At 43.8% G+C, this 230,686-nt stretch carries 244 protein-coding genes, 1 pseudogene, 3 riboswitches and 1 other annotated feature (2 of these 249 only partly in view); of the genes and pseudogenes, 97 read left to right on the top strand and 148 right to left on the bottom strand.

Annotated elements, in window-relative coordinates; all coding sequences use genetic code 11:
* From BM271_RS08335 to BM271_RS08315, 5 genes are all read left to right on the top strand, one after another.
* Window positions 1-1,332, top strand: partial view of a peptide ABC transporter substrate-binding protein gene (locus BM271_RS08335; RefSeq protein ID WP_046791394.1) — the 3' portion only. It extends 309 nt beyond the left edge of the window; only the last 1,332 of its 1,641 coding nucleotides appear in the window; the start codon falls outside the window, past its left edge; it ends in the stop codon at window positions 1,330-1,332.
* A 65-nt stretch (window positions 1,333-1,397) separates the two neighbouring features.
* The gene (locus tag BM271_RS08330) at window positions 1,398-2,336 is read left to right on the top strand and encodes an ABC transporter permease (RefSeq protein ID WP_046789222.1); all 939 of its coding nucleotides are present in this window, start codon (window positions 1,398-1,400) and stop codon (window positions 2,334-2,336) included.
* Window positions 2,326-3,255: an ABC transporter permease gene (locus BM271_RS08325; RefSeq protein WP_046789221.1), complete on the top strand. Its 930-nt coding sequence runs from the start codon at window positions 2,326-2,328 to the stop codon at window positions 3,253-3,255. Before BM271_RS08330 ends, BM271_RS08325 begins: the two co-directional genes overlap by 11 nt.
* 5 nt (window positions 3,256-3,260) lie before the next feature.
* A complete protein-coding gene (locus tag BM271_RS08320) occupies window positions 3,261-4,304 on the top strand; it encodes an ABC transporter ATP-binding protein (protein WP_046791393.1) in 1,044 nt (347 codons plus the stop codon).
* Window positions 4,304-5,221 carry an ABC transporter ATP-binding protein gene (locus BM271_RS08315; RefSeq protein WP_046789220.1) on the top strand — a complete coding sequence of 306 codons (918 nt, stop codon included), beginning with the start codon at window positions 4,304-4,306 and terminating at the stop codon, window positions 5,219-5,221. Before BM271_RS08320 ends, BM271_RS08315 begins: the two co-directional genes overlap by 1 nt.
* A gap of 68 nt (window positions 5,222-5,289) precedes the next feature.
* On the opposite strand, the gene BM271_RS08310 is transcribed toward BM271_RS08315, so the two are convergent.
* From BM271_RS08310 to BM271_RS08270, 9 genes are all read right to left on the bottom strand, one after another.
* Window positions 5,290-6,774, bottom strand: a complete 1,485-nt coding sequence (locus tag BM271_RS08310; RefSeq protein ID WP_052749801.1) for a nitrate/nitrite transporter — start codon at window positions 6,772-6,774, stop codon at window positions 5,290-5,292.
* A gap of 113 nt (window positions 6,775-6,887) precedes the next feature.
* Complete coding sequence (locus BM271_RS08305; RefSeq protein WP_046789219.1) at window positions 6,888-7,388, bottom strand: hemerythrin domain-containing protein; 501 nt, start codon at window positions 7,386-7,388, stop codon at window positions 6,888-6,890.
* 11 nt (window positions 7,389-7,399) lie between these two features.
* On the bottom strand, window positions 7,400-8,050 hold the full coding sequence (locus tag BM271_RS08300; protein WP_046789218.1) for a response regulator: 651 nt from the start codon (window positions 8,048-8,050) through the stop codon (window positions 7,400-7,402).
* Window positions 8,031-9,086 (bottom strand): ATP-binding protein, encoded by a 1,056-nt coding sequence (locus tag BM271_RS08295; RefSeq protein ID WP_046789217.1) that lies wholly within the window; start codon window positions 9,084-9,086, stop codon window positions 8,031-8,033. Before BM271_RS08295 ends, BM271_RS08300 begins: the two co-directional genes overlap by 20 nt.
* Window positions 9,083-9,523 (bottom strand): GAF domain-containing protein, encoded by a 441-nt coding sequence (locus BM271_RS08290; protein WP_159430860.1) that lies wholly within the window; start codon window positions 9,521-9,523, stop codon window positions 9,083-9,085. The genes BM271_RS08295 and BM271_RS08290 overlap by 4 nt, the downstream gene beginning before the upstream one ends.
* A 37-nt stretch (window positions 9,524-9,560) precedes the next feature.
* Window positions 9,561-10,241: a respiratory nitrate reductase subunit gamma gene (narI, locus tag BM271_RS08285; RefSeq protein WP_046789216.1), complete on the bottom strand. Its 681-nt coding sequence runs from the start codon at window positions 10,239-10,241 to the stop codon at window positions 9,561-9,563.
* A gap of 7 nt (window positions 10,242-10,248) precedes the next feature.
* Entirely contained in the window at window positions 10,249-10,818 is a 570-nt protein-coding gene (gene narJ / locus BM271_RS08280) for a nitrate reductase molybdenum cofactor assembly chaperone (protein WP_046789215.1), read from the bottom strand.
* A complete protein-coding gene (gene narH, locus BM271_RS08275) occupies window positions 10,811-12,367 on the bottom strand; it encodes a nitrate reductase subunit beta (protein WP_046789214.1) in 1,557 nt (518 codons plus the stop codon). The genes narJ (BM271_RS08280) and narH (BM271_RS08275) overlap by 8 nt, the downstream gene beginning before the upstream one ends.
* Window positions 12,357-16,028: a nitrate reductase subunit alpha gene (locus BM271_RS08270; RefSeq protein ID WP_046789213.1), complete on the bottom strand. Its 3,672-nt coding sequence runs from the start codon at window positions 16,026-16,028 to the stop codon at window positions 12,357-12,359. Before BM271_RS08270 ends, narH (BM271_RS08275) begins: the two co-directional genes overlap by 11 nt.
* 323 nt (window positions 16,029-16,351) lie before the next feature.
* Between BM271_RS08270 and BM271_RS08265 the strand changes: the two genes are divergently transcribed.
* A complete protein-coding gene (locus BM271_RS08265; protein WP_074924553.1) occupies window positions 16,352-16,678 on the top strand; it encodes a four-helix bundle copper-binding protein in 327 nt (108 codons plus the stop codon).
* A gap of 73 nt (window positions 16,679-16,751) precedes the next feature.
* On the opposite strand, the gene BM271_RS08260 is transcribed toward BM271_RS08265, so the two are convergent.
* From BM271_RS08260 to BM271_RS08220, 9 genes are all read right to left on the bottom strand, one after another.
* Complete coding sequence (locus BM271_RS08260) at window positions 16,752-17,597, bottom strand: hypothetical protein (protein ID WP_338054662.1); 846 nt, start codon at window positions 17,595-17,597, stop codon at window positions 16,752-16,754.
* Window positions 17,598-17,644: 47 nt separating this feature from the next.
* Entirely contained in the window at window positions 17,645-18,421 is a 777-nt protein-coding gene (locus BM271_RS08255) for a YhfC family intramembrane metalloprotease (RefSeq protein WP_046789211.1), read from the bottom strand.
* Between the two features lie 92 nt (window positions 18,422-18,513).
* Window positions 18,514-19,404: a class A beta-lactamase gene (gene bla, locus BM271_RS08250; RefSeq protein WP_046789210.1), complete on the bottom strand. Its 891-nt coding sequence runs from the start codon at window positions 19,402-19,404 to the stop codon at window positions 18,514-18,516.
* A gap of 139 nt (window positions 19,405-19,543) precedes the next feature.
* Window positions 19,544-21,607, bottom strand: coding sequence for a heavy metal translocating P-type ATPase (locus BM271_RS08245; RefSeq protein WP_046789209.1), 2,064 nt, complete (start codon window positions 21,605-21,607; stop codon window positions 19,544-19,546).
* A gap of 72 nt (window positions 21,608-21,679) precedes the next feature.
* The gene (locus BM271_RS08240; protein ID WP_046789208.1) at window positions 21,680-22,252 is read right to left on the bottom strand and encodes a YdhK family protein; all 573 of its coding nucleotides are present in this window, start codon (window positions 22,250-22,252) and stop codon (window positions 21,680-21,682) included.
* Between the two features lie 229 nt (window positions 22,253-22,481).
* Window positions 22,482-23,360, bottom strand: a complete 879-nt coding sequence (locus tag BM271_RS08235; RefSeq protein ID WP_234960500.1) for an alpha/beta fold hydrolase — start codon at window positions 23,358-23,360, stop codon at window positions 22,482-22,484.
* A gap of 163 nt (window positions 23,361-23,523) precedes the next feature.
* Entirely contained in the window at window positions 23,524-24,033 is a 510-nt protein-coding gene (locus BM271_RS08230) for a YfiT family bacillithiol transferase (RefSeq protein ID WP_046789207.1), read from the bottom strand.
* A gap of 108 nt (window positions 24,034-24,141) precedes the next feature.
* Window positions 24,142-24,603: a YaiI/YqxD family protein gene (locus BM271_RS08225; protein ID WP_046791388.1), complete on the bottom strand. Its 462-nt coding sequence runs from the start codon at window positions 24,601-24,603 to the stop codon at window positions 24,142-24,144.
* Window positions 24,604-24,647: 44 nt separating this feature from the next.
* Window positions 24,648-25,124 carry a cupin domain-containing protein gene (locus BM271_RS08220; RefSeq protein WP_046791387.1) on the bottom strand — a complete coding sequence of 159 codons (477 nt, stop codon included), beginning with the start codon at window positions 25,122-25,124 and terminating at the stop codon, window positions 24,648-24,650.
* A 339-nt stretch (window positions 25,125-25,463) separates the two neighbouring features.
* Here BM271_RS08220 and yyaC point away from each other — a divergent pair, with 339 nt between their 5' ends.
* Window positions 25,464-26,060 (top strand): spore protease YyaC, encoded by a 597-nt coding sequence (yyaC, locus tag BM271_RS08215; RefSeq protein ID WP_052749799.1) that lies wholly within the window; start codon window positions 25,464-25,466, stop codon window positions 26,058-26,060.
* A gap of 64 nt (window positions 26,061-26,124) precedes the next feature.
* On the opposite strand, the gene BM271_RS08210 is transcribed toward yyaC, so the two are convergent.
* A complete protein-coding gene (locus tag BM271_RS08210) occupies window positions 26,125-27,435 on the bottom strand; it encodes a CitMHS family transporter (protein ID WP_046789206.1) in 1,311 nt (436 codons plus the stop codon).
* Window positions 27,436-27,639: 204 nt separating this feature from the next.
* A complete protein-coding gene (locus BM271_RS08205; protein ID WP_046789205.1) occupies window positions 27,640-28,503 on the bottom strand; it encodes a LysR family transcriptional regulator in 864 nt (287 codons plus the stop codon).
* A gap of 138 nt (window positions 28,504-28,641) precedes the next feature.
* Between BM271_RS08205 and BM271_RS08200 the strand changes: the two genes are divergently transcribed.
* Both BM271_RS08200 and poxB read left to right on the top strand, forming a co-directional pair.
* A complete protein-coding gene (locus tag BM271_RS08200) occupies window positions 28,642-29,769 on the top strand; it encodes a 2-methylaconitate cis-trans isomerase PrpF family protein (protein WP_046789204.1) in 1,128 nt (375 codons plus the stop codon).
* A gap of 202 nt (window positions 29,770-29,971) precedes the next feature.
* On the top strand, window positions 29,972-31,705 hold the full coding sequence (gene poxB, locus BM271_RS08195; RefSeq protein ID WP_046789203.1) for a ubiquinone-dependent pyruvate dehydrogenase: 1,734 nt from the start codon (window positions 29,972-29,974) through the stop codon (window positions 31,703-31,705).
* Between the two features lie 355 nt (window positions 31,706-32,060).
* Here the strand turns inward: poxB and rpsI are convergent, their stop codons facing one another.
* The 37 genes from rpsI to BM271_RS08010 all read right to left on the bottom strand — a co-directional run bounded on the left by rpsI (window position 32,061) and on the right by BM271_RS08010 (window position 52,762).
* Window positions 32,061-32,453: a 30S ribosomal protein S9 gene (rpsI, locus tag BM271_RS08190; RefSeq protein WP_046789202.1), complete on the bottom strand. Its 393-nt coding sequence runs from the start codon at window positions 32,451-32,453 to the stop codon at window positions 32,061-32,063.
* An 18-nt stretch (window positions 32,454-32,471) separates the two neighbouring features.
* Entirely contained in the window at window positions 32,472-32,909 is a 438-nt protein-coding gene (gene rplM / locus BM271_RS08185) for a 50S ribosomal protein L13 (RefSeq protein WP_046789201.1), read from the bottom strand.
* Window positions 32,910-33,072: 163 nt separating this feature from the next.
* Entirely contained in the window at window positions 33,073-33,861 is a 789-nt protein-coding gene (truA, locus tag BM271_RS08180; protein WP_046789200.1) for a tRNA pseudouridine(38-40) synthase TruA, read from the bottom strand.
* Between the two features lie 12 nt (window positions 33,862-33,873).
* Window positions 33,874-34,671, bottom strand: a complete 798-nt coding sequence (locus BM271_RS08175) for an energy-coupling factor transporter transmembrane component T family protein (protein ID WP_046789199.1) — start codon at window positions 34,669-34,671, stop codon at window positions 33,874-33,876.
* Complete coding sequence (locus BM271_RS08170; RefSeq protein WP_046789198.1) at window positions 34,661-35,524, bottom strand: energy-coupling factor transporter ATPase; 864 nt, start codon at window positions 35,522-35,524, stop codon at window positions 34,661-34,663. Before BM271_RS08170 ends, BM271_RS08175 begins: the two co-directional genes overlap by 11 nt.
* Window positions 35,521-36,309 carry an energy-coupling factor transporter ATPase gene (locus BM271_RS08165; RefSeq protein WP_046789197.1) on the bottom strand — a complete coding sequence of 263 codons (789 nt, stop codon included), beginning with the start codon at window positions 36,307-36,309 and terminating at the stop codon, window positions 35,521-35,523. The genes BM271_RS08170 and BM271_RS08165 overlap by 4 nt, the downstream gene beginning before the upstream one ends.
* 153 nt (window positions 36,310-36,462) lie before the next feature.
* Entirely contained in the window at window positions 36,463-36,861 is a 399-nt protein-coding gene (rplQ, locus tag BM271_RS08160) for a 50S ribosomal protein L17 (RefSeq protein ID WP_046789196.1), read from the bottom strand.
* Between the two features lie 18 nt (window positions 36,862-36,879).
* On the bottom strand, window positions 36,880-37,824 hold the full coding sequence (locus BM271_RS08155; RefSeq protein WP_046789195.1) for a DNA-directed RNA polymerase subunit alpha: 945 nt from the start codon (window positions 37,822-37,824) through the stop codon (window positions 36,880-36,882).
* 86 nt (window positions 37,825-37,910) lie between these two features.
* Window positions 37,911-38,300, bottom strand: a complete 390-nt coding sequence (gene rpsK / locus BM271_RS08150; protein WP_046789194.1) for a 30S ribosomal protein S11 — start codon at window positions 38,298-38,300, stop codon at window positions 37,911-37,913.
* Between the two features lie 22 nt (window positions 38,301-38,322).
* A complete protein-coding gene (gene rpsM / locus BM271_RS08145; RefSeq protein WP_046789193.1) occupies window positions 38,323-38,688 on the bottom strand; it encodes a 30S ribosomal protein S13 in 366 nt (121 codons plus the stop codon).
* A gap of 24 nt (window positions 38,689-38,712) precedes the next feature.
* Window positions 38,713-38,826 carry a 50S ribosomal protein L36 gene (gene rpmJ / locus BM271_RS08140; protein ID WP_003156543.1) on the bottom strand — a complete coding sequence of 38 codons (114 nt, stop codon included), beginning with the start codon at window positions 38,824-38,826 and terminating at the stop codon, window positions 38,713-38,715.
* A gap of 30 nt (window positions 38,827-38,856) precedes the next feature.
* Complete coding sequence (gene infA, locus BM271_RS08135) at window positions 38,857-39,075, bottom strand: translation initiation factor IF-1 (RefSeq protein WP_017547668.1); 219 nt, start codon at window positions 39,073-39,075, stop codon at window positions 38,857-38,859.
* A gap of 151 nt (window positions 39,076-39,226) precedes the next feature.
* The gene (locus BM271_RS08130; RefSeq protein WP_046789192.1) at window positions 39,227-39,874 is read right to left on the bottom strand and encodes an adenylate kinase; all 648 of its coding nucleotides are present in this window, start codon (window positions 39,872-39,874) and stop codon (window positions 39,227-39,229) included.
* A gap of 12 nt (window positions 39,875-39,886) precedes the next feature.
* Complete coding sequence (gene secY / locus BM271_RS08125; RefSeq protein ID WP_046789191.1) at window positions 39,887-41,185, bottom strand: preprotein translocase subunit SecY; 1,299 nt, start codon at window positions 41,183-41,185, stop codon at window positions 39,887-39,889.
* On the bottom strand, window positions 41,185-41,625 hold the full coding sequence (gene rplO, locus BM271_RS08120; protein WP_046789190.1) for a 50S ribosomal protein L15: 441 nt from the start codon (window positions 41,623-41,625) through the stop codon (window positions 41,185-41,187). Before rplO ends, secY begins: the two co-directional genes overlap by 1 nt.
* A gap of 27 nt (window positions 41,626-41,652) precedes the next feature.
* Window positions 41,653-41,832, bottom strand: a complete 180-nt coding sequence (gene rpmD, locus BM271_RS08115) for a 50S ribosomal protein L30 (RefSeq protein ID WP_046789189.1) — start codon at window positions 41,830-41,832, stop codon at window positions 41,653-41,655.
* Between the two features lie 16 nt (window positions 41,833-41,848).
* Window positions 41,849-42,349, bottom strand: a complete 501-nt coding sequence (gene rpsE / locus BM271_RS08110) for a 30S ribosomal protein S5 (protein ID WP_046789188.1) — start codon at window positions 42,347-42,349, stop codon at window positions 41,849-41,851.
* A 21-nt stretch (window positions 42,350-42,370) separates the two neighbouring features.
* Entirely contained in the window at window positions 42,371-42,733 is a 363-nt protein-coding gene (gene rplR / locus BM271_RS08105) for a 50S ribosomal protein L18 (protein ID WP_046789187.1), read from the bottom strand.
* Window positions 42,734-42,758: 25 nt separating this feature from the next.
* The gene (gene rplF, locus BM271_RS08100; protein ID WP_046789186.1) at window positions 42,759-43,295 is read right to left on the bottom strand and encodes a 50S ribosomal protein L6; all 537 of its coding nucleotides are present in this window, start codon (window positions 43,293-43,295) and stop codon (window positions 42,759-42,761) included.
* A gap of 24 nt (window positions 43,296-43,319) precedes the next feature.
* A complete protein-coding gene (gene rpsH, locus BM271_RS08095; protein WP_046789185.1) occupies window positions 43,320-43,718 on the bottom strand; it encodes a 30S ribosomal protein S8 in 399 nt (132 codons plus the stop codon).
* Between the two features lie 29 nt (window positions 43,719-43,747).
* On the bottom strand, window positions 43,748-43,933 hold the full coding sequence (locus BM271_RS08090; protein ID WP_017547659.1) for a type Z 30S ribosomal protein S14: 186 nt from the start codon (window positions 43,931-43,933) through the stop codon (window positions 43,748-43,750).
* A 19-nt stretch (window positions 43,934-43,952) separates the two neighbouring features.
* Complete coding sequence (gene rplE / locus BM271_RS08085; protein ID WP_046789184.1) at window positions 43,953-44,492, bottom strand: 50S ribosomal protein L5; 540 nt, start codon at window positions 44,490-44,492, stop codon at window positions 43,953-43,955.
* A gap of 25 nt (window positions 44,493-44,517) precedes the next feature.
* Complete coding sequence (gene rplX, locus BM271_RS08080) at window positions 44,518-44,850, bottom strand: 50S ribosomal protein L24 (protein WP_046789183.1); 333 nt, start codon at window positions 44,848-44,850, stop codon at window positions 44,518-44,520.
* 30 nt (window positions 44,851-44,880) lie between these two features.
* Window positions 44,881-45,249 carry a 50S ribosomal protein L14 gene (gene rplN / locus BM271_RS08075; protein ID WP_046789182.1) on the bottom strand — a complete coding sequence of 123 codons (369 nt, stop codon included), beginning with the start codon at window positions 45,247-45,249 and terminating at the stop codon, window positions 44,881-44,883.
* Between the two features lie 29 nt (window positions 45,250-45,278).
* A complete protein-coding gene (gene rpsQ, locus BM271_RS08070; RefSeq protein WP_074924552.1) occupies window positions 45,279-45,542 on the bottom strand; it encodes a 30S ribosomal protein S17 in 264 nt (87 codons plus the stop codon).
* Between the two features lie 21 nt (window positions 45,543-45,563).
* On the bottom strand, window positions 45,564-45,773 hold the full coding sequence (gene rpmC, locus BM271_RS08065; protein ID WP_017547654.1) for a 50S ribosomal protein L29: 210 nt from the start codon (window positions 45,771-45,773) through the stop codon (window positions 45,564-45,566).
* Complete coding sequence (gene rplP / locus BM271_RS08060; RefSeq protein WP_046789181.1) at window positions 45,763-46,197, bottom strand: 50S ribosomal protein L16; 435 nt, start codon at window positions 46,195-46,197, stop codon at window positions 45,763-45,765. The genes rpmC and rplP overlap by 11 nt, the downstream gene beginning before the upstream one ends.
* A 16-nt stretch (window positions 46,198-46,213) precedes the next feature.
* Window positions 46,214-46,858, bottom strand: a complete 645-nt coding sequence (gene rpsC / locus BM271_RS08055) for a 30S ribosomal protein S3 (RefSeq protein WP_046789180.1) — start codon at window positions 46,856-46,858, stop codon at window positions 46,214-46,216.
* 21 nt (window positions 46,859-46,879) lie between these two features.
* A complete protein-coding gene (gene rplV, locus BM271_RS08050; protein ID WP_046789179.1) occupies window positions 46,880-47,269 on the bottom strand; it encodes a 50S ribosomal protein L22 in 390 nt (129 codons plus the stop codon).
* Window positions 47,270-47,300: 31 nt separating this feature from the next.
* Window positions 47,301-47,579, bottom strand: coding sequence for a 30S ribosomal protein S19 (gene rpsS, locus BM271_RS08045; protein WP_046789178.1), 279 nt, complete (start codon window positions 47,577-47,579; stop codon window positions 47,301-47,303).
* Between the two features lie 57 nt (window positions 47,580-47,636).
* A complete protein-coding gene (gene rplB / locus BM271_RS08040; RefSeq protein ID WP_046789177.1) occupies window positions 47,637-48,476 on the bottom strand; it encodes a 50S ribosomal protein L2 in 840 nt (279 codons plus the stop codon).
* A gap of 36 nt (window positions 48,477-48,512) precedes the next feature.
* Window positions 48,513-48,785 carry a 50S ribosomal protein L23 gene (gene rplW, locus BM271_RS08035; protein WP_046789176.1) on the bottom strand — a complete coding sequence of 91 codons (273 nt, stop codon included), beginning with the start codon at window positions 48,783-48,785 and terminating at the stop codon, window positions 48,513-48,515.
* A complete protein-coding gene (gene rplD, locus BM271_RS08030; protein ID WP_046789175.1) occupies window positions 48,785-49,408 on the bottom strand; it encodes a 50S ribosomal protein L4 in 624 nt (207 codons plus the stop codon). Before rplD ends, rplW begins: the two co-directional genes overlap by 1 nt.
* Before the next feature lie 25 nt (window positions 49,409-49,433).
* Window positions 49,434-50,096: a 50S ribosomal protein L3 gene (gene rplC, locus BM271_RS08025; RefSeq protein WP_046789174.1), complete on the bottom strand. Its 663-nt coding sequence runs from the start codon at window positions 50,094-50,096 to the stop codon at window positions 49,434-49,436.
* A 23-nt stretch (window positions 50,097-50,119) separates the two neighbouring features.
* Window positions 50,120-50,428 carry a 30S ribosomal protein S10 gene (gene rpsJ, locus BM271_RS08020; protein WP_046789173.1) on the bottom strand — a complete coding sequence of 103 codons (309 nt, stop codon included), beginning with the start codon at window positions 50,426-50,428 and terminating at the stop codon, window positions 50,120-50,122.
* Window positions 50,429-50,752: 324 nt separating this feature from the next.
* Window positions 50,753-52,087: an NCS2 family permease gene (locus BM271_RS08015; protein WP_046789172.1), complete on the bottom strand. Its 1,335-nt coding sequence runs from the start codon at window positions 52,085-52,087 to the stop codon at window positions 50,753-50,755.
* A 36-nt stretch (window positions 52,088-52,123) separates the two neighbouring features.
* Window positions 52,124-52,762, bottom strand: coding sequence for a YczE/YyaS/YitT family protein (locus BM271_RS08010; RefSeq protein WP_046789171.1), 639 nt, complete (start codon window positions 52,760-52,762; stop codon window positions 52,124-52,126).
* Window positions 52,763-52,910: 148 nt separating this feature from the next.
* On the opposite strand from BM271_RS08010, the gene BM271_RS08005 reads away from it, so the two are divergent.
* From BM271_RS08005 to BM271_RS07990, 5 genes are all read left to right on the top strand, one after another.
* Window positions 52,911-53,660 (top strand): PepSY domain-containing protein, encoded by a 750-nt coding sequence (locus BM271_RS08005; protein WP_046789170.1) that lies wholly within the window; start codon window positions 52,911-52,913, stop codon window positions 53,658-53,660.
* Between the two features lie 141 nt (window positions 53,661-53,801).
* Entirely contained in the window at window positions 53,802-53,972 is a 171-nt protein-coding gene (locus BM271_RS14380; protein WP_200795331.1) for an SE1832 family protein, read from the top strand.
* Between the two features lie 18 nt (window positions 53,973-53,990).
* On the top strand, window positions 53,991-55,142 hold the full coding sequence (locus tag BM271_RS08000) for an MFS transporter (RefSeq protein WP_046789169.1): 1,152 nt from the start codon (window positions 53,991-53,993) through the stop codon (window positions 55,140-55,142).
* Window positions 55,139-55,453 carry a membrane stabilizing protein MspA gene (gene mspA, locus BM271_RS07995; RefSeq protein WP_046789168.1) on the top strand — a complete coding sequence of 105 codons (315 nt, stop codon included), beginning with the start codon at window positions 55,139-55,141 and terminating at the stop codon, window positions 55,451-55,453. The genes BM271_RS08000 and mspA overlap by 4 nt, the downstream gene beginning before the upstream one ends.
* 23 nt (window positions 55,454-55,476) lie before the next feature.
* The gene (locus BM271_RS07990; protein ID WP_046789167.1) at window positions 55,477-55,761 is read left to right on the top strand and encodes a hypothetical protein; all 285 of its coding nucleotides are present in this window, start codon (window positions 55,477-55,479) and stop codon (window positions 55,759-55,761) included.
* 94 nt (window positions 55,762-55,855) lie between these two features.
* On the opposite strand, the gene BM271_RS07985 is transcribed toward BM271_RS07990, so the two are convergent.
* From BM271_RS07985 to BM271_RS07955, 7 genes are all read right to left on the bottom strand, one after another.
* Window positions 55,856-56,275, bottom strand: coding sequence for a hemerythrin domain-containing protein (locus BM271_RS07985; protein WP_046789166.1), 420 nt, complete (start codon window positions 56,273-56,275; stop codon window positions 55,856-55,858).
* Window positions 56,275-57,024, bottom strand: a complete 750-nt coding sequence (gene narI / locus BM271_RS07980; protein WP_046789165.1) for a respiratory nitrate reductase subunit gamma — start codon at window positions 57,022-57,024, stop codon at window positions 56,275-56,277. The genes BM271_RS07985 and narI (BM271_RS07980) overlap by 1 nt, the downstream gene beginning before the upstream one ends.
* A 61-nt stretch (window positions 57,025-57,085) precedes the next feature.
* Window positions 57,086-57,631 carry a nitrate reductase molybdenum cofactor assembly chaperone gene (narJ, locus tag BM271_RS07975; RefSeq protein WP_046789164.1) on the bottom strand — a complete coding sequence of 182 codons (546 nt, stop codon included), beginning with the start codon at window positions 57,629-57,631 and terminating at the stop codon, window positions 57,086-57,088.
* A complete protein-coding gene (gene narH, locus BM271_RS07970; protein WP_046789163.1) occupies window positions 57,618-59,165 on the bottom strand; it encodes a nitrate reductase subunit beta in 1,548 nt (515 codons plus the stop codon). The genes narJ (BM271_RS07975) and narH (BM271_RS07970) overlap by 14 nt, the downstream gene beginning before the upstream one ends.
* Window positions 59,155-62,835, bottom strand: a complete 3,681-nt coding sequence (locus tag BM271_RS07965) for a nitrate reductase subunit alpha (RefSeq protein ID WP_046789162.1) — start codon at window positions 62,833-62,835, stop codon at window positions 59,155-59,157. The genes narH (BM271_RS07970) and BM271_RS07965 overlap by 11 nt, the downstream gene beginning before the upstream one ends.
* Window positions 62,836-63,134: 299 nt before the next feature.
* Window positions 63,135-63,917 (bottom strand): transporter substrate-binding domain-containing protein, encoded by a 783-nt coding sequence (locus BM271_RS07960; protein ID WP_046789161.1) that lies wholly within the window; start codon window positions 63,915-63,917, stop codon window positions 63,135-63,137.
* Between the two features lie 155 nt (window positions 63,918-64,072).
* Entirely contained in the window at window positions 64,073-65,341 is a 1,269-nt protein-coding gene (locus BM271_RS07955; RefSeq protein WP_046789160.1) for a lipid II:glycine glycyltransferase FemX, read from the bottom strand.
* Between the two features lie 58 nt (window positions 65,342-65,399).
* Between BM271_RS07955 and BM271_RS07950 the strand changes: the two genes are divergently transcribed.
* Window positions 65,400-65,645 carry a hypothetical protein gene (locus BM271_RS07950; RefSeq protein ID WP_046789159.1) on the top strand — a complete coding sequence of 82 codons (246 nt, stop codon included), beginning with the start codon at window positions 65,400-65,402 and terminating at the stop codon, window positions 65,643-65,645.
* Here the strand turns inward: BM271_RS07950 and BM271_RS07945 are convergent.
* The 12 genes from BM271_RS07945 to BM271_RS07890 all read right to left on the bottom strand — a co-directional run bounded on the left by BM271_RS07945 (window position 65,630) and on the right by BM271_RS07890 (window position 77,616).
* Window positions 65,630-66,316 (bottom strand): VOC family protein, encoded by a 687-nt coding sequence (locus BM271_RS07945; protein ID WP_046789158.1) that lies wholly within the window; start codon window positions 66,314-66,316, stop codon window positions 65,630-65,632. The genes BM271_RS07950 and BM271_RS07945 overlap by 16 nt on opposite strands.
* 103 nt (window positions 66,317-66,419) lie before the next feature.
* Window positions 66,420-67,583, bottom strand: coding sequence for an ABC transporter ATP-binding protein (locus BM271_RS07940; RefSeq protein ID WP_046789157.1), 1,164 nt, complete (start codon window positions 67,581-67,583; stop codon window positions 66,420-66,422).
* A gap of 12 nt (window positions 67,584-67,595) precedes the next feature.
* On the bottom strand, window positions 67,596-68,564 hold the full coding sequence (locus BM271_RS07935) for a sugar phosphate isomerase/epimerase family protein (RefSeq protein WP_046789156.1): 969 nt from the start codon (window positions 68,562-68,564) through the stop codon (window positions 67,596-67,598).
* Between the two features lie 12 nt (window positions 68,565-68,576).
* Entirely contained in the window at window positions 68,577-69,608 is a 1,032-nt protein-coding gene (locus BM271_RS07930) for a Gfo/Idh/MocA family protein (protein WP_046789155.1), read from the bottom strand.
* Between the two features lie 9 nt (window positions 69,609-69,617).
* Window positions 69,618-70,649 (bottom strand): Gfo/Idh/MocA family protein, encoded by a 1,032-nt coding sequence (locus BM271_RS07925; protein WP_200795336.1) that lies wholly within the window; start codon window positions 70,647-70,649, stop codon window positions 69,618-69,620.
* The gene (locus tag BM271_RS07920; RefSeq protein ID WP_046789153.1) at window positions 70,636-71,358 is read right to left on the bottom strand and encodes a ThuA domain-containing protein; all 723 of its coding nucleotides are present in this window, start codon (window positions 71,356-71,358) and stop codon (window positions 70,636-70,638) included. Before BM271_RS07920 ends, BM271_RS07925 begins: the two co-directional genes overlap by 14 nt.
* Complete coding sequence (locus BM271_RS07915) at window positions 71,336-72,373, bottom strand: LacI family DNA-binding transcriptional regulator (RefSeq protein ID WP_046789152.1); 1,038 nt, start codon at window positions 72,371-72,373, stop codon at window positions 71,336-71,338. Before BM271_RS07915 ends, BM271_RS07920 begins: the two co-directional genes overlap by 23 nt.
* Window positions 72,374-72,392: 19 nt before the next feature.
* Entirely contained in the window at window positions 72,393-73,214 is an 822-nt protein-coding gene (locus BM271_RS07910) for a carbohydrate ABC transporter permease (protein WP_046789151.1), read from the bottom strand.
* Window positions 73,214-74,080, bottom strand: coding sequence for a carbohydrate ABC transporter permease (locus BM271_RS07905; RefSeq protein ID WP_046789150.1), 867 nt, complete (start codon window positions 74,078-74,080; stop codon window positions 73,214-73,216). Before BM271_RS07905 ends, BM271_RS07910 begins: the two co-directional genes overlap by 1 nt.
* Window positions 74,081-74,142: 62 nt before the next feature.
* Complete coding sequence (locus BM271_RS07900; RefSeq protein ID WP_046789149.1) at window positions 74,143-75,435, bottom strand: ABC transporter substrate-binding protein; 1,293 nt, start codon at window positions 75,433-75,435, stop codon at window positions 74,143-74,145.
* A 267-nt stretch (window positions 75,436-75,702) separates the two neighbouring features.
* Window positions 75,703-76,758 carry a GTPase domain-containing protein gene (locus tag BM271_RS07895; RefSeq protein ID WP_046789148.1) on the bottom strand — a complete coding sequence of 352 codons (1,056 nt, stop codon included), beginning with the start codon at window positions 76,756-76,758 and terminating at the stop codon, window positions 75,703-75,705.
* Between the two features lie 15 nt (window positions 76,759-76,773).
* Entirely contained in the window at window positions 76,774-77,616 is an 843-nt protein-coding gene (locus BM271_RS07890) for a DUF368 domain-containing protein (protein WP_046789147.1), read from the bottom strand.
* Between the two features lie 158 nt (window positions 77,617-77,774).
* On the opposite strand from BM271_RS07890, the gene BM271_RS07885 reads away from it, so the two are divergent.
* The 3 genes from BM271_RS07885 to serA all read left to right on the top strand — a co-directional run bounded on the left by BM271_RS07885 (window position 77,775) and on the right by serA (window position 81,684).
* Window positions 77,775-78,839, top strand: coding sequence for an AAA family ATPase (locus tag BM271_RS07885; RefSeq protein WP_046789146.1), 1,065 nt, complete (start codon window positions 77,775-77,777; stop codon window positions 78,837-78,839).
* Window positions 78,840-78,956: 117 nt separating this feature from the next.
* On the top strand, window positions 78,957-80,105 hold the full coding sequence (locus BM271_RS07880) for a pyridoxal-phosphate-dependent aminotransferase family protein (RefSeq protein WP_046789145.1): 1,149 nt from the start codon (window positions 78,957-78,959) through the stop codon (window positions 80,103-80,105).
* Window positions 80,092-81,684 carry a phosphoglycerate dehydrogenase gene (gene serA, locus BM271_RS07875; RefSeq protein WP_046789144.1) on the top strand — a complete coding sequence of 531 codons (1,593 nt, stop codon included), beginning with the start codon at window positions 80,092-80,094 and terminating at the stop codon, window positions 81,682-81,684. Before BM271_RS07880 ends, serA begins: the two co-directional genes overlap by 14 nt.
* Before the next feature lie 20 nt (window positions 81,685-81,704).
* Here the strand turns inward: serA and BM271_RS07870 are convergent, their stop codons facing one another.
* Complete coding sequence (locus tag BM271_RS07870; RefSeq protein ID WP_046789143.1) at window positions 81,705-82,814, bottom strand: HAD family hydrolase; 1,110 nt, start codon at window positions 82,812-82,814, stop codon at window positions 81,705-81,707.
* Between the two features lie 341 nt (window positions 82,815-83,155).
* On the opposite strand from BM271_RS07870, the gene BM271_RS07865 reads away from it, so the two are divergent.
* A complete protein-coding gene (locus BM271_RS07865; RefSeq protein WP_046789142.1) occupies window positions 83,156-84,823 on the top strand; it encodes a Na/Pi cotransporter family protein in 1,668 nt (555 codons plus the stop codon).
* Window positions 84,824-84,858: 35 nt separating this feature from the next.
* On the opposite strand, the gene BM271_RS07860 is transcribed toward BM271_RS07865, so the two are convergent.
* On the bottom strand, window positions 84,859-86,043 hold the full coding sequence (locus tag BM271_RS07860; RefSeq protein WP_046789141.1) for an NAD(P)/FAD-dependent oxidoreductase: 1,185 nt from the start codon (window positions 86,041-86,043) through the stop codon (window positions 84,859-84,861).
* 119 nt (window positions 86,044-86,162) lie between these two features.
* On the opposite strand from BM271_RS07860, the gene BM271_RS07855 reads away from it, so the two are divergent.
* The 3 genes from BM271_RS07855 to BM271_RS07845 are packed head-to-tail and all read left to right on the top strand — an operon-like array spanning window position 86,163 to window position 89,507.
* The gene (locus BM271_RS07855) at window positions 86,163-87,122 is read left to right on the top strand and encodes an AAA family ATPase (protein WP_046789140.1); all 960 of its coding nucleotides are present in this window, start codon (window positions 86,163-86,165) and stop codon (window positions 87,120-87,122) included.
* The gene (locus BM271_RS07850; RefSeq protein ID WP_046789139.1) at window positions 87,112-88,314 is read left to right on the top strand and encodes a DUF58 domain-containing protein; all 1,203 of its coding nucleotides are present in this window, start codon (window positions 87,112-87,114) and stop codon (window positions 88,312-88,314) included. Before BM271_RS07855 ends, BM271_RS07850 begins: the two co-directional genes overlap by 11 nt.
* A complete protein-coding gene (locus BM271_RS07845) occupies window positions 88,311-89,507 on the top strand; it encodes a DUF4129 domain-containing protein (RefSeq protein ID WP_046789138.1) in 1,197 nt (398 codons plus the stop codon). The genes BM271_RS07850 and BM271_RS07845 overlap by 4 nt, the downstream gene beginning before the upstream one ends.
* A gap of 31 nt (window positions 89,508-89,538) precedes the next feature.
* Here BM271_RS07845 and glnA read toward each other — a convergent pair whose 3' ends face one another.
* The 5 genes from glnA to BM271_RS07820 form a co-directional block, all read right to left on the bottom strand.
* Complete coding sequence (gene glnA, locus BM271_RS07840) at window positions 89,539-90,873, bottom strand: type I glutamate--ammonia ligase (RefSeq protein WP_046789137.1); 1,335 nt, start codon at window positions 90,871-90,873, stop codon at window positions 89,539-89,541.
* A gap of 18 nt (window positions 90,874-90,891) precedes the next feature.
* Window positions 90,892-91,224, bottom strand: coding sequence for a MerR family transcriptional regulator (locus tag BM271_RS07835; RefSeq protein ID WP_046789136.1), 333 nt, complete (start codon window positions 91,222-91,224; stop codon window positions 90,892-90,894).
* A 160-nt stretch (window positions 91,225-91,384) separates the two neighbouring features.
* Window positions 91,385-92,725: a sodium-dependent transporter gene (locus BM271_RS07830; RefSeq protein ID WP_082103623.1), complete on the bottom strand. Its 1,341-nt coding sequence runs from the start codon at window positions 92,723-92,725 to the stop codon at window positions 91,385-91,387.
* A 144-nt stretch (window positions 92,726-92,869) separates the two neighbouring features.
* Entirely contained in the window at window positions 92,870-95,227 is a 2,358-nt protein-coding gene (locus BM271_RS07825) for an FdhF/YdeP family oxidoreductase (protein ID WP_046789135.1), read from the bottom strand.
* 29 nt (window positions 95,228-95,256) lie between these two features.
* Entirely contained in the window at window positions 95,257-96,546 is a 1,290-nt protein-coding gene (locus BM271_RS07820; RefSeq protein ID WP_046789134.1) for an L-lactate MFS transporter, read from the bottom strand.
* Window positions 96,547-96,698: 152 nt separating this feature from the next.
* Here BM271_RS07820 and fdhD point away from each other — a divergent pair, with 152 nt between their 5' ends.
* Complete coding sequence (fdhD, locus tag BM271_RS07815) at window positions 96,699-97,496, top strand: formate dehydrogenase accessory sulfurtransferase FdhD (protein ID WP_046789133.1); 798 nt, start codon at window positions 96,699-96,701, stop codon at window positions 97,494-97,496.
* An 88-nt stretch (window positions 97,497-97,584) separates the two neighbouring features.
* Here the strand turns inward: fdhD and BM271_RS07810 are convergent, their stop codons facing one another.
* The 4 genes from BM271_RS07810 to BM271_RS07795 all read right to left on the bottom strand — a co-directional run bounded on the left by BM271_RS07810 (window position 97,585) and on the right by BM271_RS07795 (window position 99,618).
* On the bottom strand, window positions 97,585-98,376 hold the full coding sequence (locus BM271_RS07810) for an N-acetylglucosaminidase (protein WP_046789132.1): 792 nt from the start codon (window positions 98,374-98,376) through the stop codon (window positions 97,585-97,587).
* 77 nt (window positions 98,377-98,453) lie between these two features.
* On the bottom strand, window positions 98,454-98,987 hold the full coding sequence (locus BM271_RS07805) for an NADPH-dependent FMN reductase (RefSeq protein ID WP_046789131.1): 534 nt from the start codon (window positions 98,985-98,987) through the stop codon (window positions 98,454-98,456).
* Window positions 98,988-99,108: 121 nt separating this feature from the next.
* A complete protein-coding gene (locus tag BM271_RS07800; RefSeq protein WP_046791383.1) occupies window positions 99,109-99,291 on the bottom strand; it encodes a hypothetical protein in 183 nt (60 codons plus the stop codon).
* A gap of 147 nt (window positions 99,292-99,438) precedes the next feature.
* Window positions 99,439-99,618: a hypothetical protein gene (locus BM271_RS07795; protein WP_046789130.1), complete on the bottom strand. Its 180-nt coding sequence runs from the start codon at window positions 99,616-99,618 to the stop codon at window positions 99,439-99,441.
* A gap of 212 nt (window positions 99,619-99,830) precedes the next feature.
* Between BM271_RS07795 and BM271_RS07790 the strand changes: the two genes are divergently transcribed.
* Complete coding sequence (locus BM271_RS07790; protein WP_046789129.1) at window positions 99,831-101,189, top strand: aldehyde dehydrogenase; 1,359 nt, start codon at window positions 99,831-99,833, stop codon at window positions 101,187-101,189.
* A gap of 38 nt (window positions 101,190-101,227) precedes the next feature.
* Here the strand turns inward: BM271_RS07790 and BM271_RS07785 are convergent, their stop codons facing one another.
* The 3 genes from BM271_RS07785 to BM271_RS07775 form a co-directional block, all read right to left on the bottom strand.
* A complete protein-coding gene (locus BM271_RS07785) occupies window positions 101,228-102,115 on the bottom strand; it encodes an SDR family oxidoreductase (protein WP_046789128.1) in 888 nt (295 codons plus the stop codon).
* 33 nt (window positions 102,116-102,148) lie between these two features.
* Window positions 102,149-103,477, bottom strand: coding sequence for an MATE family efflux transporter (locus BM271_RS07780; protein ID WP_338061313.1), 1,329 nt, complete (start codon window positions 103,475-103,477; stop codon window positions 102,149-102,151).
* A gap of 115 nt (window positions 103,478-103,592) precedes the next feature.
* Complete coding sequence (locus tag BM271_RS07775; protein WP_046789126.1) at window positions 103,593-104,903, bottom strand: Na+/H+ antiporter family protein; 1,311 nt, start codon at window positions 104,901-104,903, stop codon at window positions 103,593-103,595.
* A 171-nt stretch (window positions 104,904-105,074) separates the two neighbouring features.
* Between BM271_RS07775 and BM271_RS07770 the strand changes: the two genes are divergently transcribed.
* Window positions 105,075-105,425, top strand: a complete 351-nt coding sequence (locus BM271_RS07770; RefSeq protein ID WP_046789125.1) for a YflT domain-containing protein — start codon at window positions 105,075-105,077, stop codon at window positions 105,423-105,425.
* A 41-nt stretch (window positions 105,426-105,466) separates the two neighbouring features.
* Here the strand turns inward: BM271_RS07770 and BM271_RS07765 are convergent, their stop codons facing one another.
* Complete coding sequence (locus BM271_RS07765) at window positions 105,467-106,462, bottom strand: YeiH family protein (protein WP_046789124.1); 996 nt, start codon at window positions 106,460-106,462, stop codon at window positions 105,467-105,469.
* A gap of 178 nt (window positions 106,463-106,640) precedes the next feature.
* Between BM271_RS07765 and BM271_RS07760 the strand changes: the two genes are divergently transcribed.
* Window positions 106,641-107,216 (top strand): LysR family transcriptional regulator, encoded by a 576-nt coding sequence (locus BM271_RS07760; RefSeq protein WP_268794011.1) that lies wholly within the window; start codon window positions 106,641-106,643, stop codon window positions 107,214-107,216.
* Window positions 107,129-107,434, top strand: a complete 306-nt coding sequence (locus tag BM271_RS14560) for a LysR substrate-binding domain-containing protein (RefSeq protein ID WP_268794012.1) — start codon at window positions 107,129-107,131, stop codon at window positions 107,432-107,434. Before BM271_RS07760 ends, BM271_RS14560 begins: the two co-directional genes overlap by 88 nt.
* 23 nt (window positions 107,435-107,457) lie before the next feature.
* Here BM271_RS14560 and BM271_RS07755 read toward each other — a convergent pair whose 3' ends face one another.
* Together BM271_RS07755 and BM271_RS07750 are read right to left on the bottom strand one after the other, a co-directional pair.
* Complete coding sequence (locus BM271_RS07755; RefSeq protein WP_046789123.1) at window positions 107,458-107,772, bottom strand: DMT family transporter; 315 nt, start codon at window positions 107,770-107,772, stop codon at window positions 107,458-107,460.
* 2 nt (window positions 107,773-107,774) lie between these two features.
* Window positions 107,775-108,110, bottom strand: a complete 336-nt coding sequence (locus BM271_RS07750) for a DMT family transporter (RefSeq protein WP_046789122.1) — start codon at window positions 108,108-108,110, stop codon at window positions 107,775-107,777.
* 50 nt (window positions 108,111-108,160) lie between these two features.
* A riboswitch (guanidine-I (ykkC/yxkD leader) is annotated at window positions 108,161-108,259 on the bottom strand.
* Window positions 108,260-108,355: 96 nt separating this feature from the next.
* Here BM271_RS07750 and BM271_RS07745 point away from each other — a divergent pair.
* Complete coding sequence (locus BM271_RS07745) at window positions 108,356-108,871, top strand: cysteine hydrolase family protein (RefSeq protein ID WP_046789121.1); 516 nt, start codon at window positions 108,356-108,358, stop codon at window positions 108,869-108,871.
* A 31-nt stretch (window positions 108,872-108,902) separates the two neighbouring features.
* Here the strand turns inward: BM271_RS07745 and BM271_RS07740 are convergent, their stop codons facing one another.
* The 3 genes from BM271_RS07740 to BM271_RS14280 form a co-directional block, all read right to left on the bottom strand.
* Window positions 108,903-109,970, bottom strand: a complete 1,068-nt coding sequence (locus BM271_RS07740; protein WP_234960506.1) for a YkvI family membrane protein — start codon at window positions 109,968-109,970, stop codon at window positions 108,903-108,905.
* A gap of 127 nt (window positions 109,971-110,097) precedes the next feature.
* Window positions 110,098-110,838 (bottom strand): alpha/beta hydrolase, encoded by a 741-nt coding sequence (locus BM271_RS07735; RefSeq protein ID WP_046789119.1) that lies wholly within the window; start codon window positions 110,836-110,838, stop codon window positions 110,098-110,100.
* Entirely contained in the window at window positions 110,835-110,984 is a 150-nt protein-coding gene (locus tag BM271_RS14280) for a hypothetical protein (RefSeq protein ID WP_158462217.1), read from the bottom strand. The genes BM271_RS07735 and BM271_RS14280 overlap by 4 nt, the downstream gene beginning before the upstream one ends.
* 223 nt (window positions 110,985-111,207) lie before the next feature.
* A riboswitch (SAM riboswitch) is annotated at window positions 111,208-111,303 on the top strand.
* A gap of 70 nt (window positions 111,304-111,373) precedes the next feature.
* Between BM271_RS14280 and BM271_RS07730 the strand changes: the two genes are divergently transcribed.
* Window positions 111,374-112,651: an O-acetylhomoserine aminocarboxypropyltransferase/cysteine synthase family protein gene (locus BM271_RS07730; protein ID WP_046789118.1), complete on the top strand. Its 1,278-nt coding sequence runs from the start codon at window positions 111,374-111,376 to the stop codon at window positions 112,649-112,651.
* Window positions 112,652-113,584: a homoserine O-succinyltransferase gene (locus BM271_RS07725; protein WP_046789117.1), complete on the top strand. Its 933-nt coding sequence runs from the start codon at window positions 112,652-112,654 to the stop codon at window positions 113,582-113,584. It begins immediately after the preceding gene.
* A 59-nt stretch (window positions 113,585-113,643) separates the two neighbouring features.
* On the opposite strand, the gene BM271_RS07720 is transcribed toward BM271_RS07725, so the two are convergent.
* Both BM271_RS07720 and aroF read right to left on the bottom strand, forming a co-directional pair.
* On the bottom strand, window positions 113,644-113,940 hold the full coding sequence (locus BM271_RS07720; protein ID WP_046789116.1) for a chorismate mutase: 297 nt from the start codon (window positions 113,938-113,940) through the stop codon (window positions 113,644-113,646).
* A 17-nt stretch (window positions 113,941-113,957) separates the two neighbouring features.
* Window positions 113,958-114,995, bottom strand: coding sequence for a 3-deoxy-7-phosphoheptulonate synthase (gene aroF / locus BM271_RS07715; protein ID WP_046789115.1), 1,038 nt, complete (start codon window positions 114,993-114,995; stop codon window positions 113,958-113,960).
* Between the two features lie 412 nt (window positions 114,996-115,407).
* Here aroF and BM271_RS07710 point away from each other — a divergent pair, with 412 nt between their 5' ends.
* Window positions 115,408-116,271 carry a prephenate dehydrogenase gene (locus BM271_RS07710; protein WP_046789114.1) on the top strand — a complete coding sequence of 288 codons (864 nt, stop codon included), beginning with the start codon at window positions 115,408-115,410 and terminating at the stop codon, window positions 116,269-116,271.
* Between the two features lie 46 nt (window positions 116,272-116,317).
* Here the strand turns inward: BM271_RS07710 and guaC are convergent, their stop codons facing one another.
* Entirely contained in the window at window positions 116,318-117,301 is a 984-nt protein-coding gene (gene guaC / locus BM271_RS07705) for a GMP reductase (protein ID WP_046789113.1), read from the bottom strand.
* A gap of 245 nt (window positions 117,302-117,546) precedes the next feature.
* Here guaC and argF point away from each other — a divergent pair, with 245 nt between their 5' ends.
* Window positions 117,547-118,542, top strand: coding sequence for an ornithine carbamoyltransferase (argF, locus tag BM271_RS07700; protein ID WP_046789112.1), 996 nt, complete (start codon window positions 117,547-117,549; stop codon window positions 118,540-118,542).
* A gap of 123 nt (window positions 118,543-118,665) precedes the next feature.
* Window positions 118,666-120,045 carry an MBL fold metallo-hydrolase gene (locus BM271_RS07695; RefSeq protein WP_046789111.1) on the top strand — a complete coding sequence of 460 codons (1,380 nt, stop codon included), beginning with the start codon at window positions 118,666-118,668 and terminating at the stop codon, window positions 120,043-120,045.
* A gap of 24 nt (window positions 120,046-120,069) precedes the next feature.
* On the opposite strand, the gene BM271_RS07690 is transcribed toward BM271_RS07695, so the two are convergent.
* The 4 genes from BM271_RS07690 to BM271_RS07675 form a co-directional block, all read right to left on the bottom strand.
* Window positions 120,070-120,711, bottom strand: coding sequence for a hypothetical protein (locus BM271_RS07690; RefSeq protein ID WP_046789110.1), 642 nt, complete (start codon window positions 120,709-120,711; stop codon window positions 120,070-120,072).
* Window positions 120,712-120,793: 82 nt separating this feature from the next.
* Window positions 120,794-121,618 (bottom strand): SDR family NAD(P)-dependent oxidoreductase, encoded by an 825-nt coding sequence (locus BM271_RS07685; RefSeq protein ID WP_046789109.1) that lies wholly within the window; start codon window positions 121,616-121,618, stop codon window positions 120,794-120,796.
* 65 nt (window positions 121,619-121,683) lie between these two features.
* Window positions 121,684-122,763, bottom strand: coding sequence for an AI-2E family transporter (locus BM271_RS07680; RefSeq protein ID WP_046789108.1), 1,080 nt, complete (start codon window positions 122,761-122,763; stop codon window positions 121,684-121,686).
* 42 nt (window positions 122,764-122,805) lie between these two features.
* The gene (locus BM271_RS07675) at window positions 122,806-123,588 is read right to left on the bottom strand and encodes a MerR family transcriptional regulator (protein ID WP_046789107.1); all 783 of its coding nucleotides are present in this window, start codon (window positions 123,586-123,588) and stop codon (window positions 122,806-122,808) included.
* Window positions 123,589-123,987: 399 nt separating this feature from the next.
* Window positions 123,988-124,220: a binding site (T-box leader), on the top strand.
* 56 nt (window positions 124,221-124,276) lie between these two features.
* On the opposite strand from BM271_RS07675, the gene BM271_RS07670 reads away from it, so the two are divergent.
* Both BM271_RS07670 and BM271_RS07665 read left to right on the top strand, forming a co-directional pair.
* The gene (locus BM271_RS07670; protein ID WP_046791382.1) at window positions 124,277-125,371 is read left to right on the top strand and encodes a PLP-dependent transferase; all 1,095 of its coding nucleotides are present in this window, start codon (window positions 124,277-124,279) and stop codon (window positions 125,369-125,371) included.
* 2 nt (window positions 125,372-125,373) lie between these two features.
* The gene (locus tag BM271_RS07665; protein ID WP_046789106.1) at window positions 125,374-126,501 is read left to right on the top strand and encodes a trans-sulfuration enzyme family protein; all 1,128 of its coding nucleotides are present in this window, start codon (window positions 125,374-125,376) and stop codon (window positions 126,499-126,501) included.
* 45 nt (window positions 126,502-126,546) lie between these two features.
* Here BM271_RS07665 and ssuE read toward each other — a convergent pair whose 3' ends face one another.
* The 5 genes from ssuE to BM271_RS07640 form a co-directional block, all read right to left on the bottom strand.
* A complete protein-coding gene (gene ssuE, locus BM271_RS07660) occupies window positions 126,547-127,086 on the bottom strand; it encodes an NADPH-dependent FMN reductase (RefSeq protein WP_046789105.1) in 540 nt (179 codons plus the stop codon).
* A 40-nt stretch (window positions 127,087-127,126) separates the two neighbouring features.
* On the bottom strand, window positions 127,127-128,464 hold the full coding sequence (locus tag BM271_RS07655) for an LLM class flavin-dependent oxidoreductase (RefSeq protein WP_046789104.1): 1,338 nt from the start codon (window positions 128,462-128,464) through the stop codon (window positions 127,127-127,129).
* A 39-nt stretch (window positions 128,465-128,503) separates the two neighbouring features.
* Window positions 128,504-129,175 carry an amino acid ABC transporter permease gene (locus BM271_RS07650; RefSeq protein WP_046789103.1) on the bottom strand — a complete coding sequence of 224 codons (672 nt, stop codon included), beginning with the start codon at window positions 129,173-129,175 and terminating at the stop codon, window positions 128,504-128,506.
* Between the two features lie 20 nt (window positions 129,176-129,195).
* Window positions 129,196-129,981, bottom strand: a complete 786-nt coding sequence (locus BM271_RS07645) for an amino acid ABC transporter ATP-binding protein (protein WP_046789102.1) — start codon at window positions 129,979-129,981, stop codon at window positions 129,196-129,198.
* 102 nt (window positions 129,982-130,083) lie between these two features.
* On the bottom strand, window positions 130,084-130,998 hold the full coding sequence (locus tag BM271_RS07640; RefSeq protein WP_046789101.1) for a LysR family transcriptional regulator: 915 nt from the start codon (window positions 130,996-130,998) through the stop codon (window positions 130,084-130,086).
* 174 nt (window positions 130,999-131,172) lie between these two features.
* On the opposite strand from BM271_RS07640, the gene BM271_RS07635 reads away from it, so the two are divergent.
* Complete coding sequence (locus BM271_RS07635; RefSeq protein ID WP_046789100.1) at window positions 131,173-131,679, top strand: ferritin; 507 nt, start codon at window positions 131,173-131,175, stop codon at window positions 131,677-131,679.
* A 48-nt stretch (window positions 131,680-131,727) separates the two neighbouring features.
* On the opposite strand, the gene proC is transcribed toward BM271_RS07635, so the two are convergent.
* Window positions 131,728-132,543 (bottom strand): pyrroline-5-carboxylate reductase, encoded by an 816-nt coding sequence (gene proC, locus BM271_RS07630; RefSeq protein WP_143544917.1) that lies wholly within the window; start codon window positions 132,541-132,543, stop codon window positions 131,728-131,730.
* A 40-nt stretch (window positions 132,544-132,583) separates the two neighbouring features.
* On the opposite strand from proC, the gene BM271_RS07625 reads away from it, so the two are divergent.
* From BM271_RS07625 to BM271_RS07605, 5 genes are all read left to right on the top strand, one after another.
* Entirely contained in the window at window positions 132,584-133,345 is a 762-nt protein-coding gene (locus BM271_RS07625; RefSeq protein ID WP_046789098.1) for an arylamine N-acetyltransferase family protein, read from the top strand.
* Between the two features lie 298 nt (window positions 133,346-133,643).
* Entirely contained in the window at window positions 133,644-134,006 is a 363-nt protein-coding gene (locus tag BM271_RS07620; protein ID WP_046789097.1) for a PadR family transcriptional regulator, read from the top strand.
* Window positions 133,972-134,670 (top strand): DUF1129 domain-containing protein, encoded by a 699-nt coding sequence (locus tag BM271_RS07615; RefSeq protein ID WP_052749798.1) that lies wholly within the window; start codon window positions 133,972-133,974, stop codon window positions 134,668-134,670. Before BM271_RS07620 ends, BM271_RS07615 begins: the two co-directional genes overlap by 35 nt.
* Before the next feature lie 231 nt (window positions 134,671-134,901).
* The gene (locus BM271_RS07610) at window positions 134,902-135,954 is read left to right on the top strand and encodes an ABC transporter permease (RefSeq protein WP_046789096.1); all 1,053 of its coding nucleotides are present in this window, start codon (window positions 134,902-134,904) and stop codon (window positions 135,952-135,954) included.
* 1 nt (window position 135,955) lies between these two features.
* Window positions 135,956-136,657 carry an ABC transporter ATP-binding protein gene (locus tag BM271_RS07605; protein ID WP_046789095.1) on the top strand — a complete coding sequence of 234 codons (702 nt, stop codon included), beginning with the start codon at window positions 135,956-135,958 and terminating at the stop codon, window positions 136,655-136,657.
* Window positions 136,658-136,703: 46 nt separating this feature from the next.
* On the opposite strand, the gene mqo is transcribed toward BM271_RS07605, so the two are convergent.
* Complete coding sequence (gene mqo / locus BM271_RS07600) at window positions 136,704-138,215, bottom strand: malate dehydrogenase (quinone) (protein WP_046789094.1); 1,512 nt, start codon at window positions 138,213-138,215, stop codon at window positions 136,704-136,706.
* 337 nt (window positions 138,216-138,552) lie between these two features.
* On the opposite strand from mqo, the gene BM271_RS07595 reads away from it, so the two are divergent.
* A complete protein-coding gene (locus BM271_RS07595) occupies window positions 138,553-138,735 on the top strand; it encodes a hypothetical protein (protein ID WP_046789093.1) in 183 nt (60 codons plus the stop codon).
* A gap of 24 nt (window positions 138,736-138,759) precedes the next feature.
* On the opposite strand, the gene BM271_RS07590 is transcribed toward BM271_RS07595, so the two are convergent.
* Both BM271_RS07590 and BM271_RS07585 read right to left on the bottom strand, forming a co-directional pair.
* Window positions 138,760-139,089, bottom strand: a complete 330-nt coding sequence (locus tag BM271_RS07590; RefSeq protein WP_046789092.1) for a hypothetical protein — start codon at window positions 139,087-139,089, stop codon at window positions 138,760-138,762.
* Window positions 139,090-139,166: 77 nt separating this feature from the next.
* Complete coding sequence (locus tag BM271_RS07585) at window positions 139,167-139,832, bottom strand: HAD family hydrolase (RefSeq protein WP_046789091.1); 666 nt, start codon at window positions 139,830-139,832, stop codon at window positions 139,167-139,169.
* A gap of 172 nt (window positions 139,833-140,004) precedes the next feature.
* Between BM271_RS07585 and BM271_RS07580 the strand changes: the two genes are divergently transcribed.
* Complete coding sequence (locus BM271_RS07580) at window positions 140,005-140,445, top strand: YtoQ family protein (protein WP_046789090.1); 441 nt, start codon at window positions 140,005-140,007, stop codon at window positions 140,443-140,445.
* A gap of 1 nt (window position 140,446) precedes the next feature.
* Here the strand turns inward: BM271_RS07580 and BM271_RS07575 are convergent, their stop codons facing one another.
* Entirely contained in the window at window positions 140,447-141,355 is a 909-nt protein-coding gene (locus BM271_RS07575; protein ID WP_046789089.1) for a LysR family transcriptional regulator, read from the bottom strand.
* Window positions 141,356-141,476: 121 nt separating this feature from the next.
* Between BM271_RS07575 and BM271_RS07570 the strand changes: the two genes are divergently transcribed.
* Window positions 141,477-142,580: a 5-methyltetrahydropteroyltriglutamate--homocysteine S-methyltransferase gene (locus BM271_RS07570; RefSeq protein WP_046789088.1), complete on the top strand. Its 1,104-nt coding sequence runs from the start codon at window positions 141,477-141,479 to the stop codon at window positions 142,578-142,580.
* 36 nt (window positions 142,581-142,616) lie between these two features.
* A complete protein-coding gene (locus BM271_RS07565; RefSeq protein ID WP_046789087.1) occupies window positions 142,617-143,960 on the top strand; it encodes an MFS transporter in 1,344 nt (447 codons plus the stop codon).
* A gap of 26 nt (window positions 143,961-143,986) precedes the next feature.
* On the opposite strand, the gene nadA is transcribed toward BM271_RS07565, so the two are convergent.
* Genes nadA through BM271_RS07550 form a run of 3 tightly spaced genes read right to left on the bottom strand, consistent with a single transcriptional unit; the run spans window position 143,987 to window position 147,444 of the window.
* The gene (gene nadA / locus BM271_RS07560; protein ID WP_046789086.1) at window positions 143,987-145,087 is read right to left on the bottom strand and encodes a quinolinate synthase NadA; all 1,101 of its coding nucleotides are present in this window, start codon (window positions 145,085-145,087) and stop codon (window positions 143,987-143,989) included.
* 1 nt (window position 145,088) lies between these two features.
* The gene (nadC, locus tag BM271_RS07555; protein WP_200795329.1) at window positions 145,089-145,922 is read right to left on the bottom strand and encodes a carboxylating nicotinate-nucleotide diphosphorylase; all 834 of its coding nucleotides are present in this window, start codon (window positions 145,920-145,922) and stop codon (window positions 145,089-145,091) included.
* On the bottom strand, window positions 145,873-147,444 hold the full coding sequence (locus tag BM271_RS07550; protein WP_046789085.1) for an L-aspartate oxidase: 1,572 nt from the start codon (window positions 147,442-147,444) through the stop codon (window positions 145,873-145,875). Before BM271_RS07550 ends, nadC begins: the two co-directional genes overlap by 50 nt.
* An 84-nt stretch (window positions 147,445-147,528) precedes the next feature.
* On the opposite strand from BM271_RS07550, the gene BM271_RS07545 reads away from it, so the two are divergent.
* Together BM271_RS07545 and BM271_RS07540 are read left to right on the top strand one after the other, a co-directional pair.
* Window positions 147,529-148,623, top strand: a complete 1,095-nt coding sequence (locus tag BM271_RS07545; RefSeq protein WP_046789084.1) for a cysteine desulfurase family protein — start codon at window positions 147,529-147,531, stop codon at window positions 148,621-148,623.
* Window positions 148,620-149,144 (top strand): transcription repressor NadR, encoded by a 525-nt coding sequence (locus tag BM271_RS07540; RefSeq protein ID WP_046789083.1) that lies wholly within the window; start codon window positions 148,620-148,622, stop codon window positions 149,142-149,144. Before BM271_RS07545 ends, BM271_RS07540 begins: the two co-directional genes overlap by 4 nt.
* 47 nt (window positions 149,145-149,191) lie before the next feature.
* Here BM271_RS07540 and BM271_RS07535 read toward each other — a convergent pair whose 3' ends face one another.
* The 11 genes and pseudogenes from BM271_RS07535 to BM271_RS07490 form a co-directional block, all read right to left on the bottom strand.
* Entirely contained in the window at window positions 149,192-150,544 is a 1,353-nt protein-coding gene (locus BM271_RS07535; RefSeq protein WP_046789082.1) for an alanine/glycine:cation symporter family protein, read from the bottom strand.
* A 155-nt stretch (window positions 150,545-150,699) separates the two neighbouring features.
* Window positions 150,700-151,716, bottom strand: a complete 1,017-nt coding sequence (locus tag BM271_RS07530) for a PTS sugar transporter subunit IIC (protein WP_046789081.1) — start codon at window positions 151,714-151,716, stop codon at window positions 150,700-150,702.
* A gap of 40 nt (window positions 151,717-151,756) precedes the next feature.
* A pseudogene (locus BM271_RS14505) lies at window positions 151,757-151,870 on the bottom strand (hypothetical protein); the annotation flags it as partial.
* Window positions 151,871-152,106: 236 nt separating this feature from the next.
* Window positions 152,107-152,922, bottom strand: coding sequence for a MetQ/NlpA family ABC transporter substrate-binding protein (locus BM271_RS07525; RefSeq protein ID WP_200795328.1), 816 nt, complete (start codon window positions 152,920-152,922; stop codon window positions 152,107-152,109).
* A 24-nt stretch (window positions 152,923-152,946) separates the two neighbouring features.
* A complete protein-coding gene (locus BM271_RS07520; RefSeq protein WP_046789080.1) occupies window positions 152,947-153,633 on the bottom strand; it encodes a methionine ABC transporter permease in 687 nt (228 codons plus the stop codon).
* Window positions 153,626-154,363, bottom strand: a complete 738-nt coding sequence (locus BM271_RS07515) for a methionine ABC transporter ATP-binding protein (RefSeq protein WP_046789079.1) — start codon at window positions 154,361-154,363, stop codon at window positions 153,626-153,628. Before BM271_RS07515 ends, BM271_RS07520 begins: the two co-directional genes overlap by 8 nt.
* A gap of 142 nt (window positions 154,364-154,505) precedes the next feature.
* On the bottom strand, window positions 154,506-155,321 hold the full coding sequence (locus BM271_RS07510) for a PepSY domain-containing protein (RefSeq protein ID WP_046789078.1): 816 nt from the start codon (window positions 155,319-155,321) through the stop codon (window positions 154,506-154,508).
* Window positions 155,305-156,678: a sensor histidine kinase gene (locus BM271_RS07505; RefSeq protein WP_046789077.1), complete on the bottom strand. Its 1,374-nt coding sequence runs from the start codon at window positions 156,676-156,678 to the stop codon at window positions 155,305-155,307. The genes BM271_RS07510 and BM271_RS07505 overlap by 17 nt, the downstream gene beginning before the upstream one ends.
* 4 nt (window positions 156,679-156,682) lie before the next feature.
* Window positions 156,683-157,351: a response regulator transcription factor gene (locus tag BM271_RS07500; protein WP_046789076.1), complete on the bottom strand. Its 669-nt coding sequence runs from the start codon at window positions 157,349-157,351 to the stop codon at window positions 156,683-156,685.
* A gap of 302 nt (window positions 157,352-157,653) precedes the next feature.
* Window positions 157,654-158,376, bottom strand: coding sequence for a PepSY domain-containing protein (locus BM271_RS07495; protein ID WP_052749797.1), 723 nt, complete (start codon window positions 158,374-158,376; stop codon window positions 157,654-157,656).
* Between the two features lie 134 nt (window positions 158,377-158,510).
* Entirely contained in the window at window positions 158,511-159,086 is a 576-nt protein-coding gene (locus tag BM271_RS07490; protein ID WP_046789075.1) for a thymidine kinase, read from the bottom strand.
* 232 nt (window positions 159,087-159,318) lie between these two features.
* On the opposite strand from BM271_RS07490, the gene BM271_RS07485 reads away from it, so the two are divergent.
* The 8 genes from BM271_RS07485 to BM271_RS07450 all read left to right on the top strand — a co-directional run bounded on the left by BM271_RS07485 (window position 159,319) and on the right by BM271_RS07450 (window position 166,695).
* A complete protein-coding gene (locus BM271_RS07485; RefSeq protein WP_046789074.1) occupies window positions 159,319-160,323 on the top strand; it encodes an MsnO8 family LLM class oxidoreductase in 1,005 nt (334 codons plus the stop codon).
* A gap of 110 nt (window positions 160,324-160,433) precedes the next feature.
* Entirely contained in the window at window positions 160,434-161,681 is a 1,248-nt protein-coding gene (locus BM271_RS07480) for an amidohydrolase family protein (protein ID WP_046789073.1), read from the top strand.
* Window positions 161,682-161,850: 169 nt separating this feature from the next.
* The gene (gene isaB, locus BM271_RS07475; protein ID WP_046789072.1) at window positions 161,851-162,372 is read left to right on the top strand and encodes an immunodominant staphylococcal antigen IsaB family protein; all 522 of its coding nucleotides are present in this window, start codon (window positions 161,851-161,853) and stop codon (window positions 162,370-162,372) included.
* Between the two features lie 328 nt (window positions 162,373-162,700).
* On the top strand, window positions 162,701-164,128 hold the full coding sequence (locus BM271_RS07470) for an aldehyde dehydrogenase family protein (RefSeq protein WP_046789071.1): 1,428 nt from the start codon (window positions 162,701-162,703) through the stop codon (window positions 164,126-164,128).
* 85 nt (window positions 164,129-164,213) lie between these two features.
* Window positions 164,214-165,176 carry a dihydroxyacetone kinase subunit DhaK gene (gene dhaK, locus BM271_RS07465; RefSeq protein WP_046789070.1) on the top strand — a complete coding sequence of 321 codons (963 nt, stop codon included), beginning with the start codon at window positions 164,214-164,216 and terminating at the stop codon, window positions 165,174-165,176.
* A gap of 15 nt (window positions 165,177-165,191) precedes the next feature.
* Complete coding sequence (gene dhaL / locus BM271_RS07460) at window positions 165,192-165,776, top strand: dihydroxyacetone kinase subunit DhaL (RefSeq protein WP_046789069.1); 585 nt, start codon at window positions 165,192-165,194, stop codon at window positions 165,774-165,776.
* Window positions 165,769-166,131, top strand: a complete 363-nt coding sequence (dhaM, locus tag BM271_RS07455) for a dihydroxyacetone kinase phosphoryl donor subunit DhaM (RefSeq protein ID WP_046789068.1) — start codon at window positions 165,769-165,771, stop codon at window positions 166,129-166,131. The genes dhaL and dhaM overlap by 8 nt, the downstream gene beginning before the upstream one ends.
* Window positions 166,132-166,305: 174 nt before the next feature.
* Window positions 166,306-166,695: a hypothetical protein gene (locus BM271_RS07450; RefSeq protein ID WP_046789067.1), complete on the top strand. Its 390-nt coding sequence runs from the start codon at window positions 166,306-166,308 to the stop codon at window positions 166,693-166,695.
* 53 nt (window positions 166,696-166,748) lie between these two features.
* Here BM271_RS07450 and qoxD read toward each other — a convergent pair whose 3' ends face one another.
* The 4 genes from qoxD to qoxA are packed head-to-tail and all read right to left on the bottom strand — an operon-like array spanning window position 166,749 to window position 170,645.
* Window positions 166,749-167,126 (bottom strand): cytochrome aa3 quinol oxidase subunit IV, encoded by a 378-nt coding sequence (gene qoxD, locus BM271_RS07445; RefSeq protein WP_046789066.1) that lies wholly within the window; start codon window positions 167,124-167,126, stop codon window positions 166,749-166,751.
* The gene (gene qoxC / locus BM271_RS07440; RefSeq protein WP_046791377.1) at window positions 167,127-167,732 is read right to left on the bottom strand and encodes a cytochrome aa3 quinol oxidase subunit III; all 606 of its coding nucleotides are present in this window, start codon (window positions 167,730-167,732) and stop codon (window positions 167,127-167,129) included.
* The gene (qoxB, locus tag BM271_RS07435; protein ID WP_046789065.1) at window positions 167,725-169,674 is read right to left on the bottom strand and encodes a cytochrome aa3 quinol oxidase subunit I; all 1,950 of its coding nucleotides are present in this window, start codon (window positions 169,672-169,674) and stop codon (window positions 167,725-167,727) included. The genes qoxC and qoxB overlap by 8 nt, the downstream gene beginning before the upstream one ends.
* Window positions 169,675-169,694: 20 nt before the next feature.
* Window positions 169,695-170,645, bottom strand: coding sequence for a cytochrome aa3 quinol oxidase subunit II (gene qoxA / locus BM271_RS07430; RefSeq protein WP_046789064.1), 951 nt, complete (start codon window positions 170,643-170,645; stop codon window positions 169,695-169,697).
* Window positions 170,646-171,084: 439 nt separating this feature from the next.
* On the opposite strand from qoxA, the gene BM271_RS07425 reads away from it, so the two are divergent.
* The gene (locus tag BM271_RS07425; RefSeq protein ID WP_046789063.1) at window positions 171,085-171,435 is read left to right on the top strand and encodes a DoxX family protein; all 351 of its coding nucleotides are present in this window, start codon (window positions 171,085-171,087) and stop codon (window positions 171,433-171,435) included.
* Between the two features lie 50 nt (window positions 171,436-171,485).
* On the opposite strand, the gene BM271_RS07420 is transcribed toward BM271_RS07425, so the two are convergent.
* Window positions 171,486-172,025, bottom strand: a complete 540-nt coding sequence (locus BM271_RS07420) for a recombinase family protein (protein ID WP_046789062.1) — start codon at window positions 172,023-172,025, stop codon at window positions 171,486-171,488.
* Between the two features lie 113 nt (window positions 172,026-172,138).
* On the opposite strand from BM271_RS07420, the gene BM271_RS07415 reads away from it, so the two are divergent.
* Both BM271_RS07415 and BM271_RS07410 read left to right on the top strand, forming a co-directional pair.
* A complete protein-coding gene (locus tag BM271_RS07415; RefSeq protein WP_046789061.1) occupies window positions 172,139-173,590 on the top strand; it encodes a SulP family inorganic anion transporter in 1,452 nt (483 codons plus the stop codon).
* A gap of 20 nt (window positions 173,591-173,610) precedes the next feature.
* Complete coding sequence (locus tag BM271_RS07410; RefSeq protein WP_046789060.1) at window positions 173,611-174,024, top strand: universal stress protein; 414 nt, start codon at window positions 173,611-173,613, stop codon at window positions 174,022-174,024.
* A gap of 40 nt (window positions 174,025-174,064) precedes the next feature.
* Here BM271_RS07410 and BM271_RS07405 read toward each other — a convergent pair whose 3' ends face one another.
* Window positions 174,065-175,564, bottom strand: coding sequence for an NAD(P)H-hydrate dehydratase (locus tag BM271_RS07405; protein WP_046789059.1), 1,500 nt, complete (start codon window positions 175,562-175,564; stop codon window positions 174,065-174,067).
* Between the two features lie 115 nt (window positions 175,565-175,679).
* On the opposite strand from BM271_RS07405, the gene BM271_RS07400 reads away from it, so the two are divergent.
* The 4 genes from BM271_RS07400 to BM271_RS07385 all read left to right on the top strand — a co-directional run bounded on the left by BM271_RS07400 (window position 175,680) and on the right by BM271_RS07385 (window position 178,722).
* A complete protein-coding gene (locus tag BM271_RS07400) occupies window positions 175,680-176,156 on the top strand; it encodes an SRPBCC family protein (protein WP_046789058.1) in 477 nt (158 codons plus the stop codon).
* A 105-nt stretch (window positions 176,157-176,261) separates the two neighbouring features.
* A complete protein-coding gene (locus BM271_RS07395; RefSeq protein ID WP_052749796.1) occupies window positions 176,262-176,861 on the top strand; it encodes a TetR/AcrR family transcriptional regulator in 600 nt (199 codons plus the stop codon).
* A gap of 2 nt (window positions 176,862-176,863) precedes the next feature.
* Entirely contained in the window at window positions 176,864-177,538 is a 675-nt protein-coding gene (locus BM271_RS07390) for a YqeB family protein (protein WP_046789057.1), read from the top strand.
* A gap of 20 nt (window positions 177,539-177,558) precedes the next feature.
* On the top strand, window positions 177,559-178,722 hold the full coding sequence (locus tag BM271_RS07385; RefSeq protein ID WP_046789056.1) for a DUF418 domain-containing protein: 1,164 nt from the start codon (window positions 177,559-177,561) through the stop codon (window positions 178,720-178,722).
* A 50-nt stretch (window positions 178,723-178,772) separates the two neighbouring features.
* On the opposite strand, the gene BM271_RS07380 is transcribed toward BM271_RS07385, so the two are convergent.
* Window positions 178,773-179,078 carry a monooxygenase gene (locus tag BM271_RS07380; protein ID WP_046789055.1) on the bottom strand — a complete coding sequence of 102 codons (306 nt, stop codon included), beginning with the start codon at window positions 179,076-179,078 and terminating at the stop codon, window positions 178,773-178,775.
* A 12-nt stretch (window positions 179,079-179,090) separates the two neighbouring features.
* On the bottom strand, window positions 179,091-180,020 hold the full coding sequence (locus BM271_RS07375) for a DsbA family protein (RefSeq protein ID WP_046789054.1): 930 nt from the start codon (window positions 180,018-180,020) through the stop codon (window positions 179,091-179,093).
* A gap of 170 nt (window positions 180,021-180,190) precedes the next feature.
* Here BM271_RS07375 and BM271_RS07370 point away from each other — a divergent pair, with 170 nt between their 5' ends.
* The 5 genes from BM271_RS07370 (at window position 180,191) to BM271_RS07350 (ending at window position 184,695) form a co-directional block, all read left to right on the top strand.
* A complete protein-coding gene (locus BM271_RS07370; RefSeq protein ID WP_046789053.1) occupies window positions 180,191-180,745 on the top strand; it encodes a TetR/AcrR family transcriptional regulator in 555 nt (184 codons plus the stop codon).
* 727 nt (window positions 180,746-181,472) lie between these two features.
* Entirely contained in the window at window positions 181,473-183,086 is a 1,614-nt protein-coding gene (locus BM271_RS07365) for a BCCT family transporter (RefSeq protein WP_046789052.1), read from the top strand.
* Between the two features lie 120 nt (window positions 183,087-183,206).
* On the top strand, window positions 183,207-184,112 hold the full coding sequence (locus BM271_RS07360) for an acetamidase/formamidase family protein (protein ID WP_046789051.1): 906 nt from the start codon (window positions 183,207-183,209) through the stop codon (window positions 184,110-184,112).
* 69 nt (window positions 184,113-184,181) lie between these two features.
* A complete protein-coding gene (locus tag BM271_RS07355) occupies window positions 184,182-184,370 on the top strand; it encodes a hypothetical protein (RefSeq protein ID WP_046789050.1) in 189 nt (62 codons plus the stop codon).
* 136 nt (window positions 184,371-184,506) lie between these two features.
* On the top strand, window positions 184,507-184,695 hold the full coding sequence (locus tag BM271_RS07350; protein ID WP_046789049.1) for a hypothetical protein: 189 nt from the start codon (window positions 184,507-184,509) through the stop codon (window positions 184,693-184,695).
* A gap of 191 nt (window positions 184,696-184,886) precedes the next feature.
* On the opposite strand, the gene modB is transcribed toward BM271_RS07350, so the two are convergent.
* From modB to BM271_RS07335, 3 genes are all read right to left on the bottom strand, one after another.
* On the bottom strand, window positions 184,887-185,570 hold the full coding sequence (gene modB / locus BM271_RS07345) for a molybdate ABC transporter permease subunit (protein ID WP_046789048.1): 684 nt from the start codon (window positions 185,568-185,570) through the stop codon (window positions 184,887-184,889).
* Entirely contained in the window at window positions 185,551-186,339 is a 789-nt protein-coding gene (gene modA / locus BM271_RS07340; RefSeq protein WP_046789047.1) for a molybdate ABC transporter substrate-binding protein, read from the bottom strand. Before modA ends, modB begins: the two co-directional genes overlap by 20 nt.
* Before the next feature lie 87 nt (window positions 186,340-186,426).
* Window positions 186,427-187,041: a LysE/ArgO family amino acid transporter gene (locus tag BM271_RS07335; RefSeq protein WP_046789046.1), complete on the bottom strand. Its 615-nt coding sequence runs from the start codon at window positions 187,039-187,041 to the stop codon at window positions 186,427-186,429.
* 125 nt (window positions 187,042-187,166) lie between these two features.
* Here BM271_RS07335 and BM271_RS07330 point away from each other — a divergent pair, with 125 nt between their 5' ends.
* Window positions 187,167-188,585 carry an aminotransferase-like domain-containing protein gene (locus BM271_RS07330; RefSeq protein WP_046789045.1) on the top strand — a complete coding sequence of 473 codons (1,419 nt, stop codon included), beginning with the start codon at window positions 187,167-187,169 and terminating at the stop codon, window positions 188,583-188,585.
* A gap of 205 nt (window positions 188,586-188,790) precedes the next feature.
* Window positions 188,791-189,354 carry a hypothetical protein gene (locus BM271_RS07325; RefSeq protein ID WP_046789044.1) on the top strand — a complete coding sequence of 188 codons (564 nt, stop codon included), beginning with the start codon at window positions 188,791-188,793 and terminating at the stop codon, window positions 189,352-189,354.
* 41 nt (window positions 189,355-189,395) lie between these two features.
* On the opposite strand, the gene BM271_RS07320 is transcribed toward BM271_RS07325, so the two are convergent.
* Both BM271_RS07320 and BM271_RS07315 read right to left on the bottom strand, forming a co-directional pair.
* Window positions 189,396-189,725, bottom strand: a complete 330-nt coding sequence (locus BM271_RS07320; protein WP_046789043.1) for an antibiotic biosynthesis monooxygenase — start codon at window positions 189,723-189,725, stop codon at window positions 189,396-189,398.
* A gap of 149 nt (window positions 189,726-189,874) precedes the next feature.
* Window positions 189,875-190,423 carry a tubby C-terminal domain-like protein gene (locus BM271_RS07315; protein WP_046789042.1) on the bottom strand — a complete coding sequence of 183 codons (549 nt, stop codon included), beginning with the start codon at window positions 190,421-190,423 and terminating at the stop codon, window positions 189,875-189,877.
* A gap of 141 nt (window positions 190,424-190,564) precedes the next feature.
* Here BM271_RS07315 and BM271_RS07310 point away from each other — a divergent pair, with 141 nt between their 5' ends.
* Complete coding sequence (locus BM271_RS07310) at window positions 190,565-191,332, top strand: 2OG-Fe dioxygenase family protein (protein WP_046789041.1); 768 nt, start codon at window positions 190,565-190,567, stop codon at window positions 191,330-191,332.
* A 158-nt stretch (window positions 191,333-191,490) separates the two neighbouring features.
* Here the strand turns inward: BM271_RS07310 and BM271_RS07305 are convergent, their stop codons facing one another.
* Together BM271_RS07305 and BM271_RS07300 are read right to left on the bottom strand one after the other, a co-directional pair.
* Window positions 191,491-192,096, bottom strand: coding sequence for a hypothetical protein (locus BM271_RS07305; RefSeq protein ID WP_046789040.1), 606 nt, complete (start codon window positions 192,094-192,096; stop codon window positions 191,491-191,493).
* Window positions 192,093-192,722, bottom strand: a complete 630-nt coding sequence (locus tag BM271_RS07300; protein ID WP_046789039.1) for a hypothetical protein — start codon at window positions 192,720-192,722, stop codon at window positions 192,093-192,095. The genes BM271_RS07305 and BM271_RS07300 overlap by 4 nt, the downstream gene beginning before the upstream one ends.
* 127 nt (window positions 192,723-192,849) lie before the next feature.
* Here BM271_RS07300 and BM271_RS07295 point away from each other — a divergent pair, with 127 nt between their 5' ends.
* The 17 genes from BM271_RS07295 to BM271_RS07215 all read left to right on the top strand — a co-directional run bounded on the left by BM271_RS07295 (window position 192,850) and on the right by BM271_RS07215 (window position 214,656).
* Complete coding sequence (locus BM271_RS07295; protein WP_046789038.1) at window positions 192,850-193,494, top strand: hypothetical protein; 645 nt, start codon at window positions 192,850-192,852, stop codon at window positions 193,492-193,494.
* Window positions 193,472-194,077 carry a hypothetical protein gene (locus tag BM271_RS07290; protein ID WP_046789037.1) on the top strand — a complete coding sequence of 202 codons (606 nt, stop codon included), beginning with the start codon at window positions 193,472-193,474 and terminating at the stop codon, window positions 194,075-194,077. The genes BM271_RS07295 and BM271_RS07290 overlap by 23 nt, the downstream gene beginning before the upstream one ends.
* The gene (locus tag BM271_RS07285) at window positions 194,074-195,207 is read left to right on the top strand and encodes an ABC transporter substrate-binding protein (RefSeq protein ID WP_046789036.1); all 1,134 of its coding nucleotides are present in this window, start codon (window positions 194,074-194,076) and stop codon (window positions 195,205-195,207) included. Before BM271_RS07290 ends, BM271_RS07285 begins: the two co-directional genes overlap by 4 nt.
* Window positions 195,208-195,218: 11 nt before the next feature.
* Window positions 195,219-196,214, top strand: a complete 996-nt coding sequence (locus BM271_RS07280) for a FecCD family ABC transporter permease (RefSeq protein WP_046789035.1) — start codon at window positions 195,219-195,221, stop codon at window positions 196,212-196,214.
* Window positions 196,215-196,217: 3 nt separating this feature from the next.
* The gene (locus BM271_RS07275) at window positions 196,218-197,066 is read left to right on the top strand and encodes an ABC transporter ATP-binding protein (RefSeq protein WP_046789034.1); all 849 of its coding nucleotides are present in this window, start codon (window positions 196,218-196,220) and stop codon (window positions 197,064-197,066) included.
* A gap of 95 nt (window positions 197,067-197,161) precedes the next feature.
* Window positions 197,162-197,806: an SDR family oxidoreductase gene (locus BM271_RS07270; protein ID WP_046789033.1), complete on the top strand. Its 645-nt coding sequence runs from the start codon at window positions 197,162-197,164 to the stop codon at window positions 197,804-197,806.
* Window positions 197,807-197,914: 108 nt separating this feature from the next.
* The gene (locus BM271_RS07265; protein ID WP_046791375.1) at window positions 197,915-198,793 is read left to right on the top strand and encodes a LysR family transcriptional regulator; all 879 of its coding nucleotides are present in this window, start codon (window positions 197,915-197,917) and stop codon (window positions 198,791-198,793) included.
* 116 nt (window positions 198,794-198,909) lie between these two features.
* Complete coding sequence (locus tag BM271_RS07260; RefSeq protein ID WP_046789032.1) at window positions 198,910-199,431, top strand: acyl-CoA thioesterase; 522 nt, start codon at window positions 198,910-198,912, stop codon at window positions 199,429-199,431.
* A gap of 18 nt (window positions 199,432-199,449) precedes the next feature.
* Window positions 199,450-199,812, top strand: coding sequence for a hypothetical protein (locus BM271_RS07255; RefSeq protein WP_046789031.1), 363 nt, complete (start codon window positions 199,450-199,452; stop codon window positions 199,810-199,812).
* A gap of 354 nt (window positions 199,813-200,166) precedes the next feature.
* Window positions 200,167-201,237, top strand: a complete 1,071-nt coding sequence (locus BM271_RS07250) for a DUF2382 domain-containing protein (RefSeq protein ID WP_052749795.1) — start codon at window positions 200,167-200,169, stop codon at window positions 201,235-201,237.
* A gap of 150 nt (window positions 201,238-201,387) precedes the next feature.
* Window positions 201,388-203,013, top strand: a complete 1,626-nt coding sequence (locus BM271_RS07245; protein ID WP_046789030.1) for a BCCT family transporter — start codon at window positions 201,388-201,390, stop codon at window positions 203,011-203,013.
* Window positions 203,014-203,218: 205 nt separating this feature from the next.
* Entirely contained in the window at window positions 203,219-205,150 is a 1,932-nt protein-coding gene (locus tag BM271_RS07240; protein ID WP_046789029.1) for a fructose-1,6-bisphosphatase, read from the top strand.
* Between the two features lie 74 nt (window positions 205,151-205,224).
* Window positions 205,225-205,325: riboswitch (yybP-ykoY riboswitch) on the top strand.
* Window positions 205,326-205,407: 82 nt separating this feature from the next.
* Window positions 205,408-208,050, top strand: coding sequence for a cation-translocating P-type ATPase (locus tag BM271_RS07235; RefSeq protein WP_046789028.1), 2,643 nt, complete (start codon window positions 205,408-205,410; stop codon window positions 208,048-208,050).
* Window positions 208,051-208,115: 65 nt separating this feature from the next.
* A complete protein-coding gene (locus tag BM271_RS07230; RefSeq protein ID WP_046789027.1) occupies window positions 208,116-208,607 on the top strand; it encodes a CHAP domain-containing protein in 492 nt (163 codons plus the stop codon).
* A 63-nt stretch (window positions 208,608-208,670) separates the two neighbouring features.
* Window positions 208,671-210,929, top strand: a complete 2,259-nt coding sequence (locus BM271_RS07225) for an ATP-binding cassette domain-containing protein (RefSeq protein ID WP_046789026.1) — start codon at window positions 208,671-208,673, stop codon at window positions 210,927-210,929.
* A 131-nt stretch (window positions 210,930-211,060) separates the two neighbouring features.
* Window positions 211,061-214,012 carry a formate dehydrogenase subunit alpha gene (fdhF, locus tag BM271_RS07220; protein ID WP_046789025.1) on the top strand — a complete coding sequence of 984 codons (2,952 nt, stop codon included), beginning with the start codon at window positions 211,061-211,063 and terminating at the stop codon, window positions 214,010-214,012.
* Window positions 214,012-214,656 carry a helical membrane plugin domain-containing protein gene (locus tag BM271_RS07215; RefSeq protein WP_052749794.1) on the top strand — a complete coding sequence of 215 codons (645 nt, stop codon included), beginning with the start codon at window positions 214,012-214,014 and terminating at the stop codon, window positions 214,654-214,656. Before fdhF ends, BM271_RS07215 begins: the two co-directional genes overlap by 1 nt.
* Window positions 214,657-214,692: 36 nt before the next feature.
* Here BM271_RS07215 and BM271_RS07210 read toward each other — a convergent pair whose 3' ends face one another.
* Complete coding sequence (locus BM271_RS07210) at window positions 214,693-215,172, bottom strand: nucleoside deaminase (protein ID WP_046789024.1); 480 nt, start codon at window positions 215,170-215,172, stop codon at window positions 214,693-214,695.
* A gap of 123 nt (window positions 215,173-215,295) precedes the next feature.
* Between BM271_RS07210 and BM271_RS07205 the strand changes: the two genes are divergently transcribed.
* The 4 genes from BM271_RS07205 to BM271_RS07190 all read left to right on the top strand — a co-directional run bounded on the left by BM271_RS07205 (window position 215,296) and on the right by BM271_RS07190 (window position 220,211).
* Entirely contained in the window at window positions 215,296-216,897 is a 1,602-nt protein-coding gene (locus BM271_RS07205; RefSeq protein WP_046789023.1) for a glycosyltransferase, read from the top strand.
* A complete protein-coding gene (locus BM271_RS07200; protein ID WP_046789022.1) occupies window positions 216,890-219,019 on the top strand; it encodes a bifunctional glycosyltransferase/CDP-glycerol:glycerophosphate glycerophosphotransferase in 2,130 nt (709 codons plus the stop codon). Before BM271_RS07205 ends, BM271_RS07200 begins: the two co-directional genes overlap by 8 nt.
* A 163-nt stretch (window positions 219,020-219,182) precedes the next feature.
* Window positions 219,183-219,746 carry a helix-turn-helix transcriptional regulator gene (locus BM271_RS07195; protein ID WP_046789021.1) on the top strand — a complete coding sequence of 188 codons (564 nt, stop codon included), beginning with the start codon at window positions 219,183-219,185 and terminating at the stop codon, window positions 219,744-219,746.
* 189 nt (window positions 219,747-219,935) lie between these two features.
* Window positions 219,936-220,211 (top strand): 4a-hydroxytetrahydrobiopterin dehydratase, encoded by a 276-nt coding sequence (locus BM271_RS07190; protein ID WP_046789020.1) that lies wholly within the window; start codon window positions 219,936-219,938, stop codon window positions 220,209-220,211.
* 56 nt (window positions 220,212-220,267) lie between these two features.
* Here BM271_RS07190 and BM271_RS07185 read toward each other — a convergent pair whose 3' ends face one another.
* Complete coding sequence (locus tag BM271_RS07185) at window positions 220,268-220,939, bottom strand: RluA family pseudouridine synthase (protein WP_046789019.1); 672 nt, start codon at window positions 220,937-220,939, stop codon at window positions 220,268-220,270.
* Between the two features lie 214 nt (window positions 220,940-221,153).
* Between BM271_RS07185 and BM271_RS07180 the strand changes: the two genes are divergently transcribed.
* A complete protein-coding gene (locus tag BM271_RS07180) occupies window positions 221,154-222,233 on the top strand; it encodes an aldo/keto reductase (protein ID WP_046789018.1) in 1,080 nt (359 codons plus the stop codon).
* Between the two features lie 168 nt (window positions 222,234-222,401).
* Window positions 222,402-223,535: an NADH-dependent flavin oxidoreductase gene (locus BM271_RS07175; protein ID WP_046789017.1), complete on the top strand. Its 1,134-nt coding sequence runs from the start codon at window positions 222,402-222,404 to the stop codon at window positions 223,533-223,535.
* A 64-nt stretch (window positions 223,536-223,599) separates the two neighbouring features.
* On the opposite strand, the gene arr is transcribed toward BM271_RS07175, so the two are convergent.
* Complete coding sequence (gene arr, locus BM271_RS07170) at window positions 223,600-224,016, bottom strand: NAD(+)--rifampin ADP-ribosyltransferase (protein ID WP_046789016.1); 417 nt, start codon at window positions 224,014-224,016, stop codon at window positions 223,600-223,602.
* A gap of 328 nt (window positions 224,017-224,344) precedes the next feature.
* Here arr and BM271_RS07165 point away from each other — a divergent pair, with 328 nt between their 5' ends.
* Window positions 224,345-225,841, top strand: a complete 1,497-nt coding sequence (locus BM271_RS07165; RefSeq protein WP_046789015.1) for a flotillin family protein — start codon at window positions 224,345-224,347, stop codon at window positions 225,839-225,841.
* Window positions 225,842-226,033: 192 nt separating this feature from the next.
* Window positions 226,034-227,104 (top strand): C45 family autoproteolytic acyltransferase/hydrolase, encoded by a 1,071-nt coding sequence (locus BM271_RS07160; protein ID WP_046789014.1) that lies wholly within the window; start codon window positions 226,034-226,036, stop codon window positions 227,102-227,104.
* A 27-nt stretch (window positions 227,105-227,131) separates the two neighbouring features.
* On the opposite strand, the gene BM271_RS07155 is transcribed toward BM271_RS07160, so the two are convergent.
* Together BM271_RS07155 and BM271_RS14160 are read right to left on the bottom strand one after the other, a co-directional pair.
* Window positions 227,132-227,878: a sulfite exporter TauE/SafE family protein gene (locus tag BM271_RS07155; RefSeq protein ID WP_046789013.1), complete on the bottom strand. Its 747-nt coding sequence runs from the start codon at window positions 227,876-227,878 to the stop codon at window positions 227,132-227,134.
* A gap of 9 nt (window positions 227,879-227,887) precedes the next feature.
* Complete coding sequence (locus BM271_RS14160; protein WP_143544915.1) at window positions 227,888-228,217, bottom strand: hypothetical protein; 330 nt, start codon at window positions 228,215-228,217, stop codon at window positions 227,888-227,890.
* A gap of 146 nt (window positions 228,218-228,363) precedes the next feature.
* On the opposite strand from BM271_RS14160, the gene BM271_RS07150 reads away from it, so the two are divergent.
* Both BM271_RS07150 and BM271_RS07145 read left to right on the top strand, forming a co-directional pair.
* Window positions 228,364-229,071: an aggregation-promoting factor C-terminal-like domain-containing protein gene (locus BM271_RS07150; protein WP_046789012.1), complete on the top strand. Its 708-nt coding sequence runs from the start codon at window positions 228,364-228,366 to the stop codon at window positions 229,069-229,071.
* A 407-nt stretch (window positions 229,072-229,478) separates the two neighbouring features.
* On the top strand, window positions 229,479-230,216 hold the full coding sequence (locus BM271_RS07145; RefSeq protein WP_046789011.1) for an aggregation-promoting factor C-terminal-like domain-containing protein: 738 nt from the start codon (window positions 229,479-229,481) through the stop codon (window positions 230,214-230,216).
* 79 nt (window positions 230,217-230,295) lie between these two features.
* Here the strand turns inward: BM271_RS07145 and BM271_RS07140 are convergent, their stop codons facing one another.
* A protein-coding gene (locus BM271_RS07140) for a universal stress protein (protein ID WP_046789010.1) crosses the window boundary here: on the bottom strand, window positions 230,296-230,686 show its 3' portion. Its footprint extends 32 nt past the window's final position; the window shows 391 of its 423 coding nt (coding positions 33-423); the start codon falls outside the window, past its right edge; its stop codon occupies window positions 230,296-230,298.

The following is a 230,686-nucleotide window of genomic DNA, read 5'->3' as shown; positions in this document are numbered from 1 at the left end:
ACTTACACGCTGAGAGATGCTGAGTGGTCAAATGGCGACCCGGTCACAGCACAGGATTTCGAATATGCCTGGAAATGGGCACTTAACCCCGAAAACGCTTCCGACTATGCTTACCAGCTTTATTACATAGAAGGAGCTGAAGCATACAACACCGGGGAAGGCAGTGCAGATGATGTCGCTGTCACAGCAGTGGACGACAAAACCCTGGAAGTGACGTTGAACAATCCGACACCATTCTTCGACGAACTCACAGCTTTCTATACTTATTACCCTGTGAATTCCAAAATGGCCGAAGAAAATCCTGATTGGCATACAGATCCAAACGGAGAAAATTACATTGGAAACGGTCCTTTCGTCTTGGACAGTTTTGCCAGCTCTGATGCAATCGTCCTTAAAAAGAATGATTCATACTGGGATGCTGAAAATGTAGCACTGGACACTGTAAACATAGACATGGTCGAAAGCGAAGCAACTGCTTTGAAAATGTATCAATCAGGGGATCTGGACTATCTCGGTTCACCTTTCAACACAATCGACCTTAACGCTTTAAATCAATTCAAAGAAGACGGCACGCTTAATATAAGAGACCAGGCGGGCACATACATGTATGTATTCAACGTTCAGGATGAAATCATGCAGAACAAGAATATCCGTGAGGCATTGACAATCGCAATCGACCGTGAAGGTCTGATCGAAAATGTTACCAAAGGGGAACAAAAACCAGGCACGGGACTTGTACCTCTTACAATGGAAGGCTTCGAAGAGCCGACGGAATACTTCCAATCAAATGATCTTGAAGCAGCAAAAGAAGCACTTGATAAAGGATTGGAGGAACTCGGTCTGAGTGATCCTTCCGAGCTCAAAATCGCATTATCTTACAATACCAGTGAAGCACATGCCCAAATTGCACAATTTATACAACAGGGCTGGAAAAAAGATCTGGGAATAGATGTATCTCTGAACAACTCCGAATGGCAGGTATATCTTGAAGAACTTGATGCAGGGAATCATCAGGTCGGCCGTTACGGCTGGCTCGGCGACTTCAATGACCCGATCAACTTCCTTGAAATCTACAAAAATGAAGGCGGCAATAATAATACAGGCTGGACAAACGAAGAGTATACTCAGCTGTTGAATGACGCAGCCAAGGAAACAGATCCTGAAACGCGTACTCAGATGATGAAAGATGCGGAAGAGATATTCATGAATGATTTCCCTATCGCACCGATCTATTTCTACACGAACCTTTCAGTACATGATGAGAAAGTTAAAAATATGAAATCCGATCCACTCGGAAACGTACAGTTGAAATACGTAGATATCGAAGAATAAGAAAGTCTTTTGTCAGGTGAGTATTTTATACTCACCTGTCATTTTTGGGAAAGGAGCACATAATGATGATTAAATATCTTGGCCAGCGTCTAATCTATATCATCATCGCATTATTTTTGATCATTACAGCTACATTTTTTCTGATGCGTCTGGCTCCGGGTAATCCATTCGCTTCCGAGCGGGCAGTGCCCCCGGCGATACAGGAAAGTCTGAATGAAAAATATGGGTTGGATAACCCGTGGTATATACAGTACAAAGACTATTTGGTAAACAGTGCAACCGGGGACTTCGGTACTTCGATGAAATATAAGTACAGGGATACAAACGATATGATAGCGGAAGGTTTCCCCATTTCCATGACACTTGGTCTCGAAGCGATGTTTATCGCAATTGGGTTCGGTGTCCTGATTGGAACAATTGCTGCCTTATTCCATAATAAGTGGCCGGATTACTTGATGAGCATAATGGCCGTCATCGGCATATCCGTGCCCTCCTTTGTAATGGCAGCAGTACTGCAGTACTATCTGGCACTTCAGGCTGGATGGTTCCCGATTGCCGGATGGAACGGCTTCATATACAGTATACTGCCAGCCATTGCACTGGCCTCGACACCCATGGCATTCATAGCAAAACTGACCCGTTCCAGCATGCTGGAAGAAACGAACAGTGAGTACGTAAAAATGGCAAAGGCCAAAGGGATTTCCCGCTGGGCGGTTGTTTTTAAGCATGCCCTGAGAAATGCTCTGCTGCCTGTCGTTACTTATCTCGCTCCGCTGACCGCCGGAATTATTACCGGAAGTTTCGTAATAGAAGAGATTTTCGCAATCCCGGGAATGGGGAAACACTTCGTTACGAGCATTTCCAACAGAGATTACACCGTCATCATGGGAACCACGGTATTTTATTCTGTAATTTTACTGGTAGCTGTCTTAATAGTGGATATTCTATACAGCTTCATCGACCCGCGCATCAGTCTGAAGGGAGGAAAATCCAATGGCAGATAGAAATGTACCTGAACTCCATCCTTCGGATTTTGAAGTCGTAGGTACACAGACGGCTGACACAGAGAGTCTTGCCAAAAAATCGATATCCTTCTGGGGGGAAGTTTCCCGAAGATTTATCAAGAATAAACTTGCCCTGATTGGTTTCATTACACTTTTCATTATTATTCTCGGAGCCATATTCGGACCCCTGCTGTCAGAATTCACATACAGACAGCAGAATGGTGACTACAATATCGCTCCAAATGGAACATATTGGTTCGGTACTGATGCTTTAGGCCGGGATATCTTCACCCGTGTCTGGATGGGTGCACGGATTTCGATATTTATCGGATTTGCTGCGGCAATCATTGATTTGATCATCGGAGTGGCATGGGGTGCCATCGCAGGCTTGAAAGGCGGGCGCACGGATGAAATCATGATGCGTATCGCTGATATTCTGACTGCAATACCCTACCTGCTCGTCGTAATCATTCTGCTCGTTGTCATGCAGCCGGGATTATTCCCGATGATCATTGCACTTTCACTCACAGGTTGGGTGAACATGGCGAGGATTACACGTTCTGAAATTTTAAAATTAAAAAATCAGGAATATGTCCTTGCGGCCAGAACACTCGGTGCGAACAATCTGCACCTGATAAAAAGGCACCTGCTGCCGAATGCGCTGGGTGCAATTCTGGTTACAATGACGCTGACGATTCCAAATGCTATATTTACAGAAGCATTCTTAAGTTATTTAGGTCTGGGCGTCCCGGCACCATTGGCAAGTTGGGGAACCATGGCCAACGACGGCTACCCTGCGTTGGCCAATGCGCCTTGGAGACTGTTTTTCCCAGCCGCCCTGATCTGTCTGACAATTTTTGCGTTTAACGCTGTCGGAGACGGTCTGAGAGATGCACTGGATCCCAAGTTAAGGAAGTGATTATGATGAATGAACCGATACTGCAAATGAAAAATTTAGAAGTTGATTTCAAGACTTATGCCGGTACTGTAAAAGCGGTAAGAAATGTAAGTTTCGATGTCTATAAAGGGGAGACGCTCGCCATCGTTGGTGAATCGGGTTCAGGTAAAAGTGTAACCAACCAGGCAATCATGAAACTGCTTCCCCAGCCGCCGGCGATATATGCCGGTGGAGAAATCCTTTTCGGGGAGACAAACCTGCTCGAAAAATCCGAAAAGCAGATGGAAAAGATCCGCGGCAATGAAATCAGCATGATATTCCAGGACCCCATGACTTCATTGAATCCAACTATGAAAATAGGAAAACAGATTACGGAAGTCATGCGCAAACATACAAAGATATCTTTGGGGGATGCTAAAAAACGTGCTTTGGAATTAATGCAGCTCGTCGGTATCCCAAGCCCTGAAAACCGCCTGAATCAGTATCCTCATGAATTTTCCGGAGGAATGCGTCAGAGGGTTGTCATTGCGATTGCCCTGGCAGCAGATCCCAAGTTGCTCATCGCAGATGAACCGACCACTGCACTTGATGTGACGATACAGGCACAGATTCTGGAAGTCATGAAAGATATTCAGAAGCACTCCCAGACTTCCATCATATTCATCACTCATGATCTGGGAGTGGTCGCAAATGTGGCGGATCGTGTTGCAGTGATGTATGCAGGGGAAATAGTGGAAATCGGTACAGTGGATGATATCTTCTACAATCCGCAGCATCCTTATACATGGGGGCTGCTTGGTTCGATGCCTGACATGAATGCAGATAAAAAAGAAGAGTTGAGGACAATCCCCGGCTCTCCTCCCAATCTCGTCCACCCTCCTGCCGGGGATGCTTTCGCGGCAAGGAACCCCCATGCGATGAAGATTGATTTTGAAAAAAGTCCGCCAATGTTCGAGGTGGCAGAAAATCATTATGCAAAAACATGGAGACTGCATCCCGATGCTCCCAGGACTCAAATACCTGAAGTAATCAGAAACAGATACATCCAATATAACGGCGGTGATCAGTAATGGCAGAACCAATTTTAACTGTAAATAATTTAAAGAAGCATTTTGGTTCTAAAAATAATTTGGTTAAAGCGGTCGATGATGTCTCCTTTCATGTCATGCCCGGCGAAACACTGGGACTGGTCGGAGAATCAGGGTGCGGCAAATCAACAACCGGTCGTACAATCATCAATCTTTATGACAAAACCGGCGGAGAGATACTTTTTGACGGTAAAAACAACGACAGCCTTTCCAAAAAGGAACAAAAACAGTTCCACCAGAAACTGCAGATGATCTTCCAGGACCCATATGCATCGCTGAACCCGAGAATGACGGTTTTTGAAATACTGGAAGAAGGCTATGACATCCATAAATTATATAAAAAGAAAAAAGAACGCCGGCAGAAAATTTATGAATTGCTGGAATCAGTCGGATTGAACAGGGAACATGCCAACCGTTACCCGCACGAATTCTCCGGCGGACAGCGACAGAGGATCGGAATCGCCAGAGCACTCAGTTTCGATCCGAAACTGATCATTGCCGACGAACCGATTTCGGCCCTGGATGTCTCTATTCAGGCACAGGTAGTAAACATGATGAAAAACATACAAAGAGAGCGTGGACTCGCCTATCTGTTCATCGCGCATGACCTCTCCATGGTCAAATACATTTCTGACAGGATCGCCGTAATGTACAAAGGAAAAATCATGGAAATAGGAGATGCGTCAGATTTATACGACCGCCCCTTCCACCCTTATACCAAATCATTACTCTCAGCGGTGCCCCAGCCCGATCCCCATTCTGAGAAAGAACGCCGCCGGGTCGGTTACGATGAAAGTATGCACGGGTATAATGAAGATGAAGAACTGAAATTGAGGGATTTCGGAAATAGTCATCTGGTATACTGCTCCCAAAAGGAATATGAAAGCTGGACAGTATGATTAAAGCGCTGCAGACCATTGATCTGCAGCGCTTTTTGTATTCCTGAGCCTCTTTCATTTTAAATACTTCAGTCAATTTCAGAGAAGGTGCCGACATACCTTTCTATCTCACCCTCACTGCTCCGGACTTCTTTGATATTCAGCCACTGCCGGTATAGTTCCCCGTTCTTCTTCCTGTTCGTAATTTCTCCCTGCCATATGCCTTCACGCTTCAGCATATCCCACATATTGCTGTAATACGCAGGGTCCTGTTCCCCGGATTGGAGTATGCTCGGGTTTTTCCCCCTTACTTCATCTGCCTCATATCCTGTAATTTCCGTAAATCTTGGATTGATATCTGTAATCTTTCCATGTTCGTCAGTCACCAATACACCCTGTCCCATTGAATTGAACACTTTGGCTGCGATGGATACTTTATTTTGATAGAACATCCAGCCAGCCAGAATCAGGCTTGCCAAGGCAACCTGGGACAGCAGCATGAATCCAATGGCGTACTGGCCGGTGATTGCATGGATCAAAGTCAGTATCAATGGCGGAAAGAAACCGCCGAGGCCGCCCATCATGGAAACGAAGCCGTTGGCAATCCCCGCCTGTTTGTTAAAGTACTGGGGTACGAGTTTGAACACCAGTCCGTTACCGATGCCTGCGGTCGCAGCCACCAGCAGACATCCAATACTGAACAGCATGAATGTCGGGGAGAATGCAAGGATGATGCCGCCGATTGTTATGCCGAGGAAGGTAAAGATGAGTGCAATGAGCGGATCGAATTTGTCCCCGATGAAGCCGCCGAGCGGCCGGATGAATGTGGCAAGTGCAATGAACCCTGCTGTCCGGATTCCCGCATCCACATTATCTATGCCGTAGTTTGTAATCAGGAAGTTCGGCAGGAACACTGTAAAGGCGACGAATGAACCGAATGTGATGAAATACCACAGGGAAATCACCCATAGCTTTTCGTTGTTGATGATCCCTTTGATCTGACCGAACAGCGGCTGTTTCACCAATTTCTCCTGCCGGTCACCAAAGAAGATATTGATGACAATGAAAACAATCAGTACGACCAGCAGCAGACGGATGGTATTCTGCCAGCCGATCTGCACTGCGAGTACGGGCGCAGAGAAACTTGCGATTGCCGTGCCGATATTTCCCACTCCGTAAATACCATTGATCAGCCCGTGTTTCTCTTTCGGATAGTACTTCGGCAGACTGGTCACTCCGACCGAGAACATCGCTCCGCCTATCCCCAGGAAAAAGCCCCCGATGAGCAGATCTATGTGAGAAGATGTGTTGCTTATATAATAGATGGGGAACAACAGCAGGATAAAGCTCGCGATAAACACTTTCCTGGCGCCGATGACGTTCGCGTAGTAACCTAATGGAATCCTTAAGACCGAACCGAGAATAACAGGTACCGCCGTAATGATCGCCACCTGTTCTGCAGGGATGTTCACGTCTTCTGAAATGAACGGGATCAAAGGCGATATGATCACCCAGCAGATGAAACCGACAAGCATGTTCACTGTTTGCAAAGGAAGCTGCATTTTCCTGATCAAGATACTCACACCTTATTTTATATAGTTTTCTTTACCATACCCTTATTTACCATTATAATTTCTGCAATAAAAAAGAACATAAGGGAGTCCCCTTATTATTTCCGGGGAATGCCTTATGTTTCTTCAAGGATATTGCTATTGATCTGCTCCAGCAACTTTTCTTCATCTATTGTCCTGAATTGCTTTTCTGCCATCGGGAAAAGGACGTTCTCTTCCTTATACATGTGCATATATAATATTTCATACGCTTCCTGAAGATACTGTGAAAAATCGTTTAACGGCCTGTTTTCGCCATGCATGACAAATGCATTGGTAAAATACTGTTCTATTTCACTGTGCTCTTCCTGGATTGCCATTATCGGCCCTTGATCCATACCGATGTAATGGCCGAGCATTTCAAAGAAATACTGATCTTCTTTCACCTGGTGTCTGTTGATGATTTCCTTGCTTTGGGCGACGTGATCCATCAAGGCTCCAAGCTCCTGTGTACCGGCCCCGCCTCCTGCTTCCAATTCACGCATCCGCTCAAACCACTTTGTTATTTCGTGCATGATCAGCCGGTGCTCGTTCTCCAAAACCCTCAATGCTTTCATACTGAAAGTAAATGTCTGCATAGTCCACCTGCTTAAAATTCAATTAATTTTTTCTTTATCGCATACTCCAATAATTCCGGACGTGATGACAGACCGATTTTTTCCATGAAATTGGCCTTGTGGGCTTCCACTGTTTTCACTGATATGAACAATTTCTCGGCAATATCTTTATTACCGTACCCTTTAGCCACAAGCGGCAATATCTCCAGTTCCCTTTTGGAAAGTATTTTAAATGGATTCGTATCATCCTTGGCCATTTCGTCATGCGTTATGTACTGTTTTACAAGAATATTCGTCATTTTGGGATGCACGTAGGTATCACCTGTGTAAACGGAACGTATCGCATCCAGCAGCTCGGCATCCGGTGCACTCTTGAGCACATATCCCTTCGCCCCGTTCTTAAGGGAATGGAAAAGGTATTCCTCATCATCATACATTGTGAGAATGATGATTTTTGTATCGGGGAAATCCTGGGATATCTTTCCCGTCGCAATCAGTCCCGATTCTCCCGGCGGCATGCTGATATCCATCAGAATGATATCCGGCTCATATTTCTGCACCATCCTGTACGCCTCCAGCCCGTCCCCGGCAGTAGCGACAACTTCCATATCCTTCTGATAATTTATAATCATTGAAAATCCACTGCGTACGACAGAGTGATCATCAGCGATGACTATTTTCATTTTCATCTCCCCTTTTCAAAGGCAGGATCAGAGTGATTTTCGTCCCTCTGCCGACAATGCTCTTAATACTGAGAGTCCCACCGATCGCTTCCGCCCTTTCCCTCATGCCGAACAATCCGAGTCCCGACCCCTGAGGCGAGCTGTGCATATCGAATCCCTCCCCTTCATCTTCGACGATGACTTCCAGATAATCTTCCCGGGTCATCAGGGTAACGTCTACGGCATCGACATTAGCATATTTCATCGCATTGAACACAGATTCCTGGATGATGCGGTATAACGCCGTTTCAATTTCGGTATCGAACCGTGCATCAGCTATATTGCTTTCAAATAAAACGCTCATGCCGTAGTTTTTGCCGATATATTTGAAATGCGATCTCAATGCGGACAAAAGACCCAGATCATCCAGGGAAGAAGGCCGCAGTTCAACAGAGATATTCCGTATGGACTTCATCAGATTATTGAGCAGATATTCAGTCTGTTCAGTCTTCGCCATCAGATCATCTGCAGAGAGATATTTTAACAGACGCACTTCCACCAGGATATTCAATATGTTCTGTATGATGCTGTCATGGAGTTGACGGGAAATCCTCTTCCTTTCCTCTTCCTGAGCTTCCATAATGTGTTTTGTCAGCATCTTCTGATGCAGAATCTGCTGTGTTTTTATCTGGTTAGACACATTATTCAACCGGAGTACCCTGATATCATCCTCCTGGCTGAGTGTCTGGTAATTTGCAGAATAGGGCTTCACAGTGCCATCCCGGAGTTTCATGAATAATTGGAAATCAACCTTGTTGTCAACCCCGCTGAATAGATAGCATCCTTCACACGTTATAAGATGATTTTCGTCAGTGAGCCCTTCACAATGATGGCATAATGCATTGTCCAACTGATTCTGGATATCGTCCCCCATAATTTCATATGAAGCGCTGTTGCGGTAGATGATTCTGCCTTCCTTGTCCAGGAAGAATATGATTTCATTCGCCTGGTCAAATAAAAGTTGCAGATATTCAGTCAGACTTTCCTGTTTATTCATAAATGAACCCCTCCCAGTTCACATTTGCATGCCTTCTGTATATTTTTGATATAAGTCATCGTCAAAGACTTGCTTACCCTCTCCGGTGTCCTGTAACCGATGAGGATGACCCCTTCCGGCATGCCGTTCTGTATGATGGGGACAGCAATGAATGAGCGGATCTTTTCATTTATTAAAATTGGATACTGATGCCTTTCCGGCAGTGGGATTTCACTGCTGACATTTTCCACTGTCCACGGTTTTCCAGTTTTATAAATGACGCCCGCAATTCCCTTGCCCGGACCCACGGCTATCCTTTTATAACGATTATTCATATTGCCCGTTATATGAGTCCATTTCACCTGAACGTCGTCAAACATCCCGATTTCTTCGGCCATACCTACAAAATCGGAGTGGGTGATCTGACGTATATGATCCAGGTTTATTGTATTCTTCATTACACCGGCCATGTGCCCCCACCCCTTTTCTAAACTATCATTTGGCACTGTGTTTCCTATACAGGATATAACTCCTTGTCCCGTAGTTGAGCGGGACGCTCCATACATGCACCAGCCGGGTAAACGGCCACATCATGAAAATGGCAAATCCGAACAATACATGGAGTTTGAATGTAAATGGAACAGATTCCATCAATGCCGCTTCCGGCCTCAGTGTCAGCAAACCTCTTATCCATACTGATATTGTAGCACGATAATCAAATTCCGGTGTCGTCGTATTTGTGACAAGTGTTGCGTAGCATCCGATGAATACGATGAACAGCAACATAAGATTCACAATGATGTCTGAGGCGGAACTCAGCTTCAGGACACTCGGTTTGCTCAGTCTCCTGTAGGTCAGAAGGAACATCCCGACAAGTGTCATGATGCCGAATATGCTGCCGATATAGACTGCACCAAGATGATAGAGATGATCATTCACCCCGGCGGCAGAAAGCCAGGCAGCAGGAATCAGCAATCCCACTACATGCCCAAAAAATACAGGAATTACTCCCAGGTGAAACAGCAGGCTTCCCCATTTGAGCTGCTTCTGTTCTATGAATTCACTGGACTTTGCCGTCCAGCTGAACTGATCGTACCTGTACCTGAATATATGACCGATGACAAATGTCGCGATGGCAAGATAAGGGAATATCACCCATAAAAATTGATCCAGCATCAGCCCCTCACCCCTGCTCTCCTGCCGGCTGCCTCATGCACTGCTTGAATGTCTCGCGCAATGCTTTCACCAGCGGCGTGTAATGGCTTTCCTGTTTTTCCAGAGATTTCAGCAGGTGGTAGCTTCCATCCTCGATCACTCCGATGAGCAATGAAAAGCTGCCTTCCTTCCTGTCATCATTTTCCCAGTCTCCTGCGTAGATGAATTCGCACATCAGCGGCAGGTAATCAGAAAGTTCATTATCCGGCATTTCAAGTCCGAACATTTCATACAGTACTTTAAGTTTGGCAAGCATCTGCCCCCGCTCTTTACCGTCTTCAAAATTCGCATAAGTCATAAACAGACTGTTCTGCTTTTCAAAATCGAAAGTGTGGATGTATTCTTCCCTGTTTTCATCCAGGCTCAATTCCATTACATGTTTTTCATATGCTTCGATATGATTTTTAACCATCTCCGGCACTTCCTCTTTTACAGCAAAACTTTTGGGGTGGAAGGTAAGTTTTTCAGGATAATCAAAATGAACACTGAAAAATTTAAAAAGCTCTTTGTATTCTGCCAGTCGCTTAAAATCAATCACGCCAGATCCCCCCGTAGAAATTCTCCTCATAAATCTGTTTCCCTGATTTTTCAGTCGTTACCCCCACCGGGCCGCAGCCGTCACAGCCGTCTGCAAAACCATCCTGGGAATACCCTGTAGATCCCTGTGCGCGGTATGGATCCACCACACCTTCCCTGTGGGAAGTCGGGATTACGAAGCGGTCTTCGTATTTCGCTATTGCGAGTAATCTGTACATTTCCTTTGTCTGTGTCGCTGTGAGCCCGACACGCTCAAGCTTGGACTCATCAAAGTTTTTTCCGCTTGTCGCCGCACGCATGTAGCTTCTCATCATCGCCATTCTCTGCAGCGATTCCTTCACCGTTTTCGTATCGCCTGCTGTAAGCATATTGGCAAGATACTGGATCGGTGTCCGCATCTCTTCGATGGCCGGGAAGATGGCATCCGGATTCTTGATGGAATCCCGGCCTTCAAAATAGTTCATGATCGGGCTGAGTGGCGGGACATACCAGACCATCGGCATCGTCCTGTATTCCGGATGAAGCGGGAACGCAAGCTTATATTCGATCGCCAGCTTGTAGATCGGGGACTGCTGTGCCGCTTCGATCCAATCGTAGCTGATACCGTCCTTTTCCGCCTGTGCAATCACTTCAGGGTCATTAGGGTCGAGGAAAAGGTCCAGCTGTGCCTGATACAGATCTTTCGGATCTTCTGTGCTCGCCGCTTCAAGCACCCTGTCTGCGTCATACAGCAGAACACCCAGGTAACGGATGCGTCCTGTACATGTTTCAGAGCATACTGTCGGCAGTCCGGTTTCAATCCTTGGATAGCAGAACGTGCACTTTTCAGCTTTGTTCGTTTTCCAGTTGAAGTAGACTTTTTTGTACGGACAGCCTGTCATGCAGTATCTCCATCCGCGGCATGCTTCCTGGTCAACCAGTACAATGCCGTCTTCGTCACGTTTGTACATCGCACCGCTCGGGCAGGATGCCACACAGCTAGGATTCAGGCAGTGTTCACACAGACGCGGCAGATACATCATGAATGACTGCTCGAAGTTGAATTTGATCTCTTCTTCGATTTTCTGGATATTCGGATCCTCGGGCCCGGTGATGTGGGCGCCTGCCAGGTCATCCTCCCAGTTCGGCCCCCATTCCGGATCCATCTTTTCACCTGTCAGTACATTGCGTGCTGTTGCCACCGGGGAATGTTCACCCTGTTCCCGCGTGATCAGATTCTTGTAGTTGTATGTCCATGGAATGTAATAATCCTTCATCTCAGGCATATCCGGGTTGTAGAAAATTTTGCCCAGAGCCATCTTGGATAACCTGGTGCCTGATTTCAATTCCAGCCTGCCCCTCTTGTTCAGTTTCCATCCGCCTTTATAGACCTCCTGGTCCTCCCACCTTTTCGGATAGCCGATACCGGGTTTTGTTTCGACATTATTGAACCACATATATTCAGCACCTTCACGATTCGTCCACGTACTTTTACATGTTACTGAACATGTATGGCATCCGATGCATTTATCCAGGTTCATTACCATTGCCACTTGAGCCTTAATCTTCAAGGAAATCTACCTCCTTCATTTTTCGTACCGCCACATACACGTCCCTCTGATTTCCAATCGGACCGTAGTAGTTGAATCCATAACTGATCTGGGCATATCCGCCGACCAGCTGAGTCGGTTTCAGGTGGATCCTTGTCGGCGCGTTATGACTGCCGCCCCTCGTATCTGTTATCTCCGATCCTGCCGCCTGAATATGCCTGTCCTGAGCGTGGTACATGAACATCGTGCCTTTGGGCATCTTATGTGACACGACTGCTCTTGCTGTAACCAGGCCGTTTCTGTTATACACTTCCAGCCAGTCGTTATCATTGATATCATGCGCCTTCGCGTCCTCGACACTGATCCAGACGTTCGGACCACCCCTGAATAAAGTCAGCATATGCAGGTTATCCTGGTATGTTGAGTGAATGTTCCATTTGCCGTGAGGGGTCAGATACCTGAGCACCAGGCTGTCCACGCCGCCTTTTATCTTCTTATCCCTTGTTCCGAATACCATTGGCGGAAGCGTCGGTTTGTAGACCGGCAGATTCTCTCCGAACTGTCTGAAAAATTCATGATCGATATAGAATGACTGGCGCCCGGTCAAAGTTCTGAACGGCACATCCCGCTCCACATTCGTAGTGAATGGCGAGTATCTCCGGTCTCCTTTGTTGGATCCCGGGAATACTGCTGTCGGTATCACTTCCCGGGGCTGTGCTGTAATATTATTGAACGTTATCTTCTCATTTTCACGGTCGGATGAAATGTCTTTCAGGGTCATCCCCGTGTCCTGTTCAAGAGCTTCATACGATTTTTGGGAGAGTCTGCCGTTTGTCGCAGATGACATGTGCAGCACCATGTCCGCCGCTCTTCTTGCCGTATCTATTTTCGGCAGGCCGCTCTTGATCGATTCGTCAGTGTAGACGCCGGTGATCGATTTCAATTCTTCAAATTCTTCCCCGGCGCTGAACGCCACACCATGTGCTCCGATTTTACCTGTGCCGAGTTTTGGCCCCACCGTTATATATTTATCAAATATTTGGGTATAATCCCGCCCCACTACTTTGAAGTTCGGCATTGTCAGCCCCGGAACCGCTTCAACTTCTCCTTTGGACCAGTCCTTGACTTCTCCAAACGGCTGTGAGATTTCACCCGGGGTGTCATGCATAAGCGGCATTGTGACGACATCTTTTACCGGTTTAGCCAGATGCGTTTTGGACAGTTCAGAAAAATCTTTGGCAATCGTTTTATAAATGTCCCAGTCACTTCTCGATTCCCACAGCGGATTGATCGCCGGGTTGAACGGATGGACGAACGGGTGCATGTCGGTCGATGAAAGATCGGTTTTTTCATACCATGTCGCTGCCGGAAGAATGATATCCGAGTGCAGCGGCGTGGAGGTCATCCTGAAATCGAGGGATACAAGAAGATCCAGTTTGCCTTCTGTATCCTCTTCGATCCAGTTGATCTCCTCCGGCTTTTCGTCCCGGTTCGGTTCAGCAAGCAGTCCGCCCTTGGTTCCGAGCAGATGTTTCAAAAAATATTCCTGACCTTTCGCTGAAGATGAAATCAGGTTTGAGCGCCATACGAACAGCGTTTTGGGATGGTTTTCTTTGGCTCCCGGATCTTCGATGGCAAGCTTCATCTTCTTCTCTGTCAGGGCATCCACAGCTTTTTGGCGAATGGCTTCATCAGAAGTATCTCCCGATTTCTTCGCATCCTCAAAAAACGAGAGGGAACTCCGGTCAAACTGGGGATAGGAAGGCAGCCAGCCGAGCCGTGCCGCCAGAACGTTATAGTCTGCAGGATGGGAATACCGCAGTGCCTCACCTGTTTCCGCCTTCAGTGATTCCACTGAGGCCTCTTCGTATTTCCATTGCTCCGTGGCAAAGTAGAACCAGCTTGTTGCGTTTTGCTGTCTCGGTGCCTCCTGCCAGTCTTTGGCAAATGCAAGTGTGGACCAGCCTTCTATCGGACGGCATTTCTCCTGTCCGACGTAATGGGCCCACCCCCCTCCGTTTACGCCCTGTGTCGCACAGAGCATGACCAGGTTGAGGATTGACCGGTAGATCGTATCCGCATTGAACCAATGGTTGATCCCGGCTCCCATGATAATCATCGATTTCCCTTCGGTATCGATGGCATTTTGGGCAAACTCCCTTCCGACCTGGGTGACGATCGAGGATTTCACACCTGTGATCTTCTCCTGCCACGCCGGTGTGTATACACTGTCTGCATCATCGTAATCTTTCGCTTCCCGTTTATCCCCAAAACGGCTGACACCGTACTGGCTCAGCATGACATCATAGACTGTCGCCACTTTCACCGATCTTCCGTCCTTCAGGCCGACTGTCCTGTATGGAATCGGTCTTGTGAATCTGCTGTTGCCTGCGTTGTCGAACTCCGGAAAATCGATGTCACAACTGCCATCTGACTGTTCCATGATTGAAAGTGCAGGATGGATTGGTGTGCCCTCATCCGTCTCCAGCTTCAGGTTCCATTTCTTATTCTCTTCATATCTCTGGCCCATCGTGCCGTTCGGTACAACGATCTCCTTTGTCTCTTCGTCCAGGAAAACCGGTTTCCATTCCCCTTTTTCATGAATGTCCTCCAGATCACTTACACGCAGAAACCTTCCGGCTTTGTGACTGCTGCCATCTTCCTCAAGAATGAGAAGGAAGGGCAGATCCGTAAATCTTTTAGCATAGTTTATGAATAGAGGCTCTTTCCGCTTCTCATAAAATTCATCCAGTATAACATGTGTCATTCCCTGCGCCAGTGCAGCATCCGTCCCTGGATTCGGAGCCAGCCAGTTATCTGCAAACTTGACGTTTTCCGCATGATCCGGTGCAACAGATACAATTTTCGCACCCTTATACCTTACTTCTGTCATGAAATGTGCATCCGGCGTCCTTGTAAGCGGGACGTTCGATCCCCACATGATGATGTACGATGAGTTGTACCAGTCGGATGATTCGGGGACGTCTGTCTGCTCTCCCCAGATCTGCGGAGAAGCCGGCGGCAGATCCGCATACCAGTCATAGAATGACAGCATCTCTCCGCCGAGCAGTGATATGAATCTCGCACCCGAGGCATAGCTGATCATGGACATTGCTGGTATCGGTGTAAAGCCGGCAATCCTGTCTGGCCCGTATTCTTTGATTGTATAGACCAGCTGTGCTGCAATCAGTTTTGTTACATCCCGCCATGAGGCACGGACGAGGCCGCCCTTTCCACGGGCCTGCTTATACGCTTTTGCCTTTTCCTCATTCTCTACTATGGATCCCCACGCTTTGACAGGATCTTTATGTTCGCTCAATGCCTGCTGCCACATCTTCCAGAGGATTCCCCGGACGTACGGGAATTTCACCCTCAGAGGACTGTATTCATACCATGAAAATGATGCACCGCGCGGGCATCCACGCGGCTCGAACTCAGGCATATCAGGTCCGCAGGAAGGATAATCGATCTGCTGGTTTTCCCATGTAATCACCCCGTTCTTTACAAATACTTTCCATGAACATGAGCCTGTGCAGTTCACTCCGTGTGTCGTACGGACCACTTTGTCATGGCTCCACCGCTCTCTGTATAAACGTTCCCAATCGCGGTTTTTCTGTTCAAGCACTGACCAGTCACCGTTAAACTTTTCTGTCGGTTTAAAATACTTCAAGCCTTTAAACATCCGGCACACTCCCTGTAAAATTAAGTTAACTTCATTATGTGGCAGTATTCATTGATAATGAATCAGGGAACTTCCTAATATCTTCAGGAAATTCCCTATCCGGAGAACATTCTGTTTCGCATTAATTCTTCCACCAGAGAGATTTAAATGATTGAATGCATGCAATTTCAGTGCTCAGGAGCGTATACAAAAACTTCTGTTTCAAAACATAGGGAAAGTGCCTATGTTTCAATAAAAATCGAAAGCAACAGCCTGGTTTCGAAGTTCGATTAAGCGGGAATCGTATAAACGTATGATTTTAAAATATACTGGAGGTATTCAACATGTCTCATGAACAACATCAAAATCTGATTCAAACACTGCATAACTGCGCCGAAGCATGCAACCATTGTTATGATGCCTGTTTAAAAGAAGAAGATGTAAAAATGATGGCAGAGTGCATCCGCCTTGACCGGGAATGTGCTGATATCTGTTCTTATCTGGAACATGCACTATCAAGAAATACGCCATTCGGTTCTGAACTGGCAGCAGTATGTGCAAAAATCTGCGAAGCATGCGGAAACGAGTGTAAAAAACATGATCATGAACATTGTCAGAAGTGTGCCGATGCCTGCTTCAAATGTGCCGAAGCGTGTAAGCAAGCCGCTTAAATTTCTTTTATGTAAAAAAGGTGTTCATCAGGGTAAAAATCCCGTTGGACACCTTTTTCAAGTCCTGCAACTTTTAAAGCAGCAATAATAATATTGTATATCCCAACATTCCTGAGAAAAACGCCGGGAAACTGCTTTCTCTCTCTTCAGGCAATTCCTCTTTCATCACGTTCAGTATGACTCCGCCTGCCAAAAAAGCGGATAACACTGAAAGGATGAGTATATTGACTTCCGTATAGACGGCAATCATCCATCCAATCGTAATCGATACTGTAAGTATCCACCGCCCGTAACGATCATAATCTTCCTTGTGGGTGGCCCGCAGACCTTTATCGTTCGTCACGAAATGGATGCCCATCGCGATGAAATACAGCAGCATGCCCAATTCTGATTGATACTCTCCGCGCAGGAGCAAATATCCAATTATTGCGTTATACAGTGCGAAAGAACCGATATGAAGCCAGAAAACATTGAATGACGCTTTATATGTACCGGCTTTCTCACCCTGCCTTTTCGAATTTTTGGCAAGCTGTTCTAGGCCATAGAAAATGACAAGCCCCAACAGGGCAATGATGTAGATATGACTTTCAAGGAACTCCAGCCCCTGAAAAGTCTCCTCGAATCCCTTCTGATATTCTTCCAATTCAGGCAGCAGATGCATAAATACATACGCCACTGATATCCCGCCGGCCAAGGACAGGAATTTGCTCCGGGGCTGCACTTTGAGAAACTTCATCTGTTTTGATGTTAAATGGATGATTACAAAGCCAACCACAAATAAAAAGCTGAACCAAATTCCCATGAAATTCCCCGTTTCTCCAATCTGTATATTCATATTCTTCCCTTTGTACTGACCCTTGAATCGTTTGAATGACAATCTGCAGAGAGCCAGCCTAACGCCCGCCTTGAAGGACGGCATAAAAAAATCCTCCTCAAAAGAGAAAGATTTGAAATCGTATCATTTCATCAAGGGTTCTTCTGAATTTTTTGCTTCACTCCGATACTATAGGCAATCCACAACGTTATCAATGTCATGACAATAAATCCGGCATACATGAACCAAATGCTTGTAAGGAGGCCCGCCTGCATCATTGCAGCAGTCACATTCGTCAGGGCATGAAGCACGATGGCGAGCGGGAAGAGCCACCACCGTCCCTTCATTACCGCAGTAAAGACGATGACGGACAGACCGATATGTACACCGATCGCAAAGATACGTTCAACAATACCGAGTGCATATGTAATATTTGATGTACCTGTAATGGACTCAACTGTGCCGGCCGGCAGGGTATCCACTATACTGCTGCCGCTGTTGATGATGAAACTGAAAATGATGGTGTTCAGCATGCCCAGACCGAGGACGATGACAGCTTCTATACCACCGTGTCCGATACCATACGATACTGCTGAATCTATCTGCCTGTGCTTTCTCTTCATCAGCAGAAAGGCCACAAGCCGGCCCGTTTCTTCAAAAATACCTGCAGCCAGTACACCATACAGTACATACAGCCATGGTGAGTCAACCAGCGCATGAATTTCTCCATTTGCTCCCGGCTTCAGGACCAAAATATGGGAAATCTGTTCAAGAACCATCGCAAAGATAATGAAGGTCGCCGCACCGATAAGAATTGGAATCCAGCGAATTTTAAACTTACGTCTCAATACCATTATGAATAGGAAGGGCAGCAATATCGAAAACAGCCCCGCCAGTCCCATGAGAACGATACTTGTTGTTGATATCATAAATCTACACCTGCACTTTTTAATTATTATACTAATTATAACAGTAATAAGAAGGACGCACTTAGCTGTAAGTAGGCCCGTCGTTCCTCATCTTATTGCTCAAGAGCTTTAATTGTCTCTTCAGTTGCCCTTTGAATGAGTTCATCATCATATTCCGCATCTTTTTTGTCTTTATTGGAAAGGACCGCAAGGAAAATCGGTTCTCCTCCAGGCGGCCGGATAACTGCGATGGCATTTCTTGTGCCGTAAGTCGCCGCCCCCGTCCGGTCACCGACTTCCCAGTTCTCAGGCAGACCTGCCCGTATCAGAGTATCTCCCGTCTGATTCCCTTTAAGCCAGTCTATGAGCAGTTTCTGCTTCTCTCCGGGTAAGGCATCTCCGACAGTAAGACTTTTCAGGCTGGATGTCAGAGCCCGGGGAGTGCTCGTATCCGATGGATCATCCGGTATAAATTCATTTAGGTTCGGCTCTGACCTTACAGGATTCGTGACGTCATCCCCCATATCGCGCAACGCTCTCTTAAAACCTTCCGGACCGCCTATTTCCTCCAATATCAGATTTCCCGCGGTGTTGTCACTGTAATGCAGCGATGCTTCTGCGAGCTGCTCCAAAGTCATTGCTTCACCGACATAATCCTCTGTGACCGGATTGTAGTTTACCAGATCCGCTTCGCTGATTTCCACCGTCCGTCCCAGCTCTTCAATATCATTCTGCTGCAGTAATACACCGGCTGCGAGTGCTTTATGTGTTGAAGCATAGGCAAAACGTTCGTCTGCGTTATAGGACACAGTTTGACCCGAACCTGTATCCAATGCATATACACCAAGATTGGCGTCATATTCTTTCTCAATCTGACCCATTGCATCATCTGTATTCTTCTTTGTTTCCTGACCTTCGGCCTTATTCTCTCCCTTGTCTGAACATCCCATCAGCATGATGGCAGCGAGAATGAAAGCAGCTGTAACCACAGTATTCCTTTTCATGAAGAACCCCCTGTCATAATAAGTTTATCCCGATAATATGTAATTCATTTTTTAATTCAATTGATAGAAGACATTGTAGCAATATTTCAAATTTAAATAAAATAAAACCCGGACCATGAGGTCCGGTAATCTTCTGTAATCAGTTCAATTTAAGTGTCATTGCATTGAGAGCCACGATTATTGTACTGAGTGACATCAATACAGCACCCGCAGCCGGTGAAAGCAGTATGCCGGCGGATGCGAGTATACCTGCTGCCAGCGGGACTGCAAGAATATTATATCCTGCACCCCACCATAGATTCTGTACTGTCTTCTTCATGGTATTCTCGGAAAGTGAGAGGAATTGCAGGATATCGGACGGTTCGCTTTTGACCAATATGACGTCTCCGGATTCCACCGCTATATCCGTCCCTGCGCCGATTGCCACACCTATGTCCGCCCGTACCAGACTCGGTGCATCGTTGATGCCGTCTCCGACCATCATCACTGTCTTACCTTCGTTCTGATACTCTTTGATGATCGTTTCTTTGTCTTCAGGCATCAGCTGACCGTGTACATCTGTGATGCCCAGTTCATCTGCCACGGCTTCAGCGACCTGTTTATTGTCTCCTGTCAGCATGACCGGCTGGATGCCGCGGGCGGTTAATTCTTTGATCATCTGTCGGGAACTCGATTTGATCCGGTCACCCTGTGCAATGATGCCGCTGTTCTTATCCTCTATAATCAGGAAACTGATGGAATTCCCCTGGCCGGCAAGCGACTCAAACTGTTCCTTGTCATAGCTGATTTCATTATCCTCAAGGTAGGATACACTTGTAATCTTCATTTTTTGACCGCCGATGACCGCTTCCAGACCGATTCCAGCTATATTATTTACATCATCAGCATGCGGAATATTAATGCTTTGTTCTTCCGCTTTATTCAATATGCCCACTGCCAATGGATGATTTGAGCTTTTTTCGATGGATGCCATGAATCCAAGCACTTCTTCATTGGAATATTCATCAGTGAAACTTTCATAGTGGTTCACTGCAAAGTTTCCTTCAGTCAAAGTTCCTGTCTTATCCATCATGACAACCTCCAGTTTTCTCGCCGTCTCCAATGATTCACGGTTTTTGACAATCAGTCCGTTTTTGGCCCCAATGGAGGTGGATCTTGCCGTGACAAGTGGAATCGCCAGTCCGAGAGCATGGGGGCAGGCGATGATCAGGACCGTCACCAGTCTCACGAGAGCGATGTCCATACTGTTTGAAATCATCAGCCATACTATAAATGCAATCAGACCAGTAATGAGTGCAAAATAGAATAAATAGCCGGCAATCCTGTTGGACAGGAGTTCTGCACGCGACTTGTCGTTCTGCGCCGCACCCACGAGCCCCATTACCTGGGACAGGTAACTGCTTTCTCCGGTCCCTGTGACTTCTACAGTAATCGTACCCGATCCATTCACAGAGCCGCCAATCACTGAATCATCCACTGTCTTCTCAATATTTTTGGATTCACCCGTTACCAGGGCTTCATCCACTGTAGTGCGTCCGGATGTAATTACACCGTCTACTGGAATATTATCCCCAGCCTTGACCTGGACTGTATCTCCTTCATTCACTTCTGAAAGTTCCACTTCTTTTGTATCTCCACTTTCACCGACGATGACTGCAGTGTTTGGAAGTAGTTCCGCCATTTTTTTCAGTGCATCCCCTGCATTCCCCACTGCTTTCATTTCAATCCAGTGTCCAAGCAGCATGATGACGATCAGAGTGGCAAGTTCCCAGAAGAAATCCATCGTATGTGCCTCTGCTGAATCAAAATGATTCATATAGAATGCATAAATACTGTAAAAATAGGCAACCGAGATACCTAGTGCCACCAGAGTCATCATACCTGGCTTATGTGCTTTAAGCTCATCTTTCGCACCTGTCAGAAACGGCTGTCCCCCGTAGAAATAAAGCACTGTGGCCAGTACCAGTACCAGCCAGTCGGAACCCGGGAAGGTAAACTGGAATGGTAGGTCAATGCCCATCATCGGGGAAAGGAAAATGATCGGTACCGCAAAAATAAGTGATATGAAAAATTTCTTTTTGAAATCCCCGTGATGGTGGCCTTCATGGGCACTGTGGTCCATATGATCGCCATGATGATGATGATTAGTATCATGTTCATGGTGAGTACTGTCGCCATGGTGATGTTCATGATGATCAGTCATATTACTTCCTCCTTTCTTGCTTTTATTCGAACGCAGAAGTGCAGGGAAGGTTAATCAAATAAAGTTATTCCTCTACTCCACCGGTGCCAGTTCCTCTTCTGTCACCCATTTATGGTGCTCCACCTCGTCACCGGTTTCCGTATCTGTGTAGCTCACCATATATACTGTTGTATCTTTGGCAGAATCAATTGTCGCCGTCGCTCCTTCCATGCCTTTCATGTGATTCGCGTTCAGCACCACTTCATCACCTTTCTCAAAAGTCTCTTCTCCTGCATCCTCTATCTCTTCATGCACAACCCATTTATGATCCTGCACTTCTTCTCCGCCTGTAGTCGGAGTATAAGTTACAGTATAGACTGTTGTATCAAAAGCACCTGTAACAGTAGCTGTTGCTCCCTCCATGCCCTTCATGTGTGTGGCCTGGATGACCGCCTGACTATCTTCTGGATATTTCGGGTTTTCCGCTTCTTCAAGATCTTCCGGCACCTCCCCTGAGCTCGAATGATCCATTTCAGAATGGGACATTTCCTCTTTTTCCGACTCAGTTCCTGCACTTTCCTCTGAAGTACCATCGTCCATTCCACATGCAGCAAGAACAAAGGTGATTGCTGCAATAAGAGCCATGAATAAATTTCTGTGCTTCATTATATTTACCTCCAAAACTGGATTTCATTTAGAAATCTGTTGTTAACGCACAATCATTATACCCCCCAAGGGTATAAATAAACAAGGGAAAAGCTTTAATAGCGCATCGGAAGAAAGCGGACATAAAAAAGCGGCTGAGTACTATTATTATCTTTAGTGAGATATTGAGTACTCATCCGCTTTCTGCATACTGAACAAAATTTCATCAATTCCAGTATAATACTTAACATCATCCATCATCTGGACCTGTCTGATCCAAAAACTGTATCAGCCGGGCATTCACGAACTCCGGCTGTTCCTGGTGGACCCAGTGCGTTGCGTCCTCCACCCAGATGATCGATTCACTGTCTATGAATTTCAGACTTTCTTCTGCCAATTGTTTTGAGAGGAACTGGTCACCCGTTCCCCAGATGATTTTTGAAGGGACATTGATCCGCATGTTTTTCACGATTTCCTTCCAGCTGGCCGGGACAGCACGGTACCAGTTCAGCATGCTCTCCAGAGCCTTCGGTTCTCCCCAGGAACTTTGGTATGCTGTCAGCTCATCCTGTGTAAATGTTCCTCTTCTGCTGGTGTACTGCAGCGCTTTTTCCATCATTCGAAAGTTGCTGCTCAAAATTTTCTCCGGCACTTTGGGAAGCTGATAGAAGAGGATATAGGAGCTTCTCAACCACTGAAGAGGTCTCTTCAACATAACTTTTGGAAAGATGGACGGATGGGGCATGTTGATAATGACCATGCAACGGACCATATGAGGATGTGTACCCGCCAGATGCCACGCGACTGCCCCGCCCCAGTCGTGGCCGATGATTGCTGCAGCTTCCCGGCCAAAATGTCCGATAAGTCCGATTACATCCTTTTGAAGCTGATTGATTTCAAAGGCACGCCTGCCCCTGGGTTTCCAACTTTTATTGTAGCCGCGCTGGTCGGGCACCACCACTCTGTAGCCTTCGGCAGCCAAAGCCCCGATCTGTTTTCTCCAGCTAAACCAGAATTCAGGAAAACCATGGAGCAGAATTACCAGATCACCATCCTCAGGTCCCGAAATTGCCACGTGGAGTTCTATGCCGTTCGTCTTAATATACTTGAAATCGATATCATTCAGCATTGTATCCCCCGTTTCTTTTGATTATGACGGCCGTTCTACTTATAACCTTCATACCCCTCAGACTATACTCTTAGTACCCCCCTCGACAGTCCATGTAAATACGCACAATAAAACCGGCTCTCCTCCACGGAAGCCGGTTTTATCATGTCACCATTTCATTCAACTAATTCGATAATGCGATCTTTATATGGGCCAGATGATGCTCTTCATGCCAGGCTAACTTTGCAACCTTTGTGGCAACTGTTATCTTACCGTTCGTCTCATGGATAAAATACCGGTCCAATTGATCTTCGGTTAAACTTTTCCCTAAAGCGACGATGCGTTCATTAATGCCTTCCAACATTTTAATGGAACTTTCTACCGGCAGCTCTGTGTCCGGCAGGACAGCCCATTCATCCTGAACGAAACCGGGCACTGTCGGACCATTGTCTGTTAAAGCCAGTTTCAGGCGCTGATACATGTTCGCTTGGGAATCTGCAATGTGATGGACAAGCTGACGGACATTCCAGCTTCCCTCACGGTATGTTTTATTCAAATCTTCATCACTTAGTGAACCGGTACTTTCTCTCAACCTGCTTGTATAAGTTTCAATCTGATTTAACCATTCCTGAACATTTTCAAGCGTTACTTTTTCAGGTACATCCAGTTTGCCAATAGGGAACTTTACATCCATTCTTATTCTCCTTTTCGTTATTGGATCATATTCATTAATTTCAACATAGCTGATATTCCTGCCACTGTAAAACATTTGAGATTGTATACAGAATAAAAGATGAGCCGCCTAATCTATCCGCTTGCTTCCGCCCATCTCAATCTTGCGGAGGAATAATGTCAAAAAGGCATGTTGATCTTCTTTCGAGAATGGCTTTGGACCTTTTGTCCTTCCGCCGCTCTTCCGGATCATATTGCCCATGTAACGTGTTTCGAGCAGATGATTGATGTTCTCATCACTGTACTCAAAGCCTTTGTGATGGATGACAGCACACCCTTTGGGCAGCAGTAGTGAAGCAAGCCCGTAATCCTGGGTCACTATGAGGTCATCCGGCTCGGCAAGCTGGACTATTTTAAAGTCAGCAGCGTCCGGACCCGCTTCCACATACACCGTCTCCACGTGACCGGGAATATCCTGTACAGAATAGTGGGACAGGCTGGACACCAGAACTACGGGAATCCATTTACGCTCCGTTTCTCTGATAATTATATCCTTCACCGGACATGCATCCGCATCAACAATCACTTTCATCATGGTATATCCCCTGTCTCAATCATTTTATCTGAACTGCCGGATCAATCCAGTGATTCATATGCCAGAAACTTTATAATATCTCTGTGCTCCGGGTATCTATTCAAAAGTTCATCCTGCGTAAATAATTTGAAATCAGAGAATTCAAATCCGGGTACCACCATGCAGCTTACAAGCGCATATCCATTTTCGACAGAAGAACCGAATATATCTCCGGCAGGAACTTTAAACTGCAGTTTTGAATCAAAACCGAGCTTATTAGGAGTATATTCCCCTGCAGGAGAAATCGTATGCACAGTCAGTGGGCTGCCGTCATGGAAAAACCATATTTCATCAGAAGTGAGCTGATGGAAACGCGATGGGTTCTCCGAAGTCAACAAGAAATAGATTGTTGTATACTGCGGCCGGTTTTCATCTGTCTGTCCAAATGATTTTCCACTGCGCTCCACTTCACGGTAATACCCGCCTTCAGGATGCGGGGTAAGATCGAGCTGTTCAATCCACTCTTCTGCTGTTTTCATATTGATGATCCTTTCCATTATTATTGCATCATACAAAGTATCGTTTAGTTTCCTACAGTATAAACATGAATACAGTTGAAATCAAAAATACGCCGGAGCATAGTCAAAATAATGAATTCTGTCTCATTTGCCTCCACTATCTGCTATTGTAGAAGAAACAAAGGCCGGGTCTTAACCATTCATTTATTAATAAAGTATGCACTTAAGATTTTAAAAGCCATTCTGCAGTATTATTTAGTATAATGGAATTAATAATTCCTGGGAGTGACGGTACCTGTCCACGACACGGATCTGTGCTCTGAAATATAGACTCCCGGAAGTTTACTGAGGATGATATACATGAGTTCTTTTTTCTATAAAGATCAAAAGTTGAAACAAGAGAAAACTTCATACTACCTGGATGCCAATGGGAAGCCAGAAGAAAAGCATATTGAACTGCTGGCCGGTAAAATTAAAGAGTGTCTCCCGCCTTCGTCAGTGACCAAAGAGGATGTAGTTATTCTATGCATCGGCTCTGACCGTTATGTCGGAGATGCTCTCGGTCCTCTGGTGGGTACAATGCTGGAAGAAAAAAACCTTCCTCTCAGTGTCTACGGAACATTGGAAGAACCTGTACATGCCTTTAACCTGAACATCATATTGAAGAAAATTGATAAAAAGAAAAGGAAGCCTGTTATCATAGGCATTGATGCTTCACTGGGTGGCAGAGAACAAGTGGGGCATATCATGTTTAAAAACGGACCGTTGATACCCGGAACGGCACTAAAGAAAATGCTTCCCGAAGTGGGTGACTATCATTTCGTGGGATTTGTGAATTATGTAGATCCTCTGCCGGAATCACAATTCCTAAATGATACCCGTCTGTACACCGTCATGAACCTTGCGAATGCAATCACAGATGTGATTACTGAAGTATTTGAAGAAGAGAAAAATTGAAAATCAGGGCCGTCTGTTTAAGCGAACAGACGGCCCTGATTATTTATAAGTATTCAACCCAGGATCAGCTTATTGCCCCTGTAACAAATGCAACCGCAATAATGACCAGCGAACAAAGGAAACACCACTTAATCGCAAAGCGCTGGAGATCTCCAAGTTCTGTTTTCACCATCCCTACTAATAAAAGAGTGGATGCGACGAGCGGGCTGAGAAAATGGACAGGCTGCCCCAGTACAGAAGCTCTCGCAACCTGCAGCGGGTCGACCCCGTAAGCGGCACCCGATTCAGCCAAAATCGGCAGTACGCCAAAGTAATAAGCATCATTGGATAACACAAATGTCAGCGGCATGCTGGTCAGTGCAACAATTAACGGATAGAATGAACCCATTGATTCCGGAATGATGGCTACTAATGAATTAGATACAGCTTCCACCATTCCCGTACCAGAGAATATCCCTGAAAAGATTCCTGCTGCAAACACCAGCACAACTACCGTCAGCGCATTTCCTGCGTGTGAAGAGATGCGTTCTTTTTGCTGCTGCATATCCGGATAGTTGATCATCGCGGCGGTCACAAATCCAATCAAGAATAATATCGGTGCCGGCAGAATACCGGTTACCAAAACAGTCATTATAGTGACGACCAGCAATAAATTGATCCATCTTAATTTTGGACGCTTAATGTCTGCTGTCTCGGCGACTGTCGCCGCCGCTGGATTTAATTCCATTGCTTCCTTTGGAGTTATCTCTATTTCAATGATACCAAGTCTTACTCTTTCCTTTTTTCCCAGGACAAATGCAATGAAAATAATACAAGCCATACCTGAAAGCATTGTAGGCAGAAGCGGCAGGAAGAACTCATTAGCATCGAGGCCTAGCGAAACAATAGCTCTTGTGGCTGGTCCTCCCCATGGAGTCATACCGCTCATTATACTGACGGAAAGCAAAGATATTGTCGCCAGTACAAGCGGTTTCATACCGATTCTGAGATAAAGTGCAAGCATTGCGGAAATAGTAATCATATGCGTTGTCGTACCGTCGCCATCCAGAGCCACACACATCGCTATGACCGCTGTACCAATCGCAATTTTCACGGGGTCCCCTTTGACGATCTTCAGCATCTTATTGATTAGCGGATCAAACAGGCCGGCGTCAATCAGAATTCCGAAGAACAGTATCGCAAATAACAACAGCGCCGCTGACGGAGCCACCGTCTTTAATCCATCCAGCATCATGGGACCGAGACCCAGTCCGAAGCCTCCCAACAATCCAAATACAATAGGTACGATTACAAGCGCTGTAACCGGTGATAATTTTTTTGCCATAATAAGATAAGTAAAAACTACGACCATAGATATTCCTAAAAATGTAAGAATAAATAGCCCCCCTTTTTGAAATCGTTTCCATAAATATAATTGAAATTTTCAGTAAAATTATTGATAGATATACGATATTATAAGAAGCAGGATAAGTAAAATATAGTTTTTTTATGTATTTTGCTAAAAAAATTTTATAATCCACCCCCGGGTGGGGTCAGGATATGAAATTGCATATTTTATTGAATATCGCAGTCACTATTTCTATATCCCGGGGTGGTCATTTAAAAATTCTATAAAACTTTTAACAGTTGACAGTTGAAGTGAATCCTCACTGTACATGATCCAAGTATTTCTTTCTACAGAATCCCCGTTTCTATACAACAATTCATAATTATATAGATTATCAGAGGGTTCCAGACAGATTTCGGGAACAATGGCGATTCCGAGACCATTTTTAACCATTTCCTTGCATGTTTGCTGACGGTCCGTCTCCATAGTGACAAAGGGCGGTTTGGAATACCTGTCATGCCACCAGCCTTTAATAAGACTGTCCAATGAAGTATCCGTCTTATAGTTTATGAATGGAAGATCCGGCAGTTTCTCCATTTCTACTTCTTCGCTTGATATCAGACAAAGCTTTTCTTTATGTAATAACTGTTTCTTTCCATACCAATCGTGATTGCCGCGTAGAATACCCAACTGTACTTGAGATGAATCCAGCTGATTCATTATATCTGTACTCCATCCCGTATTCACGTTGAATTGCACGTTTGGATACCGGGTTGAAAAACTTTTCAATATTTTCGGAAGTTTATATTGTGCAAAATTGCTTGAGACGCCGAGCCTCAAAGTTCCTTTTACCTCACCTTGCAAATTTGACATATGATCCTTGGTCCTCTGCAGATGATTGATCATTTCATCAGAATACCGTGCCAGATATGCCCCTTCAGCAGTAAACTCTATACCGCCTTTTACTTTAAAGAACAATGTTGTCTGGAATTCTTTTTCCAAATTTTTAAGCCTGTATGTAAGTGCAGGCTGTGAAATATATAAACGTTCAGAAGTATGGCTGATGTTCTTTTCCTCATATAACATTTTAAGTGCAGTCCAGTCTTTTTCATCCATGTTAATTCCCCCATCTCAGGATTATAAGTATTTTTTAAATATTTTATAACAAATTATCTATTTTACTTATATTAATTTGTAGCATAACATATTTTTTAAATACTTAATAAATTAATATCTGAAAGGGTGGTTGTATAAATGAGAATTCCTGTTGTCATTATGCGTGGTGGAACCAGTAAAGGAATTTTTATCAATTTCGAAGACATGCCGGATGACCGTGTATTATGGGATGAATTTTTATTGGATATTATGGGTAGTCCGGATCGCCGGCAAATTGATGGACTCGGCGGTGCCAACTCTCTCACAAGCAAAGCTGCGGTCATCAAAAAGTCCGACCGGCCGGATATCGATATAGATTATACTTTTGCCCAGGTCAGTATTGATAATCAAATGGTGGATTTCAAGGGGAATTGCGGAAACATATCCTCTGCAGTAGGTCCTTATGCCATAAACCAGGGGCTGGTACCGGCTGTTGAACCTGTTACGACTGTAAGGATATTCAATACGAACACACAAAAGGTCATTATTTCCGAAGTTGAAGTTGAAGATGGCCAGGTAAAAACTGAGGGAATGTGTTCAGTACCGGGCGTTCCCGGTACAGGTTCCCCTGTGTACCTATCCTTTATCGATGCTGAAGGCGCGGTCACAGGGAGTTTATTCCCGACAGGCAATCCGGTGGATATCATCGAAACTGCGGGCAGAATGATAAAAATCTCCATAATAGATGTTGCCAACCCGCTGGTGTTTGTTAATGCCCGGGATGTTGGTCTGACAGGATCCGAACTTCCCCATGAGTTTACAGCAGAAAAACTGTCGGAGCTGGAGGAAATCAGGTCGATTGCCGCAGAAAAATGTCAATTTGCCAAAAAAGAAGACGCTACCAGACTCTCGCCTGCTGTGCCGAAATTAACAATAATCGCTCCTCCCGAAAACTTCACAGATGTAACAGGAGTTGAAAGAAAAGCGGAGGATATGGACTGCAGAATCAGGATGCTGTCCATGCAGAAACCGCATCAGGCACTCGCCATAACTGGTGCCATCTGTACAACAGCTGCTGCATTTTTGGATGACACCATTTTTTCCGGGTTCATGAAGGCGGAGAGTCAAATCATCCGGCTCGCACATCCGGCTGGTATTATGGAAACCAAGGTCGACCTGATAGCGGGGGAAATTTGTGCGATCAAGGTGGTACGTACTGCCCGTATAATTCTGGAAGGCAGTGTGTACACAAAGAATGATTACAAGTTCATATCAAAACTGGCCTGAGTCAACCCTGCTTTTCCAGTAAAATTCAGTATTCATCAATTTAATCGATGGCTCTGTATCCGGCCATTTATCTGCATTTAATAATCAACAGAAATACAAATTCATTGGAAATTTATTAATACACACAGTTTTTCTTCATAAAGATTAACACTTCCCGGAAAGGGAAAGGTTAAAGAAAATACATGAAGAAGGGCTGAGAAACTTGAAGAAAACAATTTCTGACTCGATCATCGAAGCATTGCTCAACGCGGGTATTACCAGAGTGTATGGAATCGTAGGGGATTCACTCAATGCTGTACTTGACTCTATAAGACGTTCAGGGAAAATTGAATGGATCAGCGTACGCCACGAAGAAGTAGCGGCTTTTGCAGCTGGTGCTGACGCGGAAATGAAAGGAAGTATTGCTGTTTGTGCAGGAAGCAGCGGGCCGGGTAATATGCACTTGATCAATGGCTTGTATGACTGCCATCGAAATCGTGTTCCGGTCCTCGCCATCGCTGCACAAATTCCAAGTGATGAAGTTGGCAGCGATTATTTCCAGGAAACAGATCCGAAGTTCCTGTTCCAGGAATGCAGTCACTACTGTGAAGTTATAAACAGTTCCAAGCAGATGCCCCGGATTGTCACTATGGCTCTCCAGACTGCCATTGCAGAGGATGGTGTATCTGTCTTAGTGCTGCCGGGGGACGTTGCGGAGTTAGAGGATGATAATAAAATGCCGGAACAGGTATTGTATCCAAGCAATCCTGTCACAATACCTTCAGCAGAAGAATTGGAGACGTTGGCATCCTACCTGAACAATGAAAAAAACGGAAAGAGAATCACCCTGTTGTGTGGAAAAGGATGTGCAGGAGCACACAAATCCCTCATGGAACTCAGTGAGAAGCTGCAGTCACCCATGGTCGTTGCTTTGGGAGGCAAGGAATACCTTGAATATGACAATCCATACTACGCTGGTTTGAACGGTCTGATCGGCTACGCCTCCGGTTACGAGGCAATGATGAACTGCGATATTCTGCTGATGCTGGGTACAGACTTCCCGTACAGACAGTTCTATCCCAAAGATGCAGTCGTTCTTCAGGTCGATATCGAAGCAAAACACCTGGGACGGCGGACAAACCTCACCTATGGTGTCTGCGGTGATGTCAAACAGACTGTGGAATCTCTGATGCCCCTCTTGGATGAAGGGCGGGATTCAGCCCACTTGAAAAAGTCTATTGAAAAATACGACGGGGTCCGAGAGGATTTAAATGAACTGGCGGTGGATGAAAACGGAAGAAAACCAATCCATCCGCAATACCTGACTAAACTCGTAAGTGATCTGGCATCTGACGATGCTGTATTTACAAGCGATGTCGGTACACCAATCGTATGGGCGGCGAGATACTTGCAGATGAACGGTCAGAGAAGATTTCTGGGATCATTTAATCACGGTACTATGGCCAATGCTCTGCCGCAGGCGATTGGTGCCCAGGTATCTTCCCCGGAACGTCAGGTCATTTCATTATCCGGAGACGGTGGGCTGAGTATGCTCATGGGGGATCTGATCACACTGAGACAGCATAATTTACCGGTGAATGTCGTTGTATACAACAATAGTTCCCTGGGCTTCGTGGAACTGGAAATGAAAGCTGCCGGTTACCTCGAGACAGGTACTGGGCTGGATACTGTCAATTTTGCAGCACTCGCCGAATCATTGGGTATAAAAGGAATCCGTGTCGAGGACCCGGCTGATCTTGAAAGTGCGGTAAGTGAGGCACTCAATCACGAGGGCCCGGTTGTACTGGACGTCATCGTCAACCGTCATGAGCTGTCCTTACCGCCTAAGATTACTTTCAACCAGGCACATGGTTTCAGCTTGTGGATGATGAAAGCTGTGCTGAACGGCAAAGGCAATGAATTGATCGATCTGGCCAAGAGCAACTTGTTCCGTTAAAAATGAAAAACCACCCATTAACTTCAAAGAGCCTTTCCCACAATCGGGAAGAGCTCTTTATTTGTGATAAACACATAATCTGTAACGATTTCTCTATTACCAGGCCTATACCGCAATTACACCTGTGAGAACTGCGACCACCGTCACCGCAACAGTTGCAAGACAAGCCCACTTCAACATCATTTTCTTCATTAAAAAATATTCTCACTTCTTCCCCTACCCGAAGTTTTAACCAATAACCCAAATATCTTTTACTCGTATTTCTATTTATAATATCATAATTCATAAAAATCAACATATGTATAAAAAATCCCCCAACCGCAAATGGTTGGAGGAAATATATGATTCAGTGCTATTAACGTTTTGAGAACTGTGGAGAACGACGGGCTTTCTTAAGACCGTATTTGTAACGTTCTTTCATACGTGGGTCACGTGTAAGGAGTCCTGCTCTCTTAAGTGGTCCACGGTTTTCCGGATCTGCTTCGAGAAGTGCTCTTGCAATTCCGTGACGGATTGCCTGTGCCTGTCCTGTGAAGCCTCCACCTTTAACGTTTACCAATACATCGTAGTTACCTTCTGTTTCTGTAACTGCGAATGGTTGGTTCAAATCAAGGATTAAACTTTCGAATGGAAGGTATTCTCTCATGTCACGACCGTTGACTGTAACATTACCTTCACCTGGTACCAAACGTACACGTGCTACTGAGTGTTTACGACGACCTGTTCCTGTATATTCTACTTTAGCCAATGAATTAACCTCCTATTCTTAACCGCGAAGTTCGTAGTTTTCTGGTTTTTGTGCTGCGTGTGGATGCTCGCTTCCAGCATACACATGTAGTTTTTTGCCTGTTGCGCGACCGAGTGGGTTCTTCGGAAGCATACCTTTGATGGAATTTTCCAGCAAACGTACTGGATTTTTGTCTCTAAGTGCACCTGCAGAGATGGATTTGATTCCACCAACGTGTCCAGAGTGTCTGTAGTACATTTTATCCTGTGCTTTGTTACCACTTAGTTCGATTTTTTCAGCGTTGATGATGATTACGTTATCACCAGTATCAACATGCGGTGTGAATGTCGGTTTGTTTTTGCCGCGAAGAATCGCTGCAACTTCTGAAGAAAGACGTCCAAGTGTCTGTCCTTCTGCATCGACAACATACCATTTACGCTCAATGCTAGCTTCGTTGGCCATAAATGTTTGACGCATTTTTTGTCCTCCTAGTTTTATGAATAATTCGCTCGTTTTTATGCTTTAAAATAAAAAAAGCTTCTTCGTTTTATTATATCTGATCTACAATAAGTTTCCGGGGCTTATCGCGGGTGATATAAAATTATACCGTTGTCTATGATAACCTTATTAGTGCATTTTGTCAATGTTTTTCAAGGTTATTTTTCATTTCCTGCAATGTTTCTTCAAGTGCTTTTTCATTGAGGAATACCCGTTCCAGATACAGCCCTTCAGCTGGCGCCGTCCTTGGCACATGCTTTCTGTCTTTTGCTTCCAGAATCTCCGGCGTCCTGCCACCGTCCCATCTGCCCTGTCCGACTTCGAGCACATATGCGACCAGTATCCTCACCATATTATAAAGGAAGCCCGATCCGGTAATAACAAAATCGAAACCCTCTTCTGTTTTGATGAGGTCGAAACGATGAATATGCCTGACTTTATTTTCAATTTCCGATTTGGCACTCGAGAAACTGGTGAAGTCATGGGTCCCGATGAAGTACTGCATGGCATCACGCATTTTCTGTTCATCGACCTGATAAGGATAATAGACTTTGAGTCCATGCTGGAAGGGGTCTCTGTTTGTGCCCTGATATATTTTATATCTGTAGGTCTTCCCTTTTGAATGGAAACGCACATGATAATCTTCATCGATTTCCCGCACTTCGTGTATGAGTATATCTTCCGGCAGCCCTGAGTTCAATGCAAATTTCCATTTATCTCCCGGAATATCAATATGGGAATCAAAATGGAAGTATTGTTCGAGCGCATGCACACCTGCATCCGTACGGCCGGCGGGATGGATGCGGACGAATTCCTTGTGCATGCGGTTTAATACACTTTCAATTTCATTCTGGACGGTACGGGCATCTTTTTGGTATTGGAAGCCGGAAAATTTACTGCCGTTATAACTCACTTTGACTAAATATCGCATTGCTGACGCTCCTTATTGTCTGATCATGAACAGGACGATTCCAAAAAGAATCATCAAGATGATGGCGAACGTGTCTTTCCACTGCCAGTCCAGCACACGGTAGTTTGTACGCCCCTCTTCACCCTGATATCCTCTTACTTCCATCGCCATTGCCATTTCTTCAGCCCGCTTAAATGCAGATATGAATAAGGGGATGAATACAGGTGTCAGTGCATTGAGCCGGGACTTGAGACTGCCCGTCATGAACGTGGATCCTCTTGCACTTTGGGCTTTGATGATTTTTTCAGTCTCATCCATCAGTGTCGGTATAAATCTCAGGCTGATGGACATCATCATCGCAATTTCATGTACAGGCACTTTGATGGCTTTGAGCGGCCTGCAGATGCGTTCTATCGCATCTGTCAGAGATAAAGGGCTCGTCGTCAGGGTGAGCAGTGTCGTAATGAGTATGAGCATCGCAAGACGTATCGTGATGTATATTCCTCGGATGACCCCTTCCGATTCTATCGTGAACCACCCCGCATCAATCAGCACCGTTCCCCCTTTCGTAAAGAAGAGGTGCATCATGAAAGTAAAGACGATCAGCAGTAATATCAATTTCAAACCATTGAATAAAAACACCAGCGACAGCCCTGCGAGTTTGGTCAGACTCAATACAAAAAGCACAAGCAGCAAATATCCTGTCCAATGGTTCGCAAAGAACACAATAATCATGAACAGGAAGACAGCAATGATTTTTGCTCTTGGATCGAACCTGTGGACCATACTGTTTCCCGGGATATAACGTCCGAGCAGCATCTTACTCAGCATATCCATCCCTCCACTTCATGTAGAGATTTATGAATTCTTCCCTGTTCTTTGGTATTTTCGGAAATTCAATCCCTTTTTTCCCAAGATCAGAAGTGAGTCTGACTATATCAGGAACCTCAAGGTCATATTTCTGCAGGAGTCCCGCATCTGTAAGGATTTCCTCTGTTCTGCCGGAGCGGATCAGATTGCCCTGGTTCAGAAGCTTCACTTCATCCGTATACTCATAAACGTCATTCATGTCATGGGTGACGAGTATTACCGTAATCCCCATTTCTTTTTGGATCTTCTGGAACAGCTGCATCGTTTCTATATGACTCAGCGGATCAAGCCCCGCCGTGGGTTCGTCCAAAATGAGTACTTCAGGCTCCATTGCCAGAATCCCTGCAATGGCCACTTTCCTCATCTGTCCTCCTGAGAGGTCAAACGGCGGAATATCAAACAATGCCCTGTCGACATTGAGCAGTTTTAAATAGTACTCTGCCTTCTCCCGTGCCGTCTCTTCATCCATGCCTATATTTTTCGGACCGAACATCACATCTTTGATTACAGATTCCTCAAAAAGCTGGTGCTCCGGAAACTGAAAAACCATACCGACACGTTTCTTTACCAGATGGATGATCCGCTGTTTTGTTTTACGCCTCAGCGTAATATCCCCAATGTGCACTTCACCGTAGCTCGGCAATAAAAGCCCGTTCAGGTTCTGGATCATCGTCGATTTCCCGCTGCCTGTATGACCGATGATTCCATAATAGGTACCTTCTTTAAATTCTGTTGTTATATTGTTCAGTGCCAGGTGTTCAAAAGGCGTGTTCTCATGATAGATGCTCGTCAGTTTTTCCAATTGGATATTCATAGACGTTCCACCAACTCATCATATGACATATAACAACCATCAAGCAGCCGGTCTGCCAAGGAAATTGTAAATGGCAGGACGAGCCGGCTCGATACGAGCGCATCCGTATCCTGATAGATTTCTTCCACAGTGCCCTCATTGATCACCCGGCCGTCCTTCATAACCACAGCATGATCACTGACACCGATTTCGGCAAGGTCATGTGTAATGTAAATCAATGTAGTCAGTTTCTCCCGGTGGATTTCCCGAAGAATCTCAAGCACTTCTCTTCTGCCCTGCGGGTCAAGCATTGATGTTGCTTCATCCAGAATGAGGAGATCCGGCTGCATTGCAAGTGCACCTGCGATTGCCACGCGTTGTTTTTGTCCGCCTGACAATCTTGATGGTTCATGGGTGCGGTATTCAAGCATGTTTACTGAACGGAGCGCTTCTTCCACCCTGTTCACCATTTCATCTCTGCCAACGCCATTGTTCTCCAGACCGAACGCAACATCATCTTCCACCGTGGCACCGACAAACTGGTTATCCGGATTTTGAAAAACTATCGCGAAACGTTTTCTGATATCCGGGAGATTCTCTTCAGTCATCACTTCTCCGTCTACTTTGATTTCACCTTCGTATCCTTCCAGCACACCCATCAGAATTTTCACGAGCGTACTCTTGCCGGAACCGTTATGCCCTATGACCGAAGTCCATTCGCCCTGCCGGAAATTCAGGGAGATATGATCCAATGCGTTATGGTTTCCTGTCCTGTAGCTGTATGTGACATCGTTGAATTCTATCATATCTCCACCACCTGCCTAAATTTATGTAATAAAAAAGCGCGTACCCTGCATTCGGAGTCGCGCGATTATTCAAGTATTACCTGCAGGGTACGATGAGCTAGACAGTATGGCCCGAAGGCCGTACCATCGTAACACTCAGTCTGCTTTTATAGATTATGCTTCTTCTGAAGTAGTTACAGCGCCTTGCATGAATTCGATGATTACGAGTTCAGCACCGTCCCCACGACGTTCTCCAAGTTTCTTGATGCTTGTATATCCACCTTGACGATCTTCAAATCGCGGAGCGATATCATCGAAGAGCTTTTGGAGAGCATGTTGAGTCGTTCCATCTTCATTAGTGATTTCAACGTTACGTACTGTTTGACCTGCACGGCGTTTCGCAGCAAGATCTCCACGTTTACCAAGTGTAACGAGTTTATCAACAATTTTACGAAGTTCCTTCGCTCTTGTTTCAGTTGTAGTAATACGCTCACTTACGATAAGTGAAGTAGCCAAGTCACGCAGCATCGCTTTTCTTTGGTCAGATGTACGTCCGAGTTTTCTGTAGCCCATTGAAATTTACCTCCTTTATCAATCTTCTTTACGAAGCCCCAAACCGAGGTCTTCAAGTTTGAATTTGACTTCTTCAAGAGACTTGCGTCCCAGATTTCTTACTTTCATCATGTCAGCTTCTGACTTGTCAGTGAGTTCCTGTACAGAGTTGATTCCTGCACGTTTGAGACAGTTATAAGAACGTACTGATAGATCCAGTTCCTCGATTGACATCTCAAGAACTTTTTCTTTCTGATCTTCTTCTTTTTCTATCATGATTTCAGCACTTTGTGCTTCATCAGTAAGACCGACAAAGATATTCAGATGTTCAGTCATAATCTTAGCAGCCAGCGATACACCTTCCTGTGGAGTGATGGAACCATCTGTCCAGACATCCAAAGTGAGCTTATCGAAGTTGGTCATCTGTCCAACACGGGTGTTCTCGACTGTATAGTTCACCTGTTCGATTGGTGTATAGATTGAATCCACTGGAATCACGCCTATAGCCAAATCGCTCTTGTTGTTGCCTTCAGCCAGAGTGTAACCTCTGCCGCGGTTGGCAATCATACGGATTTTAAGCTGTCCGCCTTTGGACACAGTAGCAATTTTAAGGTCACGGTTCAAAATCTCGACATCACTGTCGTGAGTAATATCCGCAGCCGTCACTACACCGTCACCGTTTATATCTATCTCAAGTGTTTTTTCCTCTTCAGAATAGATTTTCAGTGCAAGCTTTTTAATGTTAGTAACGATTGTTGTTACATCTTCAACAACATTTTCTATTGTTGAAAATTCATGCAGTACATTTTCTATTTCTATCGTTTTGACAGCCGCACCAGGTAATGAAGATAACAGAATGCGACGTAAGGAGTTCCCAAGTGTTGTTCCATAGCCTCTTTCCAGAGGTTCAACAACAAACTTACCAAACTTAGAATCTTCCGATACTTCAACTGTTTCAATTCTAGGTTTTTCGATTTCTATCATTTGTTTACTTTTCCTCCCTTTAAACGCCGGAAATATTATGCAACCATGTGTTTACATTACATGAATAGCGTTCCTGTGACCAGCAATTATACGCGGCGACGTTTAGGTGGACGGCAGCCATTGTGTGGTACAGGAGTTACATCTCTGATTGCTGTAATTTCCAAACCTGCAGATTGGAGCGCACGGATAGCTGCTTCACGACCTGCTCCAGGTCCTTTTACTGTAACTTCAACAGTTTTGAGGCCATGTTCCATAGCTGCTTTTGAAGCTGTTTCAGAAGCCATTTGTGCAGCGAAAGGTGTTGATTTCTTGGAACCTTTAAAGCCGAGTGCACCTGCTGATGACCAAGACAATGCATTACCAAAATCATCTGTGATTGTTACGATTGTATTGTTGAATGTTGAACGGATATGAGCCACACCGGATTCAATATTCTTTTTCACTTTACGTTTACGTGTTTGTTGTCTACGAGCCATTGTTTCTCCTCCTTTTCCCTAATTATTTTTTCTTATTCGCAACTGTTTTAACTGGACCTTTACGGGTACGGGCATTGTTTTTTGTCTTTTGTCCACGAACCGGCAGTCCACGACGGTGACGAATACCTCTGTAAGATGCGATTTCCATCAAACGTTTGACGTTAAGGTTCTGCTCACGGCGAAGATCACCTTCGATTTTGTAGCTGTCAACGACTTCACGGATTTTGTTTAATTCATCTTCAGTAAGATCTCTTACACGCGTGCTTTGTGAAACGCCAGCCTGTTCAAGAATCTCTTCAGATCTTGACTTACCAATTCCGTAAATATAAGTCAGTGAGATTACGACACGTTTTTCACGTGGTACGTCTACTCCTGCAATACGAGCCATATTATTACACCTCCGTTTAAAATTTTAGCCTTGTTTCTGTTTGTGCTTAGGGTTCTCACAAATTACCATAACTTTACCTTTTCTGCGGATGACTTTGCATTTTTCACAGATCGGTTTTACTGATGGTCTTACTTTCATGTGTATTACCTCCTTAGAATATGGAGTCCATTATTTGAAACGATAAGTGATCCTGCCCCGAGTCAGATCATACGGTGACATTTCAACTGTTACTTTATCGCCAGGAAGAATACGTATATAGTTCATACGGATTTTACCTGAAACATGAGCGAGTATCTCATGTCCATTCTCAAGTTCAACTTTGAACATTGCATTCGGTAAAGTATCAAGTACAGTACCTTCCAGTTCAATAACATCCTGTTTACTCATTATAAATTCCCCCTTTACAGTCTTCTAATCCCTGTTAGAAATTCACTTCAGGTGAAGTTTGGGCATACACTTAACGTTAAATATTGAACCCGGATATTTTTCGTAGTGAGACGAGTGCATTCACCCAAAGTGTCTGAAGAGGTGAATATCCTTATAAGTTCTGCAAAATTTCATCAATATCTTTGAACACTTCATCAATATCACGGGATCCATCAACATTGGCCAGCACACCCTGGTTCTCATAGAAATCAAGTAGAGGTGCTGTTTGCTTAATGTTCACTTCAAGACGATTTGCTACTGTTTCAGGATTATCGTCTTCTCTTTGATACAGTTTTCCACCATCCAGGTCACAAACACCTTCCTGTTTAGGGGGATTGAACACAAGATGGTAAGTCGTTCCGCAAACTTCACAGATGCGGCGACCGGTCAGACGGTTCATCAGCTCTTCTTCAGGCACTTCTACGTTAATCGTTTTGTCGATTTTCGTATCAAGTTCTTCCATGATATTGTTCAGAGCTTCAGCCTGCTCCACTGTGCGGGGAAAGCCATCCAACAGGAAGCCATCCTTCGCATCACTTTGGCTCAGACGTTCTTTAACGATACCGACTGTCACTTCATCCGGAACCAGCTCGCCTCTGTCCATATAGGATTTGGCTTCATTACCGAGTTCTGTACCATTCTTGATTGCAAGACGGAACATATCTCCGGTTGAAATATGAGGGATCGGGTATTTCTTTATAATTTGAGAAGCTTGTGTACCTTTGCCGGCACCAGGAAGCCCCATTAATATAATATTCATACGCTTTTCCTCCTACCTACGTTTTCTGAAACCGCGGTATTCTCTTTGGTTTGCCTGTGCTTCCAATTGTTTCATAGTCTCCAAAGCAACACCGATAACAATCAGTAAGCTTGTACCTCCAATTTGAATCGCCTGCGGCAGATCCATAAACTTCGTGATAAGAAGCGGCAAGATGGAAATCCCTGCTAAGAACAGTGAACCTACGAATACAAGCCGGTACAGCACAGATGTGATGTAGTCCTGAGTATTTTTCCCTGGACGTATTCCAGGCACATAGCTCCCCTGTTTCTTAAGGTTATCTGCCATCTTTTCAGGATTGACCTGAACGAATGAGTAGAAGTACGTAAATGCTATGATCAGCACAACATAGAAAATCATGCCAAACCAATCTGACGGATCAGCAAATCTCGCCACTGTCTGTGCCCAGTTCTGATCAGGGAAAAATAATGTCAGTGTTTGCGGAAGCATGAAAAATGCCATTGCAAAAATCACCGGTATTACCCCTGCCGGGTTAACTTTCAGAGGCAGGAACGTCGATTGTGGTGCCAAGTTGGATGAAGTTCTCTGGCGTTTTGCATATTGGACCGGGATTTTACGTACAGCCTGCAGAATGAACACGGCGAATGCCGTAATCAGTAACAGGAATACAAAAAGTGCCACCATCTGCAAAATAGCCATAGTCGTATCATCAGCACCAACAAATCTTTGCTGGTAAAGCTGGATAATTGCGTTTGGAATCACACCAAGGATACCTGCAAATATGAGGATGGAGATACCGTTGCCCACACCATGTGTAGTAATCAGTTCACCCAGCCACATCAGGAATGCAGTACCTGTAGTAAGTACAAGTGCAATTAACAGATATGATCCGATGCTGTTATCGTCGATCAGCATGCCTTCGAACATTTGGTTGAACGCAAAGGACATACCGATTGATTGAATAAAAGCAAGGATGATAGTGAAGTAACGAGTGAATTGGCTCAGCTTTCGACGACCAACTTCTCCCTGTCTCGCCCATTCAGCAAACTTCGGTACGACATCCATCTGAAGGAGCTGGACAACGATCGATGCTGTAATGTAGGGCATGATACCCATGGCAAGAATCGAGAAGTTCATCAATGCTCCACCACCAAAGGTGTTCATCAGATCAAGGACGCCCTGCTGACCGCCTCCCATTTCGAACACGCTGGGATCCACGCCGGGAACCGGTATATACGTGCCGATTTTGAAGATGATCAGCATTGACAAAGTAAAGAGAATCTTACTGCGAATCTCTTTGATTCTGAAGAAATTGGAGATCGTGCCAATCATTAGATCACCTCGTAGCTTCCGCCCTGTTCCTCAATTGCTTTAGCAGCTGAAGCAGAAAACTTATGAGCTTTAATTGTTAATTTTTTCTCAAGAGCACCATTGCCTAAGACTTTGATACCAGATTTTTCATTTTTAACAATGCCATTTTCTTTCAGCAGAGCTGGAGTAACTTCAGCGCCGTCTTCGAAACGGTTAAGATCGCTAAGGTTTACAACAGCGTATTCTTTACGGTTGATGTTCGTGAATCCGCGTTTAGGAATTCTACGGAATAGTGGAAGTTGTCCACCTTCGAATGTCAGACCAACGCCACCGCCGGAACGTGAATTCTGTCCATCGTGTCCACGGCCGGATGTTTTACCGTTACCGGAAGACATACCACGTCCAACACGGTTGCGATTTTTACGAGCGCCTTCTACCGGCTTCATCTCATGTAATTTCATCTTCGCACCTCCTATTTTATAATATCATTAAATTTCTTCGACTGTAACCAAGTGGCTGACTTTTGCAACCTGTCCTCTGATCTGAGGTGTATCTTCATGCTCTACAGTCGAATTGGTTTTCTTCAATCCGAGTGAAGCAATTGTTTTCCTCTGAGTTTCAGGCTTGCCGATCAAGCTTTTTTTGAGGGTAATTTTAATTTTTGCCATATCTGTGTTTCCCTCCTTAGTTTTGTATCTCTTCTACTGATTTGCCACGCAATTTAGCGACCTCTTCTGCACTTTTCAGTTCAGTAAGACCTGTTATTGTTGCGCGCACAACGTTGATTGGAGTATTCGCACCGAGTGATTTACTCAGAATGTCTGTTACACCTGCAAGTTCAAGTACCGCACGAACCGGTCCACCAGCGATAACACCTGTACCAGGAGCGGCTGGTTTCATGAATACTCTGCCGGAGCTGAATCGTCCAATGATTTCATGTGGAACAGTACCGTCTACCAATGGTACTTCGATAAGATCTTTTTTAGCAGCTTCGATAGCTTTTTTGATTGCCTCAGGTACCTCTTGGGCTTTACCTGAACCGAACCCTACGCGGCCTTTTTTGTCGCCAACTACAACGAGTGCGGAAAAGCGGAATTTACGTCCACCTTTTACAACTTTAGCGATACGGTTAATCGTAACCACACGCTCTTCGAATTCCTGTACTTTCTCTTCTCTACGAGCCATAAATGAATTTCCCTCCTTCGATTAGAATTGCAGACCGTTTTCACGTGCAGCTTCTGCCAATGCTTTAACACGTCCGTGATAGAGATAGCCTCCACGGTCAAATACTACATTTTCTACTTTTTTATCTTTAGCACGTTTTGCTATGAGCGCGCCTACTTCAGCAGCAGCATCTATGTTGGATCCGAGTTCACCTTTGAAATCAGGATCTTTTGTAGAAGCACTTGCCAATGTAACCTGCTGGCTGTCATCAATCACTTGTGCATAAATGTGCTGGTTGGAACGATAGACGTTCAAACGTGGTCTTTCGGCTGTGCCGGAAAGCTTATTACGCACTCGTTGATGTCTTTTTTGACGCACTTTATTCTTGTCAATTTTAGCGATCATTGAAGTTCACTCCTCACTTTATTTATTATTTACCAGTTTTTCCTTCTTTACGACGAACGAGTTCATCTTTGTAACGGATACCTTTTCCTTTATATGGTTCAGGTGGACGTACGGCACGGATTTTTGAAGCGAGCGCTCCAACATACTCCTTGTTGATGCCTTCGATTTTAACATTCGTGTTACCATCCACTGAAATGGAAAGGTCCTCGGAAGGTTCAAATTCAACCGGGTGAGAAAGCCCAACACTCAGTACCAATTTGTTACCTTGCATTTGTGCACGGTAACCTACACCAACCAACTCAAGTTCTTTAGAGAAGCCCTGGGATACACCAACAACCATATTGTTGATGAGTGCACGAGTTGTACCATGGACGGTACGGTGATTTTTGGAATCACTTGGTCTTACAACTTCAAGTGTAGTATCTTCCAGGTTATAAGTCATTTCTTCGTTAAATGTATTCACAAGTTCACCTTTAGGACCTTTTACTGTTACAGTAGATCCGTCAATTGCGACTGTTACATCACTTGGAATTTCAATAATACGTTTACCTACACGGCTCATTAGTTTGCACCTCCTGTTAATTCATTACCAAACGTATGCGAGTACTTCCCCGCCAATATTTCTTTTACGTGCTTCTTTATCAGTAAGCACACCTTCTGATGTTGAGATAAGAGCAATTCCAAGACCGTTAAGGACTTTAGGAAGTTCTTCTCTGCGTGCGTATACTCTAAGACCAGGCTTGGAGATACGTTTCAAACCAGTGATAACTCTTTCGTTTTTGCTGCTGTATTTAAGGAATACACGGATAACGCCTTGCTTGTCATCTTCAATGTATTCTACATTTTTAACATATCCTTCTGCTTTCAGGATTTCAGCGATTTCTTTCTTGATGTTAGAAGCAGGGATTTCTAAGTTTTCATGTCTGACGATGTTCGCATTTCTGATGCGTGTCAACATGTCTGCAATTGGATCTGAGATTGTCATTTAAAGTGCCTCCTTTCAATTTATGGCGCTTACCAGCTTGCTTTTTTAACGCCAGGGATCTGACCTTTGTAAGCAAGTTCACGGAAACATATACGGCAAAGCTTGAATTTGCGAATTACTGAATGTGGTCTTCCGCATCTTTCGCAGCGTGTGTATTCTCTTACTTTGAACTTTTGTTCTTTTTGCTGTTTAGCAATCATTGATTTTTTAGCCACAATTTCGCCTCCTTATAACTTACTTTTGAAATGGCATTCCGAACTGAGTAAGCAGTTCACGAGCTTCTTCGTCTGTGTTGGCTGTCGTAACGATCACGATATCCATACCTCTGACTTTGGATACTTTATCGTAGTCAATTTCAGGGAAGATCAATTGCTCTTTTACGCCCAGTGTGTAGTTACCGCGTCCGTCAAACGCTTTTTTGGAAATACCTCTGAAGTCTCTTACACGTGGGAGGGATACTGAGATCAATTTATCCAGAAAATCGTACATTCTTTCGCCGCGGAGTGTTACTTTCGCTCCGATTGGCATACCTTCACGCAATCTGAATGTGGCGATTGATTTCTTAGCTTTTGTGATTACCGGTTTCTGACCAGTGATCGCTTCAAGTTCTTCAACTGCATTATCCAGTACTTTTGCATTCTGTACTGCATCACCAACACCCATGTTTACAACAATCTTTTCGATTTTAGGTGCTTGCATCACGGATGTATAGTTAAATTTATTAACAAGTTCATTTTTGATTTGTTCATTGTAACGTTCTTTTAAACGTGCCATTGAATGGACCTCCTTCCGCTAACTATTAGTTCTTTTCGTATTTTACAGCCGGAATTTCTTTTCCAGACTTCGCAGCTATTCTCACTTTAGTTCCGTCTTCCTTTACTTCATGACGGATACGAGTGCGTTCGCCTGTTTCAGGGTCAACGTGCATTACGTTGGATACGTGGATTGCCGCCTCTGTTTCGAGGATGCCGCCCTCAGGGTTCATTTGAGAAGGTTTAAGGTGTTTTTTGATCATGTTGACATTTTCAACAACCACACGGTCTTTTGCAGGGATTGCTTTTAGGACTGTGCCCTCTTTACCTTTATCTTTACCGCTGATTACAACGACTTTGTCTCCAGTTCTTACGTGCATGGGAATCGCACCTCCTTATTTAAATGTGGATTATAGTACTTCTGGTGCTAGTGATACGATCTTCATGAAGTTGCCTTCACGGAGTTCACGCGCCACTGGACCGAAGATACGTGTACCTCTTGGACCTTTATCATCACGGATGATTACACATGCGTTTTCGTCAAACTTGATGTAAGAACCGTCTTCGCGGCGTACGCCAGTCTTAGTTCTCACGATTACAGCTCTGACTACTTCACCTTTTTTGACAACGCCACCTGGCGTTGCATTTTTTACAGTAGCAACGATTACATCACCGATATTCGCTGTTTTACGGCCTGTACCACCCAGTACTTTGATAGTAAGCACTTCACGTGCACCTGAGTTATCTGCCACTTTTAAGCGGGATTCCTGTTGAATCATGCGAATGGACCTCCTTTACCTTCAATTGTTTAGATGAGCACTGATTCTTCAACAATTTCCACTAGACGGAAACGTTTAGTTGCTGACAATGGACGTGTCTCCTGGATTCTTACGATGTCGCCCATTTTTGCTGAATTATTTTCATCATGCGCTTTATATTTTTTAGAATATTTAACACGTTTGCCAATGATAGGGTGTCTTTTTTGAGTTTCTACCACTACCGTAATTGTTTTGTCCATTTTGTCGGACACAACACGGCCGCGATAAAATTTGCGTTCGTTTTTACTTTCCACTGTGTGAACCTCCCTTATAAATTACTGGTTTGCTTTAGCTTCGCTGAGTTCTCTCTCGCGGATAGTTGTTTTCATTCTTGCGATAGTTTTTCTAACCTCTTTGATACGAGCAGTGTTCTCTAGCTGGCCTGTTGCTAGCTGAAAGCGTAGGTTGAAGAGTTCTTCCTTCAGTTCTTTAACGTTTGTTTCGATTTCGGAAGTTGTCAGATCACGGATTTCTTTAGCTTTCATTCGTATCACCACCTAATTCTTCACGTCTAACGATTTTTGTTTTTACAGGCAGTTTATGAGCAGCAAGACGAAGCGCCTCTTTAGCTACCTCTTCTTCTACACCTGCAACTTCGAACATAACACGGCCAGGTTTTACTACTGCGATCCAGCCTTCCACTGCACCTTTACCTGAACCCATACGTACTTCTAATGGTTTTTTAGTATATGGTGTGTGCGGGAAGATGTTAATCCATACTTTACCGCCACGTTTCATATAACGAGTCATAGCGATACGTGCTGCTTCAATTTGTCTTGAAGTGATCCATGATGTTGTTGTAGCCTGCAGTCCGTATTCACCGAATGATACTTCAGTTCCGCCTTTAGCGCGCCCTTTTGTGTCCGGACGGTGTTGACGACGGTATTTTACTCTTTTTGGTAATAGCATTTTTCAATTTCCTCCTTTACTTTTTGTCAGTTTTAACAGGAAGAACTTCTCCACGGTAGATCCATACTTTGACACCGAGTTTGCCGTATGTCGTATCTGCTTCTTCATGTGCATAATCTATGTCAGCACGAAGTGTGTGCAGTGGAACTGTTCCTTCACTGTAACCTTCAGAACGTGCGATGTCTGCGCCGCCAAGACGACCAGAAACTTGTGTTTTGATACCTTTTGCTCCAGCTTTGATTGCTCTTCCAAGCGCCTGTTTTTGAGCTCTACGGAAAGATACACGGTTTTCAAGCTGACGTGCAATACTTTCTGCTACCAATTTAGCATCCATATCCACTTTTTTAACTTCAATTACATTTATGTGTACTTTTTTGCCAGTAAGTTTGTTAAGTGCAGTACGAAGTTTGTCGATTTCGCTACCACCTTTACCAATTACCATACCTGGCTTACCTGTATGAAGTGCGATGTTCACACGGTTAGCAGCGCGTTCAATTTCCACTTTGGAAACTGCAGCGTCTTTAAGATTGTTTTCGATATATTCACGAACTTTAAGGTCTTCGTGCAAAAGATCTGCAAAGTCTTTATCTGCATACCATTTTGCTTCCCAGTCACGAATGACACCAGTACGAAGTCCAATAGGATTTATCTTCTGACCCAAATTAATTCCCTCCTTGTGGTATTATGCGTTTTCTTCCACTTTATTTTCTTCAGTTTCTTCTGTTGCTGCTTCTTCATATACAGCTTCTGAAACTACGATTGTGATGTGGCTTGTACGCTTGTTGATTTTTGTTGCGCGTCCTTGTGCACGTGGACGGAAACGTTTCAATGTCGGACCTTCGTCAGCGTATGCTTCAGATACTACCAGGTTTTCGATGTCCATGTCATAGTTATGTTCAGCGTTCGCTACGGCTGATTTGAGTACTTTCTCAACTACCGGCGAAGTTCTTTTATTAGTCAGGTTAAGAATTGCGATCGCTTCTCCAACTTCTTTACCGCGGATAAGGTCAAGGACCATTCTCGCTTTGCGGGGAGCAATTCTAACTGTTTTAGCAACTGCTTTCGCTTGCATCTTTCGTTCCTCCTTTTATACCGTCTTCAACTTATCTTCTTGTCTTTTTATCGTCATTCCCATGACCTCTGTACGTTCTTGTCGGAGCGAATTCTCCAAGTTTATGACCGACCATATCTTCTGTAACATATACCGGCACATGTTTGCGTCCGTCATATACGGCGATTGTGTTACCGATGAAGTTAGGGAAGATTGTAGAACGGCGTGACCATGTTTTGATTACACTTTTTTTGCTGCCTTCATTGTTTGCTTCAACCTTTTTCATAAGGTGTCCATCAACGAAAGGTCCTTTTTTAAGACTGCGAGCCATTTAGGCGCCTCCTTCCAATAATGCGTGCGGATTTATCATCCGCACACCTTGGTTTCTTTATTTCTTCTTATTCTTACGTTTTCTTACGATTAGTTTATCTGAACGGTTCTTGCCTCTCCGTGTTTTCTTACCGAGAGTCGGTTTGCCCCATGGTGACATAGGTGACGGACGTCCGATTGGAGCGCGGCCTTCACCACCGCCGTGCGGGTGGTCGTTAGGGTTCATTACAGAACCACGTACTGTTGGGCGCTGTCTCTTCCATCTGGAACGACCCGCTTTACCAATATTGATAAGTTCGTGCTGTTCGTTACCGACAGAACCGATTGTTGCACGGCATGTCGCAAGGATCATGCGTACTTCACCTGAGCCCAGTCTTACAAGTACATATTTGCCTTCTTTACCAAGAACCTGTGCGTTTGTGCCTGCAGACCTTACAAGCTGGCCGCCTCTTCCTGGTTTAAGTTCGATATTGTGCACTGTAGTACCAACCGGGATATCCTGAAGTGCCATTGCGTTACCTGTTTTGATATCCGCATCCGGTCCACTCATGATTTCATGTCCCACTGTTACACCTTTAGGTGCAAGGATGTAGCTCTTTTCACCGTCTGCATATACAACAAGTGCAATGTTTGCTGAACGGTTTGGATCGTATTCTATTGTTGCAACACGGCCTGGTACACCGTCTTTGATACGTTTGAAGTCAATCACACGGTATTGACGCTTATGTCCCCCACCTTTATGACGAACTGTCATTTTACCCTGATTGTTACGTCCCGCTTTTTTCGGAAGCGGCTGTAATAATGAGCGTTCCGGCGTTGTCGATGTAACTTCTGAAAAGTCGGAACCAGTCATATTACGACGAGCGTTAGTGGTCGGCTTATATTTTTTAATCGCCATCTCGTTTTACCTCCTTAATGGTATATCAGCTCTGATTTAGAAAATTTCTATTGAGCCTTCTTTTAGTGTTACGATTGCTTTTCTTCTTTTCTTAGTGTAGCCGCTGTAACGCCCCATGCGTTTTTTCTTCGGCTTATAATTCATAATGTTCACTTTTTCGACTGTTACATCGAAAATCTCTTCAATTGCATATTTTACCTGTGTCTTGTTCGCTCTGACATTTACGTCAAACGTATACTTGTCAGAAGACATCAAGTCAGCAGAACGCTCAGTGATTACCGGGCGTTGAATGATATCGCGTGCATCCATTACAGAAGCACCTCCTCTGCTTTATTGATAGCACCTTCAGTGAAAATAACACGGTTAGCAGAAAGGATGTCGAGTACATTGAGCTGCTGCGGAGTCAAGATAGTGACGCCCTGCAGGTTACGGGATGAAAGTTCAATGTTTACATCTTCGTTTTCAAGCACAAGAAGCACCTTTTTGCTCGCTTCAAGATTTTCCAGAATTGTCAGGAAGTCTTTAGTTTTTGGCGCGTCCATCGTGAAATTCTCAACTACTGTGAATGCTTCTTCGTTCACTTTCGCGGAAAGTGCTGACCGAAGTGCCAGACGGCGCATTTTTCTAGGCATTTTGTAAGAATAGCTTCTTGGAGTCGGTCCGAATACTACTCCGCCGCCACGATAGTGAGGGGCACGGATTGTACCCTGACGTGCGTTACCTGTACCTTTCTGTCTGAAAGGTTTTTTACCGCCACCACGCACTGCAGAACGGTTCTTTACAGAATGAGTTCCGCGGCGAAGTGATGCACGCTGTAAGTTTACAGCTTCGAACAAAACATGCTGGTTTGGTTCGATGCCGAATATTTCCTGGTTAAGGTCTATAGAATTAACTTTAGTTCCCTCTTTTGATAAAACATCTAAGCTTGCCATGTGTTAAATCCTCCTTCCTTGTATATTATTTAACACCTTTTTTAAATGCTGCTGCGATTTTCAAATATCCTTTACGTGGGCCGGGAACGTTACCTTTAACAAGTAGAACGTTTCTCTCTGCATCCACTTTGACGATTTCAAGATTCTGAAGCGTTACTGTTTCTCCACCCATGCGTCCAGGCATTGCTTTGCCTTTGAATACGCGGGCCGGGTCACTCATCATTCCTATTGAACCTGGTGCTCTGTGGAAACGGGATCCGTGCCCCATTGGTCCGCGGCTTTGATTGTGTCGTTTGATGTTACCCTGGAAACCTTTACCTTTGGATGTTGCTGTCACATCCACAAAGTCGCCTGCTTCAAATGTATCTACAGTGACTTCTTGACCTACTTCGAATTCATCTGTTGCGAGATTCTTGAATTCGCGTACGAAGCGCTTAGGGGCTTTACCTGAAGCTTTAGCATGTCCAGTTTCAGCCTTGTTTGCGTATTTCTTTGATCTTGCTCCATCAAAGAATTCACGTTTGTCATCGAAACCGATTTGTACTGCATTGTACCCATCAACTTCTTCTGTTTTCTTTTGCAACACTACGTTGCCTGCTGCTTCTACTACTGTTACCGGGATGAGCTCGCCGTTTTCACCGAAAACCTGAGTCATTCCCACTTTTTTACCTAAGATTCCTTTGGTCATCGAAAGTCGCACCTCCTGCTATATTATAGTTTAATTTCGATGTCCACACCTGATGGCAAGTTAAGTCCCATTAGGGCATCAACTGTTTTTGGTGTAGGGTTAAGAATGTCGATAAGACGTTTGTGTGTACGCTGCTCAAACTGCTCACGGGAGTCTTTGTATTTGTGTACCGCACGAATAACTGTATAAACAGTTTTCTCAGTCGGCAACGGGATTGGACCTGATACGTCCGCACCTGAACGTTTAGCTGTTTCTACAATTTTCTCTGCTGACTGATCAAGTACTCTGTGATCGTAAGCTTTCAAACGAATACGAATTTTTTGTTTTGCCATTATTTAACCTCCTTCTGGTCGTCATCATTGATTGATAGACTTCTCCACGAAAATTCTCTTTACACGCAAGCCATGGCAAAGCGGCCGGGCGTGTCAGTAACCTCTCGCTTCTTCGATACTAAAAACCCCTGCCATCTATGTAAATGGCGTGTTTTTAACATGATCGCACAGACGGCGCTCATTTAAGTCCAACGTTAGATATAATACATGAAAAAAGTGAAAAAATCAACAGTTAACACAAGATTTTTTCACTCTTTCGCATGGACTTCTCATAACCTGGTCCATTATACAATATTCAGTTACAAATTACAATGTCTTTTTGGCTTAATCCGTCATAAATATAAAGTACAGAACGAAGATTACAAACAGGGCATACATCATTGGGTGAATCTCTTTTCTTCTGCCTGCCATGATCATGGTAATCGGATAGAATACGAAGCCGATGGCAATCCCTGTAGCGATGCTGTATGTCAAAGGCATCATGAACATCGTCAGGAATGCCGGGACAGCCACCTCGAACTGATCCCAGCGGATCTTGGATAGATTCGAAACCATCAGTGCACCGACAATGATGAGTGCCGGCGCTGTGACTTCCGAAGTGAATGTCACAATCAGCGGAGACAGGAAGATGGCGAGCAGGAACAGCCCTCCTGTGACCACACTTGCAAAACCTGTACGCGCCCCTGCAGCGACTCCCGCCGTCGATTCGACATAGGAAGTGGTTGTCGATGTACCGAATATCGCTCCTGTAATGGTAGCAATTGAATCGGAAAGCAACGCACGGTCTCCACGTGGAAGTTTATTATCCTTAATCATGTTTGCCTGGCTGGCAACTCCGACAAGCGTACCTGCTGTATCGAAAAAGTCTACAAACAAGAATGTCAAAACAACAATCAGGAATTGTATGTTGAAAAATGCCGCTGGATCCGAGAATGCTTCAAAGGCGACGCCGAATGTCGGTTCTATGCTTGGAACAGCACCGATGATGCCGTCCGGCATTGGAACAAGTCCGAAAACCAGCCCGATCAGAGCGGTGATGATCATACCGATGAAGATTGCCGCCGGCACTTTCCTGGCCATCAGGATGACTGTGATGACAAGACCACCGACTGCAAGAAGCACTTTTGGATCATGGGTAGTACCCAGACCTACGAGTGTCGCTTCATCCATGGTAATGATGCCGGCACTCTGCAGCCCGACAAATGTAATGAAGAAACCGATTCCTGCACTGACTGCCATTTTCATTTCCATCGGTATCGAATTTATGACATATTCGCGCAGACCGGTAATTGTCAGTATCGCGAAAATTGCCCCGGAGAATAGAACACCTGTCAGTGCAGTCTGCCAGGGAATCCCCATTGTGAGAACAACAGTAAATGCGAAGAACGCATTCAGCCCCATTCCGGGAGCGAGTGCGATGGGGTATCTGGCATAGAGTCCCATGATCATACAACCAATGAAAGCAGCGAGCGCCGTTGCCACGAACACTGCCCCCATATCCATTCTCATCGAATCAGGAATCCCTTCCACTCCCTGGAGGGAAAGGACAGACGGGTTGACTGCAAGTATGTAAGCCATCGACAGGAAAGTTGTCAGTCCACCGACGATTTCGCGGCGGTAAGTCGTACCATTTCCTTCAAAATCAAAATATTTTTTCATACGTATCTCCATTCTTTCAGTAGAATAACGCTGCGGCTAAATCACTTTAATGATGTTCGGGTCATCTTCACCCAGGAATTTCACCAGAAGGCTGCGTGTGACCGGCAGAAATACTTCTATCAGTCTCCCGAGGCCGACGATGATGATAATCGTACCGATGAAAACCGGGCCGCCAAGAAGGAAGCCGGCCACTGCTGCACCAAATTCCATTACGTTACGCGCCATCGACAGCTTCATATTGAATTTCTCGACAAGTACAAGCATCAGCGTATCGCGGGGACCGGCGCCAAGGTTCGGAGTGATATAGAAGGCCACGCCGAAAGCCATGATAAAAAGACCGAGTGTAAAAATCAGAATGTGCGCCCCCCATCCATAAACATCGGGAATCAGCCAGTTAAAGATATCTATGAACAGACCAATCGCTATCATATTCACATACACGCCGATTTTAGGCCAGCGTTTCATCCCTATGGCAGTCAACAGGACAATTACAGCCCCTGTAATGATCGCCCAGGATCCTATCGTCAGCCCAAAAGTCTGCCAGAGACCGTAATGGAGGACATCCCAGGAACTCAATCCGAGAAGACGCCCTTTGATTGTGAGCGCAATACCCAATGCAAGAATGATCAGGCCAACAACATAAAAAAGCCAGCGTTTTGCCAGATTCCTTTTCAATTACGACACCATCCTCACCTATCATATCTCAAACAGTTTACGCTTTTGCAGGTAAAATTGCAATACGTGCTTTTCTTCACATGAACGGTTTAAACTATGCCGTAAAGGGAAGCTGGTTACTAAACTATTATTTAGAAGAGGTGGTAACATGTCATACAGATATAAACTCGCAAGTGTACTTCTTTCTGCGGGACTGGTCATGGCTGCATGTGGAAACGGCGGAGAAAATGAAGAAACTGGACAGAACACTGAACAGTCATCTTCAGAAGAGAATCCTGAGGAGAGTGTAGATGAAACTTCACCGGATGAAGAAATGGATGACAGTAATGATGACGGCAGCAGTGGCGACGGAAATGATTCAGAAGACAATGCATCAGGCGACAATTCAGGAGAAGGTTCCGGCGGCAGTTCCAGTGATACTATTGTGCAGGATGATATCAGCCACAACGCCCAGGAGGCAGTGGACACTGCCAGGGAAAGCTTTGACGGTGAACTTATCCAGGTCGAACTGGACCATGATGATGGCCAATGGGTATATAAGGTAGATATGGAACAGGGCTCTGAAGAATATGAAGTCAAACTTTCTGTCGAAGACTTGTCAGTCGTTAATGAAAGCACTGAAACAGACGATGATGACGATTCAGAAGACCAGTTCGAATACAGTGAAGCCGTCACTGCTGAAGATGCAGTCCAGACAGCAATTGATGAAGCAGGGGGCAACGGAGAGATTGAAGGCTGGTCCCTCGATAAGGATGACGGCAGCCTGGAGTATGAAATAGAGCTCAAAAATACGGATAATGGCGATGCTGATATAAAAATCAACGCTGAATCAGGGGACGTCATCGAGACGGATTTTGATAATGATGACGGTGATGATAGCGAGGACGATGAAGACTGATAATTAAATGACATGCGAGGTACCGGGGCAGACTCATCTGACCCCGGTTTTTTACGGAGTGTTAACAAAATGTCACGACTCGTTTATGCATATCTATATGATTGTGATATGATACAACTATAATTCAAGGTGGTGATATTCATGGATTTAGATTATAGACTTCTGGAACTGAAGAATGAGTATATCCGTATCCAGGGAGATTTGGAAAAACTTGAATCCACTGGCAATAATACATCTAAAATGGAAGAACGCCTCGAGAAAATCGAACAGGAAATCGCCGACACTAAAGCAGCAATCAGAAATCAGAAATAAGTATAGGAAGTGCACGACATGAAGAAAATGATTTCGCTCATTATGATCATCCAGTTTTTAATATATTTTGGCTTCAGCATGATCATCCCGGTCATCCCGCAACTGGTCACAGAGCTGGAAGTCTCTACAACACATATGGGCTGGCTGCTTGCGGTCTATTCTCTGGCAAGTTTTTTGTCAGCGCCGTATTTCGGCAGGCTGAGCGACCGCTTCGGCCGTCGTCCGCTTCTCCTTTACGGACTGCTTGCATTTAGTTTCAGCTTTCTCTTATTCGGTATGTTCATAGACGTACTTTGGGTTTTATATATAAGCAGATTGATCGGCGGTGCCGCTTCGGGTGCACTTTACACTGCAACCACAAGCATGGTCGCCGACATTACGACCCGCGAGGAACGCACCAGATACATGGGTCTCGTCGGAATGTGCATCGGACTCGGATTTATATTTGGACCGGGCGTCGGTGGTCTCCTCGCTGAAATCAGTCTGAGTTTCGCCTACTATATGACGACGATCGTCATCGTCGGCGCACTCTTGTTCAGTATCATCAAAGTGCAGGAAACATACCGCCCCGGTGCGTACACGAAGAAGCGGATTACGCTTGCCAGTGACTACTTCATCCAGCCCGTCGGCATCCTTCTCATCTGCACCTTTTTTGTAATGCTGACGATGAGCGGGATGGAAAGTACATTCCAGCTCCTTGCGATAGACCGCATTGACATCACTCCGGCACAGATGGGTATTTTATTCTTCATCGGTGGAATATTCAATGCAGCTGTCCAGGGCGGCATCATCGGAAGATTGAAGGATGGTCAGGAGTATCCCGTTATGATCATCGGGCAGGCGATGGCGCTCATCGCTTTCGTCATGCTGCCCTTTATGCCCAATCTTCTCTACGCAGGTATATGCATCGTCCTGCTGATGTCGGGAAATGCGTTTGTTAAGACGCTGCTTACTTCCCAGATCACCAAAGAGGCCAGTCAAAATGAAATGGGCCGCCTGACTTCCACAACGTACTCACTCGACAGCCTGGGCAGAATTTTCGGTCCGCTCGTATTCAACTACCTGTTCGTGATTACCACCGGCCTTCCTTTCTGGATTGGTGCGGCGTTGACAGTATTCTCAACATACTTCATATTCCAATATTATAGAAAAAGGAGGAGATTGGCATGATTCTGCCGATTCTGATGCTCCTCATGTATCTTGTAATCAGCGCAGCTACCATACTGGTCATGCGCAGCAGGGTGCTGGATACTCTGAGAGTCCTCGCGGGCATCGCTTTTCTGCTTCTGGCCACACTCACTTCCCTTAATGCCGAAAGCCCCGGAAGTGTTCTGACATTCGCTCTGGCTGTCTGTGTTTTCATATCAGTCGAAATTACTGGTTTCAAACAATATAAAGGAGATGGCGACCGGCTGTTCATGATCCATGCATTCACAATCATGCTCGCGGCTGCTTATATCATTTTGCTGTTGACACTTTAACCTGAAGGAAGAGGAGGATTCCCATGAGGCGGGTCATACTGATATTACTTGTATTGATGCAGCTTATGTTTTTCATCAATTACATCATTAATGATGGTATAATTTTTTTCAATATATATGTATGGTCTGTCCTCAGCCTCATTTCTCTCTTTACGGGATGGCGGGCAATCAGATCCGAGCCGAATCTTTATGAAAACCGCAGGTTTCATTTCGGTCTCTCCCTCACCCTGTTCATACTGTCGATTGTGTCCCTGATATTTATAGTGCTGATCGCTTTTACAAAACCTTATTTCCTTCATATATATTAGAAACACTAAGGACGGCCCCTCATAAACGGGCCGTCCTTTTTCGATTCATCATTCAATTCCTACTTTTGCAGCTTCACCATGCCGGCGAAAAACCTTATGATTCACCCAGCAAATATTTCTCTTCATCCCGGCTGTGATGCCAATTCACAACCAGGAGACTTTCATACATGACCAGTCTTTCGTCTGCTGATCCATCCGCTTCCAAATTCTCTTCGATTGCCCCGGCTATCTTGCGGAGCAGATCATGATCTCTCTTCAGCTGGGTGATTGTGTCACTCAGTTCAGGGCGTTCTTTTCTGACATCCAGATAAAGCCCCTCCTCCTCCGAGTCTGCATGGGCAATAATATGATCGCTCCAATGCTCCAAAATCACTTTCTCTGCTTTACGCCCCTCTTCCTCCCTGCCTTTTTCATACAGGAGACGGAGCGAGGCTGTCATATCTTTAACCTGACCATGGGCCGCTTCATGAATAGAACGGTGAGCGGCCAGTTGCCGCAATGCGGGACCTGACATTATTCAACATCCTTTCCTTTTTTCAATTGCATATGTGGTGCTTTCCGATACTTTTCAGGATTACTTGCGCGGTAGATGATATACCTTCTTCTTATATACTCAAGCGGCAGGCTCCAGACATGGACCAGCCTGGTGAATGGCCAGACGGCAAACAGCACAAAAGCTGATAATATATGGGCCTGGAATCCCCATGGAGCGGTGGCCACCATCTCGGGCATCGGCCGGAAACTGAGAATACCCCGGAACCACGGGCCGATCGTATCTCGATAATCAAAATCCCCGCCGGTTGCCGTATACCAGGCGGTATTGGTAAAACCGATTACTGTTACAACCCCAATCAGAAGAAGCACATACAGATCTTTCCTTGTACCTTTCCTGTGAACCCGCTTGCTTTCCATCCGGCGGATGGTCAGCAGGGCCCCTCCGATCACCATCACCAGTCCGGCTGCACCGCCAAACCAGACGGCCCCGAAGTGGTACATCCCTTCTGTTACCCCGATCATCGGATAGAAGGTCTGTGGCACAACGATACCGGCGATATGACCGAAGAATACAAATATGACCCCTATGTGGAACAGGATACTCCCCCACCTGAGCATTTTGTCATTCTGCAGAAACTGACTCGATTGGGCCGACCAGCCGAACTGGTCTTTATTATAGCGGTATATATGTCCGACGATAAATATCGTCAGGGCGATATAGGGAAATGCGACCCATAATAAAAAATCGATTACCTCCAATTTCTTCATCTCCTTCCGGAAGATTGCCCATGCCTGCCACTACACCGCCGGCAGAATCCAAGGACATGAATTATACCTTTCTGCTTTCCTTCACCTGCTCGCGTGCTACAGTTTTATCGAGCGTTTCCAATACGGCTGCCAAAAGATAGGCATAAGGGGATTTCTGTTCTTTCAGCTGTGCATACAGCTGATCCATCGCTTTCTTATGGATAAAGTAGAGCTTATGGGTAAATGCATCGTCCGTTTCCGACATGGCTTCAAGTATAAGAGGCAGAAAGTCGGGCAGTTCATCTCCGGTAATCCGGTATCCCGCTTTGGCATATTCCATTTTGAGTTTAATGAACCCCTGGCCGCGCTCCCGTTTATCACCGAACACGCCATAAGTGAGATACAGTGAACAATCCTTGCTGAAATCAAATTGCTTCACATAGTTCTGCTCCAGTTCAAGCCATGGCAGTGAAACGGAATAGTCCCAGAAATTCAACAGCTGTTCACGTTCCGATCTGCTCTCCAGCTGGAGAATGAACTCATAGATCTCTTCATTCCGGTACCACTCACTATCGGGATACTGCAGAAATATTGATGACAGCTTTAAAATACTTTTATGCTCTTCCATCCGGAGCCCCTCCTGCTACATCACTGAAATATGACTCACTGTATTCATATGGGTCTTTCCATTCCCCGTTCATTGCACATGACTCACAGCCGGCCTGGAAGTCGAAACCGGTCTGTCCCTGCTGTGCAAACATATTTTCCGCTTCTTCACGGTGCGCTTTTGGAATGACATAACGGTCACCGTATTTGGCAATCGCCGATAGTTCATACATGTCCCGCGCCATTTCTTCGGATATACCCAGCCGGTCGATCAAAGTCGTATCCGGCTTCTTGCCGAGATCGATGCTTCGCATATACGATCTCATAGCGACAAGGCGTTTCAATACAGTTGATACGACCTCGGTATCGCCTGCCGTCATCAGGTTCGCCAAGTACTCGATTGGGATACGGAACTGGTCGATGGCGGGAAATACGACATCAGATGAAACGTTATCCAAATGCCCGTCAAAAGCATCGACAATCGGGCTGAGCGGTGGAATGTACCATACCATCGGCATTGTGCGGTATTCTGGATGAAGCGGCAATGCAATCTTCTGTTCTACTGCCATCTTATAGACCGGGGATTCCTGTGCCGCTTCTATCCAATCTTCCGGAATGCCGTCCCGTTTGGCCTGTTCGATGATCTCCGGATCATGCGGATCCAGAATCAGATCCAGCTGCGCTTCATAAAGGTCCTGGTCATCCTCGACGGATGCCGCCTCCTTCACACGGTCTGCATCATACAGAACGATGCCGATATAACGGATTCTGCCGACACATGTTTCGGAACAGATTGTCGGGTCCCCATTTTCAATCTTAGGGAAACAGAACGTGCATTTCTCCGCCTTATTCGTCTGCCAGTTGAAGTACACTTTCTTGTAGGGACAGCCGGACATGCAGAAACGCCAGCTTCTGCACGCATCCTGATCGACGAGCACGATACCATCTTCCTCCCTCTTGTACATCGCACCTGACGGACAGGAGGAAACACAGGATGGGTTGATGCAGTGTTCGCAGATCCTGGGCAGATACATCATGAAAGCATCTTCGAATTCCGTCCTCACCTTTTCATCAATTCCGCGCATATTGACATCATTTTTGGCCGTTTCGTGGACGCCCGCCAGGTCGTCTTCCCAGTTCGGCCCCCATAATATGTCCATGTATTCACCAGTCAGCTGTGATACGGGTCTTGCGACAGGCTGATGCTTCCTCTCAGGACTGTTTACAAGGTTCTCGTAGTCATATGTCCAAGGTTCATAATAATCATCGATGCCCATCAGGTCGGGGTTGTGGAAAATGTTAAGCAGCTTATGCGCTTTTCCGCCTGCTTTTAATGCAAGCTGCCCATTGCGCATCTCCCAGCCGCCCTTATTCTTCTCCTGATTCTCCCATTCTTTCGGGTAACCGACCCCTGGCTTCGTTTCAACGTTATTCCACCACATGTACTCGGCACCTGGACGATTCGTCCAGGTATTATTGCAGGTGACTGAACATGTGTGGCATCCGATACACTTATCCAGATTCATTACCATTCCAAACTGCGCTTTAATCTTCAAGCCAATCCACCTCTTCCCGGTCCATCCGGCGAATCTGAACCTGTTCATCCCGTTGGTTCCCCGTCGGACCATAGTAGTTGAAACCATAGCTTAATTGAGCATAGCCGCCGATCATCTGCGTCGGTTTGATATGAATGCGGGTTGGACTGTTGAACGTCCCGCCCCTGTCTTTGGTGATCTTTGATCCCGGTACATTAATAAGCCTGTCCTGGACATGGTACATGAATGCCACACCGCGCGGCAGCCTGTGACTCGTTACCGCCCTGGCCACCACAACACCGTTACGGTTATACATTTCCAGCCAATCATTATCCTTGATACCCACCTCTTCTGCGTCCTTGTTATTCATCCACACATGCGGCCCGCCGCGGAACAGTGTAAGCATGGGGAGAGCGTCCCCGAACATGCTGTGGAACGACCATTTGAAGTGCGGCGTCAAATATCTCAATGAAATTTCCGGCCGATCACTGTCCGGCCGCTCATCCCCGGTATAGAAAGTGGCCTTTTTAAGCGGCGGCTTGAATGTCGGCAGTTCTTCACCGAATTCCAGCATCGTTTCATGATCGAGATAGAAATGCTGCCGGCCGGTCAGCGTACGCCATGGCACCAGCCTTTCGACGTTCGTCGTGAATGCAGAATACCTTCTGTTGCCTTTGACTATCCCGCTGAAGGTGGGGGAGGTGATGACATGCTGCGGTCGATTGGTAATATCCGCAAAAGTGAAGTAATCCTCTTTCCGGTCTTTAGCAAGATCCACCAGTTTCTGTCCCGTTTTCTTCTCCATTGCTTCGAATCCTTTGACAGCAAGGGTCCCGCGGGTCGTACTTGATAATCCGAGCATTACCTCTGCAGCATCCACCCCTTCATAAAGCGTCGGCATCTCATCCGGCATGTCCGGCGCGCGGGAAGGACCGAGCAGAGCTCTCAGGCTTTCATACTCCTCGGAAGCATCCCATGAGTTCCCTTTGGATCCTATATTTTTCTTCACTGCAGGACCGAGGGTGATGAATTTGTCATAGATTCTGCTGTACTCGCGTTCGACAATATTCACTTTTGGAAAATTGATGCCGGGAATCGGATCGATACCTGTGCCTTTCCAATCCGGAACATGACCAAGCGGCTGTGCTATCTCATCGGGAGAGTCATGCATGAGCGGTGCAGTCACTGTATCATGGACTGTTGCAGGCAGATGCTCCCCGGCCATCTCGGAGAAGCGTTTAGCCAGTCTTTTGAATGTATCCCAGTCGGAACGCGCCTCCCACGGCGGTGTAATCGCCGCATTGAATGGATGGACGAACGGATGCATATCCGTCGAACTGAGGTCCTCCTTTTCATACCATGTTGCCGTCGGCAGAACGATATCGGAATAAAGTCCTGTGCCTGACATGCGGAAATCGGAATTGATCAACAGATCCAGTTTCCCGGTAGCCGAGGGGATATCCATATTCAATTCGACCGTCTCCAGATCCTCGTTTTCCCCACTCAGATTGTGGCCGTGTGTACCGAGAAGGTGCTTCAGGAAATATTCATGTCCCTTTGCAGAACTGCCCAGCAGGTTCGCGCGCCAGACGAACATCGTTTTCGGGAAATTGACTGGGTCATTGGGCGACTCGATCGCAAAATCCATTTCCTTGTTGACGACTGAATCCACTACACCCTGGATATTCCGGGAATCTTCACGGCCGGGATCGCTTAAACCGAGTGCATTCCGGTTGAACTGGGGATAGGACGGGAGCCAGCCCAGCCGTGCCGCGAGCACATTATAATCACCAAGGTTTTCATACTTTGTTTTTTCGGCAAGCGGCGAGGCTATATCTCTTGTTTTCTGTTCCTCATATTTCCATTGCTCTGTTGCAAAATAGAAAAACGAAGTCCCATTCTGGAGTCGGTTTGCGCCGCCCCAATCCTTGGCCATGGCAACAGTCTGCCATCCTTCATAAGGCCGGACTTTTTCCTGACCGACATAGTGTGCCCATCCACCGCCATTCACACCCTGGGAACCGGTAAGAAGCACAAGATTGAGTATGGCCCGGTAGATCGTATCTGAATGGTACCAGTGGTTGATTCCGGATCCCATGATAATCATCGATCTGCCGTTGCTGTCGATTGCGTTCTGGGCAAATTCTCTGGCAATCTGGGCGACCAGTGCCGGCTGTACGTTCGTATATTTCTCCTGCCATGCCGGCGTATAGGGACGGTCATCCTCATAGGTTGTCCGGGTATCTCCTGCAAGACCGCGATTGACACCGGTCTGCGCACACATGATGTCGAAGACGCTGGTTACAAGGACAGAGCCTTCGTCAGTTTCTATCTCTCTGACAGGTACGCTCCGTTTGAATATATAGTTTCCGGGCTCCTCGAATGCTGCAATACTTAGAGGTTCGATACGCTCTTCGGCACCAAGCAGCGTAAGGGCAGGTGAAATATTTTCCACGTCATTGACCGTGTCAGTCTTCCGCATGTTCCAATTCGCCCCGCCATCCCACCGGTGACCGATTGAACCATTCGGAACTGCGTAGGAACCCGTCTCTTCATCGTAGACAATCGTTTTCCAGTCAGCTTTTTCAGTATCGTATCCAAGATCGCTCGCACGCAGGAAACGATCCGCCTTATAGCCATCTGCCGTTTCCTTCAATCTGATCAGATACGGCAGGTCTGTATATGTTTTTGCGTAATCTTCAAAGTATGGAACAGTCTGATCGATATAGAACTCCTGAAGGATGACGTGGGTCATTGCCATGGCAATGGCACCGTCCATACCAGCCTTGACCGGCAGCCAGTTGTCGGCGAATTTTACGAATTCCGCCAGATCCGGTGCCACAGCCACCACCTTTGTCCCTTTGTAACGGGCTTCGACCATGAAATGGGAATCCGGTGTACGGGTCTGCGGCAGATTGGAGCCCCAGACGAGCATATAGCTGGAGTTATACCAGTCGGAACTCTCAGGGACATCGGTCTGCTCTCCCCAGACCTGCGGAGAAGCGGGTGGCAGATCGGCATACCAATCATAGAAACTGAGCAGCACACCACCGATCAGATTCAGAAATCTTGCGCCGCCGGCATAACTGACCATCGACATGGCCGGAATCGGCGAAAAGCCGAAGATGCGGTCAGGACCGTGCGTTTTCAATGTATAAATGAGCTGGGCTGAGATCAGTGTTTCCACTTCGTCCCATGTCGTCCGCACAAATCCTCCTTTGCCTCTGGCAAGTTTATAAACCCGGCTCGACTCTTCATTTTCTATGATGGCTGCCCAGGCTTTTACCGGGTCATCAGTTTCTTTAACAGCTTCACGCCAGAGCTTAAGCAAAGCGCTTCTTATATATGGAAACCGAACGCGGTGGGGACTGTAGGTATACCATGAGAAACTGGCTCCTCTCGGACAGCCGCGGGGTTCATATTCCGGCATCCCGGGACCGGTGGAAGGATAGTCTGTCTGCTGGGTTTCCCAGGCGATGATACCGTCTTTGACATGCACCTTCCAGCTGCATGAACCGGTACAGTTGACCCCGTGGGTAGTACGAACGACTTTATCATGCTGCCAGCGTCTGCGGTAATAGTTTTCGGTGCGCTGGCGATGTTTCGGAGATTTTTCACTATGTTCTGTTTCAGGTTGTGTTTTTCCTAAATATCGCAACTTCTGCAGTAGTGGCGGTACATTCTTTCTCATTGAATACACTCCTTATCTACTATCGGAAAATCTAACCAACTTAATTACAGATTAGCAGAAGCAAAATTCTTTGTCCATTAATACTCGGAATATTGCGAATATTTTATTTGGATGCAGATTTAACTTTCATAAAAATGCATTAAAATCCTGAAACATAATAAAGACAGTGAGGGGGAATGCTTGGTTACACGGGAGTCCGGGCCAGCGCTCAATAAAATCATTCTATAAGTTTCTTTTTGCAGAATCACCTTCCCATTATAAAAAGCCTGTGCTGATTTTATGCAGCACAGGCTTTTAACTCATTCTTCTGTAAATATATCTTCGCCATACCAGTCTTCCGATATCCCGGTCAGCGTACCATCCGCCTTCAGCTGTTCAATCACTTCATTGATATCTTCAATCAACGCTCTGTTTTCTTCGGTATCCTTGAAAGGGAGTCCCACCGGCTGGCTGCCGAAAGGTTCCCCTGCTATCTTGAGCGGAATGTCTTTATCATTGATCATTGCAAGAAGCTGTTCACGCCCAAAGATGTATGCATCAAGCTTCCCTGCGCCGACATCCCTGTAGACCACTTCATTATTTTCATAATCGACGATATTCCCACCATGGTCCGGGTATTGCTCATTCAGTACATTCTGGAAGTTTGTCCCCAGGATAGTACCGACATCAGCCCCCTCTATATCTTCAACAGATTTTATCTCTTCGTTTTCAGGTGCCACAGCAATTGCCGCTTTTGAATGGTAGTAGGGATCAGTGAATATGTACTTCTCTCCCCGTTCCGGCGTCAGCGCAAAATTACTGGCGGTATCTATATTTCCAGTATCCAGATTGGCAAGCACTCCTGTCCAGTCCGTGAGCACCCATTCTATTTCGTAACCGAGAGCATCAAAAATTGCATTGTATATATCCACATTAAATCCCTTCATCTCCCCGTCCTCCTGGAAAGACGTCGGATAACCATTCGGTGATGAACCAATTTTGATCACTTTTTCATTTTCCGATGCAGATGCCCCGTCTTCTCCATTACTGCACCCTGAAAGCACCATCAGTGCAGCCGCCACCAAAATCATCCATTTTTTCATTCTGTCCCCTCCTTGCACATTATAAAACATATCTAATGACTATGAATTAATAACAGTGTATCCTATACTCGCCACGGGAACAAGGTTATCGTGTATAGTTTTTTGAATGAATGCTTATAGAGAAGAGCTATAGATAATAAAACGCCACTGAATCATCAGCGGCGCTTCTTACTGTTCCCCAACAGCTTATTCAATTTCACTTTTCCTTTTTGGAACATTGGCACACCGACTTCAGCCAGAGTATACAGCGGCTTATTGATCACATAATCAAATTCACCTATCTTTTCACTGACTTCAGTACCCCATACTTTTTTGAACTGCCATAATCCAAAATGCGGTGATTCCTGCGGCGGCGAAACGCTGACGCCCCCGAAATCATAGGTTTTCGCACCATGATCACGCGCATACTTCATCATCTCAAACTGCATATTATGGTTTGGCAGATACTCGCGGTAACTGTCTGATGAAGCACCATATAAATAGTAGGATTTATGTCCCGACTGGGCGAGCAGTGCGCCGGACAGCACTACGCCGTCCGGATGTTCCTGTTTGATCACTTCGATTTCAACCAGCTGTTTTGAAAGTTTCTCTCTGCGGTTCTCCAGGTCTTTCAGCTGGTTCTCCTTTTTACTGCCGTCTTTTTTCCTGGCTGCCTTCTCAATATCCTTGTCCACTTTCAGCAGATCATTCTGGAGTGAGACAGAAACATCTTCCGGCATGAGTTTGACTAAAAACAGTTCCATATGCCCGTTCGGGTTCAAATGATCGTAAAGAGATTCGAAATAAGTGATGTCGCGTGTAAGGAAACCGTCACGTTCACCGGTCTCTTTCATCAGTTCCACAAATGTCTTAAGTTCATCACGCTCAGCCCTATAGACGACCGTGCCCCTGCGGGCGGCATTCCTGACTTTTGTACGGTTGTTGCGCTCAAAGCTTTGCAGCAGCTCTTTATCATCCTTATCAATGTCTGCAACCATTGTCTGACGGGGCTGGATATTATCCTTACTCATTCCATCCTGCAGACCGCGGTGACGGAAACCGAGGGTTTTCAAAAATTCAATCGTGTCCCGGTATTCTTCAAGCGGGAGATCCGGATCAATTTTAATTGCATAGGCATTTTCATCCTCGGCAATTTTCAAAGCTTCCCCGAGCATGAATTCAACGAGCTGCCTGTCATTAAAGTCACAGACAAACCCACGGGAAATATAGCAGAGCGTACTCGAGGCCCTCGGAACCTTTTTGAAGAGCAGCATCGCTGTCCCCAGTATTTCTCCATTTTCATTGCCCACGGCAATCCGTCTGGAATACCAGCCTGTCAGACGCTTGGACTGCGCCCAATCAGTTAATTGCAATAGATCACCGTTGGGATGCGATTCAACAAATCTATTATGTTCTTTATTAATAATATTCAACAATTTAAGCATAGTAATCTCCATTTCAGTAATATCTGATATAATTATTAGCATGAAAGGTGGCCGATGAATGAGACTTATAATTCTTGTCGTTCTAGCAGCTTTAAACATTTTCAGCATAATCCAACTGGGTCAGTATAACAGCGGAGACCTGATTGCACTGATGAGTGTGCGGATCATTCTCGCAGTGATTACATTCATGCTGAGCCTCGCCTATATGTTGGTACGGGGCACACGTTCAATGGTCATGATGAGTATCATCACTGCTCTGATTGCTCTTGCCCACATCGGTTTGATCATTTATATAAACTTGTAGATTGCGCCTTTATAGACCACTGACTCGCCGTCCGTTCCCACTTCCAGGGTAATGGACGGTTTCGCGTTTCGCGAAAGTTCCACACGCGTGTAATCATCTATCTGTCCTTCCCAGATGCCAAGGACATCGTAGAATGATTCCCAAAGGTGGATATCTTCTACATCATGCCGGACGGTAATTGACGGGCCGATAAAGTCCCCCCGCAATGCTTCAATGCGTTTCATGCGCTGCGCTTCGGGCTCATTCCACTGGATGAAGAATGGGAAAATTTCTTTGTCATGCTGAACATAAAGCAGTTTCCAGCTGATTGTTTCCCCATTTGTTGTACGCTCCATTTCAACCGGGCCTTCTACAGAAAAACCGTGTGCCCTGAAACGTTCGTCCAGTCCTTCAATATCATCGGTGCTGAGAGCATAACGGATGAATCCTTCTTCGTAATTTAATGAATCAATCGTACCGGCGAAAGATTCATTCCCATCTTTCAGATGCTGAGTGAACACCGCTTCATCTTCAATCGCTAAATACTCCACATATCTGTAATCAAAATATGAAAGCAGATTGACCGTGCCAAAACGTTCATGTCTCCCGCCTGAATGAATTGGAAGTACGGGCGTCCGCTCAACTTCTTCCAGCCGATTAACGTAATGTATGATGTGATCAAACTTTACCATCCGGGTCACCTCTTTTTTTAACTATATCATAATAACACGCATGCTCCACGAAATATACTGAAGCGAAAACAGCCCTTCCATATGGGAGGGCTGTCTCTCTTGCTTATGCTTTTATTACATTCGGATCTGTACTGTGCATTTGTTTCAGCTCTTTTTCACGTTCTTCCCTGGTCACGATACGTTCGCCGGTCTCAACATCGAAGAAATGCCCTTTATTCATATCAAAGGCGAATTTTACGACGTCTCCCGGATCCAGTTCGTTCCTCGCGTCTACACGGGAAATGAACTCTTGATTTTCAAGTTCGGAGTAAAGCATGATTTCAGAGCCCAGCAGTTCACTCACCTTGACTTCCACATTAAACGCAGAAGCAAGTGCTGATTCCACAAATAACGCTTCTTCTCTTATGTCCTCCGGCCGTATGCCGAACTTTACCGGCTGGTTATCATAACCTTCATTCATGAGCATACGGCGTTTTGCTTCCGGCACCGTGATGGCTGTGTCTCCGATGATCAGCTTTCCGTCTCTGATCTCGGCATCAAAGATGTTCATGGCAGGTGATCCGATAAACTGTGCCACAAAAACATTTTCCGGGAAATCATATACTTCCTTGGGACTGCCCACCTGCATGATATCCCCCTGATTCATGACGACTATTCTTGAAGCCATGGTCAATGCTTCCGTCTGGTCATGCGTGACATAGATAGTCGTTGTTTCCAGACGTTTATGAAGCTTAGTAATTTCCGCGCGCATCTGTACCCTGAGCTTTGCATCCAGGTTGGAGAGAGGCTCATCCATCAGGAAAACATTGGCTTCACGGACAATCGCGCGGCCCAATGCAACACGCTGCCTCTGTCCGCCGGACAGGGCTTTGGGTTTTCTATCCAGAAAATCTGTCAGACCGAGGATTTCAGCCGCTTTCTCAACACGCTCTTTTATCTCCGGTTTGGGTGTTTTTCTCAGCTTGAGACTGAAAGCCATATTATCGTACACGCTCATATGGGGATACAGCGCATAGTTCTGGAAAACCATTGCGATGTCCCTGTTTTTTGGCTCCACATCATTCATACGTTTCTCATCGATGTAGAAATCGCCGCCTGTAATATCTTCAAGCCCTGCAATCATGCGTAAAGTCGTAGATTTACCGCAGCCCGAAGGGCCGACTAAGACGATGAACTCGCCATCGTGTATTTCAAGATTGAAGTCGTGTACGACTGTAGGACCATTGTCATATGTCTTTTTTATACGTTCGAGTTTTATTTCAGCCATTGAACCACTCCTCTAAGCCCACCACATGTCAGTCGGCTTTTCTTTTATAATCACACTTTGCAAATTCCTTACTGCTGTCCGGAACCCTTCCTCAATGGACATCAGCCCGTCTTCATGTTCAATGGAGACAACGTGATCGTAGCCATACGTTCTGAGAGCGCTCATCATACCCGCCCATTCATCCATGCTGTGGCCGAGACCGACACTTCTGAATGTCCAGCTTCTGTCTTTGATTCTACCATAGGGATTCATATCGAGGTATCCGTACATATTCAGGTTTTCAGGATCGATATATGTGTCCTTGGCATGAAAATGGTGAATTGCTCCCTCTCTACCAAGTATTTTAATGGCCGCCACGGGATCGATGCCCTGCCACCACATATGGCTCGGATCGAAATTCGCTCCGATATACGGGTTCGTTCTCTTTCTGAGTTCGAGCATCGTGTGCGGGGAGTGTATCAGGAAGCCGCCATGGAGTTCCAGACCGATTTTCACATCATGCTTCTCAGCCAGTTCGCCAATCTCTTTCCAGTATGGAACAAGACGGTTCTCCCACTGCCATTCTTTGATCCGGGAATATTCTTCCGGCCACGGTGTTACCGGCCAGTTCACTGATGTGTCCGTTTCGTTGCCTGCCGGGGTGCCGCTGAAAGTATTGACGACAGGAACTTCCATAAGTGCCGCCAACTTGATTGTCTTACGCAGCGCCTCATCCGATTCATTCCGGAATGTATCATCCGGTGAAATCGGATTACCATGGCAGCTGAATGCACTGATGACCAGTCCCCGGTCTTCAAATTCACTCAGATATTCCCTGCGTGCATTCTCAGAATCGAGCAGCCTGTCTACATCACAGTGCGCATTCCCCGGATAACCGCCTGTACCTATTTCCACCGCATCCAGCCCGGATTCTTTTACATAATCCAGCATTTCCAAAAAGCTCATGTTCTGGAACAATGGATTAAAAACTCCCAGTTTCATGTATTAAACCTCCTAAAGTCTTACACTGCGTTGTTCTTTTGAACTTTTATAGACCGCTTCAATGATCTTTGATACTTCCTTTGCTTCATGAGATTTTACGCGAAGCGGCGTGTCGTATTTCACTGCAGATATGAAATCCTGCGCCTGCAGTCTGCTGTAGGGTTCGTCCACTTTAATATAATCTATGCGCATTGTCGTCATCAGATCTTCATCCGCCTGGTTCACTTTCATATCAAAAACATCCAGCCCGGCTTTCATGCCGGAAATGCTGATATGATTCTCGTCTTCGGGTATATTGGCAGCCCAGCTCGTTTCAAACAGCATCGATGCCCCATTATCGAACCGGATGAATGCACTCACATGATCTTCGACTTCAAATGTCTCCCTGTTGAAATGTCCCCATTCATTTACCGTGTTCGTCCTGCTGAGATGGTTATATGTAGAGCTTGAGACCTCCACCGGTTTCACATCTCCCATGAGGTACATCGCAAGATCGAGGAGATGACAGCCATAATCAATCAATGCACCGCCGCCCTGGAGCTCCTGGTTTGTGAATACACCCCAGCCGGGCACTTTACGGCGTCTCAGACCTTTGACACGTACAACAATCGGGTCGCCGATTATGCCCCGCTCAATAATTTTTTTGGAGGCGATCGCTTCTTTCATGAAACGGTAATGATACGCGATATGCAGTTTTACGCCGTTACGTGTTTCCGCTTCGATCATCCTGTCACACTCATCAGCCGTCAAAGCCATCGGCTTTTCACAGAGCACATGTTTTCCATGATTCATCGCATCGATACTGATCGGTGCATGAAACTTATTCGGTGTACAGATTACCACTGCATCCACATAAGGGTACATATCTTCGATATTCGCGAACACTTCAGGTATTCCCAGTTCATTCGCAACTTTCATCGCCCGTTCCTGATTGATGTCCTGCACTGCTGTAATTTCCACTTCATCCAATGTCCGGAAAGTCGGGATATGACGGCCGGTCGCAATGCCCCCGACGCCAATGAACCCCAGTCTGATTTTAGACATTCACAACACCTATTCTCCAGTAATGATTTTATGTGTTCTATCAGATTCAAATGCACTTAAGATGATTTGAACCGATTTTTTTGCGTCATGCGCCGTAACAGGCACCCTCTCATCTTTTTCCAGGGCGCTGATGAAACGGCCCATGACCTGGGAAGATTTGCTCTGTCCCGTGTCTTCATTCGTCTGGATGCCGCCGTAGTTCTCTTTCACCACTTCCCCGTCTGCCCCTGCGAATATAAATGAATATTTTTCGTCGTTGAGCAGACGCAGCACGCCCTTTTCTCCGTATATTACAGTCGAATTATCTTCCGCACCATAGAATGACCAGCTCGCCTGCAGGGTCCCGATCGCACTGGATTCAGTACGAAGGATGCACACTGCATTATCGTCAACATCGGAGAAATCTTTGTCTTCTTTGGAAATCAGCCCGCCGACTTCAACTACTTCTTCGTCCAGAAGAAATCTGATCAAATCGGCTTTATGCACTCCGAGATCCCCCATGGCTCCCATGGCCGCTTCCTCTTCTTTGAAGAACCAGCTGTCCCTGCCGTCAACACTCCATTTTTCAGGTCCCGGGTGGCCGAATGTCGTACGGAACGAATAAATCCTGCCCAGCCTGCCTGAAGCAATCCATTCCTTCGCAATTTCATGTTCCTTTACAAAACGCTGGTTATGTCCGATCATCAGCTGCCCGTCCGATCGATTCTCCGCTTCAATCATTGCATCCATTTCTTTTAAAGTCACACCCATCGGCTTTTCACACAGGACATGCTTGCCCGCTTCAAGCGCTGCAATTGCAATTTCAGCATGAAGATAGTTCGGTGTACACACACTCACGGCATCTACATTTTCATCAGCCAGAAGCTCCTTATAATCCTTATAGGCACCCCCGCCATAGAGTGTTCTCTGCTCCTCCGCCCGTTTCAGGACCCTGTCGCAGAAAGCAACCAGCTTAACATCTTTATTTTCACTGTATTCGGCAATGTGGCGTTTGACACCAATGCTGCCACACCCGATCACACCAACATTAATCATTGTGATTCCCCTTTATCTCTTCTAATGGTTCATAGTTTCCGTAGTAATGTCGTACTCCTTTAGGTGATCCAACCCAGTTCACACCATTTCGGATCACTTTCTGAACATTTTCATCATAGTAGGTCGGATGCGTTTCATGCCCGGGACGGAAATAGAAAATTTTGCCGTTTCCCCGTTTGAAGGTGCATGCGCTCCTGAAAACTTCCCCGCCTTCAAACCAGCTGAGCATGATCAGCTCATCGGGCATCGGAATATCAAAATGCTCACCATACATTTCCTCTTCAGGCAGCTCAAAATATTCACCCAGTCCCGCCGCAATCGGATGACTTGGATCCACTACCCAGAGACGTTCCTTCTCATTCGCCTCACGCCACTTCAAATCACATGACGTGCCCATCAGCAGCTTAAACGGCTTGGAAAAATGAGCCGAGTGAAGCACCACCAGTCCCATGCCTTCCCAAACACGCCTGCACACCTTCTCGGCAATTTCATCCGACACTTCATCGTGAGCTTTATGCCCCCACCATACAAGAACATCCGTCTCCTCCAGCACTTCATCACTCAGACCATGCTGATCCTCATCCAAAGTTGCCGTCGTCACATCATGCTCATTCAGGAAACCGGCAATCTGAGCATGAATTCCCTCAGGGTAAACCCCAGCCACTGCATCAGATTCCTTTTCATGTCTATATTCATTCCACACAGTCACATTCATCAGACATCCTCCTCATAGTAGATTGACGTTCGATAATTTCAGTTGGTACTGTAATATTCCTTTTAAATTTATCCGGATTATTTACCAGATCAATAATTTCACTGCTTGCTTCTTTACCCAATTCCTTCGGGAATATATTGACGACGGTTTGAGGAGGGGAAGCGAATTTCGTTAACAGAGAATCATTGAATGTTGCCGTTGCAACGTCTTTGGGAATACGTATTTTCAACTGGTATAATGCAGAAATAACTTTTGCATTAAGCACTGCATCCAAAGTTAATATCGCTTCGGGTGCATTGTGATTGAAAACATCATCCAGCATTTCTTTCAACATTTCGCTGTCCTTGCCGGGCTTTAGTATTTTCCCCTCAGTTGGAATACCGGATTCTTTCAAGGCCATTTCAAACCCTTCAATTCTATCCTGTGACACTGCGAATATGTCATTATCAACAATCATTCTTATATCCGTATATCCTTCATTTATCAGGAATTCCGTCATGGATTTCGCAGCAAAAACGTTGTCATTATCCACATAAATTCCATCATTGATATCAAATATATTCTTTCCGATAACGACGAATGGAAAATCAATCTCATGCAGATAATTTACAACCACATCATCTTTTTTGGAATAAAGAAGAATAAAGCCATCAACCTGCCTGGAATTAATCAACTCTTTAACCTCGTTTAAGAGCGCATCATCATCGGTCATAGATGTTGTCAAAGTTGAATAACCTTTCTTTCTGCATGTTTCGGAAACACCCAGGTTCACATCCGAAAAGAATGGATTCAGATTCACTTCATGAATCCCACTCTTTAATACCAGTCCGATGGTATATGACTGATTCGTAACCAAATTTCTTGCTGCTATATTAGGAGAATAACCGATATCCTCCATTATTTTCCTAACTTTTTTCTTTGTCGTATCACTTATTCCATCATGATCTTTTATCACTCTCGATACTGTGGAGGGTGAAACACTGGCTATTTTAGCCACATCCTTGATTGTTACCATATTGTGTTGCTCCTCCCGCTTACTTCACTGCACCATCAGATACTCCTTTGATTATATGCTTCTGGGCGATGAAATATCCAATAATCACTGGAATAATGGATATTGTTAATCCCGCAAGAGCAAGAGTCCACTGTTTAGTATACTGACCAAAGAACAGGAACAGTTTCAACGGTATCGTCTCCTCTCCTGAACCAAGCACAAGACTTGGAAGCAGGAAGTCATTCCATATCCATATGACATTCAGTATAGCGACCGTTATTCCAATCGGGCGTAACAGAGGAAATATCACATGCCAGAACGTCTGCCATTTTGTAGCGCCATCAATTTTCGCTGCTTCATCAAGTGAGACAGGAATGTTTTTTAAAGCGCCGTGATAGAGAAATAGAGAAAGTCCCGAGCCAAAACCGACATACATGAACATCAAACCACCCATATTAAGACTTTGCAAGTCGCTGAAAATCTTAACCAGTGGAATCATAACCGCCTGAAATGGGATAAGCATAGATGCAACAAACAGAAAGAAGATAAGACCGCTGATTTTGCTTTTATTCCTGGATAATGCGTAGGCTGCCATCGCTGATAAAAATACTATGCAGACGATACTAACCGTCGTAATCAGGAAAGAATTGAAAAATGTTCTTAAAAAGTCCAGTTCCTGGAATGCATTGACGAAGTTATCAACTATCGGTTCTGATGGTGGTGCCAGTGTATTTTCAAACATCTCACGCTTAGATTTAAATGCATTAACAATCATAATATAAAAAGGGGAGAGCCATAATAGTCCAAGAGCGATACCGAGGATTTCCAGTATTATACGGCCTCTCGTTTTTTTCTTTTTCATTATAGCTCCACCTCTTTCTTCTTATTGTAATATACTTGCGTAAGGCTGAGTATTGCTACAATTATGAAGAACACAACTGCTTTGGCTTGTGCCATCCCCATCGTATTCATCGCAAATGCGGTATCTACAATATCCATTGCAATCATTTTCGTCGAACCGCCCGGCCCCCCTCCGGTCAGAGACAAGTTTTGATCATAGATTTTAAATGCGCCTGAAAGTGTCAGGAACATGCTGACAGTGAATGCCGGCGCCACCAATGGCAGAATAACATTTTTCAGTTTCTGCATATAACTTGCGCCATCCATGTCTGCTGCTTCCAGCAGCTCATCCGGGATACTCTGGAGGTATGCAATATAAATAATCATGATGTAACCCGCCATCTGCCATACATGAAGAATGACCATTCCCCAAAAGCCTGTCGCCGGTGTTGCGAGCCATCCTTGGAGCATCTCCACACCCATAGCGTTTCCTATGAAATTAAAAATATCTGTAAAGATGAATTGCCATATAAAGCCCAGTATCAGGCCTCCGATGAGGTTGGGCATGAAGAATATGGTTCTTAACATGTTTTTCGATTTTATGTAACTCGTAACAATCAGAGCCAAAGAAAAACCGACCACATTAATAATGATGACCGTTACAATTGCATATTTAAAAGTGAACCATAATGCGTTCAGGAAAGTCGGATCGCTTAGCAGGTTTGCGTAATTGTCAAATCCTTTAAACACAGGGGTTTGGGCCATATCCCCTGACCACTCAGTCAGTGAATAATAGATTCCCCATATAAAAGGAACAACAACTACGATCAGCAAAGCCGCTAACACCGGAGCAAGGAATACCCAATACATCGGGTTTTTGGTTTTCATATATTAACACCTCTTTTTATGAAAGGAAGGAGCAAAAAATTTGCTCCTTTTGCCTCTTTCTATTAACGATTCTCTTCCCAGTAAGACTGAGAGTTTTCTATAACTTCATCCCAGGTAATTTCACCTGAGAGATACTGCTGGACATTGTTCCCAAATACATCTTCAGAGAAACCGGTTGGATAACCTAAGAAAACCCAACCACTTGTATTTCCTTCTGCAGTGTATTCATAGATTTCTTTTGAAAGCGGGTCTGAAATCTGTGATGTATCATAATCTTCATATGCAGGAATGAAATTGAATTCGTTTAATACAATATCTTTACCTTCATCAGATGTATACATCCAATCCAGGAACTCCACTGCTGCCTGCTGTACATCTTTTTCAGCCCCTGAGTTAACTACCCAGTATTGAGGCACTCCCACCGGCATTTTTGCTTCTCCGTCAACTGGAATCGGTAGGATTCCTGAGTTCTCTGCAACTTCCGGTGCTATCTGTTCGATTGAAGGGTAAGCCCAGTTACCTTGCTGTATCATTGCAACTTTACCCATGGAATAAAGGGCTTCCACCTGCTGAGAATAATCCAAGCTCAACACTGGTGTTACAGAATATTCCGCCTGCATATCAATATACGACTTAAGTTCATCAGAAAGTTCGAATTGGACCGTATCTGATTCAAATGCGTTCATTACATTATTATTAAATTCAGGAGCAAGGAAAGAACTGCTTGTATGGTTACCATACACCCATCTTTCCTTACCAGGGAACGCATACACTGCATCAAGGCCAAGCTCTTCTTTCATTCCATCAAGTTTTTCTGTTGCTGCCTGCAAGTCCTCCATTGTCGTAAGCTCTTCAGGATTGATACCAGCTTCTTCAAAGATTTGCTTGTTGTAAATCAGACCATAGCCTTCAAGATTATAAGGGATACCGTATACCTGATCATCTATCGTCACCGGATCCAAAGTACCATCAAGCGCTGTATCTATAGCTTTTGAATCTTCAATTGGTGCGATACGGTCTTTATGGTCTTCGTAATCCTGCGGACCGCCGATGTTGAAGATATCAGGTTCTTCACCTGATGCAATTTTAGACTTAAGTGTTGCACCGTAATCGTTCCCGCCTCCAACAGTTTCAACATTGATCGTTACATCAGGGTTCTCTTCTTCATATTTAGCTACCAGATCTTCAAACTGTTCACGAAATTCAACTTTAAACTGATAAAGATCGATTGTTACTTCGCCGTCATCTTCACTGCCTTCTGAAATAGATCCACCACCATCGCCACTGTTACCGCATGCCCCTAGAACAAGAGTCAACGATAATAATAATGAATAACCCCACTTTGTTTTAGACATTTGAGCTCCTCCTCATTTATGTAAGCGTTGTCAATCGCTGTATAAATGATTATATATTCAGAAAACAATTAAGTCAAGCATTTATTGCAAACGATTGCATTAATAGTTTCACTGATTTTACAACAAAAATTAAGGATACTAACCTTATATTTATGATTTCTATTGCAAACGATTGCTCAAAACAGCACTGTTACCGCATTCCTCTTATTACAAAAAACCCAGAATCTATCTGGCATAGATTCTGGGTCGGATCTGATGATCATTTAATTAAATGATTCCTTCTTTTTGTTCCTGGCTGGAGTATTTCAAAACATCTCTTGCAAAGTCGTTCATATCCCCCACATATTCGAAAGTGCCTTTCAATACCGGATAAATATTTTTGATTCCAGCCTCGCCGAGTGTCGATACGATGAAGGAAATGACATTTAATTTTCTCAATTTGAATACAGTGCTGAACACTGTTGCCAGATGACTGATATATTCTTTTGATTTCATTCCGGTTTTATCTGTATCTTTGGCCTGATTGATGTAATCTGCTGCCCTGGGTATGGGTTTACTGATGATTTCACCATCTTCCGGTGACACCTGGAAATGCGCTTCGGTCATTTCTTCTATAGAACGGTAAGCCCTGCTTAAGATAATATCTTTTAATCCGGGCGATAACAGTTTCGTCGCGAGGGTGTTGAGTTTTTTATTCAAAAATTTCTCCATATATTCTGCACTCCCGGTCCTGTGATTGAACTCTTTGTCCTTGGAGTCGAATATCGGCTGGAGCGCAGCTTTGACACCTTCTATGCCCAAATCGTCTTTTACACTTACAAAATGATAATGGAGCGGCTGATCCAGGTGCTTTTTGAATGTGACATGCAACTCTGTATCCTTATCATGCATAAGCAGCTCCTGTTGCTTCGTGCCCGAGACATCAACGAGTGTATCTGATTTGTTGTAGATGAAGATTATGTTGATGTTCCGCTTTGCCAAAAAGCGGATTATTTCTTCATCAGCTTCTCTGATTTTTGATGAAAATACATATAGGACATGCCTGATATCCGCTTTTTTTATTAATTTCTTATATTGCTTCGGAGAATATTCTGTTGTACCCACTCCCGGAAAATCAAGAATCTGCCCATGGCTTCCATATTTATGCGAAGTGATGGTACGGGTGGCATCGGTCTGGGTGGAAATATGTGTATCCTCTCCTGCCAATGCGCTGACCAGTGCGCTCTTTCCGGCATCTACCTGGCCGAGGATCCCGACCCGGTAATCGATTGTACCCTCAACGTATTTATGAAAAGATTTAACTAAAGGATGTTCGGCGACCATAACACTCACCTCTGTTTATATAGTATCTTTATTCTCTTTACCCATAAAATAGCTTATTAAGAGACCGGCAGTGAATACGAGGACTGTAATCATCCAGGAGAGCAGTGTCTCGGGCAGTCCGGGGTAGATTGCAAATACGGATCCCATGACCAGACCGAGAATCAGTGCATATGTTAAATAAGTATAGTGCCTCAGCATGTACTGGATGATACGGCTCGCCACAAGCAGCCCTGCGACTATGCCCAGACCCGCTGCAATCAGCACCGGCAGGACACTGAAGTTAAACGACGTAAGTTCACTCAGCGAATAGATGATGATGGAGTAGGAACCGAGGAGCAGGAGTACGAGCGATCCCGAAATCCCCGGAAGCAGCATTGTTGCCGATCCCAGCATGCCGCTGAAGAACAGTTTTATGAGCAGGGGAGCCGTGATCGAGATCTCCTCTATCGGCACCTCGTCTGCGCGCATCATACCCATGAAAAACAGTCCCGCCACCGCAATGATGATCAGTATATAATGCGGGGCTCTGAATTCCACCTTATAGTTGGATATCCTCAGCATCATCGGTACCACACCCAAAATCAATCCCATGAAAAACCAATGCACCGGCATCATATGGTTTCTCAGTAAGTAATCAATGAGTGATGACATTGATAATATGGCGATGCCCATACCGATGACGAGTGGAATCAGAAAGATGACCGCCTTTTTGTAATGCCTGGAGACGACCTTGCTGACTGCACCTAGAAACTGGTCATAAATACCAAGGAGCAGTGCCATCGTACCGCTGCTCACACCGGGGATAAGCTCACATACCCCCATTAGAAATCCTTTTATTATATTTACCCATTTGAACATGTTTTAAATTACCTCTCGAATTCACAGTTAGTTTTATTTTCCATACGATTGTAGCATATTATCGGTTCATTTCATCATTTGCAGGGCACTCTGGTTTGATAATACGTTTTCATATTGTTATAACTAATCTAACAGATTAATCGATGGGAGATATTGATGTGAGAGATTTAGGTATATATTTCGGAACGTTTGCCCCCTGCCACGTTGGACACTTTGAGCAGATTGTCCGGGCTAAGCGTGAGAACAGGCACGCACTTGTCATTGTCAGCGGGTATGAAGGTGACCGCGGCAATACATACGCGATGTCTCTTGATAACAGAGTAAAAGCGATGCGGCAGCTGCTGCGGAATGATAAAAACGTGTCAGTCATCAAATTGGATGAAACGGAGATCCCAAGATATCCCCACGGTTGGGGGCCATGGCTTGAAATGCTTGCTGAAAAAATTTCCGCAGGCATCGCTGCACTGGATTTTGAAGTGGATGAGATGACCTATTACGTGGGTGAAGAAGAATATATCGAGCCGCTTCAGAATTTTTTTGACGGCAGATGGACTGAAATTGTTACGCATATCACTATGGTGGACCGTAAAATTTTAGGGATCAGCGGTACGAGTATACGGGAAGAACCCATATTGAACTGGGATTATGTCACAAGACCATTCAGAAGGTTTTTCGTCCAGAATGTACTGGTGCTAGGCGCTCCCGGAACAGGCAAAACATCACTTGTCCATGATTTGGCCCGAAGATATTCCACCAGCTATTCGACAGAATATGCAAAGGAATACCGCATAAGCCAGCATGTTGCCGCTGATGAATTGGACGTCAAGGATTTTCATGCAGTCGGCATCGGGCAGTTCGAAAATAATAAAAAACATATCCACTCCCCCGGAACAAGAAAGGTATTTTTTGCGGATACCGATGTGATGATGACGAAAATATATATGAAGATGCATGCAGTCGGAGATGAATTCCATCAGCTGAAATCAGTGTTCGACTACTTCATCCATTTGCAGAACTGGTCGCTCATCCTTGTACTGCCTCCGAAAGAAGACGTGACGGACGACGGCTACTCTGTCACAATGCATGGCATGATTCTGGATGAAATAAAACTGCAGGGATTGGAAGATATTACGCATGTGCTCGAAGGGGAATCATATAGAAACCAATATCAGGAAGCACACACTCTTGTAGATGAAATCCTCAAAGATGGTAAAGATAATTAAGTGGAAACGCATTTATTTGTATAATTACACTAATTGGGTGGATACGGCTATATATTGATGGAAAATACAGAAAACTTTGTTATCATAATTAACATCTATCTAATGGAGGAAGATTAAATGGAACAAACACTATTGCTCACACCTGGCCCAACACCGATTCCACCACAAGTTTCAAGCCGTATGTCTGAAGGCATGATCGGCCATCGTTCAAATGATTTCAACCATCTCATGGAAAATATCCAGCCTAAATTGAAGACTCTCCTCGGAACGAAGGACTCCGTTGCCATCCTTTCCTCAAGTGGTACAAGTGCACTGGAAGCTGCGATGGTCAATCTTGTAAAACCCGATGAATCAATTGTAATTATTGTGAGTGGCGCCTTTGGGGACCGCTTCAAAAATATCGCCGGCACTTATCCATTCGATGTACATGTGTATGACGTAGAATGGGGAGAAGCAGCAGATCCAAAAAAATTCAAAGACTTCCTGAATGAAAAAAAGAACATTAAAGCTGTGTTCTCCCAGTCATGTGAGACGTCCACCGCCGTCATCCACCCTTTGAATGCTCTCGGTAAAGCCGTTAAATCCTACAATGAAGAAACTTTGTTCATCGTTGACGGCGTAAGCATCGTCGGAGGCATGGAATTCGACATGGAAAAAGATAATATCGACTGTCTGGTCACAGGAAGCCAGAAAGCGCTGATGCTTCCTCCGGGCATCGCATTTGTTGCGATGAACGAAACAGCAAGACAAAAATCAGCTGATAATGATCTGCCCCGTTTTTACCTGGATATCAACCGGTACTTCAAAGCACTGGATGATCAGTCCACGCCATTTACACCAGCCGTTTCTTTAATACAGGGACTGGAGAGGGTTCTCGAAATTTATGAAGAGGATGGGGTTGAATCCGTGTTTGAACGCCATGTGAAAATGCGCGATATGCTAAGGGCCGGCCTCCGGGCACTTGATCTGGAAATGCTGGTGGCTGATGAGTATGCCTCTCCCACCGTCACAGCATTCAAATCAGATGAGGATGAGCTGAAAGTGATCAAAGACAAACTTAAAAATGATCATCAGATTACCATAGCCGGCGGCCAGAAAGAGCTCAAAGGCAAAATTCTCCGCATAGGGCATATGGGCTACATGTTCCCTCACGATATGATCCGTGTACTTGCTGCACTTGAAGCGGTACTCAGTGATTACAGAAATGAAAAATACTATGGAAAAGCACTCGCTGCTGCACAGGAGGAATATTATGGAAAATTATAAAATACTCGTGCTCGATCCTGTAAGTGAAGATGGCATCAAAGAACTTCTGGATCACCCCAATTATGATGTGGATATAAACACCGGACTCAGCGAAAAAGAAATTCTGGAAATCGTCCATGAATATCACGCGCTGATTGTACGCAGTCAGACGACGGTCACAGAAGAGATAATCCGCTATGCACGCACGCTTAAGGTCATTGCCCGCGCCGGTGTCGGCATCGACAATATTGATATCGAAGCTGCGACGAAGCATGGTGTTATCGTCATCAACGCACCGGACGGCAATACGATCAGCGCGACTGAACACACAATGGCGATGATGCTGTCCCTGACCCGTGATATCCCGGCTGCCCATAAAGAATTATCAGAAGGTAAATGGAACAGAAAAGGGCATAAGGGAACAGAAATGTACGGCAAGACACTGGGGATCATCGGTGTCGGTAAAATCGGTTTCGGTGTCGCCAAGCGTGCCCAGAGCTTCGGCATGAGAATCATTGCTTTCGATCCATACTTATCCGATGACAAGGCGCAGGAAGCTGAAATAGAGAAGATGGAAGTCGATGAAATTGCAGAACAGGCGGATTTTCTTACTGTACACACTCCGCTTACACCACAGACAAAAGGAATTGTAGGTGCAGACTTTTTCGAGAAGACAAAACCAGGACTGAAGATCGTCAATGTCGCCCGCGGCGGAATCATCGATGAAAAAGCCTTGGTTAATGCATTGAATGAAGGGCAGATCGACGGTGCCGCACTTGATGTATTCGAAGAGGAACCACCGACAGACCAGGAATTACTCAGTCACCCTAAAATTGTGGTCACCCCTCACCTCGGCGCTTCCACAGTGGAAGCACAGGAGAAGGTTGCAATCAGTGTGTCCCGGGAAATCATCGATATTCTTGAAAACAATACAATCATACACGCTGTGAATGCGCCGCGTATCAGCGAAAATATCAATAATGAACTGAAACCGTATATCAATATTGCAAATCATATGGGTGAAGTGGGTATCCAGATGATGAATCGTCCCCCTGCAGAAATCAAACTGAAATATCATGGGGAACTTGCACTGGATGATACAAGCATGCTGACACGTTCATTCGTTGCAAGTCTGCTCAAACCTCATCTGGGGGAAAACGTCAATATTATAAACGCCCTTTATCTGCTGCAGGAGCAGGATGTAGTATATAAAGTGGAGAAAAAAGGAAAAGCACACGGATACAGCAACTATCTGGAAGCGGAACTGATCAATGAAGATGAAACACTCATCCTCGGTGCAAGTGTACTTAACGGATACGGGGAACGCATTGTTAAAATCAATGAATTCCAAGTAGATATCAAACCTACAAAACACCTGCTGTTCATAGACCACCAGGACCGCCCGGGAATCATCGGTGAAATGGGCATCACACTCGGAACACATAAAGTCAACATTGCGAGCATGCAGCTCGGAAGACATGATGCGGGTGGAAATGCACTACTCTCCCTCTCTCTTGATCAGGGAGTGAACGATGAAGCGATGGAGGAATTGAGCGGAATCGAAGGGTTCAATGGACTGAAACAGGTAGATTTATCATAATATGCAAAAAACCATCACAATCATTTGTGATGGTTTTTAAGTATGATTTCTTCTGTTTCCAAAACGGAGTCCACCATGTTCGTCACTCCGAGATCTTCGAAGCTTGGGATGATTTCTTTTCCTGTGAGTCCTGTCAGTGTTGCGATGAAATCTGCACCGATGGCATCTGCACAATAGAAATCCGCTATGGAATCCCCGATAATGAATAACTTATCATCGGATAAATTGCGTTTATTCACCGCATCATTGAAATAAGATTCATCATGCTCATAGAGACTCCAAAGATAGCTGTATGGATGAGGTTTGGCCAGAGAGACGTCAATACCTTCTGTACCTTCAGCAGCAAGCACTTCGGAAGCAGTGGAAACTCTGTTGTTTCTGAAAAGGTCCATGAGCCCCTGTTGATGGAACGGAATCAATGTCTCCTGTCTCGGTCTGCCCGTGGCTACTCCAATCTCTACACCGGCTGCGAGAAGCCGTTTGAGCATATCTTTAATATCTTCAGGATGACGAATCCATTCTTCATCGTTGATGAATCCTTGCTTTTCTTCTTCTTCGGCTTCCCTTCCCGTAGATGTTTTAACACCATTGCTTCCAAGATACCATTCCTGATATTTGTATTGGCCGGTGCTCCAGATCGGGCCATGCATGTCAAAAATTTCCGGATTTGTAATATCAATTCTCTGTCGCGCATATTCAATCAGTTCCGTATAGATAGTATCTTTTGTATAATTCCCTTCTTTGAGGAAATCCACAACCTGGTTGTAGTCCACTTCCAAATCACCAAGCATCTCACCGACTTTGTAGATGTCAGAGATATCCACATTATCTACACTGATATTGGACTGCTTGATGAGATTGATATACAGAACGGAAAATGTGACAAAAAGCATATCCCAGTTAGAGTTGAGTCCCATTTTTTTGAACCGTTCCAGCACTTCATCATCACTGAAAGTAGACGCGCGGATCAAATCAATTTCCTCATCTGTATAATCAATTTTAAATTTTTCTTTTCCCAAATTTAAATATCTGGGACTGTAGAGCATTTCATGTACTGCCAGTGCGGAAACATCGAAACACCTTTCCTCACTGAGAAACACCCCGTCAACATCGAATAATACCACAGTCACAGCCAATTCCTCCTATTCACAGTTGTTTTAGGTTAAGTATTAGTTTCTCACATTGCTCCTTCTATGTCGACTGAACTTTTCCATAATTCAATACATTGTTATTTCTGCCACAAACTCTATACTAAAAGTAGATTGTTAAGACTTTGTTAAAAAATTTTAAAAATTCTATTAAAGGTCACATTATTGCAAATGTAAGAATTTAACCCGGGTTAATTTATTTATTTTAATGCATTTTGTCAAATTCCATCCTATAATGAAAATCGTAACAAGTATTGTAAATTACACGTAAAATTAATTAAATTATTGTAAAGGCGCCAAGGTGCCTAAGTGGGGGAATATTTATGGAACTCAGTCCGATGGAAGTCATCTTTCTATTTTTAGGCGGACTAGGTATTTTTCTTTATGGTATTAAAATGATGGGCGATGGTCTTCAGGCAGCAGCCGGGGACCGTCTCCGCGAAATCCTGAACCGCATGACATCCAATCCATTGCTGGGTGTTCTTGCCGGGATTATTGTTACCGGGCTGATACAGAGCAGCTCAGGGACTACGGTCATTACAATCGGACTCGTTTCAGCCGGTTTCATGACACTCAGGCAGGCTATTGGTGTCATTATGGGTGCAAATATTGGTACGACGATCACTGCATTTCTAATCGGCTTGGATATAGGTGAGTATTCACTGCCTATCCTCGCACTCGGTACATTTATGATTTTCTTCCTCGGTAACAGACCGAAAGCAATCAACCTTGGCCGCGTACTGTTCGGCTTTGGTGCCTTATTCTACGGTCTGGATCTGATGAGCCAGGGAGTCAAGCCTCTCGCAAACCTGGAAGCATTTACTGACATGATGCTGACGATGTCCCATAATCCGATCCTTGGTGTTGCTGTTGGTGCAATAATGACGGTTATTGTTCAGAGTTCCAGTGCAACAATCGCGATTCTTCAGGGATTCTATGCCAATGATCTTCTCGAACTGGGCGCGGCGCTTCCAATCTTGCTGGGGGATAACCTGGGTACAACGATCACTGCAGTTCTTGCAGCGCTTGTAGGTTCAATCGCAGCAAAGCGTGCAGCTATGGTACACGTTATGTTCAATCTGATCGGTGCGGTCGTATTCATCATCATCATGCCGCTCTTTGTAAGATATGTTGAATTCCTCCAGGGAGCATTGTCGTTGAATCCGGAAATGACCATTGCTTTTGCGCACGGTTCTTTCAACATTACGAACACGCTGATGCAGCTGCCGTTCATATTCGCAATGGCATGGCTGGTTACAAAAATCATACCCGGCAAGGATTTTTCAGAAGAATTCCAGCCGAACCAGCTCGATCCTCTGCTCTTGAAAAATTCACCCGGCATTGCCCTTCAGGGTGCACAGAATGAAGTTAAGAATCTTGGTAATCTGACACTCAGCATTTTAGATGATGCACAAAACTTCAGTAACACTGGAGACAATAAAAAGTATAAAGAAATCAAAGAGAAAATCAATGTCGTGGAGACGCTACAGGACAGCATCAAAAAATATCTGATCGATGCTTCTAAATATGACATCAGCAGTGAAGATATCGAGAGACAGGCAACGTTGCTTGAAATCACGCGTATCTTGTATAAAGTAAGCATACAGATCAATGACTATACTGAATCCTACAACAAGAAGTTCAAAGAAAAGATCGAGATCTCCGAGGAAGCACAGGAAGGTCTGCAGAATCTTTATGAACATGTTTATAAGTCATTCAAGAAATCCATCGATTCTCTGGATATATACAGTCCACAGGAATTGGAGGAAGTCATCCGACTCAGCCAGAAATCTTATAAGATTGAAAACAAGCTCAGAAAGCAGCATGTCAAACGACTTAATAGAGGCGTGTGTTCTACGGATGGCGGTCTGCTCTATGTAGATCTCATCAGCAATCTCGAACGGATTGGCTATAATGCCAGAAATATTTCCGAAACGAATCTTGATGCAGATCATGATGAATTGACCGAAGATTTTACAATATATGAATAAAAATCAAAATCCCGATGCTGGAGCATCGGGATTTTTTATGCTTTGCCTTTTAACATGCCATACCAATACATGATGGGGAGCATATTTTTTTTGAACTGGTACAGGAATTTCTTGTCGTCGGACTGGTCGAGGAACGTAGTTTCTTCAGGAATTCTGTCATAACCGAATTCAGCCAGTATGAGTTCACCGTATTCAGTTGCAATCGGACATGCAGTTTTACCATCATACTCATGGGATGGCTCTTTGTCATTCATCCGGTCCAGCAGGTTCTCCACCAGAACAGGCATCTGCTTTCTGACTGCACCGCCCATCTTGACTGTCGGCAGACTGGAGGAATCTCCCAATGAAAATACTGTTGTATAAGTTTTGTGCATCATTGTATAGGGATCGACATCCACCCATCCTTCTTCATCAAGAAGATTGGAATCATCAAGAACAGAAGGACCATGCATTGGCGGAGTAACAACGATCATTTCGAATGACTCAGTACTCTTTTCTCCCGTTTGGGCATTCTCGAAAACAGCTTTTTTCTCACTCGCATCTATTTTTATTAATTCCTGATTCAATTCATAGTCAATGTTTTTTTCATCCATCTGCTCACGCAGACTGTCGTCATATTTCTTTACTTCAAATATTTCCTGTTTGCCGCTCCGAAAAACAATGTCCGCACTTCTCTCCCTGCTTTTTAAAAAGTTATCCATTGTAAACAGCGAGTTCTCAGCAGAGACACCGCCTTTGATTTTCGATTTTGGCTTCGTGACGATTATATTTCCCGATGTCACTTTGGTCAGTGTGTCATAAGTGTATTCCACATGATCCACCAGATAGTTTGTGCAGATACCACTGGTGCCGAGTGCTTCAGGAAGACCTTCTATCGCTTCATAATTCAATTCAATCCCAAGAGCGACTACAAGAAAATCATATTCGATATTATAATCCCCCGCCTTTACAACCCGGCCTACGGGAGCAACTCGTTCTACTCTCTCCTGCAGCCACTTTGAACCTTTCGGCAATACTTTTTCCATAGGCTTCCAGGTGGATTCCAGATTTACTTCTCCACTCCCGACCAACGGCCATGCCGGCTGGAAATAGTGATAATCGTCCGGCTCAATGATGAGTATTTCATTCTTCAGATTTTTATTTTTACTTAAAATCCTGCTCGCAGTCGATATGCCGCCTGCACCGCCGCCGAGAATAACGAGTTTATAATGATTCTTCATCCTTATACCTCCGTCTTTTTTAACTCCATTCCCTCACATGACGTGTTTCATGCACAATCTTTCAATGTGATTGTACATTTTCACTCTTAATACTAGAATGTAAACAGAGGGGGAATTTTATGAACATAGAGGAGAAATTGACTCTTTTTAAAAATGAAGTGGGTAAAGTGATTATAGGACATGAAAAAGTAATTGAACTCGTCTTCGTCAGCATGCTGCAAAAAGGACATATTCTTTTTGAAAGTGTGCCCGGCACAGGGAAAACCATGCTTTCCAAAGCAGTTGCAAAGGCGATAGGCGGATCTTTTAAAAGAATCCAGTTTACACCGGATGTACTGCCTTCCGACATTACAGGTCTCAACATATATAATCCCAAAACACAGGAATTTGAATTGCGTAGAGGACCGGTCGATACTGATATACTGCTTGCAGATGAAATCAACAGGGCCACACCCAGAACTCAGTCGGCACTGCTCGAAGTAATGGAGGAGAAACAGGTGACGATAGATGGTGAACGCATTCCTGTAAGTGAGCCCTTCATCGTTCTCGCTACACAAAATCCTATTGAGTCCAAACAGGGCACCTTTGATCTGCCCGAAGCACAGATGGACCGCTTTCTGATGAAAATAGATCTGGGTTACCCTTCAAGGGAAGAAGAAAAATTAATGCTTGATACTCATGGTGTAAAAAATGCCCTGGATGGGATAAATCCAGTGTTTCAAAAAGATGAAATCATTGAATTGCAGCACCGGTTATCCGAAGTGGAAGTAAATGAAACCGTTCAGGATTATATTCTTGATCTTATTTATAATTCGAGAAATCATGAGCATATCGAACTCGGTGTATCGCCACGCGGTACCATCGCTCTGATGCAGGCTGCCAAAGGGATTGCACTGCTTAGAAACAGATATTATTTAACGCCTGAGGATGTTAAATATATCGCACCATTCGTGCTTGGTCACCGCCTGGTATTGAATATCGAAGGCATGACTATTACAGATTCCACTGCGATAATCGAGGACATTATCAACTCCTCAGAAGTGCCTGTTGAATACGGAGTCGCAAGAGATGAAATTTAAAATTGATTTTAAAAATTCAAGGACCATGACATTTTTCATCGGCTCTGTTGTCATTCTCTTCATTCTGAATATTTTTTATGGGATAACTCTGAACATTATGATTGCCGTTTCATTGGGCTTTTTCATATCCTTTGCATTACTGAGCTATTTATATGAAAAAAATGTTGCGCAAAAGCTCAGACTCGAAATACTGAATAAAGAGATACGCATCTATAAAAACCAGGAAGACAGCATTCGGATCAAAATAACGCAGGAAGGCATCATGCCTATACTCGGTGGAAAGATATCTTTGTCAGCCGGGGATGACATCCGATTTGTGAATGATATATCTACTGGAATCAGACAGCATACCGTTACTGCAATTACATTCACAGTAATGCCGAAGAGTTCAATCATCATTGAAGTGCCCTTTACGGGATATTCAAGAGGGGTGAGCAAGATTGTCAAAGCGGAAATAAACATCCCGCAGATTTTTGGATTCAACACCCTTGATCTCAAACAAACCGGCAGGCCTGATCATGAAATCATCGTTTACCCTGATCGTTATGCCGTACATAATGAAGGGATGGAAAATCAGATGATCCAGGGAAGTTTCATGCAGCAGAATGCGTTGTTCTCTGATCCTTTGAGGCCAACCGGTACAAGGAATTACCTTCCAGAAGACAGCATGCGTGCTATCCACTGGAAAGCCTCCGCAAAAACCGGAGAACTGCAAACCAGACTTTACGAAAAGACAACTAAAATAACATGGATGATACTGATTAATTTACGGTCTGAAAATTCTTATGCACCACCAAAAAACATCGAGGAAACATTCGAGAAAATCACATTTATCACCGGCAGGGCAACCGAAGCCGGAATACCTTATAAAATCATCACAAATATGGTGATGATGGACAACCGCACATTTTTCAAGTTGGATGAAGGTGAGGGTAAATTGCATTTTAAACATACTCTGGAAACACTTGCACGTATCAATACTGTTACTTATACCCTCAGTTTCGAACGCTTGCTGAGGTATGTGCAGCTGCATGAAGAACTCTCCACACATGTTATATTTACAGGAATTGCCGATACTTCCATTTCAGCAGACCTTTCGATTTTAAAAACAAAAGGTGCCAATGTATTTCAATTGAACGAGTATGGCATCACCCCTTTTAAGGCTGACAGCAGCGAGGGGGGCCGTACATGAAAAGATTAAAGTATATTTGCCAGTTTAGCCATACTTATCTTACTGATATGTTTTTATTGTTGTTCATCGTTCTCCTCCTCAATGTACATAACGGGAAAGAAGCGCTGATCCTCCCGTTCATAACGCTTGTCGTATTGATGATGATTGTGAGTTTTTTCATTGTCAGTCGGTTCAGGCCCGTAAGAATATACTTCATGTTGCCGGTTGTGCTGATTGTTGCTCTCGGTTTCGGCTTTAACTGGCTCGCAGCATTGCTGGTTGCCTATCTGCCGATATGGAGACTGGAATACCTGCATGATGATGTCGATAATTCATTTTCCAAAGTAACGCTCATCGTTACTTTTCTACTGCTTATCGCTACAAATGTCCTGACAACAGAAGCCACGATTGCTTATTCACCATATTTTCATTTAATTTTTCTGAGTCTTATAATTTTCTTTTTTACAGGCAGAATCATCGTTCATCTGATTGGTAACGGGTACCCGACACATGAAAATTGTTACATGTTCACCATACTTTCAGCACCGTTTATACTGATCGGTGTTTTCCTTGGCCTGATGTATCACTATATTGTGTTCGCAGCAAAATATACCGTTGTATTGCTTTTAAATGGATTCATATTTCTGCTCCGTCCATTTTTTCACATGCTTGAAAATGTTGAAATTGAATTACCTGAATTAGAAAAGGAGAATGTTCCTGAGGGCCGGGAAGGGGAAGAAGTCCAGCCGGAATTCGATCAGACATCAGCTTTTTCACAGATGCCTGCCGATACCATACTGGCTACTCTGTTCATTATTGCAGTCATTGCTGTCCTTTATGTTTATTATAAAAAAAGGAACAAGCCGTCTGTCGGTAAAAATAACGGTGAAATGAATTCTTCCGCTTCGATTTTCCACTCAAAAAATAAGATAAAGCGTGAAATAGCAAAAGCACCCGACAGCCGGGTGAGGAGAGTATATTTTGAATTTGAAAAATGGCTGGCATCAAAAAACCTGGGACGTTATCACAACGAAACAATTACAGAATGGATCCAACGCCTCGGGCTAAATGAAATCATTGATAAAGAGAGACTGAGTATTTATATGGAGACACGTTATAGAGATGCTGAAGTGACAGATGACGAATACCGTCGATACAAAGAAAACATCCGATCGATGAAGAAAGACATCACAACATATCTTAAAAATCATTAAATAACGTCCGGGGGATTTCCCGGACGTTATTTTAGTATTGATTAAGATACTGATTGATTTCCCATTCTGATACTTGAGAACGGTACATATCCCACTCCACGCTCTTATTGCCGTGGAACTGTCTGTATATATGGGGCCCAAGTGCATCCTGGATGACTCTATCTTCTCTGAGTGCCTTCAGGGCAGTGTAGAGTGTGGACGGGAGATCTTCCACCCCTACAGCTTCACGCTCTTCACGCGTCATTTCATAAATATTTTCATTCACCGGTGAAGGCAGGTCGGTTCTATGCTTTATACCTTCTAATCCCGCCATCAGGATGGCTGCAAGAGCCAGGTAAGGATTGGCAGATGGATCGACCGACCTCACTTCTGCACGCGTTGAAAGACCGCGGGAGCTTGGTATTCTGAGCAATGGCGAACGGTTCTTGCCACTCCAGGCGATATAGCTCGGCGCTTCATAACCCGGCACCAGACGTTTATAGGAGTTCACCAATGGATTACAAATTGCTGTGAATCCTCTCGCATGTTTTAAAATACCTGCCATGAAGTATCTCATATCCTGACTGAGTCCAATTTCATCATTTTCATCATAGAATGCATTTTCTTTTCCTTTGAAGAGAGAAACATTGAAATGCATTCCGTTGCCGTTAATGCCGTATAAAGGTTTCGGCATAAATGTTGCATGCAGATTGTGCTTTCTTGCCACTGTTTTAACAACGAGTTTAAATGTCTGGATATTATCACATGCAGAAATTGCATCTTCATATTTGAAATCAATCTCATGCTGGCCTTGGGCTACTTCGTGGTGGGAGGCTTCAATTTCAAATCCCATATCCTCAAGTTCCAGTACAATATCACGGCGGCAGTTTTCACCCAGGTCTGTTGGCGCCAGGTCGAAATAGCCACCTTGATCATTTAACTCCGTTGTCGGATTTCCTTTTTCATCTAACTTGAATAGGAAGAACTCAGGTTCCGGCCCCAGATTAAATGCTGAATAGCCCATCTCTTCCATTTCTTTGAGAACACGCTTCAAGTTAGAGCGCGGGTCTCCTTCAAATGGTTTGCCATCTACGTCATAAATATCACAGATTAATCTGGCTACTTTTCCTTTGCCGGCTGTCCACGGGAAGATGGTCCATGTACTCAAGTCCGGAACCAGATACATATCTGATTCTTCAATACGCACGAAGCCTTCTATTGAAGAACCATCGAACATCATTTCTCCGTCCAATGCTTTGTCAACCTGACTGATTGGCACTTCTACATTTTTAATCGTTCCTAAAATATCGGAGAATTGCAGTCGTAAGTATCTGACATTTTCCTCTTCAGCAATACGTTTAATGTCTTCTCTGGTAAAATTCTTCATAGCTCACGCTCCTGATTATTATTTGAAAAACCTTGATAAATCGCCACGGTTCAACATTGGCTTTTGATACTCGACGTGCTTCAGTACTTCCGGGGTGTCAATTGTTTGAGATTCATTAAGAAGTTCCCCTATCCTTTTCATGGTAAATCCTTTTTCCATGTAGTTCTTGATATCCAGCAGAACATCCAGGTCATTCATTGAAAATAGTCTGTGGTTGCCTTCTGTGCGTTCTGGAACTACGAGAGAAAGTGATTCGTAATACCTGATTTGCCTGGCTGACAGACCAGTCAGTTTCATTGCTGAAGACATGGGAAACACGGCTGTGTTGCGTCTTAATTGATCATTGTCCAAACGACCACCTCAAATCATGTAAAAAGATTACCACATTTTTTTTAGGTTTCCTAATCGATGTCAGAAAATATTACATAGTTTAATTCTATACTTTATTTCTCTTTATTCAACAATAAAAAAGACGGAAGAATATATGTTATATCCTTCCGTCTTTTCTCATTTAGCCAAAGATACTTACACCGAAAACAATCAGAATGATGATCGGCAATATAAACTTAAGCATGAATATCCAGAACTTGAACAACCCAAACATCTTGCTGTTCTCATCAATATTGAGCTGTCCCAACGTTATACGGCGATCGATGATATATCCTACAAATATTGTTGAGATAAGTGCCCCTGTCGGCAATAGTATATTGGAGACCAGGAAATCGACATTATCAAATATCGAGCGGCCAAATATAATGACATCACTGAGCACGCCGTAAGAAAGTGCTGAAGGGATACCAGCCAGGAACACGAGGAATCCGAAAAGGTATGCCATATTTCTGCGTTTTCCTTCATTCCCTTTAATTGTGTTGGCGACGTTGATTTCAATCATTGATATGGAGGACGTGAGTGTGGCAAATAAAAATGCACCCAGGAATAAAATATAGAAGAGCATTCCCAGTGGAATTTCAGCGAATACTTGCGGAAGCACTATAAATATTAGTCCAGGACCTTCCGCGGCCTCCATGTTTAATGATGCAATCGCCGGGAATATCGCCAGGCCTGCCATTATTGAAATTGTAACGTTCATTATAACGATGGAAAGTGCGGATTGTGTTAAATTCTGTTCTTTGCCCAGGTAGGATGCATATGTAATCATCGTAGTTGCACCAATACTCAATGCAAAAAATGATTGCCCCAGTGCATAGAGAATTCCTTCTGAACTGATTAGCGAAAAATCTGGTGTGAGGAAAAATTTAATCCCTTCCATTGCACCGGGCAGAGTCACTGAACGGATGATGACAATAAGGAATAACCCAAAGAGCAATGGCATCATTATTTTTGATGCACGTTCTAATCCTTTTTGAACCCCTTGCGCTACGATAAATGCAGTCAGGAATATAAATGCCGCCTGAGCTACTAATACATAAAGAGGATTTGCAATAATCATTTCAAAAGCTGAACCGTAATTATCCAGCTGTATGAGGTTTACCATCTCTCCCACAGCTACAATCATATAGATGAGTATCCACCCGCCGATAACACTGTAGAAGGACAGCAGCAGGAATACGGCAATATTTCCGAGCCAGCCAAATATCCTATATGCTTTTTTATTTCCTAAATACTCAAATCCTTCGATTGGGTTTCGCTGACTTGCCCGCCCGATTACAAATTCAGAGAGCAACAGCGGCATTCCGACAAATAAAGTAAGAATCAAGAATACAAGAAGAAATGCACCGCCGCCATGTTCCGCTGTCATATACGGGAAACGCCAAAGTGCTCCCAGGCCAATCGCAGAACCTGCTGCAGCCAGTACGAACCCTAACTTACTCCCCCACTGTGATCTTTCCATAATATTTCTCCTTTTTATTTTACGTCGTTTATTTTCAGACTTTTTAATATCGTAGCACAATGACTACCCGTTTGAATACTTCGAATCGTAATATTCAAACGGAAAATAGAAACCGGCCCCGAGGAGCCGGCTGACTGCCAGTAATTAGTTTGGATTATCTTCAAGATCCGCCACTGGTTTCTCGTAGTATTGCCTGTCTTTGTTAGCGTTGAAATGATCCGCTTTCTCCAGCTTCACATCTACCGTATAATCCGGCATTTCTGCAAAGTTCTCATAAATCCCTTTAGGTACCAGATAGTTCCCCTCAGGGAACTGGATGCCGATGTTCCCAGCTTTAATATCCGCTATTCTTGCAAATCCCTGGAATACACCATTCACGTTATAGATAACAATCGGTTCGCCTTCCTGTATTCCCTGATCCTTCGCATCTTTTTCATTGATCAGTGCATCATATCGGCCCATTTCATTGAATGCATCATTATCTCCGTAAACCATGGAGTTGAATTGCTTCCCGCGTCTCATCAGCAATTTGAATTCGCCGGCTTTTCTGTTGTTGTCCGGAATATCAATACTGATCAGGTTCGCCCTGCCATCCGGAGTCGGACAGATACCATCTTCACACAGCCACGCACCTCCATATTGGTAGACGTCTCCGGACTTTTTAAGATGCTGCACACCGTCATACTGCGGGTTGGCTTTCGCAATCTCCTCCCGTATTTCCTGTCCGGAATTGAATTCAGCCAGATGCGCGTCATCCGGCTTTACACGTCTGGCAAGGTCTACATATATCTGCCACTCACTCCGCGCTTCTTTAATACGATTGCGATTCCCTTCAATTTCAGGAGAGAAATAAATCATGCGTTCCGTAGAAGTGGATAAGCCGCCGCCATCCTGTTCATAACGTGTTTTAGCAGGAAGTACAATTACGGTTTCTTCTGCATCCAATAAAGTTGAAGTATTTAAAATGATATCCTGATGTACTCGGATTTCCAGGGAAGATAATGCTTCAGCAACGAAATCCGGATCCGGCATCGTCTCCAGGAAGTTACCGCCCGACATATAATAAAGTTTCAGTTTACGCTCGTTATCTTCAGGAAGCATGGCATTTTCTATTGTAATACCGACGGAATCCCCCGGCCATTCAGGCAGCTTGAAGTTCCAGACCTTTTCAATTCTCTCGCGGTTTGCTTCGTCATAATCCCCACCCGGAAGTACGAATGGATCTGCACCCATTTCTCCGGAACCCTGAACACTTGAATGTCCGCGAAGCGGCATCAGTCCATTATATTTTCTTCCCAGCCATCCTCTCAGGAGTGACAGGTTGCACACTTGTGAAATATTATCCGTTGCATGTTTGTGCATTGTCAGTCCCAGCGCCCAGACCATCACACCATTTTGGGATTTGGCCATGAGTTCGGCAAGTTCACTGATACGTGCGCGCCCGATGCCTGAAGATTTCTCGATCTCCTGCCATGACTGGCGATCTACCGTATCTTTCAGTTCCTCGTAGTTGTTTACATGAGCACGTACGAACTCGTGATTAATTGCAGAGCCTTTCTGATCCTTTTCCATCTCAAACCAGCGTTTCATGATGCCATGCATCATTGCAATGTCTCCTCCGATGTTCACTTCATAGAAGTCATCCGCGATTTTAGTACCGAACAGCGCGGATTCCGTGACTGAAGGCACCCAGTACTTCTCCATAGAAGGTTCTTTATACGGATTGATGACGATAATTTTAGTGCCCCGCTTCTTTGCCTCCATCATGTACTTAGTCGAGACCGGACTTGAGTTCGCTGCGACACTGCCCCAGAATACGAGGACGTCCGTACCCATCCAGTCTTGATAGTTGCAGGTTGACGCGCCAACACCCACAGAACGTTTCATTGCAGTTTTACTCGGTGAGTGGCATATCCTTGATGCATTATCGATATTGTTCGTGCCTAAAAACCTGGATACTTTTGCTGCAGTATAATATGACTCATTCGTAATTCCGCGGCTCGTCAGATAGAAAGCGTATTGTTTGGGATTCAGTACTTTCATCTTCTCTGCAATTTTATCCATTGCTTCATCCCATGAAATACGAATGAATTTACGGTCTCCCTTACGACGCATCATCGGATAAGGAATACGTCCAAGCTCTCTCAGTTCACGGCTGGAAAGTTTACGCAGTCCATCGATATCCTGATGCAGTATTTCGGGTTTGATGGGAGGGGCTGTATTCAGTCTGAGCACATTGAAACGTGTCGTACACATGTGCGGACCTTTAAGCGTCTGATCCTGGAGACCGCCCACACCGAGTGCACAACCATCGCAGACACCTTTGGTAATAATATTTTTTGCATAGTTTAAATTATCTTTATTATCCCACGCGATTTTGGCAGTATCCCTGATATGGCGGGGCTTTACCTTGGTCAATCCGAACGGCACCGGACTTGCCCACAGGCTCGGATCCCATCTTTTCGTTTTGCTCATTGGTCCTGGATGAAGCGTCTTTCCCATACTCACACTTCCTTATCAATATTATACTTCTATTGTACCTCAACGCCTTGCTTTATCAACTCTCCACGAGCTTCCTTTCTTGCCTTAAATTCAGCGTCGGCTTCGATTTTCCTGATATCTCCTCTGATTAATATTGATATGGCCAATGCAGCTATAAATAATGCCCCGAATATATATAAAGTCAATGTATAGCTTTGTGTTGCTTCATAAACTGTCGAAGATATAAATGGACCGACGAGGCCTGCAGCCGCCCAGGCTGTCAGTATATAGCCATGGATGGCGCCAAGCTGTTTTGTACCGAAAATGTCTCCAATATACGCCGGGATCGCAGAAAATCCGCCACCGTAGCAGGAGATGATGACAAACAGCATAGCCTGGAATACAAGTGCATGGCTTACTGAAGGCAGCAGCAGAAACAACGCAATCTGTATTATGAAAAAGAGAGAGTACAGATTGGGCCTGCCGATATAATCGGAAATGGACGCCCACACCAGGCGGCCGCCGCCGTTGAACACTCCCATGATGCCCACCATCACAGCCGCCGCTCCTGCAGACAATCCGGCAATCTCCTGTGCCATCGGGCTCGCTACAGCAAGTATTGCGATGCCGCATGTCACGTTCAAAAATAACATGGACCACAGGAAATAAAAGCGTCTTGTCCTGACGGCTTCATTGGCAGTCAATTGTACGATGTCTTTTTTAGCAGTCACCTTTTCATCCAGATTCATCCCCTCCGGCTCATATCCTTCGGGTGGACGTTCCAAGTAGAGACTTGATGCAATCATTACAACAAAGTAAATCACAGCGAGAATGTAAAATGTCCCGGCGATGCTTACATTCACAATCAGCCACTCCATTGCCGGGCTGGCAAGCATTGCTGCAAAACCGAATCCCATGATTGCAAGACCTGTTGCCATGCCGCGGCGGTCGGGGAACCATTTTACCAAAGTTGAAACAGGCGTGATATACCCGATTCCAAGGCCGATTCCCCCGAGCACCCCATAACCGAAGTACAGCAGTATAAGACTTTCCAGCTGTACTGCCAGACCGGCCACTGCCATGCCGGAAGCGAAGAACAATGTCGAAACCAGACCCGATATTCTCGGACCTTTAGCTTCTACAAAATGCCCCATGAATGCTGCTGATAGACCCAGGAATAAAATTGCCAGACTGAATGTAAAAGAGACATTGCTGAGGCTCCAGCCAAGCTCAGACTGCAGCGGCACCGTAAACACGCTCCACGCATACACTGAACCTATGGAAATATGTATCCCTACTCCTGCCAATGCAATCAACCAACGATTTTTCTTTGTTTTCAAATCAGTTTCCCCCTAGTTTAATTATTGGCAAAGCCAATCCCTAATCATGCTATAATATATGCGCGGTTAAATGCTATGCAATGAATTAATAATTATTATATTGAATAAATAAAACCCTTTCAATATAATCAACCTGGAAAGGTGGGTATTTTTTGAAAATCACTTCGAAACGAAAAATCGTCAGATATGACAGCGGTGCATTCGAAGAGACGAACGATGCAATTGCTGAAGAATTTCCTCTGACACTTTATATAAATGATGTAGAATTTGCAACGCTTGTATGCTCACCTGACCATTTGGAGGAACTCATCATGGGCTTCCTGGCTTCAGAGGGCGCAATCCGGAAATACAGTGACATTAAATCGATGAACCTGGATGATCATGGCGGCTTCTGTCACATAAATCTGAACAGCGATATATCAACCGATCATTTCACATATTCGAAAAGGATACTCGGTTCCTGCTGCGGGAAGAGTCGTCAATTCTATTTTCAAAGCGATGTCGATACTGCCAAAGTATCTATGTCCAAAACGACGATCACACCTGAACAGTGCACAACATTGATGAGAGATATGCAGGACACTAGCACGATTTTCAAAGAGACCGGTGGGATTCATAACGCCAGTCTCGGCACACCTGAAGAAGTGATTGTACACCGCGGTGATATCGGAAGACATAACGCCCTCGACAAACTATACGGTTACTGCATCGAAAACCGGATTCCGGTCAATGACAAAGTATTGGTATTCAGTGGACGGATATCTTCAGAAGTACTGACAAAAGCTGCCAAGATAGGTGTCGGCATTGTATTAAGCAAGTCCGCTCCTACAGATCTTGCCATCAGACTTGCAGAAGATTTGAATATTACCGCGATTGGTTTTATCAGAGGAGACTCATTCAATATATACAGCCATCCATGGAGAGTCGTTCAAAAAAATGCTGAAATATAGAACAGCACCCCGGAATAGTGGCCGCCCCCGAATATACTGACATTAGCAGTATACCCAGGGGCAGAACCAGAATCCGGAGTGCTTTTTCTTATTCTTCAGTATAATAATTTTTATGGAATTCATTTACTGTAATATCATGTGCATTATAATGGCCTTCTATGATACTCCCAATTTTCTCTGCCCATTGAATGTCGGTTGCATACAGGTGGCTGCCGGGATTTTCCGGATTCCACCGCATCGCATAAAGTGTATTCTGACCTTTTGAAACATAATTTTCACTTATGAATCTGGCACCTCCCATAATCGCTTTCTCCGGGGAAGACCAGCCTGATTTCGCTGCATAGCTCGACCCTTCTGACACAGCTTTTTTATCAAAAGCACCTATACCGAAGAAATTGTAGTATGTGCCATCTTCCACTTCAATCCCCCGGGCAAGTGAGGACTTGCCATTACCTGTCTCGATCTGAGCATGACTGATCAGATATAGAACATTCAAATTATGCTTTTCCTGAGCCTGCAGAAAAGTTTCACCATGATTTTCCAGAATCCCTTTGCCAGCCAATGATTCATTTAACTCTTCCACGGTCAGACTGACTGTTTCATCCAACTTTAAAAATTGGAAATCGGTATTACTTCTGCTGGTATCCATCGCTTCCCTGATATCTTCGTCCCGGGCTTTGACTGCGCTTCCGTTCTCCAGCTTCACATCTGATGTACTGCTGTTAATCTGAGTATCCACCGCTTCATCAAAACTATGAATATACGTCTTCTCCTTCTTTTCAACAAGTGTCGTTTCAGAGACCAGAAAGGTGATGAAGAACACCACCATGATTCCAAGTAAAATTAAAACCGGAATATCCTGCTTCGTTTTTTCCTTCATCCATCACTTTTCCTTATCTTAAGTTCAATTATTACACTATTCTATCCCAAAAATCCGAAAAAAGTAAGCATCCTGATTTAGATGCTTACTGGTTCTGAATCCGCTTGCTTGACAAGCGTATCTATCATTAAACTTAAACGCTCTATGATTTCTTCATTTTTAAGGACATGACCTTTGGCGGTTTTCATAAAATCTGAATCGCAGGTGGAGGCCTGAGTCGGAATCACCATTGCGTGAACCCCTCTCATCACCATTCTCAGCTGAGTTAGAGGGTCCGAGTTTCTCATCCCGCCACTGTTACAGAACAGAGCCACCGGCTTCATTTCAAATTCATTTATCGAAAGATGATCCAAAGCATTCTTTAACACTCCGGAATAGGATGTATGATAATTTGGCGTCCCAATCATCATTGCATCCGCTTCTTCTGTGAGACGCTTCAATTCCTCGACATCATCAGATTTTCCCTGGCCGAAAACCGGGATATCCAATTCACATAAATCGACTACGGTCACTTTATTTTCAGGCTGTTCAACTAAAGATTCAATAATCTGAGCAATCGCATTGGTATGGGATCCAGGAAAAGCACTTCCTGAAATGACAAGCAGGTTCATTGAAAGTCTCCTTCTTCAAATGTTTCTGATTAAATTAATGGTACCATCTGAAAGTTTCAATTAAAACCGTCTAAAGTCGTAATAAAAAAAGCTGAGCATGGACGCATCCATTCCCAGCTTATCAGTTATTCAATTTATCACTCAAAGTTTTAAGTTTTACAATCGTTTCAGAATCCAACTCATCATAATTAATTTCTTTATCGATGATTGATTGAGCTTTATCTATGGAAATATCCACCGCACGACTGATTTGATATGCTGTCAGTTTTTCAGTTAACATTTTTAAATTTAAGTCTGTATCCATATCTTCACCATCCTCAATCAATTCTCCTGAAGCAAGTTTAATTATACCACATGATAATATATTAACAATGAATATGAAAAAAATGGATATTATTTAAAAACTGAATTGCTGTTACATCAAAATGGTCATTTGTCATCTGCGTCCATACTATTGATCAAATAATGCCTGTTCAAGTGTTTCAAGCTTCTCTCTGACTTCCTGATCCAACTCATCAACCTTCAGTTTTTCATCCAAAAGATCATTCGCCGTATCGATTGATATCCCGAGTGCTTCACTGATCTGATATGCTGTCAGCCTGCCCTCAATAATTCTGGATTCCATCTCCATCCCATCACCTGCTTCTCATAGATAGTTTAATTATATGGAGAAATAAAAAAAATGCAATGTTTTTCACAAAACTTCACATACATTTTACTTCTCACTCATTTTCAGACAAAAATTAATTAAGAGATCATTTAAAACGACCGTTTTCTCGTATCATTTATAACATTAGACGTCATTGGAAAAGGGTAACAGAATAATGTGAGGAGTGGTAATCAATGTATGAATCAATTTATGCAAAGCAAAAACAGTTTTACCAGTCAGGTAAATCAAAAGGTATAAAGTTTAGGAAGAATGCCCTGAAGCAGTTAAAAAGAGGAATCAAGTATTATGAACATGAACTTTCTGAAGCTATGCTCAATGATTTTAATAAACAGAAAACAGACACATACATGACTGAAATTGGTATTGTTTACAATGAAATCAACCATGCGGTCAAACATTTGGATGAATGGGCAGAATCCAAAAAAGTAAAGACACCCATTACCCATTTCGGATCAAAATCAACTATCTATAAAGAGCCTTACGGTGTCACCCTTATTATTGCGCCCTGGAACTATCCATTCAACCTTACCATCTCTCCTTTAATAGGAGCGATCAGCGCAGGAAACACCGCTGTTCTGAAACCTTCGGAACATACACCGGCAGTGGCAGAAGTCATCAGTAAAATAATGGAGTCTGTATTTCCAGTCGAGCATATAGCTGCAGTAGAAGGAGGGGTAGAAACCAATCAGGCGCTGCTCAGGCTGCCTTTCGATTATATTTTCTATACAGGAAGTTCCCATGTCGGTAAAATAGTGATGAAGAATGCTGCAGAAAATCTGGTTCCTGTAACTCTTGAGCTCGGCGGGAAGTCACCTGCGATCGTCACTAAAAATGCGGATTTGAAACTTGCGGCGAAAAGGATTGTCTGGGCAAAATTCTCCAATGCGGGTCAGACATGCGTTGCACCTGACTTTGTCTATGCCGAGAAATCCATTAAGGATGCGCTTGTTTATCATATAAAATACTATACTTATAAGTTCTACCACAAAGATTTTATTAATGGGAAATATATGAGCATTGTAAACAATGACCATTTTGAAAGAATAAGAGGACTGATTGAAGGCGATATAGTATATGGCGGTGGATTGCGCCCGGAAGACCGTACAATCGAACCCACGGTAATCGACAATGCAGAATTTGATCACCCTGCAATGCAGGAAGAAATATTCGGACCGGTACTTCCAGTTCTTTCTTTTGAAAACCTGGACAAGGCGATACTGGATATACGTGATATGCTGGATCCGCTTGCATTGTACGTCTTCACAGAGAAGAAAACCGAAGCAGAATCTGTCATCACAAAAGTACCTTTCGGCGGAGGTGCAGTAAATGATGCAATGTATCATCTGGCTACACCATACCTTCCCTTCGGAGGCCGCGGCAACAGCGGCATGGGGAAATATCATGGGAAATACTCTTTCGATACATTCACGCACGAAAAAAGCATCTTAAAACAGACTACACTGTTCGACATCCCGTTCAGATATCCGAATCTAAAAGTTTTTCAAAAGCTTATCCGGCTGATAATGAGATAAGAAAAGCCTTCAATCGTTTGATTGAAGGCTTTTTTTGGTTAGTGATTGATGGGTGTGCCGCCTGTAATGCCGTAAACCTGTCCGGTAATATAGCTCGCACTGTCTGATGCGAGAAGTACATAAGTGTCAGCCAGTTCCACCGGCTGCCCTGCACGTTTTAACGGCTCTTTCTGACCGAATTCCGGTATGCTTTCCTGAGGCTGCCCGCCTGCTACCTGGAGCACCGTCCAGACTGGCCCCGGGGACACGGCGTTTATCCTGATCCCCTTTTCAGCCAGCTGTTGAGTCATGGCAAGAACAAAGGCAACCTGTGAGCTTTTCGTCATCGCATAATCCGAGAGATGTCCGGAAGGCTGGAAAGCCTGAACAGACGTTGTTACGACAACACTCCCCCCTTCCGGGAGATGATCCAATGCTTCTTGAAGCATCCAGACATTTGAGAAGATATTAACAGTAAATGTATCTGTGAGCTGTTCAGTGGAGAGATTTTTTATATCTTTTTCAAACTGCTGAATCGCTGCATTCAAGACCAGTATATCCAGTCCGCCAAGTTTTTCCGCCGCTTCATGCACGAGCTCCCTTGCAAATCTCTCATCTCTCAGGTCCCCCGGCAGAAGCACCGCCTTTTGTCCCGCTTTTTCAATGACAGCTTTGACTTCCTGTGCATCCGATCCTTCATCAGGGAGATAACTGATTGCCACATCTGCTCCTTCTTTTGCATACGCAATAGCTGCTGCACGTCCGATGCCTGAATCTCCGCCTGTGACAAGTGCTTTTCTGTTCTTCAGTTTCTCACTGCCGACATATGATTCCTCGCCGCAATCCGGAATTGGATGCATTTCACTCTGCACGCCCGGGTAGGGTTGTTTCTGCTTTTCAAATTTGCCGTCGTAATATTTGTATAAAGGATTGTTCATTTCGCCCATCTTCGTATTCCTCCTATTTAAAAGAATACTTTTCTATTGCGCATTTTCTCCATTTATAAACATATTTCTTTTCTCTATGGACCTCAGACGGATGAAGAAACCTGCAGCAGCGCATGTCAGGCCGAGGGAAATACCTATCCAGAAACCGTAAACTTCAAGTGAAGTATACGCAGCGAGCAGATAGCCCGCTGTCAGGCCAACGAACCAGTAAGAGAAAACTGCAATGAACGATGGGATTGTAACATCTTTATAGCCTCTTAGTATTCCCTGGAATAATGCCTGCAGTGCATCTGACACCTGATAGATGATCGCGAATACAAATAACGGCACCGCAATGGCTACTACGGCGGGATCAGCTGTATAGAAATATGCAATCTGTTCCCTGAATATAAACAGCAGTATGGAAGTGACGGAGATCAGAGCAAGACTTGTTATCAGCCCCATCATTTTATAACGCCCGGCATCCTCATATCTGCCGCCTCCTACACTGAATCCGATCACTATGGTCATTGCCATTGAAATGCTCAGCGGAAGCATGAAAAGCATTGTCGTAAAGTTCAGTACAATCTGGTTTGCTGCAATGATATCAGTCGTGAACATGATACCGATCAGCAATGTCATTAAAGAAAATATACTTGTTTCAACAAAGAGCAATATGCCGATCGGCACTCCAATCTTCAAGTGATACCTCATGACGTCAAGGGATGGTCCTGTCACTTTTCTGAACAGCTTGAACGCCGCCAGAACTTCCACTTTGAAAGTCATGAATACTGCTATTAAGAAAATAAGCCAATATGTGATCGCTGTAGCATATCCTGCACCGATTCCTCCGAGCTCCGGAAAACCGAAGTTACCAAAAATCAAAGAATAATTAAAGAAGACATTGAGTGGCAGAGAAAGGGTGATAATGTACAGCGATATCCTCGTAAGCCCCTGTGCATCAATAAAATTACGCAATACACTGAATAAAAATAACGGCATGATACCGGTGGATAATCCAACGAGGTAATGATAGGCGATATGATGGACGGCCGGTTCAAGCTCCATGATCCCCAGCAGATCATCAAGGAAGAAAAAACCTGATATTAAAACAAAAGCCGCAATGGCCAGGGCAATATACATCGCCTGCATTACTGTGTCATGTACTTTTTCCTTTTCATCCGCACCCATCAGGTTCGCAACGATTGCTGTGACTGCAAGCAAAATTCCATTGATTCCTGTGGAAACCGGCGCCCAGAAACTCGATCCGATGGCGACCCCTGCCAGATCATCGACACTTGCTCGGCCGGACATCATGGTATCGATCATATTCATAGAATACAGTAATACCTGAGTGACAAGTATAGGCCAGAGTATCTGCATTAACTGGCCATACATTTCGCATTTCGAATCCGTATGATACATTCTCCCTTACTCCCCTGCAAAATTTTTTAACGCTAATAAATCCATTACCGGAGTAATGGATTTTCTAAATGAATTATAAAATCATTCCTGCTATGAAGCCTGTTGCCAGCACAGGGAGATTTAAAAACAAGAAGGTTGGTACACAAGTATCCCAAATATGATCGTGCTGTCCATCAGCATCCAGACCAGCTGTTGGCCCTAGTGTAGAGTCAGATGCAGGAGAACCGGCATCTCCCAGTGCGCCGGCAGTGCCGATGATTGCGATGATTGCCGGCATCGACAGCTCCAATTCAATACCCATCGGAACAAATATACTTGCAATAATCGGTATCGTTGCAAACGATGATCCTATACCCATAGTTACAATCAGTCCGACAATCAGCATTGATGCAACAATCAGCGTTTTCTGGCCGATCAGCACTTCTGCAATACCTTCCACTAACGAAGTTACGTGCCCTGTCTCAGTGATCACTGAAGCAAATCCATTTGCAGCAAGCATTACGATGCCTATATAAGCCATCATCTGTATACCATTAATCAGTTCGGCATCCAGGTGCTTCCATTTGAATCTGAATGACAGAAAGAAAATCATAATTCCAGCAAGAGCACCAAATATCATAGAGTCAGTCATGATTTGAACTGTAAACGTCGCTAATATAGACAGGACTGCTGTAATGATTGTTGCTTTGCTGGTATCTCTTTCCTGTTGTGATGAAATTTGGATTGTTTCGTAATTTCTTTTCTTCCTATAGTAGAACAACGCAATGATCAGACCTATGACAAATCCGCTGGCCGGAATGATCAGATTGGGAGCTACATCACCGAATGCTATATCCACACCGACCGTTTCAAAACTTGTCACTATCGTATTTTGGAAAATCTGCCCGAAACCGACAGGCAATATCACGTATGGAAATGTGAGACCGAATGTAAGGACAACAGCAATCAGACGTCTGTCGATCTCCAGTTCATTCATCAGACTGAGGATCGGCGGAATAAGAATTGGAATAAAGGCGATATGCACCGGAATCAGATTCTGACTCATTACAGCAGCAATAAGAAGGGCACCGATAATAGATATTTTGGCGATAATCCGTGCTTTTTTTGACTGCTCTTTATTCAGCGCTCTAATAATGAAGTTCACGAAAACTTCAGTAATACCACTGTACGCAATCAGGGCAGCAAATCCTCCAAGCAATGCATAGCTCAGGGCAATCTCTGCACCGCCGACAATCCCTTCAGTAAATATGGTGATAATATCCGCAATCGGGATACCTGCAACGATTCCGCCGGCCAATGCACCGATGAATAGCGCAAGCACTACATTCAATCTGAGCAGGCTCAGAATAATCATAACTAAAACAGCGATTAATACTGCATTCATGCTTTATCCACCTTCCAAATTAATTCAAGCATAATATTATAATATTAATTACTTAGAGAGGGTTTGTCAATCTCAAAATAAATATGACAACTGCATCATGTTTTAAAATCAGTAAATGGGGAAACAATTAGAGTGTAGACAACAAAATATTTCATAGGAGGGATAATCTTTATGAAACCTTTTATCAAAGCTTATGAAAACGATGAAAAACTGCAGGAAGACATTAAAAAAATCACAGGCAATAACGTAAAAGAAGAGGATATCTATGTTATCTCACATGATGATGACAGAACAAAAAGAATTGCCAAAAACACAGGAATCAATACTATCGGCGCAAGCGAAATGGATATGGGAGATGCTGTAAAAGCACCTTTCGAAAAGAAAGGTGATGAATTACGCAACAAACTTCAAAGTGTAGGTTTCGATGAGACTGAAGCAAAAGGTTATGAAGCTGAAATGGATAAGGGAAAAGTGTTTCTGATTGTAACAAATAATGAAAATGTTGAACAGTTCCTTATCTAAATAATGATATCCAGAGCCGTTTCCAAAGGGAAGCGGCTCTTTTATATCATCACATATACAAGGATGGACAGCATTACAGAGACGGCTAATATCACTGTGAAAGGTTTTGATGCCCGTCTTATCGTATCTTTTAAATTAATATTGAGTCCGAGGGCTGTCATGGCCATCGTAAGCAGGATTGAAGTAAGTACAGAAACGCCTTCCATGACTTCCGGATCAACGACAATATGTTTTCCCAATACATAACTGTTCAGCAGGCTCATGAGTACGAAGCCAATGAGAAAATATGGGAAAGGTATCTTTTTGACACTTTTTCCGCTTTCTCTTCTCCTTATGAAGAAAATCAGTATAAAGCAAAGCGGGACCAGTAAAAACACTCTCGATAATTTTGCAAGTAATGCTATGGCAAGGGCATCACTGCCTGCCGGTTCGGCAGCGAGAGCAACATGAGCCAGTTCGTGCAGGCTCAGCCCCGCCCATGAACCGTATTCCGTGGGAGTCATAGGTAAATATGGCCCTATAAATATATACCCGATTGAAAAAACAGTGCCCAGCAATGCAATGATGCCGATGCTTATTGCCGTATCTTCATCTTTTGTTTTAAGGATGGGTGCGACAGCGGCTATCGCAGCTGCTCCGCATATTCCTGTACCGACTCCGACCAGCATGGATATATTCATATCCGCTTTTATCATTTTTGCAAAAATGAATGAGGCACCTACCGAAAAAGCAATAACGATAACAGATTGCGCCAGCAGGGTCAGACCTTGTGAAAATACAATATCTATATTCAATTTCAAGCCATATAAAATAATGGCTGCACGAAGCAGGATTTTAGAGGAGAATTGTATACCGGACGCAATTTTATATGGATATCCGAATATCTGCCTGTATATGAAAGCAAGTATTATCGCTGTCGCCAAAGGGCCTATATATTCAAAAACCGGTAATTCCGCCAATAAAAATCCGAGGGTCGCAATTACCAGTGTAAATAATATTCCAGTTATAAAGCCATTTTTTTTAACAGAACTGATCATAATAACGCCTCCATGCTTTATGATAGCGTCATATGATGGATAAGTGAAATAGTATGTAATGATAGCATTGATAACTAAAACGTTATGATAGGAGTATGACAATGACCAATCAGTCACTCAAAGTATTTGTAACCGTTATAGATAAAAAAGTTTCACCCATGCTGCAGAATGACTGCACATGACCCAATCCGCTGTTTCCACCTATATTAAGAAACTCGAAGAAGACCTTGGCCTCACGCTCATCGACAGATCAGGAAAAAGGATAAAACTTAACCCGGCAGGGGAAATCTATTATTATTACGCTAAGGAAATGATTGGTATCAATGAAAAGATGCAGCACCTGATACAGGATCTGCAGAACGAATCCAAAAGTCCTGTTCTTATCGGTGCCAGTTATACTTACGGTGAATATATTCTTCCTAAAATAATTGCACAGCTGATGAACAGGCACCCCGGAATATCACCGGAAGTTTCCATAAGCAACTCGTCTTCCATAATTAAAATGGTCAAATCACGTGATTTGGACATCGGTATCATAGAAGATGAAGAACGTGAAACTGACAAAGACCTGAACAGCACCAGGCTGATTAAAGACCGGATGTATATCATTGGTGATAAAGATATGCACAGTAACCATGATAAAAAACGCTTGAAGATGCAACCTGGATTGTCCGAGAGGAAGGTTCAGGGACGAGAAGCTATCAGGACCAGTTATTCGCCTCACTCAACATCCAACCGAAGACAATTACATTAAGCAGCACCCAGGCTGTAAAAAGCTCTGTAGCGAACGGCATCGGCATCACACTTCTGTCCCATCATACTGTGGAGGAGGAACTGAAAACCGGTTCGCTCAAGCTTATAAACAAAGAAGAAACAGAACTCACCCGCTATTTCCATCTGCTCCACCGGATGTTAAGTTCCATTCAAAAAGCACACGTACCCTGTTGGATTTTCTTAATGAAAACAGTATAGAAACCCATTACTTCAAATCATGATTATGAAATCAATTTCAATCCCACTACTGCAAAAACTATGAGAAGGATGAACATTATCCGTTTCCAGTCTTTGGATTCATTATAGAAAAACATACCCAGAAGTGCGCCACCGGAGGCTCCAATACCTGTCCACACTGCATACGCAGTTCCCATCGGCAGCGTCTGCAATGCGAATGCAAGAAAAAGGAAAGACAGCCCAAAACTTGTGAGCAAAATCAGTAATGAAGAAATATTCTTGTCCTTGTGGAGTTTATTTATCGACAATACACCTGTAACCTCAAACAACCCTGCTATGACCAATGAAAACCATACCAAGATTACTGCACCTCTCTTTCGTTATCATCTGTGACCATTTTAAGACCGATTACACCTATGAGTATCAGTGTAATCAATACAACTTTCAGTGGCATGAAAGGCTCACCGAACAACACAATTTCAGAAAGTACTGTACCGAACGCTCCCAGACCGACGAAAACTGCGTACACTGTTCCGACCGGCAGATATTTACCGGCGTTTATCATCAAGTAAAAACTGACATATATCGCTATGAGAGTAAAAAACCATTCATGCCACGCATCTGCATGTGTAAGACCTACTACCCAGCCAACCTCAAAAATACTGGCAATAATAACTTTAATCCATTGAATATTAATTAATAAAACCTCCGTAATAATATAAAAAAGCCCGGGTTGAGAATGTTATTCTCTCCCAGGCTTTTGTCCCTCCGTGTCATGACGTTATCGTCATGCGCCTCCTCTTGGACCTGACCTGCATTTGCAGCGGAACCCTAGGAAGCTTTCGCTATTTACTTGTCTATATTATAAAATATTTTATTTAACAATGCAAGGTATCGGGTATCTTATATAGAGAATGCATACAAATAGGAGTGATTTATAAAATGCTTATTGCTATAGATCTGCAGAACGACACTTTTGATGCATCAGGCTCAAGTTACGGCAAATGGACCAGGAAGATAAAAGACGGGATTACCCAACGTATACAAAAAGCCATATCCGTCAATGAACCGGTCATCTACACAAAGAACCTCTATCCTGAATTCGAACATGAAAAAAGGACGACCGAAAGCATTCAATTTGATGAAACCATATATCCTGAGTTTTTTGCACTGCTCGAAGACTATGGAGATGAGTATGTTAAAACTTTTTATGGTATACCACCAGATCAGTCAAAAAAGATCCAGGAGAAATACAAAGAAGAAGTGGAAACAAATCGGACCATTGAATTTATAGGAGTTGAGACCAATATCTGCATATTGGCCAATATAATGGTGATACAAAACATATTTCCACAGGCGAATATTACTGTTGATAGAAATCTCATCGGCAGCTCGAATGCAGATCTTCATGATAAAACGCTCGAAGTTTTGGAGAATATGAATGTCATCATAAAATAAGGCGCAGCCCCAAGGGTGCGCCTCTTCTTCATTAAACTTTTTTCCGGTTTTTCCGATTTCCCATCAAAGCAATCCATTTTATAAACAAGCCTGCTCCTAACAGCAATCCGACATATCCCATGACCGGATATACTGTTCCTACCAGGTCTGCAAACCCGGCAAAACTCAGGATATAGCCCAAAATCAAAGATAAGGGGAGCAAAACATTGTAGCCCTTGCTTTTAAGGGCAAAGAACCTGATCAGGAATGGATATAACATCCCCACAGCTGTATTATAGATAACAAGGAGCATTGCGATACCCAGCAACACTCCTAAAGCAGGATGAATTTCATTTCCCAGCAACAGCATGGGAAGTGCAACTTCATTGACCTCTCCAAGCTTCGAGAGGAGACCAAGATTGATCAGGAGCATCAATACCAGGATGATGACACTCCCGGCAATCCCGCCGTATCCGGCAATTTTGCGGGATTTGGAGTCTGAACCCATCATGGTCAGGAAACTGAATGCAACTGCAATGGTGAAACCACTGTAGGTAATCGCGTCCCACCACCAGGCACCCTCAACAGTAAGCTCTGGTTTTGCAAACTGATCGGCTTCAGACAACGGCATTGAAGAATTGAAATATGTGATAAGGGAAATAATAATGACAACCCCAAGCAGGTATGGTGTGACCGCACCTAAAGCGATTACAATTTTGCTGAAGTTCAAATTTAAAGTAATGTATACGCCGATCACCAATATAATTGCACCCAGCCATGGCGGCGTGCCAAAACTCTCATAAAATGTCGATCCTGCACCTGCAATCATGATGACTGCTACTCCATACAGGAAAAACACCAATATGTAATCGATGAGCCGCCCGAATAAAGGACCAAATATGTTCATGATGGAATCTACATGGGATTCAGACTCAAGATCATATCCGACATCGGCTGTCCACTTACCTGTGAACAGAATAAGAAATCCTGATAAAAGTACAGCAAAAATACTGATGAAACCATTATTTGTAAAGAACTGGAGTATCTCCTGTCCTGTAGAAAAACCTGCACCCACCACTACGCCGGTGTAGGCGAACCCTATCTTCAAGATATCTTTCACATTCGCCAAAATAACCACTCCGTATGATTTTAGAATTCTTGAAATAATAACTTAATAGTACACTTCTTTACTATTTCTGGCAAACATGAAAATATGAATTAAAAAAACGCTGGCGGGAAGGCCAGCATTATGTGTTCACAGAATCCAGGAAATGTAAAATATCTTTAAAAAGCAGTTTTTTATCTTTCCCTTTTGTCATAAGGTGTCCGGTGTTTGGATATACTTTCATATCTTTCGCTTCCGATGCAACCTCTTCATATATATGATCTGCACTTTCTTCGTATAAAGCAGCGTCTTTTCCGCCATATTTAACAGCTAGTGGCACTGAAATATCCCCCAACCTGCTGTGGATTTCATCAATCAATGCTTCGAAGTCCGGGAGACTTGCCATGGGTTTTTCATCCAGTTCTTTTAATTTTTCATCAATCTCTTCATCACTTCTGCCGACAAATTCCATGAAGTTTTCTATATAGGATACCACCCTTTTATTAAGATCTTCGATATCTTTTCCCTGAGGCACAGACATTGCAACGACACTATTGATGTCTTCCAATGAATATGCGGCTTTCAGGGATAAAATACCGCCCAGTGATACACCGCCTATCGATATCTTTTCATATCCCTTGTCTTTAAGCATTTCATAGCTTTCAACAACGTTATTCCACCATTCGTCCGGCCCGGATTCAACTAATGGATCCGGACCCATCCCATGTCCTTCGAATATTGGAATAGCCACTGTATACCCATTTGAATTCAAGTATTCACCCAGCTCTTTCATATCTCTCGTAGTACCAGTAAAAGAATGCAGCAGGATTACTGCTTTGTCTCCATTCTCCAACAAGACCGGATCAGGCTGTGTAATTTTCATTCTTCTTCCTCCTTGTTTTGTTTCGTCGCTCTGGTGTAAAGGTACTCCGCTTCACTTTTTCCCAGGTTAAAATCCTTCATCAGATTTTCTATTGTTTCATTCTTATCCTTACCTTTATAAGCATAGTTTAAAACTTTTTGAGTCATTTCCTAAAGCCGGCCGGCTCTTGTAACCGCAGTCCCCGTCTTTTTTAGAATAGTACGGCTGATCATGAAGAGGACAACAGCAATCATTATAAGTACGATGATTACAAAATCCAGGTTTTTCATTATATCTCTCTTCCATCACTATATTAATAGTTTATCTAAATCTTTAAAAATGTTTGACAAATCAGATGTAAATCAGTAATATGATATTCAATTAAATAATTACTTATCCAGAGTGGTGGAGGGACTGGCCCTTTGAAACCCGGCAACCTTTTTGGTAAGGTGCTAAATCCAGCAGGTTTTTCCTGATAGATGAGTGAAACGAGAGTCTCCTTATCTTACATAAGGAAGGCTCTTTTTTATTATTTAAAATTAATGGAGGCGTTAAAATGACTGAAGAATTCCGTTTTGAAACTAAGCAACTGCATTCCGGACAGGAAGTGGATCCCACTACGAACTCGCGTGCTCTTCCAATCTATCAGACTACATCCTATGCTTTTGATGATGCCAAACATGCTGCTGATCTTTTCGGTTTAAAAGATGTAGGCAATATCTATACACGCCTGATGAATCCGACGACAAACGCGCTTGAAGTGAGGGTTGCCGAACTCGAAGGCGGAGTTGCCGGCCTCGCAGTAGCTTCAGGTATGGCCGCAATCACATATGCAGTGCAGGCAGTTGCCAATGCCGGAGATCATATTATCTCAGCATCGAGCCTCTACGGCGGTACGCACACCCTGTTCACACACACATTCAAAAAATTCGGCATCGAGGCAACACTCGTGGATACTGAAGACCCCGAGAATGTTTCAAGAGAAATAAAAGAAAATACCAAAGCCGTATTCATAGAAACAATCGGGAACCCCGAAGGTAATGTTGAAGATATTAAAGTACTCGCCAAAATCGCCAATGATAACGGTATTATCCTAATCGTGGATAACACATTTGCAACCCCTTATCTCTGCCGCCCGATTGAACATGGTGCCCATGTCGTCGTGCATTCTGCGACTAAATTCCTTGGCGGACATGGTACATCAATCGGGGGAATCATTGTCGACGGCGGTAACTTTGATTGGAATAACGGCAAATTCCCCGGCCTTACTGAACCCGATCCATCCTATCATGGACTTGTATTCACAGAAGCATTCGGTGCAGCAGCACTTGCATTCAAAATCAGAACCACATTACTGCGCGATACAGGCGCCGCTATCTCACCATTCAACGCTTTCCTTCTCACCCAGGGCATCGAAACACTATCGCTGCGCATGGAACGACACGTTGAAAATTCACAGAAAGTTGCCGAGTTCTTAGAACGTCATGAAAAAGTAGAATGGGTGGATTACGCCGGGCTCCCATCCAGCCCCTACCATGCACTGCAAAAAGAATACCTTCCTAATGGTGCCGGAGCGGTCTTCACCTTTGGTGTTACCGGAGGATATGACGCCGGTATAAAATTCATAGAATCCCTTGAGCTCTTCTCCCTCCTCGCCAATGTGGGTGACGCTAAATCATTGGTAATCCACCCTGCTTCCACCACTCATTCACAGTTGAGTGAAGAAGAACAGCTCAAGGGCGGCGTAAAACCTGAGACAATCCGTCTGTCTGTCGGCCTGGAACACATTGATGACATTCTGGATGACCTTAAAAAGGGTCTGGACGCGATATAAATGCCAATTAAAGTCATCGAAGGACTCCCTGTAAGGGAACTCCTCAAAAAAGAAGATGTATATACCATCGGCGCCTCCAGAGCGCACACCCAGGACATCCGGCCGCTCCGGATGCTCATATTAAACCTTATGCCTAAAAAGGAGGAGACTGAACTCCATCTCCTCCGTCTTTTGGGCAACACCCCGCTTCAAATCGATGTAGAATTTTTATACATGTCATCACATCACAGCCGGAATACACCAACAAGTCATCTGCAGAAATACTACAATTCGTTTGAGGAGATTAAAGAGCAGAGGTTCGATGGGATGATCGTCACCGGTGCGCCGGTCGAAAAACTGGATTACGAGCAGGTCGATTACATCGAAGAACTGAAGAACATCATCAACTGGGCCCAGACCCATGTATATTCGAGGTTTTTCATCTGCTGGGGTGCTCAATTTGCACTGAACCATTATTTTGGCATCAGGAAAATGGAACTTCCAAGTAAACTATTCGGCATTTTCGAATATGAGAACTTATACGCGGAACACCCGCTTCTCCGGGGGTTCGATGATATTTACAGTGTTCCTCAATCCCGGCATACAACAGTCGATATTGAAGGATTGAAGAAAACTGACGAACTCGATATCCTTACGGAACATCCCGAGTTCGGACCTGATCTCATTGCTTCCAAAGACAGAAGAGATTTATTCATTTTCGGCCACCTTGAGTATGAACGGGATACTTTGAAGAAAGAATATGACCGTGATGTATCAACCGGACAGCATATAGATATACCCCATAATTATTTCCCGGGTGATAACTCTTCAAATCCTCCGGTTTTCAACTGGAAAAGCCACGGGCACATCCTATTCAACAACTGGATAAATGAAACATATCAAAATACGTATTATAATCTTGAGGATATGAAAAATGATAAACACTGCCGATGATGGCGGTGTTTATTTTATGTAAAAATGAAGCCGGACGCTTCCGCCCGGCTTCATCATCACTATATGTTATTAATGGGAGATTTGTGATTTTTGAGATTTTCATGCTGACGTTTTCTGGAGAGTGCCATTAGATGCCTGAAAAACGAGGCCGCATGCCGCTCCAAAGTTTCATCGTTTAGTCTTCCCACATTTTTGTTAACGACTTCTTCTTCTCTTGCTTCATCAAAAATAGGGATATTATTTTTCTGCTTATATTCAGCAATACCGGCAGTCACTTCCATCCTTGCCTCAAACAGTTTCACAAGTTCATAATCAATTTCGTCAATCCTGTTTCTTAGTTTTTCATGCGAGTCCATTGGCAGCCCTTCTTTAATTATTTCTGAACGATCGCTTCCATGCCCGTCGTTTTCTTCTCAATTTCAAGCAGCATATTGATTGTTGTCATCAACTCATCGAATTCATCCGGTGTCAGACACTGCTGTCCGTCACTCCATGCATTTTCAGGGTCCTGGTGTACTTCAATCTGAAGACCGTTTGCTCCTGACATCACTGCCGCTTTCGCCATAGAAGGGATGATGTGTCTGATTCCTGCAGCATGGGAAGGATCAATCACGATCGGAAGATGTGATTCTTTTTGAATAACCGGCACGGTCTGCAAATCAAGTGTATTACGTGTTGCAGTTTCAAAAGTACGGATACCACGTTCACAGAAAATGACGTTCTCATTCCCTCCTGCCATAACGTACTCGGCAGACATCAACCATTCTTTCATTGTTGCAGACATACCACGTTTCAATAGTACTGGTTTGTTCGTTTTACCGATCGCTTTCAACAGATCGAAGTTTTGCATATTGCGTGCACCCACCTGGATGACATCCACCATCTCTACGAACTCATCGAGGTAATCTGTGGACATCAGCTCAGATACTACAGGCAGACCTGTTTCCTTCTTTGCAGTCTGCAGAATGCGGAGCCCTTCAACACCAAGTCCCTGGAAAGCATAAGGGGAAGTTCTCGGCTTGAACGCACCGCCTCTCAGAGTATTGGCTCCGGCAGCTTTCAGGCGTTTCGCAAGCGCTACTGTATCTTCTTCATTTTCAACTGAACACGGACCTGCACACACCATGAAATTCTCGGCGCCTACTTTGACACCGTCGATATCGATGATGCTGTCATCTTCGTGGAAATGACGGTTCGCCTTTTTGTATGGTGCTGAAATGCGGTGGGCATCCTCTACGACCTGGAATCTTTTCATATCGTTTTCTGTAATTTTCGAAGTGTCCCCGATCAATCCGATGATTGTGCGGTTCCTGCCGTCCGAACGGTGCACCTCGAAACCTGCCTCCTTAATATTTGTCGTCAGTTCCTGGATTTCCTGTTCCTTTGCGTCCTGCTTTACGTGAATAATCATAAAATAAAACCTCCCATTGAATTTTGATAAAAATAAAACCGCCACTTATATCTTAAATAAGTGGCGGTGAAGTTTATAAAATAATATACAGGTTCTCTAGCCACTTATTTAGGATAAATGGCTAGACATCACAAAATGCTTTAGCCATCACTTGATACAAACATAAAAGGTTCGTTTTACGTTTGTACGCATGTGATGGGTACAAACGGTATCAAAAATAGCTAAAGTAAAATCGATTATGTTGTTGTTGTATAGTGAGTAACATATATAATCGCCTCTTTTGGGATGTGTTGAGAGTAAGTATATAGCGTATAGATTGTTTTGTCAATACAGAATTATCAGAAATATCGGATTGCACTGAGAATTGTTTATGTATATACTAATTTAATATATTGAAAGTGGAGGTTTATTCATGAAAATAGTAATTGCAGGGCTCGGAAACATCGGTGGTTCATTTGCCCTTGCCATAAAAACTTACGCGCCCGAACATGAGATATACGCAATAGATATTGATGCTGAATCATTGCGGGACGCAGAAGAGAGCGGTTTGATCACAAAAGGATATGAAACTCCTGAAGAAATCATTCCTGAGGCGGATCTGATCATCTTCTCAGTCTATCCTATGATCCTGAAGTCTCTTGTAGCATCTTATGCCCCCTACTTCAAAGAAGGTGCCATCCTGACAGATGTAACCGGGATAAAACGCTCCATTATAGAAGAAATCGAACCGTTGCTGCCTGATAATGTCGACTTCGTATTCGGCCACCCTATGGCCGGCCGTGAGAACAGAGGGCTCGCGTTCGCAAGCGGCGAGGTATTCCAGGGAGCGAATTATCTGTTCACACCGATTCCCCGGAACAGCGAAGGTAATATTAAACTGCTCACTGACTTCGTCCGGAAAATCGGATTTAAGAATATTTCATCAATCTCACCCGATTTCCATGACGAAGTCATCGGCTTCACGAGTCAGCTTGCCCATGTCATCGCAGTCTCACTCATCAACAGTGATGACAACGACCGTAATACAAAAGCCTACACCGGGGACAGCTACAGGGATCTTACCCGGATCACCAACATCAATGAAAAGTTATGGCCCGAGCTTTTCATTATGAATAAAGACCATCTGCTCAGTCATATAGAAGGATTCAAAGGGCAGCTCGATCAGCTGACAAAGGCAATTGAAAATGAAGATATAGAAACGATGCAGAAAATGATGATTGAATCGAGACACCGCTATCACGACCTTCATAATTTAGACGAATCCCTCTGGAAATAAAAAAACGGGAGTGGCTCTTGATTGAGCCACTCCCGTTCATATTATACTAATATACTTTATCTCCATTGAAGATGGAGTTTTTAACCATTACATAATCTACTGTCCTGATGGCTTCGAGAGTGTTGCCGCCTGCATAGGAAATGGAGGATTGCAGATCCTGCTGCATTTCCGTCAATGTATCCTGAATCGGGCCTTTATAATCGACAAACATCTTTTTACCTTCAACGTTTTTCTTCTCACCTTTTTGGAATTCAGATGCGGAACCGAAGTATTCCTTATACTTCCTGCCATCACGCTCGACTGTTTCTCCAGGTGATTCTTCATGCCCTGCAAATAACGAACCAATCATCACCATGGATGCTCCGAAACGCACTGATTTAGCGATATCCCCATGTGTTCTTATACCGCCATCGGCAATGATTGGTTTCGTCGCGGCTTTTGCACACCAGCGAAGCGCTGCGAGCTGCCAGCCTCCTGTACCGAATCCTGTTTTGATCTTAGTGATACAAACCTTGCCCGGTCCGATTCCTACTTTTGTAGCATCAGCGCCGGCATGCTCCAATTCGCGTACCGCTTCAGGCGTTCCAACATTCCCGGCAATGAGGAACGTCTCCGGAATGTGCTCCTTGATGTACTCGATCATTTCAATTACAGCATTTGAATGCCCGTGGGCGATATCGATCGTCATATATTCAGGCACCAGCCCTTCGGTCTTAAGCTGATCGATAAATGCATATTCTTCCTCTTTGACACCAACACTGATTGAAGCAATCAAGTTTTTAGCATGCATATCTTTTATAAATTGGATGCGTGCTTCCGGCTGGAAGCGGTGCATGATATAAAAGTAGCCTTTTTCCGCCAGAGTCAAAGCGATTTTTTCATCAATGATTGTTTGCATATTGGCAGGTACAACAGGCAGTTTGAAAGTATGACTTCCAAGCGTTACTGATGTATCACATTCAGATCGGCTGTTTACGATACATTTATTAGGAATTAGCTGTATATCTTCATAATCAAATACGTTTTCCATGGTTTTTACCCCTTTAATACGAATGTTATGGCATTATAGTTAATATTTGTTCGTCATTCGGTATTGTAGGCCATTTTTCACGCAAAGTCAATCCAATAGAATATCATGCGTTTTCCAATTCTCTAAATATAATTATTATGCATTATTTTAAATATTTATTTGATTTTTAGATGTTTTATTGTATAATATTCTTTAATTACTTTTTTAGGAGATGATTTCTTGGGGCGGCAAAACAATTAAAACTTATGAACTTTCAAAGCAAAAACTTTTTGAAGGAGTATGACTTTGATAAAGAAGAACTTGAGACACTGATCGACTTCGCAGAACATCTTAAAACTAAAGAAAAACACGGTATCCCCCAGCGTTTCATGAGCGGCAAACATATTGCACTCATTTTTGAGAAGCAGTCAACCAGAACCAGATCCGCTTTCACAGTAGCTGCAGGTAAACTCGGCGCATCTGTTGAATATCTCAATAAGAATGATATACAGCTCGGCGCCAAAGAATCAGTTGAAGATACAGCAAAAGTGCTTGGCTCAATGTTTGATGGCATTGCATTCAGAGGATTTGAGCAGGATACGGTTGAAGCGCTCGGCAAACATTCAGGCATCCCTGTCTGGAATGCTCTGACAAATGAATGGCACCCGACACAGATGCTCGCTGACTTTCTTACAATTAAAGAACACCTTGGTACATACCACGGGAAAACAGTGACCTTTGTAGGAGATGGCAGGAATAATGTTGCACATTCCCTGCTTGTGACTGGAGCAATACTCGGTGTGAATATCCATATTGTGGCACCTGATTCTCTCCAGCCTGAACTTTCTGTTCAAAAACTGGCAAAGGAATTGCAGGAGCTCTCCGGCAGTAAATCTCTGATCACTTCCAATGTTGAAGCAGGTATTATAGGCAGTGATGTGATTTATACCGACGTCTGGTGTTCAATGGGAGAGGAGGATCAGCTGGATGAAAGATATAAGATGCTGAATGCATATCAGGTCAATCAGGATATGATTGATATGACGGGGAAACCGGATACGATTTTCCTCCATTGTCTTCCGGCAATCCACAATACCGAGACTGATATCGGAAAACTGGTATACGACAAATTCGGGGAAAGTGGTTTTGAAGTTACAGATGAAGTCTTCAGGGCCGGATACTCCAAAGTATTCGAGCAGGCAGAAAACCGTATGCATACAATCAAAGCTTTGATTGCTGTGACATGCGGTGAAGTCTATTAGCAGATAAAAGAGCGGATTTTATAAAATCCGCTCTTTTAATTTTGTTAAGAAAACATTTATATTGTGCTCTTCCATTCATTTTTTCCTATAATTGAATCAGATTTTAAAAAGGAGAGTGGCGTAATGTATTTCAAACAGCTATATGACAGCAAGCTTTCTCAAACTTCGTATTTTGTAGCATGTCAGCAGACGAAAGAAGCCATCGTCATCGATCCGTCACGTATTCTTGATGACTATATTGAAATTGCTGAAAATGAAGGTTATAAAATCGGACATGCAGCCGAAACACATATTCATGCAGATTTTGCATCCGGAATCAGGGACGCATCAAGAAAGCTTGGAGCAACACTTTATGTATCTGATGAAGGTGATGAAGACTGGAAATATCAAAATGTTCCCGAAGACACCGTGTTCCTGAAGGATGGAGATATAATCAAAGTGGGCAATGTCGAACTGGAAGTCCTCCATACACCGGGCCATACACCGGAAAGCATCAGTTTCAAGCTTACTGATAAAGGTGCCGGCAGTGAAGTGCCAATGGGAATGTTTACAGGTGATTTCCTGTTCGTTGGAGATGTCGGGCGGCCGGATCTCCTGGAAGAAACGACCAACGCAGAAGGTGCCACTGAGGACGGTGCAAACCAGATGTTTGAGTCGATTCAAAAAGTTGAAGCACTACCCGACTTACTGCAAATATGGCCGGGCCATGGTGCAGGCTCTCCCTGTGGTAAATCTCTCGGAGCAGTGCCGCTCTCCACTCTCGGTTATGAGAAAGCAAACAACTGGGTGTTCAATGTCGCTGGCAGACAGGGTTTCATCGACGAATTGACAAGTGACCAGCCGGAGCCCCCTTCTTATTTTTCCCAGATGAAGAAAGTGAACAAAGAGGGACTGCCGGAATTCAACCTTAAAGAAGTGTCCATCGGCGCTCCCCATGTATTACCCGGACAGGTTTTTGACTTGAGAACAAAAGAAGCATTCAATAAAGCCTTCATGAAAGGTTCCCTAAACGTCCATTATAATAAAAAGTTCCTCCAATTTGCTGGATGGTACATCGATTATAATCGGCCGATGACAGTAATTGCCGACCCTGTAAACAGTGAGGCACTGCAGAAGGACCTCGCTTCAATCGGCTATGATAAATTGGAGGTCATTGTACCTGTGGATAAAGCGGATCAATATTTTGATGATTCCTATGAAAATGTTTCACCTGAAACATTTTTAGCCGACCGGAAAAATGCAAAAGTTCTGGATGTTCGTACTACGGCTGAATATAACGATGGTAACGTGGATGATGCCGTTCACATGCACTACGGTCATTTACTTGATAAAGAACTTCCCTTCAATGAAGAAGATAAAGTTTATGTCCACTGTCAGTCCGGCGTCCGCTCTGCAATAGCCCTGAGTGCTTTGAAGGCACGGGGGTATGATAACGCAATAAACGTAGAAAAAGGGTATATCAGCATTAAAAAAGCATCGGCACCATCTGAGCCGGCATTTTAATAGAGAAAAATGGACCGTCACTCCTTATGGGAGCTGCGGTCCATTTTCATCTCTCATTCCTTTTTCCGTTGTAAGCAGCACATAAACAATACTGCCCGAAATCCACCACTGCATCAGTGACAATGAAAGGATGGTTTCCCCGTTGAATATGAAGAAGCGCACAATCAACTGCGTTACAAATAATATTATAAATATGACGGCAATCGCTCTGAATCTGTGCCACATAAAATAAATTGCGATAAGAGCAACAAGAGATACAACAGCCATGATGATGTACGGCGGCTGTGTGATCACCCTGAGCTCCAGTACTCCATACAATGTGATGAAGGCGACACTGAAAATGCTGTAAGCTTCCGCATAAAATAAACTGTTTGAGCGATATATCATATATATGAACATGACAATAAGCCCCGCCAGGAGACCCTGTTGTCCCCCATCATAATAGAGCACATTTAAAGGCGAGCCTGTGAAGACATTCCAATTAAATATGATGTAGGAAAGTTTATATATCAGAAAAAGAATGATTACGGCATTCAACCAATGACTGAATAAATGTTTTTTCTCTTCTGAATTCCAAATCATCAGATAGGAAACCAGAAATGCTGCTGCGAATGCAATATATAAAGATGAGATTTCGAATGATCCGATTGTAAAAGATTCAAGCATTATATCCGTCCTGTTCAAAAGTAATGACACTTTATTAATGATGACATTATCCTGCCCTAAAATAAAGCAGGATGCCCACCTTCTATTTCAATCTTTTTATACCTTCCCTTATTACAAAATCATATGCAGCGGCGGGCAGCAATTTGCTTAAATACGACAGTCCAAAAGATCCTGTGGTCGTTCTGTAGACAGGCTTCACCTTTTCTCCAATAAGGGCTCTGACCATGGTATCACGGGTCTCCTCTGTACTTGGTGCCCGAGTGAAAGCTTTAAGCATATACTGTTTGAGCTCTTTCATCATCGATGCATAAGCCCCGCTCTCCGTATTCATGTAATTATTGTTCAGCGCAACTGTACCAAAAGGAGTGTTCACAATCCCGGGTTCAATCATTACGACATCTATCCCGTGAGATTTCACTTCCTGCCGTAATGCCGTTCCAATTGCTTTAATACTATGTTTCGTTGCCGCATAATACCCCATCCCGGCACTCGATACATGGGCGGCCGAAGAACTTGTGATGACTATGCGGCCTGATCCATTCTTTCTCATGCTGGAAAGTACAGAACGTATCGTCTCCACTGCTCCAAATACATTAACTTCGAACTGTCTGATCATGGCTTCTCCAGGCACTTCTTCTATTGGACCATAAAGACCGTACCCTGCATTTACAAGTACAGCATCTATATCACCTAAATCATTTTCAATATTCATTCTGATTTCATGTACCTGCTCTGGGTCTGTAACATCCAAAGGATAGGCAAATGCACCCTCTTTGACCAAGATGTCCAACAGCTCAGTGCGCCTGCCACTCACACAAATCTGATGATCCGTTCCTCTCAATAATTTCAAAGCCGCCGCCATACCAAAACCACTTGTAGCACCGGTTATCCAAATTACTTTTCTCATTAAATAAGCACCTCGTTATATTTAAACTTAAAACGCCCTTCCTATAAGAAGGGCGTCCATGTGCATCAGGATTCGCTGAACATTGTTTTAGAAATATTTCTCCGGTAACGCCATATGTTCTGTATTGCGGCCTTAATTACTGCGTAAAAAGGAATTGCAATAAGCATACCGACAAAACCGGCAATATTCCCTGCTGCCAAAACAACTGTGATGATAGTGAGCGGATGGAGATGCAGCTTCTGACCCATAACGTTGGGCGTTATTATGTTACCGTCGATTTGCTGTGCAATCAATGTGATGAGAGCCACCCACACTCCCATAATCGGGTCCTGAATCAAAGCTAATATCAATGCCGGGGCAAAAGCTATCCACGGACCAATAAAAGGAATCACATTCATAAATAGTGCAAATAACGCCAGCAGTATCGCATAATCCAAGCCAATGATTGCATACCCTGTATACAGGATTACGGCCAGTATGATACTTACCAGAACCTGGCCCTGTATGAAAGCTTTAAGTGTATAGTCGATATCATTTAACAACTCATTCAAAAATTGTTTTAGTGTTCCTGAAAAAGGACTTATGGCAGCAGGTATGAATTTTTCATGATCTTTCAGCATGAAAAATAAAAAGAATGGTACCAATATCACCGCCACCAGTACCTCGATAATATTAGCCAGCACTGTAATTATTCCTGACGATAATCCTTGAATTATTTCATTTGCCTGCTCCATTATTTTATCCAATTGATTTTGAACATCAAACGGAAGTCGTTCCCGCTGTGTCATCAGAAATTCGAAAAGTTCTTCAAATTCTCTTTGTAAATGAGGCGCCCGTGCCATCAAGTGCTGTGTTTCAGTAACAATCATCGGAACAATAATAGCACCCAGCCCGGCAATAACAATCAGCACTATAAAGAAAACCACGCCTGTGCTAAATAACCTTCCCGCTCTAAAACGTTCCAGCATCCTTTGGATGGGTTCGGTGATATAGTAAAGCAGACCGCCAAGGAGCAACGGAAAGAATACTGTCGTCAATATTATATAAAACGGCTCAAATACCATCTGAATTTGCAACATCAATGCAATAACCAACAGCGTGATGACTATTGCTATGCCGGTCTGGAACCAGTTCTTATTCATCATATATGCCATTTCCTTTACTGATATTGCATTGCAGTTTAACTACTATTTCTTGAAGATGTTGAATAATTTACTGAAGTATCCACCCTTTTCCTCTTCTTTTTCAGAGGAAGTCTCCCTAACTGCTACATCTGATGTTTCGTTATCTTCTTCATCATTGCCGTAACTGCTCATGTCTATGTTGGAAGTTTTGGAGTCTGCAGCCGGTTCTATGGCCTCTGCCGGCCTTTCTTCATTGTAACCTTCTGTTGTTTCTTCCGGTTCTGTTGTAACCTCGCCTGGGTGTTCCTCAGCAGCAGAATCATCTTTATTCACATCCGGTTGGTCAGTAATGTCCACGTCTTCCCAGTCCGTTGTTTCATCTCTCTCGGAACTGCTGCGGTATTCCAGCGACAAAGGTTCGTTATACTTACTGTATGCTTCGAGCCGTTCAACGAGATGACTCACGTTGTGTTTCAATTCACGATTCTCATGCTGCATCGTTTCAAGTTTTTCCATAACAGCACCGAGCATTCTGTTTATATCGTTGTTCGTAACGTTTACCGGAGTGTTCTCTCCCTTTTCGGAAACAATATTAGGTACCTTTTCAATGATTTCATCAGCCGCTGTTTCTAGAGTATAGCCGGGTTGCTTAGCCAGTTTTATAAATTCTTTCAATACTGCTATATCCTCCTGTGAGAATAAACGTCTGTTATGTTCATCTTTTGCAACTTCATACTTCCTGTCTTCGAGCAATCTTACATATTTACGGACGTTCTGATCGGATAGTTCAACCATATCCTTAACTTGAGCCGTTGTGTAATATACTGCATGATTTGTTTCTCTCATATGTAATCAGTCTCCCAATATTTCGTCATTATTTCATATTATAACGTCTGCCAATATATTTTTCCACCTTTTATAAATAAATATATAAATGATTATAATACGTATCGTTATTATAACATCCGTGCGACAGCCGTTATAATAGTTTATATTTATCTATATACAAGCACCTTAATACCTATCAAATCTAACAATACTGCAAATCGTTATAATATAGATGTAAAAATTAAAATGAAATATATAAAGTATAATAATAGTATTGCTTAACGTTCTGATGAAGTGTGTGCGACATGCGTTATAAAGACATAGGAATTTCGATTATTTAAATTTATCTGATAATAATATTGACTTTCTCTATTATAATTTGTATATTAATCTAAACTTAAAGTTTAAACGCAAACTACAATGGCAATGATGAGAAGAGTAATTATTGACGCAATCCACAGAGAGCTGCCGAAAGGGTGAAAGGCGGTATTGGGTTATTAATGAATATGGTCTCTGAGCCGCAGCATTCAAGTAATGTTGGGGGATCCGCCCATTACAGCGGTACAGTAAACACTTGATACTGTATGAGGCTGGAACAGTGATGTTTCAGTGAATATAAGGTGGTACCACGATTAGCTTTCGTCCTTCTATCCGGATTGATAACCAGGATAGGTGTCGAAAGCTTTTTATATTAGAGGAGGTCATGATAATGGAAACGAAATTGGCTCAAATAGGTCTTAAAACCGATCCAACCGGCGCAACGACAAGCCCTATATACACTGCGACGGCTTACGGACATAAGAAGCTCGGAGCTTCTACAGGATACGACTATACCAGAACAAAAAACCCGACACGTTCCCACTTTGAGGAGGCATTTGCTGAATTGGAAAAGGGGAGTGCTTCGTTTGCAACTTCAAGCGGCATGTCTGCCATACAGCTCGTATGTAATCTTTTTAAACCTGGCGATGAAATACTGGTCAGTTTCGATCTCTACGGCGGAACTTTTAGAATTTTTGATTTCTACGAATCACAATATAATGTGAAATTCCAATATGTGGATTTCTCTGATATTAAAGCAGTCAAAGAGAAACTGAACGATCATACCAGAGCGTTTTTCATAGAACCTGTGACAAACCCGTCAATGATAGAAGTACCGCTACAACCCTTATACGAAATAGCGAATAATTACGGTATATTGACGATACTCGACAATACTTTTCTAACACCGTATTTTTATACACCGCTTGATGATGGAGCAGATATTGTTCTCCATTCAGCAACAAAATATATTGGTGGCCATAACGATGTTCTGGCAGGTGTCGTTACGGTGAAAGACGGTGATTTATCCGATGTACTCGCCCTCCACCATAATATGATCGGTGCGACGCTATCACCATTTGACAGCTATTTGCTGCTCCGGGGGTTAAAAACACTTCATCTGCGCATGGAGCGTGCGACAGAAAATGCCAGAGTATTAGCAGAGCATTTCACATCTGATGAGGCAATCGATGAAGTGTTATACTCAGGAAGGACAGGTATGATGAGTCTGCGGTTGAATAAAAATTACAGTGCAGCTTCTGTTCTGGAAAATATTAATGTCTGTACATTTGCTGAAAGCCTGGGAGGTACAGAGACATTCATCACGTTCCCGTTCACACAAACCCATGCTGATATGCCGGATGAGGAGAAAATCAAAAGAGGCATTGATGAGCAACTGTTAAGATTTTCAATCGGTATCGAAAATGTGGAAGATATCAAAGCGGATCTGACGCAGGCAATTAATAAATCGAAAAGGGGATAAACATGAAAAATTCCATAGATACGGATATGATTATTGATTCTAAACGAGGAAAAGAATACGATACTGCAAACCAGCCTTTATATTATTCAACAGCCTTCCTCCGTCCAAGCCTGGACGACGAAGAGGCGCATCTGTATGTAAGAAATAGCAATCCAAACAGAGAGAAACTGGAAGAAAAACTGGCACGTCTTGAAAATGGGAAGTACGGATTTGCCTTCAACTCAGGTATGTCTGCCATAGCAGCTGCGCTGATGACTTCTTCTCCCGGTGATCATATTATAATGCCAGGCGACATGTATGGCGGTACTTATGAACTTGGCAAAACCATCTTAAAACGTTATCAGCTGGAGCTTACCGCAATCGATCAATCCGATTTAAACAACATTAAGAATGCCATTACAGAGAATACTAAAGCTATATATATTGAGACTCCGTCCAATCCAACACTGAAAGTCACTGACATCAAAGGAATTGTTGAGATAGCCAGAAAGAATAATCTGATCACAATCGTGGATAATACATTTATGACCCCTCTCGGTCAGAGTCCGCTCAGTCTTGGTGCAGACATAGTTGTACACAGTGCTACAAAATTCTTAGGCGGTCACAGTGATTTGCTGGCAGGAGCTGTCATTGTTAATGATGAGACGATCAAAAACAGCATACAGGAACTGCAGGTAGTAATGGGGATGGGGCTCGGAACCTATGACTGCTGGACACTCAGCCAACACTTGAAGACATTATCAATCCGTTGGAAAAAATCCACAGAAAACACAGAAAAGTTATATACATTCTTTAAAACACATGAAGGCATCACTGATATCTACTATCCTGGTGAAGATCAGCTGCATCTTTCTCAGGCAAATCATGGCGGAGCAGTAATCAGCTTCAGAATAAAGGACGAGTCCAAAGCTCAGAAGTTTGTTGATCAACTGAATATTCCTCTTGTGTCAGTGAGTCTTGGAGGCGTGGAATCTATTCTTTCCCATCCAAAGACATCCAGCCATAAGGCGCTCACTGAAGAAGAAAGGCAGGCTAAAGGCATAACAGAAGGATTATTCAGGCTCTCCGTCGGGATAGAGGCCGCAGACGATCTCATCAACGATATAAAACATGCACTGGACAGTATATAAAAATCAGGCATCCGATTGAGTAATCGGGTGCCTGATTTAATTGTTTCACGAGAAACTTTTCTCCAGATTCATTTTTTCAAGTAGATCATCAATTTGTATTTCTGTAGTCTGTATCAGATCTGCATCCTGGATAGGGGCGACTGATGTTTTATCAACCTGGCTGTCCAAATAATAAACACCTTTAAGCGTTGTACCTTTGAGTGTGGAAATCAAAGGTTTCAAAGCATATTCCAAAGCAAGCAGGTGCGAGATGCTGCCTCCCGACATTACAGGAAGAACCGGTGTGTTTTTTAATACATCCTGAGGCAAAATATCGAATAGACTTTTAAGCACTCCTGAATAGGATGCTTTATACACTGGAGAGCCTACAATAACGCCTTTGGCATTTTCTATAATTCTGGCAATATCATTTACTTCAGGGCTGTTGAAATTACCGAACATCAGATCCTCTGCAGGTACATCTCTGACTGATATATGACCGATGGAAAATACTCTGGCTTTTAATATGCTGCCAATATATTTTAAAACATTCTGTGACCTGGATTCTAAGGAAGGACTGCCTGAAATGACTACGATATCATACATAAAATCTTCTGTTCCAAATGATCTTCAAAATGTATTGCCACTATGCTTTGACACTTTTGCTTTTTTCTTTCGTATAACGATTTTCTTTAAATTTAAGCCCCAGATTTTCTCTCAATGTTTCTCCGGCATATTCCCGTGTATAACTTCCGTTCTCTTCAAGTATGGGTACAACATATTCTAAAAATGCATCATACTGACTACCGAAGGTCTGGGGCGTGTATACAAAGCCATCCGCCGCTCCGTTTTCCACCCATTCAATCATCTTATCCGCCACCTGCCGGTAAGTGCCGGAAAATACATCTTTGGGAGAAGCCACTTCCAACGCCACTTCCCTCAACGTTGAACCATTTTCATAAGCTTTCCTTTTGATATTGTCCGTAGTGGATCTGAAACTGTTTTTGCCGACATCTCCAATATCCGGGAAAGGCGCATCCAATGTATGCTGGCTGAAATCATAATGGTCGAAAAATCTTCCCAGTACTTCCAAAGCTTTGTCGATGGTGATCAGGTTTTTAATTTCTTCATGCTTTTGTTCAACTTCTTCTTCTGTTGCACCGATGATTGGAGACAAGGAGGGGAGTATCAGGACATCTTCTTCATTTCTGCCATATTTCTCTGCCTGTGATTTTATATCGTTATAATACTCTTTGTTGATTTCAAATGAATTCGCATGAGTGAACACTGCTTCACCGTACTTTGCTGCGAAAGTTCTTCCGGTTTTTGAAGCACCTGCCTGAAAAATAACAGGTTGTCCCTGTTGGGATCTTTGAATGTTCAATGGTCCTTTCACATTAAAGAAATCGCCTTTATAATCCAATGTATGGAGTTTGTTTTTATCGAAAAACTCGCCGGTTTCACGGTTCCTGACAAAGGCATCATCTTCCCATGAATCCCACAGACCCTGAACCACCTCAATATATTCACCAGCCATCTGATAACGCTTTGAATGCTCAGGATGATTACCTTTATTAAAGTTGTCCGCACTGCCTTCGAGAGGCGTTGTAACGACGTTCCAACCCGCACGTCCGCCACTGATCTGATCAATGGCAGCCAGTTGTCTCGATATATTATACGGTTCACTGTAAGTCGTTGATACCGTCCCCGCCAAACCAATTTTGGATGTGAGCGGTGCCAGTGCAGATAGAAGGGTCAATGGTTCAAAACGGTTCAAAAAATGTGGGATGGATTGTTCATTAATATGAACACCATCTGCTATGAACAGAAATTCAAAACCTGCTGTTTCAGCTCGTTTTGTAACATCCAGATAATACTCAAAATTGATACTGCCGTCTATCACAGTATCATCTGCCCGCCATGAATAGGGATGCGCACCCGGTCCCTGGACCAGAAGTCCCAGTTTGATCTGTTTTTTGCTCATGATTACATCACTTCCCATTAGCTAAATTTATATATTGCATCACGCTTCATATGGCTTATTTATTTTTGCTTCATACCATTTCTGCATCCAGCTGTATAGAATGGTCATGCCCCAGTATATGATGCCGACTGCGAGGTAAGCTTCGAAAAATTGTAATGTTGCTGTAGCAAGCAGTTTCCCCTGAGCGAGTAATTCTGTAACGCCGATAGTGAAAGCCAGGGAAGAGTTTTTGATCAATCCGATGAACATATTCCCTGTGGCCGGCACTGCATTTCTTACAGCCTGCGGCAGAACAATACCCCAAACCGCCTGATGATATGTAAGCCCTGTGGAAATCGCTGCTTCGGTCTGTCCTTTATCTACAGAGGTAAGTGCAGCCCTGAATATTTCTGCGAGGTATGCGGACGTATTGAAACTGAAGGCGATAATTGCCGCATTAACTGCGGAAATGGAATTCAACCATGGGAAAAGCTGCGGCAATCCGAAATAGATCATGAGCAGCTGTACAAGTACCGGCGTACCCCTGAAGAACGAAATATACAGTTTTGACAACTGCACCGCCACCGGCGTTCTATTAACCAGAATCAATGACAGGACCCCGCCGATTACAACTGCGATAATCATGGAAACGATTGCGAGATACAGAGTGATCGGGATATATACCAGCAGTTGAGGTAATATTTCAATCATATAACCAATATCAAAATTCATTACATCACTTCCTCATCTTATTAGACTGTCACAAGTTCCGGTTCAATTGTTTCTTCTTCGATGCTGCCGGAATGATTTGTGTATTTTCTCAGGAATTTTCTGGTTCTTTCATTTTCCGGGTTATCAAATATCTCTTCCGGTGTTCCTTCTTCGACAATGTGGCCATCAGCCATGAAAATCACCCTGTCGGCAATTTCTTTGGCAAAATCCATCTCATGTGTCACAATAATCATCGTTTTTTCTTTTTTTGATATATCCGAAATCACTTTGAGCACTTCTCCGACCCACTCGGGATCGAGTGATGATGTCGGTTCATCAAACAGGATAGCATGCGGATCGGCTGCTAATGCTCTTGCAATGCCGACTCTTTGCTGCTGGCCTCCTGACAATGCCACTGGATATTGCTTTGATTTATCAAGGATACCCACCTGACCCAGCAGCTTTTCACCAATCTCTACTGCTTCCTCCTTCTTAAATTTTTTTGAAGCAGTGAGGGGATATGTGATATTGCCCAGCACAGTTTTGTTTTTGAATAAATTGTAATGCTGAAAGACCATTGAGGTCTGCATTCTCAGCTTATTGATCGTCGGCTTCTTAACTCTCTCGGTATTTGCAGAAACATCGCCTATATCTATAAGACCTGCATCGGGTTTCTCCAGGTAGTTCAAACATCTCAGCAAAGTTGATTTTCCGGAACCTGATGGGCCGATTATCACGACAGTTTCACCATCTTTTACTTCGAAATTAATATCTTTCAGTACTTCTGTATTTTTGAAAGCTTTCTTCAGACCTGAAACTTTAATCATGGACTCCCTCCAAATTCCTACTATTATAGTATGATTAATGCTGATAAGTATAGCATCCTGGCCGTTACAGGGCAAGATGCTTATATATAGGTGTTTTAGACCTTACTTATAGAGAGGATCTATAAGCACATCACTTTTCGGACGGATCTCTGCAGCCTGTTTTACGATTCCGACGAATCCGTCCATCCAGGATAGGAATGTATCATTCCTGTAGATCATGTCCGTCTTCAATGACACATTGGATAGTTCGGGAATATCAAGCCCATATAAACTTCCTTCTTCGATTTCTCTGTGCACGCTGAGTTCCGGTAAAAATCCGATGGCAGCTTTATTTAAAATGATTCCTTTGGCCGTCTCCATGCTGTCTACTTCATACTTGATGTCAGGCTGCGCTTCCAGGTTCAGGAACAGATTATGCACCATCGTCCAGTCCAATGAACCGCAGGCGAAGAAAACAATAGTATTTTCGGCCAGCCTCTCTGCATCCACATTTCCTCCTGTAAATTCATGGCCTGCCGGGACAATCAACTTGATTGGACTTTCGGCCACTTTCAATGTACTGAGCCTGGGATTCGATATATTGCTCGCAAAACCAACATCGACTTCTCCAGCGGCTACCATTCTGGATACTTCTTCACTCGGTGCGGTCACTATTTTTATATTCAATTCAGGAAAGTTCTGTTTTAGCATTGGTAGGATCCTCGGAATCAGATAAAAAGAGATCAAGCCTGAACTCCCGATTGTAAAATGATTTTCGCTTTTACTGCTTTGCAGGTATGCCTTTCCTTTCTTCAGTGTATCCACTATGTTTTCTGCAAACGGCAGAAAGCCTGCTCCTGTGTCTGTCAGCCTCAACCGCCGTCCCGTTCTTTCGAACAGCTCAGCATCAAGTTCGCGTTCAAGTGATTTTATTCTGGAGGTTACTGATGGCTGTGATAAAAAGAGCGCTTTAGAAGCTTTATTAATACTTCCAAAGTGATTTACAAAAACAAATGCCTCCAAGTTTTCTATATTCACTGAGCCACTCCTTTTAAAATGAATTTCCTTTTATTCAGGATATATTAAATCCTATTATATAGATAGGATTTAAGTAAGTAAACAGCTCAATCATTTTTTATCGGAGGGAACAGTGATATATTTAGTAATAAGAGGGTAATTATAATTAAGCTTTATAAAGGAGGCATTGATAATATGTTATCTGAAAAACTTAAAGAGGCATTGAATAACCAAATGAACAATGAATTTGCAGCAGCACACGAGTATATGGCAATGGCGGCATATTGTGAGTCCAGAAGCTATGAGGGATTCGCGAACTTTTATATCCAGCAGGCCAAAGAAGAAAGGTTCCATGGCATGAAGCTTTATGATTATCTGAACGACCGCGGAGTTCGGGCAGTATTCAAAGAAATCCCAGCTCCGACGACTGATTATAATTCCATCCTTGATACTTTTAAAGCCGGCTTGGCACAGGAAAAAGAAGTGACAAAATCATTTTATAATATTTCTGATGTCGCTACTGATGAGAAAGAATATGCAACCTTGTCATTCATCAGATGGTTCCTCGATGAACAAGTTGAAGAAGAAGCAACTTTCGAACGGCATATAGACTATATAGAACGTATCAAAGATGATAATAACGCATTATTCATCTATGAGCGTGAGCTCGCCAAACGCAGTTTTGATGAAGAAAACGAATAGATTGTCCGATAATATGAGAGTGGCCGATGGAAAGTTCCATCGGCCACTCTACTTTTCGTTCGCATCATTGACGGACTGCATCGCCTGCATGACATTGTTCCGGAAACCTTCCTGCTCCAGTTTCATTACTCCCTGGATTGTTGATCCCCCGGATGTAGTAATCTGATCTTTCAATACTGCCGGATGTTCACCCGTATCCAGCAGCATTTTACCGGCGCCCTCCAGAACCTGGGCAGCAAGACGGTACGACTGTTTTCTGTCAAATCCGACACTCACGGCTTTGTCTGCCATAGCCTCAATCATCAGGAAAGCATATGATGGGGAGGAGCCAGTGAGTGCCGGCACATATTTCATCAAATCTTCATCCACCCATTCTACGACTCCCATGCTTTCGAAAATATCGTCGATATAACGCTGATCGCCAAGATCAGTCTGACTGTTCGCCGACATCACCATCACACCGGCATTGGAAGAGACGGCGATGTTCGGCATACAGCGAACTACTTTTCTTTCAGGAAATACCGATTCAATATCGTTAAGGGATACACCCGCAGCGATAGACATGAATATCGTTTCTTTGTTCTTCATCGTTTCATTCAATTTTCTGAACACCCTGACCGTCGCTTGTGTACTGACTCCGCCTACAATCACGTTACATGACAGCAAACGCTCAAAGTCCGTACTGATTTCGATATCTTTACCGATGTTAAACTGTTCCAGCTTATCCATACTCCGTCCTACGACTACAATCCTCTCTTTCATTCCAGGCTGATTTAAAAGTCCGTTTACAATATGTGCAACCATCTTACCGGCACCGATAAACCCTATTTTATAATCCATATATTGTCCCTTTCTGTTCTGCAAATTTAAATAATGTTATAATTTGCCCCAAGGAGGCTGAATTATGACTGATTTCAACTTATTATTCAGGCAACGGCTCGGTTTGTCAATGGAGCAGAAAATCACCTTTGATGATCTGGAAGGGATCCTCGACTGTACATCCAAGGCTTGGCCATTTGAAAACCTGACAATCATGCGCCGAAAAAAAGAATCAATTACCAGGGATAATCTCATAAATAAAATATTAAATCGTCATGAAGGCGGCCTCTGTTACGAGCTTAATCCGCTGCTGCATTTATTCCTTTTGGAAAATGACTTTGATACTTCAATGTATTACGGCAGAGTCTACAATGGCACTGAGTACGGTGACAAGACCCATGTAATGTTTCTCGTGAAACATCAGGGAGAGGACTACCTTGTGGACACCGGTTTTGGAGGCAATTTACCATTGAAGCCCGTACCGATGGATGGTGAAACAATTGATTCCAGGAACGGATCATTCAGAATTGTTGAAGATGATGATGGGCATATATTAAAAATGAATCTGCGCGCCAGCCAGAAAGGCTGGACTGACGGATATAAATTTTATATAAGCGACCCTGTCAGAAACTTGGAGGATCTCAATCTGGTTCAGGATATAATCATCGGCAGTGACACTTCCCCCTTCAATAAAGATCCGCTGATTACAGCTTTCACAAAACAGGGCAGGCATACACTCACAAAAACGAATTACACTGTCTGGTCAGGAAAAGATTCTGAGAAAATGGAAATAACATCCGACCAGTTCTATAGTTATGCTGAAAAATATTTTAACTTTAAATTTTAATTAAAGAAGGAGCAGAGTCATGAATTTCTTTTTTATATTATTCGTTGTATTGCCGATACTGTCTTTTATCGGAGTGTTCCTTTTAACAGACAGCCTGGTATACGGAATTATTGCTCTCCTTGTTATTGACGGGATATTTACCATATTGTTTGTAAAGAAGCAAAAGAGGACCGGGGGGTAGCAGAACTTTATCGTTTGACCCATACAGAAAATCATGATATAGTTTATTTAAGCTATTATGCATTACATAGTAGCTTTTGTTTTAAATAACTATCATGTATTACAAAGTAGGTGTGATATGACAAAAAGAACTCAGCTGCTCAAAGGAATTATGGAAGCCTGCATACTAAAAATCATCAATGATGATGTCGTATATGGTTACGAGCTGTCAGAGAAACTCCAGAATCTCGGACTGGATGCCGTCAGCGAAGGGACGATTTATCCGATATTGCTCAGATTACAGAAAAACAGTTTCATCTACAGTAAAAAACGCGACTCTGATTTCGGTCCCAGAAGAAAATACTATTTCATCACTGAAGAGGGTAGAGAAGCATTGAATCTTATGATTGAGGAATGGGACAAGATTGCCGAACCAATCGACACAATACTCAAGGAGGATACACAGCATGTCAGAAAAAGCACTGATAAAAGAGAACAATAGATTGAGAGAAAAGCTGAATCCACACAATAAACAAGTGTACGAAGATATATTGATCTATATCAGGACGAATTATACTTCTGATGATGAAGAAACCGAGGAAATCCTCAATGAGCTGCTCACACATGTAATTCAGTCCCAAAGGGACGGTAAAAATATTGAAAGTGTCACGGGAGAAGATTATAAATCATACGCTGACAGCATTATCGAAGAATTGCCCAGGAGAAATCTCTGGAAATTCGCAGGCATTATAGCAGTGGTCTTTCTGGGAATCACATATCTTTTTTCATATCTGACAGATTTGATTTTCAGGCTTATAGACGGAGCACCCACAACTATAACGATCAATTTGCTCGCAGAATTTATTCATATCATTGTAATGTCAGCAGCCGCAGTCGGCTTTGTATTTCTCATTTTTCGTACGATGCAATTCACTCTGTTTAAAAATTGGCCTGTATGGAAAGAATCCGGGCTCGTTTTTCTCATCGGTACAGGTTCTTTCATAATAATTATACTTCTCGCATTTTTGACGGATCTAATCGATATCGGTCCATCATTTGAAATCAGCATGTGGATACTTATACTGCTGGGCATTGCGCTTGTAGCAACAGGGCTATGGCTGATTTTCAAACCTGAAAAAAACGCAGGCCGATATGAAAAACAATAACGCATGCCATTATAAAAAGCAGGCCCTCCGTAAAGATATCATTACGGAAAGCCTGCTTTTTAGTAATTATTGGAGCTACTTGTCTATACCATTTTTATACTATTCAAAACATCTCTATGATAAACGGTATATCATTTTTAAAAAGTTTATACTCAGTTTATTTTATTTTTATATTGGATTTATACGATATGTGTAGAGTAGGGTTCAAACGTTGAGAAAGGAACCCTGACTATGAAACTCGCATTAAAGGAATTGAAGTTTTACAAATTTAAATATGTACTCGTTACATTGATACTTTTCCTGCTCGCATTTCTGGTATTGTTCATATCGGCACTTGCACAGGGACTTGCTAAAGAAAATATCTCAGGTATTGAAGCCTGGAATCAGGAACAATTTATAATATCCGAGGGTGTCGATGATTCTCTTACCCAGTCAGATATAAGTGAACAGATGGATCAGATAGAGGAAGTGACAATTGAAGGCCATAACATAGAATTCTCAAGAAACACCATAGATGCAACCAACTCCAATATCGATATAGTATTCACCAATACGGATGAAAATATTGCTCCTGTGGCGGATGAAGGCCGTTTTCCTGAAACATCAGATGAAATTCTACTGAATTATAAACTGACGGGGGAAGGATATGAAGTCGGAGACACGGTTAAAATCAAAGATTCAGATACCACTTTTGAAATCACAGGATTCACGGAGGATATCATGTATTCACACACTTCCATGGCTTACGTAACAGATGGAGGTATGGACAGGCTGGATAGTTCAAGCATTGCTGCCGTTGCTCTACCCGAGGACACAAACGGCATTTCTGAAGAAATTAATAATATAGAAGATGTGAAAATGGTCAGTAATGATGTGATTAAAAATGCCATCCCCAGCTACCAGGCAGAACAGCAGCCGCTCAATCTCATGATTGTTTTCCTCTTCATCATTTCAGCGATTGTATTGTCCGCATTCTTCTATGTTATAACGATACAAAAGTCATCACAACTGGGTATTTTAAAAGCAATCGGGACGAAAAACGGAGAACTTGTCAAAACGATACTGGTGCAGGTCATTCTCATTACATTGGTGGGCGTAGTTCTTTCCATCGGCATTATGTTTACGCTCAATACCGTTATACCGGTATCGATGCCATTCTATCTGAATACCAGCCTGATGATGACTGTGTCAGGGTTATTCCTGGCAGTCGCGTTTCTGGGAGCGATACTGTCACTTGTCCGAATTGTTAAAATTGATCCGCTAGATGCTATAGGAGGCGAATAATATGGGGTTAAAAATAAACAATCTTACTAAATCCTTCGGTACAGGGGATATCGAAACACAAGTATTGAAAGGGGTTGACATTGAAGTAAAAGAAGGAGAACTGGTCATATTAAAAGGGGCATCCGGTTCAGGCAAAACAACTCTTCTCTCAATTATCGGCGGGCTTCTCGGCCGCAGCGGCGGGGAAGTATCACTGAACGGTGAAAATTATCTCGACATAAAGGAAAAAGCTCTGACATCCATGAGACTCAAGGAGATCGGATTTATATTCCAATCCTCACATCTCATTCCTTATATGAAAGTCATCGATCAGCTGACCTTTATCGGAGAACAGGCAGGCATGTCATCAAAAAATGCTAAAATAAGGGCAGAAGAGCTTCTGAAGGAAATCGGTCTTGGACATAGATTGAAAGCTTATCCAAATGTCCTTTCCGGTGGTGAAAAACAGCGTGTGGCTATCATGAGGGCGTGGATGAATGAACCGAAAATGATCCTTGCAGATGAGCCGACTGCAAGCCTCGATGCACAAAGGGCGACGGAAGTGATGGAAATGATCCGTGATAATATTAAAGTCAAACATGCCGTCGGTCTCATGATCACCCACGACGAGCGGCTGTTTGGCTATGCGGACAGGATATATACACTGGATGATGGATATGTAGCAGATGAAAAAATGGATAAAAAAGAGCTTATATATAATTAAAAAAACAGCCTGGCAATTCAAATTGAATTGCCAGGCTGTTTTTTTATCAGCTCAGTAAAATCCCCTCTTCATGTGTGTTCAGCTCGAGGTTTTCTGAGATTTTTTCATCTATTTCTTTGAAATACTCCGGGTTGTCTGTCAGTGATATACCGTACGATGGAATCATTTCTTTGATTTTATCTTCCCACCCAGGGAACTCATCCTTGAAGCATCTGCACATTACATCCAGCATTACATCAACAGAAACAGATGCACCAGGAGAGGCACCCAGCAGTGCAGAAATGGAACCATCTTCTGAAGTGATGACTTCTGTACCAAACTGCAGCGTTCCTTTGCCGCCTTTATCCGTGTCCTTGATCACCTGAACACGCTGGCCTGCAGTCACGATATCCCACTCACCGCTTTTGGCATTTGGAATAAATTCACGGAGTTCCTTCATTCTTTCTTCTTCAGAAAGCAGCAGCTGCTGAATCAGATATTTCGTCAGATCCATTTCTTTGGCACCTGCCGAAAGCATCGTCAGAACATTATAAGGTTTCACTGAACCTAACAAGTCCATGTTGGATCCTGTTTTCAGGAATTTAGGCGAAAAGCCGGCAAATGGACCGAAAAGCAACGATCTTCTACCGTCGATATAACGGGTATCCAAGTGCGGAACAGACATAGGCGGCGCACCCACCTTTGCCTTGCCATACACTTTGGCATTATGTTTTTCCACCGTTTCAGGATCCTGACAGACCATGAACAGACCACTTACCGGAAAACCGCCTACATTTTTTGATTCGGGTATACCCGTTTTTTGAAGCAGAGGCAAGCTGCCTCCGCCTGCACCGATAAACACGAATTTTGACGTGTGATATTCATTTTTTCCAGTTTTAAGCTCTTTGACCTTAAGCTGCCATTCTCCGCCTTCTGTCCTGCGGATATCTTCAACACTGTGTTCAAAATGAATATCCACACCTTTTTCCTCCTGAAGCACATCAAAAAGTTTACGTGTCAGGTTACCAAAGTTGATATCTGTGCCCGATTTGATTCTGGTCGCGGCAATCGGTTCAGTACTGTTACGGCCGTCCATCATCAATGGAATCCATTTTTTAAGCGTTTCTTCGTCTTCTGCAAACTCCATGCCTTCGAACAGAGGATTGCTGGAAAGCGCCTTTACACGTTTTTTAAGAAACTCGACATTTTTTTCACCTTCCACGAAACTCAGGTGAGGTACCGGCATAATGAATTCATTCGGTTTGTCTACCAGTTTCCGGTCAACCAGGTAGGACCAGAACTGCTTCGATAACTGGAACTGCTCGTTGATCTTGATCGCTTTGGTAATGTCCAGCGATCCATCTGCAGCTTCCGGCGTATAGTTCATCTCACAAAGTGCAGAGTGACCCGTACCTGCGTTATTCATCGCATCCGAACTTTCCTGGGCCGTCCTGTCAAGCTTCTCAAATACTTTAATATCCCATTCCGGATTCAATTCTTTTAGTAATGTCCCCAGAGTGGCACTCATAATGCCGCCGCCAATCAGGATGACATCCGTCTTGTTCAATACACTGTTCATAATAACCACAATGCTCCTTCGTTTATATTCAAAGATTCAGAAGCGCTTAAAAGTTAAGTAAATCACAATATAGCCTGTAAGCGTTTCTTTTCTGCAATCAATAAACACCATACCAGAATTAGTATAGCGTATATTGGGGGTTGATAATATTTATTATTGTTCATTATACTCCTTTTTTCCAATATATAAAAGTCCATTCTCACATATTATGTCATACAATTAATTTAATGTGTTATACGAATAGATACAGACATGCTTTTGCGGCCATCCAAAAAGGAGCAAGTATAAAAACCGGAATTCTGATAAACTGATAATATAATTTCCAAGGAGCATCCTAATGAAAATTTTTTCTTTTTTCGTCATTACACCCATAATTATATTCTTCCTCCTGCTTTTCATCACTGACCCCGCAAATGCGGTCGGCGGTGTATTCATCTACTATCTCGTTATGCTTGCAAGCCGGAGTTATGACAGATACAGAAGGAAGAAAGCAAAAAAAGACCAAAACCGCAAAAACTAAACCGGTTTTGGTCTTTTCTGCATCTTATTTCACTTTTTCATTTACGTAATCCGCAAACTCCTGCAGGTTTCCTTCGACTACATCAATCATGGCCACCTTGCCCATGCCTTCAGGAAATTCGATGAACAGGGTATCATCCTCAATCAGTGCCTGAACAATATCCTGATAGCTGAATACACGTTTATAGGGCTCTCCGTTCATATCCACGCTCATGATCATTCTTTCATTCGTGGTGATATATGCCCCTTTAAAATTTGTTTGCTCCCCAACCTTATAAATGATCGTCCCTTCCACTGCCGGACCGATTTTTTCTGTGGGATACAATTCGTTTTGATCGATATCAATCAGACTCATTCCATCGTCCTCCATTCAATTTTCTGTATCTGATAATTTTATCATTCCATTTGAATAACTTCTAATAAATGAACCGGCTAGTCACAATGAATCGCCCAGTTATTTTGGGAAGCCACGGCAAGGAGTTCCGGGTCAGGCTTTACCGCGACCGGTCTGCCGACAAGCTCCAGCATCTTTAAATCGGAATAGCTGTCGCTGTAGGCCTCACTGCTTTTCCAATCGATTTCCCTGCCCTTGAAATGGTCTCTTATGATGTCGATTTTCCGTTCTGCATGCACACGTTCAAACTGTGATTTATAATCCAGTCTGTCATCTTTATAGTGCACTTCGGAACCGATGATGCAGTCGATGTTGAACCCTTTGAATACCGCTTCAAGCAAGGGTACGAAAGCGCCGGATATCAGCATGATATAATAGTGGTCTTTTTGCAGCTGTCTGATTTTCCGGACCAGGGAATCTCTCAACTCCCCCGCCATGTCTTTTGCCACGTCATTGAAAAATTGTTCTATCTCAAGCTTTGAGTTATGTTTAAAGGAGCGGATATAAAATTCCATCGCCTTATGCTGCATTTTTGTTTTTTTGACAAGTTTGAGTTTATAGGCAATATAAAATGGAGCGAAATTCCTGATGAATCTTCGGTAGTTCTTTTTGAACTTGGGATGATTCTTCAGACGTTCCATCAGTATTGTAAACGTCTCATGTGGATACAGTGTTCCATCGAAATCAAATAAAGCAACTTTCATATTCGATGTTCCTTTCCTAATCGTAATCATCATATTATAAAACACTGAACTATATATATTATTTTATCACAAAACCATCGTTCCCAATATATCACTGTCTGGTCAATTTATTATGAAAACGGTACACTTTTCTATATGATTGAGGTAACAACTATTGGGAGGAATATTTAATATGGAACTCACAGTATATCTAGCAGGACAAATTCATGATGATTGGCGCGATACGGTGGCCCAGAAGGCAAGAGAGAAAGATCTGCCTCTGAATTTCACAGGTCCACAGACAAACCATGATCTTTCCGATAATATTGGCGAGAATGTCCTGGGCGAGCAGCCGGGCGGTTACTATAAAGACGATGCCGCTTCAGCCATTAATAATCTGCGCACCCAGGTGCTGATGCAGAAATCCGATGTTGTCATCGCATTGTTCGGTGAAAAGTACAAGCAATGGAATACTGCAATGGATGCAAGCACTGCGGTCGCTCTGAACAAGCCTCTGATCCTCGTCCGTCCTGATGAACTGATCCACCCTCTTAAGGAACTTTCAAACAAAGCGAATGTTACGGTGTCCACAATAGATCAGGCGGTGGAAATCCTTGAGTATATTTATAAATAATCTAACGCATATGACGCGTCGTATGCTGCAATTCTTCCAAAAAGAGCTTGGCCATGGTGCTGAGCTCTGTTTTTTTATTGACCACCCATCCGACTTTTATCGTGTCTTCAGCCTCGAGCGGTACCTGTACGATTTCAGAATCATCCAGATCAGCACTCAGAATCCCTGTTGAAATTGTGTATCCGTTCAATCCGATAAGCAGGTTGAATAATGTTGCCCTGTCACTGACCTGAATACTTTTCGGGCTGGGGAGTGTGCTGAAAATCTCTTCGGAATAATAAAATGAATTATACTGCCCCTGCTCAAATGTCAGCCTTGGATAAGCTTCCAAATCCTCTAAAGTCACTGTAGCCTTTTTAGCCAGAGGATTTTTCTGGCTAATGAAAATATGCGGTGCAGCCTCAAAGAGCTTGTTGAATTCAAGCCCTTTTTCCTTCATCAGCTGTAAGAGTACTTTCTCATTGAATGCACTGATATACAGGAGGCCGACTTCACTGGTCAGGTTTTTTACATCATCGATGATTTCATATGTACGGGTCTCCCTGATTGTGAACTGGTATTTGCTGCCGCCATATTTACGGATTATTTCCACAAATGCATCCACTACAAATGAATAATGCTGGGAGGAGATGGAAAACAGCTGCTGGGAAGGCTGTTTATTGAAGTACCTGCTTTCCAGAAGTTCCACCTGCTCATTGATCTGTCTTGCATAACTTAAAAATTCCGCCCCATCCTGCGACAGGGAAATTCCCGTGGAAGTTCTTGTGAATAAAGTAAAACCGACTTCCTTCTCCAATTCCTTGATCGCTTTTGACAGGGTAGGCTGTGAAATGTACAGTCTGCGTGCCGCCTCGTTAATGGAGCCGCTCAGCACTACTTCTATAAAATACTTCAGTTGATGCAGTTTCATAAAGTCTCCCTCATTTTTCGTTATAGTATTTAGTTATAGCGAATTATGACTATTAACAGTTACTCTATATCTTACAGACATGATAGTATTTAAACAATATTAAAAATGGGAGAGGATTTTGATGACGACACTAAATACTAAAAAAATATACCGAGCAGACCAGGTGGGCAGTCTGCTCCGGCCGGAAAAAATCAAAGAGGCACGTAAACTGCGGGAGGCGGGTGAACTCTCTCCGGAAGACCTGAGAAAAATTGAAAATAAAGAGATTGCAAGAATCGTCCAGAAACAAAAGGACATCGGCCTGGAAGCTGTTACAGACGGGGAGTTCCGGCGTGCCTGGTGGCATTTCGATTTTCTGGAGAACCTGATTGGCGTTGAAGGGTACTGGTCCGGAGACGGCATCCAGTTTAAGGAGCAGCAGACCAAGTCACGTGCGATCAAGGTCACAGGGAAACTGGATTTCGACAGCCATCCGTTCCTGGAAGATTTTGAATTCCTGCGGGATGAGGCAGGGGAGCATGTTGCGAAGTTTACGATTCCGAGCCCGAGCATGCTTCATTTCCGCGGTGAAATCGATCCGTCAGTCTATGGTGACGAAGAAGAATTTTTCAAAGATCTCGCTGCAGCATATAAAAAAGCCATCCACGCATTCTATGACGCCGGCTGCAGATACCTCCAGCTTGATGATACAGCTTGGGCTTATCTCTGTTCGGATGAGCAAAAAGAGCAGTTGCGCGAAAAAGGGCTGGACCCGGAATATCTTGTGGAGAAATACCTGGAAACGATCAACAATGCCGTATCGGACCGTCCTGATGATCTGAAAATCACAATGCACATCTGCCGCGGCAACTTCCGTTCCACCTGGATTTCTTCCGGCGGATATGAACCGGTGGCTGCAGAAATTTTCGGCAGGCTCAATATAGACGGATTCTTCCTGGAGTATGACACTGACCGTGCCGGGGGATTCGAACCGCTCCGCCATGTCAACAGAGAGGATTTGACCATCGTCCTGGGGCTTGTCACATCCAAGCACGGAGAACTTGAGGACAAGGAAACTGTTAAGAAACGCATCTCCGAAGCAGCGAAGTTTATTCCACTGGAACAGCTCGCACTCAGTCCCCAATGCGGCTTCGCTTCTACAGAGGAGGGAAATCTTCTAACAGAAGACGAACAGTGGAGGAAACTTGAACACGTCGTCGACATTGCAAACGACGTGTGGACATAACGCTTACTATAAAATTTACGGACAGGAGGAAACCGGATGCAGAAAGTCCAGGTGGAAGCGGCGATTGATAACAGCCGCTTCAATAAGTTTCATCTACTGGTGTTTCTATGGTGCTTCTTTGCCATCGCTTTTGACGGGTTTGATATCGCATTATACGGAATAGGATTGCCACATATGATGGAAGACTTCGGTTTGTCTGCGGCTGAGGGCGGCGCAATAGGAAGTTATGCACTCGCCGGCATGATGCTCGGCACTTTTGTTCTCGGATCATTTTCCGACATTCTTGGAAGAAAACGCATCCTCGTCATCTGCCTTGTACTCATCAGCATTTTCAACATGCTCGCAGGTTTCGCATCAAATGCGACGATGTTCACCGTCTTCCGTTTCATCGCTTCCATGGGGATGGGCGGACTGATGCCTGTCGTCATTTCATTCATGAGCGAATACTCGCCTAAAAAGAACAGGGCAATGACTGTTGCAGCAATGTATTGCGGCTACTCAATCGGAGCGATCATCGCTTCGGTTACGGCAATCTACCTGCTCGAAAGTCTGGGCTGGCGTTTCATGTATTGGCTCGGGGCGCTCCCGCTAGCCGCATTGCCTTTATTGATCAGACAGTTTCCTGAATCACTTAATTACCATCTGTCGAGAGGAAGGAAAGATAAAGTCGCTCAAATTTTGAACAGGGCAAATCCCGGCGGCAACTATAAAGAAACGGATGAATTCGTCTACACAGCTGTCCAAAAGGAAACGAAAGGGATACCAGTCGGCAAACTGTTTTCCGACAACCGTTCAATCACGACACTCGCATTTTGGCTCATGGTATTCAGCTGTCTCATGATGATTTACGGCCTCAATACATGGCTGCCGACCATCATGCAGGAATCCGGATTCAATGTAGCCTCCAGCATGTCATTCATATTGATACTGGCAGTCGGCCAGATTTTCGGTTCCCTGACAGGGGGATACATGGTGGACCGGATCGGCCATAAAAATGTACTGCTTGCAATGTACCTTACCGGAGCAATTTGTTTTGTAGCGCTGAGCATTACGAGCCAACCGATACTCCTATATATTCTGATCGCAATCGGCGGGGCATGTACCGGGGGGACCCAGAACCTGGTCAATCCATACATCAGTGCATTCTACCCATCCGATATAAGAGGCACAGGACTCAGCATGGCAGTAGGAATCGGCCGTCTTGGCTCGATCACCGCACCGATACTCATCGGCTTTGTACTCATGACGAATATCGCTCCCCAGACAGCATTCATGGCATTCGCCATCCCCAGTCTGCTTGGAGGCGCAGCCCTTCTGTTCGTACGGGAGAGAGTTGTTGAAACAATCCAAACCAATGCTCAAACCGCAAATGAAACATAAAAAAAGCAACCGGCCGGTTGCTTTTTTTATACAATTTCAAGCATGCGTTCTAAACTTGTTTTAGCATAATGTGCTGTATTTTCATCCACTTTGATAACATTCGCAGCATCCCCCTCGACAATCTTATCCAGACACCATGCCAGGTGAGGAAGGTCGATGCGGTTCATCGTCAGACATGGACACATGATCGGATTCAATGATTCTATCTCCAAATGTGTGTAAGTGTCCCTCAGCCTGTTTACCAAGTTCATTTCTGTGCCTATGGCCCACTGGGAGCCTTCCGGGGCACTTTCCATCATATCGATGATATATTTGGTGGAACCGCTGTAATCTGCTTTTTGCACCACTTCAAACGGACACTCCGGGTGCACCAGCACGTTGATGTCCGGTTTCCTTTTCCGCACCTGGTCGATATGGGCGGGAAAGAACTTTTCATGCACTGAGCAATGGCCTTTCCACAAAATAATCCGAAGGTCTTCGTCATCCCCCTCATATTCAAGTTTTTTATGAATCGGATCCCATACCGCCATATGTTCCAACGGCACCCCCAGATCATATGCTGTATTTCGGCCCAAATGCTGATCCGGCAGGAATAGAATTCGCTGACCTTTATCAAGAGCCCACTGTATCACTTTTTTAGCATTACCGCTTGTCACGCAGGAGCCGCCTTTTTCCCCTACGAATGATTTGATTGCTGCAGTGGAATTGACGTATGTCACCGGCAGGATCCCCGTTCCCAGCCTTTCTGTCAACCGGTCGTAGCCCAATATGGCCTGGTCTATATCCGCCATATCAGCCATGGAACAGCCTGCGTTTAAATCAGGTAGATAAACTGTCTGATTATCATCTGTCAGTATATCGGCAGTTTCAGCCATGAAATGAACGCCGTTAAAAACAATGTATTCCGCTTTTGTATTATCTTTGCTGATGCGGGCAAGCTGCAGGGAGTCTCCCATCACATCAGCAAATTGTGCCACCTCATCTTTTTGATAATGGTGTGTGGGCATAAACAGCCTGTCACCCATCTCTTCCTTTATCTTTCTGATTTTATCTTCCAACTCTTCGTTTGAAGCTTTTATGTAATACTCCGGAATTCTTTTCGGGAGTGTCTCTATTGGATTGAACATTTTAATATACCACCTTTAATGAAAAATCTAATGCCTGCTGTTGATGGAACAACGCTCCGACTGAAATATACTCGACGCCTGTTTCAGCGTATTCCAAAAGTGTATCTTCTGTAATGCCACCGGATGCTTCGGTACTGATTGACTCCGGAACTTTTTCAATATGCTTTTTGATCCATTCCGGCGTACAGTTATCAAACATGATAATATCAATATCATTGCGAATTGCTTCATCGAGCATCATCTCATCTTCAACTTCCACTTCTATTTTGTCCATCGGACCTTTTATGTTTTTTGCTTCATCAATCGCTTTTGTCATAGAGCCCATAAATGAAATGTGATTATCTTTCAGCATTATACCGTCATTCAATGTTCGTCTGTGATTCTTACCACCGCCAACAGAGACCGCATATTTTTCAAATATGCCAAGGCCGGGTGTCGTCTTCCGTGTATCAATGATTGTAACGCCGGTATGCCTGACTCTATCGTTAAGCCGCTTTGTCATCGTGGCGATTCCCGACATCCTCTGCACAAGGTTCAGCACAGTACGTTCCGCAGTAAGAATAGAGCAGACATTGCCGCTGATCCGGGCGATTTCATCCCCATTTTTAATTGATTCCCCTTCCTCTATCAGCATTTCAACAGTTACTTTTGAATCGGCAATTTTAAACCCTTCTTCAATGACCGGCATGCCGCAGAAACAGCCGTCAGATTTGGCAATCAGAGTCGCAGTGCCTTTTGCAGTACTGTCAAAAATGCCTGAAGCGAGATCTCCATAATGATTGTCTTCAATATAAAAGTTCGTGATTTTTTCTCTGATTTTCAACACATTCAACAACCAGATCCTCTCCTTCCATTCCAATCTGTATTTCTGTATTACGCAGCTTTTCATCATTATCCGGGAAATCTTTGCGGTTATGACAACCTCGGGTCTCTCTCCTGTGTAAACATCCATGCAGCATACTGTAAATAGTCATGATTTCACAATAACGATGCCAGCCAGCGATATCTGTATGAGATGATTCCGCTCCTTCAAGGTGCATACGCACTTTATTAAGCAGCAGTTTCAACTCACCTCCGGATCTTGTAAACCCGATTGTCTCTTTTGCTTCCGTCTTGATTCCGTCACAGACCTCCGGATCTATATACGGCACCCGCAGTCTTGCAGGATCGATAGTTCCATGAACGTGTCGCTCTGTTTCATTTACAGCCAGTGCCGCTTCATTCCCGGTGACGACAGCCTCCAAAAGAGAGTTGCTTGCCAGCCTGTTTGCACCGTGGAAGTTGGTGCTTGCCGCTTCGCCGATCACCCGGAGTCCGGGTATACTCGTTTTTCCGTCTGTATCGGCGATAACACCTCCCATGGTGTAGTGGGCACCTGCCGTAACAGGAATCCTCAGATTGCGCAGTGCTCCCGGAAAATGCTTTTTGGCAGCTTTATATATTGCTGGAAAATTGCCTTTAAAATTCTGCACCCCGCTGATATCGAGCCGGCACCGACAGCCAGCTCTCTCCTGTCTATAGACTTCGAGGCTCGTAACGTCCCGCGGCGCCAGGTCCTTCATCGGATGCGCATATTCCATGATACGCTCTCCGCTGTCATTGACGATCACCGCACCTGCCCCTCTCACCGCTTCACTGACAAGACCATAAGTCCGGTCCTCTGTTCCGAGCAGCGTCGGGTGGAATTGGACCATTTCCATATGGCGCAATCGGACGCCCGAACGCAGGGCCAGTATATGGCCCGTACCCATTGTCTTTGATGCTCCCGAATTTGGCGTGAATAAGCCACTGTATCCACCCGTCGCCAAAATGACACTGTCTGAAAAATACTGCCTGGCGTTACCATTGTAATCCATTGCAATGACGCCACGCGCACCATTTTCAGCATCCGTTATAATATCGATGACAGTATGCTCAGAATGCACTTCTATATGACGCTTTTCCAGCCGTTTCAAAAAGAATTCCGTCATCATCTTCCCGGTCCTGTCTCCACCTGCGTGCAAAATCCTCGGCGTACTGTGTGCGCCCTCCAGTCCATAAACGAGTTCATTTTCCATGTTGCGGTCAAAAGACATGCCGTCATCCATGTACCGCTTGATGAGAGAATGGCTTTTTCCGATCATCTTACGGATGACATCCCGGTCACCCATACGGGCACCGGCTTCATATGTATCCCCAGCATGACTTTCCCCATGATCCCCTTCATGGAATGAGTAGCAGATTCCACCCTGTGCAAGTCTGCTGTTATGATCATCAATCTTGTCTTTTGTAAAAAGGATGACTTTTTTATTTTCATCCAATGCATAGATGAAACTGAGTGCTGAAAGGCCGGATCCAATAACAATTACATCATTCATGTGTTTACACCTTTATTTACATTATATTTTACATTAATATTGACATTAAATAGTCTTTATTACAACAGTAAAGGAGAAAATAACATGATTTATTTGGATAATGCCGCAACAACAAAGCCGGATTCCCATATAATGGAGGCATATTTGAAATTGTACAGGGAGATGTTCTATAACAGCGAAAGCCTCCATGCAGGTGGCCTTGATGCCAGACATCTTCTGGAACAGACAAGAAATTATATGCAGAACTACTTTGACAGCCGTAAACACGTAATTTTCTCAAGAAGCGGCTCACATGCGAATGAAATTGCGATACAATTGTTACTGAAGGGCAGTTCCGCTGGTCAGATACTGGTTTCCCCTTATGAACATCCGTCAATTGATGCTGCACTTGAACCATTCCGGGAGAATTATGACATCGTCAGAATGCCGCTCGAATACGATGGCAATATCGACCTGATTTCACTGTCTAAAATGTTTGAGACGGATACCTCCCTGGTCATCATGCAGCATGTCAACTCTGAGATCGGTTACCGGCTCCCCGTGGAAGCAGTTGGAGAAATGTGCAGTATCAGTGATATCCCATTCCATGTAGATGGTGTACAGGGGGCGCACAAAGATGCGATAGACATCGACGAAGTCTGCAGCAGCTACAGTTTTTCCGGCCATAAGCTGCACGGGACAAAGGGGACCGGCGTACTGATGGTGGATTATAAATATATGAATGTGCTCAACAGGCACTTCCATCATGAATCAGGAACGCAGAATGGTACACTTAATGTTCCTGGGATTGCGGTAATGGCGATGTGCCTGTCTGCTGATCCAAATATGAGAAAGATGAATGAAACCAAGGAATATCTGGGGAAAGAGCTTCGAAATATCGGCGTTACACCGCTGCAGTTTGATGTTTCAGCACCGCATATCATTGCATGCGTAACACCTTCTGTTGAAGGGCAGTATGTGATGCAGAGCCTTTCAAGCAAAAATATATATATTTCAACCGGGACAGCATGCGGTCAGGGCCGCATGGTGAGCGAAGGACTGGCCGCCTTACTTGATAGGAAGTATGAAACTTCAGAAGAACACTATATAAGAATATCGATTTCAAAAAATACGACACTGGATGAGATAGATGTACTCATCTCTCATCTTAACCTGATACTGCAGGAGGTGAAACGATGACAACAGCACAACGCAGAAGAGCAGAAATATTAGAACAGCTGAAAAGCACCCGGGATTCAATCAGTGGAACAGCAATGGGCGAACAATTTAATGTATCCAGACAGATTATTGTCAGGGATATCTCCATATTGAAGGCTGACGGACATCCTATCGTCTCGACCAGCAGAGGATATGTACACCGGCCGGCCGAGCGTCCAGGCAAACCCTGTAAACGGACGATTGCCTGCCAGCATGAATTTTCAGAGATGAAGGAGGAGCTGGAGATTATTCTCGATAATGGGGCAATGATAGATAATGTCTCCATCGATCACCCGGTATATGGAGAGTTGACAGGTGAACTGATGATTTCGACCAATGCGGAACTGGCCATGTTCCTCACACGTATGCACGAAGAAAAGAGCAGGATGCTTGCCAATCTTACAGATAATATACATCTTCACACAATATCTGCAGACACGGAAAAAATACTCGATAATGCCGTCCGTGACCTGATTGAACACGGCTACATCATACAGGACTGATAAAAAAGGACGATGGCACCGGCCATCGTCCTTTTTATGGCTTTATATCAGCCAAGCTGACGCTGTTTCTCTTTCTTTCTGATATCGATGAATATCTTCGTTTCGGCCGCTACGACACCGGACAATCCCAAAAGACCGATTAAGTTTGGTATCGCCATCAGCGCATTGAATATATCGCCGAGGTTCCAAACGGTCTGGAGGGACATAGTCGCTCCTGGTATGATTGCCAGGACAAAAATAACCCGGTACAGATATGTGAACTTGTCACCAACAAGGTAGGTGAAACACTTCTCTCCAAAGTATCCCCAGCCGAGAATTGTCGAGAAGATGAAGGTAAGCAATGTTATGGCAACAACATAGTTGCCGAAGCCAGGCAGCAGCATTTCAAAGGATTGCGCCGTCAGTGCCGCCCCGTCTTCTCCTGACGTGTACATATCGGCCATAGTCAGTGACACACCTGTAATGGTACATACAACGATTGTATCGATGAAAACCTGCGTCATGGAAACCAATGCCTGCCTTGCCGGGACATCAGTACGTGCGGATGCCGCTGCAATACCGCCGGTACCAAGCCCTGCTTCGTTTGAAAACAGCCCTCGTGCAACCCCCATGCGTATTACGGTGCCCAGTGCACCGCCCGCCACGGCCTGTCCTGTAAATGCATCTGTGAAAATAAGTCCGAATGCAGCCGGGACTTTATCAAAATGAAGAATAAGTATGGCAACACCTGCAATTAAGTAAAATGCGACCATGAACGGTACGAGTATTCCCGCAGTCCGACCGATGCTCTTGACCCCGCCGAGAATGACCATTCCTACAAGAACCGCCATAACCACTCCCGTCATCCATGTAGGAATGCTGAATACATCCTGGGCAACGTCGGAGGCAGCGTTGGCCTGGATCATGTTGCCGATGCCGAATATCGCTGCGAATACTGCAAAAAATGCAAAGAGTACGCCAAGCCATTTCTGTCCCAGTCCGTGTTCCAAATAATACATTGGTCCGCCGGACATTTCCCCCTTGTCGTTTTTCTGACGATACTTAACACCCAGTATACCTTCAGAATATTTTGTAGCCATACCGACTAATGCTGTAATCCACATCCAGAATACGGCTCCGGGACCACCCAGGACAACAGCCGTTGCGACACCGACGACGTTACCTGTCCCCACTGTTGCTGCAAGAGCAGTCATCAAGGCCTGGAAATGCGAAATGTCTCCTTCACTTTTATCATCTGACTTGCTGAAAGCCATTTTCAGCGAGTAGGGCAGCATTCTAAACGAAAAGAATGCCAGCCTTAAGGTCAGGAACAAACCTGTACCCACCAGGAAAATGATAAGAGGAAGCCCCCATACGAAACTGCTGATATCAGCTGTGAGATCTGTAAACCATGCACCCATGTAATTCCTCCCTTTATTTGTCAATACGTTTAAAATTTATATGAATATTCAGAAAATGTCAATATATAAATTCTTCTTTGTCATTTCACAGACTGATGGAAACCTTCTTTTCACGGTCGAAATCATAAAAAAACCGCTCAATGAGCGGTTTAAATTTATTTTTGTATATCAAAATCACTTTTACGTATCCGATAATTCCTGAAAATGTAACTGCCGATGAAACCGACGATACCTGAAATGACCGCTACGATTACAGAATAGATCACAACCTGTGAAGCCGGATTAAAACCGAAAAGCACCAGAAGTCCTGCGGTAGGGGTTGCTGTTCCCGGAGCATCATTGATGAGTCCGGAATATGCAATGACCATGCCGCTCAAAGCGCCGCCTATGAAGTTTGTCGCATAAATTGGAACTGGGTTGGCACTCACCAGATCCGCCTTTGAAAGTGGCTCGATGGCTACGGAAATCACAGACTTCAAATCTCCTATTTTCAGTTTATGGAACATCACACTGTTCATGAATGCAGAACCGAAAGCTGCAAGACTGCCGACGGCCATTGGAATGCCTGTGAGCCCGAGAAGGGCGGTAAGTGCCATGGAACTGAGTGGTGATGTTCCGACCACTGTAATGATGCCGCCCAACAAAAGCCCCATGATGAGCGGACTAGCATCTGTGGCTGTCTCTATGATGCTTCCTATTCGCAACAGAGAGCTATCCACCAGCGGTGTAATACCCATACCGATCAATCTTGTGAGCGGAACAATGATAATCACAACCAATATGAAATCCAGACCATTTGGAATTTTTTTCTCGAAGAACTTTACTGCGAATGAAACTATGTAAGCCGCAAACAATCCTGGAATCAGACCGAGGCCTCCCAACGAGACTCCAATAATTGCAGCATTCTGTGCGTTCACTTTCATTGTCAATGCCACCAGGAAAGCGACAATGACTCCGCTAAGCAGGCCGGCTTCCAGTCCCGCCTCCCGAAAAAATTCCAAACCGAAGATATCTCCGATGACAAACCGCTGCAATGCTTCAACCAAAAATGTCGCGATGGCAGCACCTGCAAGTGCCCCCATGACATCTGCACCATAAGGTGCGTAGTAAGTAAATAAGGTGAAGAATATAAGTATAAGTAAAAGTAGTAGTATTCCTGTCAGCTGTTCCATTTTTAATCCCCTGTCAGTAACCCGACAGCAAAGAATAATACTATTCTTTGCTGTTCAAGTAGTCTATCGCTGCGCTTCCAATCGACTGTGATGCGATGAGCAGTGAGTCTTCACTGATGTCAAATTTCGGATGATGATGCGGGTATACCTTGCCTTTAGGCTTTCCAGCAATTTCGCAAGTGTCATTAAAATCCCTCCTACCTTGATTCTTCGCACTTCAACATAAATTCCCCCGAATACTTTAGATCTAAAACAGTACTTGGACATTCAATGTAGACTACCATATCAGAATTTAACTTGGAAATACAGCAAAAATAGTAAAAATTCACAAAGTGAAATTTTATATTAAAAAAGCCAGGGACTTTTCATCCCTGGCCGTTAAGTATTTCTCTATTCTTCCACCTCGAACGCTGGTTCTAAATGTCCCTCTTTTTCAAGTTCGGCAAGAAAATCATATACTTCCTGTGAAGTAAAGGCTTCTTTCGCCGCCTGCAGAGCTTCGGTATCCTGGTTATCTTCACGTCCCACAAGCTGGATCGCAAATGTATTATCTTCATCCTCTTCCAGGAAAACAGCATCATCCGGTGTCAGGCCGACACTTTCTATATAGGTCGGGTAGTTGAATACAAGCTCGACTCCATCTTCATAAGCGCCTGTTAAATTAAGCAGATCGATATGAGTGAATTCAAGATTATGCGGATTCTCTTCAATATCATCCACCGTCGCCTGATGACTGACATCCGCTGACAAAGTGATCAGATCATGCTGTTCAAGAATCATCAGTGCGCGCGCTTCATTGGTAGCATCTGCCGGAATCGCAACTTCTGCACCGTCCTCGATATCTTCTATGGAATCATACACCGGGGAATAAAAACCGACAATTGCGTTATAAATCGGCTGCATCGCCACCAGGTTCCCGTCTTTCTCATTATTGAAGACTTCCATGAAAGGTTCATGCTGGGCAAAACTTGCATCCACCTCTTCATTCAGAAGGGCTTCGTTGTATTGAATATTATCGGATACTTCGACAAGTTCAATCTGATACGGTTCTTCAATCGCATCAGCTGCGATCTCAACAACATCTGTCATAGGCGGCAGATGTGAAGCGACTTTGACAACATTGTCCTCTTCAGAAGCACTTTCCTCTCCGCCGCAGCCTGCCAGCAATAATGCAACTCCAGTGAAAAACAAACCTTTTTTCAACATATGTAATTCTCCTCTTCCAAATTTTCATCTTTTATCCAATCTGGCTGCGAGTCTCAGTCCCAGCCACTGGGCAATGATTACAAATACGATAATGACTGCAATTGCGCTGTACATGATGTCTGTTTCATAACGTTGATAGCCGTAACGGATGGCAAAGTCGCCGATTCCGCCGCCCCCCACAACTCCCATAATCGTGGAGTATGAAATGAAACTTACAAATGCGGTCGTAAAACCGATAATAAGGGAACTCCGCGCTTCAACATATAAAAACTTCCAGACGAGCTGAGGTGTTGTAACACCCATGGATCTTGCTGTTTCAAGTACGCCTTTTGGCACGTCGTGCAATGATTGTTCCACGAACCTCGCATAAAGTGCAATTGCGATAAGCATCATCGGGAACGAAGCCGCAACCGGATCACCTGTTGCACGACCGTAAAAATAACGGATCAACGGCTGCATGACCACTACCAGAAGCAAAAAAGGGAACGACCGGACAATGTTTACAAAAATATTCGCAATCTGGTACAAAAGTTTATTCTCAAGCGACTTGCCTTTCGATGCAAGATAAAGCAGAGTACCGAGGGGCAGTCCCAGAAGAATTGCGGCCACCATGGCAAACACCATCATTATTCCTGTTTCATACAGGCTTTCGACAAGGCGGGGGGTGTATTCAATGACACGTTCTATGTATATCTGAATGGCTTCAGGCATCTTTCAGCACTTCCAATACACGTTCGTAGTAGGACTGGTCTGAACGATCCGTGACAGAATGATTTACATCTATGGTATCGATCAGTCTTCCGCGCTCCAGTATTGCAGCCCGGTTGCACAGCTGCTTAATCACATTAAGTTCGTGTGTAACAATGACCACTGTCATGTCAAACTCATTTTGAGCCTTCCTTAAAACACCGACGATTTCATCTGTCGTATTTTCATCAAGTGCGGATGTCGGTTCGTCACATAATAGAATCATCGGCCGGGTAACCAGTGCGCGTGCTATACCCACACGCTGCTTTTCCCCACCGGACAGTTCTGCCGGATAATTTTCCTTCTTATCCTCCAGACCGACGAATTTAATGACTTCATCCACAGACAGCGGGTTTTTATATTTATGAAGTTCCAACGGTAATTTGATATTCTCTTCAACTGTTTTATTATTCAGCAGATTAAAGTGCTGAAAAATCATGCCGATATCCTTTTGATGTTTTCTCAGACCATTTTTGTTAAGTGTACCAACATCTATACCATCTACAATGACCTGCCCCGCATCAGGCATTTCAAGTGCATTGATAAATCTCATTAAAGTGGATTTTCCGGCGCCGCTCTCTCCTATTATTCCAAATATCTCCTTGCCGGTTATGGACAGGGTAACATTATCAACCGCTTTAAAATCACCATTTTTACCGACAAAAGACTTTCTTGCTCCCTTTATATCAATCAAACTACAACCACCTTCCATAACCATTATTCAATTGATGGTCATTGCCATATATAATATCATATCCGGTTACTTTCCGGACCCTCCCGGCTCAAAAAAATAACCGGTCAAAAGTATGAAAACTTTAACCGGCCTAATTTTTATTTTAATCATCGTCATCGTCGTTGTCATCATCGTTGTTGTCATCATCGTCTTCATAATCATCGTCTTCATAATCATCGACATCATTGCTGTTGTCGTTTTCATCGCTGTCATCAAATTCTATATAATAATTATTCTGGTGCTGAGTGTTATAATCCTGAAGCTGCTGTGCGAACGCTTCAATATCGGCGATATTATTAAAATCTATCTGGAACCATAATACTTTGAGTGCGTCTCCGTCTATGGCATCCACTGTGACAAGTGCTCCTTCGTCATCGTCATCAACGCGCTGGATAATCTGGTATTGTTTTGGATGCGTCTCTTGATTCAGGGTCAGATGCACGAATGTACCGCCAACCTCATTGAGTGCAATCTGTTTTGCCTCTTCTTCGGTGATCAGTGTATTTGCCGTTTCTTTTTCTTTCTGTGCCTGTTTTTCAGCCGCTTCCTTCTCTTTTGCTTTTTTATCCGCTTCCGGAGCTTTCTTCTCTTCTGATGATTTTTCCTCATCTTTTTTTGCAGCTTCATCCTCATTTTGCTGCGTTATTTTTTCCGTTACAATATTCTCGATGCTGCTGTCGTCACGGCTCATTTTAATTTCATATTTATATTCTTCATTTTTCATGCTTACAATATAAAACCGCTCATCATCCGACTGCGAGATATTTTCAATCTCTCCACCATATCGGTCTGTGATCATCGCACGTACTTCCTGTTCATCGATGTATTCACTCCCTGTCTGGCTTACCAGCAGGACTCCCAGGGCAATACCCGCAATAACAGCCACTGCCGCAATCAGCAACTTATTTAACTTCTTCATTTTTCTTCACCTTTTTAATAGTCAATTTAAATGTTGTCCCTGCGTTCACCCGACTCGTAACGTCAATGCTGATATCATTTAAATTCGCCAACTCTTCTGCAATGGACAGGCCGAGGCCGGACCCGCCCGTTTTTCTGGCCCGCGCTTTATCCACACGGTAAAAGCGTGTAAATATATGGTTTATATCTTCTTGCGGTATGCCGATCCCTCTGTCCACTATCGTTACTTCAACGTTATTTTCAAGCTCATGGAGGTTTACGGATATCTTTTCAGAGCTGTATTTATAAGCGTTATCGAGGAAAATTTTAATCAGCTGATCGAACGTATCCACATCTATAAGGACCAATACATCCGTATTATCAAAAGTCAGTTCAATTTCCCGGTCATATACAGTTTCCAGACGCTTTGTTATATTCTTCAGCAATTTTACAATACGGATCGGTTCCGGAGAAAAAGTTTCATCTTCACGGTTCACTTTCGCAAAGCTCAGCAGCTGCTCTGTGAGATATTTCATCCTTTTCGCTTCATCGCTGATGGCATGGATACTTTCATCCAATACATCTTCCCGTGTTTTTCCGAAACGCTTCAACATCTGGCTGTACGACCCGATGACTGTGATCGGCGTCTTCAGCTCATGAGAGGCATTCATGATGAACGCCTGCTGGTTTTCATCATGGGCCTTTAAGTCCAGCATCATTTCATTAAATGCTTCAGAGAGTTCCTTCAGTTCCTTTGTGTCTTTTTCATTTATTTCAATCATTGTGTACTTACTGGTATCATCCGTCTTTTTCATTTTATCGATCAGCTTGTTGATCGGTTTGATGACGATGTTTGTAATCACACGGTTCAAAAGAAAAATGACAATGAGAATGATGAACGTTGAAATGACCAGAATCCATTTTAATACTTCAAATGTGTCATATAAAAAATGGACATTCTCATAAATCTGAAGATTGTATACCTGACCGTTGTCCCAAATGACAGGCAGTGATACCATCACAAACTCCATATCTTCATGTGACACAGATTTTTGATACTGATTCGTCCTGTAAGGTTCATTCAAACTCGCATATTCCGTCTCAGTGGATATGCGGACCACGGGATTATCCTCTTCATCGATCACTTTGACATAACCGTCAGACAAGAGGAAAGCCTGAAGCACCGCTTCACTGTTAACGTTATCCGCATTGGCATTCTGAAGTTCCTGCATGATGTTTATTCCGCGATTTTCGAGCTGTCCCATTTCTGCATTCAATGAGAAATTCTTATACGAGAAATAAACGAACAGATTGATCAGTATGACAACAATTACCGTCATGACCGTCGTATATAACTGTATTTTCGTACCAAGTTTCATTGCTTCAGCCCTTTACTATATAACCAATACCTCTGACACTTGAGATAATGGATGGTTTATCACGGTCAAGCTTCTTACGGATATACCTCACATAAACATCGACGGTATTCGTATCCCCGTAGTAATCAAATCCCCATACCGCTTCTATGATCTGTTCACGTGACAGGGCCTGATTCTTATTCTCAATCAGGAAATACAGAAGGTCATACTCTTTTTGGGTCAGATAGACAAGTTCATCGCCGATGTATACTTCACGTGCCATGGGTACTATCTTCAGATGACGGTACTCCAGATTTTCCGGTTTTGCTGCTGTCTTCTGCTTCAGCTGAGTGCGGATTCTGGCAAGCAGCTCCTCGATCTCGAAAGGTTTCGTCATATAATCATTGGCTCCGGAATCAAGCCCGCTGACTTTGTCCATTACAGCATCCCTTGCAGTAAGCATTATTATTCTAGTGTCCTCATCTTTCTGTCTCACCCTGCGCAGCACTTCCAACCCATTCAGCTCAGGAATCATGACATCCAGCAGTATCAGATCAAATGAAGCAACTTCGTAACGTTCCAGAGCTTCTTTGCCGGTATAGGCAATTTCCACTTCGTATTCTTCGAATTCCAATTCCAATTGAATGACACGTGCAATCTTTTCATCATCTTCGACGATCAATATCCTACTCATTTATAAAACTCCTTACACGAATTGATGTTCACTGAATATTATTACACCAATTATAGCACGCATCACGAAAGCTTTTTCGTTAGAAAATTATTAAAATACGATTAAAAAATCCGGAACATGGTCCGGACTCAGAACTTAAAGTGAATATCAGTTGTCAATGTCAATTTGTATCTGTTCCCGCATCTATTTCCATTTCAAACTCTACACAATCCACGTCAATCGCTACTTCACACTCAGCTCAAGATGCCATTCTATAATCTTTGCACCTGTTCCATTGTGAAGAGTGCTGTCGGGTACAGAGTTTACTCGTCGTCTTCGTCATCATCGTCGTCACGGTCTTCTTCAGCGTCATCTCTGTCATCATCGTCACGTTCCCCTGAATCATCTTTGTCGTCTTCGCGGGCTTCGTCACTGTCATCGTCATCTTCTCTGTCGAAATCTTCTTCAATAATCTTCAGATCTTCAGCGTTGATGTCCACTTCATATTCTTCTTTGCCGTTCTGCATTTCAATTTCGTAATAGTGTATGCCCCCGTCTTCATCGAGTTCGACGGATTCCACCTCACCATCGAATCTTTCTTTGGCGGTATTTACTGCTTCTTCTGCGCTTTTCAGATTTCCATTCTTCTTAGACCCAGATTCGAACTCATCATCCGCTTCATCGTCCAGGTCATCTTCATCATCCAGATCTTCTTCGATTATTGCCAGAGTTTCAGCGTTGATGTCCACCTCATATTCCTGCTTGCCATTATTCATCTCAACTTCGTAATAATATACACCGTCGTCTTCATCAAGCTCGACATCTGTGACTTTGCCGTCAAAATTTTTCTTCGCTTCATCTACTGCCTTTTGGGCATTCTGTTCTACTTTCTCCATGTCTGCTTCTTCAGTCGTCTGTACTTTTGCCGTACCTTCGTTGCCATCTGCTTCCCAGTCCATATTCGTATCCGCACTGACATTTGAGCACGCTCCCATGAGTAGTACTGATGCAATTCCACCGGCTAATAAATATTTTCTGTTAATCATTCTGTAACGCCTCCTGTTTTATTTGTTAACTTCATTATAGGAAGCAGCTCCTAAAGTACGATTAATGAAAAATTAAAAAACGATTAAAGAATGAAAGTTTTTCTTTAACCGTCCTGCAGTTCATGGTTATTCTGTTATTTTACAAGCTCGAGACGTGCCTTGTAACACTTTCTGCAAACAGGCACATACTCTTCATCTCCCATTTGGATAGTCTCACCCACGTTTACCGGCACACCGTCCAGCATCCGCATATTTAATGTCGCTTTCTTATTACAGAACTGGCATATTGTTTTCAGTTCATCAATCGCATCTGAAAGCTCCAACAAGACTTTGCTGCCTTCAAAAAGTTCCCCTTTGAAGTTGGTCTTCAGACCAAAGCAGATGACAGGAATATCCAGATAATCTGCTATATCACTTAAATTATGTATATCTTTTCTGGAAAGAAACTGGGCTTCGTCCACAACGACGGCGTGAACCTTGGCTTCTTCATGGATGCGTTTCACTTCATCATAGATATTTTCATGGATATATTCACATAACAATTCAAGTCCGACCCTGGATTTGATCTTTTTGAACCCGCTTCTTGTATCAATCGGAGTGGAATATGCCAGGCACTGCTTGCCCTGGGTCGTATATTGGTGATGGGTCGTAATGATCTGATTGCTTTTATTGCTCTGCATCGTGCCGTATCTATAGTAGAGCTTTGCCATAAAATGCACCGTCTTCCTTTATAAGTTGCTTCATCAATTTTCCTTTGTTTAAATACCGGAAGGTTACTCCCGGAAATCATGATATCACATTTAAGGGAGTCATACGCTTCGATATTTTAAACCTTTCTTGAACTAATCCCTAGTTTTTAGGTCGGAATGATTGACCTGCAATTGCTGCAGTTATACAATCACTTACATATATCCGTAAAATATTTTACATAGGAGTGGTCATATGGAATTCGGAATTCTGAACCAGAGTCCGATTTTGGAAGGGCAGGCTGTCGCTCTTTCCATAAAAGATACGATAGAACTCGCAAAAAAAGCGGATGAATCCGGCTACAGGCGCTATTATGTTTCAGAGCATCATAATGAGCCTTTGGCGGGCACAGCACCCGAAATCATGATTTCACACCTGCTGGCCCATACTAAACATATTAATATCGGGTCCGGCGGTGTAATGCTGCAGCACTATAATCCTTTTAAAGTGGCAGAGCAGTTCCAGCTCATGAGCCATCTCGCTCCCGGAAGGGTCGACCTTGGAATCGGCAAGGCGCCCGGAGGGCTCCACTTATCAACGACTGCACTCCGATCCGGACTTAAGGAAGAGCAGCCGTCATTTGCAGATAAATTCAAAGCCCTGACTCATTTTGTAAACCAGACCCATACAGGAGAATTCCAGGGTTTAAAAACATCGCCGGATACTTCCAATCCGCCGGAAATCTTTCTTCTCGGATCCAGCCCCGATTCCGCCGCTTTTTCCGCCCGTGAAAATGTCAATTTCATATATGCGCATTTCATCAGCAATGATGGACAGAAACTGAAAGACAGCATCGGTGCATACAGGAAAGCTAATAAAGCAGGAAAGTTCATCGTCGCTCTGTCTGTCATTGTCACAGATGACAAAGAGATAGAAGCACAATTAAAAGAAGAGAATGTCGTGTATGAACTACATCATGAAAGTGGCAAAATCCTCAGGGTCAACGGTAAAGAGCGGGCTGAAAGCACTGTTGCTGCGTCAGACGAGCCCGTGAAAGCAAAGAGAGTTGAGGCAGACATCATTATCGGCACACAAGAAGAGGTTTTGAAAAAACTGGAGTGGTATATCCAGAACAGCGGGATAGATGAGCTGATGTTCCATCTGCCCACTAAAAATAAAAGCCTGAGGCATCAGACAATCGAAGCACTCGCTCCCGTACAGACCATCCACAAAAATCCGGAGATAAATATGGCAAAATGAATATTACCCGGGAAATCCGGTGTTCCGTGAAGACATCTCCCATCCTCAAACCTTGATTTGGCGGATGGGTTTTCTTAATATTAGAGTGTATGAATCAAGGAGGAGAAAATATGAAGAAATTTATCAACGCCCGTATTTATGGTCAGGACGAAGCAGACGAAATGCTGGTGGAAGACGGGAATTTCAAAGCAGTCGGAAAAAATCTGGGTGATGCCGATGAAGTCATCGACCTGGAAAACCAGTTGGTACTGTCTCCTTACGTGGACCCTCATCTGCACCTGGATTATATTTTCTCCGGACTCGGAGAAGGGAACGCGAACATTTCCGGAACTTTATTCGAAGGGATACAGAGATGGAGCGACAACAAGAAAACCCTGACCAAAGAAATGGTGAGGGAACGCGCCATGGAAGGCATACGTAAAGAAGTCAGTCACGGTGTACAGTACATCCGTTCCCATGTAGACATCACAGACCCTGAATTGACCGGTATGAAAGCGCTGCTTGAGGTGCGGGAAGAATTGAAAGAGGTTGTCACGCTGCAGCTTGTCGCATTCCCCCAGGAAGGGTTCTTCCGCTTCGAAGGGGCTGAAGAACTGCTTGAAAAAGCGTTGGACATGGGCGCAGACGTTGCAGGCGGCATCCCGCATTTTGAAATTTCCTATGAACACGGAGCCGAGTCACTGAAGCGGATTGTGGATCTTGCAGTCAAATATGATGTGATGATTGATATTCACTGTGACGAAAATGATGATCCAAACAGCCGCTTCCTGGAAGTCCTGAATGCACTTGTGATGGAAAAGGACTACGGACAGAAGACGACAGCCAGCCATACGTGCAGCTTTGGATCAGCAGATAACAGCTATGCAGCAAAAATGATGGGGCTGTTCAAGGAATCAAATATCAATTTCATATCATGTCCGACAGAGAATGCCCATCTGCAGGGCAGGACGGACAGCTATCCAAAACGCCGCGGACTGACAAGAGTGAAGGAACTGCTTGAAAACGGCAATACAGTGGCATTTGCCCAGGACTCCATCGCTGATTACTGGTACCCGCTCGGTAACGGCAATATGATGAACATCCTGGATAATGGTATCCATCTCGCACACTACACACATATTGACGAAATCAACAAGGCATTCGATCTCGTCACCATCAATGGGGCAAAAGTCATGCAGGTCGAAGAGCAGTACGGAATCGAATCAGACAAGCCCGCCAACTTCATCGTACTGGATGCCAATGACGCCTACGGGGCAATACGGGAACGTGCCGATGTACTGGCATCAGTAAGAAATGGGGAATACCTGTTCAAACGAGCACCGAAAACAAATGAAATCGCACATGATTTTCTGAAATAATCTTCATCTCAAAGGAGCAACACGCTCCTTTTTTACTTTAATAAATATAATTTCTTAAATAATTTATAATATTTATCAATTTATTTTATTTATTTTATGTTGTAAAATTCCATTAGCAATAGAATAGCCCACCAGTAATAAAGACATCCGTTCCAGGGAGGTGAGTATGATGAGTAAGGCAGTCAAAGCGTTGTTTGCAGTTTGCGTTGCATTCCTGGCATTCGCAGGCACCGCCGGTATTACCGAAGCATCAGAAGATACATCTCAACAGTCAGACGGGGCATATTACCACTATAACGGCTATACAGGCTATGGCGACGACGGCAGGTTTATTCTTGACGAAACGTTCATCAACGCAATTGCCAGTAACAACTTCAAACTGAACGGCTATCAGATTGATATGACAGAAGAGGCATTTTTAGATCACAATGATGAAGCGACAGTAACTGCTGTGTATGACCAGCACATCCATGCAGTCGGTGAAGGCGCAGTCTTTGCAGACATGCCGATTAACCCGGGTGCAGTAACAGAGGCTGAAGTATTTGACGTATACGGGAATCCGTCCCATTCAAATTACGGTGAACAGGGCGACAACGCACACTATTATCAGCTGAAAGGCATGCAGATCACGTTCAATGTCAATGACGGTTATGTAACCTCCGTTTCAGTCGGCGGTACACACGTCGAATAACAAAAATAGAATGCAATTTTCACAGTTACAATGAACCGCATCTCATTTGAGGTGCGGTTTTATTGTTCTTTTTGTCCTGCGTACCCTTAACCGGGAAACAGATGACATTGTAAATTCAAGTTGAGCTCCTGGTTTTCTCGGGGTTCACTACCTTCGGGTTATCCGGTTCATCCAGCCTTAATTTTGCAGATGGATTTCAACAGTCAGAACTTCACTTTTCAGACTGTATCAGGAATGTTTCAAATGTAACAATTTTTATCCTTAAATGTGATTAGAGGAAGCCATTTAAGGATACAGTACAATATTATGAAATAAAGGAGACTAATTGATGAAAGATCATATTAAGCAATATATAAATGGTGAATGGGTTGACAGTGCAAGCGGCGAGACGATTGATGTCATAAATCCTTCTACCGGTGAAGCTTTTGGCAGAATTGCCAAAGGGAATGCCGAAGATGTGGATAAAGCCGTGGAAGCTGCCCATAACGTTTATATAGAGTTTCGTAATACACCTGCAGAAGAACGCCGCGCAATGCTTGACAGGATTGTCACTGAATACGAAAATCGTAAGAATGATCTGATTGAAGCAATTACCGACGAACTCGGTTCTCCAATAGATAAATCTGAAAAAGTGCATTACCAGATGGGATTGAATCATTTTGCTGCTGCGCGTGATGCTCTGGATTCTTTCCAGTTCGAAGAACAGCGCGGTGAAAACCTGGTGGTCAAAGAAGCCATCGGCGTTGCGGGGCTGATCACGCCCTGGAATTTTCCTACCAACCAGACGTCCCTCAAACTTGCAGCTGCATTTGCCGCAGGGAGTCCGGTAGTACTGAAACCTTCTGAAGAGACACCGTTCGCCGCAGTGATTCTGGCTGAAATCTTCGATAAGGCCGATGTGCCAAAAGGTGTTTTCAACCTGGTTAACGGTGACGGTGAAGGCGTAGGGAACCCGCTCAGTGAACATCCTAAAGTACGCATGATGTCATTTACCGGATCCGGCAGAACCGGCTCCAAAATCATGGAGAAAGCAAGTGTGGATTTCAAAAAGGTCTCCCTTGAACTCGGTGGTAAATCCCCTCTGATCATCCTGGATGATGCGGATGTGGATAAAGCAGCCTTTACAGCTGTTCAGAAAGTAGTGAACAATACCGGACAGGTTTGTACTGCAGGCACACGCACGCTGATTCCTGAATCCATGAAGGATGAATTCCTTGAGAAAGTAAAAGAAAAAATGAATCAGGTCAAAGTGGGGAATCCAAGAGAAGATGGTGTCGAAATGGGTCCTCTCATCAGCAAAAAACAATATGATACAGTCCAATCCTATATCAATAAAGGCGTAGAAGAGGGTGCAACACTTTATCACGGCGGACCGGATCAGCCCGAAGGCCAGGACAAAGGCTTCTATGTCAAACCGACTGTGTTCAGTGATGTTGATAATAAGATGACGATTGCACAGGAAGAAATTTTCGGACCGGTGATGTCCGTAATCACCTACAAAAATCTGGATGACGCGATTGAACTTGCGAATGATACGAAATACGGTCTTGCAGGCTATGTCTATGGTGAAGATATGGAAACCTTACAGAAAGTAGCCCGTTCCATTGAAGCCGGTACTGTCGAAATCAATAACGCAAAAGGGGCTGCCAATCTGCCATTCGGAGGTTATAAACAATCAGGCATCGGACGCGAATGGGGAGATTTCGGTATCGAAGAATTCCTGGAAGTGAAATCCATCAAAGGTTATTTTAAATAATTATCCCTGGAGTAATAACGCCCCCAATCTTGTCACGCAGGATTGGGGATTCATTTATCAATAATCAAACAAGGAGGAGAAGGCTTTGAAAAAGCTCATTAATGAAAAAGAAAATTTCCTGGGAGATATGCTGGACGGACTTAAGTTTCACGATAAACAAGTCGATGTAATCGAGGATACTGTTGTAGTCAGAAAGAAGAAAAAAACGAAGGGAGCAGCGATTGTTTCCGGCGGCGGAAGCGGGCATGAACCGGCTCATGCCGGCTATGTCGCCCAAGGCATGCTTGATGCTGCGGTCTGCGGTGAAGTGTTCACATCTCCGACACCGGATAAAGTGCTCGCAGCAATCAAACATGTGGATAACGGCGATGGTGTACTTCTGGTCATTAAAAACTACGCCGGAGATGTGATGAATTTCGAAATGGCTCAGGAGATGGCGGAAACTGAAGGTCATAAAGTTGCCACCGTCATTGTCAGGGATGATGTGACCATAGAGAATAAAGAGCAGCGCCGCGGTGTGGCCGGTACAGTGCTCGTGCATAAGTATGCCGGTTACCTCGCTGAAGAAAATACGTCTCTCGACCAGATTAAAGAAAAAGTTGATGAGATGATGTATTCCCTTTATTCCATAGGTATGGCAGTGCAGCCGTGCATGGTACCGACGACCGGGGATTATGGTTTTGACCTGGGGGACGATGAAATGGAAATCGGCATCGGCATCCACGGGGAGAAAGGCATTTACCGAGAAAAGATCACTACTGTCGATGTCATAGCAGACCGTCTGCTGGATGAATTATTCAAGCACTCAGAAAGCGACAATTTCATACTCATGATCAATGGCATGGGCGGAACACCTGACAGCGAACTTAATATAGTCACAAAATATGTGATGGCATCACTTGAGAAGAGGAATAAGAAAGTATCCAAACTGCTTGTCGGAGACTATATGACAGCACTTGATATGCAGGGCTTTTCGCTGACAGTCGTCGATGATAATGACGAATTAACCACTGCATTGAATGCACCAACGGAATCAAAATACTTTTAAGGAAGAAGGATATATATGAATGCAGATAAACTCCTGACACAACTTCACGGATTAAAAACGGTATTCGATGATAAGGAAAGTGAACTTACGGCACTCGATCGTGAAATCGGGGACGGGGACCACGGCGTGAATATGAAACGCGGATTCAATGCAGTGGATGATAAGGTGGCTGGAGGCAGCACAAAAGAAGTGCTGAAGCAGACCGGTATGACGTTGATGAGCTCCATAGGCGGAGCCAGCGGACCGTTATACGGATTCAGTTTCGTCAAGATGAGTGATGCCGCCAATGATGAGATCGATGCCGATAACCTGGCTGAAATGCTGGAGATATTTTCAAAAACTGTGGCTGACAAAGGAAAAGTCGAAGGCGGAGAAAAAACCATGTATGATGTGATTTCAAAATCAGCCGATGTTTTACGTGAAACAGGCGGTTTGAAGATGGAGGATCTCCAGCAGCTCGCGGAAGATACAAAGGATATGATCGCTACTAAAGGACGTGCTGCCTACTTCAAAGAGAAGTCGAAGGGGACAATCGATCCCGGTGCCCAAAGCGCAGTTTATATTATTCATGCACTCGGGGAAGGTGTTAATAATGGCTGATATCCTTATCATTAGTCACAGCAGCCAGATTGCCGAAGGAACAAAAGCACTTGTGGAACAGATGGCAAAAGATGTCACCATACATGCCTCAGGAGGAGTGGATGGCGGCATCGGCACCAACATCGATCAGATCAGCGAAATGCTTGATTCGATTGAAGATGACACCCTCTGCTTCTATGACATCGGTTCCAGCCTGATGAACCTGGAAATGGCTGTGGAAATGTATGAAGGCCCACATGCCGTTCATATTTCCAATGCTCCGATTGTAGAAGGAAGCTTTCTTGCAGGTGTTGAAAGCAGCGTTGGGAGCACCGTGGAAGATATTCTCAAAAAGTTGAATGAGATGAAAAAATAACAGGAATCCCTGCTCCACCTTGATATGACCCCTGTCAAATAGACAGGAGGCAGTTCACCTTATATTGGAGCAGGGATTTAATAATGCGATTTAAGAATTATTTAATATCCGGTTCATAATTTAATAATCTCCATCCATTATTGTAAGGATAGTTAAAAACAGGAGGAATTAATTATGCCGGACAACACAAAACTTTTAAACTGGAGACTGATCACCGTACTCGCATTGATTGCTCTGATCAGACCGCTGATAAGTATTACAGGAATATCCGGGATGCTCGGAAAACCAGTCGCAAGCATTACAGCAACACTCGCCATCTCAATCATCTGGATTGCAGCAGTAACCATAAAAAAAGAATCACAGCCTGTAACCACTCTCATTATCACAGGTATAGCATACGCAGTATTTGCAATTATCTTAAGTGGAATATTGTCCCCAATCTTCATAGGGACGCTTCAAGGACCTTTGACGAATCCATTCGCGATCATCAGCATGTTTATGACCAATATTATCTGGGGTTTCATTACCGGTAGCATCGCCGCCTTATTATTAAAAATAAGATAAAAAGACGCAATCCATGAATTGGATTGCGTCTTTGATATTTCCCAGGCAATATACTAATGTCCTTCGTGATCTTCTTGTGATTCTTCGTGACTTTCCGAACCGCCGCCTTCGTGATGATCTCCGCCACCATGGTCGTGGGTAAAACCGAATGACATGACAAACAGAGAACCGGCAACGATGATTGCTGCAATGACAAAGGCGTGGAACATCATATTCCAAGGTGCATTTGTCGCACCACTTTCTGTAATATGCATGAACATGAACAGCTGTATCGCTGCCTGTATGACTGCTAAAGCCATAATGGTGATGATAATCCACATCGTCGGCAGTCCTGACGACAGGGCTGTCCAGGCAGCAATGATTGTTAACGTAATGGACAGGGCAAAACCAACAATATGATTGATTGGATATTTACTGTGTTTTTTCTCCATTTAGACCACCATCCCAATCATATACACACTCGTAAAGATGAAAATCCAAATTACATCGAGGAAGTGCCAATACAGGCCGACAATGAATACCTTCCTTGTTGTTACTGCAGTCAGCCCGCGTTGTTTAAGCTGGATCAGTATCGCAATCATCCAGCCGATACCGAGTGTAACATGGACACCGTGCGTTCCGGTCAAAACGAAGAATCCTGACCAGAATGCACTGGAACCAAGTGCAGCACCTTCACTTACATAATGTACAAATTCGTAAATTTCAAAGCCTAGAAATGAAAGGCCCAGGACTAATGTAAGAGCCAGCCAAACCATTAAACCTTTCAACGATCCTTCCCTCATGTTATGGATAGCGAGTCCACAGGTAAAACTGCTGGTCAAAAGGATGAATGTCATAATCAGCACTGTACCCGCCTCAAACAATTCTGCAGGAGCAGGTGAATCCGCTGTACGGCCGAATAGCACGGCATAAGTTGCAAACAAAGTAGAAAACAATGCAATTTCTGCTGCAAGGAAAATCCAGAATCCGACGATGTTCATCTGTCCTTGATGTGTACTGTACTCCAAAGGAAGTGCGTCTGTTTTATTCTCACTCATCATCCGTCATCCTCCTTGCCTTGCGCTCTGTTTCTATGATTTCATCCACTTCCACATGATACCCTTCATCATAATCAAATGAACGGATGAACATCATCACAATTGCACCAATCAGTCCAATGACAGCCAGCGTAATCCATTCAAAGACCAATGCAAAACTTGCAAAGAACAAAATGGCCATCATGATAAACGGCTGCCCGGTATAGCTTGGCATATGGATTGGTTTCAACTTGCTTCTATCGAAAGTGGTCTCTCCTTTTTCTTTCATATCGATCAGTGCATCGTGACTATCGACCTCTGGTACTGTAGCAAAGTTGTACTTCGGAATTGGAGTAGGCGTTGCCCATTCCAATGTCCTGCCGTAACCCCAGGAGTCCCCTTCTATATCCCTTGGACTGAAGCGGAAACTGTAGATGATACCATGTACAAATATGATAAATCCGAGTCCCATCACGAAAGCTCCGATTGTGGACAGGAAGTTCAGAGTGAACCATTCCGGTCCGACGGTGAATATCCTTCTGGCCATGCCATCCAGTCCCAGGAAATACTGAGGGAAGAAGCAGAGATGGAAACCAATCAGGAATAACCAGAACGCCCATTTTCCGATACGTTCATTAAGCTTATGTCCAAACATTTTTGGATACCAGAAGATGAGTCCTGCAAAGCAGGCAAACACTGTTCCCGGTATAAGTACATAGTGGAAGTGGGACACAAGGAAATATGAATTGTGATACTGGTAGTCTGCTGCGGCCATGCCCAGCATAACACCCGTGACCCCGCCAATCGTGAAACTCGGAATAAATGCCAAGGTCCAGAGCATCGGCGTTGTAAATATGATTTTAGACTTATAGAGCGTTGCCAGCCAGTTGAATATCTTCACCCCGGTAGGGATGGCTATCATCATGGTAGTTATGGAGAATACCGAGTTGACGAATGCTCCGGCACCCATGGTGAAGAAATGGTGCACCCAGACTACGAAGCTCAGACCTGCGATGATTACAATAGCACCTACCATCGTCTTATATCCGAACAGTTGTTTTTGGGCAAAAGTCGCGATGATTTCAGAAAATATCCCAAATGCCGGCAATATGACGATATAAACTTCAGGGTGTCCCCACATCCAGAATAGGTTCGCCCACATCATCGGCAGACCTTCACCGGTTAAGGTGAAGAAATGAGAACCGAATATCCTGTCAATCGTCATCAAAGCCAATGCAACTGTCAAAATTGGAAATGCGAAAATGATGATGAATGTCGTGATGAGTGTAGACCAAGTGAAAATCGGCATTTTCATCAAGGTCATGCCCGGTGCTCTCATTCTAAGTATTGTCACCATCAGGTTGATACCCGTTGCCAGTGTTCCGATACCCGCCAGCTGCAGGCCGAGCAGGTAGAAGTTGATCCCCGGACCGGGACTCAGTTCCGAGCCTGCGAGCGGCGCATAGTTCGTCCATCCTGCATCCGGGGCGCCACCGATTACGAATGACAGGTTGAACAGCATTGCACCAAAGAAGAACGACCAGAAACTGACTGCGTTCAAATAAGGGAATGCAAAGTCTCTTGCACCGATCTGCAGCGGTACTATGATGTTCATCAGTCCTATCAGGAACGGCATCGCCATGAAAATGATCATGATCGTACCGTGAGTTGTGAACACTTCATTATAATGTTGTGAATTCAGGAAATTCATATCCGGAAAAGCGAGTTGTGTACGCATCATCAGCGCATCTACACCGCCCCGGAATAACATTGCGAGTGCTGAAAGGATATACATGATACCAATTTTCTTATGATCGACCGTGGTCAGCCAATCCTGCCAGAGCCATTTCCATCTTTTAAAATAAGTTAACAGAAAGATTACTGTTGCTGACACAAGCGCAATAGAAACCATACCTGCATAAATCAGCGGCTCTCCGGTAACAAAAAATTCATCTAATTGCATCACTGTTTACCTTCTTTCCGTTATTGTTGAATCTCATCGGGAGCCCACCCAGGTTTATTTTCCAAATGAAGATTTTCTTCATATTTATTACCATGGCGTTCTACAGAATAATCTCTGCCTTCATTTGAACCATGATCTACCCATTCAAGATGGGTGGAAGAGAATGACATCGTTCCATCCAATAGGCCGGGAGCGAGTATTTCATCATACTTATCCTGAGTCAATTCAGGTGCTTCCTCACTGACAGAAGCCGCCCAGTCATTGAATTCATTTTCAGGCTGAGCTGTCACATTGAATGTCTGGCCCGTGAACCCCTCACCGGTAAAGTTGGCATTCCTGCCTTTATAGACTCCCTCTTCATCCGCCTGAAGGTATAAAGTGTTTTCCATACCTGCCATGTTGTACTTCTGACCACCCAGACGGGGCACCCAGAATGCTGCCATGGAGTCAGCGGATGACAGACGGAATTCAATCGCTCTGTCCGTAGGAATATGAAGATAATTCACAGTTTCAATATCTTGCTCAGGGTAAGTAAATATCCATTTCCAGTCCGCGGCAGTCGCATAGACCACAAGCGGTTCCTTTTCCTGACTGGATTCCGGCGGTTTTTCAAGATCAAACAGCGTATTCACTGTCGGAATGGATAATGCAATGACAATCAGTACAGGGATTGTAAACCAGACGATCTCAATTTTCGTGTTGCCATGCTGTTCAGGTTTGTAATCTTCCGGTTTCCGGTTTGGGTTGTTTGCCCTGTATTTGAAAACCACAATCGCAAAAATTGTATAGACCACCACAATAATTCCCAACATAAAAATGACAGCATATAATATTAGATTTTTCTGGCTCTCACCTACAGGACCTACAGGGTCCAGTACAGCCATTTTGTCGCATCCTGTCATAAAAATTGCTAAAAGAATAGGGAGGAGAGTGAACCATTTTTTTTGCAATGAAACTTTGTTTCCTTTCATTCCAATCACTCCAAGTTAAGTAAAATACATACAAATACAATAAAAATCATAATTCATTTATTGTCCTACTGTAACAAAAATATCGGATATAAAAATTTAATAACATGAATGTTCATATAATCTTTACTTAATCGTAATAATTTGTGAAATAAATCGACAAATTTTTTCCTGAATATCCCTCTTATGTCTAATGTTAATTGAACCTGTTGAAAAATCCCGCCCTTTTGAAGCAAATAATGCTAAAGATAATTCATATGACCTCCTCCAAAAGAATACATACATGCTATTTCCCCTCATTGATGTTTTTAACACGCGATTTAGGGATATATTTTAAGTAATTATATTTTAATTATATTTTTAGGCCGATAACCGGCACATGGATACAAGGTCATTTATTGCTATAAAAAGAAATATTTGAATTATGAAAGGGGTAATATGAATGATTCATTATTTATTCAATACGTACATTGCTAAGAACATGTTTGACGGCGGTATGCAAAAAGTCCGCAATGAAGGAAATATGGGTCAAGATTTTGAGAATGAATTTAATGTCGATAAGGATCAGATGAAGATTGCCGGCTATTTGGAAACAATCGGTTCGGTACTCTTGTTCGTTTCATTCCTTGGCAAATCATTTACCAGGATGGGAACTATTATATTGAACATCGTTCTCGGTGTTGCAATCATCAAACACCTGAAAGCCGGACATGGATTTGAGGGCAGTAAAAATGCACTCAAACTCTTTGCTCTGAACACTGTCAGCTACCTCGGAACTTTCCGTAAAAAATAAATCTGCCTTATAATAATGAATAAGACACGCATCCACAAAGGATGCGTGTCTTATTTGTCCAGATGGCGATATAATGTTGCACGGCTGATATTTGTCGCTTCTCTAATCTCATCCAGTGTGTACCGCTTCGTCATATACATCTCGACTGCCTGTTTGATATTATCATCACTGCGTTTAGGGCGCCCCATTTGTTTTCCTTTAACTGTCGCTTCGGTCATTCCCTGCCTGGTCCTGTATTTTACAACATCGCTCTGGAAATCGGAAATATAGTTCAATATATCTATGAATGAAAATTTCGAAGACCCATCAATATCAAGGTCGATATTAAGCACCTGTATTATAATATGATTCTCATCAGCGCTACTGATGAGATCCAGCAGCTGTTTTGTGGAGTCTGCCAATATACACAGGTCAGTTACAATGATTGTATCCCCATCCGTTACTACTTCATTGAATAATCTTTCTAATTCTCTGCGTTTTTTATTATGTGCATGTGCTTCTATGAACACATCATCAACATTATCCATCTTTGATTTCTGCTCTTCAACATCATCATATAAATCTACAGGTCTTATATACCCATACCTCATTTGCCAACACTCCTATCATTAGAATTATAACATTCACATTCTCAAAAAGGGGTATACTTATGAAACTTTTCTGCTATAATAGCTATAGTTATTTTAAAAATAGGAGTGTCCAAATGATCGAAAAAATAAAAACTGAATGGTTGTCACAACCCGGTACGAACATTTTAGCCGGCATCGTCGTTGCTTTAGCTTTGATTCCGGAAGCTATCGCTTTCTCAATCATCGCAGGTGTAGATCCGATGGTGGGACTCTACGCCTCATTCATCATCGCTGTCGTCATATCCTTCACCGGCGGGCGGCCTGCAATGATCTCTGCGGCAACAGGAGCAGTTGCATTAGTTGTTACGCCGCTGATGAGTGAACATGGAGTCGAATATTTGCTTGCAGCCACGATACTCATGGGGATAATTCAAATCATCCTGGGCATTTTCAAAGTAGGCCGTCTGATGAAATTCATCCCGAACTCTGTCATGATTGGCTTTGTCAACGCCCTTGCCATTATGATATTCATGGCTCAGATTGAGCACATTTTCGGAATCTCCCTCGATACATATGTGTATCTGATCATCACATTAGTCATTGTCTATCTGTTCCCAAGATTTCTCAAAAAAATTCCTGCACCTTTAATCGCTCTCGTCGCTTTAACAGCTGCTTATCTTATGTTTGATTCGGACCTGAAAACAGTTGGCGATTTAGGGGAGATTGAACGTGCGTTACCGAGTTTCTTCATTCCGGACGTACCCTTTACACTTGAAACCTTAAAAATTATACTGCCTTTCTCTTTATCCATGGCTGTGGTGGGGCTCGTTGAAAGTCTGCTTACTGCAAGGATTGTAGATAATGCAACGGATTCATTCAGCAGTAAGAATAGAGAATCACGTGGACAGGGCATCGCAAACTTCATCACTGGTTTCTTTGGGGGCATGGGTGGATGTGCAATGATCGGACAATCAGTGATAAATGTACGGTCCGGCGCCACGACACGGCTTTCCACCTTTACAGCAGGTGTATTTTTGATGTTTCTCATCATAGTATTAGGTGACTGGGTGGTACAGATTCCTATGCCGATCCTGGCGGGGATCATGGTGATGGTATCTGTAGGCACTTTCGACTGGGGTTCATTCAAATATGTTACCAAAGCTCCGCGGACAGATGCATTTGTAATGTTGCTGACAATCCTTATCGTGCTGTTTACCAGTAATCTGGCGATTGGTGTCATCGTTGGCGTTGTATTCAGCGCTCTATTCTTTGCCACAAAGATTTCCAGAGTAGATGTGTATACTGAAGCTGATGAGAATTCCATCACTTATCACTTTCAAGGTCAGATTTTCTTCGCGTCCATCGATTCTATGATGAACCAGATTGATTTCAATACCCGCGGCCAGAATATTGTACTCGATTTCTCCGGAGCACATCTATGGGATGACTCTGCAGTGGATGCCATTGATACGATCGTTAAAAAGTTTGAGGAAAAAGCAAATAAGGTATATGTTAAACAATTGAACGCTGACAGCAGAAAAATCGTTAAAGAACTGAGCCAGTTGAACGAACAGCATCTCATGTAATAATAAGGTGGGGATTGTATATGTACAAAACACTTCTATTAGCTGCAGACGGATCAGAAAATAGTTTCAGAGCTGCGAAGGAAAGCATGAATTTCATCGATGAAAATACGCACGTTACCATACTCAATGTCATTAATGCTGATGATGTGAAAGACGATGTTTTGCATAACCCGCAATCAGAGAGCATTACGACAAGGAGAAAGGAAAAGCTTTCTGAAATCATCAGTTTCTATGAAAATAACGGCATAACGCATGACGTTATTTTCGAACGCGGCGTTCCAGCTGAAACTGTTGTGAGTGTTACGAATGACGGTGATTTTGAAGCACTTGTCCTCGGTACAAGAGGATTGAATAACTTTCAGGAAATGATGCTTGGCAGTGTCAGCCATAAAGCAGCAAAGCGTGTCAAAACCACTGTGATTATAGTGAAATAATAAAACAAAGGGAGAATGCCATATCTGCATCCTCCCTTTGTTATTGACCGGGCTTTTCATCGTTTAGGTGAAAAGTTGTCTCCAGATGAGCGACGATTCCGGAAGCTGTCATTGACTCGATGGCCACACCTTTTTCAAGAAGGTGATCAGCGGTATGTCCATGCATATAGACCGCACTCGAAACAGCAGCCTGAATATCTCCATATCTGGCGAGGAATGACAGTATCATTCCCGTCAATATGTCCCCGCTTCCTCCTTTCGCAAGCCCCGCATTACCTGAGGCATTGACGAAGCTTTCACCTGCAGGTGTAGCGACTATCGTACATGGTCCTTTAAGTACGACATAAATACCATTCTTATATGCATATTCTTCTGCAATTTCAAACCTATTCTGATTCACTTTTGCAGGAGTTGAATCAATCAATTTTGCCATTTCTCCCGGATGGGGAGTGATGATAAGCGGTGCTTTCCGGGTTCTGACAAGAGACAGTATATCCTGAAAACTATCCAGTCCATCTGCGTCAATCAAGAGGGGACCATCGAAATTATCGATAAGATCAACAACCGTTTCCTGTCCGGCAGAACCCACGCCCATACCCGGTCCAACAGCGACTGCATCTTTTTCTTTGTAGAAGAGCTTCAATTCTTCTTCCCTGTTGAAAAAAGTCACTTCCGGCACATGGGATGCGATGATAGGAATTGCTGCTTTCACAGTGTTCACCGTCGTTAATCCGGCACCACTTTTCACCGCAGCTCCTGCAGACAGCACTGCCGCTCCAGGCATCATTTCACTCCCGGCAATGATACCGACTTTACCATGACTCCCTTTATGGGATGATGATGCGCGTCTCGGCCAATGATTCAGGGTATCTGCAAACGTCCATTCATACCTGCGGCTGTGCAGCACTTCATCCAACACCGTTTTTGGAATGCCGATCTGCATGGTTTCGGTTTTACCATAATGATTACGTGCAGGGTAGAGATAACAGCTCATTTTTGGCTGCTGCAGCATAATCGTGTGATCTGCCTTAAGTGCAAGTTCCGGTACTGCCCCTTCCTCACCCGTCACCCCGCTGGGAAGATCGACGGAAACGACTGCTTTGCCAGAGTCAGCGACGTCTTTCAATATCTTTGAATACGGTTCTCTGAGCTCACCATGCATGCCGGTTCCGAGCATTGCATCCACAATAATGTCTGCATATTCAAGGACACCATTTTTATACGGCTCCCATTCAAATCCGGATTTCTCAAAGATGGTTTTATGGTATTTTGCGTCTCCCCGTATCTTGTTTTCATCCGGTGCTACATACACAGTTACATCATACTCCGCTTCGAGCAGAGTCCGGGCGGTTACAAACCCGTCACCGCCATTATTCCCGCTTCCTATAAGAACGGTGAACTTTCGTCCATGATAGTCTTCCATCAATCTCCCTGCAACAGCACGGCCTGCATTCTCCATAAGAATTCTGCCGTCAAAACCAAGATGATCCATCGTGAACTGCTCTATATTTTTCATTTCCCCACCGGTAACAACTCTCACTTGAGAAACCTCCTGTGCATGTCTATCTTTTGCATTGATTTAAACATTATTGAATAATATATTTATAGTCTTTTCCCGTATTCTTTATTATCAAATCTTTTTTAGGAGGAAGAATATGAAAGCTGTATACAGTAAAGACAAACAAGCTGCCTACCAGACGCTGGCGATAGAAATTGAAGCCGCTCCCAAGGAGATATTTTATTATTTGGGTACAACAGAGGGCATCACACAGTGGTTCCCCGAACTCGCTTTTACAAAAGAGGAGAATAATCATAAACTCATATTTGATCTCGGCGATGGCGATTATGAAGAAATGGAAGTACAGGAGTATCACGAACCGAATGTCATCGGCTTTACCTGGGATATCGGATATGTACGGATGGTCCTCGAAGAGTCCGGAGAAAACACCATGCTTACATTTGAGGAAAGGCTGCCTTTTGAATTTGAAACCATTGCCCGGGACTTTACCGGCTGGCAATTCCAGGTGAAGAATATAAAACATATTTCTGAAACCGGAGAAGCGAAAGATATGGATGCTGTGGATTTCAGAGAAGAAGAAGCGAAAGTTGATGCTGAATTGAATTTAAACTGAATTTTACTGACGATATGATTTTTCATATCGTTTTTTTATGTCGCCTTGCAATAATTTGAATAGTCGTTTAAAATATTAAATATACATTCAAGAAAGAGGGAAGAAATGTCTTTCATACATGAACAGAGGAAAGAACAGATTATCAGATCATGCATCGAAGAACTGGCAGAATCCGGATTTAAAAATCTCACCTTCAAAAACATTGCAGAACGCGCAAAAATCAATCCCAGCCTTGTATCCTACCATTTCAAATCAAAAAACATATTATTGTTTGCTTTGTTGGATTATATTTTCACTCATAAAGTGCATTATGTCGAAGATGCTATATCGTCCGGAAAACCGGCTATGGAGAGGATTGAAGAGTATATCGATGTCTCACTGGAGCATCAGAGGAGTTACCGATCTCTGAACATTGCTCTGATAGAGATCATCTTCAATGCAAGAACCGAAGACAACAGGGCGTTTTACCTCCTGGAGGATGATGAACCTGACGATCTGTACAAGATTCTCATATCTATCATTGAGGAAGGCATCGAGAAAAAACAGTTCAACCCGGATATAGATATCAGAATATTGACGAGGATTATAAATGGTGCCATAGACGAGATGATCCTTGCGCCTGAAAACAGTTCAGAAAGCAAAGAATATGGCAAAGTGCTTTTTTCAATGGCAAAGCAATATTTAAATACTGAGGGGGAAAAGTAAGTTTGAGTAACGAAAAATTAGGATTGAATACTATCGAAAAGACGCTTGTAGTGGCAATTCCCATCATATTATCAATCGTCTCTTATTTCCTTCCTTCACTTCTGCTGCTGATTCAAGAAATTCCATTTTTATCGGATAATCAACTGGTCAATTTCATCACAGGACTAGAAAGCGCCTGGATACGATGGGTACTTGCCGGCATCGGATTCATTGCAGGCATCCTTCTTTCCCTTTATATATACACTGAAATCCTGAAAATCGAAGTGTATCGTGATTACATCCTGATAGATATCTTTGATAAGAAAACAAAAATATTGAAATCCGATATCGAAAGTATCTTTAAAGAGAAGAAAAAATTAGTAATTATAGACATCAACGGACTCGAGTTCTTGAGAGAAAACACTGATTACTCACCTGGACGACTTAAAGATGTTTTCCAAAAATATCATTATCCATGGGTAAAAAATGATCCTCATTCAGGAGAATTTTTTGAGTGGTCCACAGACCACACGGATTTGAATGAAAGGGCAAATGACATTCTTTACAATAGACGCCAGGCCATGCGGGCGGATGAAGAAAAGACAGTCAAAAATCTCAGACAGGACCTGATGGAGATCGGCATAGTAGTCAAGGACAAAGGTGACAGACAATATGTCCGTATTACCGACAGACAATAATTTATTTCGGGAGTTTTAAAATGACTGAACTATCTGGAGGACAAAAGACTCAACAGCGGCGGGCACTTTCATTGGATCTGGCAAGAGGTTCTATGCTGTTTCTGATTATAACGGCACATGTGCCGTTATTCTTATACGCAATGGAGCCCGGAGTAATTACAAAAGCTGCCCCCGGTAATGTGATGGATGAAGTGATAAACTTTCTGATGGAGATCATGGTGGATAACAGAGCAAGGCCGCTTTTTGCCATCTTGTTCGGCTACGGACTTGTGATGATATACCGCAAGCAGTCAATACGGAAAGGTGAAAATGAAGCAAAACGCATCATCAGAAGACGGTGCTGGTATCTCATATTATTCGGTGCTGTTCTCGCCGGTGTCGCCGGAGGACAGGATATTCTGATGACTTACGGAATCGCAGGGCTGATACTCTCAGGAAGTCTCAGGAAATCCAATAGAAAGATTATAAAACGTATAATAATTTCGACGGTCGTCTGTTTAATCTACCTGCCGGTATTGTGGGGGGGAGTCCTGCTCGGTATTGGGGATTACGGGTTGCCAATAGCATACACGGGAAATGAAACATATTTCGGCAATCTGATCGGGCAGCTCATTTCAATCCCAGTCGTACCATTATTCACCCATCTTTTCTTCCCAATCATCCCCTCGGTTTACATGGGGATATGGATGGGAAATAAAGAGCTTCTGATTAGACCGCACGAGCACGTCAGCTTGTTGAAACGTCTTACTGTATGGGGGCTCACAATATCGATACTCGGAGCAATACCGCTTGTCCTTATCAATGACATCTGGTTCCCGGAGTTATTCCCTGCAGGAATAGTGTACGGAGTACACATGATGTCAGGCCTGTTTGCAGGTATCGGCTATGCCGGATTGTTTGGACTGATGGGAATCGTGGTTCAGCATCGCGGGACAGTCGTAGATGCCATTGCTGCGATGGGAAAACGTTCTTTAACATTCTTCATCATGCATGAATGTCTGATTGTCATAACAATGTCTCCGGCCTTCTTCAATTTAGGCGCCCATCTCAATGTATCGACCGCTGCCATACTCGCCGCAGTGATTTGGACCGTCACGCTGGCTGTTGCATATCTCATGGAAAAAAAGCATATGGCGGGTCCTTTGGAAAAGTTGATGAGAAATCTGACCTATAAGCCTCAATAATAAATAGCAAGAGGCTGGGATTTTAAATTCCAGCCTCTTGTGTTTCCAGCCTAAATTGCCGGCCCGTTGGTAATCCTTGTCAATTCATCATTGGTTGTAAAGATTTTGGCATTTACATCATCAATACCGAAACCTTTAAGTCTTTCTGAATGCATGTCCAGATATTTTTGCGCATTTTCCTTCGTATCGAATAAATAAATCCCGCCTGCTTCTTTGGACTTTGCGTCTTCTGTCCAGATCTTCCATTTAAATCCCTGCTCATCATTTATACTCTCTGCAAGCTCTTTAAATTGTGCCGCCATTTCCAGACCGAATGGTCCATCCATCTTAAAATCCAACTGAAGTACAACAGACATAAGACATCCTCCTTATTTCAAAGTAATATAAAGTTCTCCCAATGCTTCTTTCTGATCAAATTTTTCTTCATCCAGCTCACTTTTGATGAATGCTTGAACTTCGGATTTCTCCAATCCATAAAGCTCCTCGATTTCTTTGGAGAAAATCACTTTCTTTTTCTCCAGCACATCAGAAAGCGCAGGAGCTGCGGTGGGTCCCACTTTTTCTTCCAAAATTCTTTCCAGACCATCAACATAAGTTTCAAGAGGGCGAGAACCAACAATTTTAGCACCCTGGTTTTCTTCATTCACCAGAACGATTGTCGGGAACCCTCTGGCTCCAAGACTGCCTGCAAGACTGAAATCTTCATCCAGCAGATTTTGTGCTCCAGCTGATTTTTCAACGATTGATTCACCCTGAAGCCCAAGAGCGTTTACAATCGCCACTAACACCTCATCCCTCGAGATATTTTTATTGAAGACGAATACCGCCTCTCTTGTACGTCGCAGATATTCTGTTGCCAGTGCGTCTCCATGCTGCTTCTGGATTATCTTATATACTCTTGACGCAGGGAAAGAAGACTGTACAGGGTCATCGATCATGACGCTCCCATCAATCGGCATTCTGGAGTGCTCTCCTACCTCCCTCCAATGTGGAGCAACATCTGCAGGCTTATAAATACCGTTTGCCGGATCTATCGGCCCGTCATGCCATTCTTCCAACAAGCCTCCCATTACTTTATTGACGTTCACGTAGTCGCCGTAGAGTTCCATGAACTTATTGAATACCGGCTCGATTGCCCAGCAGTGTGAACACATCGGATCGGTCACATAATAAAGATCCACCTTCTTTTGGGGTTTGTTAAAATCTATCATTTCAAGCATACTGTTATCTGAACTCTCATCAGCCGGACCGCAGATGCCTGTTTCCATATCGCAGACCATATTCTTATTATCGTTCATATATATTTTCCTCCTCATTGTTTTTCTTATTGATTTAATAGTAAGACACCAGACAGACAATTAATACCAATAGATCTCCGGATATGTCGTGTATACGACAGATTGGAAAATGTGTTGTAAAATCAAAGTTATATATAAATCGGGTAATACTGACTGGAAGGAGAGATTGTATGGCCGAAGAAAGGCTCGATCCCCGCGTGATGCGGACAAGAAAACTTATTATGGACGCCTTCATATCGCTGTCAGAAGAAAAAGAATTCAAAAATATTACCGTTAAAGATATTACAGAAAAAGCACTCATAAACAGGGCAACTTTCTATTACCATTTTGAGGACATATACGATCTTCTCGAAAAAGCATTGTCCGAAGTTCTTATGGTAAATCTCGGGAGGAAAACATACGAAGGCCGCAGTTTGGAGAAAGATGACGTTGCCGATATCTTTCTCGCCGTTACAAATTTCCAGGAGGCTTTAGCCAGCAGATGTCACCGGGGATATGAAGATACAATTGCAAGGATCATAAGGGATCAGATTGAGGTCATCATATACAACATGCTGATCAACCAGCAAGAGGAAAAAGACGGAGAACTCAGGACTGTTGCAGTCATGCTCAGTTGGGCAGTATACGGAGCTTCTGAAGAGTGGAAAAGGAACTCCCGAGAAACCGATCCGAAAGCATTTATCAAAAAAGTGATCCCCCATCTGGTCTCAAGCGTTAGAATTTAAGCTGTTATAACGACGGGGGATTCTTTTAAATAACGCCATGCGATATTGCGAAACCCTTTAAAAACAAGACTTATACAGAATTATATAACGCCAATATACCGGTGATGTCATAATTTTAATAACGGTTGCTCAATTCCCTGAACTCTTGTTGAATCAGAAGCATCCAGACACGGATTATAAAATTCAATATCGAGCGGTTTCGACACAAAAAAAGAGCGACCACATCAGGTCACTCGTGCGAGCTCAGATAATTTGAAAGTGCGTCCGATAGTCCATTTACTGATACTATAAAAACCGGTGGAATGATAAAAATCAACGATATAGCACCAAGAATAGGAACTAGAAAGATCAGTGCAAGTATTGCTCCGAAAATTATTAAAATTGAAGTGCTTTTACTCATTACTGCCTCCCGCATTGCTCATGTAAATCGCTTTGCTATAATTACTATCCAACATAATGTATCATAAATAAAGGATTATATCACGGTAATATGCGCCTTTTAAATTAATAACGGTATGCAATACTCATTAAACCCTTACATGTCAATCTTTATAAATAATTTACAACACAATAATAACGCTTCATTTTTGACTCTCAAAACTTTAATTTGAAAAACTAAATTGCGCTTAATATGTAAATTTGTTATCCTCTATAGGTTATTCATTTATAAGTTTATAAAAATAATAGGATATTATTAAATATTCTATAAATATTAAGGAGCAGATTAATGAAGGATTCTTCAAATCCCAGCGACAGAAAATTATCAAAAGTATTTATCTATTCGGTAATGATTGTCGCATTGCTTGTAGTTATCGGCGCAATCAATCCAGAGCAGTTCGGAGCGGTTGCAGGTTCCATATCAAACTGGGTAAGTAATTATTTCGGCTGGTATTACATGATCATCACTTCCGGAATGGTATTCTTTTGTATTTTCCTGGTTTTCAGTCCCATCGGTAAATTAAAACTGGGAAAGCCCCATCATAAACCTGAGTTCAGCACCCGTTCATGGCTGACTATGCTGTTTAGTGCCGGCATGGGCATCGGGGTTGTATTCTACAGTACTTCCGAACCTATTTCACACTTTATTGCACCGGCAACTGCCGATCCCGAAACAGAGGAAGCGATTCTCGAGTCCATCAGGGCAACCATATTCCACTGGGGTGCGCATGCATGGGGAATGTACGGCGCCGTGGCACTGGCTCTTGCATATTCCCAATTCAGAAAAGGAGAGACGGGATTACTTTCTAAAACCCTCCGTCCAATACTGGGAAATAAAGTCGATGGGCCAATTGGCATCCTTGTCGATGTCCTCACCGTATTCGCAACAGTCATCGGTGTTGCCGTATCACTTGGTGTAGGTACAACACAGATTAACGGAGGATTGAATTATTTATTCGGCATTCCCATCAATCTGACAATGCAGGGTGTCATCATCGCACTTGTCACTGTACTATTTCTTGCCAGTGCCTGGAGTGGCCTGAGCAAAGGGATTAAATACCTGAGTAATTTAAACATGGTATTGGCATCAATACTGCTTCTGACTGTTTTAATATTAGGGCCGACAATGCTGATCTTAAACATGCTGCCGACTGCAGCAGGGGATTACCTTAATACATTCGTGGCAAATACGTTAGATGCTGCACCTTTGAACGAAAGTAAAAATGACTGGCTGCAGTCATGGACAATCTACTACTGGGCATGGTGGCTGAGCTGGAGTCCTTTCGTGGGAATCTTCATTGCCCGCGTTTCCAGAGGACGCACAGTCCGTGAGTTTGTCATGGCCCTGCTTATCGTACCGACAACCATCGGCATCATCTGGTTCACCGTGTTCGGTGTAACTGGTATAGAGATGGCTGACCGTGTACCGGAAATATTGAATTTCGGACCAGAGACGCAACTGTTTGCCATATTTAATGAAATGCCGTTGAGCGTGCCGCTTTCGATTCTAGCGATCATACTGGTCTCTTCATTCTTCATCACGTCAGCAGACTCGGCTACATTCGTACTGGGTATGCAGACTTCAAATGGATCATTGCATCCACCTGCAAGAATCAAAATAGTATGGGGCGTCGCTCTGTCTTCCATCGCTTATATCCTGCTCCTTTCCGGAGGAGAAACAGGTCTGGAAGCACTTCAGTCCGCCGCCATCATAGCAGCCCTGCCGTTCAGCTTCGTCATCATCCTTATGATGATTTCATTCTACAAGGATGCGAACGAAGAAAGAAAATATCTTGGACTCACAATCACTCCAAATAAGCACCGCATGAAAGAGTATCTCGATAAAGAGGAGAAGGAGTACAGGGAACAAAAAGAAGCAGGCATAGACGAAAAAGATCTATGATCAGCACTCCCCGCATCAGAACTCAAATGTTCTGATGCTTTTTTATCAGCTATTTTAATTGCACTTTTTGCAGTTATACCTAACAATTGAGAGAATAATAAATGTTTGGAAGGTGTTAACATGTTCCATGAACTAAGCAAAGACAACTACTTCTATGCCATGTCAAAAAACAACGAACCAAAACTGAAAGTGAATCCGGGAGATACTGTAAAAATCGACTCTCATGATTGCTTTACAGGACAGATCCATTCTGAAGAAAACGCATTTGACGGATTTTCCTGGGATAAGATCAATCCCGCTTCCGGACCAGTGTATGTAAATGGTATGAAGCCGGGGGACGTTCTCAAAGTGACAATAGAAAAAATCGATATCGGCGATACCGGAGTCATGGTAACCGGTCCCGAGATGGGTGTCATGGGTAACAGACTCAAAGATATGGATGTCAGGATATACGATGTGAATAACGATAAAGGCACTGTTGATTTTGGCGGGCTTGAAATCCCCATCAATAAAATGATCGGTGTCATCGGAGTTGCACCGCCCAATGCCGATATCAATAATGGCACTCCCGATACACACGGAGGAAATATGGACTCTGTAAAAGTGGCAGAGGGGGCTGTGCTTTATCTTCCTGTATATCATGAAGGCGCTCTATTCGGCCTCGGGGATGTACACGCAGCCATGGCCGATGGAGAAATCAGCGTCTCAGGCCTGGAAGTGGAGGCAGAAGTCACAGTAAAACTCGAAAAAGCCGAAACACTCAAAACATATCATCCAGTAATTACAGATAAAGATGGTGTCTACATGATGGTTTCGGACAAAGACCTGAATCTTGCCGTCGATCAGTCAGTGCATAAAATGATAGATCTCCTCCAGCCACAAACTGGTTTATCATTATCAGAAATGACGATGCTCATGAGCCTTGTCGGGCAGACACAGATCAATCAAGTTGTCGATCCGAAGAAAACAGCACGCTTCTTCGTTCCAGGATATATTCTGAATCACTACAACATTGAATTGAAATAACACAGGATTGGATTGCATATGGTTGTTGTGAGACAATTAACGTAAATTAATTTTCCGGGAGAACAAAAAATGAAAGTAACTATAGTGATCATACTGATGCTGACAGCAGGGTTGCTGCCTTTGGCAGTCAATTTCATGCCGGCTATACCGGACAGCTATTCCACAGGGGCATGGCTCGGCACAATCATATTGTTATTCATTGCAGCTATCGTACTCGACAGACATAAGCGTCAAAAAGAGAAAAACATAAAGCCTTAAAGACAGGGTTGCTGTTATATGAATAAAAGAACTCTGCTGAATCTGACAGCCTGCATACTGCCGTTACTGACGGCTGACCTGCCCAAGACAGAATAAGTCTACAATGACAGTATAATTTTATGGAGGAGACTTCATTATGGCAAAATGTACAAACTGCGGGAGCGAATGGACATTTAAAGATAAAATGAAAAAGTCGGCCGCCTTTTCTCAAGCAATGTCCTGCCCTTATTGTGGAGCGGACCAATTTTTTTCCGAAATCCAGAAAGAGAAGCGTTTGGATTACTTTTACAATGATTCTGGCCTTCTTTATTCCAACTTTTTTTGACACTCCATGGCAGGTTCACATTCCAATAATTATAATTGCATTAATCCTGAGTATAACTTTCCAGATTCATGCCGTTGAACTGCATGACAAGGAAGAATACCCATTTTAAAGATGATTATTTAAAAAATCATTATTGGAAGAACTTACTTGTATAAATTATAAAACGGTATTCCAGCACCGGAATACCGTTTTCATGAATTTGCCTTTACTCTTATAAACATCAGCATCAGGAAGGATATCACAACGATTGTGATGACCCAGGCCCATGCGAGTGCCATATTGCCTGATTGTAACGCCGTATATATCGCTGTCGGCATCGTCTGTGTACGGCCGGGGATGTTCCCTGCAATCATGAGCGTGGCACCGAACTCACCGATTGCACGTGCGAAACTGAGCAGTGCTCCTGTAATCAGGGCGGTACCTGACAGGGGAAGGGTTACTCTTAAAAAAGTCTGCAGACTGTTTGCACCGTCTACTCTGGCTGCATTTTCAATATCTTCATCCACATTTAAAAAACCTGCTTTTGCCGACTGGTACATCAATGGAAAAGCAACGACCGTACTTGCGATGACTGCTGAATACCAAGTGAACATGATGGAGTCTGTAAACAACTGTTGATAAAGATCACCGATGAAGCTGTTATTCCCGAATATTATTATGAGCAGAAAACCTACTACAGTAGGGGGAAGTACCAATGGCAGCATCAATATCGTTTCTACCAGAATCTTACCCCTGAATATGGCTCTCGCCATGAAATGTGCAGCAAGGACCGCGAGTACAAAGACAATGATAAGAGCAATGAGCGCGACTCTTAATGATAACAGGACCGGAGTCAAAAATTGTTCCACTGTTAGATTACTGAATAACAAAACCATAATTTTTAAATACCTCTAATGCTTCCTCAGATTGAATAAATTCATAAAACTCCTGTGCTGTTTCAGGATTTTTTGAATCATTGATCAGCCCAATCGGGTAAACAATCGGATCATGGGCGTCACTCGGCGCTGTATCTGCAATTTCTACTTCATCGCTCGTTTTAGCATCTGTTCTATAAACCAGACCCGCATCTACATTTCCCGTTTCTACATAGGTCAACACTGCCCGGACGTCTTCAGTATATACAAGCTTGTCTTCCAGTGCTTCCAACATTCCCAAGGATTCAAAAGTTTCCACACTATAAGCACCTGCCGGAACAGATTCAGGCGTACCAACAGCAATCTGTTCCGCTTCATTTAAATCAGCAAATGAAGATACCGTATCATTCTCTTCCGGTGTCACCAATACGAGTTCATTTGCCAGAAACTCTATTGCATTTTTATTGTCTATCCGGCCCTCATCAACAACTGTCCGAAAATGCTCTTCTGAAGCCGAGAAGAATATATCAGCCGGTGCACCTTGTATTATCTGCTGCTGTAAAGCGCCCGAGCCCCCGAAGTTATAGTCCACCTGGACTTCCGGATGTTTTTCCGTAAAAATTTTGGCAATGTCATTCATTGCATCTGTTAAGCTGGCCGCAGCGGAAACTGTAATTGTACCTTCAAGTGCTTCTGCATCTCCAGATTCATCCGCTGATTCACTGTTATCACAAGCTGAGACAAAAAGTATGAACACTGCCAACAGACCAAAAATCCTCTTTGCTGCCATTTTGTTTCCTTCTTTCTAAACTTGTTTCCCCCATCTTCATTGTAACAATATTTTCAATTAATCAGGTCTCAACTTATTGAACGTATTTTATCCATTATATAACTGCAGCCCCAGGTAAACCGCAACACCCCAAATGATGATTGCAGAAATTTTGTTAATGGTTTTTAAAAGCTTCCCTTCCGTATCAAAGTTCCCTATGACTCTTCCAGCAATCGCAAGACCGATGAACCAGAGACACGATACGATAATGCAGGAAGCAGTGAAGATGATTTTTTCATTACCTTCATAGCTTAAAGAACTCGTTCCTATCACTCCGATTGTATCCAAAATTGCATGAGGATTAAGAAGGGAAACGGACATCGCAAATATGATTTGCTTTTTAACTGACATTGCCGCTTCTTTCCTGTTTAGACCGGCCGGGTCACTGTTCCAGATTGACCACCCCATATAAATCAGGAAAATTATGCCGACAGAAAAAATGACTGTCTGTAAAATGGGAGCGGTGAGGACGATTACTGAAACGCCCAGGACTGCGAGCAGGATAAGCAGGCCGTCGCAAAGGGAAGCTGTAATGATTACCGGAACAGCGCCTCTGAACTTTGGCTGGGAGGCGCCCTGGTTAAATACAAATACGTTTTGGGCGCCGAGCGGGAGTATCAATCCGAATGCCAAAATGATGCCATGAATAAGTGCTGTAATCATAATTTATTACTCCTTTAGAAAACTTTTTTCTGATAATGATTTCATTACATAGTTTACTATGATAAAACTAAAAGAAAACAACCAATTGGATGGTTTTGCGCCCATCCAATTAAGGAGCTGTAAAAATGTCCTGGAAACCGAACCGATCCTCCCATTTGACAATGCAGGAACAGATAATAGACTGGGTTAAAAGCCGGATAGATAAAGGGGAGTGGACAGTCGGAACTAAACTCCCTCCGCAACGCAGTCTTGCTTCTCAATTTAATGTCAATCGCAGTACTGTCCAACTGGCATTGGATGAACTGAAAGCAAGCGGCCTATTACACACCAGAGCAGGTTCAGGTGTATTTGTCGCAAATAATTCTTGGAACATACTATTAAATAATAACCAGCCAAATTGGCATCGTCATATAGAATCAGGCATTCATAAACCAAACTACCATACGATACAGCTGATCAACGAGTATGAGCAGCAGGAAGGTATCATACGGCTCGGCACAGGCGAACTGTCACCGGACTTACTCCCCACAGAACAAATAAAGGACTCATTAAGTGAAATTCAGCTCGAATCCAGAGCAATCGGATATTCCTCACCGCTTGGAAATGAGAAACTGAGAAACGTATTGTGCACTTACTTGAAGAAAAGGGATATCCATACAGAACCGGATAATATTTTGATTGTTTCCGGCGCATTGCAGGCACTGCAGCTCATTTCGTTTGGTCTGCTGGAGCAGGGTTCCGTCGTGTTTCAGGAGGAACCGTCCTATTTAAATTCAATCCATCCGTTCCAATCCAGCGGCATGCGCGTCACTTCCATCACAAAAGAGTTGAAACTGAAAGAGATTCTGAAAGAGCAAAAAAGAAACAGGCAATCCTTATATTATGCAGTACCAACACTGCATAATCCAACCGGCCGCAATTGGACACTTGAAGAGAAGGAAAGGTTATATGATGTATGCAAGGAACTGCAAATACCAATTATAGAAGATGATGTTTATCACGAACTGCTGTTTGAGGAAACTTATCCTGCGATGAAATCATTTGATACTTCCGGCCAGGTGCTTTACCTGGGCAGTGTATCGAAAACATTAAGCCCGGGTCTCCGCATTGGATGGGTGGTGGCGCCGACTCCAGTCATCCACCATCTGGCTGATATAAAGATGCAGACCGATTACGGCTCCAGCGCTTTTTCCCAGGAAATCGTCGCCCACTGGATCAGTTCAGGTATGTATGAAGAACATGTCAGCAAACTGAGAGCACGACTGAAGGAAAGAGCGGCATTTACAGAAGCCATACTGGAAGAACAATTCAAAGATACCGCAACATGGGAAAAATCAGAAGGCGGTTTTTATATATGGCTCAGATTCAATGAACCTGTAGTGAACAAAGCCCTTTTCCTGAATCTGATCAACAGAAAAGTACTGATCAACCCCGGCTACATATACATGCCTTCTGACTTGCACCACATCCGATTATCCTATGCATATGCTTCATTAAAAGATTTAAAAGAAGCACTCGGCATACTAAAGGAATTGATTTCGTGATTTATAGAATGTACTTGAGAACATTCTTTGTAACATTAAGTACGGCCGTGTTGACCATAATCTTGGCACCTGCTGTTTATATACTGGTAGGGATGCATATTTCCGACCTTATCACTGCATTGATCACGGGGACCATAATCCTTCTGGCTTCAGGATTATTGTTCTATTCAAAATTACCAAGGCAAATGACCGTGGCAGTAATCCGTTGGATTATAAAGAAATCGACACTGTCATTTTCAAAAATGATATATGGTTTTTCAAGCGCTTTATGATTTTCGATGAGTTGGGAAGATACATCGGTATGGCAACAATGGACGTGCGCGATTTGAGATCATTCCTGTATACTTTTATAGGTGCGCTTAACATCATTGTTCCAATTGATTATTTGGTCACCGATCATCAAGGCAGCCTGATATGCAGATTCCGGAGGGAGGGCCTCAGAAGCGCTATTATTAACATATATGACCAATACGATAATCATATTGGCAAGGTTGAATTCGATGAACTGAAGATACTGTTGAAATTCAAGGGGAAAGTTCTTACTGAAGAAAATACATATAATATTTCTTCCGAATTATTATTTGAAGATGTAGAAGCACATGGAATCATGAATCTATCTTCCTTCAATAATTCGATTGAATACCATAATATTTTCAGAAGTATGTACAATGAAGTCGCTTCGTTTAACCAACCGATTAATACCGAAAGCGGGAAAACAGCCATGGCATTGATGACACTGATTAAATATATAAGGAAAATCAACTCGTAAAAATAAGGCGTCACTCCCCTGGTCTGGAGTGACGCCTTATTTTATTCAGCCGGATGATGCTGGACGTGAACCTCGTAAGTAGTCAGTTCTGTACCCAGAATCGGGCTCTCAGCCTTATCTTCTTTCGGATTGTTTTGAGCTGCATGGGCTTTTTTTGTAGCCCTGCTTTCTCTCCATGCTTCAAAAGAGGCGTGATCTTCCCACGTAGTGCAAACCTGGATTTCATCAAATTCTTCAGTATTTTCTTTAATGAGCACTTCCATCAGCACAAAGCCGTCAAATGTATGAACCGCTTTTGCTTTGTTGAACTTATCAGCCACTTCATCCACTGTACCTTTTTTGAGGCGTATCGTGTTTACTGCTTTAATCATGTTACATCCTCCTGCGTTATAATTTTTCTTTACACTATAATCATAGAGAAAAAATGCGTCTTAATCCATGTACGCAATTTGTAGAATATGTGAAGATTCTGTTTTAACTTCAAAATAGAGCATGCATAAGACAGTTTTAATGGGCTGGTTTAATTCGACTTTTTCCTCAGGTGCTCCTGATATTCATAGAATACCTGGAACAGAAGAATCAGCAGTGCCGAATCATATTTGTTATCCAGAATTTCTATGTCGTGTCTCGAAGCCAGTTTGAAATATTCGGATTTTGTCTTCATGATTTCTTTTCCATTCCGGTTTGTGACTGTGACTGCACGTGAAAAGAATCCGGATTCAAAATGAAGGGATTCCCCTCCAGCTCCTTCAAAGACCATTTTAGGTTTGAACGCCATCTTAGTCGTAAATTCACCGATTGCCGCACCATCTTTTATCACTTCCCAGACGGTCCTGAAAGGTGTCTTGAATTTCCCTTCGAATGATTTTTCCTGTTTTGTAGAATAATTGAATTCTCCGCCCTCAATTTGGAAATTATGTTTCTGCCGTCCTAAATGAGCAAATGTTTTCTGTCTGGAAGAAGTATAGAACAGGCTGAGAGAATACCTTGGATTGTCTCTGTCATCGTATACTTCTATCACTTTTGTTGAAGAATCGAAAAAGTTTTCCCTGTAATGAAAATTCATCATAACAATCTCTCCTATAATATTCTTTTGTATATATAAAATACTTCTAATACTACAGCCTTGTACAGGAAGGTACAATGTCTATGATAGAATAATCATGGATTCAGTAATAATTCTTATACTACAAAAGGTGAGGGAATTCTAATGGGCAATTTGAAAGATTATGGTTATGAAAAATATGATTTGATGGATAGTCTGCATTACGATGGTATCGAAGAAGATTATGAGGAGATACTGGATTATTTCGAAGATCTGCCTGAGGATGATTATGCACCCGGCTTAAATAGATACAGAAGATATTCAAGGGCACTTGTACTGCCCGCATCCGGTACGATAGAATGGCTGCCCACCGTACAAAGGGAAGGCACAGAATACGCGGCATATTTTCAGGGGAAGTTCAATCCTGAACACAGCGGGTCCTACAGGGAATTCCATTCTATTGAAGAAAGCATCCAGAATAATAAACTGCTCCGGGAAATCATCATGGCTGACTACCATGAGACTTTCTGGGAAGAGGAAGAGAAGATCATGCCGATCCATGTCGGCGTCCATTTTGTGAAACTTCTCGTTAAAAATGAAGATGACAAGGCAGTATCTTCCCCTGATTGTCTGCATCAGGATGGTGAACCGTTCACCTTTGCCCATCTGATAAAACGGGAAAATGTCAGAGGCGGAACAAACGCAATCGGTATCCCCGCAGTCAAAGGGAAGAGACCTGAGGAGGTGCCGCAGGAAAACATTCATGAAATATTCGAACTGAACAAACCTCTGGAATCTTATGGCGTCTATGATTCCAAAGTCAGTCATTATGTAAGCCCGGTTGAAAAGGGGACGGAACCGGAAGAAACAGGCGTCCGTTCAATCATTCTGATCGACTACCAGCAGACAGTAGTGGCAGATGTCGATGGATAAATGATAATGAGCAGGGGGATGGTAAAAACCATCTCCCTGCTTCATTTTCAGGATTATTTCCCGGGAAAACGCAATGTTCATATTCTAGGCATCAAACCTTCTCCATCATATGGAACCGACATTTTGTGGGGCATGCCCTTCTCCTTGACTTTATATTTTTATCTTCCATCTTTCAAATAGGGGAAAAAACCTTCCAGAAAACGTTCGGTGACCGGCATGAAATAAGAACCGAAATGGTAATCGGGGTCAAGCGTCGTTACCAGCCATCGTCCTCCGCTTTCCAGCCTTTCCTCATACATCACTGCACCGCCGTCTTCTGTTGAAATAAGTACTTCCGCGCCAGATGGCGCCCAGAAGACACCATGCTGATGCCATGTGCACTCCTTCAATGTCAGGTATTTTGTAAATAACGAATGTTCAGGGGACGATAATATCAACCCGCTTCTTGGATTTTCTTCAAGCCACCACCAGAAATTTGCCGGACGAAACTCCCAATTCTGCCCTGGTATCCATTCCCATGGCTGCGGGCCTAATGCCACAACAGTCCCGCCTTCTTCTGCAAATGAAATGATTTTATCTTTGCTTTGCAGTAACAGATTCCCATTCAATTGCGACGGAACGATCAACACATCCAAATCTGATATATCCGCATTTAAAAACTCCGGATGATAAATGATTTTCGAAATATACTGATTGAACTTCGACTCATGAAATGTACGATAATGTGCATCATGTCCGCCGTATATCACACCTATATTTTTCATAATACTTTTTCCCCCTGCAGCACTGCCGTTTCCTTTATCAGCCAGCTGATGAACTGCGGTCTGATTCTGTCTGTCGATTTGCCCTGTTCCTGATAATTGAGAAGAGGCCTGCCGCCGTGCACAAAAATGAGACCCTGTGTCGATCTTCTATCCTCATAAGTAACGACATTGCCATTTTTGAATGACAGATGCGCTTCCTGATCTCCATATATATTGTAGTAACCTCTGGCAAAAAATCCTGCAACACCTTTATTGAAAGTCATATCCTCAGTAGTTACACCTTTAAATACAGAACTCCCGCTATGCGGATAGACTTTGTAATCATTATAATCCCTCACTGGCTGAGGCATGAACAAAGGGGCTCCGGGCAGCCAATTTTTAAAGAGATGGCCTTGAAATACCACAATTTTCTTTGCATCCAGAAAATCTTTCACTATATTCCTGTTTGAATATAAATATTCCTGATCCACGAAGTTTGGAAACATGAGGACATCGTAGGCACAAAGTGCTTCCGTATGCAGATTATACTGTGGAATTTTAGAGATGCTGATGGATTCCGTTGCTGTTGGCCGGACATCCACACCGAATGCATTACCGGAATCGATATACCCTATTTTTATAGTCATTTTAATCTTCTCCTTACTTTTTTATAAATTAATTGCATCTTTAATTGAAAATGATTCTCATTATCATTATAATAGACTTTGTTTGATTTGTATAAATATAATTTTTCTTAAATAAAAGGAGGAAATAATGAATAAGATTGCTTATATGGGAATTGATATACATTTTTCCCGAATCAGTGATTTGGATCACAGAAAAGGCCTGCTGTTCCTGCATGAATATGACCTGCCGTATACTGATCTGTCGGTTTTGGACGGCATCATCATTACAAATCATATAGATGAATATTATTTATTGGAACATGAAACTATTCTGCTCTCATATCTGGAGCAGGGCGGTGTCATCTTTTGTCTGGCTGAGAAATCTTTGCCGTGGCTGAAACAGATTCCAGAGTGGAAGCGTTCGCCGATTCCGCTGAAAGACCGGGAGCTGAATATCGAAAGTACGGATAACGGCCTGTTTGAGGGCGTCAGAACTGCAGATCTGGAATATCGTAAAGGAGTCCGGGGATTCTTTTCCCGGGGGTATTTTGATAATGTCTCCTCTGGCAGCAAAGTTCTGATCACAGATCAGAGTCAGAAAACAATCGTATATGTAGACAGGGAATCCACTAATGGCACTATCTATGCAGGGGCAGGGACGGATATGTATCGGATTTATACATATGAGGAAAATACAGCAAACAGAGTTGGACTACAAATGCTTGAATCCATTCGTAAAGAAGCAAGACGCATCAAAGGAGGACGCACCCATGAGTATTGCGCTGATTGTTAACGGGACACCCTATCAGAACCGGTTCCTTGAAGAACCGGACTTCCATTATTTATACGATGAAGTGATACATCTGCGTGAAATGGACTATTACGATATGTCAAAATTTGAAACGGTGCTGCTTTCATGCCGGTTGGATATCAAATTGCTTAAACGTTATCAGACACGGTTCTTAAAAGTACTCGAAGCCGGGAAGCGCATCATCATTTTTGGCGAATTTCCGGAGCATGCTTTCCCATCGGTGGACTGGGAGGATTCCGAAGTCGATTTCAGCTGGTGGGTCCGGCCGGACGGTGACCTGCCTTTGAATCAGGAACATGCCGATCACCCGCTGTACCGGTACATTACCGTTCCAGACATGAAGTGGCATTATCACGGCACATTCACTCCGCCCCATGGAGCAAAATCATTACTCGACACTCCCGAAGGGCGCTCGATTATCTATATAGATAATGTGAGTTTTAATGGAGAACTGATCGTCACATCACTGGACCCGATGTTTCATATCGGGCTTGGTTTCATCAATCAGTCCAAACCGTTTTTACACGGTTTGGCAAAATGGCTCCGGGAGGAAGAACAACAATGAAAAATACTATCAAATTAATTACTGCTGCAGCATTTTTCGGCATGCTCATGTCAGCATGCGGAACCGGGGAGGGTACTCAGAGCACAACAGAGGCCCAGCCGTCTGCAGACGAGAACGTAATAGAGGATCAGCTGGGGCGGGAAGTGACCATCAATGAAAATCCTGAAAATATTGTAGTCGGAGGTATCCTTCCATATTTCTCTACATGGTATGTTGCAACCGACTCAACTGAGGAAATTGCAGGCATGCACCCGAATTCATATAACGCAGCCGAAAACTCCATGCTTGCTGAAATTTCTCCGGAAGTGCTCGACGCTTCTACGGACTTTGTCAAAAACGGAGAAATCAATATTGAAGAATTGATGAAAATAAACCCTCACGTGTATTTCGAAAAAGAGTCGGATGAAAAAACTTTGGAGAAAGTTGCAGAAGCAGGCATCCCTTCCGTCGGACTGCAGACCAACAAGGTTGCGGATTCCGATCCACTGGCAACTTTCAACAGCTGGCTCGAACTCACTGCAGATATTAAAGGCGGAAAGGTCGATGAGCGTGTCGATTCATTCATGGAAGAAGGCAGCAATGTTCAAAATATGATTGATGACACATTGAAAGATGTAAAAGATGAAGATAAACCCCGTGTATTGTTCCTGCACAAGCATAGTGATAAATCCATCGTTGTCGGCGGCGCCAATTTCTTCAGCGAAAAATGGACCGAAGCCACGGGCGGCATAGATATCGTCGGTGATGATGGTGTTGAAGGCATGAAGGAAGTGAATATGGAACAGGTCTACGAGTGGGACCCGGACATCATATACATCACCAACTTCACTGAAACCCAGCCTGATGATTTATTGGAGGATAAAGTTCCAGGCCAGGATTGGAGTGAAGTCAAAGCAGTTCAGGAAGGCAATGTCCATAAAGTGCCCCTCGGCATCTATCGTTGGTTTCCCCCGAATGGGGATGCACCACTGATGCTGAAATGGCTTGCTCAGCATAATCACCCGGACAAATTTGATTATGATATTAAAGAAGAAATAAAGACATACTACAAAAACTTTTACGATTTCGAACTTTCAGATGAAGAAGTGGATTCCATACTTCATCCTTCATCTGAAGCTGCGAAATATTAGGATGTATATCAATGAAAAAATGGCAAATTACTATAATGTGGCTGCTGCCCCTGATAGCAGCAATACTCTCACTCGGAATCGGCAGATTTCCTGTCGATCCGATAACAATAATAAAAATATTGACTTCGCAGGTCATTCCCATCAGTCAGACATGGTCTGAGATGCAGGAAACTGTAGTAATGAATATCCGCCTGCCGAGAGTGTTACTCGCACTGCTCATCGGCGGCGGCCTGTCGATGGCCGGCGCAAGCTTCCAGGGCATGTTCGGAAACCCCCTTGTATCACCGGATATACTTGGTGTATCAGCCGGTGCCGGATTCGGTGCCTCGCTGGGAATCTTATTAATGGGGAATGGATTTGCATCTCAAATATTTGCATTGGTATTCGGCCTGCTGGCAATCGCAATCACTTTCTTTGTTGCCGGCTCTCAAAAAAGCACTCCTATTTTCATGTTTGTTCTGGCCGGGGTTATCACGTCAGCCTTATTCAATGCATTGATTTCATTGATAAAATTCGTTGCCGATCCGGAAGAGAAATTACCGGCAATCACCTACTGGCTGATGGGCAGCCTGGGGACTGCAACATACCGGGATTTGTTCATCGCAGGACCTATCATCATTATCGGAATGTTGATATTGTACTTTCTGAGATGGCGTTTGAATCTGTTGACATTATCTGAAGATGAAGCAAAATCGATGGGCATTTCTGTGACCCCTTTAAAATGGGCTGTGATTGCAGGGGCAACTTTGATTACAGCGGCGACTGTTGCTGCAGCAGGCATAGTAGGATGGGTCGGTTTGATCATTCCTCATATTGCACGCATGTTCGTCGGCAATAATAACCAGTACGTGCTGCCCGTTTCTCTTGCGATAGGCAGTGTCTATCTCCTTCTCATAGACGACCTCGCCAGAAGTGTGACAGCTACTGAAATACCATTGTCCATACTGACAGCGATTATCGGGGCACCGTTTTTCGCTTACTTATTACGTCGCATGGGAGGTCGTTAGTTTATGAAACTGGAAGTCCGAAATGCCAACTTTCATTACAGAAAAAAACGGAAGGCACTGGCAGATTTATATGCACATGAAGTGAATTTCACATTGCAGCCCGGAGAAATATTATCAATACTCGGCCCAAATGGAGCAGGAAAAACGACGATGTTGAAATGCATCACAGGATTGCTCGATTGGACTGAAGGAGAGACTTTGATTGATGGCAGATCACTAACAGACTTGAAAAGAAATGATTTATGGAAACATATCGGCTACATTCCGCAGGCACAGAAAATGACTTTCGGTTATACATTGATTGAAATGGTCATAATGGGACGGGCACCTTATATAAGCACTTTACGCCAGCCTTCAGAAGAGGATGAACGTGCCGCCTTATATGCACTGGAAACAGTCGGCATCAGGCATCTTGCAGATAAATCGAGCAATGAAGTAAGTGGCGGTGAGCTTCAACTGGCCTTAATCGCCCGTGCACTTGTCGCCGATCCGAAACTTTTGATTTTGGACGAACCGGAATCCCACTTAGATATCCAGAAACAGATTGTAATCCTGCAGGTCATCCGTAAACTGGCAGAGGAAAGGGGGATCTCCTGCATCATCAATACGCATTATCCCAATCATGCCTTCTATCTGGCAGATAAAGTATTGATGACCGGTAAGGACAAAGGGCTGGTCTTCGGTACTACAAAAGAAGTCATGACCGAAGCACGTATGAAGCATTTCTTTGGGATTGAGTTGAAGAAGATCATTTTTGAGGAGGACGACCTGTTGCTGGAGACGATGGTTCCGAAAGCATTGGGTTTGAACCGTACACTCAGCAACTGCCAGTTTAACAATTTCGCTGATTGATTTTATTCTGCATTTCCCCGGCAAACAGTTTTCTTTGTTAATCTCCGCCGCAGTGATAGCATATTCTCTATAGAATACTAAGGAGGCGTTTAAAGATGGCAAAAGTTTTAGTGGTAGGAGCGAATGGTCAGGTCGCCAAGTTTCTCACTTCCAAACTTAAAGAAAAGGGACATGATCCTGTTGCAATGATAAGAAAGGAAGAACAGGCTGCCCAATTTAAGGAACAGGGCATCGAAACTGTTCTGGCCGACCTCGAAAAAGACTTTTCCCACGCTTTTGAAAATGTGGATACCGTAGTATTTGCAGCGGGTTCAGGACCGCATACAGGACCGGATAAAACAATTATCATTGACCAGGAAGGTGCCATTGAGACGATTGATAATACCCTGGATAGAGGAATTAAGAATTTCGTCATGCTCAGCGGCCTGCCGGTGGACGGACCCAAAGGTACCGATGATAAAATGAAGCCTTATTTCTATGCTAAACACAGAGCGGATCAGTACCTGAAAAACACTGATCTGAATTATACAATCTTAAGGCCGGGACTGCTTACTGATGATGAGGAGACAGGCAAAGTTCAGATGGTTGAGCATAGTGATGCTTCCTCCGATGCAACCAACGGTGAAGTGCCGCGTCAGGATGTCGCCGAAGTACTGGCACAAATTGTCGACCGGAACAAACTGGAAGGCCGGATCTATTATCTGATTGGCGGAGACACTGACATCAAAGATGCGCTTTAATACAGATTACGGAACCATTTCAGAAAAGAAATGGTTCTTTTTTATTGAAATTAAGATTTACAGTTTATAATAATTATATCAACTCTGACCTGAAAGGAAGTGATTGCCATCGATATCAAGCATATGCGTTATTTCGTGGCGATTGTAAAATACGGCAGTATGACCGGGGCGTCGAACCACCTTTACATTTCCCAGCCGACAATCAGTAAAGCGATACAGGATATTGAAACAGAGCTTGGGATGTCCCTCTTTGACCGCACAAAGAAAAAGATCGCCCTGACCGACGCAGGCAGTGTCTTCTTTGATCAGTGCGAGGAAATACTCAGACTCCATTCGGAATTGCCGAATGATCTTAAAAACATGATTGGTATGCGCCAGGGCCATATAAAAATCGGTCTGCCTCCGATTATGGACGCCGGCAAACTGATGGCCATCATCAAAGATTTCCATGATTTATATCCTAAAATCACTTTTCAGCTGATAGAAAGCGGCAGCCGGACGATAGAATCCCGTCTGATTCAAAATGAGATCGATATCGGCATCACTGTACTGCCGACAGAAAGTGACCGCTTCGACAATTTCAATTTTATCAGCGAATCACTGTGCCTCGTCGTTCATGAGAATCACCAGCTGGCTCCCAGTCCATCTGTAAATTTGGAGGAACTCAAATATGAGAGCTTCATTATGTTCAACGAAGATTTCTATCTGAATGAAATTATCACTTCTGCATGTAAAAATGCCGGTTTCATACCGGCCATCATTTCAAAGACATCACAATGGAATTTCATAGAAGAAATGATTGAACGGGAACTTGGGGTCTGCATCATGCCGGAAAGTGTGGCGAAGCTTCTGAAAAGCTCTTCCGTCACTGTGAAAATTGAGGAGCCTGTCCTGAAATGGCGGCTTGGGGTCATCTGGAACAAGGATAAATATATTAATTTCATCACTGAAGAATGGCTGAAATTTTTCCAGCAGCATTATTCCTGAAGACTTAATACCGCTTCCATAGTTTTTCCCTATACATCCTATGAAATACCACTATTTTTATTAATACATGCAATCCTTCATACTGGCTCTATCAGGTAAAAGAAAGGTAGAGCAGAATGACAGAAACTAAAAATCCAAAAGACAGTAAGGTAATCAGCATTGACCAGGTATTTGCGAACGATTTGAACAACTACGATACACTTTTCGGCGGTGTATTGATGAAACGCATAGATAACGTGGCGTCTCTTTCTGCGAGACGTCATGCGAGAGTGAGGGAGTGTGTGACCGCCTCGATTGATTCCATTGATTTCCTCCACCCAATTACCCAATCTGAGTCTGTATGCATCGAAGCTTTTGTTACATCCACAGGAAACCGGAGCATGGAAGTTTTCTGCAAAGTAATCACCGAAGATATGATTACTGAAGACAGAAAAGTCGCAGCTACGGCATTCCTGACTTTTGTCGCACTGGATGATTCGAAACGCCCAATAAAAGTTCCCGGAATCGTACCGGAAACTGAGGAAGAAAAATATTTATACAACTCCGGCGGTCAGAGAGCTGCAATGCGCAGGGAAAGACGTATACACAGTAAAGAACTCACACAGAAAATCGGGGTCGACAAACCCTGGGATATGTAATCGGAAGGAGTAGATTTCATGTACGCAAATCAGGAAACAATACACAGCATACAAAATGATCTGTATCATATCAGTACCGAGTATCCGGAACTTTACATGCGCATACAGCATGTGACCAGCTTCGCCAGACAACTGCAGGTGAAGTACAGATACCTCGCAGATCTGATTACAGATGATGCCAGAGAACCGGAGCCGAGATTCATCAAAGCATCCGTATTGGATCTGCTGGTACTGGAAGTGGACAAGCTTAAGGAGACGCCGCATTTTGAAATATTCCTAAAACTTCTGAACGATAACAGACACAGTGATGCTCCGGAGATATTTCTCCTCGTACTCGGTGCCAGGAAAGAAACTGTAGTAAATAACGCCATCATCAGCTGATTTTTCAACGTCATGACGATAAATCCCCGAAATCCGGGGGTTTATTGAATTTTTTTTCATTCTTTATTAAATGCTTGCTTCCGGTCCACTTGTCCCGGGAACAGAATCAAAGGCGTCAGAGTTGCTCCCTTAGTAAAATCACGTTGATTATCAGCGATTCATTCATCTTTTCCATAAAATAACCTCTTTGTAATTGAACAATAAATATCATTCAATCATCCGTCACCACAAAGTTTACAAAAAAAATGAATGGGTATACCTCTAATACATGCAAGAGTAATGCATAAGTCGACCAACATGATGAAAAACAACCTGGAAAACAACCTGGAATTTAAATAAATGGAGGTATTGATTATGCGTAAGATTGAAACTTTTACAAATGAAGAAGAAGTGAATGGAAGAATTGAGCAGTTAAAAGCAGAAGGCGTCAATGAAGAAGATATAACAGTCGTGTCAAAAGAGGAACTTGCAGGGAGTGCAGTTGGATACACAGGCGTTAATTTCAGAACTTCAGAAGGCAGTGCCTGGGATAAGATTGTTTCATGGTTTTCCGATGAAGATCCGCAGGAACGCGTAATGACTGATCTGGACGTAAACGGTCAGGAAGAAGAGGAGTATAAGACCGCATTGGACCGCGGGGAAATTCTTCTCCATGTTAATAAAACAGGCGAACGCGGTACCGGTGTCTATGCCGAAGACGATGCTCTGGGTAATGATGACAGCACGGATGTGGTCCATGACAACCGGACTGTGGGCAGAGATGAAGCCATGGAAGGCCAGCACGAACAAAATGTGATGGATACTCACAGAGATGATTCCCTCGGCGATAAGGAAGGCACTTACAGCGTCGATGAAAGAGCACTCAATACCGGGGGCGGTCTTGGTGCATCAGCAACAGATGAAGGATACGATTACGATGAAAATGAAATCAGAGATAATGAAATCCGCGGCGGGGATGCACGTGAAGATCTTTCTGAAGAAGAAAGGCTCCAATTGCGCGAAGAACAGCTGAATGTGGATAAAGAAAACGTGCGGACGGGCGAAGTGAACGTGGATAAGCACGTTGAGAAAGACCACCAGGAATTTGATGTTCCGGTTGAACGTGAGGAAGTCTCCGTTGAACGGCGTCCGGTGGAAGGTGATGTGAGGCCTGGATCAATTGATGGCGCTGAAGATGATTCCATCCACATCCCGGTCAACGAAGAACGCGTTAATGTAGAAAAAGAAAATGTGGTCAATGAGGAAGTCGTCGTTAAAAAAGATAAGGTCAGAGATACAGAACATGTTTCGGAAGATGTCCAGCGTGAAGAAGTCGATATCAATGAAACAGATAACAGAGACCGCGAATTCAGAAACAGAAATGTCGACGGGAATATCGATAAAGAAGACGATAATTTCCCGGGAAATGATAATTACAGAAGATAATAGATTAACCGGATAAGGGCTCACAGTGTAAACTGTGGGCCTTTTTTACTGTATTTGTATATTTACACCCTTGAAATGGATCGCTATTATTGTTATTCTCTTAATGTTTGCTTCTTACTTTTTAAAAGTAATTAATAAAGGGAGGAAAAAATGAATAATAATACAAAAAAACCAGAGAGAAAAATTTCCAAAGTATTCACCTATGCGGCAATTGTAGTCGGTCTCTTGGTGGTTATCGGGGCCGTTTTCCCTGATCAGTTTGGACAAATTTCAGGTTCGGTTTCCAGCTGGATTACTGAATACTTCGGCTGGTACTATATGATTTTAACAACATTGCTTGTCTTTTTCTGTATATATCTCATGTTAAGTCCCATAGGAAAATTAAAATTGGGAAAACCGAAAGATAAACCGGAATTCAGAACGGTTTCATGGCTGGCCATGCTGTTCAGTGCAGGTATGGGAATCGGACTTGTATTCTACGGAGCGTCGGAACCGATGTCACACTATGTCGCACCGCCGACCGCCGATCCCGAAACAAAAGCGGCCATTCTCGAATCCATGCGTTCCACATTTCTCCACTACGGATTCCATCCGTGGGCAATGTACGGAGTAGTGGCTCTGGCTCTCGCGTATTCCCAGTTTAGAAAAGGTGAAAGCGGTCTGCTCTCCAAAACGCTGCGTCCTATATTCGGGAACAAGGTTGACGGCGGCCTCGGCGTACTTGTCGATGTGCTCGCTGTATTCGCTACAATCATCGGTGTGGCCGTTTCCCTCGGCGTAGGCGCCCTGCAGATCAACGGCGGGTTGAATTACCTGTTTGGTATTCCGAACAATCTGGTTGTACAGGGCATAATCATTGCAGTGGTTACCGCACTGTTCATGATCAGTGCCTGGAGCGGACTGAGCAAAGGAATTCAATACCTCAGTAATACAAACATGGTACTTGCCGGGCTTTTATTCGCAATTATTCTGGTTGTCGGACCGACTATGCTGATTTTGAATATGATGACTGAAGCAACCGGTTCATATTTACAGACATTTTTGCAGAACAGTTTTGATGTAGCCACTTTGAATGAGCAGAAAAATGAGTGGATGGCATCCTGGACAATTTACTATTGGGGCTGGTGGATGAGCTGGAGTCCGTTTGTCGGCATCTTTATCGCGAGGGTATCCCGCGGCCGTACAATACGTGAGTTCGTCGGTGCAGTTATATTTGTACCGACAGTCATCGGTATCATCTGGTTCAGCGTATTTGGAATGACAGGTATCAACGCCGGCCAGTCAAATCCCTCTATATTCGAGCTGCCTCCAGAAATACAGCTCTTTGCGGTTTTCAATGAACTGCCCATGGGCTCTGTGCTGTCCATTATCGCGATTCTGTTAGTTTCTGTGTTCTTCATCACTTCAGCAGACTCTGCGACATTCGTACTGGGAATGCAGTCTTCATTCGGTTCCCTGTCACCTTCAGGCAGAGTCAAAATCGTCTGGGGTCTGGGATTGTCATCAATCGCCTATATCCTGTTGCTGGCCGGCGGGGAAACAGGACTGAGTGCACTCCAGTCCGCAGCGATCATATCCGCCCTGCCATTTAGTGTTGTCGTGATCCTGATGGTCATTTCGTTCTTCAAGGATGCCAACAGTGAAAGAAAATATCTGGGTCTCTCCATCACACCGAATAAAAAGCGTATGCAGGCTTATTTGGAAAATACTCCGGAAGAACATCAGGAAGAAGTTGAATCCTATATTGAATCGCAGGATGATACAAAAGGAATATAAATATACAGCACGGACCGGCTCACCGGACCGTGCTTTTTTGTGATTTTGGAAACGGTACGTTAATTTATAAACGAATAGATGTTATTCTTATTATGGAAGCGTTTAATTGGATGAAAATTTAGTATAATGGAAAATGACACGTTAATCTCGGCCATAGATACATAAAAATCTGTTACGGCCGTCAATCAGAGGAGGATATGCGATTTTGGAGACAAAATATCTGGATTTATTAGCTGAAAAGTATGATCAGGAAGAAAAAGTCGCTACAGAAATCATCAACTTGGAATCCATCCTGGATCTGCCGAAAGGAACTGAACATTTCGTCAGTGATCTGCACGGCGAGTTCCAGGCATTTCAGCATGTTTTGAGAAATGGTTCCGGGAATGTCAGACAGAAGATTACAGACATTTTCAAAGATACTCTGAGTGAAGAAGAGATCAGCCAGTTTGCGGCACTGGTATACTATCCGGAGGAAAAGCTGCAGCTGATCAAAAATCAGTTCGAATCGAAAAAAGAACTGGATGAATGGTATGTCATGAAAATCGACCAGATGATCGATCTGATTGCCTATGCTTCTTCCAAGTATACCCGCTCCAAACTCCGCAAGGCATTGCCTGAACAGTTCGTTTTCATCATTGAAGAACTTCTCTATAAAAGTGATGAGTACAGCAATAAGAAACCGTACTATGAGAAACTCGTTCAGCAGATCATCGATCTCGGCCAGGCGGATAAGCTGATCATCGGCATGTCCTACACGACACAGCGCCTTGTGGTCAACCACCTTCATGTCGTCGGCGATATATATGACCGGGGTCCTGAGCCGGACAGGATCATAGAAACGCTGATCGACTACCACTCTCTGGATATCCAATGGGGCAACCACGATGTCCTCTGGATCGGTGCGTATGCAGGTTCCAAAGTCTGTCTGGCGAACATACTCAGAATATGTGCCCGCTACGATAATCTGAACATCATCGAGGACGCGTACGGCATCAATCTCCGTCCGCTGGTCAACCTGGCGGAAAAACATTATGATGACAACCCTGCATTCCATCCCAAGAAGACAGCCGACCAGAATCTTTCCGACCTTGAGAAACTGCAGATTACGAAGATCCATCAGGCGATTGCCATGATCCAGTTCAAACTGGAAAGCCCGATCATCAAACGCCGGCCATCCTTCGATATGGATGAAAGGCTCGTTTTGGAAAAAGTGGATTATGACAAACAGGAAATTACTGTTTACGGAAAGACGTATCCGCTAGAGAACACATGCTTCGCTACTGTGGACAGAAAAGACCCTGCCAGGCTGCTGCCGGAGGAAGAGGAAGTCATCAATAAACTGCTCCTTTCCGTGCAGCAGTCTGAAAAACTCAGACGCCACATGAATTTCCTGATGAAGAAAGGCAGTCTCTACCTGAAATATAACGGCAACCTGCTTATTCATGGCTGCATCCCTGTGGATGAAAACGGCAAAATGGAAAAAATGGAAATTGACGGCCGGTCGTACAAGGGCCGTGAATTACTGGAGCAGTTTGAAGACTATGTCCGCAAGGCGTTTGCAGATAAGGAAACGACAGATGACCTGGCGACCGATCTTGTGTGGTACCTCTGGACAGGAAAGTATTCATCATTGTTCGGAAAACGTGCCATGACCACATTCGAACGTTATTTCATCAAAGACAAAACTTCCCACAAAGAAGAAAAGAACCCATATTATCATTTGAGGGAAGACAACGATATGTGCCGCAAGATGCTGGAGGAATTCGATCTTGATCCAAACCAGGGCCGCATCATCAACGGCCATACGCCGGTGAAGGAAATAGACGGGGAGGATCCCATCAAAGCTGATGGCAAAATGATTGTCATCGACGGCGGATTTTCCAAAGCCTATCAGTCCACTACAGGCATCGCGGGCTATACCCTGCTTTACAACTCATTCGGCATGCAGCTGGTTGCCCATCAGCATTTCAATTCCAAAGAGAATGTTCTGCTGGACGGCGCCGATGTACTCTCTGTACGCCGTGTCGTGGATGAGGAACTGGAGAGGAAGAAAGTCCGGGACACCAACATTGGTGAAAAGCTTCAGGAAGAAATCAAGATGCTTAAAGAGCTGATGGCCTATCGCTATATCGAATAGGAATCCCGCAGTTCGCTATTTTATGAATTTGACGACAGACATGTTAAACTTTAATTAATTACAATATTCTTTGGCTGATCGTCAAAGGGGAGTAGCGTTGGAAAAGAACCTCTTTTTCAAAATAAAGTCGTCAGTACATGGAGGAATCCATCGGCTTTATTAGCATATATTGCTCGGCGAGACCTTTGCCCCCTGGGTAAAGGTCTCGCTTTTTCATTATGGCGATCATATTTCGGGAAGGAGGACATGATTATAATATGGCTGTTTACCAAAAAAGCATTGAAGATGTTCTGGACGATGTGAATACGACGGAAAATGGTCTGACGGATGCGGAAGCCGGCAGAAGGATTGATGAATACGGTTATAACGAAATAGAGGAAAAAGAGAAAGCTTCGACGCTGAAGCTCTTTCTTGAGACTTTCAAGGATGCGATGGTGATTGTACTGCTCGTGGCGGCAGGAGTACAGATTGCACTCGGTGAAATTGCTGAATCTGCAATCATCTTTCTTGTACTCATCATCAATGCAATCATCAGCGTCGCACAGACGAAGAAGGCGGAGAGTTCACTGGAAGCACTGCAGGATATGTCCGCGCCTGAAGCAAACGTTCTGCGTGACGGTACAAAAATGACTCTGCCGGCGAAAGAACTCGTGCCGGGTGATATTGTTTTCCTTGAAGCGGGAGACTATGTACCGGCTGACGGACGTGTCATCGAAAGTGGTTCACTGAAAGTGAATGAAGGAATGCTCACGGGTGAATCCGAAGCAGTTGAAAAAGATATGAAGACCATCGCCGAAGAGGCTGTTCTTGGAGACAGAACTAACATGCTCTTTTCCAGTTCACTGGTTGTTTACGGACGCGGCACCTTTGTAGTTACCGGCACAGCTGAACAGACTGAAATCGGCAAGATCGCCGATATGCTTTCAACCGCAGAACAAAAACAGACGCCATTACAGCTTAAACTGAACAGCTTCAGCAAAAAGCTTGGAATCGGGATACTTATACTCTGTCTGCTGATCTTTGCTGTACAGGCCGCCCGCATCTGGCTTGGCGACAGTAACGTCGATACAACGACTGCATTGCTCAATGCTCTGATGTTCTCTGTAGCCATCGCCGTTGCCGCGATACCGGAGGCGCTACAGTCCATCGTGACGATCGTACTCTCAGTCGGAACCAACAAGATGGCAAAGCAGCATGCAATCATCAGAAAATTGCCTGCAGTGGAAACACTGGGTTCCACAAGCATCATCTGTACGGATAAGACAGGGACACTCACACAAAATAAAATGACGGTCACCGATCATTTCATACCCGGCGTTTCAAATGAGACTCTTCCCGAAAACCCGGATGAATGGAGCATGTCTGAGAAGATGCTCGTCAATATCGGAGTGCTTTGCAATGATTCCTACATCAATAAAGATGGAAACGAAATAGGAGATCCGACTGAAGTAGCACTTATCAACTTTGCAAATGCCAACCATGAAGATTATGAAGAAATCCGGAACAGGTATCCGAGACAGGCGGAACTGCCGTTTGATTCCGAACGTAAGCTCATGTCCACGGTACATGAAATCGACGGTACACCGGTTATGCTCATCAAGGGCGGACCTGACGTCATATTCGAGAGGGCGGCCTATGTGCTCATAGATGGAGAAGAACAGCCAGTCAGCAATGAGATGCTCCAGCAGTTCCATGATGCCTATGAAACATTCTCGAAGCAGGCACTCAGAGGACTTGCATTCGGCTATAAGAAACTGGATGACAACAACACCGCAATAACGCATGATAATGAAGATGATATCGTTCTCACCGGGCTCGTCGCAATGATGGATCCCCCGCGTGATGCAGTATACGGCTCAATCGAGGAATCCAAAAAAGCTGGCATCCGTACCGTCATGATAACGGGTGACCATAAGATCACAGCCCAGGCAATCGGCAGGGAAATCGGCCTGATGGCGGAAGAAGATATCGCCGTTACAGGCAGAGAACTGGATGCTATGCCCGAAGAAGAACTTGAAGAAAAGCTGGAAAGCATTTCAGTTTACGCCCGGGTATCCCCGGAGAATAAAATCCGCATCGTCCGTGCCTGGCAGAAAAAAGACGTCATCACCGCCATGACCGGTGACGGAGTAAATGATGCACCTGCACTGAAACAGGCAGATATCGGCATTGCAATGGGCAGCGGTACTGAAGTTGCCAAAGACTCTTCGGCGATGGTCCTCACTGATGATAACTTCGTATCCATTGTGAATGCTGTCGGTGTCGGCCGGACCGTGTTTGATAATATTAAAAAGGCGATTGGATATTTATTCGCCGGGAATTTAGGAGCGATCATCGCCATCCTTTACGCAGTAACGCTCAATTTACCTAATCCATTTACAGCACTGCAGCTGCTGTTCATCAACCTGGTCAATGACTCATTGCCTGCCATCGCACTTGGCATGGAGAAATCAGAGCCAGATGTGATGAAAAGAAAACCACGCAATGTGGGCGAAGATATTTTTGCAGGCGGCACATTGAAATCCGTAATCACCCGGGGTATTCTGATCGGTATTGCTGTTATCATCTCCTTCCATATCGGACTGAGTGCGTCTGTGGAAATCGGCGTGGCCATGGCGTTTACGACATTGATACTTTCCAGGACTCTTCAGACATTTGCAGCAAGATCCAATACACAGACGGCATTCGGTGCCGGATTCTTCCAGAATAAATATGTCATCGGTGCTGTCATCCTCGGTTTCGGACTGTACGGTATGACGACATTACCGGTTGTCAGGGGAATCTTCAATATCCCTCCGGAATTCGGCATGGACGAATGGCTGATTTCAACAGGGCTGGCCCTGGCTTCTGTCATCATGATGGAAGCTGTGAAAATATTCCAGCAAAAGATGAACGGGTAATTTAAAATTACGGCATCCAACGTGTATAATGTCATTCAGTAAAAATATAAGAGGCAGGAAATTTAATGAAAAAAATGATTTTTACGGCAGTCATATTAATCATCGCTGCCACGGGGCTCATCATCGCTGATAACCAGACTGAAGACGGGCTGTTAAAAGAGATAGAGTATATCATCATGCCGGACCCCATGGAAAATAACAGATATGACGCAGGCCAATGCACCCACTATATTTTCGAAAAAGTGAAAGAGGATGGAAATATGATCGAATCAGATTGGGATGATGCAAAATACTGGGCCGAAAGTGCGCAGGAAGACGATTATACGGTTAATGGAATGCCTGCACAGGGAGCCATACTGCAAACTGATCAGGGAGAACTCGGACATGTTGCTTATATCGAATCCATAAATGAGGACGGTTCTATTGAAATCTCTGAAATGAATCTCGTCGAGGCATACGAAATCACGGAACGGACAATAGAGGAAGGCGAAATTGATCAATACCAGTATATCCATCCCGAGGAGAATCCGTATGACGAAAAGGAAGAAGCAGCATAAAAATATTCCTGGATGTGCATGATTCAAATCATTTGGGTAAATACACTAGAGAGGTGAACTTCAATGTCAGAAATACGCGTCATCGGCGCCAATCAGAATAATTTAAAAAATGTGAACGTTGATATTCCTAAACATCAGCTCACAGTATTTACCGGACGGTCCGGTTCAGGGAAATCCTCCCTTGTATTCAGTACGCTGGCTGCTGAATCTGAACGTCTGCTGAACGAAACATATTCAAGCTACATCCAGCATCAGTTAACCCAGTATGAAAAGCCGGATGTCGATCATATAGAAAATCTGCCTGTAGCAATGATCATCAATCAAAAAAGGCTGGGCGGGAATTCCAGATCGACCGTCGGTACCATTTCAGACATCTATGCATCCGTACGGCTGCTATGGTCCCGTATCGGCGAGCCGTTCGTCGGTTATTCCAATGTATTTTCATTCAATAATCCAAGCGGTATGTGCGAGAGGTGCCAGGGCCTGGGTTATGTTGAAGATATTGATCTGAATGAACTGCTGGATTTTGACAGATCGCTGAATGAGGATGCCATCAGATTTCCGTCTTTCAGACCCGACAGCTGGAGAGGTAAACGCTATTTATACAGCGGCCTTTTTGATAACGATAAAAAACTCAGAGATTATACTGAAGAAGAAATGGATACATTCCTCTATACAAAACCGAAAAAATTAAAGAATCCGCCTGAAAATTGGCCGAGGACCGCAAAATTTGAAGGGCTTATCCACCGCTTCAGACGTTCGTTCCTGCTCAATGATAATTTTGAAAAGAAACGCTTCCTTGACGATGTAAAACGGGTGGTCACTTCGCATAGATGTCCTGAGTGTGAAGGGAGACGGCTCAACCCGAAAGTATTAAGCTGTAAGATCGATGGGATGAACATTGCCGATTTCACTTCATTGTCCATCGATGAGGCAATTGCTTTCCTTACCAAACTGGAAGAGGATAAAGCGGTATTCATAATAAAACCGCTTCTTGAACAATTGGAGGCATTGTCCTATGTCGGCCTGAACTATTTGACGCTTGACCGGGAAACACCCACTCTCTCCGGCGGAGAATCCCAGAGGATAAAACTGATACGCCATCTGAACAGCCCGCTGTCCGACCTTGTATATATCATTGATGAGCCGAGCGTGGGCCTCCATCCTGAAGATATAGAAAAGATTAATGACATCATGCGTTCCATACGCGATAAGGGGAATACGGTTCTCGTCGTTGAACATGATCCCGATGTCATACGCATTGCAGATTACATCATAGATATCGGGCCGGGAGCCGGCCAGCACGGAGGAGAGATCATTTTTACCGGCACATACGACGCACTGATACAGTCGGATACCCCGACAAGCAGGGCACTGAACCGGAAACACCGGTTAAAGCAGGATCCGAGGAAACCAGAAGATTTCATACACTTGAAAAACATCACACAGAATAATCTGGAGAATGTTTCCGTGGATATACCGAAGCGGGCGCTGTCAGTCATTACCGGTGTTGCCGGTTCCGGGAAAAGTACGCTGCTCACAGCGGGTCTCGGACATTCACAGGGCATCATATTCATAGACCAGAAACCGGTACATGCTTCAAACCGTTCCAATCTGCTGACATACATGGACCTTTTCGACGAGATCCGGACATTCTTCAGCCAGCAGACCGGTCTGAGGAAAGGCATGTTCAGCTATAATTCAGAAGGGGCATGCCCGGAATGCGGCGGTAAAGGCGTAATTAAAACCGAGCTTGCGTTCATGCCGGATTTTTCTCAAGTTTGTGAAGTCTGCGGCGGAACAAGATATAAACCGGAAGTACTTGAGGCGACAGTGAAAGGCTACTCAATTGCAGATGTACTGGCATTGACGGTCGAGGAAGCCCTTTCGATATTCAAAAAGAACACCCGGGTCATTGCCCGTCTCAGGCACCTCGAGGCGACAGGGCTTCATTATATGACGCTCGGCCAGTCACTCGATACATTGTCAGGCGGTGAAATTCAGCGTGTGAAATTAAGCAGGCATATGGACAGTGAAGCCACGGGGGAGACTTTCATATTTGATGAGCCCACCACCGGTCTTCATGAAGATGATATTCCGATCTTGCTCGCCTGCTTCGAAAAGCTGATCGATCAGGGGAATACGGTCATACTGATCGAACACAATCTTACGATGATGATGCATGCAGACTGGATTGTGGATGTTGGTCCCGGGCCGGGTGCGCATGGCGGAAATATTTTATACAGCGGTGCGCCACAGGGACTGCTTGATATTAAAAATTCAGTGACGGCAAAGCATATTCAGAAATATATCAACCAATAAGAAGATGGGAGCTGCTCCCCTCTTCTTTATTTTTACCTAATATAAACATCTGAATACTCTGAATTAATGGTTCAAACCATTAATAAAGGGGAAAACAGAAAACATAATGACCTGCGAAAGGAGATATGAACATGAATGAACCTCGTGAGATTACGCTTAACGGAATGAAGCAGAGTGTTGAAGGAGATGCTGCACTTCTGAATCATTTAAAGGCGCAGGGTGCAGAACCGCCGCACCTTTGTTATCACGAAAGCCTCGGCGCCCTTGAAACATGTGATGCATGCATTGTCAAAGTCAACGGTGAATACGTCCGTTCCTGTTCCACAACCATCAATGAAGGAGACGTGGTCGAAACAACCGGAGATGATATTCACGAAGCACAGCTTATTGCTATGGACCGTATTTTAGGCAATCATGAGCTTTACTGTACAGTGTGTGATTTCAACAACGGTAACTGTGAAATACATAATACGGTAAAGGAGATGAGAATCAGCCACCAGGACACACCGCACACCGGCAAAGATCATGCAGTCCAGCGCAACGCGTTTTACCGCTATGACCCCGACCAGTGCATTTTGTGCGGGAGATGTGTGGAAGCCTGCCAGGATCTGCAGGTGAACGAAACACTCCTGATTGACTGGACTCTGGAAAGGCCCCGTGTCATATGGGATAACGATACAACAATAGATGAATCCTCCTGTGTGAACTGCGGACACTGTTCAACAGTCTGTCCATGTAATGCAATGATGGAAGTCGGTATGGAAGGGGAAGCCGGCTTCCTGACAGGCATGGCCGAGGAGAATTTCAGGCCGATGGTCGACATCACTAAAAATATTGAAACAGGTTACGGCTCTCTTATGGCTGTTTCGGATGTTGAAGCGACGATGCGTGAAGAACGGATCAAAAAGACAAAAACAGTCTGTACCTATTGCGGTGTGGGATGTTCATTCGATGTCTGGACAAAAGACCGTGAGATTTTAAAGATTGAACCTCAGGCGGAGGCACCGGCGAATGGTGTGTCTACATGTGTCAAAGGCAAATTCGGATGGGATTTTGTGAACAGTGAGGAACGTCTGACAAAGCCTCTGATTCGCGAAGGCAATGAATTCAGGGAGGCTGAATGGGAAGAAGCACTCTATCTCATAGAAAAGAAATTCAAAGAGACTATAGTGGAGAAGGGAGCCGATGCGTTAGCATTCATTTCATCTTCAAAATGTACAAATGAAGAATCCTATCTGATGCAGAAGCTTGCACGCGGTGTAATCGGGACGAATAATATTGATAACTGTTCCAGGTACTGCCAGTCTCCTGCGACGATGGGGCTTTGGCGTACAGTGGGTTACGGCGGTGATTCTGGCGGCATAGGCGATATCGCCCAGGCAGAGCTTGTCATTTCCGTAGGTTCCAATACAGCAGAGTCCCACCCTGTACTCGCAACGCGTGTCAAACGCGCACAGAAGCTACACGGACAAAAAGTCATTGTTGCCGATCTGCGTGAGAATGAGCTTGCCAGCCGTGCGGATCTTTTCGTCAGACCGGCTCCGGGAAGCGATCTCGTATGGCTGTCTGCAGTGACGAAATACATCATTGACCAGGGATGGGATGATAAATCATTCCTCCGCGACCACGTGAATGATGTCGACGAGTATATGGCGAGCCTGGATAAATATACATTGGATTATGCAGAAAGTGTTACGGGGATGACAAAAGAAGAACTTATTGAAATCGCAACCTCCATCCACGAAGCAAAAACGACTTCTATTCTGTGGGCTATGGGTATCACACAGCATGGCGGGGGCAGTGATGCTAGTACAGCCATTTCGAACCTCCTGCTTGTGACAGGAAACTACATGAAGCCAGGTGCAGGGGCATACCCGCTCCGCGGACATAACAACGTCCAGGGGGCAAGCGACTTCGGCAGCATGCCGGACCGCTTCCCCGGCTATCAGTTTGTTACTGATGATGATGTACGTGCAAGGTTTGAAGAAAACTGGGGGGTCGAACTCACAACAAAACCCGGCTTGAATAACCACGAAATGGTCGAAAGCATTCATAACGGTGATCTTGAAGTCCTTTATTTGAAGGGCGAAGATATGGGCCTTGTAGACTCGAATATAAACCATGTACAGTCTGCCTTTGAAAAATTGAAATTCTTCGTGGTTCAGGATATATTCTTTTCCAAAACGTGCCAGTATGCAGATGTAGTGCTGCCTGCCAGCCCGAGCCTGGAAAAGGATGGCACATTTGTAAATACTGAAAGGAGATTCCAACGCCTGTACAAAGCAATCGAGCCCCTTGGTGAATCGAAGCCGGATTGGCAGATCATCAAGGAAATCGCCAACCGCATGGGCGCAGGATGGAACTACGAACACCCAGGTGAAATCATGGATGAAGCGGCTTCTCTTACACCGTTGTTCGCGGGTGTAAGCTACGATCGTCTTGAAGGATATGACAGTCTGCAATGGCCGGTCGCAGAAGACGGTACAGATACACCGCTCCTGTTCGAAAAAGAATTTCCACTGCCTGGAGGAAAAGCCCGCCTGTGGCCGGTTGAATGGACAAAACCGCTCGAATTTGAAGATCAATATGACCTTCACGTCAATAACGGCAGACTTTTGGAGCATTTCCATGAAGGAAATATGACATATAAATCCGAAGCGATTACAGGGAAAACACCGGAAGTATTCCTTGAAGTATCACCCGATCTTGCAAAAGAACGTAAACTCGAAGATGGAACCAAAGTCCGTCTGACTTCTCCTTACGGCAGTGTCAAAGTGAGCTGTGTCGTAACAGACCGTGTATTCGGCAATCAGCTGTATCTGCCGATGAACTCATCAGGAGAAGGAGCGATCAACTATTTGACAAGCTCACACGCCGATAAAGATACAGACACACCTGCGTATAAAGAGGTTTCTGTAAAAATGGAAGTGCTGGAACCGAAAGGAAAGAGCCCGCTTCCTAAAATCAATCACCGTTACGGTAATCCGCAGCCTCAGATCGGTGTAAATGTAGAAGAGAAGTGGGCAAGGAACGATTATATATTCCCGGGAGATATCGTAAAGGAAAGAAGGGGGAATAAATAATGGCCAAGGCGACGAAAGTGGTTCATAAAATGAAAGTCGACCCTGAAACAAAGCATGCCCGGGAACTTCATGAACTGGAGCAGCTTCTCATGGAACATAAGGAAGTCCTTGGTGATCTCCTCTCCATAGCAGACAAGATGAAAGACCGTGAAATACTGGATATGGTGGGCAGCAGCCTTGGACAAAGTGACAAGGTCATCCACAGGATAGTGACTGCGCTCGAGGATTCCGATGCACCCCAGTCCATCAAGAATCTGCTGCTCCTGTTCCAGCTCCTCGGGACGATAAATATGAGTGAGATTGAACCGCTTGTGCTCAAGCTCAATACCGGGATCGCGAAAGCGGCTGAATACGAACATAAAAATAAACCCGCGGGCTATTCGGGGCTTCTCGGTGCTTTAAAGGACCCTGAAGTGATCGAAGGGGCTAATGTTCTCCTTCAGATACTGAAGGGGATGGGCACCTCGAAAGACGCCGAGGAGAATGTGAAGCCTCAAAAAGAACGGGTCCAAAATCCAGAAAGGGAAATGGATGAAGAGGAGAACCATCCTGACACAAAGAAACTGCCGAAACCGTACGGATACGCTTTGGCAGCAGGCACCGGTGCTTTATTGATGATCCCTCTTGTATTTCTAAGAAAATGAAAGGAGGTCCCCTCGCCGGGGGCCTCCTTTGCGTCTTTATGACCTTTGGTGGTATGCATATTGTAATTTACGCACTGCTTCCGACAGCTCCGTATCCGGACCGTCAACTTCTGCCCCGCGGAGCACTTCGGGGATGGCCAGTCCTTTCAATAACCCCGGTTCGACACCGAGATCCTTCTGCCAGGATTTCAGCTGTTCCGTCGAGCTCGCATAGACAATCCGGCCCAGCCCCGCCAGTCCATGGGCCGAGGCACACATGGAGCAATGTTCCCCTGAAGTGTACACTGTTGCATACCGCCGGTCCTCTGCATTCATGTTGCCGGCAGCCCACCGTGCAATCTCAAATTCCGGGTGACGTGTATTGTCACCGCCGGAGTTCCTGTTATAATCTTCAAACATCACTTCACCCTCACGGGATACCAGCATTGAACCAAAGGGAGAATTGCCTTTCTCCAGCGCTTCTCCAGCCAGTTCCACACAACGCTCCAAATATTTCTTGTCCATTTCAGAAATCATGTTATCATCCTTTCCGGCATTTATTATTAAAGCATACGTTTATCGTTTTTCTTTTAGTATATACTTAAAGTAATATGAATAGTATAATCCTCAAATGAATGAGGCAAAGACAAGGATGGTTTTATGAAACCCAGGATTATATTTCTACTCAACTCCATAGACGTCAACAAAGGCGGACTGACCCATGCATCCTTAAGGCAGGCAAGCACTTTTGCGGATGCAGGTTACGATACTCAAATACTGACATTCAGATACGAACCAAGGTTTCCGGTCATCTGCAGAAAACTCGCGGAGATGGGCAAAGTCAGCAGAAAAGTGAAAATACGAAACATGTTCGAAGATTTCTCTTCATATAACAGACGTGACAAAATCAATATTGGTAAAATAAAAATAGACATCTCTGATTATTCCGGTGAATATGCCACAACGAAGAGAAAGAACTATAATGCATACAGACTCTATAAAAACGGCATATATGAGAAATATATCTCACTCCGGAAAGACAACACCCTGGATTTTACAGATTACTTCAATGAGAACCGCTACAGAATAAGACGGGAAAATTATAACTATTACGGGCACATGAGCAGGGTACAGTATTTCAGCTTTGAAGAAAATAAGGTCAGACAGGAAGTGTTTTATGATAAAACAGGTGCTGCTTTCCTTAATTTCTGGCACGAACCGTCTACAGGGAAAATCAGCCGGGTCACCCATATCGGGCAGAAGAACGAAGTGCTCAGTGAAACTACGGGGGATGTCGTCCCCCATAAACTGCACTGGCTGAACCGCGTCATAAATGAGGCAGATTCTGAGACGGTCATTATTTCAGATACCCGGTCTACGGATGAATTACTGGTGAAATTGGATAATCCTCTGGCTAAAAGGGCACTGCGTCCCCACAGCAACCATTTAAGAAATCCGGATGATCCTGATTCAGAGCTCAATAAACGCAACAGCTATGCGATAGAAAACATCACCAATGTCGATGCTCTGGTCGTTCTGACAGAGAAGCAGAGAAATGATATAGTAAACCGTTTTGGCAATAAGGATAAAGTATTTGTCATACCGAATTATTATGAGGTGAATATGCCTAAAATCAGAGGGATACGCTCCTTCATCTCCAATGTGAAGCATTACGGTGACCGGAGTGTAAGAGATATGTCCAGAGTATCGATCGTCTCCAGGTTCTCCAGTGTTAAAAACATCGACCATACCATAAAAGCATTTAAAGATGTGGTTGAGGAAGTACCGGAAGCCAAACTCGAAATATGGGGCTCGGGGGATAAAAAAGGAGAATATACCGAATTGATAGAGACATTGGGCTTGCAGGACAATGCAGAAGTAAAGGGATACACGCAAAACCCTGAAAAAATATACCAGGCCGCGGCTCTGTCTGTAGTCACTTCAAATGCAGAAGGTTTTTCTCTTTCAGTCATGGAGAGCATGGCAAATAACACTCCGGTCGTGAGTTACGACATCAGGTATGGACCATCTGATATGATTGAGGACGGTGTGAATGGTTTTCTCATAGAAAAAGGCGACATAGAAGCTTTATCCGAGAGAATCATTCATATGCTGAAACACCCTGAAGAAACAGAAAAAATGGGTAAAGAAGCAGGAAAAACAATGCAGACAAAATTCAGTAAAGAGAACTATCAGAACTTGTGGTTCTCTTTTACAGACAGGCTGCTGCAAAAAGACGAAAGGAGAGACAGCAATGAATAATCTGATTTCTGTAATCACTCCAGCAGAAAAAAATGAAAATTATCTTAATATTGCTTTGGAGTCATTGAAGAAACAAACATATACAAACTTTGAAGTACTGATTCTCCACTCTGATATCAGTGCTCTGAAAGAAGTGGTTGATGATGTATATCTCGATGATGACAGATATACATTTGTCGAAACACCGGCAGAGGTGAACGTGGGTGCTGCGCGTAATGCCGGCATCGAGGAAGCCAAGGGTGACTATATATACTTCCTGGACAGCGACGATTATATATCCGAGAATATGCTTCAGCTCCTGTCTGACAATATAGGCGAATTTCCGATGATCAGAGGAAGGATGAAATCGACGGATTTCAGCTCAAGTTCTGTTATCATATTACCCGGTACAAACAAGATAAAAATGTATTCCAACAGAAGATACAACCTGATCAGAAACAATTCTGCAATCAACTTCCTGATTTCAAAAGAAGTCCTCGATCGAACGAAACTGCGGTTTTCCGAGGAATTCAAAACATACTCGGACCTCACTTTCATGTTGCCCCTGCTGGAAGAAATCCAAATGGTGCCGTATGTCTATGAAGCAATTTATTTCAGGCGGCGGCGGAATGACCCGATAAACCATCCGTCCTTGCGACAATCTCCTGTAGAGCAGTTGACGCATGATCTCTTCGGCATCTACAACCAGCTGAGAACAGAAGATCTCAGCGAGGAAGCGCAGCGCTTTTTGGATAATAAACTGCTGAACTTCTACAGGAAGCGGCTGGTGGTAGAGTTCAAAGATGATTCGACCATTGATCAGTATTTTGACGGCCTTGTGGAAAGTATACGGAAAATCGATCCTGAAAGACTGGAGAATAAGGACTTTATTCTGAAAAATGATGTAAGGGCGATAAAGTCCAACAAGAAGAGTACCTTCCGGAAACTCAGCAACTTCCACCATCTACTGAGGGATATCAAACGGGGGATCGCTTCTAAAAAAGGACGTAAAGAACTCCTGTATAAACGGGTTTTCAAAAACATGGACTTCAAAGACAACCTGGTCGTTTTTGAGAGTTTCCAGGGAAAATCATATTCCGACAGCCCCAAATATATTTATCAGTACATGCTTGAGAACAAAAAAGATTATAAATTCGTATGGGTGATGAACAAGCCTGTCAACATACCGGGGAAACCTGAAACTGTAAAACGCTTCTCACTCAAGTATTACTACTATCTTGCAAGGGCAAAATACGTTGTCAGCAACGTCAGGATGCCGAACAGCTATATTAAACGGGACAATCAGATATATCTTCAGACATGGCACGGCACACCGCTCAAACGCCTTGCAGGAGACATGGCCGATGTCCATATGCCCGGGACCAACTCTGCACGGTATAAAAGAAACTTTAACCGCGAAACCGACAAGTGGGATTACCTCATTGCACCGAACCAGTATTCTTCGGACATCTTCAGAAGAGCGTTCTGGTTTAACAACACCATACTTCAGACCGGTTATCCGAGAAATGACATTTTGACGAATGATAATGATTCAGAAACTATAAAAAGGTTGAAGTGGAGATTGTATCTCCCGACCAATAAAAAAATCATCCTCTACGCACCAACATGGCGGGATGATGAATATTACAAAGTCGGCAAATACAGATTCGATCTGAACCTCGATTTGCACAGAATGAAGGAAAAATTCGGAGACGAGTACATCATACTGCTCAGGATGCACTATGTCGTCGCCTCCAACATCGACCTGACGGATCTTGAAGGCTTTGCGTACGATGTCTCAAGCTACAGCGATATCAGTGAACTGTATCTGATGTCCGATATGCTGATCACTGATTATTCATCCGTATTCTTTGATTATGCCAATCTGAGGAGACCGATATTATTCTACACTTATGACATAGAAAAATATCAGGGGCAGCTGCGCGGTTTCTACATCGATATGGAAAAAGAACTGCCCGGACCGTTGCTCATGAATAATGATGACGTAATCGATGCGATTGAAAATATCGATTCAGTCAGCGAAAAGTACAGCGACCGGTATGATGCATTCTATGAGAGATTCTGCAGCTGGGATGACGGCAGATCATCGGAAAAAGTCGTAGATGCTGTGTTTGAAAAATAGCATATGAACAGAAAGAAGCTGGTTGATTATCCAGCTTCTTTTTTGATTTCCCGGGAAATTTCAATACGTCAAACCCTTTTGACATGGATTATATGGTACATGTCAAAGAAGCTTGATAGTATGAATGAAGAAGCTTGATTAATCTGAGAGTGAGGAACATCAAATGAACATCAGCAGTCAAATCAGAAAATACCGGAACCAGCTCGAATATTCACAGGAGGAACTGGCACATAAACTTTATGTATCCAGGCAAACGATATCCAACTGGGAGAATGGACACAGTTATCCTGATATCCAGACACTTCTAATGCTCAGCGTTCTTTTCGATGTTTCTCTCGATACTTTAGTCAAGGGAGATATAGAGATTATGAAAACAGAAATTTCAGGGCAAAACAAGAATATGAACCGATGGGCATGGGTTATGGTACTGAGTTATTTTGGAGCTTCAGTTCTAGTTGGCCCAATTCTAAACTTTATGAATATATGGTGGATGATTCTTCCGGGCATTATAATGGCAGTGGCAACTTATGCTGCTCATAAAGTTGAACAAATCAAAAAAATTTATAATTTGGATACTTACGAAAAAATCGTTGCTTTCTCTGAAGGCAGATCTACAGAAAAACTTCGAGCCGGAAAAAGCTGGAAAGATATAATGTCTCTGGTTGGTGTCCCTGCCGCATTTATATTAATAATGCTAATCAGCTCCTATGTCTTTTCGCTAATCTGATTCATTTCCAAAGCTTATAAATCAGCTATTTATAACGGTATGCATTATCCTCCTAAACTTTGATATAGATGTGTTTAATAAGGATTTAAACTAATGCTGTAACGGGTATAGTTATTTATATATTGCTATTGATTCACAACAACAGCAGCCGGGTAAAAATGACTATTAAGCCTTAAAGGAGGAATATCAATGGCAGATGTAAAAGCCGAAGTGGAAAAGCTGGATGGCTGGTCAATCGACAATGAGACGATCAGCAAAAAGTTCAAATTCGATAAGTATCTGGATGGTATTTCGTTCGTAGAAAAGATCGGCACCTATGCTGAAGGTGTACAGCATCATCCAGGAATTTCAATCAACTACACGACGGTGGCTGTATCGTGGACTACACATTCAAAAAAGGAACTGACGGAAAAGGATATTGCTGCCGCAAAAGCATGCAACAACTTGTATCAACTGTTCAGCTGATAAAAAGTGCCTCCGGAAAAAATTTCCGGAGGCACTTTTAATATAATTATCGTACTTCAGGCAAATTCTGACCACGGATGCTTATCCGGCGGCGGACAATCAACTGTAATCATTTCACCTTTTGTAGGATGTTTGATACTCAGGCGGGAGGCCCAAAGGGCAATCTGCTGACCTGGCTTATTTACATGCTGACCATATTTCTGATCTCCATAAAGCGGGCTGCCCTGATTCGCAAACTGGACCCGTATCTGATGCGAGCGCCCTGTCTTCAGTTCCACTTCAACAAGACTGCCTTCTGTACTACTTTGCAGAACTTTATAGTCGAGCACTGCCTTTTTAGCATCTTTATTATCCGGGCTCACAGCACTAACGATATTCTTCCTGCGGTCTTTCCATAAATAATCTGTCAGTCTTCCCTTTTTCTTTGGCAAAAATCCACGGGTGACAGCAAGGTATTTCCTGTAGATCTGATGTCTCCGCAGTTCATCCGAGAGCCGGGAGGCGGCTTTAGAAGTTTTTGCAAACACCATCGCTCCGCCTACCGGCCGGTCCAGTCTGTGTATCAGACCGAGATAGACATCACCCGGTTTATTATATTTTTCTTTTATGTACTGCTTCAGAATATTCAACAAATCTCTGTCTTTTGAGCTGTCTCCCTGCACCGGAATATTGACCGGTTTCTCAACAATCAGCAAATGATTGTCTTCATAAAGTACATTGATATGCACTTGGCTCACTCCTATTTTTATAATTGCACATAGTTAATGCCCGACCGCAAAAAGATGCGTCCGGACAATGGAAAAAAACATTAACATCCAATATAACATCTATTGAATGAAAAGGATCAGGTTTTATTGCATTTCAAAGTAGAAAATCTTTATTCTGCTTTTGAGTTTCATAGTCAATGGGCCGGGGAAAACAAAGTATATCGGAGGGATGATGATGGATTACAAATTGTTAGGTGATTCCGGACTGAACATTTCCAAATACGCACTCGGCACAATTCCGTTCAGCGGTACAAACGGTTTTGAACCGGCAGGAAGCATGGATCAGGAAACAGCAAATGCGTTGGTCGATCATGCGCTCGATCATGGCATCAATCACTTTGATACCGCAAACCTTTACGCCAAGGGCGATGCTGAAATTGTGCTGGGAAAGGCAATTCGTAATAAACGCAAAGATATGGTCATTGCCAGCAAAACAGGTTTCCAACTGACTGATAATCCAAATGATGTCGGTGCCACCCGTATTAACATCGAGGCGTCCATTGACGAGACGCTGGATAGGCTCGGAACTGATTACCTGGATTTATATTATGTACATGTATGGGATGGACAAGTATCCGTTACCGAGACAGTACTGGCAATGAACGATCTGATCAGGAAAGGGAAAATCCGGTATTGGGGCGTTTCGAACTACAGTGGCTGGGCTTTGGCTAAAACACATACATTCGCCGTTGAAAACAACCTCATGCCACCTATCGCCCATCAGATTTATTATACGCCTGAGTCCCGTGAAGCAGAGTTTGAACTGCTGCCAGCAGGAAAAGAACTGGGAGTAGGCAATACGATATGGTCACCGCTTGGAGAAGGGCTGCTGACCGGTAAAATCTCAAGAAACCAGAAAGCGCAGCCGGGCACACGGCAGGGTGAAGACTGGCCGGAGCCTTATATCAAAGATAGAAAACTGTTTTATGACCTTGTGGAGTTATTGCAGGATGTTGCAGACGGGCATAATGCCACCGTGCCGCAAGTAGTGCTTGCATGGCTGAGGGACAGACCTAATGTCGACTCAATAATTATAGGCGCACGTAATAAAGACCAGTGGTATGAGAATGTTGCATCCTATGATTTACAGTTGACTGATAAGGACCTCAGTCAAATAAACGATCTGACGCTTCCAGAGCCGATCTACCCATTATGGCACAGGGCGATGAACACCAGGGACAGGGCTTCTGAAGCGGAAAAACCGTACCTTGAAGCCTTTAATGCACACATGGAAAAACAGGAAAAGGATATATAAACGTACAGCCGGAAGCATACCAGCGCTTCCGGCTCAGTTTATAGCGATTGTTTTACATGAAACACTTATTTCAGAGAACTTCATATATCACTTCCCGCTGCCACAAGCTGTTTATTTCACATTATTACTGGTTAAATGATAATGTGACTGCGTAGGAGGCAGAAAAATATGAATAAAAAATATGCACCTTTGTTTGAAACTGTTCAACTTCCAAACGGTATTGAACTGAGAAATAGATTTGTACTCGCTCCGATGACCCACGTCTCTTCAAATGATGATGGTACCGCATCGGATATGGAGATTGATTATATTGGAAAAATGTCAAAGGATGTCGGTCTCGCGATCTCTGCAGCATCGAATGTCACTGATCTGGGCAAGGCTTTTCCGGGTCAGCCTTCTGTTGTACGGGATTCAGATATCGAAGGTTTGAAAAAAGTCGCGGATGCCATGAAGGAAAATGGCGCAAAAGCGATACTCCAAATTCACCATGGCGGTGCGCAGGCTCTGCCCCGGTTGACACCTGGTGCGGATTCAGCGGCACCAAGTCCGATCACACTGCAAAGTTTTGATGAAACAGAAAAGCATGATGCCCGTGAAATAACTGAGACAGAAATCGGGAAGACAGTCAGAGCATTCGGTGAAGCGACACGCAGAGCCGTTGAAGCAGGGTTTGACGGAGTTGAAATCCACGGTGCCAATCACTATCTAATTCACCAGTTCGTATCCCCGCATTTTAATAAGCGCACAGATGAATGGGGAGAAGACCGATATTTATTCGCAGCAGAAATTGTGGACGAAGTGGTAAAAGCCAAAAATGAATATGCAGGGGATGAATTCATCCTCGGCTATAGATTTTCACCGGAGGAACCGGAAACCCCGGGAATCAACATGGAAATCACAAAAGAGCTTATCAACAGATTGATTGATAAGCCCCTCGATTACCTCCACGCTTCACTGGGAGATGTGCACTCAAAAACACGTGAAGGCAGATACGAAGGGACCGAGCGCATAGAACTGCTCCACAAATGGATTGACGGACGCATGCCGCTCGTTGGTATCGGTTCAGTATTCAACCCGGACGCTGCCCTCGGCGCTATAGAAGGCGGCAATGTGGAACTCATCGCATTAGGCAGGGCACTTTTACTGGACTACAACTTCATCAGCAAGATCAAAGAAGGCAAAGAAGACGATATTGTAAATGCATTTGATCCAGATAGAGAAGACAAATATGGACTGCCGGAACCATTATGGAAACAACTTTATAATGGATTCTATCCGCTGCCGCGTACTGATGAACAGTAATAACCGTTAAAATAATTCTAAAAGCTCATGCTGCGGCATGGGTTTTTTTACTGATAACGGCATTCTAGTCATATATTATATCCCTGCCTTCTTCGCGCAGCTTTTGCAGGCCATCCAGCATACCTTTGAGTTCTTCATCAGAATGTCTTTCCCATTTACCCAGTTCACCGACTATTCTGAGAGCCGATTTGGACCTGTACGAGCGGGTAGGATTACCCGGGAACCGTTTATCTGTAACGTTGGGATCATTTTCAAATCCACCCACAGGCTCGACAAGGTATATCCTTTCTTTCAGATTACCTGAGGCCAGTTCTGCTCCCCATTTTGCTGCGTCCAAAGTTGCAGTGAAATAAATATAATTTGATTTCTTATCCTGATAATTGGACTCGAATTGTGGTTCCAGTAAATCTCCAATTTCCAGTTCCGCCTTAGTACCGTGCAAGAATGGTCCTTTGTCCAGAACATTTTTATCATGAGTCATATACAACACTCCCGAATAATAGATTTTCAAGCTATCAACAGTATAGGTTAAAATTCTGTATAAAATCAGTCTATAATTCACTTTTTACTTATTGTATAATTAAACTGGAAGGATAAATGAGTAGAACGACATATAATCAAAATCGTAATCATCATCTAAAGTGTACAGATTACTGGAAACGTTTAAAAATAAACTTATTCCAAAGAAATATGAGTTAACCATTGAAGTTGCTTTCTGATTATAGAATACTGGAGAAGAGGGTAGATTTGACCTTGTCACTCAGTCGTTTCGTACTTTCATAAAATAAAAAAGGAATAGGAGTCTACATATGTTTGAAGTCACGGGTACTTTACTCGCAGTACTCTTCATTATCGGAGTCATTATTGTCGCAGGTATCATCTGGTACCTATTCATGAAAGCCAGATACCGTACTGTCCCTTCCAACGAGGCGCTTATCGTTACAGGCCCGAATCTGGGAGATGAATCCAAAGAGACGAATATATATAAGGATGACCAGGGACGTTACATGAAAGTCATCCGGGGCGGCGGCCACAGGCTCAAGCTGTTCCAAACCGGTACAAGAGTATCATTGAAATCATTCCAGCTGCAGATTTCAACACCAAAGGTATACACACTTGAAGGAGTAGGAATCTACGGCGAGGCTGTTGCAACAGTGAAAGTGGCTGATGACCTCGACGGCATCGTCAAATATGCCGAACAATTTCTCGGGAAAGATCAGAAAGATATTGAGCATGAAATCTCTGAAGTCTTAAACTCAAACCTTCGTGCAATTTTATCCAAGATGACGGTTGAGCAGATTAATAAAGACCGTGAGAGTTTCAATGAACAGGTTCGTGAGATTGCTCAGGACCAGTTAAACAGAATGGGCTTCAAGATTACTTCCCTTGGTCTGTCCGACTTGAGAGATGATGAAAATTATCTTGAAAACCTGGGCCGTCCTCAGATTGCCAGAGTTAAGAAAGAAGCTGAAATTGCTGAATCTGAAAACAGACGTGAAACAGAGATCCAGCAGGCCAAGGACAACGAGGACATCTCCAATGAGCAATATAAGAGAGAGATGAATATTGCTGAAAGCCGCAAGGAGAAGGATATAAAAGATGCCAAAATCCTTGCTGAAACAGAGAAGGAAAATGCGGCTGCCAGAGCGGCCGGTCAACTGGAAGAGGAAGAACGCCGTTTAGAAGTGGAACGTCAGCGTCTGGAGATCCGTGAACAGGAGAAACAAAACGAATTGAAGCTGCGTCAGATGGAACGCGAAAATGATGTCCAGCTTGAGAAGCAGCAGGTTGAAGTCCGCCGCCAGCAGGCTGAAGCGGATTACTATGCCCAGACTAAAGACGCGGAAGCAAGAGCAGAATCCCGCATGGCTGAAGGTAAGGCTGAAGCTGAAGTCATCAGAGAAAAAAGCATGGCCGAAGCTGAAGCGATTGAACGCCGTGCCAAAGCGATGGCAGAACACAAAGACGTCATCATTCTGGAAAAACTCATCGAAATCATGCCGGAATTCGCCAAAGCCGTCAGCGATTCAATGAGTAACGTCGAATCCATCCGTGTTCTGGACAGCGGCAGCGGTGACCAGCTTCAGTCACTGCCGAACACCGTAACAGGGACAATGGCCAAACTTCAGGAAAGCATGGGACAGATGACCGGGTTCGATTTGGAAAATTTCCTGGGAAATCTCTCCAGCAGTGAAGAAGCGGATTTCAGTGAAGTCGGTGAAAAGGGAGATGCAGAAGCAGAGAAAGAAACAGAGCAGGACTCCCGTGATGATGAACCCACCGCAGAGAATGATGAGCAGCAATGATTCAAAATAGCACCTTAATGTAACTCTCAAATATAAACAGGGACAGGCCATGACTTATGGGGCTGTCCCTGTTTTTTTCATTTAATTTTTGGCTGTGATAAGCTTAAATTCGTATGTATTAATTTTTTATATCATTTTTTCACATAGGACCCATCCTTGAGATTTGAAATACCCGACTGGAGGTAAGATAATATGAAGCAGTTTTACAGTGATGTCATTCAATTCAGAGGCACTCATTATGATTTTGGATATTACCAGGGTAAACTTCTTAAAGATTCCCCGATTTTACCTAACCGGGAAAAACAATGGGGACCGAAGAAGGACAGGCATTTTATGATTGATCCGGAAAGATATTTGGAAATTATAAAAAATATCGCACCGGCCATTCTGGATGAAATCCAGGGGCTTGCCGATGCACTTGATATGGATATGGATAAGGCATTCCGGTCATTTGGCGGATACTATCTGGAATTCAAGAGAAGCGGTTGCTCTATTTTCACCGATACAGAGTATATGGTGCGTAATTACGACAGTCATCCCCGAGGGTATGAAGGGCGTTATTTATTTTATGCGCCAAGTGACGAGGGATATGCTTTTATCGCGCCGAGCATGCAAATTACAGGACGTATAGACGGCATGAATGAAAAAGGGCTGGTGACAGGTTACAACTTTACTCACAGTAAGATGGCAGGTGATGGATTCATGTGCAGCATGGTCGCCCGCCTTATATTGGAAACATGTGCAAACACAGCCGAGGCCATTTCTTTATTGAAAACCATTCCTCACAGACATTCCTTCAGCTATGTCCTTTTGGATACGGATGGTCACTCCTACGTTGTGGAAGCATCACCAAGAAGAGTTGCCGTCCGTCAGTCAAATGTATGTACAAATCATTTTCATTTACTTAATGAAGAAAACCGTTACCGTCAGGAAGAAACGCGTCAGAGGGAGAAGACAATTCAAATCCGGCAAAAGAGTTCCACAAACCCCTATCAGGCTTTTAAAGTGATGAACAGTCCTGAACAGGGTGTATTCTCAGAAAAATATGATGCTTCCGCCGGGACGATACACACATCCGTGTACTTCCCTAACGAATTAAAAGCATGGTTTGTCATCGGCCCTGACAGGGCACCTGTCATTTTTGACTTTGGCAAGTGGCTCAGGGGAAACAATGTCAACATCACACAAATCAAAGGTGAGCTTAAGTATCACCGGCCGTTTGTGAATATGGAAATGCCCAGAACAAAAAAGGACCATCATTAGGAAACGGTCCTGTCAATTATTTCATATTTAACGGATAAAGAGTAGGATGGCAAAAAAGATGATAGCGATAATCAGAATCCTCTGCAGCAGTTTATCCGGCAGTATACTCGCGTATTTACCGCCCATGAAACCGCCGATGGCAGAACCCACCGATAATGCTGCGGCAAACTTCCAGTTGACCAGGTCATTGGCTATAAAGACGAAGGTCGAAACAGATATGTAGATTGTGACAACCAGAATCTTTATCCCATGCATGTCGGCCATCGGTATCCTTGGCACCAGCACCATCAGTGTGAGAATGATGAAGAATCCGACACCAGCCTGCAGGGCCCCGCCGTATATACCGATAAGTATGAACGCAAAAAACAGCAGCACCAGTGACACTTTCGAATTGATCTTCCCTTCTATGTAACGCTGGGGTTTGATGATGAGCAATATCACAAATATAATCATGAACGTTGCGAGCAGCGTATCCAATGTCCCGTGTGCGATATTGACTGCAATTTCAGCCCCATATATTGAAGCAACCGTCGCCGGAACTGCGAGCAGTAGACCGAGCCGCCAGTTCAAGAGGCCTTTTTTCTGAAACTGATACAAAGCAAACACATTCTGGACCATGATTGCGATTCTATTCGTTCCATTTGCAACGTTCGACGGCAGCCCAAAGAATATCAACAGCGGCAGCGTGAGCATTGAACCGCCCGCTGATACAATGTTGACGAAACCGACAATGATGCCGACAAATAATACAGCAATGACCGGCAGTATTTCCATAGGACCTCCTCATTCCATCTGTTTACTGTCATCATACTGGTATGCAGGCCGAACAGGAAACATCCACTCTTTATCAGAGCCTATTAAAGCTTTCCCGTCATCATATACTCTCTTTTGTTCTTCCAAATGCATATCAATTTCTCCAATATGATCAAATGCAGGGTATCCATATCCCGCTGTTTCAATTTTAATCCCTCTCCCGGAAATTAACAAATTTTCAGTTATTAAACATATAAAAGACACAAAACAACCTTTATATAACAAAATTTTCAGAAATAATACAGGAATAATACAAGAATATATCAAGATTACATAAGTAACCGGGTTTTGTAACTTCATTATTATCAAGCTGTAACACACTAGGGATATATTCATGATATATTAGGCACTGTCTTGAACAAGTAAGGTTTAAAAGTATTTTTACACATCACGATAAAAAATAACAATTACTATATAACATAAAAATTATCTGGAGGAAAAAAGTTATGAAGAAAACTATCTTAACTACGACACTTGCATTAGGATTGGGAGTAACTGGTTTCGCAGCAGACCAAAATGCAGAAGCATCAGAAATTAACAAAGGTGAGCTTGCGCAAATGGCTCAATCCAATTCAAGCGAATTGAATAACGCGCCAATCCACGAAGGTGAATACAACTATAACTTCACTGTTAATGGCGTTAACTATAGCTTCGAATCAGATGGTACTAACTACACATGGTCTTATGGTGGCTACAGTAATGAACTACCACAAAATGAAGCAGTTGAAACAGAGGAAGCTCCACAAGTGACTGAAGAAGCACAACCTCAGCAACAAGTACAAGAGGCACCTCAGGTAACTGAAGAAGCTCCACAAGTGACTGAAGAGCAGCCTGCTCAAAATACACAGCAATCAGAAGACGTTCAAGCAGCTGCACCTGAACAAAGCACACAATCAACTGGCGGTTCTACTAAGGCACAATTCCTGGCTGCCGGCGGTACAGAAGCTATGTGGCAAAATATTGTTATGCCTGAATCAACAGGTAACCCGAACGCTGTAAGTCCAAACGGCTACAAAGGCCTTGGTCAAACTAAAGAATCATGGGGCACTGGCTCTGTTCAAGAACAGACAAAAGGTATGATCAACTACGCTCAGGAACGTTATGGTTCAATCGATGCTGCGATCCAATTCCGTGCAGCAAACAACTGGTGGTAAAATCGAAACCAATTAAAATTTAAACCCGCATTATATGGAAGAATCCATATAATGCGGGTTTTTCTTTTGTAATTCCTCGGTTCTTAAGAATTTGATTGTTCAATTTGACTATTATATTTAAAAACACTCTGACATCGTCGTTCGTATATAGTTTTTCAAAAGCATCAGATTGTTTCTTTGACATTAAAAATATTCAGAAAGAATACACTGAGATATCAATATTACACCCTATTACACGCACTACCGGGGATTGTAACTGCATTATTATTAGGCTGTAACCTGCCAGGGATATTTCCATGATATATTAGTCACTGTCTTGAAAAACCAAGGCTAAGAAATATGTTTAGCTAATAACGACTTAAAAACAACCATGATTAATATATAATTATCTGGAGGAAGAAAGAACTATGAAGAAAACTATCTTAACTACAACACTTGCATTAGGATTGGGAGTAACTGGCGTCTCAGCAGATCAAAATGCAGAAGCGTCAGAAATTAATAAAGGCGAGCTTGCGCAAATGGCTCAAGCCGATTCAAACGAATTGAATAACGCACCGATCCATGAAGGTGAATACAACTATAACTTCACTGTTGACGGCGTTAATTATAACTTCGAATCAGATGGTACGTATTACACGTGGTCTTATGGCGGCTACAGTAATGAAACACCTCAAAACGAAGTAACTGAAACAGCACAGCAAGAAGATGCACCTCAAGTAACTGAAGAGAGCAATGAACAGACTCAACAAGTTGCTCCAAATACAGAGCAACAGGAAAGTGCACCTCAGGTAACTGAAGAAACTCAACAGCAGCCTGAGCAAAATACACAGCAATCAGAAGACGTTCAAGCAGCTGCACCTGAACAAAACACAGAATCATCAGAAGCAACAGGCGGATCTACTAAAGAGCAATTCCTGGCTGCCGGCGGTACAGAAGCTATGTGGCAAAACATTGTTATGCCCGAATCAAGTGGTGACCCGAACGCAGTCAATGAGCTTGGTTACAAAGGCTTAGGCCAAACTAAAGAATCATGGGGCACTGGCTCTGTTGAAGAACAGACAGAAGGCATGATCAATTACGCACAGGAACGTTACGGCTCAATCGACGCTGCGATGGAATTCCGTGCAGCAAATAACTGGTGGTAAAATCTTCACCACCTAAAATTTAAACCCGTATTGTCCGGTTTTTACGGACAATACGGGTTTTTTTATGGAATAATTTATTTTATTTAATAATCATGACAGGAGTATTCACCCGTTTGGCCACTTTATGCGTTACATGACCAAGCACGTGTTTGATATCTCTTTTCGAACGTCTGTTACTCATCACTACAATGTCATATTCATTTTCTTTTATTTCTTTTAACAACTCAGAAATTACACGTCCTGCCTCAAAACGAACTTCATACTTCAACCCTTTTTCATCAAGACGGTTGGTGAACGGCTTAAGCTTTTCAACTCTTTCTTTTGTATTAGCACTGAAAGATTTACCATTAAATCTAACATCACTGGACATCTCACCCTCTGTAACAACATTAAAAACTGTAATTACAGCATTTTCACTGTTCTCTGTCAGTTTTGCCAGCTCTTCAGGTACATTGTCAAAGGTGTTCGCA

Origin of the sequence: Salinicoccus halodurans, from assembly GCF_900114445.1 — a bacterium.
In the GTDB taxonomy this organism is placed as follows: domain Bacteria; phylum Bacillota; class Bacilli; order Staphylococcales; family Salinicoccaceae; genus Salinicoccus; species Salinicoccus halodurans.
The sequence above is the reverse complement of the archived record's forward strand: the minus strand, read 5'-3'. Positions and strand labels throughout refer to the sequence as shown.

What these genes read in the sequence shown, in the direction of transcription:
- BM271_RS08330 (WP_046789222.1), top strand. Translation starts at nt 1,398, where the DNA reads ATGATTAAATATCTTGGCCAGCGTCTAATCTATATCATCATCGCATTA.
- BM271_RS08325 (WP_046789221.1), top strand. Translation starts at nt 2,326, where the DNA reads ATGGCAGATAGAAATGTACCTGAACTCCATCCTTCGGATTTTGAAGTC.
- BM271_RS08320 (WP_046791393.1), top strand. Translation starts at nt 3,261, where the DNA reads ATGAATGAACCGATACTGCAAATGAAAAATTTAGAAGTTGATTTCAAG.
- BM271_RS08315 (WP_046789220.1), top strand. Translation starts at nt 4,304, where the DNA reads ATGGCAGAACCAATTTTAACTGTAAATAATTTAAAGAAGCATTTTGGT.
- BM271_RS08305 (WP_046789219.1), bottom strand. Translation starts at nt 7,388, where the DNA reads ATGCAGACATTTACTTTCAGTATGAAAGCATTGAGGGTTTTGGAGAAC.
- BM271_RS08300 (WP_046789218.1), bottom strand. Translation starts at nt 8,050, where the DNA reads ATGAAAATAGTCATCGCTGATGATCACTCTGTCGTACGCAGTGGATTT.
- BM271_RS08295 (WP_046789217.1), bottom strand. Translation starts at nt 9,086, where the DNA reads ATGAATAAACAGGAAAGTCTGACTGAATATCTGCAACTTTTATTTGAC.
- BM271_RS08290 (WP_159430860.1), bottom strand. Translation starts at nt 9,523, where the DNA reads ATGAAGAATACAATAAACCTGGATCATATACGTCAGATCACCCACTCC.
- narI (WP_046789216.1), bottom strand. Translation starts at nt 10,241, where the DNA reads ATGCTGGATCAATTTTTATGGGTGATATTCCCTTATCTTGCCATCGCG.
- BM271_RS08270 (WP_046789213.1), bottom strand. Translation starts at nt 16,028, where the DNA reads ATGTTTAAAGGCTTGAAGTATTTTAAACCGACAGAAAAGTTTAACGGT.
- BM271_RS08265 (WP_074924553.1), top strand. Translation starts at nt 16,352, where the DNA reads ATGTCTCATGAACAACATCAAAATCTGATTCAAACACTGCATAACTGC.
- BM271_RS08260 (WP_338054662.1), bottom strand. Translation starts at nt 17,597, where the DNA reads ATGCCGTCCTTCAAGGCGGGCGTTAGGCTGGCTCTCTGCAGATTGTCA.
- BM271_RS08255 (WP_046789211.1), bottom strand. Translation starts at nt 18,421, where the DNA reads ATGATATCAACAACAAGTATCGTTCTCATGGGACTGGCGGGGCTGTTT.
- bla (WP_046789210.1), bottom strand. Translation starts at nt 19,404, where the DNA reads ATGAAAAGGAATACTGTGGTTACAGCTGCTTTCATTCTCGCTGCCATC.
- BM271_RS08245 (WP_046789209.1), bottom strand. Translation starts at nt 21,607, where the DNA reads ATGACTGATCATCATGAACATCACCATGGCGACAGTACTCACCATGAA.
- BM271_RS08240 (WP_046789208.1), bottom strand. Translation starts at nt 22,252, where the DNA reads ATGAAGCACAGAAATTTATTCATGGCTCTTATTGCAGCAATCACCTTT.
- BM271_RS08235 (WP_234960500.1), bottom strand. Translation starts at nt 23,360, where the DNA reads ATGCTGAATGATATCGATTTCAAGTATATTAAGACGAACGGCATAGAA.
- BM271_RS08230 (WP_046789207.1), bottom strand. Translation starts at nt 24,033, where the DNA reads ATGGATGTAAAGTTCCCTATTGGCAAACTGGATGTACCTGAAAAAGTA.
- BM271_RS08225 (WP_046791388.1), bottom strand. Translation starts at nt 24,603, where the DNA reads ATGAAAGTGATTGTTGATGCGGATGCATGTCCGGTGAAGGATATAATT.
- BM271_RS08220 (WP_046791387.1), bottom strand. Translation starts at nt 25,124, where the DNA reads ATGAAAACAGCAGAAGAGTGGATTGAACAGCTCGATCTTACCCCGCAT.
- yyaC (WP_052749799.1), top strand. Translation starts at nt 25,464, where the DNA reads ATGAGTTCTTTTTTCTATAAAGATCAAAAGTTGAAACAAGAGAAAACT.
- BM271_RS08205 (WP_046789205.1), bottom strand. Translation starts at nt 28,503, where the DNA reads ATGGATGAAAAAGACTGGACTGCACTTAAAATGTTATATGAGGAAAAG.
- BM271_RS08200 (WP_046789204.1), top strand. Translation starts at nt 28,642, where the DNA reads ATGAGAATTCCTGTTGTCATTATGCGTGGTGGAACCAGTAAAGGAATT.
- rplM (WP_046789201.1), bottom strand. Translation starts at nt 32,909, where the DNA reads ATGCGTCAAACATTTATGGCCAACGAAGCTAGCATTGAGCGTAAATGG.
- truA (WP_046789200.1), bottom strand. Translation starts at nt 33,861, where the DNA reads ATGCGATATTTAGTCAAAGTGAGTTATAACGGCAGTAAATTTTCCGGC.
- BM271_RS08175 (WP_046789199.1), bottom strand. Translation starts at nt 34,671, where the DNA reads ATGCTGAGTAAGATGCTGCTCGGACGTTATATCCCGGGAAACAGTATG.
- BM271_RS08170 (WP_046789198.1), bottom strand. Translation starts at nt 35,524, where the DNA reads ATGAATATCCAATTGGAAAAACTGACGAGCATCTATCATGAGAACACG.
- BM271_RS08165 (WP_046789197.1), bottom strand. Translation starts at nt 36,309, where the DNA reads ATGATAGAATTCAACGATGTCACATACAGCTACAGGACAGGAAACCAT.
- rplQ (WP_046789196.1), bottom strand. Translation starts at nt 36,861, where the DNA reads ATGGGCTACAGAAAACTCGGACGTACATCTGACCAAAGAAAAGCGATG.
- BM271_RS08155 (WP_046789195.1), bottom strand. Translation starts at nt 37,824, where the DNA reads ATGATAGAAATCGAAAAACCTAGAATTGAAACAGTTGAAGTATCGGAA.
- rpsK (WP_046789194.1), bottom strand. Translation starts at nt 38,300, where the DNA reads ATGGCTCGTAGACAACAAACACGTAAACGTAAAGTGAAAAAGAATATT.
- rpsM (WP_046789193.1), bottom strand. Translation starts at nt 38,688, where the DNA reads ATGGCTCGTATTGCAGGAGTAGACGTACCACGTGAAAAACGTGTCGTA.
- rpmJ (WP_003156543.1), bottom strand. Translation starts at nt 38,826, where the DNA reads ATGAAAGTAAGACCATCAGTAAAACCGATCTGTGAAAAATGCAAAGTC.
- infA (WP_017547668.1), bottom strand. Translation starts at nt 39,075, where the DNA reads ATGAGTAAACAGGATGTTATTGAACTGGAAGGTACTGTACTTGATACT.
- BM271_RS08130 (WP_046789192.1), bottom strand. Translation starts at nt 39,874, where the DNA reads ATGAATATTATATTAATGGGGCTTCCTGGTGCCGGCAAAGGTACACAA.
- secY (WP_046789191.1), bottom strand. Translation starts at nt 41,185, where the DNA reads ATGATTGGCACGATCTCCAATTTCTTCAGAATCAAAGAGATTCGCAGT.
- rplO (WP_046789190.1), bottom strand. Translation starts at nt 41,625, where the DNA reads ATGAAATTACATGAGATGAAGCCGGTAGAAGGCGCTCGTAAAAATCGC.
- rpmD (WP_046789189.1), bottom strand. Translation starts at nt 41,832, where the DNA reads ATGGCAAAAATTAAAATTACCCTCAAAAAAAGCTTGATCGGCAAGCCT.
- rpsE (WP_046789188.1), bottom strand. Translation starts at nt 42,349, where the DNA reads ATGGCTCGTAGAGAAGAGAAAGTACAGGAATTCGAAGAGCGTGTGGTT.
- rplR (WP_046789187.1), bottom strand. Translation starts at nt 42,733, where the DNA reads ATGATCGCTAAAATTGACAAGAATAAAGTGCGTCAAAAAAGACATCAA.
- rplF (WP_046789186.1), bottom strand. Translation starts at nt 43,295, where the DNA reads ATGAGCCGTGTAGGTAAACGTATTATTGAAATTCCAAGTGATGTAACA.
- rpsH (WP_046789185.1), bottom strand. Translation starts at nt 43,718, where the DNA reads ATGACAATCTCAGATCCAATTGCAGACATGTTGACACGCATCAGAAAT.
- rplE (WP_046789184.1), bottom strand. Translation starts at nt 44,492, where the DNA reads ATGGCACGTTTAAAAGAACGTTACAATGAACAAATCAAAAATGAACTT.
- rplX (WP_046789183.1), bottom strand. Translation starts at nt 44,850, where the DNA reads ATGCACGTAAGAACTGGAGACAAAGTCGTTGTAATCAGCGGTAAAGAT.
- rplN (WP_046789182.1), bottom strand. Translation starts at nt 45,249, where the DNA reads ATGATTCAACAGGAATCCCGCTTAAAAGTGGCAGATAACTCAGGTGCA.
- rpmC (WP_017547654.1), bottom strand. Translation starts at nt 45,773, where the DNA reads ATGAAAGCTAAAGAAATCCGTGATCTGACAACTTCCGAAATCGAAACA.
- rplP (WP_046789181.1), bottom strand. Translation starts at nt 46,197, where the DNA reads ATGCTATTACCAAAAAGAGTAAAATACCGTCGTCAACACCGTCCGGAC.
- rplV (WP_046789179.1), bottom strand. Translation starts at nt 47,269, where the DNA reads ATGCAAGCGAAAGCAGTTGCTAAAACAGTTAGAATTGCTCCCCGCAAA.
- rpsS (WP_046789178.1), bottom strand. Translation starts at nt 47,579, where the DNA reads ATGGCTCGCAGTCTTAAAAAAGGACCTTTCGTTGATGGACACCTTATG.
- rplB (WP_046789177.1), bottom strand. Translation starts at nt 48,476, where the DNA reads ATGGCGATTAAAAAATATAAGCCGACCACTAACGCTCGTCGTAATATG.
- rplW (WP_046789176.1), bottom strand. Translation starts at nt 48,785, where the DNA reads ATGGATGCACGCGATATCATTCAACGCCCGGTAATCACTGAGCGTTCT.
- rplD (WP_046789175.1), bottom strand. Translation starts at nt 49,408, where the DNA reads ATGGCAAGCTTAGATGTTTTATCAAAAGAGGGAACTAAAGTTAATTCT.
- rplC (WP_046789174.1), bottom strand. Translation starts at nt 50,096, where the DNA reads ATGACCAAAGGAATCTTAGGTAAAAAAGTGGGAATGACTCAGGTTTTC.
- rpsJ (WP_046789173.1), bottom strand. Translation starts at nt 50,428, where the DNA reads ATGGCAAAACAAAAAATTCGTATTCGTTTGAAAGCTTACGATCACAGA.
- BM271_RS08015 (WP_046789172.1), bottom strand. Translation starts at nt 52,087, where the DNA reads ATGAAAAAATATTTTGATTTTGAAGGAAATGGTACGACTTACCGCCGC.
- BM271_RS08005 (WP_046789170.1), top strand. Translation starts at nt 52,911, where the DNA reads ATGTCATACAGATATAAACTCGCAAGTGTACTTCTTTCTGCGGGACTG.
- BM271_RS14380 (WP_200795331.1), top strand. Translation starts at nt 53,802, where the DNA reads ATGGATTTAGATTATAGACTTCTGGAACTGAAGAATGAGTATATCCGT.
- BM271_RS08000 (WP_046789169.1), top strand. Translation starts at nt 53,991, where the DNA reads ATGAAGAAAATGATTTCGCTCATTATGATCATCCAGTTTTTAATATAT.
- mspA (WP_046789168.1), top strand. Translation starts at nt 55,139, where the DNA reads ATGATTCTGCCGATTCTGATGCTCCTCATGTATCTTGTAATCAGCGCA.
- BM271_RS07990 (WP_046789167.1), top strand. Translation starts at nt 55,477, where the DNA reads ATGAGGCGGGTCATACTGATATTACTTGTATTGATGCAGCTTATGTTT.
- BM271_RS07985 (WP_046789166.1), bottom strand. Translation starts at nt 56,275, where the DNA reads ATGTCAGGTCCCGCATTGCGGCAACTGGCCGCTCACCGTTCTATTCAT.
- narI (WP_046789165.1), bottom strand. Translation starts at nt 57,024, where the DNA reads ATGAAGAAATTGGAGGTAATCGATTTTTTATTATGGGTCGCATTTCCC.
- narJ (WP_046789164.1), bottom strand. Translation starts at nt 57,631, where the DNA reads ATGGAAGAGCATAAAAGTATTTTAAAGCTGTCATCAATATTTCTGCAG.
- BM271_RS07965 (WP_046789162.1), bottom strand. Translation starts at nt 62,835, where the DNA reads ATGAGAAAGAATGTACCGCCACTACTGCAGAAGTTGCGATATTTAGGA.
- BM271_RS07960 (WP_046789161.1), bottom strand. Translation starts at nt 63,917, where the DNA reads ATGAAAAAATGGATGATTTTGGTGGCGGCTGCACTGATGGTGCTTTCA.
- BM271_RS07955 (WP_046789160.1), bottom strand. Translation starts at nt 65,341, where the DNA reads ATGCTTAAATTGTTGAATATTATTAATAAAGAACATAATAGATTTGTT.
- BM271_RS07950 (WP_046789159.1), top strand. Translation starts at nt 65,400, where the DNA reads ATGAGACTTATAATTCTTGTCGTTCTAGCAGCTTTAAACATTTTCAGC.
- BM271_RS07945 (WP_046789158.1), bottom strand. Translation starts at nt 66,316, where the DNA reads ATGGTAAAGTTTGATCACATCATACATTACGTTAATCGGCTGGAAGAA.
- BM271_RS07940 (WP_046789157.1), bottom strand. Translation starts at nt 67,583, where the DNA reads ATGGCTGAAATAAAACTCGAACGTATAAAAAAGACATATGACAATGGT.
- BM271_RS07935 (WP_046789156.1), bottom strand. Translation starts at nt 68,564, where the DNA reads ATGAAACTGGGAGTTTTTAATCCATTGTTCCAGAACATGAGCTTTTTG.
- BM271_RS07930 (WP_046789155.1), bottom strand. Translation starts at nt 69,608, where the DNA reads ATGTCTAAAATCAGACTGGGGTTCATTGGCGTCGGGGGCATTGCGACC.
- BM271_RS07920 (WP_046789153.1), bottom strand. Translation starts at nt 71,358, where the DNA reads ATGAATGTGACTGTGTGGAATGAATATAGACATGAAAAGGAATCTGAT.
- BM271_RS07915 (WP_046789152.1), bottom strand. Translation starts at nt 72,373, where the DNA reads ATGGTAACAATCAAGGATGTGGCTAAAATAGCCAGTGTTTCACCCTCC.
- BM271_RS07910 (WP_046789151.1), bottom strand. Translation starts at nt 73,214, where the DNA reads ATGAAAAAGAAAAAAACGAGAGGCCGTATAATACTGGAAATCCTCGGT.
- BM271_RS07905 (WP_046789150.1), bottom strand. Translation starts at nt 74,080, where the DNA reads ATGAAAACCAAAAACCCGATGTATTGGGTATTCCTTGCTCCGGTGTTA.
- BM271_RS07900 (WP_046789149.1), bottom strand. Translation starts at nt 75,435, where the DNA reads ATGTCTAAAACAAAGTGGGGTTATTCATTATTATTATCGTTGACTCTT.
- BM271_RS07895 (WP_046789148.1), bottom strand. Translation starts at nt 76,758, where the DNA reads ATGGTCGCCGAACATCCTTTAGTTAAATCTTTTCATAAATACGTTGAG.
- BM271_RS07890 (WP_046789147.1), bottom strand. Translation starts at nt 77,616, where the DNA reads ATGTTCAAATGGGTAAATATAATAAAAGGATTTCTAATGGGGGTATGT.
- BM271_RS07880 (WP_046789145.1), top strand. Translation starts at nt 78,957, where the DNA reads ATGGAACAAACACTATTGCTCACACCTGGCCCAACACCGATTCCACCA.
- serA (WP_046789144.1), top strand. Translation starts at nt 80,092, where the DNA reads ATGGAAAATTATAAAATACTCGTGCTCGATCCTGTAAGTGAAGATGGC.
- BM271_RS07865 (WP_046789142.1), top strand. Translation starts at nt 83,156, where the DNA reads ATGGAACTCAGTCCGATGGAAGTCATCTTTCTATTTTTAGGCGGACTA.
- BM271_RS07860 (WP_046789141.1), bottom strand. Translation starts at nt 86,043, where the DNA reads ATGAAGAATCATTATAAACTCGTTATTCTCGGCGGCGGTGCAGGCGGC.
- BM271_RS07855 (WP_046789140.1), top strand. Translation starts at nt 86,163, where the DNA reads ATGAACATAGAGGAGAAATTGACTCTTTTTAAAAATGAAGTGGGTAAA.
- BM271_RS07850 (WP_046789139.1), top strand. Translation starts at nt 87,112, where the DNA reads ATGAAATTTAAAATTGATTTTAAAAATTCAAGGACCATGACATTTTTC.
- BM271_RS07845 (WP_046789138.1), top strand. Translation starts at nt 88,311, where the DNA reads ATGAAAAGATTAAAGTATATTTGCCAGTTTAGCCATACTTATCTTACT.
- glnA (WP_046789137.1), bottom strand. Translation starts at nt 90,873, where the DNA reads ATGAAGAATTTTACCAGAGAAGACATTAAACGTATTGCTGAAGAGGAA.
- BM271_RS07830 (WP_082103623.1), bottom strand. Translation starts at nt 92,725, where the DNA reads ATGGAAAGATCACAGTGGGGGAGTAAGTTAGGGTTCGTACTGGCTGCA.
- BM271_RS07825 (WP_046789135.1), bottom strand. Translation starts at nt 95,227, where the DNA reads ATGGGAAAGACGCTTCATCCAGGACCAATGAGCAAAACGAAAAGATGG.
- BM271_RS07810 (WP_046789132.1), bottom strand. Translation starts at nt 98,376, where the DNA reads ATGAAGGAAAAAACGAAGCAGGATATTCCGGTTTTAATTTTACTTGGA.
- BM271_RS07805 (WP_046789131.1), bottom strand. Translation starts at nt 98,987, where the DNA reads ATGAACCTGCTTGTCATTTCAGGAAGTGCTTTTCCTGGATCCCATACC.
- BM271_RS07800 (WP_046791383.1), bottom strand. Translation starts at nt 99,291, where the DNA reads ATGGATACAGACTTAAATTTAAAAATGTTAACTGAAAAACTGACAGCA.
- BM271_RS07795 (WP_046789130.1), bottom strand. Translation starts at nt 99,618, where the DNA reads ATGGAGATGGAATCCAGAATTATTGAGGGCAGGCTGACAGCATATCAG.
- BM271_RS07790 (WP_046789129.1), top strand. Translation starts at nt 99,831, where the DNA reads ATGTATGAATCAATTTATGCAAAGCAAAAACAGTTTTACCAGTCAGGT.
- BM271_RS07785 (WP_046789128.1), bottom strand. Translation starts at nt 102,115, where the DNA reads ATGGGCGAAATGAACAATCCTTTATACAAATATTACGACGGCAAATTT.
- BM271_RS07780 (WP_338061313.1), bottom strand. Translation starts at nt 103,477, where the DNA reads ATGCAGATACTCTGGCCTATACTTGTCACTCAGGTATTACTGTATTCT.
- BM271_RS07775 (WP_046789126.1), bottom strand. Translation starts at nt 104,903, where the DNA reads ATGAATGCAGTATTAATCGCTGTTTTAGTTATGATTATTCTGAGCCTG.
- BM271_RS07770 (WP_046789125.1), top strand. Translation starts at nt 105,075, where the DNA reads ATGAAACCTTTTATCAAAGCTTATGAAAACGATGAAAAACTGCAGGAA.
- BM271_RS07765 (WP_046789124.1), bottom strand. Translation starts at nt 106,462, where the DNA reads ATGATCAGTTCTGTTAAAAAAAATGGCTTTATAACTGGAATATTATTT.
- BM271_RS07760 (WP_268794011.1), top strand. Translation starts at nt 106,641, where the DNA reads ATGACCCAATCCGCTGTTTCCACCTATATTAAGAAACTCGAAGAAGAC.
- BM271_RS07745 (WP_046789121.1), top strand. Translation starts at nt 108,356, where the DNA reads ATGCTTATTGCTATAGATCTGCAGAACGACACTTTTGATGCATCAGGC.
- BM271_RS07735 (WP_046789119.1), bottom strand. Translation starts at nt 110,838, where the DNA reads ATGAAAATTACACAGCCTGATCCGGTCTTGTTGGAGAATGGAGACAAA.
- BM271_RS14280 (WP_158462217.1), bottom strand. Translation starts at nt 110,984, where the DNA reads ATGACTCAAAAAGTTTTAAACTATGCTTATAAAGGTAAGGATAAGAAT.
- BM271_RS07730 (WP_046789118.1), top strand. Translation starts at nt 111,374, where the DNA reads ATGACTGAAGAATTCCGTTTTGAAACTAAGCAACTGCATTCCGGACAG.
- BM271_RS07725 (WP_046789117.1), top strand. Translation starts at nt 112,652, where the DNA reads ATGCCAATTAAAGTCATCGAAGGACTCCCTGTAAGGGAACTCCTCAAA.
- BM271_RS07720 (WP_046789116.1), bottom strand. Translation starts at nt 113,940, where the DNA reads ATGGACTCGCATGAAAAACTAAGAAACAGGATTGACGAAATTGATTAT.
- aroF (WP_046789115.1), bottom strand. Translation starts at nt 114,995, where the DNA reads ATGATTATTCACGTAAAGCAGGACGCAAAGGAACAGGAAATCCAGGAA.
- BM271_RS07710 (WP_046789114.1), top strand. Translation starts at nt 115,408, where the DNA reads ATGAAAATAGTAATTGCAGGGCTCGGAAACATCGGTGGTTCATTTGCC.
- guaC (WP_046789113.1), bottom strand. Translation starts at nt 117,301, where the DNA reads ATGGAAAACGTATTTGATTATGAAGATATACAGCTAATTCCTAATAAA.
- argF (WP_046789112.1), top strand. Translation starts at nt 117,547, where the DNA reads ATGAACTTTCAAAGCAAAAACTTTTTGAAGGAGTATGACTTTGATAAA.
- BM271_RS07695 (WP_046789111.1), top strand. Translation starts at nt 118,666, where the DNA reads ATGTATTTCAAACAGCTATATGACAGCAAGCTTTCTCAAACTTCGTAT.
- BM271_RS07690 (WP_046789110.1), bottom strand. Translation starts at nt 120,711, where the DNA reads ATGCTTGAATCTTTTACAATCGGATCATTCGAAATCTCATCTTTATAT.
- BM271_RS07685 (WP_046789109.1), bottom strand. Translation starts at nt 121,618, where the DNA reads ATGAGAAAAGTAATTTGGATAACCGGTGCTACAAGTGGTTTTGGTATG.
- BM271_RS07680 (WP_046789108.1), bottom strand. Translation starts at nt 122,763, where the DNA reads ATGATGAATAAGAACTGGTTCCAGACCGGCATAGCAATAGTCATCACG.
- BM271_RS07675 (WP_046789107.1), bottom strand. Translation starts at nt 123,588, where the DNA reads ATGAGAGAAACAAATCATGCAGTATATTACACAACGGCTCAAGTTAAG.
- BM271_RS07665 (WP_046789106.1), top strand. Translation starts at nt 125,374, where the DNA reads ATGAAAAATTCCATAGATACGGATATGATTATTGATTCTAAACGAGGA.
- ssuE (WP_046789105.1), bottom strand. Translation starts at nt 127,086, where the DNA reads ATGTATGATATCGTAGTCATTTCAGGCAGTCCTTCCTTAGAATCCAGG.
- BM271_RS07655 (WP_046789104.1), bottom strand. Translation starts at nt 128,464, where the DNA reads ATGAGCAAAAAACAGATCAAACTGGGACTTCTGGTCCAGGGACCGGGT.
- BM271_RS07650 (WP_046789103.1), bottom strand. Translation starts at nt 129,175, where the DNA reads ATGAATTTTGATATTGGTTATATGATTGAAATATTACCTCAACTGCTG.
- BM271_RS07645 (WP_046789102.1), bottom strand. Translation starts at nt 129,981, where the DNA reads ATGATTAAAGTTTCAGGTCTGAAGAAAGCTTTCAAAAATACAGAAGTA.
- BM271_RS07635 (WP_046789100.1), top strand. Translation starts at nt 131,173, where the DNA reads ATGTTATCTGAAAAACTTAAAGAGGCATTGAATAACCAAATGAACAAT.
- BM271_RS07625 (WP_046789098.1), top strand. Translation starts at nt 132,584, where the DNA reads ATGACTGATTTCAACTTATTATTCAGGCAACGGCTCGGTTTGTCAATG.
- BM271_RS07620 (WP_046789097.1), top strand. Translation starts at nt 133,644, where the DNA reads ATGACAAAAAGAACTCAGCTGCTCAAAGGAATTATGGAAGCCTGCATA.
- BM271_RS07615 (WP_052749798.1), top strand. Translation starts at nt 133,972, where the DNA reads ATGTCAGAAAAAGCACTGATAAAAGAGAACAATAGATTGAGAGAAAAG.
- BM271_RS07610 (WP_046789096.1), top strand. Translation starts at nt 134,902, where the DNA reads ATGAAACTCGCATTAAAGGAATTGAAGTTTTACAAATTTAAATATGTA.
- BM271_RS07605 (WP_046789095.1), top strand. Translation starts at nt 135,956, where the DNA reads ATGGGGTTAAAAATAAACAATCTTACTAAATCCTTCGGTACAGGGGAT.
- mqo (WP_046789094.1), bottom strand. Translation starts at nt 138,215, where the DNA reads ATGAACAGTGTATTGAACAAGACGGATGTCATCCTGATTGGCGGCGGC.
- BM271_RS07595 (WP_046789093.1), top strand. Translation starts at nt 138,553, where the DNA reads ATGAAAATTTTTTCTTTTTTCGTCATTACACCCATAATTATATTCTTC.
- BM271_RS07590 (WP_046789092.1), bottom strand. Translation starts at nt 139,089, where the DNA reads ATGAGTCTGATTGATATCGATCAAAACGAATTGTATCCCACAGAAAAA.
- BM271_RS07585 (WP_046789091.1), bottom strand. Translation starts at nt 139,832, where the DNA reads ATGAAAGTTGCTTTATTTGATTTCGATGGAACACTGTATCCACATGAG.
- BM271_RS07580 (WP_046789090.1), top strand. Translation starts at nt 140,005, where the DNA reads ATGGAACTCACAGTATATCTAGCAGGACAAATTCATGATGATTGGCGC.
- BM271_RS07575 (WP_046789089.1), bottom strand. Translation starts at nt 141,355, where the DNA reads ATGAAACTGCATCAACTGAAGTATTTTATAGAAGTAGTGCTGAGCGGC.
- BM271_RS07570 (WP_046789088.1), top strand. Translation starts at nt 141,477, where the DNA reads ATGACGACACTAAATACTAAAAAAATATACCGAGCAGACCAGGTGGGC.
- BM271_RS07565 (WP_046789087.1), top strand. Translation starts at nt 142,617, where the DNA reads ATGCAGAAAGTCCAGGTGGAAGCGGCGATTGATAACAGCCGCTTCAAT.
- nadA (WP_046789086.1), bottom strand. Translation starts at nt 145,087, where the DNA reads ATGTTCAATCCAATAGAGACACTCCCGAAAAGAATTCCGGAGTATTAC.
- BM271_RS07550 (WP_046789085.1), bottom strand. Translation starts at nt 147,444, where the DNA reads ATGAATGATGTAATTGTTATTGGATCCGGCCTTTCAGCACTCAGTTTC.
- BM271_RS07545 (WP_046789084.1), top strand. Translation starts at nt 147,529, where the DNA reads ATGATTTATTTGGATAATGCCGCAACAACAAAGCCGGATTCCCATATA.
- BM271_RS07540 (WP_046789083.1), top strand. Translation starts at nt 148,620, where the DNA reads ATGACAACAGCACAACGCAGAAGAGCAGAAATATTAGAACAGCTGAAA.
- BM271_RS07535 (WP_046789082.1), bottom strand. Translation starts at nt 150,544, where the DNA reads ATGGGTGCATGGTTTACAGATCTCACAGCTGATATCAGCAGTTTCGTA.
- BM271_RS07530 (WP_046789081.1), bottom strand. Translation starts at nt 151,716, where the DNA reads ATGGAACAGCTGACAGGAATACTACTACTTTTACTTATACTTATATTC.
- BM271_RS07525 (WP_200795328.1), bottom strand. Translation starts at nt 152,922, where the DNA reads ATGTTGAAAAAAGGTTTGTTTTTCACTGGAGTTGCATTATTGCTGGCA.
- BM271_RS07520 (WP_046789080.1), bottom strand. Translation starts at nt 153,633, where the DNA reads ATGCCTGAAGCCATTCAGATATACATAGAACGTGTCATTGAATACACC.
- BM271_RS07510 (WP_046789078.1), bottom strand. Translation starts at nt 155,321, where the DNA reads ATGAAGAAGTTAAATAAGTTGCTGATTGCGGCAGTGGCTGTTATTGCG.
- BM271_RS07505 (WP_046789077.1), bottom strand. Translation starts at nt 156,678, where the DNA reads ATGAAACTTGGTACGAAAATACAGTTATATACGACGGTCATGACGGTA.
- BM271_RS07500 (WP_046789076.1), bottom strand. Translation starts at nt 157,351, where the DNA reads ATGAGTAGGATATTGATCGTCGAAGATGATGAAAAGATTGCACGTGTC.
- BM271_RS07495 (WP_052749797.1), bottom strand. Translation starts at nt 158,376, where the DNA reads ATGATTAACAGAAAATATTTATTAGCCGGTGGAATTGCATCAGTACTA.
- BM271_RS07490 (WP_046789075.1), bottom strand. Translation starts at nt 159,086, where the DNA reads ATGGCAAAGCTCTACTATAGATACGGCACGATGCAGAGCAATAAAAGC.
- BM271_RS07485 (WP_046789074.1), top strand. Translation starts at nt 159,319, where the DNA reads ATGGAATTCGGAATTCTGAACCAGAGTCCGATTTTGGAAGGGCAGGCT.
- BM271_RS07480 (WP_046789073.1), top strand. Translation starts at nt 160,434, where the DNA reads ATGAAGAAATTTATCAACGCCCGTATTTATGGTCAGGACGAAGCAGAC.
- isaB (WP_046789072.1), top strand. Translation starts at nt 161,851, where the DNA reads ATGAGTAAGGCAGTCAAAGCGTTGTTTGCAGTTTGCGTTGCATTCCTG.
- BM271_RS07470 (WP_046789071.1), top strand. Translation starts at nt 162,701, where the DNA reads ATGAAAGATCATATTAAGCAATATATAAATGGTGAATGGGTTGACAGT.
- dhaL (WP_046789069.1), top strand. Translation starts at nt 165,192, where the DNA reads ATGAATGCAGATAAACTCCTGACACAACTTCACGGATTAAAAACGGTA.
- dhaM (WP_046789068.1), top strand. Translation starts at nt 165,769, where the DNA reads ATGGCTGATATCCTTATCATTAGTCACAGCAGCCAGATTGCCGAAGGA.
- BM271_RS07450 (WP_046789067.1), top strand. Translation starts at nt 166,306, where the DNA reads ATGCCGGACAACACAAAACTTTTAAACTGGAGACTGATCACCGTACTC.
- qoxD (WP_046789066.1), bottom strand. Translation starts at nt 167,126, where the DNA reads ATGGAGAAAAAACACAGTAAATATCCAATCAATCATATTGTTGGTTTT.
- qoxC (WP_046791377.1), bottom strand. Translation starts at nt 167,732, where the DNA reads ATGAGTGAGAATAAAACAGACGCACTTCCTTTGGAGTACAGTACACAT.
- qoxB (WP_046789065.1), bottom strand. Translation starts at nt 169,674, where the DNA reads ATGCAATTAGATGAATTTTTTGTTACCGGAGAGCCGCTGATTTATGCA.
- qoxA (WP_046789064.1), bottom strand. Translation starts at nt 170,645, where the DNA reads ATGAAAGGAAACAAAGTTTCATTGCAAAAAAAATGGTTCACTCTCCTC.
- BM271_RS07425 (WP_046789063.1), top strand. Translation starts at nt 171,085, where the DNA reads ATGATTCATTATTTATTCAATACGTACATTGCTAAGAACATGTTTGAC.
- BM271_RS07420 (WP_046789062.1), bottom strand. Translation starts at nt 172,025, where the DNA reads ATGAGGTATGGGTATATAAGACCTGTAGATTTATATGATGATGTTGAA.
- BM271_RS07415 (WP_046789061.1), top strand. Translation starts at nt 172,139, where the DNA reads ATGATCGAAAAAATAAAAACTGAATGGTTGTCACAACCCGGTACGAAC.
- BM271_RS07410 (WP_046789060.1), top strand. Translation starts at nt 173,611, where the DNA reads ATGTACAAAACACTTCTATTAGCTGCAGACGGATCAGAAAATAGTTTC.
- BM271_RS07400 (WP_046789058.1), top strand. Translation starts at nt 175,680, where the DNA reads ATGAAAGCTGTATACAGTAAAGACAAACAAGCTGCCTACCAGACGCTG.
- BM271_RS07395 (WP_052749796.1), top strand. Translation starts at nt 176,262, where the DNA reads ATGTCTTTCATACATGAACAGAGGAAAGAACAGATTATCAGATCATGC.
- BM271_RS07385 (WP_046789056.1), top strand. Translation starts at nt 177,559, where the DNA reads ATGACTGAACTATCTGGAGGACAAAAGACTCAACAGCGGCGGGCACTT.
- BM271_RS07380 (WP_046789055.1), bottom strand. Translation starts at nt 179,078, where the DNA reads ATGTCTGTTGTACTTCAGTTGGATTTTAAGATGGATGGACCATTCGGT.
- BM271_RS07375 (WP_046789054.1), bottom strand. Translation starts at nt 180,020, where the DNA reads ATGAACGATAATAAGAATATGGTCTGCGATATGGAAACAGGCATCTGC.
- BM271_RS07370 (WP_046789053.1), top strand. Translation starts at nt 180,191, where the DNA reads ATGGCCGAAGAAAGGCTCGATCCCCGCGTGATGCGGACAAGAAAACTT.
- BM271_RS07365 (WP_046789052.1), top strand. Translation starts at nt 181,473, where the DNA reads ATGAAGGATTCTTCAAATCCCAGCGACAGAAAATTATCAAAAGTATTT.
- BM271_RS07360 (WP_046789051.1), top strand. Translation starts at nt 183,207, where the DNA reads ATGTTCCATGAACTAAGCAAAGACAACTACTTCTATGCCATGTCAAAA.
- BM271_RS07355 (WP_046789050.1), top strand. Translation starts at nt 184,182, where the DNA reads ATGAAAGTAACTATAGTGATCATACTGATGCTGACAGCAGGGTTGCTG.
- BM271_RS07350 (WP_046789049.1), top strand. Translation starts at nt 184,507, where the DNA reads ATGGCAAAATGTACAAACTGCGGGAGCGAATGGACATTTAAAGATAAA.
- modB (WP_046789048.1), bottom strand. Translation starts at nt 185,570, where the DNA reads ATGGTTTTGTTATTCAGTAATCTAACAGTGGAACAATTTTTGACTCCG.
- modA (WP_046789047.1), bottom strand. Translation starts at nt 186,339, where the DNA reads ATGGCAGCAAAGAGGATTTTTGGTCTGTTGGCAGTGTTCATACTTTTT.
- BM271_RS07335 (WP_046789046.1), bottom strand. Translation starts at nt 187,041, where the DNA reads ATGATTACAGCACTTATTCATGGCATCATTTTGGCATTCGGATTGATA.
- BM271_RS07330 (WP_046789045.1), top strand. Translation starts at nt 187,167, where the DNA reads ATGTCCTGGAAACCGAACCGATCCTCCCATTTGACAATGCAGGAACAG.
- BM271_RS07320 (WP_046789043.1), bottom strand. Translation starts at nt 189,725, where the DNA reads ATGATTAAAGCAGTAAACACGATACGCCTCAAAAAAGGTACAGTGGAT.
- BM271_RS07315 (WP_046789042.1), bottom strand. Translation starts at nt 190,423, where the DNA reads ATGATGAATTTTCATTACAGGGAAAACTTTTTCGATTCTTCAACAAAA.
- BM271_RS07310 (WP_046789041.1), top strand. Translation starts at nt 190,565, where the DNA reads ATGGGCAATTTGAAAGATTATGGTTATGAAAAATATGATTTGATGGAT.
- BM271_RS07305 (WP_046789040.1), bottom strand. Translation starts at nt 192,096, where the DNA reads ATGAAAAATATAGGTGTGATATACGGCGGACATGATGCACATTATCGT.
- BM271_RS07300 (WP_046789039.1), bottom strand. Translation starts at nt 192,722, where the DNA reads ATGACTATAAAAATAGGGTATATCGATTCCGGTAATGCATTCGGTGTG.
- BM271_RS07295 (WP_046789038.1), top strand. Translation starts at nt 192,850, where the DNA reads ATGAATAAGATTGCTTATATGGGAATTGATATACATTTTTCCCGAATC.
- BM271_RS07290 (WP_046789037.1), top strand. Translation starts at nt 193,472, where the DNA reads ATGAGTATTGCGCTGATTGTTAACGGGACACCCTATCAGAACCGGTTC.
- BM271_RS07285 (WP_046789036.1), top strand. Translation starts at nt 194,074, where the DNA reads ATGAAAAATACTATCAAATTAATTACTGCTGCAGCATTTTTCGGCATG.
- BM271_RS07280 (WP_046789035.1), top strand. Translation starts at nt 195,219, where the DNA reads ATGAAAAAATGGCAAATTACTATAATGTGGCTGCTGCCCCTGATAGCA.
- BM271_RS07275 (WP_046789034.1), top strand. Translation starts at nt 196,218, where the DNA reads ATGAAACTGGAAGTCCGAAATGCCAACTTTCATTACAGAAAAAAACGG.
- BM271_RS07270 (WP_046789033.1), top strand. Translation starts at nt 197,162, where the DNA reads ATGGCAAAAGTTTTAGTGGTAGGAGCGAATGGTCAGGTCGCCAAGTTT.
- BM271_RS07260 (WP_046789032.1), top strand. Translation starts at nt 198,910, where the DNA reads ATGACAGAAACTAAAAATCCAAAAGACAGTAAGGTAATCAGCATTGAC.
- BM271_RS07255 (WP_046789031.1), top strand. Translation starts at nt 199,450, where the DNA reads ATGTACGCAAATCAGGAAACAATACACAGCATACAAAATGATCTGTAT.
- BM271_RS07250 (WP_052749795.1), top strand. Translation starts at nt 200,167, where the DNA reads ATGCGTAAGATTGAAACTTTTACAAATGAAGAAGAAGTGAATGGAAGA.
- BM271_RS07245 (WP_046789030.1), top strand. Translation starts at nt 201,388, where the DNA reads ATGAATAATAATACAAAAAAACCAGAGAGAAAAATTTCCAAAGTATTC.
- BM271_RS07235 (WP_046789028.1), top strand. Translation starts at nt 205,408, where the DNA reads ATGGCTGTTTACCAAAAAAGCATTGAAGATGTTCTGGACGATGTGAAT.
- BM271_RS07230 (WP_046789027.1), top strand. Translation starts at nt 208,116, where the DNA reads ATGAAAAAAATGATTTTTACGGCAGTCATATTAATCATCGCTGCCACG.
- BM271_RS07225 (WP_046789026.1), top strand. Translation starts at nt 208,671, where the DNA reads ATGTCAGAAATACGCGTCATCGGCGCCAATCAGAATAATTTAAAAAAT.
- fdhF (WP_046789025.1), top strand. Translation starts at nt 211,061, where the DNA reads ATGAATGAACCTCGTGAGATTACGCTTAACGGAATGAAGCAGAGTGTT.
- BM271_RS07215 (WP_052749794.1), top strand. Translation starts at nt 214,012, where the DNA reads ATGGCCAAGGCGACGAAAGTGGTTCATAAAATGAAAGTCGACCCTGAA.
- BM271_RS07210 (WP_046789024.1), bottom strand. Translation starts at nt 215,172, where the DNA reads ATGATTTCTGAAATGGACAAGAAATATTTGGAGCGTTGTGTGGAACTG.
- BM271_RS07205 (WP_046789023.1), top strand. Translation starts at nt 215,296, where the DNA reads ATGAAACCCAGGATTATATTTCTACTCAACTCCATAGACGTCAACAAA.
- BM271_RS07200 (WP_046789022.1), top strand. Translation starts at nt 216,890, where the DNA reads ATGAATAATCTGATTTCTGTAATCACTCCAGCAGAAAAAAATGAAAAT.
- BM271_RS07195 (WP_046789021.1), top strand. Translation starts at nt 219,183, where the DNA reads ATGAACATCAGCAGTCAAATCAGAAAATACCGGAACCAGCTCGAATAT.
- BM271_RS07190 (WP_046789020.1), top strand. Translation starts at nt 219,936, where the DNA reads ATGGCAGATGTAAAAGCCGAAGTGGAAAAGCTGGATGGCTGGTCAATC.
- BM271_RS07180 (WP_046789018.1), top strand. Translation starts at nt 221,154, where the DNA reads ATGGATTACAAATTGTTAGGTGATTCCGGACTGAACATTTCCAAATAC.
- BM271_RS07175 (WP_046789017.1), top strand. Translation starts at nt 222,402, where the DNA reads ATGAATAAAAAATATGCACCTTTGTTTGAAACTGTTCAACTTCCAAAC.
- arr (WP_046789016.1), bottom strand. Translation starts at nt 224,016, where the DNA reads ATGACTCATGATAAAAATGTTCTGGACAAAGGACCATTCTTGCACGGT.
- BM271_RS07165 (WP_046789015.1), top strand. Translation starts at nt 224,345, where the DNA reads ATGTTTGAAGTCACGGGTACTTTACTCGCAGTACTCTTCATTATCGGA.
- BM271_RS07160 (WP_046789014.1), top strand. Translation starts at nt 226,034, where the DNA reads ATGAAGCAGTTTTACAGTGATGTCATTCAATTCAGAGGCACTCATTAT.
- BM271_RS07155 (WP_046789013.1), bottom strand. Translation starts at nt 227,878, where the DNA reads ATGGAAATACTGCCGGTCATTGCTGTATTATTTGTCGGCATCATTGTC.
- BM271_RS14160 (WP_143544915.1), bottom strand. Translation starts at nt 228,217, where the DNA reads ATGAAGTTACAAAACCCGGTTACTTATGTAATCTTGATATATTCTTGT.
- BM271_RS07150 (WP_046789012.1), top strand. Translation starts at nt 228,364, where the DNA reads ATGAAGAAAACTATCTTAACTACGACACTTGCATTAGGATTGGGAGTA.
- BM271_RS07145 (WP_046789011.1), top strand. Translation starts at nt 229,479, where the DNA reads ATGAAGAAAACTATCTTAACTACAACACTTGCATTAGGATTGGGAGTA.